Annotated in this window: 218 protein-coding genes and 16 pseudogenes (2 of these 234 cut by a window edge); 88 read left to right on the top strand and 146 right to left on the bottom strand. The window is 44.9% G+C overall.

Annotation, left to right across the window (positions count from 1 at the left end; genetic code table 11):
* On the top strand, nt 1–176 hold the 3' end of the coding sequence (gene mobC / locus OIM59_RS06965) for a conjugal transfer protein MobC (protein ID WP_303895905.1). Its footprint begins 1,831 nt before the window's first position; 176 of the gene's 2,007 nt are visible here — the last part of the coding sequence; the start codon falls outside the window, past its left edge; its stop codon occupies nt 174–176.
* A 414-nt stretch (nt 177–590) separates the two neighbouring features.
* Here the strand turns inward: mobC and OIM59_RS06960 are convergent, their stop codons facing one another.
* From OIM59_RS06960 to OIM59_RS06895, 14 genes are all read right to left on the bottom strand, one after another.
* Nucleotides 591–1,481: a GTP pyrophosphokinase gene (locus OIM59_RS06960; protein ID WP_303895904.1), complete on the bottom strand. Its 891-nt coding sequence runs from the start codon at nt 1,479–1,481 to the stop codon at nt 591–593.
* Nucleotides 1,482–1,483: 2 nt separating this feature from the next.
* Nucleotides 1,484–3,619, bottom strand: coding sequence for an NACHT domain-containing protein (locus OIM59_RS06955; RefSeq protein WP_303895902.1), 2,136 nt, complete (start codon nt 3,617–3,619; stop codon nt 1,484–1,486).
* Nucleotides 3,620–3,745: 126 nt separating this feature from the next.
* The gene (locus OIM59_RS06950; protein WP_303895900.1) at nt 3,746–4,363 is read right to left on the bottom strand and encodes an RteC domain-containing protein; all 618 of its coding nucleotides are present in this window, start codon (nt 4,361–4,363) and stop codon (nt 3,746–3,748) included.
* A 219-nt stretch (nt 4,364–4,582) separates the two neighbouring features.
* Nucleotides 4,583–5,026, bottom strand: coding sequence for a dihydrofolate reductase family protein (locus OIM59_RS06945; RefSeq protein WP_303895899.1), 444 nt, complete (start codon nt 5,024–5,026; stop codon nt 4,583–4,585).
* 298 nt (nt 5,027–5,324) lie between these two features.
* Nucleotides 5,325–6,635 carry a sigma-54 dependent transcriptional regulator gene (locus OIM59_RS06940; protein WP_303895897.1) on the bottom strand — a complete coding sequence of 437 codons (1,311 nt, stop codon included), beginning with the start codon at nt 6,633–6,635 and terminating at the stop codon, nt 5,325–5,327.
* Nucleotides 6,623–9,016, bottom strand: coding sequence for a hybrid sensor histidine kinase/response regulator (locus OIM59_RS06935; protein ID WP_303895894.1), 2,394 nt, complete (start codon nt 9,014–9,016; stop codon nt 6,623–6,625). Before OIM59_RS06935 ends, OIM59_RS06940 begins: the two co-directional genes overlap by 13 nt.
* A 224-nt stretch (nt 9,017–9,240) precedes the next feature.
* A complete protein-coding gene (fabF, locus tag OIM59_RS06930) occupies nt 9,241–10,482 on the bottom strand; it encodes a beta-ketoacyl-ACP synthase II (protein WP_303895891.1) in 1,242 nt (413 codons plus the stop codon).
* 53 nt (nt 10,483–10,535) lie between these two features.
* Nucleotides 10,536–11,081, bottom strand: a complete 546-nt coding sequence (locus OIM59_RS06925) for a TetR/AcrR family transcriptional regulator (protein WP_303895889.1) — start codon at nt 11,079–11,081, stop codon at nt 10,536–10,538.
* Nucleotides 11,082–11,225: 144 nt separating this feature from the next.
* Nucleotides 11,226–17,111, bottom strand: a complete 5,886-nt coding sequence (locus OIM59_RS06920; protein WP_303895887.1) for an N-6 DNA methylase — start codon at nt 17,109–17,111, stop codon at nt 11,226–11,228.
* Nucleotides 17,101–17,547, bottom strand: coding sequence for a DUF1896 domain-containing protein (locus OIM59_RS06915; RefSeq protein WP_303895885.1), 447 nt, complete (start codon nt 17,545–17,547; stop codon nt 17,101–17,103). Before OIM59_RS06915 ends, OIM59_RS06920 begins: the two co-directional genes overlap by 11 nt.
* A gap of 226 nt (nt 17,548–17,773) precedes the next feature.
* Complete coding sequence (locus tag OIM59_RS06910) at nt 17,774–19,864, bottom strand: type IA DNA topoisomerase (RefSeq protein WP_303895883.1); 2,091 nt, start codon at nt 19,862–19,864, stop codon at nt 17,774–17,776.
* 54 nt (nt 19,865–19,918) lie between these two features.
* The gene (locus OIM59_RS06905; protein ID WP_303895882.1) at nt 19,919–21,472 is read right to left on the bottom strand and encodes a DUF3945 domain-containing protein; all 1,554 of its coding nucleotides are present in this window, start codon (nt 21,470–21,472) and stop codon (nt 19,919–19,921) included.
* A gap of 18 nt (nt 21,473–21,490) precedes the next feature.
* Entirely contained in the window at nt 21,491–21,841 is a 351-nt protein-coding gene (locus tag OIM59_RS06900; protein ID WP_217770530.1) for a helix-turn-helix domain-containing protein, read from the bottom strand.
* 2 nt (nt 21,842–21,843) lie between these two features.
* Entirely contained in the window at nt 21,844–22,206 is a 363-nt protein-coding gene (locus OIM59_RS06895; RefSeq protein ID WP_303895880.1) for a helix-turn-helix domain-containing protein, read from the bottom strand.
* A gap of 224 nt (nt 22,207–22,430) precedes the next feature.
* Between OIM59_RS06895 and OIM59_RS06890 the strand changes: the two genes are divergently transcribed.
* Complete coding sequence (locus OIM59_RS06890) at nt 22,431–22,733, top strand: helix-turn-helix domain-containing protein (protein ID WP_303895878.1); 303 nt, start codon at nt 22,431–22,433, stop codon at nt 22,731–22,733.
* Between the two features lie 39 nt (nt 22,734–22,772).
* A complete protein-coding gene (locus OIM59_RS06885) occupies nt 22,773–23,072 on the top strand; it encodes a helix-turn-helix domain-containing protein (RefSeq protein WP_272712165.1) in 300 nt (99 codons plus the stop codon).
* A gap of 69 nt (nt 23,073–23,141) precedes the next feature.
* On the opposite strand, the gene OIM59_RS06880 is transcribed toward OIM59_RS06885, so the two are convergent.
* From OIM59_RS06880 to OIM59_RS06870, 3 genes are read right to left on the bottom strand one after another with little or no spacing between them, the layout of a single operon-like run.
* On the bottom strand, nt 23,142–23,516 hold the full coding sequence (locus OIM59_RS06880) for a hypothetical protein (protein ID WP_303895876.1): 375 nt from the start codon (nt 23,514–23,516) through the stop codon (nt 23,142–23,144).
* 3 nt (nt 23,517–23,519) lie between these two features.
* Nucleotides 23,520–24,728, bottom strand: a complete 1,209-nt coding sequence (locus OIM59_RS06875) for a site-specific integrase (protein WP_303895874.1) — start codon at nt 24,726–24,728, stop codon at nt 23,520–23,522.
* 19 nt (nt 24,729–24,747) lie between these two features.
* The gene (locus OIM59_RS06870) at nt 24,748–25,977 is read right to left on the bottom strand and encodes a site-specific integrase (RefSeq protein ID WP_302023757.1); all 1,230 of its coding nucleotides are present in this window, start codon (nt 25,975–25,977) and stop codon (nt 24,748–24,750) included.
* 286 nt (nt 25,978–26,263) lie between these two features.
* Between OIM59_RS06870 and OIM59_RS06865 the strand changes: the two are divergent.
* From OIM59_RS06865 to OIM59_RS06830, 8 genes and pseudogenes are all read left to right on the top strand, one after another.
* Nucleotides 26,264–26,431: pseudogene (locus tag OIM59_RS06865) on the top strand (tyrosine-type recombinase/integrase); the annotation flags it as partial.
* A gap of 133 nt (nt 26,432–26,564) precedes the next feature.
* On the top strand, nt 26,565–26,864 hold the full coding sequence (locus OIM59_RS06860; RefSeq protein ID WP_117887529.1) for a glutaredoxin-related protein: 300 nt from the start codon (nt 26,565–26,567) through the stop codon (nt 26,862–26,864).
* A gap of 2 nt (nt 26,865–26,866) precedes the next feature.
* Nucleotides 26,867–27,457 (top strand): YqiA/YcfP family alpha/beta fold hydrolase, encoded by a 591-nt coding sequence (locus OIM59_RS06855; RefSeq protein WP_303895868.1) that lies wholly within the window; start codon nt 26,867–26,869, stop codon nt 27,455–27,457.
* Nucleotides 27,458–27,713: 256 nt separating this feature from the next.
* Complete coding sequence (locus tag OIM59_RS06850) at nt 27,714–28,397, top strand: hypothetical protein (protein WP_303895867.1); 684 nt, start codon at nt 27,714–27,716, stop codon at nt 28,395–28,397.
* A gap of 66 nt (nt 28,398–28,463) precedes the next feature.
* Nucleotides 28,464–28,832: a helix-turn-helix domain-containing protein gene (locus tag OIM59_RS06845; protein WP_303895866.1), complete on the top strand. Its 369-nt coding sequence runs from the start codon at nt 28,464–28,466 to the stop codon at nt 28,830–28,832.
* A gap of 151 nt (nt 28,833–28,983) precedes the next feature.
* Nucleotides 28,984–29,223 (top strand): helix-turn-helix transcriptional regulator, encoded by a 240-nt coding sequence (locus OIM59_RS06840; protein WP_303895864.1) that lies wholly within the window; start codon nt 28,984–28,986, stop codon nt 29,221–29,223.
* Nucleotides 29,201–30,346, top strand: coding sequence for a three-Cys-motif partner protein TcmP (tcmP, locus tag OIM59_RS06835; RefSeq protein WP_303895862.1), 1,146 nt, complete (start codon nt 29,201–29,203; stop codon nt 30,344–30,346). Before OIM59_RS06840 ends, tcmP begins: the two co-directional genes overlap by 23 nt.
* Nucleotides 30,346–31,086 carry a phage Gp37/Gp68 family protein gene (locus OIM59_RS06830; RefSeq protein ID WP_303895860.1) on the top strand — a complete coding sequence of 247 codons (741 nt, stop codon included), beginning with the start codon at nt 30,346–30,348 and terminating at the stop codon, nt 31,084–31,086. Before tcmP ends, OIM59_RS06830 begins: the two co-directional genes overlap by 1 nt.
* A 163-nt stretch (nt 31,087–31,249) precedes the next feature.
* On the opposite strand, the gene OIM59_RS06825 is transcribed toward OIM59_RS06830, so the two are convergent.
* Together OIM59_RS06825 and OIM59_RS06820 are read right to left on the bottom strand one after the other, a co-directional pair.
* Entirely contained in the window at nt 31,250–31,906 is a 657-nt protein-coding gene (locus OIM59_RS06825) for a hypothetical protein (protein WP_303895859.1), read from the bottom strand.
* The gene (locus OIM59_RS06820) at nt 31,906–33,900 is read right to left on the bottom strand and encodes a DEAD/DEAH box helicase (protein ID WP_303895857.1); all 1,995 of its coding nucleotides are present in this window, start codon (nt 33,898–33,900) and stop codon (nt 31,906–31,908) included. Before OIM59_RS06820 ends, OIM59_RS06825 begins: the two co-directional genes overlap by 1 nt.
* Before the next feature lie 462 nt (nt 33,901–34,362).
* Here OIM59_RS06820 and OIM59_RS06815 point away from each other — a divergent pair, with 462 nt between their 5' ends.
* The 16 genes and pseudogenes from OIM59_RS06815 to OIM59_RS06740 all read left to right on the top strand — a co-directional run.
* Complete coding sequence (locus OIM59_RS06815; RefSeq protein WP_303895855.1) at nt 34,363–35,532, top strand: hypothetical protein; 1,170 nt, start codon at nt 34,363–34,365, stop codon at nt 35,530–35,532.
* A 3-nt stretch (nt 35,533–35,535) separates the two neighbouring features.
* Nucleotides 35,536–36,414: a hypothetical protein gene (locus OIM59_RS06810; RefSeq protein ID WP_303895853.1), complete on the top strand. Its 879-nt coding sequence runs from the start codon at nt 35,536–35,538 to the stop codon at nt 36,412–36,414.
* Nucleotides 36,415–36,470: 56 nt separating this feature from the next.
* A complete protein-coding gene (locus tag OIM59_RS06805; RefSeq protein WP_303895851.1) occupies nt 36,471–37,088 on the top strand; it encodes a DUF4313 domain-containing protein in 618 nt (205 codons plus the stop codon).
* 15 nt (nt 37,089–37,103) lie between these two features.
* Nucleotides 37,104–37,259 carry a hypothetical protein gene (locus tag OIM59_RS06800; protein ID WP_004326287.1) on the top strand — a complete coding sequence of 52 codons (156 nt, stop codon included), beginning with the start codon at nt 37,104–37,106 and terminating at the stop codon, nt 37,257–37,259.
* A 15-nt stretch (nt 37,260–37,274) separates the two neighbouring features.
* The gene (locus OIM59_RS06795) at nt 37,275–37,619 is read left to right on the top strand and encodes a hypothetical protein (protein ID WP_303895849.1); all 345 of its coding nucleotides are present in this window, start codon (nt 37,275–37,277) and stop codon (nt 37,617–37,619) included.
* Between the two features lie 18 nt (nt 37,620–37,637).
* Nucleotides 37,638–38,615: a hypothetical protein gene (locus OIM59_RS06790; protein WP_303895847.1), complete on the top strand. Its 978-nt coding sequence runs from the start codon at nt 37,638–37,640 to the stop codon at nt 38,613–38,615.
* 34 nt (nt 38,616–38,649) lie between these two features.
* Nucleotides 38,650–38,943 carry a DUF4120 family protein gene (locus tag OIM59_RS06785; protein ID WP_117678447.1) on the top strand — a complete coding sequence of 98 codons (294 nt, stop codon included), beginning with the start codon at nt 38,650–38,652 and terminating at the stop codon, nt 38,941–38,943.
* 298 nt (nt 38,944–39,241) lie between these two features.
* Nucleotides 39,242–40,180 (top strand): hypothetical protein, encoded by a 939-nt coding sequence (locus OIM59_RS06780; RefSeq protein WP_303895845.1) that lies wholly within the window; start codon nt 39,242–39,244, stop codon nt 40,178–40,180.
* Nucleotides 40,177–40,446, top strand: a complete 270-nt coding sequence (locus OIM59_RS06775; RefSeq protein WP_303895843.1) for a hypothetical protein — start codon at nt 40,177–40,179, stop codon at nt 40,444–40,446. Before OIM59_RS06780 ends, OIM59_RS06775 begins: the two co-directional genes overlap by 4 nt.
* A complete protein-coding gene (locus OIM59_RS06770; protein WP_303895841.1) occupies nt 40,443–41,255 on the top strand; it encodes a DUF4121 family protein in 813 nt (270 codons plus the stop codon). Before OIM59_RS06775 ends, OIM59_RS06770 begins: the two co-directional genes overlap by 4 nt.
* A gap of 21 nt (nt 41,256–41,276) precedes the next feature.
* Nucleotides 41,277–41,996 carry an N-6 DNA methylase gene (locus OIM59_RS06765; RefSeq protein WP_303895839.1) on the top strand — a complete coding sequence of 240 codons (720 nt, stop codon included), beginning with the start codon at nt 41,277–41,279 and terminating at the stop codon, nt 41,994–41,996.
* Nucleotides 41,997–42,022: 26 nt separating this feature from the next.
* Nucleotides 42,023–42,814 (top strand): annotated as a pseudogene (locus OIM59_RS06760) (DUF932 domain-containing protein); the annotation flags it as partial.
* A gap of 182 nt (nt 42,815–42,996) precedes the next feature.
* Entirely contained in the window at nt 42,997–44,238 is a 1,242-nt protein-coding gene (locus tag OIM59_RS06755; RefSeq protein WP_303894935.1) for a site-specific integrase, read from the top strand.
* Nucleotides 44,219–45,226, top strand: a complete 1,008-nt coding sequence (locus OIM59_RS06750) for a tyrosine-type recombinase/integrase (RefSeq protein ID WP_303894938.1) — start codon at nt 44,219–44,221, stop codon at nt 45,224–45,226. The genes OIM59_RS06755 and OIM59_RS06750 overlap by 20 nt, the downstream gene beginning before the upstream one ends.
* 8 nt (nt 45,227–45,234) lie before the next feature.
* A complete protein-coding gene (locus OIM59_RS06745) occupies nt 45,235–46,248 on the top strand; it encodes a site-specific integrase (RefSeq protein ID WP_087397479.1) in 1,014 nt (337 codons plus the stop codon).
* Nucleotides 46,249–46,352: 104 nt separating this feature from the next.
* Nucleotides 46,353–46,460, top strand: a pseudogene (locus OIM59_RS06740) (DUF932 domain-containing protein); the annotation flags it as partial.
* A gap of 154 nt (nt 46,461–46,614) precedes the next feature.
* Here the strand turns inward: OIM59_RS06740 and OIM59_RS06735 are convergent.
* The 3 genes from OIM59_RS06735 to OIM59_RS06725 all read right to left on the bottom strand — a co-directional run bounded on the left by OIM59_RS06735 (nt 46,615) and on the right by OIM59_RS06725 (nt 48,129).
* The gene (locus OIM59_RS06735) at nt 46,615–46,668 is read right to left on the bottom strand and encodes a hypothetical protein (RefSeq protein WP_303898187.1); all 54 of its coding nucleotides are present in this window, start codon (nt 46,666–46,668) and stop codon (nt 46,615–46,617) included.
* A 253-nt stretch (nt 46,669–46,921) separates the two neighbouring features.
* Entirely contained in the window at nt 46,922–47,794 is an 873-nt protein-coding gene (locus tag OIM59_RS06730; RefSeq protein WP_195289115.1) for an ImmA/IrrE family metallo-endopeptidase, read from the bottom strand.
* Nucleotides 47,794–48,129 (bottom strand): helix-turn-helix domain-containing protein, encoded by a 336-nt coding sequence (locus OIM59_RS06725; protein ID WP_229079793.1) that lies wholly within the window; start codon nt 48,127–48,129, stop codon nt 47,794–47,796. Before OIM59_RS06725 ends, OIM59_RS06730 begins: the two co-directional genes overlap by 1 nt.
* Before the next feature lie 209 nt (nt 48,130–48,338).
* Here OIM59_RS06725 and OIM59_RS06720 point away from each other — a divergent pair, with 209 nt between their 5' ends.
* From OIM59_RS06720 to OIM59_RS06710, 3 genes are read left to right on the top strand one after another with little or no spacing between them, the layout of a single operon-like run.
* The gene (locus OIM59_RS06720; protein ID WP_195289114.1) at nt 48,339–49,034 is read left to right on the top strand and encodes a multiubiquitin domain-containing protein; all 696 of its coding nucleotides are present in this window, start codon (nt 48,339–48,341) and stop codon (nt 49,032–49,034) included.
* The gene (locus OIM59_RS06715; protein WP_303895834.1) at nt 49,009–50,193 is read left to right on the top strand and encodes a ThiF family adenylyltransferase; all 1,185 of its coding nucleotides are present in this window, start codon (nt 49,009–49,011) and stop codon (nt 50,191–50,193) included. The genes OIM59_RS06720 and OIM59_RS06715 overlap by 26 nt, the downstream gene beginning before the upstream one ends.
* Nucleotides 50,174–50,512, top strand: a complete 339-nt coding sequence (locus tag OIM59_RS06710; protein ID WP_303895832.1) for a DUF6527 family protein — start codon at nt 50,174–50,176, stop codon at nt 50,510–50,512. The genes OIM59_RS06715 and OIM59_RS06710 overlap by 20 nt, the downstream gene beginning before the upstream one ends.
* A gap of 401 nt (nt 50,513–50,913) precedes the next feature.
* Here the strand turns inward: OIM59_RS06710 and OIM59_RS06705 are convergent, their stop codons facing one another.
* The 18 genes from OIM59_RS06705 to OIM59_RS06620 all read right to left on the bottom strand — a co-directional run bounded on the left by OIM59_RS06705 (nt 50,914) and on the right by OIM59_RS06620 (nt 64,721).
* Nucleotides 50,914–51,369 carry a glycoside hydrolase gene (locus OIM59_RS06705; RefSeq protein ID WP_303895830.1) on the bottom strand — a complete coding sequence of 152 codons (456 nt, stop codon included), beginning with the start codon at nt 51,367–51,369 and terminating at the stop codon, nt 50,914–50,916.
* A 47-nt stretch (nt 51,370–51,416) separates the two neighbouring features.
* Nucleotides 51,417–51,920 carry a DUF3872 domain-containing protein gene (locus tag OIM59_RS06700; RefSeq protein ID WP_303895828.1) on the bottom strand — a complete coding sequence of 168 codons (504 nt, stop codon included), beginning with the start codon at nt 51,918–51,920 and terminating at the stop codon, nt 51,417–51,419.
* Nucleotides 51,917–52,777, bottom strand: a complete 861-nt coding sequence (locus tag OIM59_RS06695) for a toprim domain-containing protein (protein WP_303895826.1) — start codon at nt 52,775–52,777, stop codon at nt 51,917–51,919. The genes OIM59_RS06700 and OIM59_RS06695 overlap by 4 nt, the downstream gene beginning before the upstream one ends.
* Nucleotides 52,778–52,783: 6 nt before the next feature.
* Entirely contained in the window at nt 52,784–53,341 is a 558-nt protein-coding gene (locus tag OIM59_RS06690; protein WP_117866308.1) for a conjugal transfer protein TraO, read from the bottom strand.
* The gene (traN, locus tag OIM59_RS06685) at nt 53,338–54,252 is read right to left on the bottom strand and encodes a conjugative transposon protein TraN (RefSeq protein WP_303898185.1); all 915 of its coding nucleotides are present in this window, start codon (nt 54,250–54,252) and stop codon (nt 53,338–53,340) included. Before traN ends, OIM59_RS06690 begins: the two co-directional genes overlap by 4 nt.
* 46 nt (nt 54,253–54,298) lie before the next feature.
* Nucleotides 54,299–55,603: a conjugative transposon protein TraM gene (gene traM, locus OIM59_RS06680; protein ID WP_303898183.1), complete on the bottom strand. Its 1,305-nt coding sequence runs from the start codon at nt 55,601–55,603 to the stop codon at nt 54,299–54,301.
* A gap of 252 nt (nt 55,604–55,855) precedes the next feature.
* Entirely contained in the window at nt 55,856–56,479 is a 624-nt protein-coding gene (gene traK, locus OIM59_RS06675) for a conjugative transposon protein TraK (protein ID WP_004326315.1), read from the bottom strand.
* Nucleotides 56,480–56,511: 32 nt separating this feature from the next.
* Nucleotides 56,512–57,525, bottom strand: a complete 1,014-nt coding sequence (traJ, locus tag OIM59_RS06670) for a conjugative transposon protein TraJ (RefSeq protein WP_004294973.1) — start codon at nt 57,523–57,525, stop codon at nt 56,512–56,514.
* Between the two features lie 3 nt (nt 57,526–57,528).
* Entirely contained in the window at nt 57,529–58,158 is a 630-nt protein-coding gene (locus OIM59_RS06665) for a DUF4141 domain-containing protein (protein ID WP_009121388.1), read from the bottom strand.
* Nucleotides 58,155–58,514, bottom strand: a complete 360-nt coding sequence (locus tag OIM59_RS06660) for a DUF3876 domain-containing protein (RefSeq protein ID WP_004294975.1) — start codon at nt 58,512–58,514, stop codon at nt 58,155–58,157. The genes OIM59_RS06665 and OIM59_RS06660 overlap by 4 nt, the downstream gene beginning before the upstream one ends.
* A gap of 43 nt (nt 58,515–58,557) precedes the next feature.
* The gene (locus OIM59_RS06655) at nt 58,558–59,172 is read right to left on the bottom strand and encodes a hypothetical protein (RefSeq protein WP_303895821.1); all 615 of its coding nucleotides are present in this window, start codon (nt 59,170–59,172) and stop codon (nt 58,558–58,560) included.
* A 5-nt stretch (nt 59,173–59,177) separates the two neighbouring features.
* A complete protein-coding gene (locus tag OIM59_RS06650) occupies nt 59,178–61,697 on the bottom strand; it encodes a TraG family conjugative transposon ATPase (RefSeq protein ID WP_118929313.1) in 2,520 nt (839 codons plus the stop codon).
* A complete protein-coding gene (locus tag OIM59_RS06645; protein ID WP_303895818.1) occupies nt 61,694–62,017 on the bottom strand; it encodes a DUF4133 domain-containing protein in 324 nt (107 codons plus the stop codon). Before OIM59_RS06645 ends, OIM59_RS06650 begins: the two co-directional genes overlap by 4 nt.
* A 3-nt stretch (nt 62,018–62,020) precedes the next feature.
* A complete protein-coding gene (locus OIM59_RS06640) occupies nt 62,021–62,413 on the bottom strand; it encodes a DUF4134 domain-containing protein (protein WP_004294113.1) in 393 nt (130 codons plus the stop codon).
* A gap of 88 nt (nt 62,414–62,501) precedes the next feature.
* Nucleotides 62,502–63,161: a DUF4122 family protein gene (locus tag OIM59_RS06635; protein ID WP_303895816.1), complete on the bottom strand. Its 660-nt coding sequence runs from the start codon at nt 63,159–63,161 to the stop codon at nt 62,502–62,504.
* Nucleotides 63,149–63,415 carry a DUF3408 domain-containing protein gene (locus tag OIM59_RS06630; RefSeq protein ID WP_303895814.1) on the bottom strand — a complete coding sequence of 89 codons (267 nt, stop codon included), beginning with the start codon at nt 63,413–63,415 and terminating at the stop codon, nt 63,149–63,151. The genes OIM59_RS06635 and OIM59_RS06630 overlap by 13 nt, the downstream gene beginning before the upstream one ends.
* A gap of 110 nt (nt 63,416–63,525) precedes the next feature.
* Nucleotides 63,526–63,963, bottom strand: coding sequence for a DUF3408 domain-containing protein (locus OIM59_RS06625; protein WP_005776852.1), 438 nt, complete (start codon nt 63,961–63,963; stop codon nt 63,526–63,528).
* A gap of 5 nt (nt 63,964–63,968) precedes the next feature.
* The gene (locus tag OIM59_RS06620; protein ID WP_005776850.1) at nt 63,969–64,721 is read right to left on the bottom strand and encodes a ParA family protein; all 753 of its coding nucleotides are present in this window, start codon (nt 64,719–64,721) and stop codon (nt 63,969–63,971) included.
* Between the two features lie 748 nt (nt 64,722–65,469).
* On the opposite strand from OIM59_RS06620, the gene mobA reads away from it, so the two are divergent.
* The 6 genes and pseudogenes from mobA to OIM59_RS06590 all read left to right on the top strand — a co-directional run bounded on the left by mobA (nt 65,470) and on the right by OIM59_RS06590 (nt 72,405).
* Entirely contained in the window at nt 65,470–65,892 is a 423-nt protein-coding gene (mobA, locus tag OIM59_RS06615; protein ID WP_303895810.1) for a conjugal transfer protein MobA, read from the top strand.
* Nucleotides 65,877–67,139 carry a conjugal transfer protein MobB gene (gene mobB, locus OIM59_RS06610; RefSeq protein WP_303895808.1) on the top strand — a complete coding sequence of 421 codons (1,263 nt, stop codon included), beginning with the start codon at nt 65,877–65,879 and terminating at the stop codon, nt 67,137–67,139. The genes mobA and mobB overlap by 16 nt, the downstream gene beginning before the upstream one ends.
* 62 nt (nt 67,140–67,201) lie before the next feature.
* A pseudogene (locus OIM59_RS06605) lies at nt 67,202–68,353 on the top strand (YWFCY domain-containing protein); the annotation flags it as partial.
* 537 nt (nt 68,354–68,890) lie between these two features.
* The gene (locus tag OIM59_RS06600) at nt 68,891–70,708 is read left to right on the top strand and encodes a reverse transcriptase domain-containing protein (RefSeq protein WP_303894874.1); all 1,818 of its coding nucleotides are present in this window, start codon (nt 68,891–68,893) and stop codon (nt 70,706–70,708) included.
* A gap of 110 nt (nt 70,709–70,818) precedes the next feature.
* Nucleotides 70,819–71,703: pseudogene (locus tag OIM59_RS06595) on the top strand (TraM recognition domain-containing protein); the annotation flags it as partial.
* Between the two features lie 288 nt (nt 71,704–71,991).
* On the top strand, nt 71,992–72,405 hold the full coding sequence (locus OIM59_RS06590) for a hypothetical protein (protein WP_303895804.1): 414 nt from the start codon (nt 71,992–71,994) through the stop codon (nt 72,403–72,405).
* Between the two features lie 3 nt (nt 72,406–72,408).
* Here the strand turns inward: OIM59_RS06590 and OIM59_RS06585 are convergent, their stop codons facing one another.
* The 7 genes from OIM59_RS06585 to OIM59_RS18705 all read right to left on the bottom strand — a co-directional run bounded on the left by OIM59_RS06585 (nt 72,409) and on the right by OIM59_RS18705 (nt 82,292).
* On the bottom strand, nt 72,409–73,692 hold the full coding sequence (locus OIM59_RS06585; RefSeq protein WP_303895802.1) for a sigma-54 dependent transcriptional regulator: 1,284 nt from the start codon (nt 73,690–73,692) through the stop codon (nt 72,409–72,411).
* A complete protein-coding gene (locus OIM59_RS06580; protein ID WP_303895800.1) occupies nt 73,673–75,991 on the bottom strand; it encodes a hybrid sensor histidine kinase/response regulator in 2,319 nt (772 codons plus the stop codon). Before OIM59_RS06580 ends, OIM59_RS06585 begins: the two co-directional genes overlap by 20 nt.
* Nucleotides 75,992–76,089: 98 nt before the next feature.
* Nucleotides 76,090–77,253, bottom strand: a complete 1,164-nt coding sequence (locus tag OIM59_RS06575; protein ID WP_303895795.1) for an IS4 family transposase — start codon at nt 77,251–77,253, stop codon at nt 76,090–76,092.
* Nucleotides 77,254–77,649: 396 nt separating this feature from the next.
* Nucleotides 77,650–78,315 (bottom strand): ABC transporter ATP-binding protein, encoded by a 666-nt coding sequence (locus tag OIM59_RS06570; RefSeq protein ID WP_117887469.1) that lies wholly within the window; start codon nt 78,313–78,315, stop codon nt 77,650–77,652.
* Nucleotides 78,316–78,331: 16 nt separating this feature from the next.
* Nucleotides 78,332–80,737 carry an ABC transporter permease gene (locus OIM59_RS06565; protein ID WP_303895797.1) on the bottom strand — a complete coding sequence of 802 codons (2,406 nt, stop codon included), beginning with the start codon at nt 80,735–80,737 and terminating at the stop codon, nt 78,332–78,334.
* On the bottom strand, nt 80,737–81,984 hold the full coding sequence (locus OIM59_RS06560; RefSeq protein ID WP_259004004.1) for an efflux RND transporter periplasmic adaptor subunit: 1,248 nt from the start codon (nt 81,982–81,984) through the stop codon (nt 80,737–80,739). The genes OIM59_RS06565 and OIM59_RS06560 overlap by 1 nt, the downstream gene beginning before the upstream one ends.
* Nucleotides 81,985–82,031: 47 nt before the next feature.
* Nucleotides 82,032–82,292 carry a TolC family protein gene (locus tag OIM59_RS18705; protein WP_369695918.1) on the bottom strand — a complete coding sequence of 87 codons (261 nt, stop codon included), beginning with the start codon at nt 82,290–82,292 and terminating at the stop codon, nt 82,032–82,034.
* Between the two features lie 115 nt (nt 82,293–82,407).
* Between OIM59_RS18705 and OIM59_RS06555 the strand changes: the two genes are divergently transcribed.
* Nucleotides 82,408–83,571: an IS4 family transposase gene (locus tag OIM59_RS06555; protein WP_303895795.1), complete on the top strand. Its 1,164-nt coding sequence runs from the start codon at nt 82,408–82,410 to the stop codon at nt 83,569–83,571.
* On the opposite strand, the gene OIM59_RS06550 is transcribed toward OIM59_RS06555, so the two are convergent.
* A complete protein-coding gene (locus OIM59_RS06550; RefSeq protein WP_303895794.1) occupies nt 83,561–84,703 on the bottom strand; it encodes a TolC family protein in 1,143 nt (380 codons plus the stop codon). The genes OIM59_RS06555 and OIM59_RS06550 overlap by 11 nt on opposite strands.
* A gap of 459 nt (nt 84,704–85,162) precedes the next feature.
* Here OIM59_RS06550 and OIM59_RS06545 point away from each other — a divergent pair, with 459 nt between their 5' ends.
* From OIM59_RS06545 to OIM59_RS06490, 12 genes are all read left to right on the top strand, one after another.
* Nucleotides 85,163–86,497 carry a sigma-54 dependent transcriptional regulator gene (locus tag OIM59_RS06545; protein WP_303895793.1) on the top strand — a complete coding sequence of 445 codons (1,335 nt, stop codon included), beginning with the start codon at nt 85,163–85,165 and terminating at the stop codon, nt 86,495–86,497.
* A gap of 4 nt (nt 86,498–86,501) precedes the next feature.
* A complete protein-coding gene (locus OIM59_RS06540) occupies nt 86,502–87,569 on the top strand; it encodes a PAS domain-containing sensor histidine kinase (protein ID WP_303895791.1) in 1,068 nt (355 codons plus the stop codon).
* 653 nt (nt 87,570–88,222) lie between these two features.
* Complete coding sequence (locus OIM59_RS06535) at nt 88,223–90,040, top strand: DUF3945 domain-containing protein (protein ID WP_303895790.1); 1,818 nt, start codon at nt 88,223–88,225, stop codon at nt 90,038–90,040.
* A 54-nt stretch (nt 90,041–90,094) separates the two neighbouring features.
* The gene (locus OIM59_RS06530; RefSeq protein ID WP_303895788.1) at nt 90,095–90,355 is read left to right on the top strand and encodes a DUF4099 domain-containing protein; all 261 of its coding nucleotides are present in this window, start codon (nt 90,095–90,097) and stop codon (nt 90,353–90,355) included.
* A gap of 75 nt (nt 90,356–90,430) precedes the next feature.
* A complete protein-coding gene (locus OIM59_RS06525; protein ID WP_303895786.1) occupies nt 90,431–92,200 on the top strand; it encodes a DNA topoisomerase in 1,770 nt (589 codons plus the stop codon).
* Between the two features lie 292 nt (nt 92,201–92,492).
* The gene (locus OIM59_RS06520; protein ID WP_204482272.1) at nt 92,493–92,708 is read left to right on the top strand and encodes a hypothetical protein; all 216 of its coding nucleotides are present in this window, start codon (nt 92,493–92,495) and stop codon (nt 92,706–92,708) included.
* Between the two features lie 22 nt (nt 92,709–92,730).
* The gene (locus tag OIM59_RS06515) at nt 92,731–92,940 is read left to right on the top strand and encodes a hypothetical protein (protein WP_235303709.1); all 210 of its coding nucleotides are present in this window, start codon (nt 92,731–92,733) and stop codon (nt 92,938–92,940) included.
* Between the two features lie 18 nt (nt 92,941–92,958).
* A complete protein-coding gene (locus OIM59_RS06510; RefSeq protein WP_303895782.1) occupies nt 92,959–93,981 on the top strand; it encodes a PRTRC system protein E in 1,023 nt (340 codons plus the stop codon).
* A 45-nt stretch (nt 93,982–94,026) separates the two neighbouring features.
* Nucleotides 94,027–94,248 carry a PRTRC system protein C gene (locus OIM59_RS06505; RefSeq protein ID WP_120381628.1) on the top strand — a complete coding sequence of 74 codons (222 nt, stop codon included), beginning with the start codon at nt 94,027–94,029 and terminating at the stop codon, nt 94,246–94,248.
* Nucleotides 94,249–94,284: 36 nt separating this feature from the next.
* Nucleotides 94,285–95,394: a peptidase gene (locus tag OIM59_RS06500; protein WP_303895780.1), complete on the top strand. Its 1,110-nt coding sequence runs from the start codon at nt 94,285–94,287 to the stop codon at nt 95,392–95,394.
* 5 nt (nt 95,395–95,399) lie between these two features.
* Nucleotides 95,400–96,101 carry a PRTRC system protein B gene (locus tag OIM59_RS06495; RefSeq protein ID WP_303895778.1) on the top strand — a complete coding sequence of 234 codons (702 nt, stop codon included), beginning with the start codon at nt 95,400–95,402 and terminating at the stop codon, nt 96,099–96,101.
* On the top strand, nt 96,098–96,880 hold the full coding sequence (locus OIM59_RS06490) for a PRTRC system ThiF family protein (protein WP_303895776.1): 783 nt from the start codon (nt 96,098–96,100) through the stop codon (nt 96,878–96,880). The genes OIM59_RS06495 and OIM59_RS06490 overlap by 4 nt, the downstream gene beginning before the upstream one ends.
* Nucleotides 96,881–96,935: 55 nt before the next feature.
* Here the strand turns inward: OIM59_RS06490 and OIM59_RS06485 are convergent, their stop codons facing one another.
* The 3 genes from OIM59_RS06485 to OIM59_RS06475 all read right to left on the bottom strand — a co-directional run bounded on the left by OIM59_RS06485 (nt 96,936) and on the right by OIM59_RS06475 (nt 99,010).
* Nucleotides 96,936–97,241: a helix-turn-helix domain-containing protein gene (locus tag OIM59_RS06485; RefSeq protein ID WP_004326370.1), complete on the bottom strand. Its 306-nt coding sequence runs from the start codon at nt 97,239–97,241 to the stop codon at nt 96,936–96,938.
* Nucleotides 97,242–97,650: 409 nt separating this feature from the next.
* The gene (locus tag OIM59_RS06480; RefSeq protein WP_303895774.1) at nt 97,651–98,421 is read right to left on the bottom strand and encodes a metallophosphoesterase; all 771 of its coding nucleotides are present in this window, start codon (nt 98,419–98,421) and stop codon (nt 97,651–97,653) included.
* Nucleotide 98,422: 1 nt separating this feature from the next.
* Complete coding sequence (locus tag OIM59_RS06475; RefSeq protein WP_204482260.1) at nt 98,423–99,010, bottom strand: metallophosphoesterase; 588 nt, start codon at nt 99,008–99,010, stop codon at nt 98,423–98,425.
* Nucleotides 99,011–99,921: 911 nt separating this feature from the next.
* On the opposite strand from OIM59_RS06475, the gene OIM59_RS06470 reads away from it, so the two are divergent.
* Together OIM59_RS06470 and OIM59_RS06465 are read left to right on the top strand one after the other, a co-directional pair.
* Entirely contained in the window at nt 99,922–102,525 is a 2,604-nt protein-coding gene (locus OIM59_RS06470; RefSeq protein ID WP_303895773.1) for a hypothetical protein, read from the top strand.
* Between the two features lies 1 nt (nt 102,526).
* On the top strand, nt 102,527–104,800 hold the full coding sequence (locus OIM59_RS06465) for a hypothetical protein (RefSeq protein ID WP_303895772.1): 2,274 nt from the start codon (nt 102,527–102,529) through the stop codon (nt 104,798–104,800).
* 292 nt (nt 104,801–105,092) lie between these two features.
* On the opposite strand, the gene OIM59_RS06460 is transcribed toward OIM59_RS06465, so the two are convergent.
* From OIM59_RS06460 to OIM59_RS06380, 17 genes and pseudogenes are all read right to left on the bottom strand, one after another.
* Complete coding sequence (locus tag OIM59_RS06460; protein ID WP_303895771.1) at nt 105,093–106,364, bottom strand: AbiH family protein; 1,272 nt, start codon at nt 106,362–106,364, stop codon at nt 105,093–105,095.
* Between the two features lie 63 nt (nt 106,365–106,427).
* Entirely contained in the window at nt 106,428–107,291 is an 864-nt protein-coding gene (locus tag OIM59_RS06455) for a hypothetical protein (protein WP_303895770.1), read from the bottom strand.
* A 13-nt stretch (nt 107,292–107,304) separates the two neighbouring features.
* A complete protein-coding gene (locus OIM59_RS06450; RefSeq protein WP_117678346.1) occupies nt 107,305–107,883 on the bottom strand; it encodes an RloB family protein in 579 nt (192 codons plus the stop codon).
* Between the two features lie 12 nt (nt 107,884–107,895).
* Complete coding sequence (locus OIM59_RS06445) at nt 107,896–109,104, bottom strand: ATP/GTP-binding protein (protein WP_303895769.1); 1,209 nt, start codon at nt 109,102–109,104, stop codon at nt 107,896–107,898.
* 868 nt (nt 109,105–109,972) lie between these two features.
* Complete coding sequence (locus tag OIM59_RS06440; protein WP_303895768.1) at nt 109,973–110,620, bottom strand: agmatine deiminase family protein; 648 nt, start codon at nt 110,618–110,620, stop codon at nt 109,973–109,975.
* 333 nt (nt 110,621–110,953) lie between these two features.
* Nucleotides 110,954–111,196: pseudogene (locus tag OIM59_RS06435) on the bottom strand (response regulator); the annotation flags it as partial.
* Between the two features lie 329 nt (nt 111,197–111,525).
* Nucleotides 111,526–113,088 carry a HAMP domain-containing sensor histidine kinase gene (locus OIM59_RS06430; protein WP_303895767.1) on the bottom strand — a complete coding sequence of 521 codons (1,563 nt, stop codon included), beginning with the start codon at nt 113,086–113,088 and terminating at the stop codon, nt 111,526–111,528.
* Between the two features lie 493 nt (nt 113,089–113,581).
* On the bottom strand, nt 113,582–114,937 hold the full coding sequence (locus tag OIM59_RS06425; RefSeq protein ID WP_303895766.1) for a TolC family protein: 1,356 nt from the start codon (nt 114,935–114,937) through the stop codon (nt 113,582–113,584).
* Nucleotides 114,934–118,134: an efflux RND transporter permease subunit gene (locus tag OIM59_RS06420; RefSeq protein WP_303895765.1), complete on the bottom strand. Its 3,201-nt coding sequence runs from the start codon at nt 118,132–118,134 to the stop codon at nt 114,934–114,936. The genes OIM59_RS06425 and OIM59_RS06420 overlap by 4 nt, the downstream gene beginning before the upstream one ends.
* Nucleotides 118,135–118,136: 2 nt before the next feature.
* Nucleotides 118,137–119,144: pseudogene (locus OIM59_RS06415) on the bottom strand (efflux RND transporter periplasmic adaptor subunit).
* Between the two features lie 110 nt (nt 119,145–119,254).
* Nucleotides 119,255–119,926, bottom strand: coding sequence for a flavodoxin family protein (locus OIM59_RS06410; RefSeq protein ID WP_303895764.1), 672 nt, complete (start codon nt 119,924–119,926; stop codon nt 119,255–119,257).
* Between the two features lie 179 nt (nt 119,927–120,105).
* Complete coding sequence (locus OIM59_RS06405; protein ID WP_303895763.1) at nt 120,106–120,933, bottom strand: helix-turn-helix domain-containing protein; 828 nt, start codon at nt 120,931–120,933, stop codon at nt 120,106–120,108.
* Nucleotides 120,934–120,953: 20 nt separating this feature from the next.
* Nucleotides 120,954–121,766, bottom strand: a complete 813-nt coding sequence (locus tag OIM59_RS06400) for an aldo/keto reductase (protein WP_303895762.1) — start codon at nt 121,764–121,766, stop codon at nt 120,954–120,956.
* A 64-nt stretch (nt 121,767–121,830) separates the two neighbouring features.
* Nucleotides 121,831–122,754, bottom strand: coding sequence for a DMT family transporter (locus OIM59_RS06395; protein WP_303895761.1), 924 nt, complete (start codon nt 122,752–122,754; stop codon nt 121,831–121,833).
* 12 nt (nt 122,755–122,766) lie between these two features.
* Entirely contained in the window at nt 122,767–123,789 is a 1,023-nt protein-coding gene (locus tag OIM59_RS06390; RefSeq protein WP_235303702.1) for an aldo/keto reductase, read from the bottom strand.
* A 14-nt stretch (nt 123,790–123,803) separates the two neighbouring features.
* The gene (locus OIM59_RS06385) at nt 123,804–124,466 is read right to left on the bottom strand and encodes an SDR family oxidoreductase (protein ID WP_303895760.1); all 663 of its coding nucleotides are present in this window, start codon (nt 124,464–124,466) and stop codon (nt 123,804–123,806) included.
* 21 nt (nt 124,467–124,487) lie between these two features.
* Complete coding sequence (locus OIM59_RS06380) at nt 124,488–124,940, bottom strand: flavodoxin family protein (protein ID WP_303895759.1); 453 nt, start codon at nt 124,938–124,940, stop codon at nt 124,488–124,490.
* A gap of 919 nt (nt 124,941–125,859) precedes the next feature.
* Here OIM59_RS06380 and OIM59_RS06375 point away from each other — a divergent pair.
* The 3 genes from OIM59_RS06375 to OIM59_RS06365 all read left to right on the top strand — a co-directional run bounded on the left by OIM59_RS06375 (nt 125,860) and on the right by OIM59_RS06365 (nt 126,613).
* Entirely contained in the window at nt 125,860–126,066 is a 207-nt protein-coding gene (locus OIM59_RS06375; RefSeq protein ID WP_303895758.1) for a hypothetical protein, read from the top strand.
* Nucleotides 126,032–126,292, top strand: coding sequence for a DUF4099 domain-containing protein (locus OIM59_RS06370; RefSeq protein ID WP_303895757.1), 261 nt, complete (start codon nt 126,032–126,034; stop codon nt 126,290–126,292). Before OIM59_RS06375 ends, OIM59_RS06370 begins: the two co-directional genes overlap by 35 nt.
* A gap of 75 nt (nt 126,293–126,367) precedes the next feature.
* The gene (locus OIM59_RS06365) at nt 126,368–126,613 is read left to right on the top strand and encodes a hypothetical protein (protein ID WP_299168616.1); all 246 of its coding nucleotides are present in this window, start codon (nt 126,368–126,370) and stop codon (nt 126,611–126,613) included.
* A 527-nt stretch (nt 126,614–127,140) separates the two neighbouring features.
* On the opposite strand, the gene tatC is transcribed toward OIM59_RS06365, so the two are convergent.
* The 31 genes and pseudogenes from tatC to OIM59_RS06210 form a co-directional block, all read right to left on the bottom strand.
* Nucleotides 127,141–127,941, bottom strand: a complete 801-nt coding sequence (gene tatC, locus OIM59_RS06360; protein ID WP_303895754.1) for a twin-arginine translocase subunit TatC — start codon at nt 127,939–127,941, stop codon at nt 127,141–127,143.
* Between the two features lie 15 nt (nt 127,942–127,956).
* The gene (locus tag OIM59_RS06355; RefSeq protein ID WP_025892877.1) at nt 127,957–128,145 is read right to left on the bottom strand and encodes a twin-arginine translocase TatA/TatE family subunit; all 189 of its coding nucleotides are present in this window, start codon (nt 128,143–128,145) and stop codon (nt 127,957–127,959) included.
* A gap of 2 nt (nt 128,146–128,147) precedes the next feature.
* Entirely contained in the window at nt 128,148–128,657 is a 510-nt protein-coding gene (locus tag OIM59_RS06350; protein WP_303895753.1) for an ECF transporter S component, read from the bottom strand.
* Between the two features lie 11 nt (nt 128,658–128,668).
* The gene (locus tag OIM59_RS06345; RefSeq protein WP_289582282.1) at nt 128,669–129,649 is read right to left on the bottom strand and encodes a DUF362 domain-containing protein; all 981 of its coding nucleotides are present in this window, start codon (nt 129,647–129,649) and stop codon (nt 128,669–128,671) included.
* 21 nt (nt 129,650–129,670) lie between these two features.
* Nucleotides 129,671–131,524: a TonB-dependent receptor gene (locus OIM59_RS06340; RefSeq protein WP_303898177.1), complete on the bottom strand. Its 1,854-nt coding sequence runs from the start codon at nt 131,522–131,524 to the stop codon at nt 129,671–129,673.
* Between the two features lie 78 nt (nt 131,525–131,602).
* Entirely contained in the window at nt 131,603–132,013 is a 411-nt protein-coding gene (locus OIM59_RS06335) for a DUF1893 domain-containing protein (RefSeq protein WP_303895749.1), read from the bottom strand.
* A 93-nt stretch (nt 132,014–132,106) separates the two neighbouring features.
* Nucleotides 132,107–132,778, bottom strand: a complete 672-nt coding sequence (locus OIM59_RS06330; RefSeq protein WP_299168332.1) for a dihydrofolate reductase family protein — start codon at nt 132,776–132,778, stop codon at nt 132,107–132,109.
* Between the two features lie 11 nt (nt 132,779–132,789).
* A complete protein-coding gene (locus OIM59_RS06325; protein ID WP_299168335.1) occupies nt 132,790–133,470 on the bottom strand; it encodes a flavodoxin in 681 nt (226 codons plus the stop codon).
* A gap of 79 nt (nt 133,471–133,549) precedes the next feature.
* Nucleotides 133,550–134,554, bottom strand: a complete 1,005-nt coding sequence (locus OIM59_RS06320) for an aldo/keto reductase (protein ID WP_299168337.1) — start codon at nt 134,552–134,554, stop codon at nt 133,550–133,552.
* Between the two features lies 1 nt (nt 134,555).
* Nucleotides 134,556–135,707, bottom strand: coding sequence for a carboxymuconolactone decarboxylase family protein (locus OIM59_RS06315; RefSeq protein WP_299168339.1), 1,152 nt, complete (start codon nt 135,705–135,707; stop codon nt 134,556–134,558).
* A 17-nt stretch (nt 135,708–135,724) separates the two neighbouring features.
* A complete protein-coding gene (locus OIM59_RS06310) occupies nt 135,725–136,258 on the bottom strand; it encodes a flavodoxin family protein (protein WP_299168341.1) in 534 nt (177 codons plus the stop codon).
* Nucleotides 136,259–136,309: 51 nt separating this feature from the next.
* Nucleotides 136,310–136,363: pseudogene (locus tag OIM59_RS18700) on the bottom strand (twin-arginine translocation signal domain-containing protein); the annotation flags it as partial.
* 3 nt (nt 136,364–136,366) lie between these two features.
* Nucleotides 136,367–137,353, bottom strand: coding sequence for an amidohydrolase family protein (locus OIM59_RS06305; protein WP_299168343.1), 987 nt, complete (start codon nt 137,351–137,353; stop codon nt 136,367–136,369).
* A 35-nt stretch (nt 137,354–137,388) separates the two neighbouring features.
* Nucleotides 137,389–138,336 (bottom strand): aldo/keto reductase, encoded by a 948-nt coding sequence (locus OIM59_RS06300; protein WP_299168345.1) that lies wholly within the window; start codon nt 138,334–138,336, stop codon nt 137,389–137,391.
* A 19-nt stretch (nt 138,337–138,355) separates the two neighbouring features.
* Nucleotides 138,356–138,994 (bottom strand): flavodoxin family protein, encoded by a 639-nt coding sequence (locus OIM59_RS06295; RefSeq protein ID WP_299168347.1) that lies wholly within the window; start codon nt 138,992–138,994, stop codon nt 138,356–138,358.
* A 6-nt stretch (nt 138,995–139,000) separates the two neighbouring features.
* Nucleotides 139,001–139,189, bottom strand: a complete 189-nt coding sequence (dmpI, locus tag OIM59_RS06290; RefSeq protein ID WP_303895744.1) for a 4-oxalocrotonate tautomerase DmpI — start codon at nt 139,187–139,189, stop codon at nt 139,001–139,003.
* Nucleotides 139,190–139,239: 50 nt separating this feature from the next.
* Nucleotides 139,240–139,770: pseudogene (locus OIM59_RS06285) on the bottom strand (flavin reductase family protein); the annotation flags it as partial.
* Nucleotides 139,771–139,877: 107 nt separating this feature from the next.
* A complete protein-coding gene (locus tag OIM59_RS06280) occupies nt 139,878–141,101 on the bottom strand; it encodes a DUF418 domain-containing protein (RefSeq protein WP_299168354.1) in 1,224 nt (407 codons plus the stop codon).
* Nucleotide 141,102: 1 nt separating this feature from the next.
* Nucleotides 141,103–142,035: pseudogene (locus OIM59_RS06270) on the bottom strand (EamA family transporter).
* A gap of 1 nt (nt 142,036) precedes the next feature.
* Nucleotides 142,037–142,821 (bottom strand): annotated as a pseudogene (locus OIM59_RS06265) (MalY/PatB family protein).
* Between the two features lie 12 nt (nt 142,822–142,833).
* Complete coding sequence (locus OIM59_RS06260; RefSeq protein ID WP_018711861.1) at nt 142,834–143,700, bottom strand: DUF3737 family protein; 867 nt, start codon at nt 143,698–143,700, stop codon at nt 142,834–142,836.
* A 13-nt stretch (nt 143,701–143,713) separates the two neighbouring features.
* A complete protein-coding gene (locus tag OIM59_RS06255) occupies nt 143,714–144,805 on the bottom strand; it encodes an MBL fold metallo-hydrolase (protein WP_299168359.1) in 1,092 nt (363 codons plus the stop codon).
* Nucleotides 144,806–144,817: 12 nt separating this feature from the next.
* Entirely contained in the window at nt 144,818–145,723 is a 906-nt protein-coding gene (locus OIM59_RS06250; protein ID WP_081621849.1) for an AraC family transcriptional regulator, read from the bottom strand.
* Nucleotides 145,724–145,753: 30 nt separating this feature from the next.
* A complete protein-coding gene (locus tag OIM59_RS06245; RefSeq protein ID WP_303895738.1) occupies nt 145,754–146,290 on the bottom strand; it encodes a flavodoxin in 537 nt (178 codons plus the stop codon).
* A 35-nt stretch (nt 146,291–146,325) separates the two neighbouring features.
* Nucleotides 146,326–147,210, bottom strand: coding sequence for a formylglycine-generating enzyme family protein (locus tag OIM59_RS06240; RefSeq protein ID WP_303895736.1), 885 nt, complete (start codon nt 147,208–147,210; stop codon nt 146,326–146,328).
* Nucleotides 147,211–147,222: 12 nt separating this feature from the next.
* Nucleotides 147,223–147,588 carry a cyclophilin-like fold protein gene (locus tag OIM59_RS06235; protein ID WP_303895735.1) on the bottom strand — a complete coding sequence of 122 codons (366 nt, stop codon included), beginning with the start codon at nt 147,586–147,588 and terminating at the stop codon, nt 147,223–147,225.
* Nucleotides 147,589–147,708: 120 nt separating this feature from the next.
* Nucleotides 147,709–148,551, bottom strand: a complete 843-nt coding sequence (locus tag OIM59_RS06230; protein ID WP_303895734.1) for an aldo/keto reductase — start codon at nt 148,549–148,551, stop codon at nt 147,709–147,711.
* A gap of 19 nt (nt 148,552–148,570) precedes the next feature.
* Complete coding sequence (locus OIM59_RS06225) at nt 148,571–149,632, bottom strand: cyclophilin-like fold protein (RefSeq protein ID WP_303895733.1); 1,062 nt, start codon at nt 149,630–149,632, stop codon at nt 148,571–148,573.
* Between the two features lie 192 nt (nt 149,633–149,824).
* Entirely contained in the window at nt 149,825–151,006 is a 1,182-nt protein-coding gene (locus tag OIM59_RS06220) for an iron-containing alcohol dehydrogenase (protein WP_303895732.1), read from the bottom strand.
* A gap of 22 nt (nt 151,007–151,028) precedes the next feature.
* Entirely contained in the window at nt 151,029–151,850 is an 822-nt protein-coding gene (locus tag OIM59_RS06215; protein WP_299168375.1) for a carboxymuconolactone decarboxylase family protein, read from the bottom strand.
* Between the two features lie 152 nt (nt 151,851–152,002).
* Complete coding sequence (locus tag OIM59_RS06210) at nt 152,003–153,265, bottom strand: MBL fold metallo-hydrolase (RefSeq protein WP_299168377.1); 1,263 nt, start codon at nt 153,263–153,265, stop codon at nt 152,003–152,005.
* Between the two features lie 233 nt (nt 153,266–153,498).
* Here OIM59_RS06210 and OIM59_RS06205 point away from each other — a divergent pair, with 233 nt between their 5' ends.
* The 3 genes from OIM59_RS06205 (at nt 153,499) to OIM59_RS06195 (ending at nt 156,069) form a co-directional block, all read left to right on the top strand.
* Complete coding sequence (locus OIM59_RS06205; RefSeq protein ID WP_303894447.1) at nt 153,499–154,074, top strand: hypothetical protein; 576 nt, start codon at nt 153,499–153,501, stop codon at nt 154,072–154,074.
* Nucleotides 154,061–154,417, top strand: a complete 357-nt coding sequence (gene tnpB / locus OIM59_RS06200) for an IS66 family insertion sequence element accessory protein TnpB (protein WP_177865198.1) — start codon at nt 154,061–154,063, stop codon at nt 154,415–154,417. Before OIM59_RS06205 ends, tnpB begins: the two co-directional genes overlap by 14 nt.
* A 77-nt stretch (nt 154,418–154,494) precedes the next feature.
* Nucleotides 154,495–156,069 carry an IS66 family transposase gene (locus OIM59_RS06195; RefSeq protein WP_299170862.1) on the top strand — a complete coding sequence of 525 codons (1,575 nt, stop codon included), beginning with the start codon at nt 154,495–154,497 and terminating at the stop codon, nt 156,067–156,069.
* Nucleotides 156,070–156,183: 114 nt separating this feature from the next.
* On the opposite strand, the gene OIM59_RS06190 is transcribed toward OIM59_RS06195, so the two are convergent.
* The 3 genes from OIM59_RS06190 to OIM59_RS06180 are packed head-to-tail and all read right to left on the bottom strand — an operon-like array spanning nt 156,184 to nt 159,331.
* On the bottom strand, nt 156,184–156,981 hold the full coding sequence (locus OIM59_RS06190) for a flavodoxin (protein ID WP_299168379.1): 798 nt from the start codon (nt 156,979–156,981) through the stop codon (nt 156,184–156,186).
* Nucleotides 156,982–157,015: 34 nt separating this feature from the next.
* Nucleotides 157,016–158,308 carry an aldo/keto reductase gene (locus OIM59_RS06185; RefSeq protein ID WP_303895730.1) on the bottom strand — a complete coding sequence of 431 codons (1,293 nt, stop codon included), beginning with the start codon at nt 158,306–158,308 and terminating at the stop codon, nt 157,016–157,018.
* Between the two features lie 12 nt (nt 158,309–158,320).
* A complete protein-coding gene (locus OIM59_RS06180; RefSeq protein WP_299168385.1) occupies nt 158,321–159,331 on the bottom strand; it encodes a DUF6282 family protein in 1,011 nt (336 codons plus the stop codon).
* A 161-nt stretch (nt 159,332–159,492) separates the two neighbouring features.
* Here OIM59_RS06180 and OIM59_RS06175 point away from each other — a divergent pair, with 161 nt between their 5' ends.
* Complete coding sequence (locus tag OIM59_RS06175; protein ID WP_299168386.1) at nt 159,493–160,392, top strand: AraC family transcriptional regulator; 900 nt, start codon at nt 159,493–159,495, stop codon at nt 160,390–160,392.
* Between the two features lie 9 nt (nt 160,393–160,401).
* On the opposite strand, the pseudogene OIM59_RS06170 reads toward OIM59_RS06175, so the two are convergent.
* The 6 genes and pseudogenes from OIM59_RS06170 to OIM59_RS06145 form a co-directional block, all read right to left on the bottom strand.
* A pseudogene (locus OIM59_RS06170) lies at nt 160,402–160,851 on the bottom strand (hypothetical protein); the annotation flags it as partial.
* A 2-nt stretch (nt 160,852–160,853) separates the two neighbouring features.
* Entirely contained in the window at nt 160,854–161,129 is a 276-nt protein-coding gene (locus tag OIM59_RS06165; RefSeq protein ID WP_303895729.1) for a hypothetical protein, read from the bottom strand.
* Nucleotides 161,126–161,476, bottom strand: a complete 351-nt coding sequence (locus tag OIM59_RS06160) for a hypothetical protein (RefSeq protein WP_303895728.1) — start codon at nt 161,474–161,476, stop codon at nt 161,126–161,128. Before OIM59_RS06160 ends, OIM59_RS06165 begins: the two co-directional genes overlap by 4 nt.
* Nucleotides 161,477–161,622: 146 nt before the next feature.
* Nucleotides 161,623–162,033, bottom strand: a complete 411-nt coding sequence (locus tag OIM59_RS06155; protein WP_299168393.1) for a pyridoxamine 5'-phosphate oxidase family protein — start codon at nt 162,031–162,033, stop codon at nt 161,623–161,625.
* Between the two features lie 93 nt (nt 162,034–162,126).
* Nucleotides 162,127–162,912 (bottom strand): hypothetical protein, encoded by a 786-nt coding sequence (locus tag OIM59_RS06150; RefSeq protein WP_367278132.1) that lies wholly within the window; start codon nt 162,910–162,912, stop codon nt 162,127–162,129.
* 85 nt (nt 162,913–162,997) lie between these two features.
* The gene (locus tag OIM59_RS06145; RefSeq protein ID WP_299168396.1) at nt 162,998–163,648 is read right to left on the bottom strand and encodes an NAD(P)-dependent oxidoreductase; all 651 of its coding nucleotides are present in this window, start codon (nt 163,646–163,648) and stop codon (nt 162,998–163,000) included.
* Between the two features lie 238 nt (nt 163,649–163,886).
* Here OIM59_RS06145 and OIM59_RS06140 point away from each other — a divergent pair, with 238 nt between their 5' ends.
* Together OIM59_RS06140 and OIM59_RS06135 are read left to right on the top strand one after the other, a co-directional pair.
* Entirely contained in the window at nt 163,887–164,261 is a 375-nt protein-coding gene (locus tag OIM59_RS06140) for a helix-turn-helix domain-containing protein (protein ID WP_299168398.1), read from the top strand.
* A gap of 16 nt (nt 164,262–164,277) precedes the next feature.
* A pseudogene (locus OIM59_RS06135) lies at nt 164,278–164,549 on the top strand (helix-turn-helix domain-containing protein); the annotation flags it as partial.
* Nucleotides 164,550–164,826: 277 nt separating this feature from the next.
* Here the strand turns inward: OIM59_RS06135 and OIM59_RS06130 are convergent.
* Nucleotides 164,827–165,330 carry a transposase gene (locus tag OIM59_RS06130; RefSeq protein WP_299168400.1) on the bottom strand — a complete coding sequence of 168 codons (504 nt, stop codon included), beginning with the start codon at nt 165,328–165,330 and terminating at the stop codon, nt 164,827–164,829.
* Nucleotides 165,331–165,915: 585 nt separating this feature from the next.
* Between OIM59_RS06130 and OIM59_RS06125 the strand changes: the two genes are divergently transcribed.
* Genes OIM59_RS06125 through OIM59_RS06110 form a run of 4 tightly spaced genes read left to right on the top strand, consistent with a single transcriptional unit; the run spans nt 165,916 to nt 170,131 of the window.
* Nucleotides 165,916–167,412, top strand: a complete 1,497-nt coding sequence (locus tag OIM59_RS06125; protein WP_303895727.1) for an amino acid adenylation domain-containing protein — start codon at nt 165,916–165,918, stop codon at nt 167,410–167,412.
* Between the two features lie 19 nt (nt 167,413–167,431).
* On the top strand, nt 167,432–167,674 hold the full coding sequence (locus tag OIM59_RS06120) for an acyl carrier protein (protein WP_299168404.1): 243 nt from the start codon (nt 167,432–167,434) through the stop codon (nt 167,672–167,674).
* A 13-nt stretch (nt 167,675–167,687) separates the two neighbouring features.
* The gene (locus OIM59_RS06115; RefSeq protein ID WP_303895726.1) at nt 167,688–169,082 is read left to right on the top strand and encodes an MBOAT family protein; all 1,395 of its coding nucleotides are present in this window, start codon (nt 167,688–167,690) and stop codon (nt 169,080–169,082) included.
* Entirely contained in the window at nt 169,082–170,131 is a 1,050-nt protein-coding gene (locus tag OIM59_RS06110) for a histidine kinase (RefSeq protein ID WP_303895725.1), read from the top strand. The genes OIM59_RS06115 and OIM59_RS06110 overlap by 1 nt, the downstream gene beginning before the upstream one ends.
* A 6-nt stretch (nt 170,132–170,137) precedes the next feature.
* Here OIM59_RS06110 and OIM59_RS06105 read toward each other — a convergent pair whose 3' ends face one another.
* The 7 genes and pseudogenes from OIM59_RS06105 to OIM59_RS06075 all read right to left on the bottom strand — a co-directional run bounded on the left by OIM59_RS06105 (nt 170,138) and on the right by OIM59_RS06075 (nt 176,286).
* A complete protein-coding gene (locus tag OIM59_RS06105) occupies nt 170,138–171,082 on the bottom strand; it encodes a retropepsin-like aspartic protease (RefSeq protein WP_303895724.1) in 945 nt (314 codons plus the stop codon).
* A gap of 388 nt (nt 171,083–171,470) precedes the next feature.
* A pseudogene (locus OIM59_RS06100) lies at nt 171,471–171,602 on the bottom strand (SDR family oxidoreductase); the annotation flags it as partial.
* A gap of 130 nt (nt 171,603–171,732) precedes the next feature.
* Entirely contained in the window at nt 171,733–172,359 is a 627-nt protein-coding gene (locus OIM59_RS06095; RefSeq protein ID WP_299168413.1) for an aldo/keto reductase, read from the bottom strand.
* Nucleotides 172,360–172,453: 94 nt separating this feature from the next.
* Complete coding sequence (locus OIM59_RS06090) at nt 172,454–173,890, bottom strand: MATE family efflux transporter (RefSeq protein ID WP_299168415.1); 1,437 nt, start codon at nt 173,888–173,890, stop codon at nt 172,454–172,456.
* Nucleotides 173,891–173,960: 70 nt separating this feature from the next.
* Nucleotides 173,961–175,139 (bottom strand): MalY/PatB family protein, encoded by a 1,179-nt coding sequence (locus OIM59_RS06085; RefSeq protein WP_303895723.1) that lies wholly within the window; start codon nt 175,137–175,139, stop codon nt 173,961–173,963.
* A 12-nt stretch (nt 175,140–175,151) separates the two neighbouring features.
* Nucleotides 175,152–176,018 carry a DUF3737 family protein gene (locus OIM59_RS06080; RefSeq protein WP_299168419.1) on the bottom strand — a complete coding sequence of 289 codons (867 nt, stop codon included), beginning with the start codon at nt 176,016–176,018 and terminating at the stop codon, nt 175,152–175,154.
* A 13-nt stretch (nt 176,019–176,031) separates the two neighbouring features.
* Nucleotides 176,032–176,286 carry an AraC family transcriptional regulator gene (locus OIM59_RS06075; RefSeq protein WP_299168421.1) on the bottom strand — a complete coding sequence of 85 codons (255 nt, stop codon included), beginning with the start codon at nt 176,284–176,286 and terminating at the stop codon, nt 176,032–176,034.
* A 172-nt stretch (nt 176,287–176,458) separates the two neighbouring features.
* On the opposite strand from OIM59_RS06075, the gene OIM59_RS06070 reads away from it, so the two are divergent.
* Nucleotides 176,459–177,358, top strand: coding sequence for an AraC family transcriptional regulator (locus OIM59_RS06070; RefSeq protein WP_299168422.1), 900 nt, complete (start codon nt 176,459–176,461; stop codon nt 177,356–177,358).
* A 148-nt stretch (nt 177,359–177,506) separates the two neighbouring features.
* On the opposite strand, the gene OIM59_RS06065 is transcribed toward OIM59_RS06070, so the two are convergent.
* A complete protein-coding gene (locus tag OIM59_RS06065) occupies nt 177,507–178,487 on the bottom strand; it encodes a DUF3089 domain-containing protein (protein WP_303895721.1) in 981 nt (326 codons plus the stop codon).
* A gap of 100 nt (nt 178,488–178,587) precedes the next feature.
* A complete protein-coding gene (locus OIM59_RS06060) occupies nt 178,588–179,202 on the bottom strand; it encodes a flavodoxin family protein (RefSeq protein WP_303895719.1) in 615 nt (204 codons plus the stop codon).
* Nucleotides 179,203–179,238: 36 nt separating this feature from the next.
* Between OIM59_RS06060 and OIM59_RS06055 the strand changes: the two genes are divergently transcribed.
* The 6 genes from OIM59_RS06055 (at nt 179,239) to OIM59_RS06030 (ending at nt 184,407) form a co-directional block, all read left to right on the top strand.
* Nucleotides 179,239–180,732, top strand: coding sequence for a PD-(D/E)XK nuclease family protein (locus tag OIM59_RS06055; protein ID WP_303895717.1), 1,494 nt, complete (start codon nt 179,239–179,241; stop codon nt 180,730–180,732).
* Nucleotides 180,722–181,678, top strand: coding sequence for a bile acid:sodium symporter family protein (locus OIM59_RS06050; protein WP_303895716.1), 957 nt, complete (start codon nt 180,722–180,724; stop codon nt 181,676–181,678). The genes OIM59_RS06055 and OIM59_RS06050 overlap by 11 nt, the downstream gene beginning before the upstream one ends.
* A gap of 115 nt (nt 181,679–181,793) precedes the next feature.
* Nucleotides 181,794–182,330: a flavodoxin family protein gene (locus OIM59_RS06045; protein ID WP_299168431.1), complete on the top strand. Its 537-nt coding sequence runs from the start codon at nt 181,794–181,796 to the stop codon at nt 182,328–182,330.
* Nucleotides 182,331–182,358: 28 nt separating this feature from the next.
* A complete protein-coding gene (gene trxA, locus OIM59_RS06040; protein ID WP_303895713.1) occupies nt 182,359–182,658 on the top strand; it encodes a thioredoxin in 300 nt (99 codons plus the stop codon).
* Between the two features lie 12 nt (nt 182,659–182,670).
* The gene (locus OIM59_RS06035; protein WP_303895711.1) at nt 182,671–183,417 is read left to right on the top strand and encodes a YitT family protein; all 747 of its coding nucleotides are present in this window, start codon (nt 182,671–182,673) and stop codon (nt 183,415–183,417) included.
* 99 nt (nt 183,418–183,516) lie between these two features.
* On the top strand, nt 183,517–184,407 hold the full coding sequence (locus OIM59_RS06030) for a DMT family transporter (RefSeq protein ID WP_072542501.1): 891 nt from the start codon (nt 183,517–183,519) through the stop codon (nt 184,405–184,407).
* 15 nt (nt 184,408–184,422) lie between these two features.
* Here OIM59_RS06030 and OIM59_RS06025 read toward each other — a convergent pair whose 3' ends face one another.
* A complete protein-coding gene (locus tag OIM59_RS06025; protein ID WP_303895710.1) occupies nt 184,423–184,629 on the bottom strand; it encodes a hypothetical protein in 207 nt (68 codons plus the stop codon).
* Nucleotides 184,630–185,005: 376 nt separating this feature from the next.
* On the opposite strand from OIM59_RS06025, the gene OIM59_RS06020 reads away from it, so the two are divergent.
* A complete protein-coding gene (locus OIM59_RS06020) occupies nt 185,006–185,674 on the top strand; it encodes a hypothetical protein (protein ID WP_303895708.1) in 669 nt (222 codons plus the stop codon).
* A 2-nt stretch (nt 185,675–185,676) separates the two neighbouring features.
* On the opposite strand, the gene OIM59_RS06015 is transcribed toward OIM59_RS06020, so the two are convergent.
* A complete protein-coding gene (locus OIM59_RS06015) occupies nt 185,677–186,585 on the bottom strand; it encodes an AEC family transporter (protein WP_303895706.1) in 909 nt (302 codons plus the stop codon).
* A gap of 147 nt (nt 186,586–186,732) precedes the next feature.
* Between OIM59_RS06015 and OIM59_RS06010 the strand changes: the two genes are divergently transcribed.
* Complete coding sequence (locus OIM59_RS06010; RefSeq protein WP_303895704.1) at nt 186,733–187,032, top strand: glutaredoxin-related protein; 300 nt, start codon at nt 186,733–186,735, stop codon at nt 187,030–187,032.
* A 106-nt stretch (nt 187,033–187,138) separates the two neighbouring features.
* Here OIM59_RS06010 and OIM59_RS06005 read toward each other — a convergent pair whose 3' ends face one another.
* On the bottom strand, nt 187,139–187,756 hold the full coding sequence (locus OIM59_RS06005) for a hypothetical protein (protein ID WP_299168466.1): 618 nt from the start codon (nt 187,754–187,756) through the stop codon (nt 187,139–187,141).
* 222 nt (nt 187,757–187,978) lie between these two features.
* On the opposite strand from OIM59_RS06005, the gene OIM59_RS06000 reads away from it, so the two are divergent.
* Both OIM59_RS06000 and OIM59_RS05995 read left to right on the top strand, forming a co-directional pair.
* Nucleotides 187,979–188,824, top strand: a complete 846-nt coding sequence (locus OIM59_RS06000) for a hypothetical protein (RefSeq protein ID WP_299168468.1) — start codon at nt 187,979–187,981, stop codon at nt 188,822–188,824.
* Nucleotides 188,825–188,876: 52 nt separating this feature from the next.
* Nucleotides 188,877–189,950: a glycerate kinase gene (locus tag OIM59_RS05995; protein WP_303895702.1), complete on the top strand. Its 1,074-nt coding sequence runs from the start codon at nt 188,877–188,879 to the stop codon at nt 189,948–189,950.
* Nucleotide 189,951: 1 nt separating this feature from the next.
* Here the strand turns inward: OIM59_RS05995 and mcrC are convergent, their stop codons facing one another.
* From mcrC to OIM59_RS05970, 5 genes and pseudogenes are all read right to left on the bottom strand, one after another.
* Nucleotides 189,952–190,992, bottom strand: coding sequence for a 5-methylcytosine-specific restriction endonuclease system specificity protein McrC (gene mcrC, locus OIM59_RS05990; RefSeq protein WP_303895701.1), 1,041 nt, complete (start codon nt 190,990–190,992; stop codon nt 189,952–189,954).
* The gene (locus OIM59_RS05985; RefSeq protein ID WP_299168475.1) at nt 190,985–192,244 is read right to left on the bottom strand and encodes an AAA family ATPase; all 1,260 of its coding nucleotides are present in this window, start codon (nt 192,242–192,244) and stop codon (nt 190,985–190,987) included. The genes mcrC and OIM59_RS05985 overlap by 8 nt, the downstream gene beginning before the upstream one ends.
* Complete coding sequence (locus OIM59_RS05980) at nt 192,133–193,248, bottom strand: hypothetical protein (RefSeq protein WP_299168478.1); 1,116 nt, start codon at nt 193,246–193,248, stop codon at nt 192,133–192,135. The genes OIM59_RS05985 and OIM59_RS05980 overlap by 112 nt, the downstream gene beginning before the upstream one ends.
* 230 nt (nt 193,249–193,478) lie before the next feature.
* Nucleotides 193,479–194,078: a Fic family protein gene (locus tag OIM59_RS05975; RefSeq protein WP_303895700.1), complete on the bottom strand. Its 600-nt coding sequence runs from the start codon at nt 194,076–194,078 to the stop codon at nt 193,479–193,481.
* Between the two features lie 67 nt (nt 194,079–194,145).
* A pseudogene (locus OIM59_RS05970) lies at nt 194,146–194,796 on the bottom strand (DUF3427 domain-containing protein); the annotation flags it as partial.
* A 216-nt stretch (nt 194,797–195,012) separates the two neighbouring features.
* Between OIM59_RS05970 and OIM59_RS05965 the strand changes: the two are divergent.
* The 4 genes from OIM59_RS05965 to OIM59_RS05950 are packed head-to-tail and all read left to right on the top strand — an operon-like array spanning nt 195,013 to nt 196,262.
* The gene (locus OIM59_RS05965) at nt 195,013–195,231 is read left to right on the top strand and encodes a DUF3791 domain-containing protein (RefSeq protein WP_177866114.1); all 219 of its coding nucleotides are present in this window, start codon (nt 195,013–195,015) and stop codon (nt 195,229–195,231) included.
* Entirely contained in the window at nt 195,228–195,698 is a 471-nt protein-coding gene (locus OIM59_RS05960) for a DUF3990 domain-containing protein (protein WP_303895697.1), read from the top strand. Before OIM59_RS05965 ends, OIM59_RS05960 begins: the two co-directional genes overlap by 4 nt.
* Nucleotides 195,695–195,919 (top strand): DUF3791 domain-containing protein, encoded by a 225-nt coding sequence (locus OIM59_RS05955; protein ID WP_177866110.1) that lies wholly within the window; start codon nt 195,695–195,697, stop codon nt 195,917–195,919. Before OIM59_RS05960 ends, OIM59_RS05955 begins: the two co-directional genes overlap by 4 nt.
* Nucleotides 195,920–195,953: 34 nt before the next feature.
* Nucleotides 195,954–196,262 carry a DUF3784 domain-containing protein gene (locus tag OIM59_RS05950; protein ID WP_177866108.1) on the top strand — a complete coding sequence of 103 codons (309 nt, stop codon included), beginning with the start codon at nt 195,954–195,956 and terminating at the stop codon, nt 196,260–196,262.
* Here the strand turns inward: OIM59_RS05950 and OIM59_RS05945 are convergent.
* From OIM59_RS05945 to OIM59_RS05935, 3 genes and pseudogenes are all read right to left on the bottom strand, one after another.
* Nucleotides 196,259–196,633: a (deoxy)nucleoside triphosphate pyrophosphohydrolase gene (locus OIM59_RS05945; RefSeq protein WP_303898176.1), complete on the bottom strand. Its 375-nt coding sequence runs from the start codon at nt 196,631–196,633 to the stop codon at nt 196,259–196,261. The two genes, OIM59_RS05950 and OIM59_RS05945, sit on opposite strands and share 4 nt — an antisense overlap.
* Before the next feature lie 27 nt (nt 196,634–196,660).
* Nucleotides 196,661–197,401, bottom strand: a pseudogene (locus tag OIM59_RS05940) (MBL fold metallo-hydrolase); the annotation flags it as partial.
* A gap of 65 nt (nt 197,402–197,466) precedes the next feature.
* Nucleotides 197,467–200,919 carry an AAA domain-containing protein gene (locus OIM59_RS05935; protein WP_303895695.1) on the bottom strand — a complete coding sequence of 1,151 codons (3,453 nt, stop codon included), beginning with the start codon at nt 200,917–200,919 and terminating at the stop codon, nt 197,467–197,469.
* A 142-nt stretch (nt 200,920–201,061) separates the two neighbouring features.
* On the opposite strand from OIM59_RS05935, the gene OIM59_RS05930 reads away from it, so the two are divergent.
* From OIM59_RS05930 to OIM59_RS05920, 3 genes are all read left to right on the top strand, one after another.
* Nucleotides 201,062–201,553 carry a DUF4112 domain-containing protein gene (locus tag OIM59_RS05930; RefSeq protein WP_303895694.1) on the top strand — a complete coding sequence of 164 codons (492 nt, stop codon included), beginning with the start codon at nt 201,062–201,064 and terminating at the stop codon, nt 201,551–201,553.
* A gap of 44 nt (nt 201,554–201,597) precedes the next feature.
* On the top strand, nt 201,598–201,996 hold the full coding sequence (locus tag OIM59_RS05925; RefSeq protein ID WP_072542485.1) for an FKBP-type peptidyl-prolyl cis-trans isomerase: 399 nt from the start codon (nt 201,598–201,600) through the stop codon (nt 201,994–201,996).
* 78 nt (nt 201,997–202,074) lie between these two features.
* The gene (locus OIM59_RS05920; protein WP_299168499.1) at nt 202,075–202,977 is read left to right on the top strand and encodes an AraC family transcriptional regulator; all 903 of its coding nucleotides are present in this window, start codon (nt 202,075–202,077) and stop codon (nt 202,975–202,977) included.
* 33 nt (nt 202,978–203,010) lie between these two features.
* On the opposite strand, the gene OIM59_RS05915 is transcribed toward OIM59_RS05920, so the two are convergent.
* On the bottom strand, nt 203,011–207,159 hold the full coding sequence (locus tag OIM59_RS05915) for an ATP-binding protein (protein ID WP_303895691.1): 4,149 nt from the start codon (nt 207,157–207,159) through the stop codon (nt 203,011–203,013).
* A gap of 240 nt (nt 207,160–207,399) precedes the next feature.
* On the opposite strand from OIM59_RS05915, the gene OIM59_RS05910 reads away from it, so the two are divergent.
* The 6 genes from OIM59_RS05910 to OIM59_RS05885 all read left to right on the top strand — a co-directional run bounded on the left by OIM59_RS05910 (nt 207,400) and on the right by OIM59_RS05885 (nt 217,865).
* Nucleotides 207,400–210,615, top strand: coding sequence for a TonB-dependent receptor (locus tag OIM59_RS05910; RefSeq protein ID WP_303895690.1), 3,216 nt, complete (start codon nt 207,400–207,402; stop codon nt 210,613–210,615).
* Between the two features lie 23 nt (nt 210,616–210,638).
* Entirely contained in the window at nt 210,639–212,585 is a 1,947-nt protein-coding gene (locus tag OIM59_RS05905; RefSeq protein WP_299168505.1) for a RagB/SusD family nutrient uptake outer membrane protein, read from the top strand.
* 128 nt (nt 212,586–212,713) lie between these two features.
* Nucleotides 212,714–214,171 carry a sulfatase gene (locus tag OIM59_RS05900; RefSeq protein ID WP_303895687.1) on the top strand — a complete coding sequence of 486 codons (1,458 nt, stop codon included), beginning with the start codon at nt 212,714–212,716 and terminating at the stop codon, nt 214,169–214,171.
* 2 nt (nt 214,172–214,173) lie between these two features.
* Nucleotides 214,174–215,577 carry an alpha-L-fucosidase gene (locus OIM59_RS05895; protein ID WP_303895686.1) on the top strand — a complete coding sequence of 468 codons (1,404 nt, stop codon included), beginning with the start codon at nt 214,174–214,176 and terminating at the stop codon, nt 215,575–215,577.
* Nucleotides 215,578–215,593: 16 nt separating this feature from the next.
* A complete protein-coding gene (locus tag OIM59_RS05890; protein ID WP_303895684.1) occupies nt 215,594–217,135 on the top strand; it encodes a sulfatase in 1,542 nt (513 codons plus the stop codon).
* A gap of 304 nt (nt 217,136–217,439) precedes the next feature.
* The gene (locus OIM59_RS05885; RefSeq protein ID WP_303895682.1) at nt 217,440–217,865 is read left to right on the top strand and encodes a hypothetical protein; all 426 of its coding nucleotides are present in this window, start codon (nt 217,440–217,442) and stop codon (nt 217,863–217,865) included.
* A 199-nt stretch (nt 217,866–218,064) separates the two neighbouring features.
* Here the strand turns inward: OIM59_RS05885 and OIM59_RS05880 are convergent, their stop codons facing one another.
* The 16 genes from OIM59_RS05880 to OIM59_RS05805 form a co-directional block, all read right to left on the bottom strand.
* Complete coding sequence (locus OIM59_RS05880) at nt 218,065–218,952, bottom strand: F0F1 ATP synthase subunit gamma (protein WP_299168517.1); 888 nt, start codon at nt 218,950–218,952, stop codon at nt 218,065–218,067.
* Nucleotides 218,953–218,957: 5 nt separating this feature from the next.
* A complete protein-coding gene (atpA, locus tag OIM59_RS05875; RefSeq protein ID WP_072542421.1) occupies nt 218,958–220,547 on the bottom strand; it encodes a F0F1 ATP synthase subunit alpha in 1,590 nt (529 codons plus the stop codon).
* A 95-nt stretch (nt 220,548–220,642) separates the two neighbouring features.
* Complete coding sequence (locus tag OIM59_RS05870) at nt 220,643–221,197, bottom strand: F0F1 ATP synthase subunit delta (RefSeq protein ID WP_299168523.1); 555 nt, start codon at nt 221,195–221,197, stop codon at nt 220,643–220,645.
* A gap of 7 nt (nt 221,198–221,204) precedes the next feature.
* Nucleotides 221,205–221,708, bottom strand: a complete 504-nt coding sequence (atpF, locus tag OIM59_RS05865; protein WP_072542419.1) for a F0F1 ATP synthase subunit B — start codon at nt 221,706–221,708, stop codon at nt 221,205–221,207.
* A gap of 18 nt (nt 221,709–221,726) precedes the next feature.
* Nucleotides 221,727–221,981 (bottom strand): ATP synthase F0 subunit C, encoded by a 255-nt coding sequence (atpE, locus tag OIM59_RS05860; protein ID WP_072542418.1) that lies wholly within the window; start codon nt 221,979–221,981, stop codon nt 221,727–221,729.
* Nucleotides 221,982–222,027: 46 nt separating this feature from the next.
* Nucleotides 222,028–223,086, bottom strand: a complete 1,059-nt coding sequence (gene atpB, locus OIM59_RS05855; RefSeq protein ID WP_299168613.1) for a F0F1 ATP synthase subunit A — start codon at nt 223,084–223,086, stop codon at nt 222,028–222,030.
* The gene (locus OIM59_RS05850) at nt 223,004–223,465 is read right to left on the bottom strand and encodes a hypothetical protein (protein WP_303895676.1); all 462 of its coding nucleotides are present in this window, start codon (nt 223,463–223,465) and stop codon (nt 223,004–223,006) included. Before OIM59_RS05850 ends, atpB begins: the two co-directional genes overlap by 83 nt.
* A 99-nt stretch (nt 223,466–223,564) precedes the next feature.
* Nucleotides 223,565–223,810 (bottom strand): F0F1 ATP synthase subunit epsilon, encoded by a 246-nt coding sequence (locus OIM59_RS05845; RefSeq protein WP_299168532.1) that lies wholly within the window; start codon nt 223,808–223,810, stop codon nt 223,565–223,567.
* 68 nt (nt 223,811–223,878) lie between these two features.
* The gene (gene atpD, locus OIM59_RS05840) at nt 223,879–225,408 is read right to left on the bottom strand and encodes a F0F1 ATP synthase subunit beta (RefSeq protein WP_072542414.1); all 1,530 of its coding nucleotides are present in this window, start codon (nt 225,406–225,408) and stop codon (nt 223,879–223,881) included.
* A 334-nt stretch (nt 225,409–225,742) separates the two neighbouring features.
* Nucleotides 225,743–226,183 (bottom strand): hypothetical protein, encoded by a 441-nt coding sequence (locus OIM59_RS05835; RefSeq protein ID WP_299168535.1) that lies wholly within the window; start codon nt 226,181–226,183, stop codon nt 225,743–225,745.
* A gap of 18 nt (nt 226,184–226,201) precedes the next feature.
* On the bottom strand, nt 226,202–227,083 hold the full coding sequence (locus OIM59_RS05830; RefSeq protein WP_299168537.1) for a hypothetical protein: 882 nt from the start codon (nt 227,081–227,083) through the stop codon (nt 226,202–226,204).
* Nucleotides 227,080–228,201, bottom strand: coding sequence for a DUF3696 domain-containing protein (locus OIM59_RS05825; protein WP_299168539.1), 1,122 nt, complete (start codon nt 228,199–228,201; stop codon nt 227,080–227,082). The genes OIM59_RS05830 and OIM59_RS05825 overlap by 4 nt, the downstream gene beginning before the upstream one ends.
* An 8-nt stretch (nt 228,202–228,209) precedes the next feature.
* Nucleotides 228,210–228,476: a hypothetical protein gene (locus OIM59_RS05820; protein ID WP_299168540.1), complete on the bottom strand. Its 267-nt coding sequence runs from the start codon at nt 228,474–228,476 to the stop codon at nt 228,210–228,212.
* A gap of 88 nt (nt 228,477–228,564) precedes the next feature.
* The gene (locus tag OIM59_RS05815; RefSeq protein ID WP_299168542.1) at nt 228,565–229,752 is read right to left on the bottom strand and encodes an ABC transporter permease; all 1,188 of its coding nucleotides are present in this window, start codon (nt 229,750–229,752) and stop codon (nt 228,565–228,567) included.
* A 21-nt stretch (nt 229,753–229,773) separates the two neighbouring features.
* Nucleotides 229,774–230,418: an ATP-binding cassette domain-containing protein gene (locus OIM59_RS05810; protein WP_072542410.1), complete on the bottom strand. Its 645-nt coding sequence runs from the start codon at nt 230,416–230,418 to the stop codon at nt 229,774–229,776.
* 129 nt (nt 230,419–230,547) lie between these two features.
* Nucleotides 230,548–230,686 carry the 3' portion of a PD-(D/E)XK nuclease family transposase gene (locus tag OIM59_RS05805; protein ID WP_299168548.1) on the bottom strand. It continues 983 nt past the right edge of the window, so only the last 139 of its 1,122 coding nucleotides appear in the window; the start codon falls outside the window, past its right edge; its stop codon occupies nt 230,548–230,550.

Raw genomic sequence — 230,686 nt, 5'->3', positions numbered from 1 at the left:
CTTACAGGCCTATTCCCATCATTACGGATTTTACCGACGAGAACGGCAATGACTGTATGCAGGAAAAGGTGCAAGAAAACTATAACCGCATCAAGGAAGAGGTGAAAATGATTGTTAACGATGAGCTGGAACGTATCGCAAATGATGTAAATTTAAAATATCTATTGCAGAAGTGACATTAATACTCCTACACACAATCCTGTAAAAATATAAAATCAATTACAGGATGGCACTATGCAAATGAGGCCGACCCAAAAGTCAAAATTCATAAAGGAGAACTTACAAACAGTAACTTAATAGTCCTAATTTTATTATTAAGAGCCTTATCATACCACCCAAAAAGATGTTTGATAAGGCTCTTTTATACATAGGACTTACAATTTGTAGTTTTCAGAAAATGTAATTTACTTTTGGGTCACTCTCATTTCTTAAAAAAATTGTTAGTATCCGATAAATATATTCAATAGTCTGATTATCAGTATTGTTATCATAGACAAGCCTCTATGTTAAAGTTGCTGCTCAATTCAATATATATATATCAATAAGTTATTGACAGTTTGAAAAGTTTTATAGGACATCTATATAAAAAATTACAATTTTCCAAATAACAAATCCATATCTTGTTTCAAAATTTTATCTTCATATTCTGCTAATTTTTTATCTTTAACCTTAATATGATTAATAAGATGAAGAACCGTATCGTAAGTAAGTGGATATGAAAATCCTTTTTCCATAACAGATTTCAATATAACTGATCTATTTACTCTAAATAGTAATTTTGCTGTTTCACTATGATCTGATAAATACGTACATAACTCTTCAGACAATCCCTTATCTGCAAAACGAACTCTCATTTTATTACGAAGCATGCTATTCCATGCTTTATTTTTATACTGCGAATAAGATAACCTGTCAAATAAAGTAAGCATTGCCCATTCGCTATTCTCAAGAGTCGCATAAATACCATTTAAAAGTCTAGATTCCTCTTTAAAATCATCCCATTCATCTTTACATTTATAACGTAAATCATGCTCTACTTCATGCCATCCTTCTGATAAAATCGTTCTAATCTGAATTTCATATGTATCATCAATTAGATCTTCATAATCAGTTTCTTGTCGTGCAGCTTTCATATCCTGTAAATGCTTTTCTTGTACACGCATTACTAAATTTAACCTTTTGGGACAAAACTTATCAACTTCAGATTCATCAACAGACTCACTATCAAAATTTGGCTGGTTTTTAAGATAATTGTGAATAATCTCAACATCATCAGTAAAATATAAAGTGATACGAAGAGCCAATAAATCTTGCATTTTTTTGCCTTTTTCCCTGTATTCTGCACTTTTCTTCTTCAACTTACTATCAATAGACATTTCCGATTTTGTGCGATAAAATACATGGTACATAATTCCACATTTATTTAATACAGATTCTAAATCTGCTACAATCTCTTTTAAAACTTTATTGCCTGCACTCATACTTATATGTTATTCTTATGATAGTAACTAATACCTAATTTTGATATATAAGAATTATTCCCATTAACTAAAATCATTTCTTCTTTTCTTAATACATCAAAAACAGCAAAAACTAAATCCAAATCTTGATTCTCGAAATCTTTTCTTATCGAAGAAATATACTTCATCTTTGGAGTCTTTCCATCAACTTTAAAATATTTTCCTAAAATCTGAATTCTTAAATCAGTATTTATTTGTTCTGACAAAATAGGAGGAGTTAATGAGTTTTCCAAAGAAGAAATAAATCCTTTATTAAAATCTTCACATCCATAACAATGAATATTTTGATATTGTAGTGAATTTTCTTTTTTTACTTTACAATCTATAAATTTACATCCAATAAATGCAACATTTTGCAATGCATTTACATCAAACGTACAACTATCAAATGTAGAATCCACCAATGAAGTATCAATAAATTTACAATTCTCACTAAGGAAACTTATATTTTTAAATTCAAAAGAATTAAACCCCTCACATTTATAAGTACCAACTATCTTTTTTAATAGAAAACAATCAGTAGTAATTTTTAAATATGAAGACATTCTGTTCTTAACCTTGTCAAGTTTCATCCAAAGTTTTAATCTATTATCTCCAGAAGAATATTGATAAGATCTAACAGCTAAATCAACTAGGGATTCTGGAAACGGTATAAGCTTATCTAAAAAATCATTTTGTTCTTTTTGTATAGAATTTCCAAGTAAATATCCAAAAATAAATTCATTAATAAAGGTAATAAAATCTTTATTGCCAATACGATCTAAAAGTGCATGATTTGTAAGCGTATCTGCAAGTTCTTCCAAAGTTTGTTTTGCAGGCATCAACTCTCTATAGTATAAAAGACTTTGTTTATTATATTCAATAATCAATTCTTTAACAAAACTTCTGCTTTCACCAGTAATATCAAATTCCGCAAAAGATTTTGCAAGATTCTCAAAAATTTGCATTTGATCATCTTTTCGGATAATTATATTTTGTCTCTCTCGTTCCCTATTTAAAAGAAATTCAAAATATTTTTCTGTAATCGTTTCTGGATAAATTAATAATTCACTAAATCCTTCATTATCAATATTACGTAGATACGTTAATAGAACTGGATTAGAAATATTTTCTAAAGGTACATTCTTTCTTATTATCTCATCATAACGCTCATCTGAAAGCCATTGTTTAATGTTAGGTTTTTCCAATTGGAATCTTACTACATCAAAATTACCATTATATGAATCAACCCAATCTATAAATTCTGTTCCTGCAAAAATGGCTGTTTTTCTTGATGTCAAGATAATCTTAGCCTCATCTGTTAATAAATCACCAATAGTAGAAAGCATTGTCTCTACTTGTTCAAATTCATTTAATTGTCCAGCTTTTCCGTAGTCTATATCTTTTGATAATAATTCATCAAATCCATCAATTATAAGGGGAATTCTTCCTTTTTTTATATTATAAACAACAAGTTCTTGTTTAGCAGTTGTATCTTTTTCTTTATCTATTTCAGACCAAAGAATATATTTAAATTGCTTTGCATCTCTATTTCTTGATAATTCCGTAAATATAGGTTTTTGTTTTTCGCAACAATCTTGGAAAGATTTATAAATTTCGTATGCCGTACATGTTTTACCAAATCCGGCAGCCGCTTCAATAACAACAAGGTGTGCCCCTTTCTTATTAATTATATCTTTAACCGCAGAAATAATATCAATTGATTCTTTTTTGAAATCTTCTGCGTTTTCACTATAAACAGAATAAGGCATACTAATATATTGATAATTAATCTTATTATCGTGATAGTGCTTTACTTGATTGTAAGTAAATTCACCATACCTTTTTATAATATCATTAGCCGTAGTTTGAGTATTAAAAAAACCTTTAAATAAATATTCTTCGGCTTGTTCAATGGTTTTAAAGTTCTGCCTTTTTGCATGGTATCCTAACTTTGAATAACGAGTAAGTACTGGTTCTATATCAACATCATTCATTATTTGGATTTCTGCACCATGGTACATTCCTTGATTCAAAAGATATACTCTATATGATGTATTGGTTTCTTTAACATCATAACCATATTCTTGAAATAGTCTATCTAACTTTTCTACATCCATATATCAATGTTAATTAAATATAGCACAAATGATTACCAATCATATTCTGAAAGTTTAAAGGTACACAATTTTATTATATTACATATGATTTTCTAAAAAAATTATATTCAAAAATATTGGTATAAGTTATCTCCTTTTCAGGTCCGCTTCCTCATCCCGCCTTATCCTTTCATTGAGGCGTTCCTGCATCTGCTCCAGAAAATGCGTGTGGCTGATGGTCTTTCTCCGTTTGATGTCGGTATAGAATCTGTAGCAGTCCTTCGTTTCAACTCCGAAGAAAGAATAGAGTATGGGAGCAAGTTGTTTCAGCGGGATTTCCCCATTGTTGATGCATCCCATTTCATGGATGCCGTATATGATTTCAACAAGGTCTATGGCATTGCCTGTCCATTGTAGGGGCTGGCTGTTCTTTTTCTCTTTTCTGTGTTCCGCCTGTGGCGTATGCACCTGTCCGCTGCGGATCTGACCGATATATTCCAGCATCTTGCGTACAAAGGATAATGCCTTGCGTACATAGATGCTCCTGTTGTTCCCAGTATTTTCAGTCTGCAGCGTATCATGGAACTGAAGTTCTGTTTCTGCAAAGCTCAGGGCAAAGAATGTGTTTTCCGGGTTCGACATGTTACTGCAGAGTGATACCACTTCCGATATGAATCCGTTGTAGGACTCCTGTATTTCATCATTGCAGGCACTGCCGCCTATCAGTCTGAAAAAACTTGTTTCTGTCAATATGAGGTGTTCCATTTTCTTTCAGTTTTATGTTATTACACTTGGTTTGAAGTGTGCGCACATAAAACTATGGGACAAATAGCGGTCCTGCGGGAGTGTTTTTCTTTTCGCATGAATATATCGCACTGATATTCAGCGAAATATTTGCTGAAAATATTTTTTGGAGCTTTCCCCGACGCCTCACTTTTTGTTCAGAATCTGAACGTACGTTCACTTTTTGAACGTCCCGGGCGTTCATTTTCCGAACGTCACCACCCGTTGGCGGGGTGTTTTCCGTCCGTAGACTATCCTTACCATACCATCCTTCCATTGTCTGCTTCCCGTGCATGTCCATTCGCTTTCGGGCAGCGACGACTGGAACAGCCTGCTGCCGTTTCCCGCAATGACGGGAACCATGTAGAGGATAATTTCATCCACAAGCCGCATCCGTATCATGCCGTTGATGATACCTGCCGTCTTTTCGGTTGCTTCTATCAGATAGTTCAGGGAATCGCCGGTGTTTTCCATCCGGCTGGAGAGGAGTGTAAGCGACGTATCTTCTGTCAGGACGCAGGTAGCAGCCTCTTTCAGCGTACCTATCCCGTACTGGTCGGAACCAAGCCATCGCCCGGACAGACCGGTTGTTTCTGCCGGACAGCCGTCCATTGTTAAGACGGCGAGTAATCGGACTTTTGCCATAGCGGTCATTCTGTTGCGACCGGAAACCGTATATAAAAAAAGTAGCGTGCAAATCACACTACCTTCAAGCGACGGCTCTGGAATGCCTCTACGGAACGTATGCGAATGCACGCTATGCCAAGGCATAGCATAAGCATCACACAATCGCTTCCGTAGTTTCAAATTTTCCAGATTTTCGCTCGAAACGCCTTGCGGTCTTATTCTATACTATATCTTAGTCGGTACGGGAAACCATGTTTCTCCGTATCGTTTTTCTCCTATGTTTATGCAAATATAGGATTTTTCATTGAGATAATTCTCATTTTTCACTCTTTTTCTGCATGATACCGTATTCTTTCATCTTGTTGTACAGGGTCGTGCGGCTGATACCCAGCAGTCCGGCAGTCACTTCACGGTTCCCGTCCGCCTGTGCCAGTGCCCGCACGATGCGTTCCCTTTCCTCATTCCCGTCTTTCAGCAGCAGGGAGCTGCCTGCCTGTGCCGAACTTTCCGCTTCCAGCCTGTCGGCTCCTATCAGCCTTCCTTCCGTCAGCAGGACGGCGGAACGCACCGTCTGTTTCAGTTCCCTCACATTTCCTGCCCACATCCGCCTCATGAGTTCCTTTTCCGCCTCCTTGTCGAATCCTTCCGTATGCCGTCCCAGTTCCTCGTTGGCAAGCTCCCGGAAAAACTCCGCAAGGGGCAGTATGTCCTCCCGGCATTCCCGCAACGGCGGTATCTTGATGACAAACTCCTTCAGGCGGTGATACAGGTCCCGCCGGAAACGTCCTTCTTCCACTGCCTTCTCCAGATTCTCGTTGGTCGCCGCCACGATGCGCACATCCGCTTTCCGCTCGCGGGTGCAGCCCGTCGGACGGTAGCATTTGGTCTGCAGCGCACGCAGCAGTTTCTGCTGTACCTCAGCGGGCAGGTTGCCCACCTCGTCCAGAAACAGCGTGCCGCCGTCAGCTTCCGCCATGCAGCCCTTCTTTCCGGTTATGGCTCCTGTAAATGCGCCTTTCTCGTATCCGAACAGCTCGGATGCCGCCAGCTCCCGTGTCAGCATACCGCAGTCTATCGCGACAAACGGACCTTTCTGCCGGGTACTCTGCGCATGTATCTTTTCTGCTACGTGTTCCTTGCCCGTACCGTTCTCTCCAAGTATCAGCACCCCTATGTCCGTCGGGGCTACCAGTGAGATACGCCGGTCGATGGTCCGGAATGCGGCACTTCTGCGCTCCAGTATGGGCATGGTATGCCTTCTTTCCGATTTGCGTACCAGCTCACTTATCCTTGGAAGCAGCTTTTCCTGCAGCAGGGTCTTGGGGATATAGTCCTCGGCTCCCAGCCTCATGGAGCTGACAGCCGATGCGACCTGCGCATAGTCGGTCATGATGACAAACGGGGTTCTGATACCCGCTTCCCGCATCCGCTCCAGCACTTCCGTACATTCCCCGTCGGGCAGACGCAGGTCCGACACGATGATGTCCCCATCGTCCAGTTCCTCCAGCAGCCTTCGTGCCCCGGCACAGTCGTATGCCGTGCGGGTCTTGTAGCCTGCCTTCTCCAGCATTCCGCAGACATGGTCGCGGAATACCGGGTTGTCTTCTATCACTATTATTCTTCCCATACCGTTCTCTCCATTTCCTTTCGGGCGAGCCGGATAATCGTTTCGCCCTGACCGGTTACCTTTCCGGCATACTCCCTGATTTCTTCTGCCGTCCCGTTTCCGTGGAGCACGTCATACAGCTCCTGCAGCGGCCCTTCGGCATGTATCAGCATCCACGAGCTGCGGATATGGTGTATCCAGTAGTCCAGCCTGTCCCTGTCACACCTTTCCGCTTCCTCCCGTATGGCGGCCATTTCCTTCTCCGTCTCCCTGACCAGACATTCCAGCCTCTGCCGCTTGTCGCCGTATGCGAACAGCGGGCCGAGGTCTATGCGTGGGGTGCTGTCCTCACCGATGCATTCTTCCGCAGCTGCCAGCAGTTCGTCGATGGAGAACGGCTTGTACAGCACCGAGCTGAAGCCCGCACCTGCCAGCTCCTCTTTCGTGATGCTTTTCGAGCCGGTCACCACCATCACGGGGATGGTGCGTGAGTTGCCTATGTCCGACGTGCGGAGCAGTTCCAGCACCTCGTAGCCGCTTGCGTCCTGCATTTTCAGGTCCGTGGTCAGCAGGTCATAGTGTCCCTCGCGCAGCTTCTCCGCCATTTCCCCCGTGCTCGTGCAGGTGTCGCAGTGCACCCCGTTCTGCACGAATATGTCGTGTATCATCCCCAGTATGATACTATCGTTGTCCAGCGACAATACCGAACATCCGCCCAGTCTTGTCCGCCTCGCTGCTGCCTTGCGGACTGTTTCTCCGGCTTTCTCCGCTTGTGGCAGTGGCAGCACCACGCTGAAGCGGCTGCCCGTGTTCCGTATGTTCTCCACCGATATGCTGCCCTCCATCAGTTCCGCAAGGCTTTTCACTATCGACAGTCCCAGCCCGAATCCGTCCTGCGTGGCGGCATTGCTCAGCCGCTCGAACGGCTTGAATATCTGTTCCCGTTTGTCCTTGTCTATTCCTCCTCCGGTATCTTCCACCGCAAGCGTGAATTTCCCTCCGGCATACAGGGCGGTCAGTGTCACGCCCCCGCGTTCCGTAAACTTCAGTGCATTCGACAGCAGGTTGCTGCCGATACGCAGTATCAGGTTTCTGTCGCCCATGACCACCTCGTCAGCGGCGTTGTTCACTTTGAACTCCAGCCGTTTCTCTTCCATCCGTGCGGCAAACTCTGTTTCCAGCGTTTCCGCCACTCCCGCCAGTCTGAACGGCTTCACCCTGACGGTCTCCTTTCCGTTGTCTATGCGGTAGTAGTCCAGCAGGTTCTCCATCAGTGACCCCATACGCTCTGCCGACTGCCGTATATGCTCCGCGTGCAGTGCCGTTGTCTCCCGGTTCCCGTCCTTCAGTATCAGTTCTGCATTGCCGCGTATGGCGGTCAGCGGTGAGCGCAGGTCGTGCGTCACCGTCTGCATGATGTTCTGTCTGCTTTTTATCAGCTCTTCATTCTCCCGGACCGACCGGCGCAGGGTCTCTATCAGTTCCTCGCGCTGTTTCCTGTCTCTGGTTCGGCGGCGGATGTCCCTCCGGACTACTGCATACAGCAGCACCGCACACAGGATACCTGCCGCCGATATGCCGCATATCAGTACGAATGCCGTTTCTCTCAGTTCCGCCACCCGCATGTGCCTTTCTTCCATGCGTTCCGTCTCGTCCTGTCCGATTTCCCATATCAGCCTCGAAAGGTTCCGGTTCAGTATGCTGTTGCGTATTTTCAGTGAGTCCGACAGATGGGAGAATGCCTGTTCCTGTTCTGCCAATGCCGTACGCATCTCTTCCTCAAACCGCCGCATCTCCGCAATGTGCCGGGTGTTGGGTGTCGTGCTCACCCGTGTGGTCGTGCGTGCCGGTTCTTCTTTCTTTTTCTTGCGGAACAGGCCGAACAGCCCGCCCCGTTTCTTTTCCTCTTCCGGTTCGGTGCGTTCCGTCACTGTCGTTGTCCGTACCGATGCCGTCTGCTCCAGTCCGGGCAGGTGGCGTTCCAGCAGGCTGTCCATGCGGTACGCCGTGGTCGGCATATCCACCATCCGCTCGATCAGCCTGCGTTTCTCGTGCAGCAGCCTTACTACCGTGTCTATCCTTGCCGTCTGTGCCGGCTCTCCGTAGTAGCCTTTCAGCCGGTCTATCACCCTCATTGTGTGCGATTCCCGCCGGTCGTATGTATCCATGTCCGAGTCGTCCCACAGCATTGCGCGGTCATTGTCCAGAAACAGTGTAATCAGTCCCCGGTATGCTTCGCTGGCGGTGGTACGCTGCATGAGCAGGCTGCGTTCCTCAGCCTCCGCCTGCTCAAATACCTGCTTTTCATACCATACGGCCGTGATGATGCCCAGTACGAGCAGTCCCAGGATGAGATAGCCCGACAGAATTTTCAGGGATAGAGAATCTCTCCATTTACACATATTTTTAACGAATCAAACCAATATATCAAGAATGAAATAATGTCTCGAAGTAAATAGTACATTAAATGAATATAGAACCATAAATATTTATACTAATGTATCTATAATTAAAATATCAACTTTAAGTTTACAAAAAAACCTAATCTGTTATCATAATAAAATTCTAAATTTAAGTATAATAACAAATTAGGGGAATAAGTATAATCTATACAAATATTAAACAGCTACATCTTTTTTAGAATAATAGTTGCATTGTGTCCGCCAAACCCAAAACTATTGCTAAGTACTGCGCCAACTTTATGTTGAATACTTTTGCCTAGTACTAAACGAGTATCAATTGGAATATTTGGATCTACCGTTTCTGTATTGATTGTTGCAGGTATAATAGAATCTTTTATAGACATAACACAAGCAATTGCTTCAACAGCACTAGTTGCACCTAACAAATGCCCAGTCATTGATTTTGTAGAACTTATGAATATATTTGAATAATATTTTCCAAAAACATTCTTGATAGCTTCCAACTCTGGTATATCTCCTGCAGGAGTAGATGTTCCATGCGTATTTATATAATCTATTTCTGAAGGTGAGATATTTCCGTCCTCTAAAGCATTTTGCATTGCCTGAAATGCACCTTTTCCATTTGGGTCTGGAGCTGTAATATGATATGCATCAGATGACATACCCCCACCTATTAATTCCGCATAAATATGTGCCCCTCTTTTTATTGCATGTTCATACTCTTCTAATATTAAAGTACCAGCACCCTCACCAATAACAAATCCATCTCTATTGACATCATATGGTCTTGATGCTATGTTTGGATTATTATTGCAAGTTGATAATGCCTTCATTGCATTAAAACCAGCAACAGCACTAGCTGTTATTGAAGCTTCCGTACCACCGGCTATTATTAAATCTGCTTGTCCTGTTCTAATGAAATTTAAAGCGCATATTAAAGCATGATTTGATGATGCACATGCAGATACTGGAGTAAAACTAAGTCCTTGAAGACCATATTTAATTGTTATCATTCCAGCTGGCATATTTGAAATCATACGTGTTATATAAAATGGACTGAATTTGGTAGGATCATTCTTTGAATAATATTCTTCTAATTGATTCTCTAAGCTATTAAGTCCACCTATTCCTGAAGCATAAATGACTCCACATCTTTGTTTATTGATATTTGAAAAATCAATTTTTGCATCACATATAGCTTCCTCAGTAGCAGCTAATGCATATATAGAACACAAGTCTATCTTTTTGGATGACTTTTTATCTATATAATTCTCAATATTAAAGTTCTTAACTTCACATGCTATTTGCGTCTTATGCTTAGAAGCATCGAATTTCGTTATTTTACCAGCCCCCGAAACACCTAATTTCACATTGTTCCAAAAACTAGTAACATCATTTCCTATAGGTGTGATGCAACCTAATCCTGTTATAACTACTCTTTTCATATTTGATTAATTTATATCTATCTACTAATAGGTAGATAAAAGGTGTAAAAAAATTAAATTCCTAAAATATGAGATTTCATTTCTTCATATATATCTTTTGCTACAACTTTATCCAAAAGGAGAGAAGCCAATAATAATGATTGTATTATATGAGCTTTCAATTGAGGAGGTTCATTAAAATGAAATACACCTGCCTCTTTTCCATTAGATAAAACTTCTTCAAGCCAATTAAAAATATCATTGACTAATATTTGTAATTGTACTTGCATTTTAGTAGGTAAAGTATCAAATACAGGAGATAATGCACCTGTTATACATACCCAATTTTTTTTTCGGCTATCAGCATACAATAAAATCCAATGTTTTAGTTGTATTTCATAAGGATACTGTTTCCAATTGTTTACTGCATTATGAAAGTTTTGAATTGTATTTTTTATTATTTCAGTTCCTAAGTCCGCTTTTGTTGGGAAATAATAATGAATTGTCGCTTTTCTAATTTTAATAACTTCTGCAATATCAGCATAGCTAAAGGCATTATATCCTTTAGTTCTGATAAATTCTTCACCTAAACGTAATATTTCACTTCGCGTATCATTCATATTTGCAAATATATATATTTTATCTACCAATAGGTAGATTTGCGTAAAAAATTCACATAATTTAATAATTAAGAAAAGACAGATGAGCATTTATGTTCTCACTAAAAATTGTCATCTGTCTTTCTTGCTAAATAATTATATCAATCACATTTTCATGCCCTTCGGTTCCGTCAGCCCCGGTCTTCCGATAACCAGATGGCTGCGCACGAAGTCCGCGTGCGGGCTTTCCGGCTGCTGTTCCGTCTGTTTCTTCTCGCTGCCTTGCCGGTTCTCTTCCGTACTTTCCGGCGTCGGCGGAGTCAGCTCCAGCTGTATCTTGCGGTCTAGTGCGGCGAGTTCTGATTTAAGCTGTTTCAGCTCGTCCTCCTTCTTCCATGTCTTTCCGGCTATCTCCTGCAACTGCGGGATTTCACGCTCCAGCGTGGCGATCTTTTCCTTGTACTGGTCGATGATACCCGGTATCCTTTCCAATGCGTTCAGGAAGTTCGTAGCGGCGGCATGTGTGTCAGCCATTGCCAGATGTCCGTTGTTGTAGGTGTACTTGTAATTGCCTTCTATGACAAAGCGGTTGTCGATAAACTCCAGACCTTCTTTGAGCGTCCTTTCGCTGATCACCTTGATGGGGAAGCCGTACAGTTCGCCTACACGCTTGTACTGTCCGCCGGTCGTGGCGTTCTTCGCTATCTCCTGCAGGCGTTTGCCGATGGATTTTTCATCCGTCTGTTCCAGTCCGTCCACCCGTATCGGATTCAGGCGGTTGCCGTCCTTGTCGGTCTGTACAGCTGCCGTAAACTTTTCCCAGTCTTCCGTCATACCCCTGGTTTTCTCTATCGAGTCGGATAATGTGGCGGTTTTGGATTCAAGTTTCCGTTCGGTTTCGCGTCTGCCCTTGTTGAACGATTTGCGTTCACCCTCCAGCGAGGCTATCTTCTTCTCCAGCTTCGCCTTGTCCAGCAGGTCGGTGTTTCCCGACAGTATCGCCATGTATTCCGAAAAATTCATGCCGGATTTCTCGTCCATCGCTCCCTCGTCTATGGTTCTCGCGCCCATTGCGCCGCTCTTCAGCTGACTGATGAACGTCTGCTTGCAGTGCAGCAGGTTGAACTTGTACGAGTCCAGCGACTTTTCCACCGCATAGATGATGACATCCACATTGTTGCCGGCAAAATACTTGGCGATCTCGTTTCCCGCACGCACGCCACGCCCGTCACGCTGTGCAAGGTCGGACGGGCGCCACGGTGTGTCAAGATGATGGATGGCCACACATCGTTTCTGTGCGTTCACACCCGTACCCAGCATACTCGTCGAGCCGAACAGTACACGCACCGAACCTTCATTCATGGCGGCAATCACCGCCTTGCGTGCCTTTTCCGTCTTGCACTCCTGTATGAACCGGATTTCCTGTGCCGGTATGCCGTGGTCCTCCACTAATTTGCGCTTGATTTCGCTGTACACGTTCCAGCCTTCTCCCGTCTGGTATGTTCCCAGATCCGAAAACACGAACTGCGTTCCTTTCTGTGCTTCATACCTGTGGTAGTATTCCGCTATCATCCTTGCGCAGTGGCTCGCCTTGTTGTCCGGGTGGTCTTCATATTCCGGGTCTATCATGCGCATGTCCAGTGCCATCTTCCTTGCGTAGTCCGTGGCGATGAGCATCTTCGCCTTTTCCTCCGTTTCCGACAGTTTTCCGCGTCCCAGCAGTGTGGCATCGCCCGTCTTGGCAAATTCCATCAGCTGTTTGATGAAATATTCCTGGTCGGGCGTGGGAGGTATGTTGTGCAGTATCTCGTTCTTGTGCGGACGGTCCACACCCACATCCTCCGCCGTGCGGTAGTCCGTTATCTCGTTGTAGAACGCCGCCAGTTCCGGCACCTTGATGAAGTAGCGGAAGCGTTCCTTCTGCACGATGTTGTTCGTCACATTGAACTCGAAATCCGTCGTCTTCTTGGCGAAGATTGCCGCCCATGCGTCAAAGCATCGTATGTCCTGTCTTTCCAGCTCCTTCGGACGCAGGTATTTGAACAGCAGGTACAGCTCCGTCAGCGAGTTGCTGATGGTCGTGCCCGACAGGAACGTCGCTCCCAGATCCTTTCCCGTCCGCTCCTGGATGGTGCGGATGGCAAACAGCAGGTTCAGTGCCTTCTGGCTGCCTTCCGAGTTTCCCAGACCCGCCACACGGTCATGCCTTGTGTTGAACGTCAGGTTCTTGAACTGGTGCGACTCGTCTATGAAAATATGGTCGATGCCCATCTGCCTGAAGTCCACCACATCGTCCGTCCTCGACTTTATCGCGTGTTCTACCTTGTCCAGCTTGGCTTGCAGATTGAACTTGCGTTTCTCCAGTCCTCTCAGCATCGCACGCGACACGTCCTTGCCCTGCGAGCGCAGCACTTCCAGATTTTCCTCCACCGTATCCAGCTCTTCCTGCAGGATGCGTTGTTGCAGTTCCGGCGACTGCGGGATTTTTCCGAACTGGTCGTGCGACATGATGATGCAGTCATAGTCATTGTTCTTGATGTTGTTGAAGAACCGAACGCGGTTGGCAGCTGAAAAGTCCTTTTCCGAGGCATACAGGATACGTGCGTTCGGATAGGCCGTCTGATAGGTCGCCGCAATTTCGGAGACATTCGCCTTCAGCCCGATAATCATCGGTTTGTGGGCAAGCCGGAGACGTTTCATTTCATGTGCTGCGATGCACATTATCAGCGTCTTGCCGGTTCCAACCTCATGGTCGCAGATCCCGCCTCCGTTCTGTTTCAGCATCCAGACACAATCCTTCTGCGATGGGTAGATGCTTTTCACGCCCCGGCTTTCCAGCCCCTTCATGTTCAGGTCGGGAAATGTCTGGTGCGAGCCGTCATATTTCGGTCGAACGAAGCAGTTGAACTTCCGGTTATACATGGTCGTCAGACGCTCCTTGAACTGTGGCGACTGTTCCTCCAGCCACTCAGTAAAGCCGTTACGGATTTCGTCAATCTTCGCGTTGGCGAGCTGGATGCCCTCGCTGTCGCGTGCCTTGATGTCGTTTCCGTTCTCGTCCTCGCCGACCTTCTTCATCATGTCGGGGCAGGTGTTGTGCAGGGCGTGTTTCAGCAGACTCATGCCGTCATAGTTCCGGTAATAGCCCTTTACACAGAACTCCTCCCATATTTTCATGTTCTTGTAGGCACATGCCACCGAAAACTCGTCAAGGCTCGGCGAATAGGAGATTTTCACTTCCGTGTCAAACAGATGGCTCATGTAGGCGGCATAGATGCCTGTCGGAATCCATCGCTCGCCGAAATTGAAGTCCAGTTCCTCAAAACCGATACGCTGCGGCGTGGCGGCTTTCAGGGCTTCAAGAGACTGCTCCGCATCCGCAAGCCGCTCATGTCCGGGATGGTCGTTTATCCATTCTTCCACACGCTCCGCCTTCTCTATCACGTTTCCGGCAATGAAACGGTCCTTTATCTCATAGCCCGAAACAAGCGGGTTGTAATAGATACGTCCCTGCAGGGCTCCGAGCAGTTCCTCTTCCGTACTGTCGGTAATGGCACGCATGAAGTCGAGGTCTATGCCGCCATATCTGTTGAGCGAGGCGGACAGGGCTTCTTCGGGCGACCCGGCATTGACGTATGTTTCCACCGAAAAGGAAACGGGACGCTCGAAAATGTCCGCCTTCACGAATTTCCCCTCTTCGGCACGTTCCAGTGCAAGGACGTCACGCCCGGAGGCATCCATCATCAGAAGTTTTGCATTCTGTCTGGCGTTCAGGTTGCCGTAACGCATCACGAACTCGTCATAGGACACGTTCAGGTATTCACGCTGACGGCTGTCCTCCGTCCGGTTTTCCGCCTCATTCCGGTACAGGCGTTCATAGGCGTCACGGATGGATATATACAGCAGGGCCTTTTCCTTCTGGTAGCCTTTCAGGTCAAGCGGGTGGAAGGTGGCTCCATAGGGGGTGATGCCCCTCAGATACCCGACGGCGGTCCCTTCCGCCACCATTGAGCCGTCACGGTGATGGGCTTCCACCGTCCCGCTGTACGGGTGCGGTGTCAGGTCGGCAGCTTCCTCCTTGGCAGGTTTCGTATCATATTCCGGGAACAGCGAAGCGGAAGTTGTTCCCGTCTGTCCGGACGGATTCTCAGCCGTAGCGGTCATGCCTTCCGGCAATGGGCTTTCATCTTCCGGCGCCTGTTTTGACCCGGGTGTCATGTCAGCCTGCTGCACCGGTCGGGAATCCGACGATGGCACAACCGCCGGGTCGAGGGTGTCTTTCATGCCGGACTTTGCGAGCAGTTCCTGTCTGTGTTTCTCCGCCTCATGCCTGAGCTGGATACGCACTTCGGGGGTAAGGTGCATCATGGTTTCGTAAAAACCGTTGATGGGCGGGTTCTCCTCCCAGTCTATATCCGCATATATGTCGTCCGGATGGGCTTGGGCTGCCGTTTCTTTGGCTTCCGCATCTTCCGTTTTTACATCTTCCGTCTTTTCGCCTTCAGTCTCCTTTTGCGGGGAAACGTCAGGTGCAGCCGCCGGTTCATCCGTAACCTTCGGCGTAACCTGTGCCTGTTTCTTGCCGTTCTTGTCCTTTGACTTGGCTGCGGACTTTTTCTTTTTGCCCGAAAGGGCCTGATTGCGTTCCTCTTCCGTATATTCCCACAGGTCAAAGAGTGTCAGCTGCACGGTTGGAGCCTGTTCCGGCTCATGCGTCCCGGTCTCCTGTCTTTCCGCAACCGGTTGTGCCTTTTCTTCTGTCGCTGCATCCCTGTTCTCCGGTTGCTGCCGGACGGGTTCAGGTTCGGGAACTGACCTTTCCGCCTTCACTGTTTCAGTTTCCGGTATGGAGATGCTCATGGCGGATTGTACGGTCTGTTCCGCCGCTGTCCTGCGTCCCTGATAAAGTTCCATGTCTAGACGTTTGCGCAAGTCCTCCGCAAGCATCCTGCCCAGATCTGTCGCGATACCTTCCACACCTCCGCTGTGCGTATATATCATGGCGGGTTTTCCGTACGGGTCGGTACCCCTCTTTGCATCGGTATGTACGATACGTTCCGTGTGGTAGGCGAAATAGGCGTTCTCCGTCAGTCCGCCGTTATGTTCCGTCTGTATGATGGTCAGTACCCTCTCTTCCTGTGTCAGTTCCTTCTTTTGCAGGTCTTTTTGCAGGATGATCAGGTCGCTGCCGGCTTCCGTACCCGCATTGTTGGTAAACAGGTTGTTGGGCAGGCGGATTGCCGATACCAGATTCGCCTTGCTGAACATCTCGTTCCTGACGGATACCTTCGAGCTGTTCAATACCCCCTGCGAGGTGATGAACGCCACGATGCCGCCGTCACGCACCGCATCCAGACCTTTCAGGAAGAAATAGTCATGGATGGCTTTCTGTGCCGAACGTCTGCCAAAGGATGCGCTGTGGCTGAACTCCGCATCGAACACTCCGAAATCCCCGAAAGGGATATTGGAGATGGCAAGGTCAAAATGGTTCAGAAACGGCTTTTCGATTTTCTCGAAACCCATCGTGCGGATTTTCTGTTCCGGGTAAAGACAGCCCAGCAGCTTGCCCGTCAGCAGGTCCTTCTCGAAAGCCATCACATCCGCCTGCGGCTGGTATTGCAGCACCGCATCCACAAAAGCACCCGTCCCGGCGGACGGTTCCAGTACGCGGTCGGGACGCACCTTGCGGTCATACAGGGCTTCCGTTATTGCACCCGTAATTTCCGCCGGCGTGTAGAATGCCGTCAGTACCGATGATTTCAGCGAGTCCACATAACTTTTGTATTCCCTTTCATCCCGGCTGTTCTCACGGATCAGCCGGTGCAGTTCGATGGTCGGGGCAAACAGGTCGAGGTCAGATTTCGCCCAATGGACGGCATCCGTCAGTTCCCTGGCGGGATTCAGTATGCACTTCAGTCCTCCGAAGCCGCAATACCTTTCCAGCAGCACACGTTCACGCGCGGTGGGCGTGCGCTGTTCCTTCTCCAGTGTGAATGCTGTCCGTATCGCCTCGATGTTGTCGCGTAGTTTCTGCTTGCGGTTAAATGCCATACTCCCTCAGGTAAAGGACGACGGCTCCCGTCAGCTCCGTATAGAGCAGGTCATAGTCGGACGACAGGGCGAACTGGTCGTCTGACAGGTCGTAAATGGAGAATACGTTGCCCACAAGCGGCAGCAGTTTCTCTACAAAGCCCTCACGCGCGTCTTCCGGAATCTCTTCATGAAACTCGCTTTCCACGACTTCACTCAGGATGGCGTATCGGGAATAATGCAGGCCGTGGACGAGTGCAGACATGGCAATCTCCTGCGCACCGTCGGGAGTGTACCCCTCAAGCCTTGCACGCTCATAGGCTTCTGCGGCTTCATCGGCACGCGCCTTCACGAAGGCGGCATCGGAAGCCTGTTCAAACTTGTTTTCCTTGAGATAGTTCAGCAGATACAGACCGTAATAGGAAAGTTCGGTCTGTTCAAGATTCTTCTTGTTCATTTTTACAATGGATTTAGTGATTTGACAAATGTCCGGATATACGGAGAAGGGGAAGAAAAGGCACCCGGTATCCCTCCGAGTGCCACCACTAAATCCAAAGTCTTGATCAGTATGATGATTTATGAACCTTGAATCAGTGGCAAAGGTAGTCCAATCCGGATGAAATACGAAATAAATTCCGCTGATAATTCATCCGAAAGGCGGATTATCCCTTACTTCCCATTCCTCACTTTCTCTTTTTTGCGGATGCCGCACCGTCCTTTCTTTCCGGAAAGACAAAACCGGTGTTGAAGTCGGCATCAAAGACCAGGGCGGCATCGAAACGCTTGCCCTGCTTGTTCTTGAATCCCTTCAGAACACCCGTCTTTCCCTTTGTCAGCAGTTCCCTGATTTCATCATCGGTAAGCATCCTGTTGGCTTTCAGCCTGAATATGGGTAGGCCGCATTCCGTGTTGTCGCATCGTACCACCTTGCCGAAGAACTGCATCCTGCCCGTTCCGCACTTGGGACACGTGCAGCCTGAATCCTTTTTCCCGAACAGCTTTTCGCACGACAGCAGTTCGGAGGTGATGGACGTCGCATATTCCTCAATCTCCTTGCGGAACTTTCCGGCAGGTACCTCTCCGCGTTCGATGCACGCTAGCTCCTTTTCCCATTCGCCGGTCATGGCTACGTCGGCAATGCGCATGGTCTTGACAATGGAATAGAGGGCAAGCCCTTTTTCTGTGGGCACAAGGCATTTCTTCTGCCTTATCACATATTCGCGGGCAAAGAGCGTTTCAATGACGGAGGCACGGGTGGCGGGGGTTCCGATACCGCAGTCCTTCAGTGCCTGACGCAGTTCCTCGTCCTCGATTTCCCTGCCGGCCGTTTCCATCGCCGAGAGCAGGGTGGCTTCCGTATGGAGAGGCTTGGGCTTGGTCTTTCCTTCGGTCATGGAACAGCCGCTGAGGTGCAGCAGTTCCCCTTCTTTCCAGTCCGGAAGTATCGTCTCTTCCTGTTCTTCCTTGCAGACGGCACGCCATCCGGCCTGTTTCACTACATGACCTTTGGCTGAGAACACCACACCGGAACATTCCACCGTGACGGCTGTCACGTCCTTCACGCATTTTTCCGAAAAGGCTTCTATCATGCGTCCCGCTATCAGATGGTACACCTTACTTTCATCTTCGGAGAGGAACAGGGGCTTTTCTCCAGTAACCAGCAGTGCGTGATGGTCTGTCACCTTGCTGTCATCAACGCTTCTTCGGGTAGGCTCCGGCTTTTGCGGGATTTTGTCGCTCCATTGTGAGAGTCTGCCGATGAAAGCCAGCAGTTTCGGTATTTCCGCAAAGACATCTTCCGGGATGTATCGGCTGCCGGTTCGGGGATAGGTGACGAGTTTCTTCTCATAAAGTTTCTGCGTGATGTCGAGTGTCTGCTCTGCCGTGAACCCGTACTTCGTGTTCGCATCCTTCTGGAGTGTGGTCAGGTCATACAGAAGCGGTGTTTCTTCGATTTTCTCCTTTCGTTCGACTTTCACGACAGTAGCCGTGTTGCTCTCCTTTACATTATTATATAGGGCTGTTGCGGTTGCCTTGTCCTTCCATTTCTCCACCGACGGCATTTTCACGACTCCGTCACTGTCCTGTACTTTTGCCGAGATATGCAACTGCCAGAAGGCTTCGGGGGTGAAACGGCGGTTTTCCCAATAACGTTCACAGATCATCGCCAGTGTCGGCGTCTGGACACGTCCCACCGAGTAGGTTCCGCGTCCGGCTGCGATGGACAGTGCCTGCGTTCCGTTTATCCCCACCAGCCAGTCGGCTTCAGTTCGGGCTTTGGCGGCATGGTAAAGGTTGTCATACTTGCTTCCGTCTTCAAGGTGTTTCAGTCCCTCACGGATAGCCTTGTCCGTCAGGCTGCTTATCCACAGACGCACGAACGGGACCGTACAGCCGATATAATGATAGAGGTATCGGAATATCAGCTCACCTTCGCGGCCGGCATCGGTCGCCACAATAATCTGCTCGCTGTCCTTAAACAGTCTGGTAATGATTTTTATCTGGGCGACCACGCTGCTGTCCGCCTTGTATCCTTTTTCCGTCCTTACCTGTCGGGGAACAAGCGTGAAGGTTTCGGGAATGATGGGCAGGTTGCTGCGTACAAAGCCGTGCAGGTTGTATTCTTCCGGCATGGCGGGCTGGACAAGATGTCCGAATGCCCATGTCACATTATAACCGTTTCCGGTCAGATAACCTTCCTCTCGCTTGCCGGCACCCACGATGCGGGCGATTTCACGTGCCACACTGGGCTTTTCTGCTATGATTGTTTTCATACTGATTTGTTTTGATTCTGTTTTTTATGTTTTTGGATTTAGTGGTGTGCGGGACTATACTTTCATGCCTTTGTTTTTCTTGGGCTTTTCCTGCTGCTGCTTCTGTGCGTCATCCTTCGGGGCTGACTGTCCCTGCTGCAGCGGCTCTTTGATGTTCTTGGTCGCTTCGTTCGTCTTGCCCTCGCTGTTTACGGCTACCTGTGTCCGGCTTTCGTTCGACGGGGCGACTTTCTGGGCATTGTCCGGATTTTCATCGTAGCGGTACGGGCGTCCCTTTTCCGGATTAAACTTGACATACATGATGGCGTGCTGCCCCTGCTTGTCCGTCACGTTCTCCAGTCTGATGGTCTTGCCTGCCTTGTAGTCCGCCTGCTGCTGTTCCGTCAGGGGCTTGCCGCACCATTTGGTGATGCCGCGGATACTGCCGTCCTCGTTCGTCCATGTGTTCCTTTTCTGCTGCTTCGCATCCTGCTTTTCAGCGTCGTTCATGTCCGGTTCCAGTTCCGGCAGTTCCGTGTTGTCCTGTTTCTGTACGGTACGCGGGGACTTTCCGGTGCCCGGCACGAACTCGACTCCGCGCTGTTCCACATTCACCTGCAGGGTCGTTACGAACTTCCTTCCGTCATTGCGTTCCACCAGCTTGTCTTTTACCGGCAGCCCCGCACGGAGCATTTCCTGCTCCTGTTTGGTGATTTCCGTCTTTCCGATTCTTTCCGGTATGCGTACCTTGCTGGCAGGGACATCGGTGATTTCGTTCGTCTTGCGGTCAATGCTGATGTACGAGGGAATAATCTCTCCGGTTTCCTTGTCCACAAGGTCAATCACACGTCCCATGTTGCCGGTAGCCTTCAGATTCCTTTTGTCGTCTTCCGAGAACTTGTGTTCTTTGTATTCGTCAAGTTTCTGCTCCTTGCGGATGAAATGCGGTACAAGACCGATGCTGCCGTCCTCGTTTTTCCTGAACGACAGGCGGGCATCCAGTTCAAAGGTTTCCTCCCCGAACTTTGGGGTCACTTTCACCAGATCCGACTTGCCGTAGTTGAGCATCTTCTGCAGGTCACCGGACTTTTCAAGCTCCTCACGGTCGATGCCCCATTTCTCTTTCAGTTCCTGCCAGTTGATTGAACTCTCGTCAATGGGCTGGTAGCCTTGTCGGACCTGAGGCTTTTCCTGCGTTTTTTCCTGTTTCTGTTCCATGTTTTCCTGTTTTTGGGTTTCACCCTGTTCCTCTTTCTTCTCTTTTTTCTCTTCTTCCGCCTGCATCTGATAGGGGAATGTGTCCACCTTGTGCGGGGCAAGGATGTCCTTGTTCTGATAAGGATTCTGCAGCAGGTCCTTCATCACTCCCAGAAGTGAATCCACCTGATCCGCCGCTATGCGGTAGAAACCGAAGCGGCTGGGTTCCTTGCATTGCCGGAAGAAGTTTTTGAAAAAGTTGTCGAGCATGTCGCCATGCTTGTCGAACAGTAGAAAATCCTTTGCGTTGTCCAGCCTTGCCGGAGTCCGCTTGGGCGAGCCGTCCGCATTAAGGCCGGCTACCACGCTGATTTCGCCCGTCTTTTCGTCACGGACTATCAGCACGTCCTTTTCGTCGCTTTTCTTTGCCATTTGAATAATTTTTAATTGTTATTTATTAAAGAAATTATGGATACGAGCCTTGTAGAACTCGACATCGTCCTTCTGGAAGTCCTTTACGTGTTCCGACAGGAATTTCAGCACGTCATCTTCGCTGTAATAGGTCTTCTTGCCCAGTATCTTGTAGGGCAAGGCTCCCGTGCTGCGGTAACGTTGCAGTGACCGTTTGCTTATCTGGAGCAGCAGGCACAGGTCCTGGTTGTCAAAGAGCCGTATCCTGTCCGGCGTGTGTTCCCGTTTTTCCGGTGCTTTCAGGGCAAGCAGCATCTCGTCCTGACGTTCAAGCCTTTCAAGGATGGTTTCCATCCACTGCTCAAACAGTTTCTTTGTCAGCAGTTCCATGTTCATGTCCTCCTTCCTTTCGGCTGCCTGCCGTTTCCGGTGGGCAGTCTGCTGTTATGGTGCAGTTCATCGAGTGTTCTGTCGTCCTCCCGGATGGTATGGGAGTCAAGAATCCTCCGGATTTCCGAGAGCCTGTACTGGCATTTGCGCCGCAGGACCACGTATCTGATACGGTGATCATCCCTCATGCGCTGCAAGGTCCGCTTGCTTACGCCCAGTTCTCTGGCGGCTTCATTCGTGTCGAGAAGCCTGTCCGTATTTTCACGTTTCATCGCCTCCCTGATTTCACGGACATAGCCGGCTACTTCTGCAATCTGTTCCATCATTGCCTTGTATGCGGAACTTTCCATCGTTATCACTTTCATGTTCTGTCTTTTTTCTTGTTCCTGCGGCAAAGTTCAGCAATAAACAAAAGGGGCTTTAACAACTCACTACGTGGCTCACGTGAGATTTTTCCGAGAAATGGCTCCGTTACCCGGACAAACGGCGCAACAAGTTGCCAGTTTTCATAAATCCATTGCTTTACGCATGTTATGTCTTTTATTTGCAGCAAAACAATTTTCAAACGATAACTAAAAAAGGAGGCAAAATGGAATTTGTAGGAATTGAAAAACAAATGTTTGAGGAAATGGTACGAAAGTTCGAACAGTTCGAGCAAAAGGTTATGGAAATTTGTAACCAAAGGAATGACAAGAAATTAAACAAATGGATGGACAACCAGGAAGTATGTAATTTTCTGAATATATCTCCGCGTACTTTACAGACTTTACGCGATAACGGAACATTATCTTTCTCACAGATAAAACACAAAATGTTCTATAAGCCCGAAGATGTACAGAATATTGCAATAAGAATAAAAAACAATCCTCATACCACTAAAAAGAGAGTCTAAATCTTATAAGATTACACAACCACTAAATCCAAATAAAAGATGAATGATTTTAATACTGACAGTAATGCATGGATTCAACACATTATGGAAAGTTTTGAACGCATGCGAAACAGAATTGAGAATATGGCTCTAGCAAACCGTCCATTATTGGATGGAGAACGTTATCTGACAGATAAGGAAGTGTCAATTCTACTAAGACTCAGCAGAAGGACACTTCAAGATTATCGTAATGAAGGAATAATATCATACTATCAATTAGGTGGTAAAATCCTATACAGAGAAAGCGACATTGAAAAAATGCTTCAGGAAAATTATAAACAAGCTTATAAAACAAGATAATTCTAATTGAAACGGCAAGAGCCGATAGCTGAAGGTACCGTCCTACTCCGCTATCGGCTCTCATTACAATTAACATTTTACATTAACCCATTTTTGATTAATAAAGCAAAAGAAATTTTTTGCTGATGTATTCATAGCTCTATATATCAAAAAATTCCGTAATTGACTGGCTACATAAGTATCCAATTGGAAAGCCAATGCAAAAATCATTTCCACACTATAAAGATTTTCATAGAACCCATCTTTTCGTTTAACACGTTTTTCGACTTCTCCTGATTTCAATATACCCTTTTTATAGATGGCTCGGACTGCAGCTCTGAAAGTAGGTGCTATAATGTTAAAGAAATCCACTAACTCCGGCTCATTCATCCAAATATCAGAAGTACATTTTGTTTGAATTTTTATATTTCCATACCCGTCAATGGCTATTTTTCCTCTTTCCATACGTTAAATATTATCGGGGTTGATTATATGTTTTCTTTTCTCCATTAGTTTATCCATATCTTCTGAAATCTTGTCATCTGTAACTTTTGCGTATCCTTGTGTCGTTCTGATATTTGTATGTCCCATCATTTTGGATATGCTTTCCATAGGAACCCCTGTAGAGACCATCAGGGTACCAAAAGTGTGACGACTTTGATGATATGACAGGTTATGTTTGAACTGATGGGAAAATCCCAACTCATGTATTTCAAACCAAATCATATCACGTATTGGTAACGGGAAAATGGGTTTACTGTCATCTGTTGTATTATACAAGGATATTATCTGCTCTGCTATCGGATGCAACGGAATAAACGACTCAACGCTTGTTTTCTTACGATAAGTTCTGATATATTTCCGCCCTTCTGCAGTTGTACCAATATGATGCGGATAAAGATTGCGTACATCAACATAAGCCAAACCGCAAAAACATGAAAATATAAAGGTCCTTCTTGCCAGTTCTTGTAATGGATCTGGTTTAGGACTGCTCATTATCTCCTGAAGTTGTTTCTTGCTTATATACATGAGCTTTGCGGGTAGCCTCTTTTCATATTTTATATCATCCAAAGGATTATATCTCAAAATTCCGTTGTCCACAGCAAGATAGACCAGGCGTTTCAGCCAACAAAGACAATGGTTCCGGTATGACGACTTATGAGGGTAATTTGTTTTCAGATACAAAACGTAATTAATACCGAATTCTTCGGTAATATCTGTAAAAAGCATGTCCTCCTTACCCAGAGAACGGATATACTCACCCAAGTAGTAATGATACATTTTTGATTGCCGGTAACTGGAAGTTGAATCTATTTGAATGGAACGGATTTTTAGATTTTCCCGTTCCACCTCTCCTGCCTGTAATATATACTTCGGGATACCGACAGCTCCAGTCATGGCTGTTTTCAGCAATTCAGCACTAATGACACCGTTTACTTTCAACAGTTCAGCATAAGTTTCATCTACGCGTTTTTTATATTCACCAAGCATTCCATTCAGCCTGTTGTTTTTGACTTCTCCTTTCTTACTGTTCCACTCTTCCGGCTGACAATACAACCCAGTCGATAATACAACAGCCTTTCCGTCTATTGTAATACGGCACATAATTGATGTGGTCCCGTCAGATTTGACTTTACTGCGGTTTATATAATACAGTTGCTTATATGTACTTCTCATGATTCTTTCTTTTTTAATTTTATAATACCAGTTTCATATCACTTGTAGCTTCGATAAATTTGTCCATATCCTCGAAAAGTTTTTTAGGAGTTACCCTTGCATAAAGCTGGGTAGTTGTCAGATTGGTATGGCCCAGCATTTTGCTGATTGTTTCGATGGGGACACCAGCTTCAAGGGTTATCAGACTTCCGAAGGTATGTCTTCCCATATGATAGACCAAATCACAGCTTATACCTGCCAGATCCCGCAAACCTTTCATATGTCGTCTCATATTGGGATGGTATATCATTGGGAAAAGCTCTTTCCTGTCTTCAGAACGATATTTTTCTATAAGAGCAATAGCTTCAGGAAGCAGTTTGACACGGGCTTGATATTCATTCTTTTTTCTCAGGTATTTTAACCATAAATCGCCTTTATCGTCCTTGTATATATTTTCTCGAGTGATTGAAACTGCATCCGCATACGGAACTCCTGTGTAACAAGCAAAGAGGAACAAATCCCTGGCTATATTATGAGTGATTCTTTCCGGTGGTATTACAACATCACGGATCTTCTCAAAATCCTCACGACTCAAAGCCCGTGGTGGTTTCCGATTCTCTTGTGGTAGTTTGAAATTCTCAAAATAACGCTTCTCAGCATATCCTTCCTTGAATGCCATCCGACAGATTTTCTTCAGGATTGCCAGATAATGTCTTGCCGTATCCACCGCAAGACCTTTATCTTTTAAAATATAATCCTGAAACTCCCAAGGTATATGTTCATTCAACTGCCCAAAAGCGACATCACTTGTCTTAAATCGTTTTTGAATATATTCGCCAAGATATCTGCGTGTGTAAACATATGTTGACATAGAAGTTTTTGCCACATCAATACCGATTCTTGAACGCATGTCCTCGATATGCATATCAAGCCGTTTCAACAAAGTCATCTGGGTTTCCACACTTCCCTGCAAAAGCTCTTTTACAGCTACCGCATCAAAATCAATCTTACGTTCAACAAGTGAATCAAATGCAGAATTGACCGAAAGCAAGAGCCGGTCAATTTTCGCATTAATATCAACGGCCTCTTTACTCTTTCCATTCAGTCGGCTTTCTCTTGGATTCCATAACTCCGGAGTACATGACAGCTTGCAGCTGAATTGCGCCATCGTGTTGTTTACCGTTATTCGCCCCATTATCGGAGCCTTTCCGAATTTATCAAGACCGCTCTTTTTCAGGTAGAGCAACACCTTGAATTTTTCTACTTTCATACGCTTATTTTTTTAATGGCAAAATTACCTCACACATAAGCGTTCTTTGATATGCAAAACATTGAGAATCAATGAAAAATTATCGCAGTTTCAGATTCTTTAATCTTCATTCTGTTACCTCTTCGCCTTAGGTAACTGGACAGCTAACACTCTGGTAACTGAACTACTGCAATACTTTATCCATTTTTGCTTTTTCTCATTTTAGCAAATAACAGAATATCTGCTCATATTCAACTCGTTACGTTTGTCTTTCTCATTTCTTCCTCTGCTTACTTCATGTATCCTGTTCCACTGTTTCCGTCATTCGTACGCCGTCATACAAATCTCTTTAGGCACAGATATTTATACAGTATCGAAAATGCTTACTCACAAAAATGTTTCGACCACACAGATTTATGCTGATTTGGTCAATTCGAAAAAACGAGAGACAGCGAATAAGATTTCGTTGAAATAATATAACTCTTATCTTATCTATAACAGGTTATATCTGATAAATCTATCGGATATGACCTGTTTTTATGTTTGCTTTATCTGACAGAATCGCTATCTTTGAAGAAAATTGAGTCTTTAAATGAATAACTACAGCTATGATAAAAATATATGGAATGGAAACTTGTCCGGATTGTACGTATGTAGAAGAACAAGTAAAAGGTAATAACCAATATGAGGTCATCGATATTGGTCAACACGTAAGAGATTTGAAAGCATTCTTGAGATTACGGGATCATCATCCAGCCTTTAATGAAGCCAAAAGTGTTGGAGCCGTTGGAATTCCTTGCTTTGTATTGGAAGACGGTACAGTTACTTTGAATCCAGAAGATGCCGGATTACGTTCACGTCCTATTAATGAAGGAGCAACATGTAATATTGACGGAAGCGGTTGTTGATTATGGCACAGAAAATTCTTTTCCTTCATGGTTTCTTTGCATCAGGTACATGTATCCCAGCTCTTGCCTTGAAAGAATATTTCAGCGGTAAGGCAACAGTCTTGAGTCCAGACTTACCCCTGCATCCACAGGAAGCTATCGACTTTATCCAAAGATTGTGCAACCAAGAACAACCTGATATATTGGTAGGAAACAGTAATGGCTCGTTTTTGGCACAGATAGTAGCATCTAAAAACAATATCCCTGCTTTACTCGGAAATCCTCATTTCGAAATGACACGCTTCTTGATAGTACGTATTGGTTCGCATGAATACAAATCACCACGAGCTAACGGAAATCAGCAGCTTGTCATTAACCAAACATTGATTGATGAATTCGCAGAACTTCAACAGCATCAATGGGACAATTGTCAGGTAGCTAACCAAGAAAATATATGGGGAATATTTGGTGAGAATGACCATCTGGCACACTTTGAGCCTTTATTTTTAATGCATTATAAATATTCATACCACTTTCCTGGCGGTCATACTCCAACAGCTGAAGAAGTACAAAAATATTATGCGCCATTAGCGGAACGATTATTGGAATTATAGCATAACTTATCATATAATATAGAAAGAATACCACTTTTGTTTATTATATGATAAGTTATAAATCCATGTCTTATATTCAATCCCATAAATTAATCCGCCCCTATTCCATCTGAACACTTCATACTTTCCAATAATAATCAAGCTATTTATGACAATTAGTGACGTTTGATGAAGTCTGATGTCACTCTTGTCATTTTCTGATAATACATAATCAGTAAACATTACCTTTGCTTACGAACAGTTAAACATATGGCTTATGTATTTGAAGAAATTTGAATATTATATTTTAGATTCTAGTGTAGCTGGAACATTACTTCTTATAGCACTTGCTATACGCATTGAAGCAGTCAATGCAGGCTTTGATCAATTCAGCTCAAATATTATCTTTATATCGGTCTTTATAATATCTACAGGATTATATATATCAATGCAAATTGCATTATACGAGATAATTATATATTTATGTCATCATAGCAAATCTTTATCTATCCATGAACATCTTAATGATTCTGTGATTGCACCAGAACAAGCATTTATGGAATATGAAAAACTCCGATCGAATACTATTATAGAACAGAAACGTACGAACGATAAAAAGCTAGAGTTAGTACATATATACATCCATCAAACGATGGCTGCTTATACAAGCCAAGAAAATCTGCAGCGCCTCTGTGCTTATATTTCAGATTTCTTTCAGGATAAAACTGCTATCGATATTATTCCTATAAAAGTAGATTCAAAATTGAAAGCTATAGATGTTATGCATTTGGGTTGGAACATAGGTAAAGCATTAGGTAAACGACGTTCTTATACAGCAGAATTCATTAAAAAAGTATTTGCTGATACCATGAAAGAAAATGAAATCAACACGATAATCAAAAAGATGTCTCACTCAGAAACAGAATGCCTGATTAAATTAAATCCACATATAATTCAATAAATCAGACTTTATATTCATAAATACTGCATCAACAAGTATTAATCCTCAAAAGCAAAAACAGATAGTATGACAAAAGAACCTATCACATTCGACAAGCTTCCGCAGGCTGTAAGCTATTTAACAGAACAAGTAGAGAAAATTTACCAATTAGTTGAAACCCTACGACCACAGAAACTTGATCATCAGCATCAACTAATTGACATAGATAAGGCTAGCATACTTATCCAAAAATCAAAACCGACAATCTATAGACTTGCTCGTACAGGTCTCATCCCAAGCTATAAACGTGGTAAAAAATTATATTTCTATGAGGACGAACTCCTTAAATGGATAGAGGCTGGCAAAAAACAAAGCCAACCTCTATCCTATCAGGAACAATCCGCACAAATACTTAGTGGGATGAAACGTAAACCTCGAAATGGGGTTAATATATGACAAATGAAATACACAAAACAAATGAATATTTTAACAATATAGTTGTTTTATAATTATAAAAATATATCATTATATTTTTCATAATTATCGTTTATCCGTATATTTGCAAATAAAGTCAATTTATTGTAGTATTTTGTAATAAATACTCAACATGAAAACAGAAAAAATTAATAGAATAAAAGTTGTATTAGCAGAACAAGAAAAAACAGGAAAATGGTTGGCTGAGCAATTAGGAAAAAATGAATCTACAGTTTCACGCTGGTGTTCTAACACAAGCCAACCATCATTAGAAATGTTGATAAAAATAGCTAATAAATTACAAATAGATGTAAGACAATTGATAAATAATAGCAATAGAGAGTTTGGACATGAAAGAAAATCATTTTTTTGAGCAGCAAACAATGTCTTCGAGAATTAAGGCAAGCATTATTTCAGAATATTTTCCCAAATATTGTAATATCATAATAAATAAGCATAAACCTAAAGAGTTAAGATATATAGATTTATTTGCCGGCCCTGGCAAATATGAAGATGGAAATGTTTCAACCCCGCTATTGGTTGCTAGAAATTGTATAAAAAATAATTTTTTGCAGCAACATGTACGATTTATTTTTAATGATAATACTTATAAAGAACAATTAGAGAAAAACTTCTTTGAAGAATTTCCTAAAGGGTCTTTTGTTATAAATCCCTTTTTTGGAGATCGTACAGTAGGAGAATGGGGAAAAATTACACAATATTTAATAAGAAATACACATGTAGGAAACTATAATGAATCTCCCGCATTACTTTTTATTGATCCATTTGGGTATAAGGGTATTGAGACAAACGTTCTTGCACAATTTTTACAAAATTGGGGCAATGAGATATTTATATTTATTAATACTAAAAGAATACATCCAGCCTTAGAAAATGAGAAATTTGAGTCTTTAATGCGAGATTTATTTCCAACTACATATGAAATAATCAAATCTAATAGGAAATATAAACAATCAGTAGGTGAAAGATTGCAATTAATCATTGACTATTTAGGCTTAGAATACCAAAAGATTTTAAATAGTAAAGTTTATTATACAGCATTCAGATTTCAAGAAGAGGATATTGATACAACAAGTCATTATATTTTACATTTAACGAAAGGGAAAAGAGGATTTGACTTAATAAAAACGATATATAATGACTTTGCTAATGTAGGTACTATTTTTGATGGAATAAACACCTACACTTTTGATGTAAAAAAAATAAATAACCCTATTGCAGAATTATTTGATGTTAGTAAACAAAATATTGAAATTTTAAAGGAAAATATCTATTCTTCATATAAAGGAAAAACAATCACGGCTTTTGAGTTATTTGAAGAACATCAAATTACAGGTAACTATTGCCGATCTCATTATGCAAAAGCATTAAGAGAATTAGTTGAAGAAAATCGCATAAAATCAAAATTTACAGACGGAAAAAATCATATAGTTTCCGTTTTAATATCAAAAAATTGCATCATAGAATTTAAATAATGGCTACAACATCTATTGAATGGACAGATAAGACCTGGAATCCTGTAACAGGATGTACTAAAATATCCGCAGGATGTCAACATTGTTATGCATATGTTATGACTAACAGATTACGAGGTATGAGAAATCCCAAATACAGTCATGGCTTTAATGTCACACTGCATCCTGAAGATTTATATGAACCAATAACGTGGAAACAAAAATCTATGATTTTTGTTTGTTCCATGAGTGATCTCTTTCATAATAATGTCCCATTTGAATTTATTGATAAAGTATTTGATACAATAAGTAAAACTCCACAACACACTTATCAGATTTTGACTAAGAGAGCTGAACGAATGGGTGAATATTTTAAAGAAAGGACCATCCCCTTAAATACTTGGCTTGGTGTTACTGTTGAGAATAAACAATCAAAATATCGTATGGATTATATTCGAAATTTACCCGCCAAAGTAAAATTCATTTCTTGTGAACCTTTACTTGAAGATTTGGGAGAGTTAGATTTAACGGGTATTGATTGGATAATTGTTGGCGGCGAAAGTGGTGTTCAAGCACGCTTAATGGAAAAAGACTGGATAATAAATATAAAAAAACAAGCAGACTTTAACCATATACCTTTTTTCTTTAAACAGTGGGGCACATGGGGAGCAGATAGAATAAAAAGAAACAAGAAAGCTAATGGTAATTTATTAGATGGTTTCGTTATTCAAAATATGCCTAACCATAATATAATAAAATAATAATAGTCAACAATGGCGAGAAGAGAAATTTGCTCAGGAGCTACCAAATGTTGAGCAAATTTCTCCTATTTTATTAGTAGTAATAATATTTATATTAAACAATTTCTTATAAAGAAAGGCTATTAGTCCTCTTACTTTTTTATTGATATAATTTTAATTTACATCATCTTTCATCTTTTAAAAACCAACGTTTTTTCTTATTATCAACAATATCAATAAATTCTTGCTGACTAATTTTTTTTATTAATCCACTCTTAAAAGTTGAAGAGTTGGAAAAATTTATATCAAGATGATGCTTAGGATGAATATGAGGTATACCTCGTTTTTGAGCATCTAAAAACCCTTTTTCATCATAATCAAATCTCAAATATCCTAAATCACAACTCAGTAAGTAGCTAAATATTTTCCAAAAATTTACATTTTTGGTTTCTAATTCATAAATTGGCGTCATAAAATCCCAACAAGATTGTGAATTATATAAATCCGAGTTTAATATGCTAATAAAATTTGACACTAACTCCGCATCGATATTTATTCCACAATAATAAAATGTCACAACATCATTATCTATTTTCATAGTAAAAGGTAACATTATAGAATAATATTTATTTTCGGAGAAAAAGAATAATCGCTGCATATCATCTATATACAAAACTAACCTATCCGTAGCTTTATCTTTCTCTTTTATTTTATCTGCAATAAATATATATCTTATCGCTTCTAAAAGAATTATTAGCAATTCCCTCCTTTCATCAATTCTATGTTTCGGAAAAGCCTTTATTAGTAAATCACCTTCCAATTTATAATCAAGCCTCTTCATTAATAAAACTTCTTATTAATATCTATAAACTGAACGGTTTGTTCTTTATCAAATCTGTCAAATGTTGTTTTAGATAAAGCCGTTAATAGAGCCTCTTTTACTTTTTCATCAACAATACCCTGCTCAATAAATATAGCTTCAATAAAATCTTTATAAGACAAACTACTTTCCTCTTCTTGATATTTGAGTAATGTTTGTTTCATTTTATCTTTTTGTTCTTCTGTAGGAATAGAAGTTTCAATATATAAATCTGAATTAATTATATTCAAACCTCTTGAAAAAACATCTAGTTTATCATTTTGAGTAACCAATAAAAAAGACTGTAGAAATGAACGAGTCAACATTGTATATAGAGTATTACGATATCTATATGAATCCATAATTCTATGCGTTATACATATTACATAAGGGAATTCCAATCCTTTCACATTATTGGGATTCGTTATATATAAATGATTAGCTACGGTTTCTTTACTCTCATATCCTCTAGAAACAGACCAACCAAAAACTTTATTTATAGCTAAACATAACTTGTCTATGTATGTGTAAATTTCTTTATTATCATCAATAAGAATTATAGCAATATCATCTGGTTGAATGTCAGGATTTTCTTTTTGTAGATTTTCGATAATATTACATACATTACTTATCATTGTATTATTAACGATAATAACACTACTATCAATTTCAAGATCATCAAATCGTTTTATAGGATAACGTGACAATCTTAGAGTTTTTGCATTTTTATTTTCCTGAACCTTATACCCTAAGCGTTCCCAACCTTCATTTTCGAACCAATTCAATTTGTTTTTCTCAAAAAGTCCTAAACCAATACTATGGGCAAACATAAGAGTGCGCGGATCAGTTCTATAACATCTATTTAGAATTATATCAACACCTCTAGGCTTACTTTGAATTGTACCAAAAATATCTTGAAAGACATCTCCAGCTGCATACACTTTATGTTTTACAATTTTTTTACATAAATCAAAAAAAACATCAGGAAAGTCTTGACTTTCATCAACAAGGATATAATCAAAACAAGGTTTAAACTCTTTTGGAGGTATTTCGTTTATTTTCTCTAAAGCTTTAGAAAAAATAAATTCATAATTAATAATATTACTGTATTTATAAAAGGTTATTCCATAAAAGTTACAAATATAGGCATACAACCCAGAGTTTTCATTACTATGGGATCCCCAAGCGTGTGTAACCCATAATCTTTCATTCCATTTTATTTGCCTGTCAACTTTCATAAAATCAAAAAATGGAGGGATACGCTGGCGTATTTTTTTAGCTAAAGCAATATTATGGCACGTAAAAAATATCTTAGTATCCTCGTCTTTTGTATACAAGTCTTTTAGTTTATGCAATAACAATTCAGTTTTTCCTGTTCCAGATAGTCCTTGTACTGAGATTATTTTCTTTATAGCATATTCGCGATAAATAAATCTTGTTTGTTCTGCATCAAACAAGATTATTTTATTTTTGACCTTTTCTAATAATGTAGATGGTTGTTCTACTCCAATTTTTTCAATATCATTAATACAACCCGTAAGTAATGATATAATAAGCTCTCCTTTACGTTTTAAATCCTTAGAAATCTTATTCTCAGCAAATAACCTTTCTATATTGATAGAACCATCCTTGATTTGACATTTTTGTAGTAATTCTTCTTTCCATAAACGTGGTCTTCCAATATAGCTTTGATACTTATATTTATTTGATAAAGCACCTAAATCAGATATAAAATCATCAAAATATTCATCAAACTCAGCTCTGCAAGCTAAATCTAAAAATATAATTTTGTGTCCTGGAGATAACACAACAATGACATTTTCTTCATACTCATAGTTAATTTTTTCTCCCAAAGGAGCTGTTATGAGATAAATAACAATGTCATCATGTTTCTTTGAATAATCTTCAAAAGACTTTAATATTTTTTTATTTAATTCGTTTGGAGTAATATGATTAAAAAAAATTGCACTATTCATTTTCCTTCTTATTTATGTTCCAAAGATAACTATAAATAATTTAAAAAAAGACTGACTTACAAAAATTCTTGCTATCCCAATATGATTAAAAATTCTATCATAGTCATATCAATTCACACATAACTCATTCCTATTATTAAAAATTGAATTTCACTATTTTAGATTCAACAAAAAAATCTAATCTATAGTTTAAATCGTGATTATCAATAGTTATATTATTAGATATACAAAAAACAAATCAATTCCATTATTTCATTTCTTACAGCAAAGATCGCCCTTTGCCACTGACTGTGCAAGGCGTCCCTATCGGGCTGGTTGGCTGGAAAAAAATCATCCTCGCTTCGCTCCGGTATTTTTTTCCGCCAAGCCTTGCACCGGTCATTGGCAAAGAACAGCCGGGCCAGTAAGAAATTGAAATACTGGCTCCACGGAGCCGGTCATGTCTAATTTAAATAAAAGAATATGACTGAAGAAGTTGGAAAGAAGGTATGTGAAGGTACAGTAGCAGACCTCATGAAGGACAAGATCGAAAAACAGACGGTTATCACGTTGACAAGAAAGAATGCTTACCGAGTGAAGAAAATCAGAGAACAAGGGACGGATGAAGAAGCCGTCCTTTTTCATTTCCGTAAACGCTGTACGGGAATGGGCTCCTATGTACACACCATCGAAACGGCAGACGGGGAAACAGAACTTCATCCAAATGAATTTGAAAAATGGGAAGCTGTGGAATTCCTGTATCCCGGCTATCTGGAGGACCTGCTTGATGCTGCATACAACGCATACAGATGGAGTTCCTTCGAACCTGAAGCAAGGGCGGAAACAGACATCATGCAATATGAAAAACAACTTGTAGAGGATCTGAAACAAATTCCGGAAGAAAAGCATTACGAGTATGTCAGTGCATACCATAGCAAGTTCTCTGCCTTGCTGGGCAGTCTCTCACGATGTGCCAGTCCGATGGTGACAGGGCCTGCCAAATTCAACTGCCAGCGCAACAACAAGGCCTTGGATGCATACCAGAACAGATTTGATGAATTTCATGACTGGCGTAACCGCTTCAAGGCAGCCATGGAAAGGATGAAAGAGGCTGCCAAACCGGAAGAACAGAAGCAGGAAGAGGCATGGAACCGCCTGAAGCGTGACATTGCAAGCAGCGCACAGACCATTCATGATATTGATACCGGTAAAGCAAGAGGATACAGCCGTGCCTTGTTTGTCAGCAGTATCCTTAATAAGGTAAGCACCTATGCAGGAAAAGGAGAAGTGGAAATCGTACAGAAAGCGGTGGACTTCATTACAGATTTCAATGCGCAATGCAAGAAACCGGTTATCACTCCGCGGAACCGTTTCTTCCAACTGCCGGAAATGGCACGCCAGGCCAGACTGAAACTTCAGGAAATCAGAGAACGGGAAAACCGTGAACTGAAATTTGAAGGCGGAACGCTGATATGGAACTATGAGGCAGACCGCCTGCAAATCCTGTTTGACAGTATTCCGGATGACCAGAGGCGCAAGGAACTGAAATCATACGGTTTCAAATGGTCGCCGAGATACCAGGCATGGCAACGGCAACTTACACAGAATGCCGTATATGCAGTCAAAAGAGTGTTGAACCTTCAAAACCTATAAGACATGAAAGACCGATTGAAATATGTAATCGATTCCCGCTACTTCGACGGAACATGCCTGACAAGTATGAGTGACGGATTCCACAATGACTATGGTGGGGAAACAATAGAAGAACTGCGCATACGGGAAAACAATCCCTATCTGAAAGCCGTAACCCCTTCTGATATAGACAAGAAGCTGCGGCTATACAATCAGTCCCTGTCCGAGCCGTTCAAGGAAATCACCGAAGAAGATTACTATGACCTGCTGGATGTACTGCCCCCCTTGCGCATGAGACAAAACTCGTTTTTTGTGGGAGAAGCGTATTACGGAAATATGTACTCTTTCTGCTTCACGCGTCAAGGAAGATATTTCAAGGGCCTGCGCTCCGTACTTACTCCGCAATCCGAACTGGACAGTCAGATAGACTGTCACATGGAAATCATCAACCGGAAAGCCGTGATCTCAAAAGAAGAAACAAGCAAAACAATCAGCGGGACCAGACTCATTCCCTATTATTTTTCACTGGACGGAAAACAGTCCGTATTCATCTGCAACCTTGTCATCCAATCAGATTCCAGACAAGCAAGGACGGACATGGCGAATACCCTGAAAAGTCTTCGCCGGAACCATTATCAGTTCTATAAAGGGAAAGGACATTACGCAACTCCGGACGAACTGATAGACCATGTATCAGGAAAGATGCTCACCCTTGTTTCCGACGGACATTTCTTTCAATATCCTCCCGGCAGGGAATCCGCAACTTTCATCGGACACATCAAGGAGACATCAGAGGAATTTCTTTTCCGGATCTATGACCGTGAATATTTCCTGTATCTCCTAAAAAGATTGAGAACCGTGAAAAAGGAGTCCGCACAGGATATAACAAATATCAAATCATAACATTCGGGGAATGCGGTAGAATAACTGCCGCATTCCCTCATAAAAACAATACAAGTATGAACAAATCGAACACTCTATACTGGAAAACAGCCACAGAACCGGCTGAACGCATTGAGGTCAGACTCGTCCTGAACAGTTATATCGACAATGACAATCTGTATGTAGGACTTGAATCCCGGTCTAAAGATAATCTGGAATGCTGGGAATCCTACACGGACATCACCGTCAACCTCAATTCCCTTCCCCCGTTCCATGCCTATGTGGACAACCGGGACTGCAACAGACATGTGCATGATTTCCTGACCAGTAACAGAATAGCGGAGCCTGCCGGATTTGAATATCAGGGATTCAGAATGTTCCGCTTCAACCCTGACAGGTTGAAGGAACTCGCACCCGAACAGTTCAAGACAATCAGCGCCAAACTGCCACCACAGGATGACATGATAAAGGACATCATCTATCAGGAAAGACATTTCCCTTTGAGAACTGTTCAAGACATTCACGGAATATATCTTGTTTCAAGCAAGGAACTGGAAGAATCTCTGATCGAAGGAGTACGGAACCTGGATGCTTCGGCAAATGAACTGTTGGATGGAATCTGCCTGTTCTGCTCCACACAGGAACTGCGCTATCTTACGGATGCAGAACTGATAGAAACAATCTACGCACAATAAAAAGGAGGAACAAATATGAAAACCGGAGACATTGTATTTCTGAGACGTCCCTATAAGGGATACCGTGCCGTCGAACTGATGGAAAGACTGGAATGCCGCTGGCTGGTCAGGATTGTCGAGAGCGGTCTTGAACTGGAGGTATATGAAGATGAACTTATATCAGAATTTTAATACGGACAAAGTGTTATGGAAAAATATCAGTTTGCATTCCATTCGGAAATAATCGGCTATACCTCTCCTCATATCGGCGAGGTCAGAAAAGCCATACACAGAAAAGTGGAAAAGGAAAAGTCTGCCGCCATAAAGAATGATATTGAGCTGCACATGTACAAGGTGCATGACGGCATACCGGTTCTCCTTAACACCTGCTACCTGTATGATGAAAAAGGATGTATGGTACACGGAAGTATCAAAGGAACCAAGGATTATCTGCTTGAGACATGGAGATACCATATAAACAGACATTCCAAAGGTTTCAGTTCCACAAGAATCAAGCCCTGTACGACAAGCAGGGCTTTTTCGTTTGTATAACTCTTAAAATCAGGAATCATGAACCAGACATTACAACTTACAAACTATATTCCACAGTATGTAAGCCTCTACTACGTGGACTACCGGGATGACCTTGATGAGCATGAAGACATCCAGGAGGAATGCATCCGTTCCAACAATATGGAAAAACTCTATGAAAAGGCATACGAATGGTATGAGGAACAGGAAAGTTCAAACATGCACGACTATCTAGAGGAGACAAGAAAGAATATGGAAACGGACAATTTAGCCGGAGAGTTTGAAGAGCATGAAGATGAAATCAGGGAACTTATCTACGACCGGAACGATTCCGACCCGGTAAAGGATCTGATACGCAACTCGTCCGTCACTAATTTCTTCTATTCGCTCGGAGTGGAAATCAGCGGATATCTGACCGGTTGTTCACTGCGGGGAGAATCAGTCGCCATAGCCTGCCATAAGGTACGTCGCGCACTGCATCTGAAAAAGGGGCAGTTTGACGAGAAGATTGAAGAACTGGTAGAGAATGCCACATACGGCGGAGAACTGCGCATCTACTTCAACGCCATGTTTGACAGGCTCATTAGCAAAGACCCTGAGAACGATTTCAAAAGCATCCGTTTCCACGGGAATGTAGTGGTGGCCATTGCCGACAGCCGGAACGGTTCCGGACATCATGTACGGATTCCGCTGGATATCACTTTTCCTTTCCGAAGGGAGAACCTGTTTGTCGATTCACAAGCACACTATTCCTATGCCAATGAAGTCTGCGGCATGACCAATGACTGGTGTGATTCCACAAAATGGGAAACGGGCATGATACCTTTTACCGGATCTGTCCGAAAAAGCCGGATGGCTGAATACAAGAAACAGGAAGCCGCTTACGAGCAGACATTCCGAAGCGGGAAATGCACCTTCGGTGACATGAACTACAAACGCCACCGTGACGTGCGGTATTCGAATGAGTATCCTGCCGGATGCAAATGCCCTCATTGCGGTACTTTCTGGATTGACTGAAAAAAACATTTACCAACCAATAAATTCAAACGATATGAAAATCTGCTGTTCACAAGAGCATTACGACAAGGTCGTACAGTATGCAAAATCCATCAATGACAAGACACTGGAAAACTGTCTTGAACGTCTCAAGCAATGGGAGAAGAACGAGAACCGTCCATGCGAAATCGAACTCTATTACGACCATGCGCCGTATTCGTTCGGATTCTGCGAACGTTATCCGGACGGGAATACAGGCATTGTCGGAGGACTGCTGTATCATGGAAATCCGGACGAGTCCTTTGCCGTCATCATGGAACGTTTCCACGGATGGAGCATACATACCTGACATATATGCGACAGTCTGTATTGGGGAGCCTCATGCAATGTGGGGTTCCCTTTTTTTATGCCGGAGACATGATGACAGCATCCTCATTTCTTGCTGCAAAAATAGCTGTTTGCCGCGCAACTCCCGCAAGGCGGCCCTGCCGGGCTGGTTGGCGGGAAAAAATCATCCTCGCTTCGCTCCGGTATTTTTTTCCGCCAAGCCTTGCAGGGATGCGGGCAAACAGACAACAGGGACAACAAGAAATAAGAATGCCTGTACCTTACAGGCAGACAATGTATAACAATAAATATCAGAAGTCATGATTACAGACCAGAAGACACAGAACAGGCTTCACGCGGATACCGGAACAGAACTGTTCTCCATCAGACAAAGGAAGGAAGCCGTCACAAGGATGCTGGACATTCTGAAAGAAACTCCGGAATACCTGCAGGTTATGAACCATATACCGGCTTATGCCATGGATGACGATACGTCAGAATGGTGGAATTCGGAAGAATCGGAAAATTTCATGAACTCACTCCTGGAAGTGATGGAAAGCTATACTCCGGACGGATACAGGTTCGGACCGAAATCTGGCACGACTGACCTTTACGGCTACTGGGAAAGCAAGACCGGACGGACAACCCTCTTCCATCTGCTTTTCAGTCTGGAAAGCAGATATGAATGGGGAAAAGGTCTTTCCCATGAGAAAACGGACGCATTCTACAAGGAAATAAAAGAGAAATTTCATGGAGAGGGATTCGACACGGACATAACCGGCTGTACATCACAGGCCATGTATCTTGTAAAAGGAAAGACACGCCTGTACGTGCATCCGATGGAAATAAGCGGCTACTGTGAAACACTGCATATTCCACAGATTACAGCCATACTGAAAAAAGGAGGCCGTACATTCCGTCTTGTAAAGGATACGATAGCGGAAGAGGTGTATTCCTTCACCGATGAAGAAGAAATGGAATATTACCGTGCCAGATACGGAATGTGCATCCACAGGAATATACTGGATGCCTTCAGCAACCGCCGGGCAGGGAAAGAGGACATACTTTCCATGATGGCATCACGGATAAATGTGGCGACGACATCACATCTGCACGGTATCGGATATGATTCACCTGCATACAGGTTTGTGCATGAGGCATACGACAGACTGGTAAACAACGGAAAGCTGAAGGAGAATGTCCGGGAAATCGGTTACTGCAACATCATAATGGCCATTTCAAATACCAACGCAATATGAGACTGAATTACAATGACATGCTGCTTCTGGCAATATGGGAATACAACAGGAGACAGGACGAGGATCTGACCCTGGAACTGTTTCAGGAAACATTCGGACAGGTTCCCGGCGCACATTTCCATGACAAATGGGTGCATTATTACAACAAGAACCTGCTGATGATGGCCGCCTATTTCAGGGGTGAGGAAGAAAACGGCCAGAAATTCTGTGATATGATCACCCGACAGGTTGAACGCTATACACAAAACAGGAGGAGAACAGTATGAATACAAAGATACGATATGACCTTGACAGTCTTGAACTGGAAAACGGTGACTTCGGGTATCCCATTACAGAAAAGGAAGTACGGAAAGTGAACCGTATGCTGGAACTGATGGAGAATGTCCGAAGCAGACAGATGTGCCCGACAGAAGGAGACTGCGTGGAATTTGTCTCACGTTCTGGTGATTATTTCGGAAAAGCTCATATAGAACGGATAACAGGAAAATATGCGGATATATGCCTGATACCGGAAACGGTATTCTGTTTCGATGACATGGGAAAAGCCACCTATGATACCACCGGAAGTCCCTGGACGCAGGTCAATATCCGGAACATGAAACCCGCAGGTACTGAAATCCGCATATTCAGGACATGGGGATTCGGGAAACGCAGCAATACGGGCAGTCTAAGGTTCGATGCTCCGGTCAGGAAATGGGAATACAGAGAACCGAATCCGTTGTATGACGGTTACACCACCCGTAACTGGTACCGCTATCATATCATGAAACACCGGGACAGGGAAAGGACAGGCGAATACACCTTCCGCAGCGATTCATTCACGCTGTACAGCCGGAGCGAGATGGACGAGCTGGCCGCAATCCTGAAAGGCAGACTCTACAAGGGAATCCTGCCTGACTCTCTTGTACTTTGGGGATACCGCATGGACATTAAGGAAATATCACGTGAGCAGTGGAACGGTATGGGACAGCACGGACAAATCCGCATGAAATTCATGGGATACGGTCCGGTCAGAATCCACACGGACAATGAAAACCATACTGTAACAGTATACAGAATCAACGACAGTCTATAACCAATTATAAAATAAAGGAATATGGCACGATATGAAATCTCCAACGAAGTCAGACCGCTCGACAGGCTCATCACAGGCTTTGCCTCCTCATGCGGCTATGAAATACAGACCGTATTCAACGACCTGCTGCGTTTCATCATCCACGGCTTCTCTCCGGGAGCACCGCCAATAAGCAACTGGAAATACAAGCGTCAGCAAAACGCCTCGTTCATGGAAATGACAGCCGAATGGACACGTATCATGCAGAAACAAATCGGCAGGTCGGGCTGGTTCGACGCTTTCGGTGAACTCCACATGGCCTACTGCTCAAAATCGGGACAGCAGGCAAACGGACAGTTCTTTACACCGTCACATATCTGTGAACTCATGGTCATGTGCGCGGCAGGTAAAAAAGAGACCGGACAGAGAATGGGAGACCCTACATGCGGCAGCGGAAGGCTCCTGCTGGCATACCATGCGCACAATCCGGGAAACTATCTGGTCGGAGAAGACATCAGCCGGACCTGCTGCATGATGACCGTATGCAACATGCTCGTCCACGGATGTGTCGGGGAAGTGATCTGTCATGACAGTCTCCAGCCGAAGGCATTCACCGACGGATGGAAAGTCAACCAGGCCCTGCCCTTGACGGGAATACCTTCTATAAGACGCATGAAGGAAGAGGAATACAGGAATCCTCTTCCGGAAAATATCGGACGCTTCAAAGAGGCAGTCCGTATCATCAACCTATTGGACAAATAATTACCAACCATTTAAAAAATATAATTATGGAAGCTTTAGCAACATTGAACAATCAGAGACAGTTTGATTTCCAGAACAACGGAATCGAAGTAATGGACCTTGAAACACTCCAGCGTACCTACAAGGAGAACGACATCTACGGCAATCCGGTCAGGGGTATCTACCACTACCAGGTCATCCAGCGCATGACGGACATCTGCCGCCGTCACAACCTGAACTATGAGGTGGAGGAAATCTTCGCCGCCCAGAACAAGAACCGGACACAGCCCGGAGTGGTCATTCTGCCGCAGGTGGAACAGACCTATGGAGAGAAGGCGGTAGAGGCACATGTACTGCGCAGAATCTTCACCACCATCCGTATTCTGAACGGGGATACCGATGAACTGACAACCACACTCGTAGTAGCCTACCATCAGGACGGTATCCAGGCGGCAATAGGTCCCTGTGTACGTATCTGCCACAACCAGTGTATCCTTTCACCCGAACGAAGCGTTGCCAACTACGGCAAGGACAAGGTGACTACCGAGGAACTGTTTGGGAAGGTGGATGACTGGATGCGGAATTTTGAGCGTGACATGGATGCGGACAGAAGCCGAATCCAAAGGCTCAAGGAAAGGGTGTTGACATCCGGTGAATTATACATGATCATCGGTATGCTGACGGCTCTGCGTGTATCCCATGACAGTGCAGACAAAAGACTGGCATCACAGGTGGACACCTATCCGCTCAACCAGGGACAGATTTCCGTGTTTACGGAAGAACTGCTCAAACTCTCACTTGAACAGCCACGCATTACAGCGTGGGATGTCTACAATGTATTATGTACAGCTGTACATAATACATTATATGAGTAGTAAATCATTATGTGAAGTACCATCTTTGAAATTATTATAACACAATGATAATCAGATAATAAAAAAGGCATGTAGAAAAATTACTGTACATAACTATTTTGTATTTTAGCTCTATATTGGGATAACATCCCCCAATAAGAGCAGATATGAATAAAAATATTAAAATTCAAGGATGGAAGATTACTGAACAACTCTCCAGCTATCTGGAGAAACGAGGTTCCACATCCAAAACACTAAAATCGCATAATAAGAACTGGCAACGCCTATATGATTATGCGCAGAAAGAAGGTTTGAGCGTTGATTTTCAATCCATAAATTCTGTTAGAAAATTGATAAGTCAATACCTCCTATCTGTAACTCTATCAGCGACTGATCTACGGTCGGCTTTGAATTCGTTCAAAATATTGAAGGAATTCGTTCTTAATGGTAAACTTAAAGAACGATGTCAAACATTCGATTTCTCAGGACCGATTGGTGCAAAAATGCTGGATCTTATTTCTGAGAAAGAAACTCAACATGTAAGTCAAACTACGATTAGAATCTACAAAACCAATCTTTCAAGATTTTTAGATTATCTAAATTCTCAAAATGTCAGACATGTGTATGAACTTAAAAAAGAACATGTAATACAATATATAAATCAGTTAGACAGTGAATATAAAAGCATGCTCTATCAAAGTGTCTATTATACAACAGTTTTTCTAAAATGGTTGTTCCGTAATAAATTAATGGAAACAGATATTACGATAAACATACCTTCACCCAAGTTTGTCCAACAGCCCAAACTACCTTCTGTATACTCAACAGAAGAAATAACAAAAGTTCTAAATACAATAGACAGAGGCAATCCAGTCGGCAAAAGGAATTATTTATGTTTACTGTTGGCTGCAAGATTGGCATTAAGAAGTTCCGATATACGTAATCTTAAATTTTCCAATATCTTTTGGGAAGAGAATATTATAAGACTTATACAAGTCAAAACAGGACATCCAGTTGAACTACCCTTGCTTCCGGAGATTGGAAATGCCATAATTGACTATTTAAAATATGGTCGTCCCGAGTCCGATTCTCCATTCATAATTCTAACTAGCATACCTCCTTATGAGCCTCTTAAGCCACTCAGAGTGTATCGGATAACAATGAAGGCTTTCAAACGAGCTGGAATTAGCATTCTAGACAGGAAACATGGGCCACATGCCTTGCGTCATTCGTTATCATCCAGAATGTTGGAAAGTTTAACTACAATGCCTGTAATCTCAGAGGTATTGGGACATACTAATAGCGGATCAACAATGTTCTATTTACGTATTGATACAAAATCTTTAAAACTTTGCGCATTGGATGCTCCAGAATTAAGAAATTCATTTTATGAACAGTTTAAATGGTAACATCATGAGGAAAATAATATTTAATGGGGTCTATAAGGACCTACTGGAAGAGTTTGTACAGTTCAAACGCCAATGTGGGTTCAAGTATGTAACAGCCGAGAAAATGCTTGTACTATTTGACAAACTGACAATTGAACGTGGTGAAACGGAAACTTCACTCGGGATTGAGTTAGCTCGGGCATGGGCGGTAAAGAGACCTAATGAAACCGAAAGCTACCGCTATAAAAGAAGTGTTGTATTCAATCAGTTTGCTTTGTACTTAAGACAACAAGATAGACCTTGTTCAATATGTCATGTTCCTCCTTATAAAACATACTTTATCCCACATATTTACAGCTCGAAAGAACTAGAACAGATTTTCTCTGTATGTGATAATCAAGTATGTATGCCCATAAGAAGAGATTCTGTTATGTTTGTAATGCCTGCCTTGTTACGCTTTTTATTATGTACAGGACTGAGAATAGGAGAAGCCCTTGAACTTTTGGATACGGAGGTCAATTTGCAAAATAAAATGCTTATAATTAGAGACTCAAAGAATGGGAAAGAGCGTCTCGTTCCGTTTTCGGATTCTTTAGCAACTATTCTAACCCAATATCGTATACACCGGGTAAGGCTAAACCCCAGTCCCTCAACATCTCACTTCTTCCTTTCTGCACGGGGTCGAAGTCTTGAACCAGGCGATATATATGTCTGTTTTAAAAGGATATTACACAAAGCGGGAATACCATTCAAAGGGAATCATTATGGACCAAGAGTACATGATTTTAGGCATACATTTGCTGTCAGATCTTTAGTTCATATGCTGGAAAACGGAATGGATATTTACTGTTCATTACCGATTCTTTCAACTTATCTGGGACATCAATCCTTAGAAGCCACGAATAAATATGTCCGTCTTACCAAAGAAATGTATCCAGATCTTGTATATACTATTGATACAATATATACAGATGTTTTTCCTTCCATTGATGACAATAAAACAGAATAATAAATAGTATGAAAACAACAAATTTTGCAAAATATTTATCCGAATTTCTGACAGTATACATGGTTAATGAACGTGGATTCAGTCATAATACAATAAAATCCTATCGTGATACTTTTGTTCAATTCATCTCGTACATATCAGAACATAAGAATATAAAAATTGACAGATTTGATTTTCCCATGATCACTCAAAATATGGTGATTGAATTTCTTGACTGGTTAGAAAAAGAAAGAAAATGCAGCATTCAGACAAGGAACAACAGGCTCGCTGCAATACATTCTTTCATAAAGTACGTACAATACCAGTACCCTGATAACCTATATGAATTTCAACGTATTCTGAGTATAAGAAATAAAAAGCATACAAAAGGAAAAATCAATTATTTGACTATTGAAGGAATATCGCTCCTTCTCTCCATGCCCAATAAACACAGTATAAATGGCCGACGAGACTTGGCTTTACTATCTTTAATGTATGATATTGGAGCCCGAGTGCAAGAGATGGCTGATCTGAAGGTAGAAGATGTTCATTTGGATAAACCGTTTTATATCAATGTATGTGGAAAAGGAAATAAAATTAGAACAGTTCCAATGACTGAGAGCCAGTTGAACGTTTTATCTGTATACATGAAAGAAAATCGGCTGACGGAGAAAACCTGGAGACCTTATCCCTTATTTATGAATAATCGAAAGGAGAAACTAACCAGAGGAGGAATTACATACATTCTTAAAAAATACGTAACAATGGCCAGAAAAGTTAATCCTGATATAATACCTGAAATTGTCAGTTGTCATTCTTTGCGACACTCTAAAGCTATGCATCTCTTACAAGCGGGTGTAAATCTTGTTTATATACGTGATATATTGGGACATGTTTCGATTCAAACGACGGAGGTCTATGCTCGTGCGGACTCCAAGCAAAAACGTGAAGCAATACAAAAAGCTTATAAAAATGTAGCTCCTGATGTTGAACCCTTATGGGAAAAAGATAAGGATCTTTTGCAGTGGCTAAAATCATTCTAAATATTATGTATAGTAATCTGTTTGTCTTAAAGAGTCAAGAAGTTAGTTATCAGCATATTTAATAAATGTACAAATAAATACTTCACATAATGATTTACTACTCATATAATGTAGCGACAGAAATCTACAAGCCTGGAAAGACTGATTTTCCTGCCATGATTCCACAGAACGGAGCAATGGCCGATTTCCTGCTTTCATATAACCAGAATTAAAACCTAAAACCGAATACAACAGGCCTGATTCCGTCACCTGCGGAATCGGGCTTTGTCATTTATCAACCCGAATAATCAGATAAGATATAACACTAAAAATTTAATCCTATGAACTCAAAAGCAACGATCAAGTCTCATAGGTTCTTACGATTATTCAGTCACCCAAACACATTGCGAGCATCTGACTCCAACAAGTGAAATGCTTCACATTGCAGTTAATATCATACTTGAGAACATAGTTATTGAACTAAATTCTGTTCAAAAAAACGGTTAGTTGATAAAATACGTATTCATCATGAAACATAGTAGCTATTTGCATCCTACTACAAAAAACATCCTATTTCAAAAACGCATAATTAACTATATTTCAGTCATTCCAAAGAAAACCCATACACTTCCACGAGACAGTAGTGTGGAAATACCTTAGTATATATATCATTGGTAAAAGAGATAGTAATCCTTTAGTTTAGGAAATAACTACTTTTTACAATATTCCTTTCCCCATCAGGAAAAATGAGAACAAAAGCATTGTAACTATTGTTAAAAAAATGATATGTAAATTGAGTTAAGCCATTAGAGGTAAAAAACGAAAATGTTCCATCTTTAATATGGTTTTGTTTTCGAATATAATCTTGCACAAAAGGCCAAGCAAAATAATCTAATACATTAGGAATATTCATCTCTCCAAAAGTACTAGTAAAGCTAGGAGATTGGAATTGATTTCTAAGTAACGCCCCACACTTTGATGGTTTTTCTAAAACTAATAGCGCACACCTATTGTTAGAGTATTCAACATATCTTCTTAAAGTAGCATGAATGGATGCACCAAAAAAAGTAGATAACTGAATTGGAGTGTCAATATCTAAAGGATATTTACTAATTGCAGATGTAAATCTATCATGCTGAAACAAGGTAACTGAAGCGAAAAAATTAGCTTCTGCCTCAAATTCTTCACGAGTATCTAACTTTAAACTTTCATCATCATCATCTAAGACATCAAAGCACCTTTGCTGCCATGGCAACACATCATGTCCAACTTCATGTAACTTAACAAAATTCTTACGGCTATCTAATTGAGTTAAATCAAGATATACTTTTTTCTCTTTTCGATCTAACAAACCACGCACCTTACTCAATGCTCTAAGTAAAGCATCTGGGTATTTGGATTTATATCCTTCATGAATTTGCGAGATGTCAATATTAGACGAAACTTTTAAATCAACATATGAAACTATCCTGTCAATAGGAGTTGGGAAAACATCCAAACTCTTACTATCCTTCAATATTTCTAATGAAATTTTCTCTATGTCTTTTATTGATTGAATCGCACACATTATTTTTGCTTTTGACGAATAAATCGAAGGTAATCTAATAATGCTTCTTCTTCTTCCTTGGTTAATGGAGAGTCTGAAGAAAGAGCAACTGAATTTAATAATTTATTTGAAGAAGATTTTTTTTCTATTATTCCCGCAGCTGCAAGCAAAGTATCTAGTTCTACATTATATATATTAGACAACTTATACAATACATTAGCTGATGGCTTGGCTATTTTATCATTTTCTAGTTGACTAAGATAAGCATTGGATATACCAGTCGCTTCTTCCACTTGCCTAAGCGTAAATCGATGTATTTCCCTTAACTCCTTTAATTTATTACCTAATGACTTCATAAACATCATATTTTTAAATTTCTGCTGCAAAGATAAGAAAAACATTTGAAATAATAAGCATTGCTATATTCTTGATAATTATTTTTAGATTTGCTTGGTAGATTTAGATTTTTAGTTTATATTTGCAACGATTTCAAGAAGTATTAGAGAGGTTTCGTACTTTTAAAGGAATCAGGATAATAACAAAAGAAACCTCATTATATTTTTTTATGGATAAAAACTACAAACAGATGCCCGAAGCATCCAATGAAAGAATCCCTTTGAAATTCGTAGTTGAGGGTAAAGAGTATCAAACTTGTAACCAGTATATTACTGGTGCTGAATTGAAACAAATTGCAGGTATTCCTTCGGATACAGAATTGTTTCTATCTATTAGTAAACCTTATGAAGATGAGTTAATCGAAAACGAGAAAACCGTTAATTTGGCGAGACCAGAAACGGAATACTTCTTTGTTAAAAAGAAACTACATTTTACTATTAATGATACTCCTTATACATGGTATAAACAATATATTAGAGGGATTCAAATTCGACAATTAGGTAATATACCTGCAGAAGATGAAATTTATCTTGACCTACCTGAAGGTTGGAAAGATGATTTTATTACGGATGATGAAATCGTTGACTTGGCCCGTCCTGGAGTTGAAAAGTTTATCTCCAAGCCTCGTCCACTTCGCTTTATCATATATGTAAACAGTAGAGAAAAAAACTGGCAGAAACGTAAAATCACCTATGAAGAGGTTGTAAAACTTGCTTTTCCTAATCCAAATTTTGAATCTATTGCCTATACTGTAACCTATTCCGGTGGACCAAAACAAAATCCGAACGGTTCAATGACCAAAGGAGATAGTGTATTTGTAACCAATAAAATGAACTTCAATGTCACAGAGACTAATCGATCATAATCAAGACCTAAAACGGTTAATAGATGAAGGGTATGAAATAGAGGTAAAAGGTGGGTATCTAATAACCCACCACATACCCTATGTAAATAAGAGTAGAGAAATCAAATATGGAAAATTGATTGTCGCTCTAAATATTAATAATGATACTGTCACTTACCAAAAACATCGCAGTAAACATGTTATTAATTTTATGGGAGAATACCCTTGTTATCAAGACGGTTCTGAGATATCTGCAATTAGGCATTCATCTCCTAATAGACCATTATTTGATAATATAATAATGAATTTTTCTTTTTCTAATAAGCCCAAAGATGATTATAATAACTATTATGAGCAAATAGTCAGATATATTGAAATTATATCCTCTCCCGCTATATCGTTAGATAAAAATGTTACGGCCAAAACATTTAAAGTCATTAATAATGAAGAAAATTCTGTTTTCCAATACATAGATTCTAATGCTACAAGAGCAAACATCTGTAATATCAACAATAAATTAGCTAATCAGAAGATAGCAATTATTGGCTTAGGAGGTACAGGTTCTTATATATTGGATTTAATTGCAAAAACTCCTGTGTCTGAAATAAATTTATATGATGACGATAATTTCTGTCAACATAATGCTTTTCGAGCACCGGGAGCACCAAATAAAGCAATTTTTGATGACGCACCCAAAAAAGTGCATTATTTTTCATCAATATACTCTAATATGCACAAAGGAATAAAACCGCATGCGGAAAAAATAACGAAAGACAATGTTTATCAACTGCTTAATATGTCATTTGTTTTTTTGTGTATAGACAATGATGCGGCTAGAGCTATGATAGTAAAGGAATTACAGCAGAATGATATTCCTCTTATTGATGTTGGAATAGGAGTTCAAACCGTTGATGATTTTCTGATAGGATCACTAAGAGTTACTTTAGTTACTCCTGAAAAGAAGGATCACGTTACCAGGCGAATTCCAATGGGTAATAATGAAGATAATGAGTATGCCACGAATATTCAGATTGCAGATTTGAATGCTCTCAATGCAAATTTAGCAGTGATAGAATGGAAAAAATATAGCGGTTTTTATCATGCTATTAAGCAATTCCATAATTTTACTTATAGTACAAATGACTCTAATTTTGTAGCAGATGAAATATTTGAAACATAAATTTATCGAACATATCCCTGAAAATTTAGAAGAAGGAATATTATATATTTCTATAGAGCATTGTGTTGCAATACATAAATGCGCTTGCGGATGTGGAAAAGAAGTTGTTACACCAATTTCTCCAAATGGCTGGAAACTTATTTTTGACGGAGAAACTATTTCTTTGAATCCTTCTATTGGCAATTGGAATCTGGAATGTAAGTCTCACTATTTTATTCGGAATAATTGTGTTATCACAGTTACTGACAATGAGATGAGAAATCGTCCAAAGAGAAAGAAGAAAAGGAAAAATATCATTCAGCGCTGGTTTAATTGGTGACTTAAATTTATTTTGCTTACTGCATGAAAATCTTACATTAAATAAAGAGTGTGATTGTCCTATAAATCATACTCTTTTATTTAATTACTTATTTTATTTTTTATATGACTTCCTCTAAAACTTCATATCTAGATTGGAATATAAATCTTTAATATAAAAAGAATGTTAGCATAGTAGAGATAAAGAGATTAGTGTTCTTTTAAACAAAAACACATAGATCAATTATGAAGAATAATTTCTTAAAATATCCAATTTTTACAGAATATCTGTCGGATAACGTGGAGAGAATTATTATATCATAAGAAATAATTATATAATAAACCAAAGTCTTGGTTTAAAGGTTTGGTCAAGGCCTAAAACTATAGTGCCTATAGAAAGCATTCATTGCAAACAGTATTCCATTAACGTATATAAAGCAGGTTGTATTCTTCTTTTCTTCTCCTTTCAATTGACGGAATTTTCTTTCCCTTATAGTGACAATATTGTATGAAGTCCACATAAATGTCCCGGTTACCGGCTTCCAGTTTCCTTATCAACGTGCTTTTGGACATCCTGCCATAACCGAGCAACTTATATGGTCCCACCTGGTATGCCAGACATGCAACCAAAAGCGAATCCTTTCCCAGATGACGGAACAATGCACACATTTCTTTCAGATCCTTTCTCAGAATACTGTCTCCCTCACTTTCTGTCAGTCTGGCGGGAAACTTTTCCCCTTTTCTGATACGGTGACCGTATGCAACATACGGATGATGTTCCGGACCATGCCATCCTTCATATTTCTTGATACACCTGACAGCCGTTTCCCAACGTGAGTCTTCCACATTCTCCTGTGCACGCAAAGAAGTTACCGTCATGGCCAGTACCACCAATGGCAGTACTGACCTTAGAAGTCTAACGGTTATTATAGGGCACCTCCTTCCTGAACTGACAATGAATCTTCCACAGTACCTGTTTCTTCATCACCTGCATCGTTGAAGTCAAATTCCATTTCTGTCATGTTTCCCCAATTGTCTTCGACAACAACAATGAAGTTCTGCGCCTCGTCACATAGTGAAGTATAATACAGCCTGAACTTCCGGTTCTCCAGCAGATAACGGTCATTCGGCTTGAATTCAAGACCGTTGTCCAGTTTCAGGGAACCTTCCCCGTCATACTGGAAATAACGGATCGTATAGACCGTTCCGTCAAAATCGCCGTCACTTTTGAGTTCACATCGTATTTCCGCCGTCTCATTCTTGTTCAGTTCCTTGGGAACTGGCATTGTTTCCACGGTAAACGGATAACTCTGCTGGATTTCCAGCTCGGATTCACACGAGGTCAGTACAAGACTGACCAGACATATGCAGAACATGGCTATCTTGCCTGTCAGCCCAAATCCTTTTCTTATATTCTTTTCTGTCTTCATTTGTTTTCCTTTGTTTTTGTCAGATATTCATTCAAGTCCTTAAATCCATCATACAGACCGGAACAGTCCATAACCTTATTCCCGAAATGTATGTTCAAAGTCTCCAGTGAGGTAATCCCGGCCCGGTCACGGTCAAGAAAGCACCGGATTTTGCCGTAACCCTCCAGAACGGCATACGACCGTTCCAGATTGGATACAGAGTTCAGCACCAGGCAGTCCTCGTCCGTCACAGTCCGCAATACCAATGCCGAAAGGAAATCCACAAACCCTTCAAACACACAGCACGTATCCTGTTTCTTTCCGGACAGGGACACACAGGAAATGTCCTTGGGAGAGATGCATCCCTTGAACATCGGGTTACGGAGTTCATAACCGCCGCTCCGGTTCATGAAGCCTATGGCAAAATACCGTTTGCCCCGTATTCCGTATGCCACTTCCTTGCAGAATCTCCCGGCTATGGCCGGATCAATTCCTCTCTCTTTCAGATAAGCTTTCAAAGCCTCATGACTCAGTTCCGTCACTTTCACGTCCTCGAATCTGGAAACGCGGGGTATCTTCTTACGTTCCTGTAAAGGCCGGAGGGGAAGGATGCCGGATTTCCCTGAAAGGAACTCCAGCTGTTCCATGAAACCGGTACTTCCGGTCAGTTCTCCGGCAAGATGGAAGATGTCACCTCCCTTTCCGAGGCCAAAATCAAACCAGACATTCCGCTGCGTATCCACCTTGAAGGATGCGGTTCTCTCATTTCTGAAAGGGGATCTGAACCAGACATCATTTCCTTTACGGGATACCGGTACATGCCCCATACCTTCAAGAAAACCTACAAGGGAAATCTGTCTAATCTGTTCCAGTTCCATAACCCACTAATTTATCATAAAACGAATGCCGATTCCATACTGGGTATGGCAATGTCCGAGACTTCCGCCCCACAGGAAACGCTCACGCAAGGAAGCCGTCAATGCCACACGGTCGGCAAGGTACAGTTCCATCTCCAGCGTCAGGGCACAGCCGTACACAAAGGCATCGCCGTTTTTCAGGGTGGCCCCGTCATAGAGCTTTTTATCGGACCAGTTTACCGTCTCATATCCGGCCAGTGCCGATCCTCCCAGATTGAGGAAGAACACTTTTCCCGCATCGGAAAGGAAATTCAGGTAATATCCGCCTTCTGCCGTAAATTGCGCAGAAGGGATGGTCACATGACGGTAACCGTGCTTCATGTGCAGGTATTCCGCTCCATATACCCATTTATTCCCGCCTTTGGCATAGCTTGAAAGTGTCATTCCCATATAGTATCCGTTATCGGAAGCCATACCTCCACGCATTTCCACACCCTGCATCCTTGGCAGAATCCGCTGGGCATCTGCCTGTCCTACGGAAAGGACAAGCAGCAATGCCAGCATATACAATACTTTCGTTCTCATCGTACCTTCAGCTCATTTATGGTTTCCGCACGCACCAGGTCTTCGTTGACCACCTCAAAACTCTGGTAACGGCCGCCCTGTTTCTCATACATCTCCACAACCAGTTTCTTGTCGTCCGGTATCGTAAACTTGGGAAGGGCAAATACCGTACATTCCGAATCCCTGCCGTTTACACGTGTCACATAATTATAGGCACGCAGCGGATAAATCACCTGCTCCTGCATGGCCGTACGCTTCATCACCTTTTTGTCCACCACCTTGAACGTAATGAAATCCACGTCAAAGGGCACATTCGAGGAGTTCTTTACCTGGGTATGGAAATAAAGCAGGTCATTATGAGTGTACAGCCCTTTGAGCAGATACTGGATACCGAAACGCTTGCAGCCGATATGACGGATACGGCGTTTGTCATTCTCATACACGGATTTCATGATAAGACGTACCAGACGGGGGGATTCGTTATCCAGCTCGGTCAGATAGATTTCCATGACATTGTTGGGACGGTTCATCGATTCTCCGTCATGGATGAAATCACACATCTCCACATTCAGCAGCAGCGGCTCATCGGCATACTTCACGTTGAATGTATAGAAGTTCCCGTCTTCGGTTATTACAGACATATTGGTCTCCTCCCTGAAATTGCGTGTCGTGGCCTTTACTCGGATTACATTCTCGGCACCGTCGGCCTTGCCGGCTATCAGGTTTGTAGAACCAAGATCCACATACTTGACCGGAGCAGGGAAAATGACATGGACAGTCTTGTCATACGTTATTTCCAGTCCGTGCGGCGGAATCATCTGGCTGAAACCGATCTTGCGGGTCAGCCCCTCATAATAATCACCGCTACTCTGCTGCGCCCAGGCAGCCGATACGCCCAGTAAAAGGGCAAACATCATCAGAATCTTCTTCATGTGCTTTTGTTTAATGGTTGTCTTTTCTTTCATAGTTTCCTGTATTTCATCTCTCCGGTGAATGGAGCAGTACCCGGTGTCCGGCCTTCAAAGTAATCTTTACCGTACGCATCCGTTTGGATATGTACTGGGAAACGCCCTGTATCACACCTTTTCCCAGATCTGAGGCAATCTGCGCCCCGGCATCGGTGGAAATGTTGATGCTGCTGTTCATCGAGGTTCCCATGTTGGCGGCAATCTCCCTGGCAGCGTCATATTCCAGTGAACCCGGCACCAGGATTCCCTGCTGTCCGTCCAGATCATAGACTTCCAGTTCCACCGGCAGGATAGTTCCCTTGTATTCCACGGCATTGACCATAATTTCCAGCCGTTCACCCTGTATGCGTGTGCCACCTACCAGTACAGTCCCTTTCGGTACGAAACGTCCGGCAACGGACATGGGCTCGGTAAGCCGCAGGCGCAAAGCCTGTCCGTCGGATACGGTCTGTGTTCCGTGTACACAGGCAGCAATGGTATTGCCTTCGGTTACTGTCTTCCGGCCGACAGCCGTATTGAAACCGGCATTGCGTTCTCCCGAAAAGGCGGATATGAACTCTTCGTCGCTCATGGGTCTGGAAAGCGAGGATACCACCTCATTGTGGACCTGTTTCACCGGCATGGCTTTTTTGTCTTCCGCTTTTCTGACAGGAGAAGGAGTCTCCACAGCCTGACGGTTATTGTATTTGGCGGCCAGTTCGTAGGATTTTTCCATCAGGGCCATCTTTTCCTCCATGCCTGACAGTGGCTCCTGCTTCTGCTGCTGTTGCTGCATACGCTCCAGTTCCTCAATCCTTTCCAGAAGCCTTTCCTTTTCCGGATCGGCCCGCGGTTCATAAATGCTTCCCAGCGTACGGTTCATCTCACGGTAGGCTCCGGCCGAGGAACTGATCGGTCCGGCACTACCTCCTTCTATTTCAGTTTCCATGTTTGTTTGTCTCTCCGGTGGAATGTTATCGGGAAGGTGGATACTGTCTTTCCGTTCCTCTTTGGCAAACATGGACTCCGCAGCTTCAAAGAATGTCTTCCTTTTCCTGCTTTCCTGTTCCATCAGAGCCTTCTCATAGGCATCTTTCTTGTTTCCTTCCAGGCGGCTGTCCTCGGGAGAAGGGATTTCCGTATTGAATCCCTGTCCTTTATCCTGCCGCTCCCGTTCCTGCCCGGAAGATGAGAATATCAGATAGAAACTTCCCAGACACAGCAGGAACATCAGAGGATACACAACAAATCTGGCGCGTTTGCGTTTCTGTTCTTCACTCAGCGGCTTCCTGTCCTTTGAGAACCGGAGCCTGAACGGTTTCATCAGCCGTTCCATTACTTTCTTGACTTTTTCTTTCTCCATTTCTTACAATAGATTGAATGAACTCCATACGGAGTGAATCCTTTTCCATAAATTCCATTCCGGATTCCCTGTTCTTACTGCCTATAAACGGTCTGCATGCCGTATAGACACATGCGGCGGCAAACGGGACAAACAGTATCCAAAGAACGGCCTTGCGCTGTTTAACGGTAAGTCTGTGGCAGAACCTCCTGAGTTGAAGGTCCGCCTGTCTCGTCAGGTTCCTTTTCATCGCTCTACGCTCCTTATGTCCTTGTTTTCCAGTATGGTCAGATGTTCGATGATAAAGCCGTTGGGATTGTCATCGGAACGGGAGGTATTCTGAAGCTGGCAGTCAGTCACCAGCGAACGTTCCGTCACGTTGCTCTCACGGATAATCATCTGGCGGGCATACGTTCTGGCCCTGTAAGGGTAACCGGAAAAGTCGCAGACCACGCTGTCTACCCGTACCACCTGGTTGATATTGCCGGAAATGAGACGGTTGTAATATCCTTTCTCGGCAAAATCCACATAGTAATGATAGGCGCTTTTGTCCGCCAGCTGCAAGGCACGGTTGATATTGTGCTCAATGGCATCCTTCTGTGGCGACAGCCCGAAAAAGAGCTCATGGAACCTTCTTACATGCTCCCTGGCTTCAGCCGGACGGTTCTGTGAAAGATCCTGCGAAAGGGCAAGCATCAGTGACTTGCCACCATCGAGTACATAAATTTTCTCACGCTGTTTCTCCGCAAAGCGGTATGAGTTCCACAGGGCAAAGACGGTCACAAGCGTGCAGCATCCGACAAAGACCGCAAGCATCAGGCGTATCCGTCTGAAACTGCTTTCAATATTGGTCAGTGATTTGAATTCCATCTGTTTTCATGATTTTTATGTTCCTGTTCTGTTTATTTTCCACGCAGACGCCCTCCGATATTTCCCAGTCCGGAACCTGCGGCACCGGCTGCAAATCCTCCGGCCTTGGTCGCGGTACGGTTGATGTTGCGGTTGTAGTTTCCGGCACCGCCTGCCTGCACAATCCATCCGGCCACGGTCGGCACGGTAAAATATCCGATGATACCTATCAGCATGAAGATCACATATACCGAATTGGAGTTGTCCAGCGAATAGTTCGGATTGTTCTGGAGCTCCAGGATGTCGTTCTGCAGCATAAGTACCTGAATCTTGGCCAGCATACAGCTGAAAAGGTCACTCACGGGAAGCCACAGATAGACGGAAATGTAACGTGTGAACCACTGGCTGAGCGTGGACTGGAAACCGTCCCACACACTGAAGGCAAAGGCAATGGGACCAAGGATGGACAATACAACCAGAAAAAAGGTCCTTACCGTATCTATAAGCAGGGATGCCGCGGCAAAAAGCAGTTCCAGCAGACTGCGGAAGGCGTCCCGGATATTCTTTTCCAGATTGTACATGCCCACTTCCATATACATGCCCATGCGGGTTGCCATGGCATCAGGCGACCATCCGAGCTCGTCCAGCTGACGGTCAAACTCCTCATCGCTGACCAGATAGGCCGTTTCCGGATTGCGGAGCATGGCTTCACGTTCCAGCCTGTCCTTCTGCTCACGGTACTGCTGCATGTCCATCGTCTGCCCCTCAAGCATCTTGTGGGTTCCCTGCACAATCGGGCTCAGCACCGTATTCATCGTTCCGAGTACCAGGGTCGGGAAAAGCATGATGCAGATGCCTATCGCAAACGGGCGCAGAAGCGGATACACATCTATCGGTTCGGCACGGGCAAGCGACTGCCAGACACGGACGGCCACATAGAACAGGGCACCGAGTCCAGCAAGTCCCTTGGCCACGTCCAGCATATCCTCACAAAGGGGCATCATTTCATTGTAAAGGCTCTCCAGAATGGTATGGAGATTCGAGAAATCCACGGATAACAATACCATAGGCTACCAATATTTGGAGGTGTCATTGCCATAGAGCTTCAGGACACGGTCAAGGTCATTCTTCTTGCGGGCACGCAGAAAACTCACGGCTATATTCCTGTTCGTATAGTAATTCACGAGATTGCGGTAACGGCGCATACTGGCATAACAGTCATCCACCACATCCATACGGTCCTTGTCGGTCATGGAAAGGGTGCTGACGTTGATTACCTGCTTGAGGTCCTGCAACACCCCGTTGCTCTCTTCCAGAAGTTTGGTATAACCGAAAGCGATGGCATCCAGCTCTTCGGGAGAAAAGTTCTCGTCACCCAGCATCTTCTGGAAATTGGTCACGTAGATTTCCGACACGTCACCGACCATCAGGATAATCTCACTGACCTTACGGGCATCTTTCACCAGATTGTTGACGGACTTCAGGGCATCATAGTATTTCTTGTACTGCTGGTATATCTTCACCGTCTCCGCAAAATTCTGGGCGGTACTTGTCGCAGTTGAAGAGGTATGCACGATATTGTCCGACATGTTGATGATACTCTGGGCAAGGTTTCCCGGATCGGTCACCACCCACTGTGCCCGTATCTGTCCGGCAAGAAAAAAGGTTCCTGCACAAAGCAGCAGCAGTCTTTTTCTCATGGACGTACCTCCTTCCTTACATAATCACCGTTCGGAGAAAAGGTCAATACGTCAGCCGCCTCATTGTAGGCGATGTCTATGCGGTAGCCGGTATTAATGAACAGGTTACCGTTTTCTTCCACCAGCAGATAGGTTTCCGGCTTCAGCTTCCGTGTCTTTCCGCTACGGGCGAAGACCGTCACCTTGTAGGCGTCCCCTTCCTTATATATAAGAACATCGGGCTTGCCTTCCACACTGCTCCATGAACCGCACAGGCGGTCACAGTCCTTGAACCTGCTCTCACTGCAGCTCTGCAGCAGCAGTGATGCCGCCCCGATCAGGCAGGCGGCCAGTCTGTACAACTGTCTGTTTTTCATGTCTTGTTTTTTTAATGATGTTGTTCTTGTTTTACTGAAACTTTCAAAGTCCCATCTTGCGTCTCTTTGGCTTCGGACTGACCGGGATGCTGACTCTTCCGACCAGCCTGTCTTTGCAGACTGGCTTCCGGCATTCCTTGCGGATAGCATTGTCGTCCTTTTTGTTTGGGGACTTCAGGTCAACCATGGTTTCAAACCTGGCATAAAGTTCCTTATAGGCCTTTTCTGCCTGTTGCCGTCTGATTTCATCCGGGGAATTCCGGTCAATGCCGTATTTCATGAGAAAACCGGAATTGATGAAAGGGCTGTCAATATTCTTCGGGTTGGCTATGAAACCTCCCAGCTTTTCCAGTTCCCCATACAGCTTGTCGAGATATTGCACGGGAGGAGGGGAACAAAGCCGCTCGAAGACCTTCTCCACGGCATGTGTCAGTCTTACATCGACCTCTATGGCATCGGGTATCTCGCCTCTGAGCCTTCTTTCCCTGTAATCTTCCGGTTCCATACTTTCAAGCCGGTGGTACAGCTCATAGTCCTCTGAAAATCCGTAATGTTCACGGATATCCTTCGGTATGTCCCATCCGTTCATCAGGGACCAGTAGAGACATTCGATTGTCTCCTTACGCTTTCTTTCATCCGATTCAAAACTGTCATTCATAACCGTCATGCTTTACCGTTTGACCTTTTCCTTTCCCTTCTCATTTCCGCAATGCGTTTCACGGCCAGTTCCAGATTTCCGCCCAGTTCCTTGGCCAGCTTCTGCAATTCCAGCTTTTCCGACTCTTCCGTGGTATATACGGCATATTCCTCATCGCTGACTTCCGTGGCATACACGGCCGAATGGGTACCGCCAAGACCGATCCAGACCTCACGGTAGAAACGTCCGGGATGGTTGGCCTGGTTAATGGACAGGATCTGTCCGCGTTCCTTGTCGGTCAGTCCGAGAAGCCGCTGGATATGGTCGAACTTGTTCATGTATTTCCGCTGGTCAAGAAGAATCTTGCAGTCACTGTTGTTGATGATAGCTTCCTTCACGACAGGGGAACTGATGATGTCATCCACTTCCTGGGTGACCACAACAGCCTCCCCGAAATATTTTCTGACGGTCTTAAATAAATACTTTATGTACTCACTCATATTGGCGGACATCAGGGCTTTCCAGCATTCCTCAATGAGTATCATCTTGCGGATACCTTTCAAACGGCGCATCTTGGCGATGAAGGTTTCCATGATTATCAGCGTGACCACGGGCAGAAGCACCTTGTTTCCGCTGATATTGTCCAGTTCAAATACGATAAAGCGCTTGTTGGTAAGATCCAGTTCCTTGTCCGAATTAAGCAGGAAATCATAATCACCGCCACGGTAGAACGGTTCCAGCACGTTCAGGAAACCGTCGATGTCAAAATCCTTCTCACGGACTTTCTTCTCCTCAATCATCCGGCGGTAGTCATCACGCACAAACTCGTAGAATCCGTTGAAATCGGGTCTGACATCCCTGTTTTCCGTTATCCTGCGGATGTATGCGTTCACCGCTCCCGAAAGGGCCACTTCTTCCGAACGCCTTGGGGCTTCATCCTCACGTTTCCAGAGTGTGAGTATCAGTGTCTTGATGCTTTCACGCTTTTCCACGTCAAATTCCCCGGAATCCGTATAGAACGGATTGAAGGCGATGGGATTGTCCTCCTCATAGGTGATATAGATACCGTCCTCGCCATGTGTCCGGTCATGAATCAGGCTGCAAAGTCCCTGATAGCTGTTTCCGGTATCCACCAACAGGATATGGGTACCCTGTTCATAATACTGGCGGACAAGGTGGTTCGTAAAGAAGGATTTACCGCTGCCGGAGGGACCGAGTATGAACTTGTTGCGGTTGGTGATGATTCCCTTGCGCATGGGCAGGTCACTGATGTCCAGATGAAGCGGTACGCCGCTCTGCCTGTCCGTCATACGGATACCGAACGGGCTGGGCGAACTGCGGTAATTCGTTTCCGAAGCAAACAGGCAGACAGCCTGTTCCAGAAAGGTATAGAAACTTTCCTCAGCCGGAAAATCGCCCGCATTGCCGGGAATACCAGACCAGTACAGCACTGGGGTATCTATCGTGTTGTAATGGGGTACGCATCCCATCAGGGCAAGCTGGCTGCCGGTATCGTTCTTGATACGCCTTAACTCTTCCTCGTCTTCCGCCCAGGCCAGCACGTTACAGTGGCACCGTACCGGAACAAGCCCTTTCGTATGCGCCTCGTCAAGATACATTTCTGCCCATTCATAGTTCACGGCATTGCTGCGGCTGTATTTCGACAGGGACAGCATGTTGCGTGAAGTCTTTTCCATGCGTTGCAGGATTTCCTGCGCGTCATCGATAAACACGTACTGCGAATAGACATGGTTGCATGAAAGCAGAAGTCCTACCGGAGCCGCAAACGAAAGACGGCAGTCGCTACGGTCCGTGGACAAGCGCTCATAGCGCATGTCCGTGCCCACGCTGCCGGGAAGGTCTTCCGTATCGGAAAGCACATGCAGGCAAAGACGTTTGTCACCGATGCGCATGCGTTCCGGATCAAGGCAGATGTCCTGTAATACGGGGTGCGTGTCTTCCATTCCGAGAGTCAGGTATCTTTCAATCAGACCGGGACATTCTTCCGTTCCGACAACCTCTTCCGTCCTGAGACGCTTCATCCTGACATGCCCCGAATCGTTCATGATACGCTCGAACTGCTCCACCGCCTCCAGGAATTTCACGACCGAGTCCCAGTCCGTGATTTCCTTGGGAAGGATATAGCCGCGGCACAGGGTACTGAAATCACTGCGGCGGCGGGCACGTTCGCGTGTGGTCTTTGTCAGGTACAGGAAGCAGCGGTGCCTGAGATACGGGCGTTCGTTGAAATGACGCTCATAGCTGCGGGACAGGAAACTTTCCGTCCCGTCTCCTTCGCTCCGGTAGTTTTCCTTGACGAACCAGTCCTGCTTGTACACGACCGAATAATTGGGAAGCACCTTCATGGCCTTTACCCAGGTACCGTGAATGGCTTCGTATTCCGCAGCCGTTACCGTGTACAGTTCAGGCAGCTCGACCTCGAAGGCTACCGTAATGTCCGCATCCTTGCTTACGATGCAGTTGTTTTCCACGGCCAGAATCGGAAATCTGTCTTCCAGATCACAGGCCTTCAATACACTTCTCATTTCTTTCTCTTCTTTTTGGTTAATGCTCTGAATATTCTGAGACGGGCTGACAGATAGCGCGGATGGCGTTTTTCGGCCAGCATCTTCATCAGCCCGTGCTCACCGTAGCGGGCATTCATGCGGAAGGTCAGCCATACGGCCAGAGAACCGGATACTGCTCCGAAAGACAGGCATAGCAGCTGGCTGACACCGGCCATATACAGGACAACCACCGCAAGAAAGACCGATACAAGACCTCCGGCAAAAAAGAACAGGTACTGTGATTTCAAGCCCTTGAACTCAATCGGACGGCCTGCTCCTTTGTTGATACGGTAATCCATGGCTTACAGGAAGAAGGAACGGAGAATGGTGGCGGCCACAATCAGGAAGATGCAGGCGAAGAACCAGCTTGCCGCAGTCTTGGACGTATCCGGATCACCGCTGCTGAACTTTCCATACGTCTTGATACCGCCGACCAGACCGAGTACCGCTCCGATGGCATAACACAATTTGGTGGCCGGATCAAAATACGAAGTCATAAGGCTGGTAGCCTCATTGATACCGGCAAGACCCTGTCCCTGTGCGAAGGCACCTGCCGCTGCCAGCACACACAATACTGAAAATAGGATTCTTCTCTTCATTGTCGAATCATTTTGGGGTTTGACATAAATTTTGAATTCGACTGCAAATATATAAGGCTTAAACCGCTGTGATACAACACCGTCATCAGGTGTCACCAGATGTCATCAGATGTCATTCAGGAAGCCTTACAGACATAAAAAAAGCATCCCGAAAAGATTTCCGGGATGCCTGAATATATCGGTGTCAGATATATTTCCGCCACTTGTCAGACGGTTCATTCCCATCCTTTACTTTAAGCGGTTTGGGATTGCCGTCCTCGTCAAGATACCTGTCTATCAGTTCCTCTACAATCGCGGAATTCTCCATATTGGAAAGGAACACGTCAATCAGGTTGGTCTGCCTGATGGAGAACAGGACACGAGCTGCCTGCATGGCCTTCTCATGGTCGGCTTCATCCTGATGTGTCAGATATTCGCCGAGTACTTCCATGTCCCTGCTGGACAGAACAGGTGATACGGATTCCACTTCGGGAGACTCCGCATCAAGGTCTTCCTGGACTTCCTGCAGGAGTTTCATCTTATCCAGCTGAAGGTTGCATTCCACATCTTCTTGCTGCACATCTTCCTCCTCACCGATAAAATTCCTTTCAAGTGGCTGGCTCATGAAGGGAGCGGCAGTCTTTCCGGCATTCTCGTCCAGATAGACATAACGGGTACTTCCCATCACTTCTGTATCTGAAACCGCAGATTCCGTTACGACAGTTTCTTTCTTTTCCTTCTTCACGCAAGGTTTCCCATAAAGCAGGGTACAAACAGTTTCGATACGCCTTCTCCAGCCATACACGCTGTACAGCAAATAGCCTATACAGACAATCCGTACACAGAAGTATATCAGCTCTTCCATAAAGAATCCTTATAGAGAAAACATTCAAGTTCATTCTTCAGCAATTCTCCGTGGCGTTTCAAGTGTTCCTCCACGATATTGCTCACATAGACTGAAACACTCATGCCGGGAGCCATAAACGGAATAAGGCGGCTTGCCTTGTTGTACAAACCGCAACGAATACGAATCTGACGTCCTTTCCCGACTGGAGCATCGTTCAGATAGACACGGCTATATTCGGGAAAGCAGTTCGCTATTCCTATTTTCTCATTCAAATCTCTGACCTGTCTTTTCAGTGAACAAATCTTATTGGACAGTACATAAACGCAACATAACAGCAGACCGCAAACCAATACGGCAACAGTCAATACAATTCACATCATTTTCAGAATGTTTTTGGGGTTTTTCGGCGAAACAGCTCGCCAAGCTCTTCACTGTAAGTCTCAAGATGGTGTGCCAGCACATTATCCAAAAAAGCGGGCACACTCATGTCATCACTCAGAAGGGGAAGGATACGGGCCAGCCTGCAATACATGTCATAGCTGATATAGGTCTGCTTTCTGTGTACGGACTTCTTTCTGTCCAGAAACAGTTCCTTGTACATTTCCACCTTCTCTTCCAGTCCGGGATCGGCGCGTATCGTTTTGCGGGACTTTTCCTGTCCCTGTGTCTTTACTTCCGGCACATTTTTTTCCTTTTCTGTGACAGGAAGAACATTCTCACCGACATCAGTTCCAGATTTACCGCAGGAAATGGATTCACTGGCCATCATGTCCTTCAAGGCATCCTCATCCACCTTGAATATCTCTCTTTTCTTTGCCATAGTTCTTATCCCGGAAATATGATACGTTCCATCTCCTGGGCAAACGCCTCAAGACGGCTGTCTTTCAGTAGTGATTCGGAAGGAGGGAGAAGGGTGCAGCGGAAATGCTGTCTGGAAGAGGGTGTCATTTCCTTGTTGAAGCGTTCAAGATCCGGAAGTACGGTTTCAAAGACCTTCAACCCCATACGGAGCACTATTGCATTATACATTACATACAGTTCCTTGGAAGTACGGCTGTCCATACGGTTCCAGAATAAACGTATGTCCTTCAGGGGAGCTTCCGGATGCTGTCCGATAAAATCCTGAACGGTCGATACAAAGGAAAGGCTGCTCTGCATGACCATACGGTCCTTTACAATGGGAGTAAAGATAAAATCCATGTTCATGACGGACTCGAATACACCACGGGAGTTCACCGTTCCGGGAAGATCGAAGAATATCAGGTCATAGTCGCCTTCCAGTTTGCCGGGAATCTCTGCGGCTGCCTCCGGCGTGGAAGTGACGATCGGATAGGCCTTACGGGAACCGTCTTCAAACTGACGGCAGAAAAGTCGCTGGTGATACTCGCTTTTCTCAAGGTTCTTCAAATCCCTTCCCCTTAGTTTTTCCAGACTGAACTGTGGATAGTCACAGTCAACGACAGCAACTTTCAGACCTTTTACATAATTAAAATAACTGGCAAGAACCGCTGTTACCGTGGACTTGCCCACACCGCCTTTCTGATTGCTGAAGGCGACAAGAATCGGACGTTTGTTCATACCTTTTGTTTTTGGGGTTAATATTCACTTTTTCTTTCACTAATCTTATAATGGCATTACGCTATTGTGATACTATATTGCCATGTTATTATGTCCTTATATTATTACAATATTATGTTGCCGTGTTATTATGTCCTTATGTTATTGCAATATTATGTTGCCATGTTATTATGTCATTATGTTATTGCAATACTATGTTGTTACGTTATTATATCCTTATGTTATTGCAATGCTATATTGCCATGTTATTATGTCCTTATGTTATTGTAATACTATGTTGCCATGTTATTATGTTATTATGTCCTTATATTATTGCAATACCATGTTGTTATGTTATTATGTCATTATGTTATTGCAATATTGCACGCTTAAATCGCGTCAAAAATAAGGTCTTTCAAGCATACAGGTAATATGTAACCAATACCATGACATCAGATGTCATCAGGCGTCATTATATGTCATACAATCCGCTATTTCACAACTGTTTACACGGTCATAATTTTGCAAAGTCAGAACCGATGAACGGCTTGGAACATCTTCCGACGGACAGCAGCACGCCGCTCACGTCGCGCAGCAATCCGCCGGAGGTGGATTCTCTGTTCAAACGAACAGAGCAAGTTGTGTCTTTGTCCGACAGAAAGTATTCTGTCCGACAAAGACCAACTTGCCCTCCCTCACGGTCGGGGGATTTTCCTTCAAAGTCGGAAAATCTGACGGAGAAAGCAATATAACCCAAAAACAGAAAAGCATGGAGAAAAAACAGGCAAGAAGGACAGGCAAAAGAACGAAGACTGATCCGGCGGACTACAAGTACAGTTTCCGCTTGAACGCACAGGAGAAAGGGAAATTCGAGAAACTGTTTCTGGAATCCGGAGCAAGGGACAGGACAATCTTTATCAAGAAATCAATCTTTTCAGAACAACTGAAGGTAATCAAGGTGGACAAGGTTTCCATGGACTATTACATCCGGCTCGGGGAATTTTACAGACAATTCCAGGCAATAGGCAACAATTACAATCAGGTCGTAAGGGCCGTACAGAAAAACTTCGGGGACAAAAGGGCGATGTCCCTGCTTTACAAACTTGAAAAGGCTACCCTGGAACTGATACTGCTCAACAAGCAGATTATGGCATTAACCAAAGAATATGAACAGAAATGGTTGCAAAGATAAGTCACGGGGCAAGCCTTTACGGAGCACTGTCCTATAACCATGAAAAGGTATTTCAAGGGACGGCGGAAATCCTGTCCGGACACCGGATGATTTCCGACCGCCCGGGATTGCCGAGCGAGGACATGCGTTTGGCTCTCCTTTCATTTGAGAACCATATGACGGCAAATAGGAGGACGGACAAGCCGGTCCTGCATATCGCCCTCAGTCCGGCACCGGAAGACAGGCTGGACAATGACAGGCTGGCGGAACTGGCAGAGAAATACATGCAGAAAATGGGATATGGTGACCAGCCGTTCATCGTGTACAGACATGGCGATACCTGCAACACGCACGTACATATCGTAAGTGTATGCATTGACGATGAAGGAAGGAAAATCAATGACTCCTATGAACACCGCCGTTCCATGATAGCCTGCCGGGAACTGGAACAGGAATTCGGACTGCGTAACAGTGCGGATACGGAAAGACGGAATCCGAAAGCGGAACTGAAAAAGGTGGATGCCTCACAGGGGGATATACGCCACCAGATAGGAAACACACTGAAGGCCGTACTGGAGAGCTACCGTTTCCAGAATTTCGGAGAGTATTCCGCACTGCTTTCCACACTGAACATTGAAGCCCGACAGGTTCGGGGCGATTACATGGGAACACCCTATACGGGTATCATCTATTCGGCTACAGATGATAGTGGGAAAGTGGTCAGCCCTCCAATAAAAAGTGTAAGGTTCGGCAAGCGTTTCGGAAATACGGGACTGTCCGAATGTATGTTACGGCATACACAGGACTTCAAGGAAGGCAGATGGTCGCCGGTCATATCCGGCAAGGTAGTATGGGCCATACGTAACGCAAAATCGGAACAGGAATTCAGGGAACTGCTGAAACAGGAGCACATTGATGTGGTATTCCGAAGGAACGATACCGGACGTATCTATGGCGTCACATTCATAGACCATGAACGGCGTGAGGCGTTCAACGGTTCACGTATGGGAAAGGAGTTTTCCGCCAACGTATTCAACGGCCTTGTCAACTGGTGGGAAGGAATACCCTGGCAGGACAGACAACAGTCCGGTCCGGAGGAACTTTGGAAACAGTACGGTCACCGTATGGAAGAAAACAGTGCGCTTGAACAGGCGGCAGGCATCTTCTCCTTTGAGGCAAATCCGGCAGTCGATTACGAGGAAGAAGCGTTCCGTCGCCGCATGAAACGGAAAAAGAAACCGCAGAAGCGCAAATCACGCGGTATCTGATCAATCAAAATGAGTCAATAACAGGGGGAACAACGGATTCCCCCACAATCATCTACATCATTATGCAACAGGAAGACGATTTGAGAGCCCTTGCCAAGATTATGGAATTCGGCAGGGCTGTCAGTATTTTTATTCTGGTAGTCCACGTTTATGTGTACTGCTATCCCAGTATGAGTGCCTGGCATCTGAATCTGGATGTCATAGACCGGATACTGATGAACTTTGACAGGACAACCGGTATATTCGGCTGTATCCTTTGGACAAAACTGATGGCAGTTCTTCTGCTGGCCATATCCTGTATGGGTACTATCGGAGTCAAGGGTGAGAAAATAACCTGGCAGCGTATATGGGCGGTACTTACTGCCGGGGCGGTTCTATTTTTCATGAACTGGTGGCTGCTTGACCTGCCTTTTCCGCACGAAGCGATTACTGCTCTATATGTGGTGACACTCGCTGCCGGTTATCTATGCCTGCTCATGGCGGGACTGTGGATCAGCAGGCTTTACAGGCATAACCTGATGGAGGATGTGTTCAATATGGAAAATGAATCCTTCATGCAGGAGACAAGGCTGATGGAGAATGAATATTCTGTCAATCTGCCAACCAGATTCCAGTATGGCGGCAAACTCAACGACGGATGGATCAACGTGGTCAATCCTTTCCGTGCGACCATCGTATTGGGAACACCGGGTTCCGGTAAATCATACGCAGTGGTGAACAACTACATCAAACAGATGATTTCCAAAGGTTTTAGTACCTATATATATGATTATAAATTCGATGATCTTTCTACCATTGCCTACAATACCTTATTGCACAATATGGACAAATACAAGGTAAAGCCGCATTTTTACGTCATCAATTTTGATGATCCACACCGCTCACACCGCTGCAATCCCATCAATCCGGAGTTCATGACAGACATATCTGATGCATACGAAGCAAGCTATACCATCATGTTAAATTTGAATAAGACCTGGATCGAAAAACAAGGGGACTTCTTTGTAGAGTCTCCGATTATCCTGTTGGCAGCTATAATCTGGTATTTGAAAATATACAAAAATGGTATCTATTGCAGCTTCCCTCATGCCGTGGAACTGTTGAACAAACCTTACTCTGATTTGTTTACCATATTGACTTCCTATCCGGAACTGGAGAACTACCTTTCACCTTTCATGGATGCCTGGAAAGGTGGGGCACAGGATCAGCTCCAGGTGCGCCCATAAGGGCATATAATAAATATAGCTTTGGCAAGCTATTAGGTTCGTGTTCTTTGAAATAATAACCTATCACCAGCCGACTTATCCATTCAACGAAAGACGATGGGGAGTGTAGCATGTCGGTAAAGCCACAAGTAGACTAACTGTCAAGTCTTGACCGAGTGGCGAGGTGAAATGATAGATATGAGGATAAAGCCTATACTGGTTGAACGATAGTCCGAGCGGCTCGATGGTTAAGCCTTAACGGAAGACAGTTACAGACGTTATGCTGTGATACCCAACTTCTCCCTGTAGGTCGATTGGGCAAAAGAACTTGTCACAGAGCAACTACATAAATAGTAAAGGACGAAAATCGTATCCGACAATCTATCAAGCCAAATAGTTATTATATGTCTAAATGGGGATTGCCTAAGTGGGGCAACCCATATGGCAACAGAGCTTCCGTAGTAGTCCGAACAAGGGAAAGCCTTGTACATGGCGAAGGGAAGCAGCCATTATCGTTTAATGTTAATTTTGGAAAGTGTGAGAGACATGAAAAGAAATCCAGAAAAGATATTAAACAGTCTAACACAGCATAGTTCCGACTTGGAATACAAGTTCGAACGTTTGTATCGGATACTGTTTAATGAAGAGATGTACTACATAGCCTATCAACGAATATATGCCAAACAAGGCAATATGACTAAAGGAGTTGACGGAAAAACCGTCGACGGCTTCAGTATGTCCCATATTGAGCAGTTGATTGATACGCTCAGAAATGAGACGTATCAGCCTAAACCCTCACAGCGAGTTTACATTCCAAAGAAAAACGGAAAAATGAGACCGCTGGGTATACCGTCATTTATGGATAAACTTCTTCAAGATGTTATCAGAATGATTTTGGAAGCCATCTATGAGGGCAGTTTTGAAAATACCTCACATGGTTTCAGACCACAACGAAGTCCTCAAACTGCCCTCTCAAGCATTCAAAAGTCATTCAATGGCACAAAGTGGTTTATCGAGGGAGACATTAAAGGCTTCTTCGATAACATAGACCACGAAGTATTGATAGCCATTCTTTCAGAAAGGATTTCTGATAACAGGTTTATCCGACTTATCAGAAAATTCCTGAATGCGGGATATGTTGAAGATTGGATATTCCACAAATCATACAGTGGAACTCCGCAAGGGGGTATTATAAGTCCTATATTGGCGAATATCTACCTTGACAAATTTGACAAGTACATCAAGGAGTACATCACAAAATTCAACAAAGGGAAAAGACGCAAGGAAAATCCGATTGCAAAACAACTCGGACATCGTAAAGCCAAGTTAGTTACAAAACTACGAAACACTGTTGATGAAACGAAACGTAAACAATTGTCTGCGGAAATTAGAGAAACTGTCAAAGAACGACTGAAATATCCTGCCGGTGATGAAATGGATGACAGTATCAAACGACTGAAATACATAAGATATGCAGATGATTTTCTAATTGGAGTAATCGGTAGCAAGCAAGATTGTATCCAAATCAAAGAGGACATAAAGCAATTTATGGCTGATAAATTGAAGTTGGAACTATCTGACGAAAAAACTCTGATTACCAATGCAAGAAAACACGCTAAATTTCTTGGTTATGATGTCTTTGTGCGAAAATCCAATGATACATGCAGAGATAAGAACGGTCATTTGACAAGGTCGTTAGACCACAAGATAGTATTATATGTGACTACCGAAACAATGCGAAAGAAACTTCTTGAATATGATGCTGTTAAAATTACCAAGCAGAACGGGAAAGAAGTTTGGAAGCCAAAAGGTCGTCCATATATGAGATGTCTTGATGATTTGGAGATTATAAGTCAATATAACTCTGAAATCATGGGGTTCTACAACTACTACTCGATAGCAAACAACAGCCCCGTTATTGACTCTTTCTACAACATTATGGAGTATAGTATGTACAAGACATACGCCGCAAAATACACTACTTCCCAAAAAAAGATTATTGCGAAGTACAAGAAAAACGGTGTATTCTCCATACCATACACAAACAAGAAAGGGTACGAGGTTAGACGTGAGTTTTATGACAAAGGTTTCAAACGCAAGGAACTACCGAACCGTAATTTAGATGACAGATTACCTAACACAGTCGCTATAACGGGTGGCAGAAATGGATTGATTACAAGACTAAATGCACGTGTATGTGAAAACTGCGGTGCAACCGACAATCTTGAAATGCATCATGTTCGCAAACTCAAAGACTTGAAAGGTAAAAGTGATTGGGAAATAAAAATGATTTCCCGTAACCGTAAAACATTAGCAGTATGTTCAGTATGTCATCACAAAATACATTCGGGAAAGTTAGACTGAATGATAAGGTGGAGAGCCGTGTACGGGGAGACCTGTATGCACGGTTCGGAGGCGAGTGCTTGGAAACCTACCATTGTAACAAATGGAAAGGCGCCGGGTGCTTAGCCTATGGCCAGATAGCTTCCGCGAAAATTCCGCTTACCAGAATGATTTCTCCACAGCTGTACTGGGTCATGACAGGCAATGATTTTTCTCTGGACATCAATAATCCGAAGGAGCCTAAAATCCTTTGTGTGGGCAATAATCCGGACCGACAGAACATCTATTCCGCTGCGCTCGGACTGTATAATTCCAGAATCGTCAAACTGATAAACAAGAAAGGGCAGCTTAAAAGCACGGTCATTATAGATGAGCTTCCTACCATCTATTTCCGAGGGCTGGACAACCTGATTGCGACGGCACGTTCCAACAAGGTGGCGGTCTGTCTGGGATTTCAGGACTTCAGCCAGCTTAACCGCGACTACGGTGAAAAGGAAAGCAAGGTAATTCAAAATACAGTCGGCAACATATTCAGCGGTCAGGTGGTCGGTGAAACAGCCAAGACACTTTCTGAACGCTTTGGAAAGATTTTACAAAAACGGCAGTCCATATCCATCAACCGTCAGGATGTCTCCACATCGATCAACACCCAGCTGGATTCCCTGATTCCTGCATCCAAGATTTCCAATCTTTCACAGGGTACGTTTGTCGGTTCCGTGTCGGACAATTTCGGGGAGAAAATAGACCAGAAGATTTTCCATGCTGAAATTATCGTGGACCATGCCAAAGTAAGTGCGGAAGAAAAGGCTTATAAAAAAATCCCGGTTATCAACACGTTTAAGGACAGTGAAGGGAATGACATCATGCTCCAGCAGATACAGCGTAATTATGACCAGATAAAGGCGGATGCCCAGGCTATCATCAACGATGAAATGGAACGTATAAAGAACGACCCGGAACTATGTGAACGGCTGGGAATAGAAAGTGCAGAAGAGGAGAAAAGAAAAGCTGAATAGATACAGAATGACAAATAAATCCTGAATCAATTTGATTTTCAGGGAACATTCCTTATCTTTGAACTTGAAATAGAACATAACGGCGGATTACGGGATGTTTTCCGCTGATTATATACATAAGTCGCAAGAAGTCTCAGGTAGGAATCTGGTAAATTTCAAAAAACGATGACTATTGCGTGAGGCTTATGCTATACCCTATAGCGTGAGCCCATGCAAGTTATCGTTTGGGCTTTACCAGAGCCTCTACCTGAAACTACATGGGTTTCATGCTTTTTTACAGATAGAGGTATGGCAAAAGTACAGATTATTATGCCCGTCACATTGGACGGTTTCCTGCCGGACAAAAATGAGGAACTGATGGAATGGCTCAGGACAGACCGGAACGGCTTCCCTTATTGGGAAGAACGGGCTACATTCAACATGTATCCGCATTACGGTATGCTTGATTTGATGGATGCAAAAGAGAGACGAGACAATAACTGTACCTTCTTTATGAAAGTACAGGACGAAAAAAGTGCCGAATATGCTGGTGGAGTATTTTTCTTCCGACTCGCAGATGAGCTGGTCATTTACTTGCTTCCAATATCATACAAAAGTGGGAAAAACATAACTGGAAAGATTCAATTCGGACAATGGACTTTACGTGAGTCCAAAACATTCCGAAACAATGTATGCAGACTGGTATACAGCCTTAAAGAATAAAGATTACTTCAGACCAAGTTTCTTCATTTTCTTGTACAGGGCCGTACGACTGCAACCGAGTTCCGCTGCTGTCTTACTGACATTACCATGATTTTTATCAAGCAGATTTCGTATCCTTTCCTTTTCCTGAATGATACGAATATCCGGATTGTCACTACAATCTACATTGTCCAGTCCCAAGTCACAGACATCCAATAATGCATTATCCGCAACAATTACCGCACGTTTGATCTTTGCGTTCAATTCCCGCACATTACCCGGCCAGTCATATCCCAACATACATGCTCTCGCTTCTTCGGTAAATCCCTCATTCTTGACACGGATTCTACCGGAATGTTCTTTTCTGAAGAATTCGGCAAGCGGAAGAATATCGTCTTTGCAATCTTTTAATGGCGGTTGAACAATTTCGAGTTCTGCAAGGCGATAATACAAATCCTCACGAAAGCGACCTTCCTTCACCGCTTTTTTCATATCCTCATTGGTAGCAGAAATAATACGTACATCCGTATGTTTCACTTTATCACTCCCTACCGGATTAAACTCCTTTTCCTGAAGGACACGCAGAAGAAGAATCTGCATGGAATACGGCATATTACCGACTTCATCCAGGAATAAGGTTCCTCCATTAGCGGTTTCAAAATGCCCTTTTCTGTCTGAAACAGCTCCTGTAAAAGCTCCTTTGACTGCACCGAAAAATTCAGAAGCCTGCAAATCGTCAGGTATGCTTCCACAATTGACAGCAACAAAAGGCTTCTCACGTCTGTCACTATAACGATGTATCATCTGGGCTATCACTTCCTTACCGCTTCCGCTCGGACCGAGTATCAGGACTGAAAGTTCCGAAGGTGCCACACGACGAGCCAGTGAAGCGGCTTTCCTTGCGCCTTCGCTGGTACGTTCTACAAAAGAACGCTCCTTACGCACTACAACCGGACTTTTCATCATACTGTGCATTAATTCAAGCAGTTGTTCCTGGTGGACAGGCTTTTCCAGATAATCCTTTGCTCCGAGCTTGATGGCACGGACAGCATCCGAAATACAGGCATAATCCGTCATGACAATAAAAGGAATTTCCATACTGGAACGTATCATCCATTCCAGAAGGCTGATACCGTCACCTTCCGGCAGGCGCACGTCTCCCAATACCAGACTGATTTCGTTTTTCTTCAGGATACTACGTGCACCGGGTTCATCTATAGCTGTCAAAACTTCGTAACCGGCTTTATGCAGCCATTTTTCAATCATGCCGCTAAGTATCATATTGTCCTCAACAATCAGTATTCTCATATTTCCTTAATTCTTTTTCTGTTTCTTCTATCAATTTCTTTACCCACTCTATAATCAGAATTGCATGTTCACAAATAAAATCATCACTACTGTCCATATCATGTAACCGTTCTTGAAAATCACGCAACAAGTATTCCTTTCCTAGCATTTCCCATACAGGTATCATTCGATGTATTGTTTTTCTCATAACTTCACGGTCATCATCTTTCAAGGCTGATTCCAGGTCCTCAAGTTCCTTTCTGGATTCATCGACAACCAAAGATAACATATGCATATTATCATCCGTACCTTCCAATAAACGGGAAAAATCAAATTCACCGGCATCTGATACTTTTGCTTGAGACATAACGGATGATAAAAAAGTCAGCAATGCATATATATTGAACGGCTTATGAATACAACCTACGAACCCTTCTTTTTCATAAATATCAGTATTGCTGTCACCACGGGCTGTCATGACTGCTATCGGAATCGTTTTTGAATTGCCAATATCTGAATTTCGGAGCAACCTTAACAGAGCGAACCCGTCGGTGTCCGGCATTTGTACATCTGTCAGCACCATATCATAATCCGATTGCCCAAGAGCAGCCACGACTTCCTGGAAATTCATACAGCTTGTGCAGGAAACTCCCTTACGCCCAAGCATGTCTTCCGCTATTTTCAACAATATAGGATCATCATCCACAACAAGCACATTCTTCGGTAGAATGGTTATCGAATCATTATCAGGCTTGTCCGCTTCCACAAGTTCATCCGTTACGGGTAAAGGGAATTCAAGCTTGAAAATGCTCCCCTTTCCCAGTGCGCTTTCCACAGCTATAATACCATTCAGGACTTTGACCAGTCCTTTGGTCAGAAAAAGCCCTAAACCGAAGCCCTCGGAATTGACATTCTGTGCGGCACGCTCAAAGGGGGCAAATATTCTTTTCAGCGTTTCCTCATCCATACCGATACCGGTATCCCTGATTTCAATGTGCAGTTTCCCTTCCAAATATTTTGAATAAAAGCTTATGGTTCCTGATGGGGTAAACTTGATGGCATTGGTCAGTAAATTGGCCAATACCTGCTCCAGCTTATCTGCATCGCCCTTTACAACAAAAGATGAATTTTGATGTTCAGATTGAAGATATAAGGCCTTTGCAACAGCCTTGCGGGAAAACTCGTCTGAGATGCGTTGCAGGAAACGGTCAAGATAAAATGGCGTGTCGTTACGCAAATCACCGGCTTCATTGATCCGATAGGCATCCATCAGGTCATTAACCAGGTGCAGAATATGATGACAGGAATGGCGTATATCCTCCAAATATGGTTCGCGTTTCTTTTTTTCCCGTGTTTGGGAAGCCAAGTCTGCACAGTTATGAATATTACCGAGCGGGCCACGGATATCATGAGAAACGGTCAGAATTATTCTTTTTCGCATTTCAAGCAAATCCTCGTTTTCCAGAACGGTTTGTTGTAGTTTGACTTTTATCTTTTCTTCCTTACGTATATCGGATAGAATAATGAAAAAAGAAATAATAAACAGAACGATAACAATACTTATCACTATAGCAAACAGTCGGAAGGATTTCCATCTTGTCTCCGTTATTTCCAGATACTGTTCTGTAAATGACTGCTGTATTTGGTTATCAAGAGAAGAAACAAAATCATATAACTTGTGATTTAACAGCCTATTCTGTAAACGCAGACTGTCTGCATACGCTTCCATCTGATTATTCCGCCAATCTCTGGCAGAAGTCAATCTTTCATTGAAGTCCTGTATTTCATTTGTGATGTATGGAACTTGTACCGTCTCTTTCTTTCCAAATAATCCGGCAATCCCTTTCTTTTTCTTCGTTATTGTCTTCATCCGAACAGACTGTGTGGCTATTACAGGTAATTCATTCGTAAGAATACTGTCAGACTCCTTCCAGGATTGGACAGCTTTCATTATCCTGAACAGATGTATCTCTTTCGCCTCAAGCAGTACCCGTAAAGAGTCTATCTGAACAGGACGTAAGAAATTTCCACATCCGGATTTTATTTCAAGCAGAATACTGTCTGTTTTAAGACGCTGATAATGGTATCTGTTATAATCTGATTCATCCCATGCAATAACTGATTCGCCTAAAGTTGCCAATCTGGTAATATACAAATGAGCCTTATGGATATTTTCACGGGCATGATTGGTTTTATTTATAACATCCTCAAATCTTCGAAAGCGGAAACGCTCATTGACCATAACAACAGTCAAAAATAAAACTATAGCTGTTATAATGATATAGCCTAGAAATATTTTTTTACGTAATACTATGCTCATTTAAGCATTTTGATTATTAACAACATGAATACTTATTTTTCAAAATAACCCTTATATTAATAACATCAATCACTACTGTCCACTAAAAATGGACAAGGTTAAAAATTAAATAAATTCGGTTCACTTGAATCATATCGGTCTTTGACATTTTTGAAATTCGATTTGTCGAACAAGTCACTGAGATGTGTTTTGTCGGTCAGAGAGATTCCGAGAATTTGGAGAACTTCATAGACGCTGCGTTCTAATTTCATATCGTGTTGGACTATTGCTACCAAACAGTAAGTAATTATCGCACAATAGATTTGTATGCGTACTGCGTTTTCCGATGTTCCCCAAAACTTCTTAATCCTGAGGTGTTGTTTTATCCATTTGAAGAACAGCTCAACACTCCATCTGTTTCGATAAAGCGATGATATTAACTCCGCAGATGCGTCAAGATTGTTCGTCAGGAAGATGTATCGTGTACCGTCTTCAGGATTCTCAACGATGAGTTTTCTAAGTTCCTCGGGGTAATCCTTAGAACTTTTATAAACCGTAAAGCATCCGATTACATCCGAAACTACACCTTCCGGCAATCTTCGTTTCCAGGTTTTAGGCTTGATCCGTACGTTTGTTTTGGCTCGTACAACGAAGAAAGCACCTATACGATTTATCGTATTAAGATTGCTGAAATCGTTATATCCGCGGTCGAATATGTAGTGCGCTCCAGATTCGTATGGTATCTCAGACATAACCTTTGAATCGTGAATGTTGGCAGGTGTAATATGCACAAATGCAGGTACTTCCGCTTCAACATCATAGAGCGTATGCAACTTTATTCCACCTTTATGTTTGCGAAATTTAGCCCATTCAAACACCGACAGGCACAAATCAACCGTTGTAGAGTCAAATGCGTAAACATGACCGTCAAGTTCGAATATTTTATTGATTCTACGCTTGCGGGCCTCGGCAATCATGAATGTTGCATACTCCTCGAAAATACGGTAATCACGTTGCTCATTAGCCTTACTGAGATTGCTTCGTGTTACAGATTTCCCGATTCCGAGATGGTAGAGTTTCCCAGCGTGTGCTTCCATAGCCACAACCAGATCTCGGAGGCTCTCTCGATTGGATAGCTGACCGAACATCATCGTAAGCAACTGATTCCAACAGGTATAGCTTTTGATATACTTGTTGCCATTGTATTTCTTCACAATGTATTTGAATTTCTCGTAATCAAGAAATTTAACTAATTGAGAGAAAACGTACTCGTCTTTAAACATAACGGTCTGATTTTGACCACAAAGTTAAATTCAAGTCTCGGGAATCTAAAATTGCCTATAACAAATTGAATTTCAATAATTTCAAAGAACTTCTATGTTTTTTTAGTGGACACTAATGAACATCAATCTTTTCTTTTATTCAACTAAAATAGCTCAATAGTATGCGTCCTTGCTTTTTTACAAAAGTCATTGCCCTCCAATTAATCTTATTACTTGTATTCATCTATTGATATGTAAAATTTTATGTATCAAAATGTACATCGAACAGTTTGCGAACTCTACAAAAGTTGTATTTCAAAGAATATGGTATCATAAAATTACAATTATTATATTGGCCCGTTGGCGAATTACTTTTCTAGCACATTTATAATATTTTGATTCGCCAACGGGTAAAATTTATCTATTTACTATTTTGCCATCTAACAAATAAATCACTCGATTGGCATAACCAGCATCTCTTTCTGAATGTGTAACCATTATAATTGTTGTTCCTTGTTTATTAAGTTGTTGTAGTAGCGTCATGACTTCAATACCATTTGTTGAATCCAAATTACCAGTTGGCTCATCTGCTAATATCAAAGGACAATCTGTGACTATTGCACGAGCAATGGCCACTCGTTGTTGTTGTCCTCCTGATAATTGCTGTGGAAAGTGTTTGGCACGATGGGCTATATTCATTTGTTCTAATACATTCATTACTTTTGATATTCGTTCTTTCTTTGGAATGCCCAAATAAACTAATGGTAACTCAACATTTTCAAATACCGTTAATTCATCTATCAGATTAAAACTTTGGAAAACAAAGCCAATATTTTTCTTACGAAAAGAACTCAACTGATTTTCATTCATTTTGGTCATTTCTTTCTCGTTAATAAAATATTTTCCAGACGTAGGTATGTCTAGCGTTCCTAAAATATTTAGCAACGTTGATTTTCCACATCCTGATGGTCCCATGATGGCAACAAATTCCCCTTGTTTAATTTCCAAATTTACATTGCTTAATGCTCTAGTCTGTACATCCTCTGTCGTAAAGACCATGGAAAGATTTTCTGTTCTAATCATATTTTAAAAATTTAAATTACTCATTTCTCAAAATACGCATTGGTTTTAAACGAATTACACGCCAAACTTGATGAACTACTGTCAATAAAGCGACAAATATCATTAACACAAATGCTATTACATATCCCCACCAAGGCAAAATAATATGAAAGGCATAAGTTCTAAGCCATTCATCCATCAAAATAATAGAAAGAGGAGTTCCCAATACTGTAGCCAATATCGTAAGTAATACCAACTCTCGTGTTAAAACCCAAAAAAGACTTTTCTTATCAGCTCCTAACACCTTTCTTATTCCAATTTCTTTTACACGAGCCATTGTAGAAAAGAGAGTCATAATCCATAACCCCAAACAAGCTACAAATATTGCAAGCAATGATGCACATGTAAAAATCCAACTAAAATTACGATCTGATTTATACAAATCATCATTGTAATCACTCAACCTAAAATATGAAAATACAGCTGAAGGAAAATATGTTTTATATATCTGCTCTATCTTTGCAACTTGTTTTGCATTAATTTCTGTATTTAATTGAATAGAAATATACGGTGTCGCAATAAAAGGAACACGTTCTTTTATAAAAAACATTATTGGCTTATATGGTTCAGCAAGTGATTGTTGGTGATAATTTTTCACAACACCAATAATCTCAAGGGGCTCTTCCAAGACTTCCATGGCCAATTGTTTGCCTAATGCATCTTCAGGAGAAGAGTATCCAAGTAATCTGGCAGCCTCCTCATTCAAGACGACCTTGTTTAGTTCATTTCCATAATTCTCAGAAAAAATACGGCCACAAATGATTTTAGGAGAATACAGTGTCAAATAATCATAATCTACAGCAAACATTTGTATCAGTTTTATTTCTGATATGTCGCTTCCATAAGGACGATTAGTAAAATAATTTGCTACTTCCACACCTGGAACTGCACCGGAAACAGCCACATGACTTATAAAGGACTCCTGTTCCAGTCTTTTTTTAAAGTTCATCATTTGTACAGACATGTTTTCTGTTAAAGCAGGATATTTCAAAACCAAAACTCGATCAAACATAGAAGAAGAAGTTTCTTGTTGCATAAAATGTATTTGTCTAATTACTACAATTGTTCCTGAAACTAAAATAAAGGAAGCTACAAATTGAATGACAATTAATATTTTCCTAATTTTATTTCCCTTTCGACTATGTAAAAATTTACCTCGCATGATGTCTGATGGCTTAATATGAGTAAGTAGAAATGACGGATATAAACCAATAAAAAAGGTTCCACAGACAAATATTATTAATACCATACTCCAACATTCTAATGAGTTAAAAACGTCAAATGCAAAATTTTGTCCAACCCAACGGGAAACAATAGGCAACAATACTTCTATCCATCCCAAAGCTAAGACCAATGCCAATAAGTTGAATAGCCCTGATTCAAGTAATCCTTGTATTACAATTTGTCGACGAGAAGCTCCGAATACTTTTCTAAGCCCAAATTCCTTTCCTCTTTCTAAATAACGCGCAATAGTTAAGTTCAAAGCATTTACCCATCCGATTAACAATAAAGCTACAGCCATAATAAAAAGAATTTGGACAGCTGTTTTGCTACCTTTTTCTTCTTTTTCATATGATTTACGAGGAGTCAAATGTATATCTTTTAAAGGAATAAGTTCAACTCTCCAATCTTTATACTTTAATGCAGATGTCTTATATTTTTTTGATATAGAATGAAAATTTTCTTCTATATCGCTTGGACTTTTACCGGGTTTAAGACGTATGTAAGTATACACACCATGAATATACCAAATGTCACGTCTTGCTTCTGGAATAGAAGAATACGACAATAAAAAATCGTAACGTAAATGAGAGTTATATGGCATATCTGCAATTATTCCTGTAACCTCAAAATGTTGTTCGGATGAAGGCGTCTTAAAGGTCAAGATTTTACCAATAGGATCACTATCTGCAAAATAGCGATGTGCAGTACTTTCCGTAATTACAACTGTATTTGGACGAACTAATTGTCCTTCCTTCTCCCCTTTAATTATGGGGAAATTAAATAAATCAAAAAAGGCAGGTTCCGTATAACAATATTTTTCCTCTATAAACTGACGATCCTTGTATGTAACTTCTTGTTCACGGTCTTGTGCAGTCACCCTTACATATTGTTCGATGCCAGGAATCTCACGAAACATGACAGGAGCGTGGCCAAATGTCGTTGTAGCCCAATTGTCCGTCAAAACGTTCCCTTCATAAAGACGACTTTCTACACGATAAATTCGATCGCCATCATGAAATGTGTCAAAACTTAATTCAAACCGTACATAAAAAAGAATCAACAGAGCCGAACCTATACACACAGAAAGGCCAAATAAATTAAGGGCTGTAAGAGACTTCTTTGCCCTCTGACTTTTAATAATCTGAGAAAAATATTCCATTATCGTAATTTTAAGTGTTCATTTTTACCAAATAAATCATATCCGGAAATAATAACTTTCTCTCCAGGATTCAAACCATCTAAAACTTCATAATACAAAGGATTCTGTCGTCCTAATCGAACTTGGCGCAGATGAGCCACTTTTTCTTTCTCATCTACTACATATACATATTCCCCTCCACTTGACTGATAAAAACTTCCACGTGGAATAAGAACTGCTTCTATAGGATCACCCAGTTGTAAATCTAAGTGATATGTTTGTCCAGAACGGATATTCACAGGTCTATCAGAAATAAAATGCAAATCAGTGCGAAATTGTCCATTTTGTACTTCCGGATATACTTTTGTTATTTTTAAACTATACTTTTTCCCTTCACGCTCAAAATTAGCCAAAAGACCAGGATGAATACGTTCCACATAATGCTCATCAATCTTTGCTTCTATCTTCAACTCTGGGGTAATAATTTGTCCTATACGTTCACCTTGAGATATAGATTGTCCTATTTGAGCTTCTATATTTCCTAATTGTCCATCAACAGGCGCTTTTATCTTTAAATTTTCTAAACGTTCACGTACAAGTAAAAGACTTTTTTTAATGTTTCGTATATTTTCATTTAGACTTTGTAATTGATTATCACGTAACTGTACATCTTGTTTGATCCTTTCATCTAAAACTTTGACTTGTTCTGAAATTGAATTATAATCTTCCTGTGACTGTAAATAATCTTCCCTAGATATTAAATTCTTTTGAAACAGATGTGAGTATTGTTGAAAACGACGTTGCTTCTGTATTAATTCTTTATTCAGTGTAATACGTTCTTGCTTCAAACTAAGATGCTCTTGTTCCATATTCAAGCGAGTATTACGAAGTTCATTTTCCTGATAAGCCAAGTTTGCCTCACTTTGTAAAATACCAATATTTAACAGCGGATTACTAAGACGAAGAATTATATCTCCTGCTTTTACTTGCGTTCCTTCTTCTATCAAACGTTCCTCTACTCGTCCTCCTTCAATAGCATCCAAATATATGATATGATCCGGAATAACCTGTCCAACTACTCTTATGTAATCATTAAATTCTCCCTTTTGTACAGTAGAAATTGTTATACCATCTTTGTTTACATTCATAGAGGATGAATTGACACGAAATGTTATCCATAATACCCCCGAAAGAATAGTAATTGAACCAATTATAATACAAATCATTTTCTTTGAAAATTTGGATTTTTTCTCAATTTTTGTATCCATGCCGTTATAATCAATCTGCTTCATTTTTATTTTATAATTAATTTTTATTACAAAAATGTTCCTTCCTGATAGAATCGTATCACTCTTTTTTGAAGACTATATTGCAGTTTGGTACGTATTATCTCTGCTTTACTCCGCATGTATTGATTGCGTTTTTCCAACAATTCGAACATAGATATCATACCCTCCCTCCATTTTTCTTCACTTTCTTTCCATGTAATAGAATCTGCACGAAGTTGTTCTTTAGCTAATTGACATTCCTTAAGTGCAGATTGAAAAGAAAGATATGTATTATGTATTTGTTTCATTAGTGTCCACTAAAAAAACATAGAAGTTCTTTGAAATTATTGAAATTCAATTTGTTATAGGCAATTTTAGATTCCCGAGACTTGAATTTAACTTTGTGGTCAAAATCAGACCGTTATGTTTAAAGACGAGTACGTTTTCTCTCAATTAGTTAAATTTCTTGATTACGAGAAATTCAAATACATTGTGAAGAAATACAATGGCAACAAGTATATCAAAAGCTATACCTGTTGGAATCAGTTGCTTACGATGATGTTCGGTCAGCTATCCAATCGAGAGAGCCTCCGAGATCTGGTTGTGGCTATGGAAGCACACGCTGGGAAACTCTACCATCTCGGAATCGGGAAATCTGTAACACGAAGCAATCTCAGTAAGGCTAATGAGCAACGTGATTACCGTATTTTCGAGGAGTATGCAACATTCATGATTGCCGAGGCCCGCAAGCGTAGAATCAATAAAATATTCGAACTTGACGGTCATGTTTACGCATTTGACTCTACAACGGTTGATTTGTGCCTGTCGGTGTTTGAATGGGCTAAATTTCGCAAACATAAAGGTGGAATAAAGTTGCATACGCTCTATGATGTTGAAGCGGAAGTACCTGCATTTGTGCATATTACACCTGCCAACATTCACGATTCAAAGGTTATGTCTGAGATACCATACGAATCTGGAGCGCACTACATATTCGACCGCGGATATAACGATTTCAGCAATCTTAATACGATAAATCGTATAGGTGCTTTCTTCGTTGTACGAGCCAAAACAAACGTACGGATCAAGCCTAAAACCTGGAAACGAAGATTGCCGGAAGGTGTAGTTTCGGATGTAATCGGATGCTTTACGGTTTATAAAAGTTCTAAGGATTACCCCGAGGAACTTAGAAAACTCATCGTTGAGAATCCTGAAGACGGTACACGATACATCTTCCTGACGAACAATCTTGACGCATCTGCGGAGTTAATATCATCGCTTTATCGAAACAGATGGAGTGTTGAGCTGTTCTTCAAATGGATAAAACAACACCTCAGGATTAAGAAGTTTTGGGGAACATCGGAAAACGCAGTACGCATACAAATCTATTGTGCGATAATTACTTACTGTTTGGTAGCAATAGTCCAACACGATATGAAATTAGAACGCAGCGTCTATGAAGTTCTCCAAATTCTCGGAATCTCTCTGACCGACAAAACACATCTCAGTGACTTGTTCGACAAATCGAATTTCAAAAATGTCAAAGACCGATATGATTCAAGTGAACCGAATTTATTTAATTTTTAACCTTGTCCATTTTTAGTGGACAGTAGTGTATTTGTTTATATAATGATAAACGTTGTTGTTCATTTTCATTCTGTACTTGCTGAAAACGAAGTTTTTCTTTTCTTATATTCTCTAAACGAGATAACCCATTGAATATCGGTAAAGATACGCATATTCCAATATACCTATTCATATTATTATTTAATTGTTCTCGATAGGGGATAATATCACCAGATTTATTTTTTGCCGTATTATAATATCCAGTATTTAAATTAAATTCCAGACGAATTGAAGGGTAAAAAACTCTTTTTGCCATAGACCATAGTTTACGAGAAGCTTTTTCTTTCATATTCATAATATGATATTCTGGAAGAGTTAATTCGGAAATGGAATATAGTTCATTTAAGTTTAAAAGACTGTCAGTTATATCCATCCTACTCTCTGTGATGACAATAGACAATGTATCAGTTTCTTTAATGTTCATAAGTTCTTTCAGAGTTAATAGAGAAAGATTGCAATTATTAGATTTCACCGTTTCTTGATAAACATCGGATTGTAAGCGCGCTTTTACTTCTTGTAAGTCGGAAAGGGAACGTATTCCTAAATCAACATATTCTATCATCTGCCTGCAATAATATTCACTTAGTTTCCGTTGTTCAACTGCAAGTTTGTGCATTTCTTTATCGAAAGAATAACGATAAAATGCTTCTAAAACTTCAAAAGCCAAATTATTTTCTTCCACTTTACTTGACAACACATTAATTTTTTTGTTCATTTTATAAAACAACAATTTATCAATACGCGAAAAGCCTTCAAATACTGGAAGAGAAATATTTAGCCCGATTGTATTTTCTAAAAAAGACTCAGAAGTATATTGGTTGGTTAATGGATCTATGGAATGTCCAAATTGCTTTCCCAATACACTGACAGTACTAATTGAAGGTAAAAAATTACCATAAGCAGCTATAATATCTGTATTGGCAATTTTAGTATCCAATTTCTTATTTTGTATCCGTAAATTATGCTCAATTGCATATCGTATACATTCAGATTCGGTCCATTCGGATTGCGCATTACTAATTTCAGGCAAAGCGAAATAACAAATTGATAAAAAAATCAATAAACATTGCCTAATAGATGTTTCAAAACTCATATCGGTTACTTTGTATTATTCTATTTGCATTATATAATACAAATTGCGTGCCATTAATTTAACACATTGATAATTAAGTATTTATAAAATAAAAACAAAACTAAACGTCCAATTTGTTGACGTATAAACGTCTATCTTTTTGACACTAAAATGATGTATGTACATATCGCTCTTATCTTAAACTCCACAAATCCCAGAAAACTTACATTTTGATTGAATTTCAGTTAAAAACTTATATTTATTATAGGATTTTTGATTTGGTCTTTTCTCAAGAAACAATTCTTGTACACAAAGAATAATTCCACTTGTGTTATTTTAGTTATCCTTCCACCAAAACATCATTATAATTATAAAAATTAAGAAAGGGGCATAAATAAAATTTCTGAAGTGTCAAATATTTAGGCGTTTTTTTGTTCGACATCTGTAAAACAGGTATTTTTACCTTTAAAAAAAGAACATATGCAAACTGGTACTATTCTAATTGTCGATGACAACAAAAGCGTATTAACTTCTCTAGAGCTTCTCTTGGAAAGAGAATTTGAGAAAATAGAGACTGTATCTGATCCCAATAAGATATTTTCTATTTTAGATGAATTCATAATTGATTTAGTCATTTTAGATATGAATTTTTCTGTTGGTTTTAATACAGGTAATGAAGGCTTGTTTTGGCTCCAGCGCATACATGAAATTAGACCTGAATTACCAGTTATTATGCTAACGGCTTATGGAGATATTGATCTTGCTGTAAAATCATTAAAAAGTGGAGCAGCAGATTTTGTATTAAAACCTTGGAATAATGACAACTTGATAAAAAAAATAAGAACTACATTACAAGAAGCAAAACATAAATTACCTGCTAATTCTATTAAAGGAGCTAGTGAACCAGGAATGATTATTGGCCATTCTCCAGCGATGATGAAAATAATAAGACTTGTAACTAAAGTAGCCAAAACAGATGCAAACATCTTAATTTTTGGTGAAAATGGTACAGGCAAAGAAGTATTAGCTCGAGAGATTCATCGTTTGTCTCTTCGCAGTCAGTATGAAATGTTTAATATTGATATGGGATCTATCAGTGAAACATTATTTGAAAGTGAATTGTTTGGACATGAAAAAGGTGCTTTTACAGATGCACACGAAAGTAGAATTGGTAAATTTGAAGCGGCAAATGGAAGTACACTTTTTCTTGATGAAATTGGGAACTTATCTTTAGGATTGCAAGCAAAGTTATTAGTTGCTTTACAGAATAGGGAAATAACCCGACTTGGCAGTAATAAAAAGATTCCAATTGATATACGATTAATTGCCGCCACTAATCGAAATTTACTTGAAATGGTAAAGCAAGCTCATTTTCGTGAGGATTTATTTTACCGTATAAACACTATACAAATAGAAATTCCTCCTTTACGACACCGTAAAGAAGACATAGCGACATTTGCAGAATATTTCTTAAAAAAATACGCTAATTTGTATAAACGGACAGGACTATCCTTACATCCAAAAACTATACAAAAGCTGGAAAGTCATAATTGGCCCGGAAATATTAGAGAATTACAATATACCATTGAAAAAGCTGTGATCTTAGCAGAAAAAGAGATAATAAAACCATCCGATATATCTATACATTTAGATAATACATTTTCTTTTGATAGAGTTCCTAATTTAAAAGAAGTAGAAAGAAAAGCTATTTTAGCAGCTATATCTCAAAATTCAGGAAATTTAACAGCAACTGCAGAACAATTAGGTATCAGTAGACAAACATTATATAACAAATTAACACGTTTCAATTTTTAATTAAATGTTTAGCACTCGTTTATACATACACATCCTTTTATTTGTATTACTCATAGTCTTTACACTTGGACTTGGACTTGTAGGTATTATTTCAAGAAAAGCTATAATACTAGGAACAATTACGATTCTAATAGCTTTTGGCCTTATTGGAAGACTTGTTTATTACCTGAATTCTTATAATCGGAAAATGAAATTTTTTTTTGATTCTATAGAAGATAATGAATCCATGCTTTACTTTCCAGAAAATATTGGATCCAAAGAACAACGATATTTATATGCATCTTTTAATAGAGTATATACTTTAATGTCAGAACATAAAAAGATCGAGTTCGAGCGTAAATTACATCAAAAAGAATATGAATCTTGGGAAAAACTTATGCGAGTATTAACCCATGAAATAATGAATTCTATCACTCCAATTGTCTCACTCTCAGAAACCCTTCTTTCTTATTTTCAGATTAAACACGTTTCAAAAAGTACAAAAGATATTACAGAACTTACTATTGAAAAAACAATACGTGGATTAGAGACCATTAAAAGCCAAGGACAAAATTTGATTTATTTTACAGAATCATATAGACAATATTCAGGATTAAAGCAACCTGAATTTAAATATTTCTCCTTAACAGATTTGATAGAAAACATTCAGATATTATATCAAGAAATTTTACAGCAACAACAGATAAGGTTTTCTACAGACTTTTTTCAACCGCAAATACAAATTTATGCAGATGAAAATATGTTATCGCAAGTTTTAATAAATCTATTAAAAAACTCCATACAAGCGCTAACAGAGCAATCTGAAAGAGAAATACACATTAAAGTATATATTCAAGAAATGATTCTATTTATAAAAATAACAGACAATGGTTCTGGTATCCCATCTAATTTGCTTGAAGATATTTTTATTCCTTTTTTTACAACAAAAAAGGATGGAACGGGTATAGGGCTAAGTCTTTCCAGACAAATTATACGTATGCATGGTGGGGAGTTATCTGTAAAATCTCAACCTTTTCATGAAACCTCATTTACAATCTCTTTACCATTAAACTATAACCCAAAGTATATTTAACATGTAAAATAAATTAACAATTATAAGAATACAAATATTAAAAAGGCTCAGTGCCAAATATATTTTTTGTGAAAAACTATATTGCACAATAGTACTAATATCTCAGTTATCCCTTCATCAAAGATAAATCCCAATCCTAATTTGCCAGCCGCATTTATTCCTTTTTTCAGGAGAATTTTCCTTATGGCTTACGCCATGAAAATTCACCTGAAAAAGAATGCGGCGGCAAACGGATTAGAATTAAAGGAAAGATTACAGGGATTAACTGCGACCGACGTGACGCATAGCCGTAAATCAAAGGCGGCTATCCTTATATTCCATATATGACCTCACAAATACTGAGAAAATCCACCTTCCTCAATAATAAAACATTGCCTGCTTATCAAATTCCGAAATAAGACAGGGATTTCAGCTCCCTCCGATCTGCATAGTCAGGTTGCTTCGCTATGTTTTTACTCCTACATCAAATCCTTTTTCTTTTCTTTCTTTTCTTTCTTTTTCCTCTGTTCCCGTTCTTTTCTATCCTTCGTATGACATTTGATGATACCTGATGACATCTAATGTCATCTATTTGTAAATCAATTGTTTACTCAATTTATCATCTTACATTTGGACTGTGAAACAAATCAAGTAGTCACTCAAAACAAAAGATTATGGCACAAGAAAACAGTCCAGACAAGGGAAAAAGGCAAGGCCGGACAAAGAAACCGGAAAAGCCTTATGTGGAACAAATTGACGAGCTTCTGCTGGTACATAACAAGAACGACCCCAAGGAGGGTTTGGGAGTGGTCATCAAGGCAGACGAGAAAGGCAATTATCAGACGGTTACACCGGAAGAGAAGAATGAAAACTCATTCCTGAAATTCGATAAGAATTCAAGTATCCTCGAAAACTTCATCAAGAATTTCTGGAGCCAGCTGAAAGAGCCTACGCATTTCAGGCTTATCCGCATGACCTTCAACGATTACAAGCAGAACAAACAGGCTCTCAAGGACCTGGCCGAAGGCAAGAAAACAGACACGGTAAAGGAGTTTCTAAAACGCTATGAAATCGTACCGAAAGTAAACAATCAAAAAAACAGTCAAACAAAAGAGGAGGAAACAACAATGGCAAAGAAGCAGGAACAGACAACTCAGGCTCAGCCTGAACAGGTATCACAGGTGGAAGCTGCCGCACGGGGGCGCGAACAGCAGGAACCGCAACGCCAGCAGACACCCACGTACCGCTACAACGAGAATATGATTAACTGGGAGGAACTGGGTAAGTTCGGCATATCCAAGGAAATGCTGGAGCAGTCCGGACAGCTTGACAGCATGCTGAAAGGATACAAGACCAACAGAACCATGCCACTGACACTCAACATTCCTGGAGTACTGACCGCCAAGCTGGATGCACGCCTTTCGTTCATATCCAACGGCGGGCAGGTCATGCTGGGCATCCACGGTATCAGAAAGGAACCGGAACTGGACCGTCCTTATTTCGGACATATCTTCACGGAAGAGGACAAGAAGAACCTGCGTGAAAGTGGAAACATGGGACGCGTGGCTGACCTTAACCTGCGTGGCAACACGACAGAGCCGTGTCTGATTTCCATCGACAAGAATACCAACGAACTGGTAGCCGTCCGACAGGAGCATGTCTATATTCCGAATGAAATCAAAGGGGTAACCCTGACTCCGGACGAAATTCAGAAACTGAAAAACGGTGAACAGATATTCGTGGAGGGAATGAAGTCAAATCAGGGTAAAGAGTTTAATGCCAATCTGCAATACAGTGCGGAAAGAAGAGGCATCGAATTTATCTTCCCGAAAGACCAGGCCTTCAATCAGCAGACGCTTGGCGGTGTACCGCTTTCCCCCATGCAACTCAAAGCGTTGAACGAAGGCCACACCATCCTTGTAGAGGATATGAAACGAAAGAACGGCGAACTGTTTTCCTCCTTCGTCACCATGGATAAGGTAACAGGCGGTCTCCAATATACACGCCACAATCCGGAAACGGGAGAAATCTACATACCAAAGGAAATCTGTTCGGTACAACTGACACCGGAAGACAAGGAAGCTTTACGCAAAGGGCAGCCTATCTATCTGGAGAACATGATCAACCGTAAAGGTGAGGAATTCTCGTCATTCGTCAAGCTGGACCTGGCAAGCGGAAGACCACAGTATTCCAGAACTCCGGACGGTTTCAACGAACGACAGGCACCGGCCATCCCGGCTGAGGTTTACGGACACCTGCTTTCGGCACAGGAAAGAGCAAATCTTCAGGACGGAAAGGCCATCCTTGTAACGGGTATGAAAGGTCCCAACGGCAAACCGTTCGATTCCTATCTGAAAGTAAACGCAAACACCGGACAGCTGCAATATTTCCAGGAAAATCCGGATGTGCGCCGTAATACCTCACAGCGTGCTTCACAGACTGACAATACCCAGCAGCAGGAACAGAAAAAAGGTGCCAAACAGGCTGTCTGACCTGAACGGGATTCAAATCATTCAAATCATCAACTACTAAAAAAAGGAAAGAACATGAACAAGACCAATCATCATATCTACAAGGCTGAACAAGTCGACTGGGAAAAACTGGAATCGGTAGGTATCAGCAGATCGCAAATTGAAAAGGACGGAAACATGGACCTGCTCCTTCAGGGAGAGGAAACCAATGTCATGTCCATTAAAATCAAGACTCCTGTATTTTCACTTACAATGGATGCCACACTCAGTCTGATTGAAGACGAGAATGGAAATCCGGTCATCAGCATAAACGGTATCAACCCTTCAGGTGAATAAATAAGAAACCATAATGTATCATCTCTCTTTCCATACGGTAAGTCCGTATGGAAAGATATAAAAACAGAATTTATCATGATTGCCATATTAACAGACAAACCAAGTGTAGGAAAAGAAATTGGAAGAATCATCGGTGCAACCAAAGTAAGAAACGGATATGTGGAAGGAAACGGCTACATGGTTACGTGGACTTTCGGGAACATGCTGTCACTGGCCATGCCGAAGGACTACGGAACCCAGAAGCTGGAACGAAACGATTTTCCTTTCATCCCGTCCGAATTTGAGCTGATGGTACGTCATACACGCACCGAGAACGGATGGATACCAGAGATTGATGCCGTGCTCCAGCTTAAAGTAATCGAGAGAGTGTTTCAGGCATGCGATACCATCATTGCGGCTACCGATGCCAGCCGTGACGGGGAAATGACTTTCCGCTATGTCTATCAATACCTAAACTGTACACAGCCTTGCTTCCGTCTGTGGATTTCTTCTCTTACCGACAAGTCTGTGCGTAAAGGCATGGAAAACCTGAAGCCGGACAGTTGCTACGACAGCCTGTTCCTTGCTGCCGACAGCCGCAACAAGGCGGACTGGATTCTCGGAATCAACGCCAGTTATGCCATGTGCAAGGCGACGGGCCTCGGCAACAATTCCCTCGGACGGGTACAGACACCGATACTGGCAGCCATCAGCAGACGCTACCGTGAAAGGGAGAACCATATTTCATCGGACAGCTGGCCCATCTACATCAGCCTGCAAAAGGACGGCATCCTCTTCAAGATGCGCCGCACACAGGATCTTCCCGACAAAGAATCCGCAACAATGTTTTTTCAGGACTGCAAGCTGGCACATCAGGCACAGATTACAGGTATCAGTCACAGCGTTAAGGAAATACTTCCACCGGACCTGCTTGACCTGACACAACTTCAAAAGGAAGCGAACATCCGCTATGGTTTTACCGCATCAGAGGTGTACGACATCGCCCAGTCCCTTTATGAAAAGAAACTGATTTCCTATCCGCGGACTTCCAGCCGTTATCTGACGGAGGATGTGTTTGACTCGTTTCCACCAATCATGGCGCGTCTGCTATCATGGGAGCTGTTCCCTGCAGCTAAAGGAACTGGAGGTATTGATATATCCAATTTGTCCCGCCACGTAATAAACGCAGAAAAAAACAATGTACATCATGCCATCATCATTACAGGTGTCCGTCCCGGAAATATGTCCGAAAAGGAAATGCAGGTTTACAGACTTGTAGCCGGAAGGATGCTTGAAGCATTCATGGCTCCATGCCGCATAGAAACGACAAATGTTGAAGCGGTTTGTGCGGCACAACATTTCAAGGCCGAACAAACAAGAATCATTGAAGCCGGCTGGCATGACGTTTTCATGCATTCCGACATGGTCCCAAAATCGGGATATTCCGTAAATGAACTCCCCAAAGTGGAGAAAGGTGATACCCTGAATGTATGCGGATGTAACCTGATACACAAGAAACAGCTACCGGTAAATCCGTTCACGGATGCAGAACTGGTGGAATACATGGAACAGAAAGGATTGGGTACGGTATCCTCACGTACCAATATCATCCGCACACTGGTTAACCGTAAGTATATCCGTTATTCAGGGAGATATATCATTCCGACTCCGAAAGGCATGTTCACCTACGAAACCATCCGTGGAAAGAAAATTGCGGATACTTCACTCACCGCAGACTGGGAAAAACAGCTGACCAGACTTGAAAGTGGAATGATAACCAGACAGGACTTCCTGAACAGGATCAGGACTCTCGCCAAGGAAATGACTGATGACATTTTCAACACCTATTCCACAAAAGAAGAATAACATCCATATCAATATAACTATAAGAATGCAGGCCGAAAGGTCTGCATTTTTTTGTATCCGTACAGAAAAGAATCTGTTTTTCCGCTTTTAAGCGGCAAAGGTCTTGGATTGCCTGCCTTTTGCCGCAAGGCTGCCCTGAAGGGCTTGGCTGGTCAGGAAAAAATCATCCTCGCTACGCTCCGGTATTTTTTCCTGCCAGGCCTTGCGCAAAAAGGCAATCCAAGAGGCCGGAGGCCTATAAAATCGGGAAAACACATCCCGATGGGATTATTCATTCATAAAATTAAGGATTATGAAACTACAGATTATCAGAAAGATCGGCAGACATGCAACAGCGATATTCCTGATTACCGGAATATGTCTGCTGACAAGCAAAGGGATTGTCCCCACTGGGATGATTACGCTGCTGTTGCTTGCAGGAGGGTTCATCGGTTTCCTGTTCAGGATACTGGTCATGATTTTCAAGATTCTTATTCTTCTGTTCATTGTAGGATTATTTGTCGCATAACCCCCAATATAAATATACATATATGGAAACAGTTGCTATAACTTCACAAGCTCCTGTCATGCCGGCTGTATGGCCACAGAGCGAACATATCAAACCGGTCAAAAGACGTCTGCCCAATACAGTTGATGAGCCTAAAAACATCGGCTACTATCTGGAATCTCTGCGTGATATTTCCAGCAATCCTGACAGAGAGAATGTCCTGAAAGAATTCTTCAAGGAAACTTATGTATAACCATAAAATTTTTTAATTATGTTTTTTCAATCAATTTATCAGATGATTACAGCAGGTACGGATCTGAATATCAATATCCGTAAAGTGGATAACAGCCTGAGTGTGGCAGTCATGCCAAGGCGGAACAGCCTGAAAGAGGATACGCGGCAAAACATGGTGCCACTGGTCGTAAACGGAACACCAGCAGAACTGGATATGGGCTTCCTGCAGACGATACTACAACCGATACAGAAGGTACAGGGACTGCTTGTCAATGCGGAAAATTTCGAGAAACAGGCAGAAAAGGCTACATCACAGGCCAAATCATCCAAAACTCCAACAGTATCGGCTGAATCAAAGGAAGCCAGGGAAAAACGTGAAAAGATGGAAAAGCTCCTCAAGAAGGCTGATGATGCAACTACCGCAAAAAGGTTCTCCGAAGCAATGACATGGCTGAAACAGGCACGGGTGCTGGCTTCTTCAGAAAAACAGAAGGAGATTGACGAAAAGATGCAGGAAGTACAGAAACAGGCCAGCGAAGGAAGTCTGTTCGGTATGACAGAGGAACCGGCGCCGGTAATTCCCCAACCACAAGGCAGCATGAACGGTCAGCCACAGCCCGGTATGCAAACAAGCATATTCCCGGAGCAACAAACCCATACTATAAATCCTAAACCTGTCATGCAGCCTGCTCCACAACAGATTCCACAGGAAATGCCTCAACCGGTATATGGAACGAACGGAGCATTTATCCAACCTACTCCAAACCGCCCCGTGATGCAAGGAACAGGTATGCCACAAGGAGCTACAATGCAGCCCTATCCGCAGCAGCAGGTACGGCAACCGACAAACGGACATATACCGAACGGAACGGTACAAGTACAGAACGGAAACGGACGGGAATACCAGACTGCACCGGCAGCCCATGATACATTCTGCTTCGATCCGGAAGACGAAAATGACAGGGAGCTTCTAAGAGAGGACCCGTATGCGGAATATCTGGATTTTCCGGCCGAGTACCGAATGAAGGACGAGGCACAGGTAGAAATGATATACTGCTGATATATAAAAATAAATGATTTGTAAAACCAATAAACTATAAACAATATGGCACTGGAAATTAAAGGAATGAAAAGACTCTTCAAAATGAAGAAGAACAGTCAGGAAATCGTATTGGACGATCCGAACGTAAACATGTCTCCGGCTGAAGTGATGGACTTCTATTCCATGAACTATCCGGAACTGACCACCGCGACCGTACACGGACCCGAAATCGAGGACGACCGGGCGGTATATGAATTCAAGACAACCATCGGAGTGAAAGGGTAAGGACATGAAAAAAGGACAACGTAAAGACAAGAAACCATGTACACAACTTACGGAACGGGCTTTGGAAAATTTAGCCAGACTCATCATATCGGAACTCGAAAATACGGACATAAGCCGGGGCATCAGGAACAGAAAGAAAAGAAGACTCCCTCCCGCAGAAAGCCTCATGGTTTTCTGAACACGAGAATACCTTCCATCGCTCCCGACCTGTATATGGAGAATGACAGGGATGTAACGGTAAATGTCACCACCAAAGAGAATCTTGATTTCCTGTACCGTTCAGCCATGAAGTATGCGCAGCTCCTGGATGTGGAGCTGCCATACCATCCTACAGGCAGGACTTCCATAAGAGAAAAAATATGCCTGCTATATAATGCGCTGGATTCCATAGTATCTCATCATGTAAATCTGGAACTTGTCGGTGAAAGGCTCCAGTTCTGTATCTATCATTTCCATGAATGGCCTGATTACACCCTGTTCCTGATACCGATAGATTTTACGGAAAGACTGAAAGGTGAAATTAAAAAGATTACATTGGAGTTCATCAGACGGTTCATCAAGTATCACAGGATGTTGGATATAACCAGTACCCCATATTACGATATGTCTGAAGTTTGTATTGAGTGTGTGGACTTTGAACAGCTTGATGAGGAAGAGAAAAAGGACCTTTACAGAAAGGACAAGCTCTTCAAGTCATACGGAAAAGGGAGAATCCATAGAAAACTGTGCCGGATGTACTCCAAGGCTTTTTGCCGGAATCTGGAAGAACATATCCGAAACTGTAATCCTTCCAGCAATAAGGAAAAAAGACTTTTGGAACTGATTACTGAAGGGATGTCCCTGATTGCAAAGGATAGTCCTCATATCTTGAATTATGACTATGATTATGCAAGTGAAAAGGAAAGGGATTTTGAACCGCCACCGCTCGAATATCAGATTCTGCTTACCTATTCCATTACGGATACGGTTACCAAAGACATGGAAAGCTGTTTCAGTACTGACTGTCAGGAAACATATAACCAGACTCCCGTATCATTTACCTTCATCACACCGGAAACTGAAAAACTGTTCAGACCAGAGAATTATCCGGAACGGTTCTCAAAATGGTTTGAGAAATTTGTAGAACATGTTACCTATAATTTATAAACATCATGAATGAACTGACCCAAAACATACAGAAAATGATGGTGCCGAAAGCTGCTATCATAGCCTACAAATATGAAGACAGAAGAAATTCTGACACCAGGTACTTCATAGAATTGCGTCCCATCGGGAAAAGCGGACAGATGGGGGCAGGTATCCCCGTCACATACGAATTCATGAATACCCTGCTGGAATCCTATACGGAGGAAATGAGCGGGATACCGGCAGGCAGAGTCCCCGAAAACATGCTGGCCTGCAATCCAAGAAAAGGACAGGAAGAATATATATGGTACAATCCGCCCGGAAAGAGACAGATGTTCTTTCACAAGGATCTCAATATACAGGACGGCACATTCAATCTACCGGGAATTGTCTACCATGTAAAAAACGGAAGCATGGACGTATTCGCCTTCAAGGGAAAACGTCCGGTGGAGACGACTCCGCTGTTCCGTGCCCCGTTCTTCAACGTGACCGGATCAAGTGTATGCCTTGGCAGCAGTTCTTTGGAAAAGCCACAGAACCCGACTTTCCTTTCCCTGCTGGAATACTGGGAAAAACGGTTCTGGCTGACTGAATTCTCCCATCTGGGAGGAAATGTGAATCCTACCGTTTCAAATCTTGTCATCGTTACCGAGAACATAAGAAACAATCCGTTCGACATGAACGAACTCAAGCCCATGAATAAAAAACTTAAAGACATACTTCCATGAAAAAGATACATTTTACCGACCGCTACCTGCTCAATCCGCGTCATCCGGTAACGGTATTCGTCATCGGAGCAGGAGGTACCGGCTCACAAGTGATAACCAATCTTGCACGCATGAGCATGGCACTTCAGGCATTAGGCCATCCCGGACTGCATGTCACCGTATTCGATCCCGACACAGTAAGCCAGGCCAATATAGGACGTCAGCTTTTCAGTGAGACGGAACTGGGACTGAACAAGGCCGTATCACTTGTCACACGCATCAACCGTTTCTTCGGATACGCATGGACTGCCGAACCGCAATGCTTCCCCACCAGGAACTTTTCTGACAATAGTACAGCCAATATCATCATAACCTGTACGGACAATATACGCTCACGTCTTACGCTTTGGAAGTTCCTGAAGAAAGTCCGCAAAGAAAACTTCAGTGACCATTCGGCTCCCATATACTGGATGGATTTCGGGAACAGCCAAACAAAAGGACAGGTCATCATCGGGACGGTACGTGAGAAAGTTCTCCAACCTTCTTCACAGGAATACATTCCCATGCCTAAAATGAATGTCATCACCGAGGAAGTGGACTATGCAAAAATCAAGAAAAATGAATCGGGGCCGAGCTGTTCACTGGCGGAAGCCCTGGAAAAACAGGATTTGTTCATTAACTCCACACTGGCACATATCGGATGTGATCTGCTCTGGAAAATGTTCAAGGAAGGAAAGACACTGTATCGCGGTGTCTATGTCAATCTGGATACACTGAAAATGACCGCAATTCCGGTATAATGACGGAAGTGACCGTATCATCTTTCCATCAGAATACGGTCACTTATTCTATTTGCTACTTATTATTTACTACGTTCTTACCACGTTGGAGCAGGAAACTCTGTATCTCTGAGGCGAGATAGAATGATTTCCCGTTCTTTTCCACCGAGTAATATTTAATCTTGCCCTCTTGCCTATAACGTGCCAAAGTTCTTTGTGACACACCAAGGAGTTCTGCCAGATCCACATTATCAAGCAGTTTATCCCCATTCATACATTCTTTCAGACGGTTCATTTGGTCCAATTTCTTTTCAATGCGGGCAAATCCCTCTACCATGGTTCCTATAAGTCTTTCGAGTATCTCATTATCTATGTATGACATAATTCCAATGTTATTAAGTGAATAAATCGATACTCCCGTTGTGCGCACTCAAGAGTATATACTCATAATAGTGAGAATAACATGCCAAACAGATAAAGAAGATCAAACCATTTTGTATACAGCTGTCAATCAGGTATATAATTAACATCCCGATTTTTTGTTGTAAACCGAAAGTGTAAACTATTTAAAACATGGCTATTATCAAGTTTACATTTCTATAATGACTACTTATTATACTTTAAAACTAATCTTTTAGGAGAGATTTACTAATAGCTTTATATACCCCTCCTACTCATTCAGCTTTAATATACTTTACAAAATAGGCTTTATATTTCATGTATCAAAGTATGAAATATAAAGCCTAACTTTTTACTGAAAACAGTTTAAGAATGGATTAGTAGTTAAATTTTCATCCTATTTCAATATATTTACCAGAATCAAATCCATTCTCTAAATGCTCGTTTTGGAAAATATATCCCATCTGATTGGACAGTAATTTAGTACCACCAATCTCTGAGTCAATATTTGTATGTGAATGTCCATATATCCATGCATCAATCCGGTTATCACAGATCAAGTTTCCATATTCACTTGCAAAGGCACTATTCAGTAAAGAACCTTTATGATAAGGTGCTACAACCTGAAAGGTAGGCAAATGATGTGTTACAACAATAATATGCCTTGCCTTACTTTCCATGATACTTTTCCGGATAAAACTGATACAAACTTCGTGCATCTCATTATACTCTTCTGTCTGGAGCAATTTCCCATTATATTTTATCTGTCGGAAATCGTTCATGCCTTTCCACACGAAATACTCATCGCTCGGATTGATTCGCGACCATAGCGTACTTAAAACAAAATCGGTATCGTCTATACTTACGACCTGATTTTGATAATATCCCACGTTTTTACGTAACATCCATTTCCATTGTAAGCCACGCTCCATTACATCCGAATAATTGTAATACTCATGGTTACCGGGAACAATCAAGACTTGCCTATAGTTCTCAGATGCCCATTTCCAAAACTTTGCCCGTGGGGCAATCTTATCCTTCAGATAGAATATATCACCGGCTAATACCAGAATCTCACCAGTTACTGGTATCTCATTCTGTTTCAGAAACATGCTATTCTCCGGAAATTCTAGGTGCAGATCACTCATGTATTGTATTCTCATCTTATTGTTCTCCTTTCCTTGATTGTTCAATCTGTTTCCCGATGATTGCCTTCACCTGCGCAAATGAGACCGGAGTGAAATCGTTGTTGTCCACTCCGACATCATATTGTGTAGGAAGAAGCATACTCAGCCGAGGTGCATCCTTTCCGGTATTGTTCCTACTGGTATGCACGTGTCCGAAAAGCTGCCAGGTGCCATTGTATGAGCCGCCATAGCAAAGGAACGGACAATGATTCAGATAAATCTTCTGTTTATCGACCTCGATATACATCTGCATTGCTATATGCTCGAAGTATCTCGTGTAATTCTGCCTCAGGTTCTTGATGTCGTGGTTGCCGGAAATAAGGTATATTTTCCCGTTTAGCCTGTTCAGTACATTTATCCATTCGGCAGAACCTCCCAGACAGAAATCGCCCAAGTGAAACACGATATCCTCCGGGCCGACCACGCGGTTCCAGTTGGAAATCATCGTTTCATTCATGTGCGATACATCCTTGAAAGGCCTATTGCAGAACCTGATGATATTGGTGTGGTTGAAGTGAGTGTCGGATGTAAAGAACACCCTGTTTCCGTCAAATTTATAATTCATAATCTTTTTATTCATGCGCATCACTGCGCGGTTAATAATACGTTATAATTCTGCCTGTGGACGGAATTGACGAGAAGAGCGCATCGTGCGAACGTCACCAGCAGGCACATAATAAAAACCGTCGAAAAGTTTGGTAAGGACTTTCCGACGGTTTTCATTTATCATTTCAACGGGATACCAGCCTCATCGTATCCCCAATCGTTTATCAAACGTTAGTCGGAAAATGTCTCCAAAAGTATAGAATGCTCCAATGCCCAAAGTATGGACATGCACCATTCTCTCAAAGCATTTTATGCCTCGATCTGATACGGTGTTCCAATTGTTCATTCTTCTTTGCAGCATTGTAAACTTTATATTTTTATTCAATTGACGGCGCAAAATTACGTATTTTCTTGAGAAACAGCAATTTTTTTAGAGAAAAGCCTATATGAAGCAAATAACAGGGTCCACAATGCATACACATATACCTTTTGTACGCTTAGCCGTGTACTGTGAGAACTTATAGCATCTCCACTTAGTACTAATTTCAGGATACAATGCAACCTTGATAATTAAGGTTGTCTTTTCACACGGTAATATCTGGTCAAAGTAACTTTATTTTACCTACATATTAACATACATTAAATAAAGTAAGACTAAATAAAATAAAGGGGAAAATTGATTTTATCTTCCTCCTTGTTCAGTAAAACGATATATATGGATTTTATAACATTATATGTGGCAATATTTTGTAAAATTATAATGTATTATTCGTATATTTGTTATTAATTGGAGTTGCTTGCATAGCTTTAATTAGCTTAAAACAAGTATATTTCATGATATATTATGCAAATATTGAATAAACTGTTATCATTCAATTGTTTGTCCTAATAAAGAAAATATAAGTCTACTGATTAATAATATATAATGATATGGCCGATAAAAGAAAAATCGTTATAGATTTAAATAATAGTCTATATGCTCATGGTTTCGAAAGTGAACAACAGATACACAAAGAGGATTTGGATAAGACAATAAGCATTATCCGTAATCAACTGCAACAGACTGATATGCAAGAAGATCAGAATGTTTTCTTGACCCATCTATATCGTACAATCGGAATTTTTGGTGACAGAGGCTCGGGTAAGACGTCTTTTATGATAAGTCTTCTAAACCAATGTAAGAATGAACTTAAAGATGATGTGGAAGTGTTGAGGATGATTGATCCTACGTTAGTGGAACATAAGAAGCCTATTATTCTTTGTGTCATTTCTATGATACAGCAGAAAGTGGAAGCAGTCCTACGTTTAAAAGAATGTTCAACCACAGATACATACGAACTAAAAAGAGCATGGGACAAGGTTATGACCCAGATCTCAAGGGGAATATTCGCTATTGACAATGTTGGTAATGACTATAATAATTCATTATGGCAGGATGAAGCATACGTAATGCATACGGGATTGACTAAAGTAAACGATGCGAATGAGTTTGAGGCTAATTTGAGAAAAATGACAAGAATGGCATTGAATATTCTTGACAAGAAAGCATTCATTTTGGCATTTGATGATATTGATGTAGATGTAGAACAGGGATGGAATGTGCTTGAAGCATTGAGGAGATATCTATCAGACACTCGGATTATCTCTATTGTTAGCGGCAACATCAAGCTTTATGGTTCATTGGTACGGTATGAATTATGCAAGAATTTGAAAATGCCTGATGGTACTCACCGTGAACTAATGGCCAATGAATTGGAAAGTCAATATATGCTAAAACTACTAAATCCCTCCAACAGAATAAATCTGCTTTCTTTGGGTCAACTTCTACAAAATTCCGAAATCACTGTAAACGTAAAGACGGAAAAGGTTGTTACTGAACTGAGTCAGCAATACCTGAATATTCTGAATGATTTAGGAATTATTGACATGCCTTCTAAAAATACATTCAAAGATTTTCTGTTATCTATGTCCTTGCGTTCGCAGATTCATTTTCTAAAAGATGCTTGTATGGAAAAGAAAAAAAATCCACCATTAGATGTATTCAGATCCAGACTCTATGCTCATGGCATTGATATCGAAGCATTGAATACGAACATACAAATGGTGAATATCGCACTATTAGAGTATTTGAATGAAAATGCAAATCTACCGGATTGTTATTTGTTGCTGCCTACATTACCGGATAAAGATATTAATAGTAATTTCACGGCTATAACCTTGCTAGAGTGTTGGTATTTGAGAAAAAATCCATTCCTTATATTTGACTATATGTTGCGAATTGGATACATCAGAAATGTCGTTTTACCTTTTGAAAGTAACGACTTAGCGATAAAAATTTGCAAATATTCAGGTTGGAATCAGTTGATGTCATTGAAAAACAACATAGGCTTGACTATGGCATACGTGGCAGGTAATGGATTGGGAAGCATGAAAGAACATATATCCTTGTTTGCTATGGGAGAAAAAGCAAAAAAAGCAAAAGAAACGCAGATGAATGCTTTAGATAATGTGCTAAAGAAAGAAGAACGCCCTCTTGTCAGATTGATGGCCATGTTTCCCTTCATACGTATCACGCAAAGCAAAAACAATGAGAGCAAAAGCTATTATTCATTAGCGGCTCTGCTGGCTGTGGTTGGTGATATACTAAGATGCATAGATAAAGATGAAATGATAGGATGTATCAATGATCTAAAACTATTCCGTAGTTATCAAATGCCACAAGATGAGATTTACTACGGACTAGATGAAATAATAGATGGTAATAATTTCGGTGTAGAAACCAATCAAGACGGGATTTTTCAGTTAGCAGAATTGATGTATAAATGGAAAGAAGCCTATCATGATTACATGCTTCCTCCATACGCATTAGGTAGAATCATTACACGTCTATACACCTCTTTATCAAATGTTATAATCAGCTCAGTCGGTCAGATGATGAATATCATGGTGGCAAACTTTTTTAATGCTTGTTTGATTGAGGAATCAAGAGTAAAGAACTCCGCTCAAGAACAAGGTGAAATTAATAATAGCAATTTGAGAACAGACACAAGATATTTTAAGGACAATTTAGGGAAGACAGATATTATGAACAAATTAACCTTTACTAAATGGATGATATCTTGTCCTATGATGAATTGTTTCCTTGATAAAGAGACTTATGACAAATTACAAGAATTTATAATTGATGAACTCAAAACAACTGCCAGAGAGTCATATTCTGTTTATGAATTATTATGCTGCATAAATACTAAAGACGATATTGACGAAAAACCGTCATTTTCAGGTGAAAAGAAGGAAGGATGGATAAAAACAGTAAAGATTCTGTTGGATAATGAAATAAATGACAATATTATACAGGAAAAGATTATTAATGAAGGGGATATTAACAAAGCCATCGATTTTATTAATTCTACAGATCTTTTCAGCAACGTATATAAAAGTTCCGTAGAGTCGTTCAAAGAAAACTATCAACGCAAAATAGAAGCAACAGAAGCTATGGCTCCAGGTATTGAAAATGAGCAGAATAACGTATGATATGAAAAGTAATTCTTATCTCCGGTATCTGTTGTCAGACAACAGTTCACTGAAAAAATACTATAAAAAACAGACTACAGTTAGTCTGAAGGATGTAAAACGTTCTATACTGTTGAAGGTACGAGAACGTGGATATTCTGTTCCAGATCACTACTATCGTTTGGGAACAGAATTTTCGTTTTTGGATATTGATGAATTGAGCGAACTATTCACGATAGGGCTTCCTAAACTAGCTGACGAGTATCTTGAGATAAGAGAAAGACAGATATTTGTTAAAGGAGAACAAATGAACGAATGGCAGTTACTTTTACCACAAATTCCTCCATTGTTATTAGTAACGATGAAAATTTGGAAAGAATCAGAACCCATTGATGATGATGCTATAAACTTTGCGTATCGCTATTTATTACCCTCTGTTAAGAATACGGCAATACCTTCTGCATATCTTCCAGAAATGGAAACGTTGAGAAAAGAAAATCACGGTTTTGATGATTTGCATATCCATCTGAATGGTGCTGTAGAAACAGATTTGGCATGGCATGACTTTTTACGCTATCCTGAAGTAGTATATCAAGATATAAATAAGGCTTATCGCAATGACAAGGTGAAAGAACAAATTGAACAATTGACAGATATATCCACCCCGATTGAATTCTATCATCTTTTTAATATAGCAGGTAGGATTAGAGAATGGCTATTCCAAAAGGTAACAAATGGAAAGGATATTTTTAATTCTGAATCTTTTGACAATCTTCTATCTAAACTTGTTGGAATGAGAGATACCTATAAAGAACATCCCATAAAATCAATTTTAGGGAATAATGCTTCTCCATTGATACTAGAAGGACTACTCTATATAAAGATCTTAGATTACCTAGCCATGCACTCACACGATAAGGCTGTTGCCGGATTGTTTCATTACTATTTACTCATATTAGGTGTTTGTAACAAGTTATTGGTACAGCAAACTGATGCGTTTGGTTTTGAGCAATTCCAAAAATACACCTCTAACAATTTCAGAGAATTCAGTGAACAGACTTATCCTCAACGCTTTCTGCAACTAGCAGGAAATGATTTGCAAAACGTCCGTCATATTGAAGGCCGATTCTCTCCTAAGACTACTATAAATGATAATATCGCTATTATTAATAAAATAGTAGAAGGTCATAATCGTTTAAGGCAAAGTCAAAATACTGTTGGAATCTCCCATACTACTTCATTATCGTTAATTGCACATTTTATAAAAAAAAGTGAACAATCTAAAGGTAATATTAGATTTTCAGAATTACGCAAAGATCTTGACAAGCGAACTGAAGCACTAATCGCTCTGATGAATACAAATAGTTCTTACACGAAATTTGTAACAGGTGCTGATGCAGCTGCCAGTGAGTTTGATACTCCTCCAGAAGTATTTGCGCCATCATTCCGCAGGCTAAGAAAAAATGGTATACGACATTTTACTTATCATGCAGGAGAAGATTTCTTTCACATATTGAGTGGACTAAGGGCTATATACGAGGCCATAGAATTTCTAGGGTTACAGGCTGGGGACAGAATAGGTCATGCGACAGCAGCCGGAGTAGATGTGAGAGTCTGGAAACAAAATATAGGCGACCGTATATGGATGCATATTGAAGATTATTTGGATGATCTTGTTTTTGCTTATCATCTGATTGCTGTAATGAAAGAAAATGACTTACTACCTTTACTTCCCAAGATAGCCCTACGAATTGAAGAATTGTCGTCTAAGATTTATCCAAGCAAATACAGTGTAAGTGAATTAATAGCAGCTTGGAGTTTAAGAAAGGAAAACCCAATATTATTAAACTGTGAGAATCCAAGTTCTTCCGAACAAATTTGTCTCTATTATCATTCAGAAGAAGGACGAAAAAAGGGAAAAGAAATATGTATTGTTGATGCTTACGAGATTTTTGGAGAAAAAGAACTAGACTGTTTGCAAAAAATCATATTAAAAATGATGCATCAAAAACAAATTGTCATTGAGACATTGCCGACAAGCAATGTCATCATAGGTCATCATCATGATTTCTCCACTTATCATCTTTATAATTGGTATAAGTGGAGCAAAGAAGGAATAATGATACCATCAATAGTTGTAGGTACTGATGATGCTGGTATCTTTGCTACTAATATCTATAATGAATATTGCCACATTTACTGTATGCTTGTTTTTAATAAGGGGTTAAGCCCATATGAGGCAATGGAATATATTGAGCGTTTAGTTCATAATGCGAAAGTCTATGTATTTAGATGAGAACACAAGACACTGTCCAAAAGACACTGTCCAAAATTTTGTACAAATGGAAATAGAATTCAGTTATAAGTTCTTCTCTTACATCTGGATTCTATTTTCAACTTAATTTAAACCATCAGTTCTGAAAAAGCATATCATTTTTCATCTTTCATAAGTAATAAAAAATAGTATTCACAAATCTGATTTTTCTTCTACATGTTAATTTGTGGCATTTAACACAAAATATTTTAACATCCATTTAGAACACATTAATTGCGATATAATTCAATTGACATTTTATTTATTGTTATTTTTAATTTTGCGGAAGCGGTTCACAAGATGTTTTATTAACGACACGATCCCTCATAAGTTTCATATCAGTAAAACTTCTTGACACGTTTTGAATAATGTCCAAATAATTATCGGAACCATCTTCTTTTTGGTAATAATAAGGTTTTATTGATACACAATTTTTATGTTCAAACAAAGTGTTAAGTAAAGTCCGATCTGAGTTTCCACAAGAATGTCCCATAACTAATATTTGAAATGGGGAAGATTCTATAAATGATAACATTTTACGATATTTATTAGATTCCAAGTACTTTATAGATTTAATATTTTGTAAACACTTATTATCATTCAATTTTACAATTTCATTATAATAATCTTCCAATTCATCACCATAACCAAATATGACACTTTCAGTGCTATCAAGAGCACCATGAATCTGATTGTGAAAGAAACCCATATTAGAAGTTAAATAAAATTTAGATGTTGGAGTATAATTAAAGTCCAACAACATTATATTGTCTGGTAATAATATTTCTTTAGGGTATTGACCTCTTAAAATAAATTCCAGGATTTCCCCATTAAAAGAATCTTCAGAGAACTTATTGCAAAATTCAATATTATCCTTGATTAATAAATCATTTTTCAGGAGATTGTATTGTGAAAAACGATATCCCCACTCCTTCTCTCCCTTATTAATCCACGATTTAAAATGATCAACAAGATGTATCATTCCTTTTATAGAAATATCATCAGGATTAAAAGGTGCATATATTATTTCTTTTATTTTATAATTGATTATTGCCTCATCTATGTTTAAACTACTAAGATATTCTATAAGTTTTATTTTTAAGAAATTCATCTGTCTATTCAACTCAGAACAAGTACATTCATTGTTTTCTGGATATAAAGCACATGATTTTAATATCTCATAATATTCAACTTCAATATCTACCCATCCCTTAGACTCAATAGATTTACATATACGCTGAAAAAGAATACTATGACAATGAAACTCACAAACCTGTTCATCATTACAAACCAAATCTACGATATCTCGCAGAGAGAGAGATTTCGTAATAATTTGATAATGCCATGCCCAAACTAAATACCAACCAGCAAGTCCTACTTCATCCTTAAGTCTAAAAGAACAAAGGCCATCCTCTTCTTCTTTTTTCGAACTGCTAAGTAAACGAAGTCCCCATTGCTCCCAATACCAATTTATAAAATCCTCGTATTTGGTAGAAAGCCCATGGGCTAAATCAAAACCATTTCCTATAAGTATAATCCTATTCATTATATTCCTTGTAATAGCTTTTATAAGACATCCAAAAACATGGGCAAAATATATACCACCCTATTATTTTTCTAATTTAAATTGGGCCTCTTTCTCTTTAATAAGCAATAAAGATATATCAAACAAGACCTTTATAGTATTATTCAATTCAAGAGAAAAATCTTTAATCGAAGTGGTCATCTTATCAACATCATCATAGTATGAAATAATTTTTCTATCTAATCGTTCCAGTTCAATGTTTACTTCCTGAATCTCTTGCTGAAGTGACTTTCTTTTTTCTACGTCTGGCGTTTGTTTACTTAAATCCAATAAGATATTTTTTCGATGCATATTATTCTCTTTTATTTGAATATCATATCTATTTTGATTAATACGTTCTATAAAAGAGAGTTTTTGATCTAATAAATCAGATAGTCCCATACGTGCTTTAATCCAGCATTCTTCATAAGTCTTTTCTAAATTTGTTTTCTGGCGTTGTACATCTACTTCAAATACATATCTATACTGTAAATCTGTTGTATAAATTCGACCTTTCATTTGACATATAGCCGATTTGGATAATGATAAATTCTGATGATCAATACCAACAGTAATTCCCATAACATCTACTATATTAAGTAAAGCCAAATTATTTTTAAGACAGTTATTATACTCATCCAACTTTTTAATATTTTGTTGACGAATTAACAGCTTTTCCTGTTGCAGAATAGCTTTCTCATTATTTCTATTACTATAAATAATAGCAAGATAACCTACTACAACAGCAAAAATTCCACTACTATAACTTCCCCAAAAATTTAACCACGAGTCATTTGAAAGATTTGTTTTGATAATATTACCATATGTCAACAACATATTAATAATAAATGCAATAGTAATTCCACTAACTATGATTCCCCAAACAGCATATAAATCTTTTTTTTTCATCAATCCATATTTATTACAACGATTCACTAACTTTTTTAATCGCCTTATAAATCTCACTATAAGAATCTCTACCTTTATATTTTTCGGCTAGTTCACATGCCCTATCCATTTTTGAATCAGCAAGCATTTCTTTAACCCATTTATCCTTCTCAAGGTATTTTCGAGTTTTATCGTATGTTGGCAAATATTGCTTTAATGCTCTTTCTGTAGCTGCTGAATCTTGAAAATGTCGACACGTATCTTCAAAATGTAGTAAAAACCAATATTCTATTGACTGTAAGCTATCACAGAGAATCACATTGGGATTATTTTCATATTTCTTTTTGAGCGACACCATTTTTTTATTTTCCGCATCAGAACGCCTGCTAACATCTGCATCAAAAACACATATTACAAAGACATCTTCATCTAGAAGTTCCTTTATCTTCTTATCTATTTTCTCAATACTATTGTTTTCAAATAAACGAGGAGAAATAGAATATCTATAACCAAGTATTTTTTTCAAATGACTGAAATAGAATAATTCAGTCAAACCCTCACCAACGATATGAATAACCTGTCTGGTCGCTGTATTTTTTCTTGCTTTTCTCATAAAAGTACATGATTATAGATTAGGAACTGCACCGAATTTACCAAATTTATATGCCTTTTGGAGAGAACTAATCCTATTCAATCCTTTGAAATCTGTTAGAGGATACAGCACACTTGATCCGTCCGGATTCTTTTCAGTAAACCAGACATTATCTTTCCTAAGCAAATCTTCTTCTCCTAATAGTCCATCATAATGTGTAGTGAGCAACAACTGGGCTTGCTCTGATTCTTTTAGAAAACGTTCAATGATGTATTCTATCAATTTCGGATGAAGAGAGGATTCAATCTCGTCAACTGCAAGAAAAGCATCTCTTTCAAGAATCTTTTGCACTTGAGCGGCCAAGCCAAACGTACGGATAGTACCGTCCGATTCAAACAGTTCCGGGAACTCATAATAATCATTGTTACCATCATTAGATGAAACTTTATGCTGATACATAGTATAATTAATCGAACCCTTATGTGTTTCCTGTTCTTTGGAAGTAATATTTGAAATATTGAAATCAGCTTCCTGTAGATATCTCAAAATATAATCTTTTGCAGACTCATTCTTGATTGATTCTTCGGCATAACGACTTAAAGATGATGCAGGCACAATTGCCGGCATAACCTGATTGGTTAGATACTGAAGAACTGCCTCTAATTCTACAATATGTGTATTTACCTGCATATAAGCAGCAAAAACCGACATATTATGTAAACACTTCAATGTTATTTCCTCTTTGACAGATTGCGACATTTTGATCTTCTGTCCAAATTTAATAACTGATACGTTATTCTCTGTATTTCTTTCAAATATAGTAGCAGGCTGTTGACTTGGATAATAGATCAGACTTTCCTTTGCTACGTGCCACCTGTCTAAAGCTACAGAATAGACATAACGAACTGCTTTTTCCTCATTCTTCAAGTAGAACGAAATCGAATATTCAGATAACTGCCTCGAACTTGTTTTATTCAGGAGAAACGGGACTATTTGAATTTGTTCTGCCTTATTAAGTGGGGTATAAGTAATGAATGACTTGATAAAATCACAAACTTTAATAATATTACTCTTACCCGAAGCATTTGCTCCATAAATGACAGCCACTTTCAATAGTCTCACATCACCCCCCAATTCGACAACATGATATGACTCCATATCCTTACTTCTATCAGCTTCAAAACTTAATATAGCCTCGTCTCTGAATGAGAACATATTCTTAAATCTAATTTCTGCTATCATATAATCTGTTTTTCCACAAATATATAACTAAATATCTATATTTGCAAATTAGATTTCAATATTTACATCATTCATGCAAAAATCAAAAACTGATACTCTTATATCAATTTATTGCACCCGTAGTCAATATAATCATTAAATCAAAACATCAGCCCATCCATTAATATAAAAAATCGATACAAATCAACATCAGTCTTCATATTATCTTACTTCACAAAGATTTAAATACAACCCCAAAATACTTATTCTATTTGCATGATATTGCACGCCATTGATAAAAATGGCATATCACTAAAAAAAGGATAAAAAACACCTCGTTCTTGTAACTTATTTGCTGGAAAACTTTGAAATTCAACAAAATACAATTATCTTTGTCTTACAAAAAGAATGTGACAATATATAACTCATTGATAATCAATGTGTTACAATGACTAAAAATGACAAAAAATTAGACTTCTGTACCTTTTAGAGCTCCAAATATTTGATAATCAGAAACTTGCAATTACTGCATCGGAAAATAAGAATCTGTTTCACCTTTATTACGATATAAAAGCTACTGGTTTTCAGTAGCTTTTTTGTTTCTAGCAATTCTTTTCAAATTCCTTCTTTCCCTCTTTTATGTAGACTTAAAAACATCTAAGCATAAATGAGTATGTATGCTTAAGCTTTCAATGTTTCCCATACGGAAAACGTATGTTTCCGCCTTGAGAAACGTATGTTTTCCGCTCGTGAAACATACGGCTCTCGTATGAAAGACATAAAAAACATTTCATCATGTGATAAACAACTCTATTTAGTATCAAATAACAACGAATCAGCATAAATAGGTTAAAAATTTGAGTATCAGGAAAAACCCAATTTATCTCCTTCAAATATTCCAGCTGATACAATGTAAGGCACCACCTTCCTCTGCTACTCCTGCCATCTCTATTTGATAAATCTCGCAATCAGGGAATGCTTTATGTATATATTGCCAAGCAATAACATCCTCTTTAATATTGAATATTGGCATGATAATCTTGTTTCCGACTTGCAGGAAATTGATGTAAGCCCAATTTAAATCAGTCCGTGGCGAACCCACCTTGTCCGCAAATCGCATCTCTGTGACTTCAAAGCCATATTCTTCAAGAATGTGCCGGATGGCAGCAGCTTCTTCCGGGTACTGATCTACATGATTGCCCATCAGGATACGGTTGCCACCACACCATTTGATAAAACCATCAGAATGACCGTATTTATCTGTATCACGAACATTAAAGTCATCGTGCATTTCCCAAGGAATAATGATTACAGGATGCCCAAGTTCAGACTCTAATTCCGCTTTGAACACTGCATCCTCTTTTTCTTTGCCATTCTTGGTGAATACCTTATCCGTCATCACAATATAAGGACCACATGGAACCATATTGCCACCATCGATTATCAGATTTGTTGAACGACAGCTTATCCCCATACCATGCAATACGTTAGTACATTCGGTTCTTGTTTCAGCATCCTCTGGATTATTGCTCTTCATCAGATAATCAGGATAATATTGATACTTCAAGAATTCGTTCTCATTCAACTGAATAGGCATAAGTCACGTGCCCAATAATCTTTGGTGCATTTCAACTCTATGGGCTCTATGCCACATCCCTTTAGAAGATTAGTCAGACGCTGATAAAATTCTGGATGTCCTTCCTTCTTATCCTTCAGCCAAGGTGACAAATAGACTTCATTTGTTTCACTATCATGTAGTAACTGGCCACACCGCAAATATCTGTATCGCTTATCCTTAAAGGTGGAAAACTCCTTGTATAAATCCTCCCGGTCTGGATGCGATAGATATTCTCCAAGTTATAATCCACTCATAATCTGTCATGACAATAAATGGAACTTCCATCTTAGAACGCATCATCCATTCCAAAAGGCTGATACCGTCACCTTCCAGCAGGCGTACGTCTCCCAATACAAGATTGATTTCGTTTTTCTTCAGAATACTACCTGCACCGAGTTCATCTATAGCTGTCAATACTTCGTAACCGGCCTTCTGCAGCCATTTTTCAATCATTCCGCAAAGTATCATATTGTCTTCAACTATCAGAATTTTCATATTTTTTCAGTTCATTTTCTGTTTCATTAATTAATTTTTCAATCCACTCTATAATCTGGATAGCATTTTCACAAATAACATCATCATAATATCCATATCGTGTAACTTTTCTTGAAAATCACGCAACAACTGTTCCTTTTCAAGCATTTCCTATACAGGCATCATTCGATGTATTGTTTTCCTAATACTTTCTCGATTGATTGTCTTTATGGCTGTTGTAAGTTCTTCAATTTCTTTTCTTGATTCCATGAGAACAAGAGACAGCATATGTCCATAATCCATCATCCACAACAAGCACATTCTTCGGTAGAATGGTTATCGAAGCATTATCAGGCTACAAGTTCATCCGTTTCAGGTAAAGGAATCTCAAGCCTGAAAATACTTCCCTTTCCCGGTGCGCTTTCCACAGTTATAATACCACTCAGGACTTTGACCAGTCCCTTTGTCAGGAAAAGACCTAAACCAAAGCCCTCAGAATTGAGATTCTGTGCGGCACGCTCAAAGGGGGCAAATATTCTTTTCTGCGTTTCCTCATCCATTCCGATACCGGTATCCCTGATTTCAATGTGCAGTTTTCCTTCCAAATATTTTGAATAAAAACTTATGGTTCCTGATGGAGTAAACTTGATGGCATTGGTCAGTAAATTGGCCAGTACTTGCTCCAGTTTATCTGCATCGCCCTTTACAACAAAAGATGAGTTTTGATGTTCATATTGAAGAAATAAGGCCTTTGCAACAGCCTTGCGGGAAAACTCTTCTGAGATGCGTTGCAGGAAACGGTCAAGATAAAATGGTGTGTCGTTACGCAAATCACCGGCTTCATTGATCCGATAGGCATCCATCAGATCATTAACCAAATGCAGGATATGATGGCAGGAATGGCGTATATCATCCAAATATGGTTCGCGTTTCTTTTTCTCCCGTGTTTGGGAAGCCAAATCAGCACAGTTATGAATATTACCGAGCGGGCCACGTATATCATGAGAAACGGTCAGAATTATTCTTTTGCGCATTTCAAGCAAATCCTCGTTTTCCAGAACGGTTTGCTGTAGTTTGAGTTTTATCTTTTCTTCCTTACGTAAATCGGATAGAATAATGAAAAAAGAAATAATAAACAGAACGACAACAATACTTATCACCATAGCAAACAGTCGGAAAGATTTCCATCTTGTCTCCGTTATTTCCAGATACTGTTCTGTAAATGACTGCTGTATTTGGTTATCAAGAGAAGAAACAAAATCATATAACTTGTGATTTAACAGCCTGTTCTGTAAACGCAGACTGTCTGCATACGCTCCCATCTGATTGTTCCGCCAATCTCTGGCAGAAGTCAATCTTTCATTGAAATCCTGTATTTCATTTGTGATGTATGGAACTTGTACCGTCTCTTTCTTTCCAAATAACCCGGCAATTCCCTTCTTTTTCTGCGTTATTGTCTTCATCCGAACCGACTGTGTGGCTATTACAGGTAGTTCATTAGCAAGAATACTATCAGATTCCTCCCAGGATTGGACTGCTTTCATTATCCTGAACAGGTGTGTCTCTTTCGTCTCAAGCAGCACCCGTAAAGAGTCTATCTGAACAGGACGTAAGAAATTTCCACACCCGGATTTTATTTCAAGCAGAATACTGTCTGTTTTAAGACGCTGATAATGGTATCTGTTATAATCTGATTCATCCCATGCAATAACTGATTCGCCTAAAGTTGCCAACCTGGTAATATACAAATGAGCCTTATGGATATTTTCACGGACATAATTCGTTTCATTTATAACGCCCTCAAACCTTCGAAAGCGGAAACGCTCGTTGACCATAACAACAGTCAGAAATAGAACTATAGCTGTTATGATAATATATCCTAAAAATATCTTCTTATGTAATAATTTACTCATGTGAACGACCTAAATACGAATATATTCGACATGAAAATAAACAATTAAAACAAAAAAAAAATATTTATATATTAAAACGATAAACTAGAATTAAATTATACAATCCTAGAAAGAACATCCTTTTGATAGAACATTGCTTTTATCAAATAATCTTATTATAAAACTAAGTAAATTTCAATAACTCAACTTTCGCAAGTGGTAGTTGACAAGTAACAAGTTAACGAGTTAACCAAACATTTGTAGCAAGCCGTTTCAAACAGTGCTTTATCAAGTAGGACATTCCGACCTGACTGAAGCCTTATCAATTAGCAAGTTGAACATTTGCAAAACTTTACAACAGTATTTAAACCGTTAACAGACCTTGATAAATCATTGTTTTAGAAATAATTATTTATTAATATATTATTCCAAACTTAACAAAAGAGTAAGTTACATTCCATATCACAAAGCTCTATCTCTCATTAGTTAATTGTTCTTCTCTTTAAGTAGTTTATTAACTTCCACCTCCCAATGCCAAATAAAGTTCAATCACACTCCGTATGCTGTCAAAACGGTTGCCGATGTCCGCCAATTGTGCGGCAAGCAAATCCTGTTGAGCCGTCAGCACCAGCAAGTAATTGGCAGAAGTGTTGAGCATCAGCAGCTGAGTACTCTTCACAGCCCGCTTCAAGGCCGCAATACGGGAACCATAAAGTTCTGTTTTCGCATGGCTGCTTTGTATATCGGCAAGAGCCGTATTGACTTCCGCTCCCGCATCAAGCAAAGTTTGTTGGAAAGCGAGTTTAGCTTCTTCCTGCCGCGTCTTCGAAATGGCCAGCTGTGCCCGTAGCCGTCCATTCTGGAAGACAGGCTGTGTCAGTGAGGCCAATGCCTGCCAGATCCAGTTACCGGGATTGACCAACCCGTCGTGGTTACTCCAGCCCAACAAACCAGAGAGGGTAAGAGTGGGATAAAATGCCGCCCGGGCCTCTCCTGTGGCATAGAACGCCGCTGCAAGCGCTTGTTCCGCCTGCCGGACATCAGGACGCCGGGACAAAAGTTGTACTGGGACACCCACAGAAAGAGAATCAGGGAATTGCCAATCGGCAAGTGTACCCCGCCGAATACTGTCAGGAGTTCTGCCAAGTAAAGAGGAAAAACCATTCTCTACCTCACGGATTTGCCGCTTTATTTCCACTATCTGCGTGCAGACATCGTAGTAATTGGCCTCTGACTGCGATACGGCCGCATCCGTTTCTTCACCTACCTCCATCAAGGCTTTGGTCATTTCCACCCCCTGTTTCCAACTTTCGGCCGTTTCTTCACTCACCTTCAGCTGGGCATCAAGCATAGCGAGTGTGTAGTAGTAATTGGCTATGCTCGATATAAGGTGCGCTTGTACGGCTTGCCGGTAAGCACGACTTTGTTCCAACTGCATCTGTGTCCGTTTCTTCGCATTACGCAGGCTTCCAAACACATCCACCTGCCACGTGGCCATAGCCGGAAGCGTATAAGTACGGGGCGTACCGTTCCATGCGAATCCTCCCAATCCACCTTGTGGAGAAAGACTCAAATTGGGCAGAAAAGCAAGGCGGGCTGCCTTCAATGCAGCTTCTGCTTCGGTGATTTGAAGTTCGGCCATACGCAAGTCGGTATTATTTGCCAGCCCTTCTTCAATCAACACTTGCAGCGCTGGATCGGTAAATAGGTCTCGCCACGATAAACTCCCCAGCGAAGCGCTGTCCGTCATTTCCCCGCCATATAAGCCGTCGGTTCTAATGTCGACAGGACGCTCATAGTTTCGATAGGTGCTACAGCCGTTCAAAAACAAGCCCAGCAGCATGAAAGTGATTATCTGTCTGTATTTCATTTTTCCATTTGGTTATTCGGGTTAAACATACTGTTCTCGGCAAGATAACGCCCGTGTTCTTTCACTGTCTGGACATCCATATCTTCCTTCAAGGCCGGGCGCAGTTTCTCCTGCAAATATTCAAACACGATGAACATCGTAGGAACGATAAACAGCAAAGCCAGTGTACCTACCAACATTCCTCCTACCACGCCTGTCCCCAGGGTGTTATTTCCATTCGCACCAGCTCCCGAAGCGAACATCAGGGGGAGCATACCGAATATCATTGCCAGCACGGTCATCATAATGGGACGGAAGCGGGCGACGGCTGCCGAATAAGCGGCTTCCACGATGCCCATCCCTTTGCGACGACGCTCCGTGGCATATTCTGTAATCAATATGGCTGTTTTTGCCAATAGTCCGATGAGCATAATGACACCGGTCTGCAAGTAGATATTGTTCTCCAGTCCGAACAGCCGGGCAAACAGGAAGCTGCCCATCAACCCGCAAGGCACCGACAAGATAACCGCAAAAGGCACAAGAAAGCTCTCGTACAGGCATACCAATATCAAATATATAAACACCACGCAGAACAGGTAGATAAGGAATGTGTGATTGGTACTTCCTGCCTCTTCACGTGCCATGCCGCCGTATTCATACCCGTAACCGGACGGCAGGGTCTGGGCTGCCACTTCCGCGATGGCTTGCTGCACCTGTCCCGATGAATATCCGTCGGCCACGTTTACGCTGGCAAGGATGCTGCTGAACAGGTTGAAGCGGTTGATGATTTCCGCCCCCTGCATCCGTTCCAACGAAACGAACTGGCTGAGTGGAGCCATTTCTCCATTGACACGGACGAACATGTTGTCCAACGCATGCGCATCAAGTCTATACTCCGGAGCAGCCTGAACCATTACACGGTACATCTTGGAGAACTGGTTGAAGTTGGACGCATACACCCCACCACAATAACTGCCCAGCGTACTCAATACCTCTGCAGGTGATATGCCAGCCCGTTTGCATTTGGCCGCATCCACATCCACCCGATACTGTGGAAAATTCATATTGAACGCTGTATAAGCCATTGCCACCTCCGGCCGTTTGTTCAGTTCGGCCAGGAACGTGTTGGTCACATCAAACAAATCCTTCAGTTCTCCACCAGCCAAATCCTGAATGTTCAGTTCGATGGAATTTCCCGTACCATATCCGGGTATCATTGCCTGCTGGAAGCAGAATACCTGCGCGTCCCTGATTTCGCCGAACGCCTTGTTCAAGCGGGTAACGACTGCTGCTGCGGAATGTTCCTTGCCTTTCCGCTTGTCCCAGTGATACAGCCGGACAAACGCGGAACCATATGAAACTCCTTGTCCTGCCAGAATACCATTTCCGATGACGCGTCCGAAGTATTCCACCTCCGGCGTGGAGGCAAGAATGGAATCCACCTGCTGTGCAGCCTTGCGGGTCTGTGTCAATGTATTGCCGGGCGAAGCGGTGATGTTCAAATAAAGCATTCCCATGTCTTCCTGCGGCACAAATCCCGTTTTGGTGGTACGTGCAAGGAAGGCAAACGCGATGACACCCAACCCCAAAGCCGACCATGACAACCAACGGCGGCGGAAGAAAAACAGGATACCCCGTTTGTACTTGCCCAGCATGGCATTGAACGACACATCGTATGCCATGCGCACACGGGCATTCAGGCTCCTGGCGTTCCGTTCTCCCTTTGCCGGGCGAAGCCATAAGGCGCACAGAGCCGGACAGAGAGTCAGCGAGTTCAAGCACGACAGACCCACCGCAGCCGCCATCGTCACCCCGAACTGGGTATAGAACGTGCCCGAGGTTCCTCCCATGAAAGTAACCGGTACAAATACCGCCATGAACACCAGCGAACAGGTGATGATGGCTATCGTGACATCGCTCATCGCATCCCGCGTAGCCAGATAGGGCGAACGATAGCCGACATCAAACTTGGCGTGCACTGCTTCCACCACGACAATGGCATCATCGACCACGGTACCGATGGCAAGCACCAGCGCGAACAGGGTCAGCAGGTTCACGCTGAATCCGGCAATGGCCAGAAAAGCAAACGTACCTATCAGCGAAACAAGGATGGAAAGTGAAGGGATCAGCGTACTCTTGAAATCGTGCAAGAAGAAATAGACCACCAGCACCACCAGTACAATGGCTATGACCAACGTCAGCACGACTTCATGGATGGATGCAAAAAGGAACTCGTTCGAGTTAAGGATAGTAGCTATCTCCATCCCTTCAGGTAAATTCTTGCTTATTTCATCCAAGGTGGCAGAAATCTCATTGTTTACTTCCGTTGCATTGGCTCCTGCCACCTGAAACAGGCGGATAGGGCACGAGGGCAACCCGTTCATCACACTTTCGTAAGTATAGGCCTGCCATCCCAGTTCCACCACTGCCACATCCCCCACGCGAAGCACATTCCCGTCCGGGAACGAACGGATCACCATATTCTCAAACTCGCTGACATCGCTCAGGCGGCCTTTGTAACTCATGGTATATTGGAAGGTGTTGCCCGAGTTTTCCCCGAAAGCTCCGGTAGGCGATTCAATATTCTGTTCGTCCAAGACCTCCGTTATGTCTGAAGGCACCAGTCCGTATTGTGCCATCACGTCTGGCTTCAACCAGATACGCAGACTATACACATTACCAAAAAACAACACATCGGCCACTCCATTGATACGTTTCAATCGTGGAATAATGTTTATGTCCATATAGTTGTCGAGGAACTGCTTGTCGTAACGTCCGTCAGGGCTGTACAAGATAGGGATATAAAGCAGACTGTTCTGTTGCTTTTGCGTGGTGACACCGACGCGGGTCACTTCGGCAGGCAGCAGACCTTGTGCCTTTGACACCCTGTTCTGCACGTTCACCGCGGCCATGTCGGGATTCGTCCCTTGCTTGAAATAGACCGTGATGGTGGCCTGCCCCTGATTGCTGGCGGTGGAAGTCATATAAAGCATATTCTCTACTCCGTTAATACTTTCCTCCAACGGAATGACCACACTTTTCTGTACCGCATCCGCACTGGCTCCCGTATAAGTGGCAGACACCTGTACGGTAGGCGGAGCTATATCAGGATATTGTTCTACAGGAAGACTGACAAGCGACACGACGCCCACAATCAACAGCATCACACTGATGGAAATTGCCATTGCCGGACGTTTGATAAAAATATTTTCTTTCATAATTATGCCTCCGGTTGATTTACTTTTACAATGGTTCCTTCACGCAACAAACCGACTCCACCCGACACGATTTCCGTACCTTCTTCCAGTCCGTCTGTGACTATATATTCACGCCCGTTATCCAAGGGAGATACTTGGATGACGGTGCTTACAGCCTTTCCATCCACTACCTTATAGACCAGTACCTTCTCCTGTATGCGGAAAGTCACTTCCTGCGGGATGACGATGCAGCCTTCGTATACCGTAGGCAAGGCCACGTTGCCCGATGCCCCGCTATGCAGCAGCCCGTTGGGATTGGAAAATACTGCCCGCAAGCTCACCGACCCAGTCGAACGGTCGATTACGCCACTGATACTTTCTATTCTTCCTTTTTCTTGGTACAATGTCCCGTTGCTTCAATAAAGGCTGATGGCAGGAAGTTCCTTGATAGCTTCCTCCGACGAACCATACCGCTGCAACAGGTCGAGCAGACGGCTTTCATTCATTGAAAAATAGACGTACATACTTGAATTGTCGGACACCACCGTGAGCGGTTGTTCCATATTACTACTCACCAATGCGCCTTGCCGATAAGGCAGCGTGCCTACCACCCCGTCTGCCGGACTGCGGACAACCGTATACGACAGGTCATTCCGTGCATTCACCAACCGGGCTTCCGCTTGTTCCACCATCGCTTTGGCACTTTCCAGTTCGTTCGTAGCTTTCTGCATATCGAAATCCGAAATGATCTGCTGTTCCAGCAACCGCCGCCTGCCCTCATACGTGATACGGGCTGTGGCAAGCGTCGATTTGGCCGTCTTCACATCGGCTTCTGCGGTGTTCAGGGCGGCTTTATAGGGTACCTGGTCAATGATGAACAACACCTGCCCTTTAGCGACCCGCTCTCCTTCGGTGACGAACAGTTGTTGCAGCGTACCACTCACTTGCGGATAAATCTCAATGTCCTGCCGTCCGCGAATGGCAGCCGAATAGCGCGAGTCGAGGCTGCGTGTTTCCTTCTTGACTATCATCGTCGGATAAGAAGACGATGCCTGTTTCTGTTCTTCCCGACAAGAGGTGAAGGCAACAAGAGCCGACAGGAAGAACGTGAATACCATGTTCTTTCTCATACAATTACAAATCAAATAATACCGTTAATTTTTTTACCTAATTTTTCTGCTTCAGAAAGCGTGCTTGCCATACCCTTATAATGCAAGCCGAACAAACGACAGAATGTTTGCATCGTATAATCCCCAGCTTTCAACATATCAGCAGAAGGTGCTGCTCCTTGAAAAATAAAATACAAATCTTTACCAGCCAATATTTTTTTAGAAGGCGACATGTAAATTCTATCAAGCAAAGTTCTGAATTGCCCCGTCATAGAATGCCAATAAACAGGAGACCCCATTACAAGTATCTCCGGTTCTGACATCAAATTGATTACTTCATCAAACTGGTCATCATTAAATGATTGCCCTAACGGATAGATTTTGTAGTCTATCAAATTTAATGTAGTATAATTTCTTCCAGACAACATCCTATGCGCCATTGCCGCAGTATTCCCTTTCTTATTAGGACTAGCATTAATGAACAATATCTGTTTCATGTCTTTTTGCCGATGTTGCACGATAGTTTCTTCAAATGGTAACATGATGCCTGCAAGAGATACCTGCTTTGGAATATCATTTTGTAAATTAATATTTTCTACTATTCCTGGAATGTGTATCAACTCTGTTTGTTTTTGTCCTTTCTTACAAGCCGTAAATGAAATAATGACCATAAGAAATAGTGTGATAATGATGTTATTTCTCATACGTTATCTATATTTTAATTGACTATTCATTTACTACAACAAAGGTAGGATGTATGAGAATATCAGAAGTTTTTGTAGAGCTCAAATTTGTGTTGTTCTGAAGGTCAAATGAAGTGACAGGAATATATAAAAAGCACTGCCCAACATTGGACAGTGCTTTACTTGATTTTTCGTTTTTCTCATATATGAATAGCTACTCCACCCGGAGATACTCCAAACTGCCGCTTGAATGCGCTGAAGAAATGCGAACGGTTCTTGAAGCCAACCTCCATATACACCTCAGAAGGCTTGAGCTGGCCGGTAGCCAACAATTCGTATGCCTTGTCTAGACGTTTCCGTATGAGCCATTTCTCCGGCGAAACATCGCTCACCTTGGCAAAGTCGCGCTTGAAGGTGGCAAGGCTGCGACCGGTATAGGTGGCAAACTCGTCGAGCGTCATGTCCTGGGTATAGTTCGCCTCCATGAAAGGCAACAGGTCAATCTTCCACGATTCACTGAAATCGAACAACGTGGGATAAAAACGGACATCCGTGTCGAGCAGGCAGTAGAGTGCTTCCTGCATCTTCAAGCGAATAATTTCATCTTTCGGTTTGACATTGGCATCGGTATAAGGAAAGAGCGAGAGGAACAGACTCTGCAAGGCTGGTGTCTGAGGCAGCAACAGAGCAGATTCACGGATACGTTTCACCTCCTTGGGCAGCGTGTCCTTGTTCAACGTACTGAAAAACTCCCGTAGGAAATTGCGCTCGAAACGGATACTGATGGCTCTGTAAGGAGCATCTTCCACGGTATGCTTCAGCAGTTTCACCTGATGGTCACGCTTGATGAAGATATAATTCCCCTCACCGACTTTCAGCGTACGCCCATTGTAGTACACCAGCATCTCACCCGAATAGACGTAGATAAGGACGTGGACGGGCATCCGGTATTCCGACAGCATCTCGTGCGGCACGAAGCAACTATACACGATGTTCCAATAGTTGTATACTTGTGATTCTTTTAGCATAACGAGACAAAATTAAAGGTTTACCACCAGTTAAACAAACTTTTTCCCCTGTCCAGCAACATGATACGTTTCATTTCCTCATCCGTAAGCATGAAATCCTCTATTTTCTTGTTTTCACGCATTCGCTCTATGTGAGTGGATTTAGGAATGACAATGATATTTTGCTGATAAAGAAAGCGTAATCCGACTTGTGCCACACTCTTTCCATGTGCACGAGCTATTTCCTCCAAAACTGGCTGGGTAAAGAATCCGTCACGTCCGGCGGCAAGAGGCGACCATGCTTCTGCCTGTGTACCATAAAGCTTCATCAGTTCACGCAGGGATGCCTGTTGGCGGAACACATGGGTTTCCACCTGATTGATGGCAGGCATAATCTCAGCATATTCCACCAAGTTCAAGTAAGCATCATCGAGGAAATTTGCCACTCCGATGGCACGCAGTTTTCCGACACGATAGGCGTCTTCCATCGCCTTATAAATTTCCGGAATATCACCAGTCGGTTCATGAATGAGAAGCAAATCAATGTAATCCAAATCCAAACGACGTAAGGAAGAGTCAATGGAAGATAGCGTGTCACGATAGTTGGAACATCCCCACAATTTAGTGGTAATAAACACCTCATTGCGGGATAATCCAGATTTACGGACAGCAACACCCACTTCTCGTTCGTTGCCATAACACTGCGCCGTATCAATTGAACGATAGCCCAAGCGCAAGGCTTCACGGACACACCGTTCCGTCATGCCGGATGGAATCAGATAAACCCCATAACCGATGCGCGGCATTTTCACACCGTTGTTCAGTGTGACAGATTTCGTCAATTCAGTCTCCATAGCCTCCATCTACGCAATAAAATGAAATCAAAAAACTAAAACTATCGTTATAAAGTTATTGTCATTATATTTTTAGCACAACCACTCCCACCATCATTAAGACCACGCCGACAATCTGGACGTATGAAATCCGTTTCTGTACAGCACCCATCCAACCGTATTTTTCCATCAGAAGGCTAAGCAACATCTGCCCGAGCAGCAAAGCCATAAAAAATGCGCCTGCCCCAATCTGCGGTATCAGCCATGAATTGCCAAACACGGCGATGGCTCCACATATGCCACCCAGCCACATCCACCACGGATTTCCTTTTCTGATAGACATACGCATACGCCCAACCTTGCGGTTTACGATACATATGGCCGCAATTACAATGGTTGCGATGAAGAATGACATGGTAGATGCTTGTACCACCGATCCGAGGCAAAGACCTAATCTGCCGTATATAGCACCAATGGATGCCATGAGACAGCCCGCTATAATGGCAGAAAGTTGCCAAAGTAGTATGTGCCGGCTTATGGTCTGTGAAGTTTTTCTCTTCCTCAAATTTGGGATGACTACAACCAACAATACCCCAGCAATCAGTAGGAGCATTGCCAACATACGCATGGCTGAAAACGGAATACGTACTGAACCGAAAAGTCCGAAATGATCTATAACAAGACTAAACAGAAGTTGCCCCAACAGTGGAAGAATGGTGGTTTGTAATTGTCCGAGTGCACGGAACAGACAGATGGTAATAGTAATGGTACACAAAGCAATGATGCCTCCCGTCCAGCCCCACCAAGGTGTAACGGCGATCTGTGCTGCTGATGGCAGTAACGGCATTCTCATCATGGCCGAAATTACCGCCAGCAGCACCGAAGACACCATAAATGAAATGAGTGTCACCACCAAAACCGGGCCTACGCTTATCCGCATCCGTGCGTTTGCTGCGGTTTGAACGGGGACGAGCATACCTATCAATAAAGCTATAGTTAAAATACCCATATCGAAAAATTACTATTGCTTGTGTACTCCCGAACTACCGTAAAGTTTGGTACGCAATTCTCCTAATTCAGCAATCTGTTCATCGGTGCGGTTACCATACACTTTTAACTTGTTGAGTGCAATGGTGAGTGTGTTATATTCCTCATCAGTAAGTAGGATATCCGCTGCCCCCAGATTTTCCTTGATACGGGCATCACTTCGCATGCCAGGAATGGGCACGATGTGTTCCTGTTTCATCACCCAGGCTAGTGCGATCTGTGCAGGCGTACAACCTTTTGTCCGTGCATACTCTTTCACCAGGTCGATGACAGGCTGGTTGGCAGCGACATTTTCCGGCTTGTAACGCGAAATGACCCGGCGGATGTCATCGCCTTCGTAATGTTGCTGCGCCGTATATTGACCGCTGAGCAATCCACCAGCCATTGGAGAGTAAGCCACAAAGCCTATTCCCAACTCACGACAAAGTGGAATCACGTTGTTTTCCCATTGGCGTGCCATCATTGAGTATTCACTTTGTACGGCCGTAAGCGGTGTTACGGAATTGGCTTTCCGTATCTGCTCGACTGTAGCCTCCGATACGCCCCAAGCCAGGATTTTACCTTCACGGATAAGTTCTCCGAACCACTCTGCCATCTCTTCTACATTTACTTCCTCGGGCACTCGGTGTGCATAGTACAGTTCCACATGGTCTGTCTGCAATCGTCTCAAACTATTCTCAATGGCAAAACGTACTCCGTTCCGGCTGAGTTTTCCTCCCCCTATGTGTTCCTGCCCCATAAGAGTAGCCGGCGAATATTTCGTGCTCAGTATGATTTCGTTGCGGATAGGTTTCAGAGCCTTCCCCACCAGTTCTTCGTTACGATAAGTGGCATATATTTCAGCCGTGTCGTAAAAATTACACCCCCTGTCGTGTGCTTCCCGCATCAGACGGATTGACTCTTTTTCGTCGGGAATTTTGCCGTAGGCCGTACTGAATCCCATGCAGCCCATACCGATGGCTGACACTTCCAGGTTTCTTAATCGTCTTGTTTTCATTGCAGTCTTCTTTCTTATATATTTGTTTCAGTGTAGACTATCTCACATGTGCCACGTTCGTTGTACATCTTCCAATAACTCTCGGCAATGCGGGAAGGCGCAAAGAAACCGTCTCCTCCGATGGCTCCACACACGGTCACGGTACCCACAAAGATGTTCCGTGGTTTTAACGCTTCGTGCAGGGCATATACCATCGCTCGGAGTGCAGCCTTATCGAGCGACAAAGGCAAGTAAGCCACACTCGGATAAAGGGCAAGTCCGCCACCGGTCACGAGGATAGTACCTTTCTTTTGTCCAAACTCTTCATCCACTACCTGACTAATGCAGTGGTAAGCACTTGCCACATCCACCTGATAACGACGCATCAGTTCTTCGCAATCTATCTTTCCCAGCTCATCGGGCGTAGTAATTCCTACATTATAAACCAGTACCTCCGGCGTACCAAATGTACTTTTTACCCAATGAAGAGCTTCCGTAAGGGTTTCTGGACTAGCCGCATCCACAGCATGTGTATAGACCTCAATCCCTTCGGCAACAAACTTCTGCTCATAACCTTTTAATGCTTGTTCGTTTCGTGCCATCAGTATCACACGAAAACCTTCTTTCCCGAATCGCTTTGCCACATGGTTGCCCAGACCCTGTCCGGCTCCTACCACTACGATGGTTTTATTATCCATAATCATCATAATTTTAATGGTTTATAAATTAGTTCCCAACTTTTCAGCCTCTCTTACACTGGTAGCCATACCCCGATATTGCAATCCGAATAGACGACAGAAAATACCCATGGTATAATTGCCCGCTTCGAGCATGGCAGATGAGGGACCCGCTCCTTGAAAAAGGAAATACAATTCTTTCCCTCTTAACCGGTGTTTCAACGAAGACTCATAAATACGATCAAGTAAAGTGCGGAATTGTCCGGTCATGGAGTGCCAATAGACCGGACTACCCATCACAAGCACATCTGCTTCCAGCATTTTCTGGATAACGGCTTCAAACTGATCGTCCTCGAAGGACTGTCCCAAAGGATAAATCTTGTAATCTATAAGATCAAGCGTTTCGTACTCCTTACCTGCAATCAGTCTCTTCGCCATGGCTGCCGTATGTCCATTGTGGTTAGGACTTCCGTTTACAAATAATATCCGTTTCATATCAAACTACATTTAATTCTGTTTTTACGGTGGCAAAGATAGTATGTATAGGTATCCGCTGAGTTGTTGTCAGGCTCAAAGAAGAGTTGCTGTGTAGCTCAATGATGTATAAGAAGGAAAAATATAAACTTTTCATATACTCTTCAGTACCTCTTTTTATTGAACTCCTAATGATGGAATCGTATAGTTATATCATAATATTTTGGAAAATCCATTATAAGTGTTTATCTATGGTTCTTCATAATTCCATTCTAAACCATCTACTTTAACTGAGTTTTAGTTATTCCCAAACTTATAACTTGTTTAAGCAACAGTAAATATTTTCTATCTATATCATTTATACTAATAATTAAAGATAATCTATTATATATCAACACCAGTTATCCCCTCCATCAAAGATAAATCCCAATCCTGATTTGCCAGCCGCATTTATTCCTTTTTTCAGGAGAATTTTCTTTATGGCTTACGCCATGAAAATTCACCTGAAAAAGAATGCGGCGGCAAACGGATTAGAATTTAAAGATAGATTACAGGGATTAACTGCGACCAACGTGACGCATAGCCGTAAATCAAAGGCGGCTATCCTTATATTCTATATATGGCCTCACAAATACTGTGAAAATCCACCTTCCTCAATAACAAAACATAGAGTGCTTGTCAAATCCCGAGATAAGACAGGGATTTCAGTTCCCTCCGATCTGCATAGTCCGGTGGCTTCGCTATGCTTTTACCCCTACTCTTCCTACCACTTTTCATCCTTTTTCCTGCTGTTTCTACATTCTTTCCTATCTCCGCTATGACATTTGATGACGTCTAATGACATATAATGTCATCTGTTTATAAATCAGATGCTTAATCAATTTATCATCTTACATTTGGACTGTGAAACAAATCAAGTAGTCACTCAAGACAAAAGATTATGGCACAAGAAAACAGTCCTGACAAGGGAAAAAGGCAAGGCCGGACAAAGAAACCGGAAAAGCCTTATGTGGAACAAATTGACGAACTTTTGTTGGTACATAACAAGAATGACCCAAAGGAAGGTTTAGGAGTGGTCAGCAGGGCAGACGAGAAAGGCAATTATCAGACGCATGAACAAGAGCAATCATCATATCTACAGGGCTGAACAAATCGACTGGGAGAAACTGGAATCGGTAGGTATCAGCAGATTGCAAATTGAAAAGGACGGAAACATGGACCTACTCCTTCAGGGAGAGGAGACCAATGTCATGTCCATTAAAATCAAGACTCCTGTATTTTCACTGACCATGGACGCCACACTCAGTCTGATTGAAGACGAGAATGGGAACCCGGTCATCAGTATAAACGGTATCAACCCTTCAGGTGAATAAATAAGAAACCATAATGTATCATCTCTCTTTCCATGCGGACTTACCGTATGGAAAGATATAAAAACAGAATTTATCATGATTGCCATATTAACAGACAAACCAAGTGTAGGAAAAGAAATCGGAAGAATCATCGGTGCAACCAAAGTAAGAAATGGATATGTGGGAGGAAATGGCTACATGGTTACGTGGACTTTCGGGAACATGCTGTCACTGGCCATGCCGAAAAGACTACGGAACCCAAAAGCTGTAAACACAGACTGGCTGCATACGCTTTCATCTGATTGTTCCGCCAATCTCTGGCAGAAGTCAATCTTTCATTGAAGTCCTGTATTTCATTTGTGATGTATGGAACTTGTACCGTCTCTTTCTTTCCAAATAACCCGGCAATTCCTTTCTTTTTCTGCGTTATTGTCTTCATCCGAACCGACTGTGTGGCTATTACAGGTAGTTCATTAGCAAGAATACTGTCGGACTCCACCCAGGATTGGACTGCTTTCATTATCCTGAACAAGTGTGTCTCTTTCGTCTCAAGCAGCACCCGTAAAGAGTCTATCTGAACAGGACGTAAGAAATTTCCACACCCGGATTTTATTTCAAGCAGAATACTGTCTGTTTTAAGACGCTGATAATGGTATCTGTTATAATCTGATTCATCCCATGCAATAACTGATTCGCCTAAAGTTGCCAACCTGGTAATATACAAATGAGCCTTATGGATATTTTCACGGGCATAATTCGTTTCATTTATAACGCCCTCAAACCTTCGAAAGCGGAAACGCTCGTTGACCATAACAACAGTCAGAAATAGAACTATAGCTGTTATGATAATATAACCCAGAAATATTTTTTTACGTAACAAACTGCTCATTCGAGTGATATGATTTATCCTTTACAACATAAATACTTATTTCATACAACAACCAAATTGGCAATGCAACCAGCATAAGTGTGAATATATCTGATGTGGGTGTTATAATGGCAGCAATAATAAGAATAGCCACTATTGCATGTTTGCGGAAACGGCGCATAATAGTAGAATCCAACAAGCCCAAACGACCCAAAAGCCAACATAGTACCGGTAGTTCAAACACTATTCCCATCAATAAATTCATCATCATAAAAGTACCAATATAAGACTGTATAGAAATCATGTTTTCTACTTCACTACTGACCTGATAAGTTCCCAAAAAGCGCAAGGTCAATGGAAATATGAGAAAATAACCGAGCAGGACACCTATGATAAACATAATATATCCGCTGGTTATGATTCCCAATGAATATTTCCGTTCCCGGTCATACAATGCTGGAGAAATGAACCGGAAAAGTTGATAGACGACGTAAGGAGAGGCCAAAAGGAAACCTGCACAGACTGAGGTTTTCATATGAATTATAAACTGCTCCGCAAGACCGATATTTATCAGCTTTATAGAAAACTGATCCATAGTCTGAAGATGCATTAATCTGCATATTTCATTGAACCAACGATAGGTAACAAAAGTTGTGTCCTTGGCAGCAAAAATGACATCAAACATCGTATCCTTGAAAAAGAAAGCAACTAAACCACAAATAACAACAGCCAATGCTATCTTAATCAAAGAATTTCTTAATACATCCAGATGCTCCCAAAATGTCATGTCGGTTTTCTGCATGGTCTCCCCTCATTTTCATTCATTTTTTGTGGAAGAATTGTTTTCTTTCACATCCAATTCTTTTTCAATCCCATTCATACCTTCCTTAAAACTGCGGACACCTTTACCTATGCCTTTCATCAGTTCCGGAATCTTCTTCCCTCCAAAGAATAGAAGAACAATCAGTATGATAAAAATAATTTCTTGTGTACCAATTCCAAACATCATTATTTATGTATTAAGTATTTAACAAACAAATATCCACCGAAAATCTGTATGAGCATTCCCGGAATGCCGATACGGAAATCTTGGGATGCCAGATAAAAATCTCCCTTCAACAGCCATTCTCCCAATGTTCCTAATATCTGATAACCCAATACCACCACGAGCATCAGAAAGACAGATATCTTTTGAAATCTATGTGCCGTATAACCTGCTATTCCTGCAAGCAAGACAGATTTAAGCAGAATAGCCGGCAATGAAGACAATACAGGCATTCCGAAAAGTACGGAATTAAGCAATGGCGAGGCTATTGCCGTCAACAGGCCAACACGCCAGCCATATTTATAGGCACCTATCAATGTGAAAAGATAGATAGGCAGCCAGGTCGGACCTCCCATATGAACCGTATGGCAAAGTTGGGGGACAATCATATTCCCCAAGGTGAAAAGCGCAGCCGCCAAGTATGTTTTCGCTTGTTTATACCCTAATGAATAGAGTTTAATTGCTGCTTCCATAAAATAATAATTTAATCAAGTTCAACCAATTCATATTTCTGACTTCCCATTCCGAGTGATTCGGCATGATCCAGCGTATGCATGCCGTGGCGTGAATCAATACGCTCAATCAGATGAATTTTCCCGTGATCCTCTGATGAACGTACCAAATCGGTACAGGCCCTGTCAAGCGCAACCGGGTCGAGAGAAGCAAGAATACCGATATCGCCCATCTCGGGATCTGCCGGTGAAGAGTCACAATCACAATCTACCGAGAGGTTGTTAGCTACGCTGATATACAAAATATTCCCTCCGCAATGGTCTGCAACCGCTTTGGCGGCTTCTGCCATTGACTCCAGAAAATCATCCTGAGCTGGACTTCCCCAACTTGTAGTACTGGTTCCTGCGGAATGGATCAGACGTTTGCCATTGGACGAAGCAATGCCGATGGACATGTTCTTTATAGCTCCGCCGAATCCACCCATCGCATGGCCCTTGAAGTGGGATAGGATAATCGTGAAATCGTAGTTGAGATAATTCTTGCCCACAATATCACGGGTAAGGTGTTTGCCCCCGGTTACCGGAAGCTCCGTCTCGCCTTCCGCATCCATAATGTCAACCGTAGCGATGGCCGTAAACCCATGGTCAGCAGCTGCCTTGAGGTGGCTTTCCGTATTGGCACGACCTCCGCCGTAAGCGGTGTTACACTCTACGATGGTACCGTTTACTTTTTGCACCAGATCCTTGATCAAAGCCGGTTGCAGGAAATTGTGGCCCCCCGGTTCACCCGTCGAGAGTTTTACGGCTACCCGGCCTTTGGCTTCACGTCCGAGAGCTTCATAGATTTTCACCAGATTCTCCGAGGAAATCTCTTTGTAGAAATATACCTTCGGAAGGTTCTCCTCTGTCGCAGGTGTTTCCGGCCGGGCTGGTTCCTGCTCATTTTGTGCCTGGGCACAACCTGATGTGGCAAACAAGATTGCAAACATCATGGTTAAGAAACTACTTTTCATATTGGTAACGTATTAAATGTTTCAAAAGCTTAAATTAAATCCGGCCATAACCGTTGCTCTCGGCATGGGATAGCCGTCATTGATTTCATATTCCTGAGCCAGCAGGTTCTCACCACGCGCCCAAATATCCAACCATTTACATGCGCGGAAAGAGGCACGGAGATTCCAAAGTACGAAATTCTCTTTACTCTCATTCTCGCCAACCGAAGTATAAAGTCCTTCGACGTATTGTATTCCGGTAGACACATTCCATCGCCCATGTGAGAAATTAGCTCCGGCGTACAGTTTATGTTCAGGAGCGGCAATAACTGGATTTTCCATGTGCAGGAAGCTGTAGTTCCCGTCCACCGACCATTGACGGTTGATGCGGTAAGCCGTCTGTATCTCCACACCGGTATTTTCGATTTCTCCTGAATTCTGGTTCAACATACCGCTGCCATTAGGATTCGGAAGGGTTTGAATAAGATTCTTCCCGTCTATGTAGAAGAGGTTCACGCCGTAGGTCAGCCGCCCCTCCATCAGACGCTGCGAAAAGGCCAGCTCGTAGTTCCACATCGACTCCGGCAGCAAATCGGGGTTCTGCGGCGGGAACATGTACATCTCGCGCAAAATCGGATAACGGAACCCTTTCGAGGCGGAGGCCTTCAGCTCGATGGCGTGCGGGAGATGGAAGGCCAGTCCGGCCTGCGGCACCCACTCCAATCCGATGCGGGAGTGATGGTCTGCACGAAGCCCGACGTTGAAGGTCAGCCAGGAACCGATGTCTTGGCGGAAGTCAATATATCCGGCCAGCTCGTCTTCGTGCTTGTCCACCAGATCGGAAGTCGTACCGGCCTGCTCCCCGCTCACATATTCGTTCCATGCACGGCCTCCATAACGGAACCAGTCGAAGCCCACGGTGATGCGGTTGCCCTTGAAAAACCGCGCACTCTGGTAGAGCGACACGCCCATCATGTCGTCATGCGACAGGAAGCGGTCATCCTGCGGTGTTTCACCCTCGGAGGGGGTATATCCGTCGTTGATCCAGTGGTCGCCCCAGTTGTAGAAGATGCTGACGGCTCCCGAGGTCTTTTCATACCGGTTCTCCACGGCAAACGAGGTCATGCCTCGTATGATGCGCTGGTCGCCGTCGAGCAGCGGTGCATCAACCGGGCCGGGATAGGAGGCGTTGAAATGGGTCACATTCACATCGCCCCGCAGATTCCAGTTATCCGTCACTTCATAGCCCAGTTTTGCATAGCCGCCGTACTGCTCGAAGCCCATGTCGGCACGGTGGCCGTCCGTGCGGTTATATGAACCGGAAACGACGCTGGAAAAACGCCCTTTCCGGATGCGGTTGGTCAGCTCCGTTTCGAGTGTATTCCAGGAACCGTACCCGGCGCGAAGGTTCGTCTTTACGCCGTCCTCCTGCATCTTACGCGTTACGATGTTGATGACGCCGCCCATGGCGTTCGAGCCGTAGAGGACCGAAGCCGGCCCCCGCAGAACTTCCACCCGCTCGGCAAGGAATGACTGATAGGCATCGGCTATCGGATGGCCGAAAATGCCGGCATATTGGGGATGGCCGTCAATCATTACCATCAACCGGGCTGTTCCGCCACTCAATCCACGGAGTGAAATACTTCCTGCCGCGCCACCCGACACACCGTAGCCCATCACTCCGCGTGAGGTTACGAACAGGCCGGGAATCTGTTCTGTCAGCACCGGCAGTAGCGAGGGTTGCAAGGCCTGGTCTATTTTGCTGCGGTTCACTACAGACACGGTTTGGGACAGATGTCGGACATCCGTTTCATTACGGGTGCCGGTAACCACAACTTCTCCGATTTCATATACCTTCCCTGTATCAAGGGAGTCCCGTTTTTGTTCCTGAGCCATTCCCGTCTGGACGGCAAGGGCCATCAAAGCAATTGACAAATAAGACTTTCTTATCTTCATTTATAATGTATCTGTTTGTTAATCATTTATTTGTTTATAGAATGCCTCTATCTGGTGAAAACACTCCTCAGGCGTAGCACAATCAAAGCAGCGGGTTTCCAACGGACACCATCCGGTAGCAGTCCGATTGATAATATGCGGGGCTACAACTCCATAACTTATCTTTATATCGGTTTTTGAAAGCAAGTCAAGGGCAGGCCGACTGATGACATCCGCATACACCTCTTTGACCTTTGCCAAAGCCATCAGTGCCGCAGCAGCCTTACCCACAACTTTATCCGCGATGGATGCTTCATACAAGAAGCCCGGATCATCTTGCAACAAATGATACAGATCGATGACTCCACGACCATTAAATGTGCAAACCTCGCCGTTTGCAACAACCAGGGAATGCTTCCCTTCATGCAGTAATTGTATTAAATCATCCATACGATCTGCTTTTATCTTTTTTTCTCAAAAGTAGTAAATTCGAAAAGGTGACAAGCTACCCTAAATACCGATTAAATTCCCCGTATCATGGGATTATAGCCTGTAGCGCAGCCAGATTACATCATTCTCCAATCTTTCCACACTGGTCAGGTGAAGATGCACCGGCAGGCGGTCATCTCCTCCTATTCCATCAAAGACGGCGGTTCCGTTTTTTCGGCCATCTATTCCGGGTGCTACCAGCAGACTGACCTCATCGATCAGTCCGGCCTGCAAGAATCCTCCGTTGATATGACCTCCTCCCAATAGAGCTAAACGCTTGACATGAAATTGTTCATACAGTATATTCATGGCCGTATCCAAATCAATATTTTCATTTCCTACGGCAATCCATGATATTCCCTGTTTACGTAACATCTCCAGATATTCCTTAGAAACTCTTTCGCTGACAATACAAACCAACGGTACATCATCAATACTGTTTGAATTCCATCGTAAATGTCCTAACGTATCAACAGATACCATATAGGCATCCGATTCTTCTGCAATATATACGGAGGGTTGACCAACTGGTTCATACTCTGTCGGGACGAACGGTTCTTTGGCGGCGTTATAATGTTCCATGGTTACCCGTCCTTCTAACAAAGACGGGCAATCCAGTTGTTCCAATGCGGTATAATATTCTTCTCCGCTGATTTTGTCTACCATCGAACAGTCAATCCTGCCGTCAATGGAAGCCACCATGTGGCAAATAACATAGGGTCTCACGATAAATTCTTTTATTCAATCAAACCTGTATTTTTCAGCCATTCAGCGGTCATCGCATGACAATTGGACGTCTGGGAAGAACGGATCCAAAGGCTCGGGGTCAGGAAATTGCCCTCCGGGATAAGACGTTTGGCATCCGCTTCGACACCACTGATGCCGCTGCTGGCACTGGACACAATCAGCCCGATATTCTTTCCTGCCATCTCGCTTCCGTGGTTGAACAGGAAGGTCTGCAACGGAGCCGCCATATTGCTCCACCAGAGGGGTGCCGCTACAATCACCGTAGCGTAGTTCTCAAGTTCAACGTCCACTGGATCGATAGCCGGATAGGAAGAGGCGTCATTCGGATTTTCACGGATGGCGGCAATCAGGGCACTGCCTATGGCATAATTGTTCGCAGCGTAATCCAATCCTTTCTCTGCCGGTTCCACGCGGACAACATCTGCATCTATTTGTGTCAGCAGATCCGTCACAATCGTGTGCGTGTTGTTCGTGAAGCTGTAATAAACGACAAGGATGTCTCCCTCTACAGGATTGGGATTCTCGGGATCATTATTCCCGTTTTCATCATCTTCTCCTCCATTTTCAGGGGTTTCAGTCTGAGGCTGGTCGGTTACAGGCTTATCATCTTCACAAGATGTAAACCCGAAAAATAGCCCTGCTGCCAGCAGAATATAAAATAACTTCTTCATGTGTATTTCTTATTTGAATTGATTTATAAGTTTATTTGTAAAACCTGTCAAAAGCCAAACTTTGCTTCTGTATTCAAGTTTATAATCCCGTCAATTTTTCCTGATCCTCCGAATAACGTCCACCAATGATATGGATAGAATCCAAATGAGAACGAATCTCTGTCAATTCTTCTTCCGAGAATGAGACTTCAACAGCGCCGGCATTTTCCACAATCCGTTCAATCCGTTTTGATCCTGGAATCGGGACAATCCACGGCTTTTGAGCCAAAAGCCAGGCAAGAGCGACCCGAGCCGGTGTAGTTTGTTTCATTTTGGCCAACTGCTCTACATACTCAGCCAGCGCTACGTTCTGTTGCAGGTTCTCGGGACTAAAACGCGGGATGGTACTCCGGTAGTCGGACTTGTCGAAGGTCGTCTGACGATTGAACCGTCCTGTCAGCATGGCCTTGCCCAGCGGGCTGAAAGGTACGAAACCGATACCTAATTCCTCCAAGGTCGGCAATAACTCCGCTTCAGGTTTTCTGTACCACATCGAATATTCGCTCTGTACTGCTGTAAGCGGACATACAGCATGTGCCCGACGGACTGTGGCAGCTGAAGCTTCGGACAATCCCCAATGGAGAACCTTACCCTCTTTGATCAAAGACGAAAGTGTATCGGCAACTTCTTCAATGGGTGTATGCGGATCCACACGGTGTTGATAATACAAATCGATATGGTCTCTTCGCAAACGTCGCAACGAGCCTTCGACAGCACGGCGGATGACTTCCGGTTTGCTCGACAATTCAACGGGACGTGCCGACCCTTCAAAATGGACATTGGCCATATCATATCCGAATTTGGTGGCGATGACCACTTCATTACGGAAAGGCTCAAGAGCCTCGCCAACAAGTTCCTCATTTTTAAACATGCTATAAACCTCGGCCGTATCGAAAAAAGTGATACCGGCTTCAACGGCCTGGCGGATAGTCGCAATCGCCTCCTTTTTTTCCGGATAAGGCGGATAACTTTGCGTGAATCCCATACAACCCAATCCGATAGCGGACACTTCCAGTCCATTCTTTCCTAATATTCTCTTTTTCATGTCATTTAATTTTTAGTCCGGGAATCAGCGGTGTAGAGTCTACCAGTTCAAGCGACTTGACCATATCGAGCGTTCCCTGTTTGTATTTCTGAAAATGCGGAGTTTGGATATGTTTGCGATATGCCTCCTCATCAGCATAAATCTCCAAGATGGTGACCTTGTTCGGGTTCTCTTTCTCAGCTGTGGCATAAAGTGTCAACACACCAGGCTCAAGCCGCATGGAAGCCTCGATTTCCTCCTTCAGATAGGCATTATACTCTGACAGACGTGAAGAATCAACTTCTATTTTTGAAAGACGTACAAGCTGTTTGGTTGGATCCACCGTCTCTCGACCGGCATTCTTGATGGCATTCAACGCTTTCATGGCCGGTGGAAAACCAATATATGGTAAGCACTGAATAACAGCCGCCACAAGTGTTTCCTTACTTGTTCCTAACTTCATATTTCCCAATGTGTGGGATTGAAGTTGCGAATCGGCCTCCAGCGTTGTCAGAATGCAGTAGATGAGTAATTCCCTGGTTTGGACATCCAAACCGTTGCGGGTATAAATATCACCGAAGCAATATTCGGTCAGGAAACGGGCCACATCAGCCCCCATACCGCCCGGGACATCCGCCATCCGTTCAGCAATCTCGTTTCCGTAAAGGGGATTCTGGATAGCAAATCCTTTTTCATATCGATTCTCCTCTGTGGTAGTACCCTGGGCATCCAGTGGCAAAGGAATGCCTTTTTCACGGAAAACCTCGTTAATAATGCCGATGGCATTCAGTGTCCGCGGAAAGCCGATGAACGGAGCGCACTGATAGACAGCTTCCCGTAGTTCAACAGGCGTCACACCTACATTCAAGGCTGCCGCAGCATGGGATTTCAGTTGCGGAAGGGTCTGCATCGTGGTAAGGACCGTACAGGTAATCAGCTCGCGGGTTTTATGGTCAAGTTCACCTACGGCAAACACTTCTCCGAAGATAAACTTTTGGAGAATAGACATAAACTCAGGATCTGTTCCTTTTCCGGTTAAGGCTTCACCGCTGAAAAGAGCCGTGTAGTTCTCTTTACAGAGAGCGGTTCTATCTGTCCGGGTATCATTCTGAGCCTGCATCATGGAAGGAATCATCAGGCAACCCAATACAAGAGCCATTATAAGTTGTTTCATACTGATTGTTTTAATGGTTATAAACTTTTGCCAAGTTGATAAGCTTCTTCTCCGTATGTTGTGTTTCTTATGGAACCGGCAGTCCATACACCCGGAGCTATGACCGACCCCATATCTCTCCAGCCAAGATAATTTGCCAAAGTAGCGTAATGTACTCGCATGGCTTCAGCATCCTTATACGCACTATTGGCATACGCCATCAGGAAGGCCGTCTTTTTGGGAGCCCCTTTTATTCTCCCGTTGATGGAGTAGAACCTGTCTATGACACTCTTGATCTGCGCAGAGAATCCGAAATAATACATCGGGGTTACAAATACTACCATATCTGCCTCCAGCAAATGAGGACGTACAATACTGAAATCATCTTTCAGCACACAATCACCGTCCATACCACAACGGTTGCAAGCCATACAGCCATTGACCTTATGGGCGGCACAATCGAAACGGAACACCTCATGTCCCTTTTCCTGAGCTCCTGCAATGAAACGGTCAGCCAGGTAATTCGTGTTGCCGTTCCGTCTGGGGCTTCCTGTCAATACTACAATTTTCATTTTATCTTCATTTTTAGTAAACAATTCGTCGGCGACTGCTACTGAGGATAGTAACACTGTTGCAGCAGCTGAAGCCGAGCACTTCAAAAAATCTCGTCTGTCCATATTTTACCAAGGTTTATCAAATAGAGCTACTGCATTCCCATATAAGATTCCAGACAGTAGAGATGCGAGAGACGGATCTTCTGACATCCATGCACGCATCCGTTCCAATCCGGCCTTCAATACCTGATCAGGCTGATACGGATAATCTGACCCGTAAAGCAGATGGTCGGGGGTTGTTATGGTCAGCAACGTGTGCACCACCTCAGGAGTCGCAGCACCTGCCAGGTCGTAATAAAGATTCCGGAGGTTGGCTTCCCAGTCGATTTCCTGCATGAATCCTTTTGATACCATCGCCGGATGGACAGCTTTCATACGCGGGATGGCTAGTGGCAGAAAAGAGCCACAGTGGGGAACTACAAACTTCACGTCCGGATAACGGGCCGGGACATTTCTTGAAATCATGTTGATGACTGCTCGTGTCGTCTCGGCCGGATATTCATAAACAGCCAGCGGTGTAGTGGCAATAATATCCTCATGCACCGGTGATGGTTTGTGAGGGTGCAGGATAACTACGGCCTTCCGTTCATTCAGAATCTGCATGAGTGTATCGAGCTCGGCATCCCCGACATATTGCCCGCGACTGTTCGTCGCCAACTTGATACCGTCCGCACCAAGCGTATCCAGTGCATAGACGGCTTCCCGGAGAGCCGCATCCACATCCGGCAAGGGAAGTGAGGCGCAAAAAAGGAATCTGTCAGGATATTTAGCTTTCAACCGGGCACAAGACTCGTTATAGCTTCTTATTGCTCGACGGCACTCCTCCGCATCGCCAAACCAAGGCTGCGGGGCAGGCATGGAAAGTACGGATTGACTAATACCGGCCTCATCCATGAACTTCAAATGGGCATCCTCACTCCACTCCGGCAACGGGAAAGTTTCTTCCAAGGCAGCATTATGCTGTTCAAGCAGGGCTCGAAATTCAGGCAATACATTGTGGCAATGTATATCTATGACACTTTGGGCATGTAATATTCCATGAAATATCATCATGCAGAGAAACAGGAAACAGTATCGCATAGCCATTATCAAACCATTGGCATTTCCCACGAGCCTCGTGTATCAACACCCGTGTTTTCTGCCGTATACTCAATCATTCTTATATCCTCCTGTGAAAGAGTTACTTGAAGGGCACGGACTATATCCCGGATCTGTCCTACTTTAGTCACCCCTATAATTGGAGTCGTACCTTTGGCTATTGCCCAGGCTATAGCGACCAAAGCCGGAGACACACCCAGTTTGGAACCGACTGAGCGCATCACATTGACCAAATCTTCTATCTGAGGCAACATCGGATTATAGGTTTCGCCACGTTGGCTTCCCAGGGGCAAAGGGTGAGCCGTATCATACTTCCCGCTTAAAGCTCCCTGTTCCAACACCATGTAGGCCCAAAAGTCAATGTCATGCTCACGGCAGTAATCCAGGATGCCAGCCTTTTCAGACGAGCGGTAAAGCAGACTGTAATGGTTCTGCACGGCAGATACATGTACGCCTTCCGCGGAAAGGATTTCTTCCGCACGCTTGATCTGTGACAGATTATGATTGGAAACGCCCACGCGGCGGATTTTCCCGTTTTTCACCAGCGGCGCCAGATAAGGAGTCCAGCGCTCTACGTCAGCCGGATTGTGAATCCAGTAGATATCGATATAATCAGTACCAAAACGGCTCAGGCTTCCTTCCAGCATCTCTTCCACGGGATTTTCAGCCTTCTCATTAGCAATCTGGGGCGTAAACTTGGTGGAAACGAGCACCTCATTACGCGGATACTCACGGGTGAAGGTGGAAAGCAAGGTTTCCGACGCTCCCATGCCATAGACTACAGCCGAATCCCACAGATTCAGGCCATTCTTCATTGCTTCCTCAAAGACCGGTCGCAATTCCTTTTCTCCAAGATGATTTCCAAAGACCTGGTCGCCACCGGCTACGCCTGTGCCCCACGACCAGGTACCCAATACTATTGACGATTTATTTGTCATAATTCATCCATTCTTAAGTTTAACGTATAAAATTGGTCATGGTGTGCGGCCCATGTTCCGGGAAAGTTATTCCGGCTTTCCGTCCGACTTGGATACATTTCAGCAGCCATACCATATTTCTTGCCAAAACACGCATTGCCTGCAAGCCTTCCTCATCATTCCGAATTTCTTCAGGGGTGTTCCCATGAATAATATTCCAATACTGAGAAGGGACAATCGGCATGTTACAATCGGTCATATATTTGTTCAACTGGTCAAGAGTTGCCGTACCGCCGCTGCGTCGGCAGGTTGCAATGGCTGCCGCAGGCTTGCCGGCAAGATGTTCTCCATTGAATTCATCAATAAAAAATACACGGTCCATAAAGGATGTCATGAAGCCACTAGCCCCGGCATAATGAACCGGTGTCCCGAAGACAAACCCATCATATCGGTCGATCAATTCCGTAAAATCATTGACGGTATCTTTTCGGAAACAGGTCCTTTTACCTATGCATGACCCGCAACCGATACATCCTGCCATCGGTTGATTTCCTACCCAGAAGATTTCGGACTGTATGCCTTCTTCCTTCAGCGTCCCTGCTATTTCAGACAACACGGTATAAACACAACCTTCTTTATGCGGACTACCATTAACCAGCAATACTTTAAGCGACTCCATTTTCAGTTACTTTTTCATATCTGGTAATAAAACGCCTCCTACACCTACATTTTCCGGTTCATTTTCTTTTATAAAGACAAAAATGGCCTGAGGTGCAATACCTGTGGCACGTGCGGTTGCTTCAGTAACTTCTTTTACGAGCTGAGCCTTTTTCTCTTTGCTCATTTTTACTAATTCCATGGTTATAGATGGCATAATTATTCCTCCTTATTTTTATTGTTTTCTATTTTCAATGATTTTCCCAAAGACATGCATTTGCCGATTACTTCACCCGTACGCAGATAAGAATAAGTAGGCATTTCAAACAGAACCGGTTTCAATTTACGGTAGTCAATTTTACCGTTTTCATCAATCACGGACTCTTCGGCGTATGTAGCAGAAATGCGACAAATAAAATTGTCGAATGTGTCGGTCTCGTAATTATCCAACACCTCGCAGTCCATTACCAACGGGGAGTTTTCAATAATCGGAGCGCCAGTTTCGCTCAGATGATAGGCAAAGACTCCAGATTTGTCTGTCTTTGCACCGCTGACGCAACCCACATAATCAGCAGCCGGAAGGAACGATTCATCCACGATATTTACAGACAGGCGTCCTGTGGCCTTTATCCCCTGATTGGTGAAATGCGGTTTGGCCAGTGAAACCAGAATACGGTTATGACCGATGATTCCCACATGGGCTACCAACACCCAGTTGACCTTCTCTTGTACAAATGTACCGACAACCACGGCCGGAGTCGGATACAAGGCAAGCACACTACCTAAATTCTTTTTCATATCAATTTCTTTTTGCTTTTAACTTATTGATTCTATTGCAAAAATACCCTGAAAAAGAATGGAAGGTAGTAGATAATTTACCGATGTTTATACCCCTACACTCGATTTTACTTTCTGCATCCTATCCAATGTCCGTAAGTCAACATTCTCCATATCCATTCCAATGGGCCAAAACGGAAAAGAACGAACCATAAACTGCTGAATGACTGCAGCGCAATATATATCATTACTACTATCAATTCAGTAATAAAAAGGCTAATTTCTGAACCCAAGCCAAGACCGATTCCATAAAAAACAAACATTCCGACTATAGACTGACCTACATAATTGGTAAGTGCCATTCTTCCGGGAGCGGCAAACCACCGGAATACGGGTGAATCGGAATGCCGGAGAAATAGCAAACAGATACCCGACACATAGGCAAAAGCCAGCGGATACACGCCCATCAAATAGAATATGCTGTGAACTGTCATTCCCCACGGATGATCGTTCATGGCACTATATGCGTACAATACCGAAACAGGCAATCCTACGGATAAACCACTTCTGAATACTTTTTTCAGCCAAGACCTTTTTCCCTCCAGACGGGCGTAAAGATGTTGCCTGCCGATATAGAATCCAAGAAGGAACAGGCCTAACACTTTGAAATACCGGTTTCCGTCAATAAATTCCTGCATACGAACCCATGCTCCTTGAATCAGGAACTGGAAGACTTCCCCATAACTTCGGGCATCATGCAGCCAATAAGCAAAGTTCTCGTCCGTAATGCCAAATTTTGTACAATACACCTGCTGCATACGGACAGCCGGTTCGGAAAGATGGGCTTGTGTAATTTCGCACAAAAAATCCACGACCACCGGGATAAACAACAAGACAAAGGCTCCTGCAAGCAGGCTGCGGTCAGAAAGTTTCCGAAGCGGCGGAAGCAGCATCCCCAACAAGGCATATAGCAACAATATATCACCACTCCAGATGAACATCAGGTGCATGACTCCTATGAATGCCAGCACAATCATCCTCCGGTAAAATACGGAAAGGGCATTTCCTCCTTTTCGTGCGACATTTTCAAAAATGATGGAGAATCCGATTCCAAACAAAAGGGAAAAGATGGTATAGAACTTTCCATCCACAAAGAAATAAAGTAAATAACGCACCCATCGGTCAACCCCCGAAAGCGGCAGTGTAGCAGTGTCTTCTGCCGACATGAATGTGTAAAGCGAGAACTCGGGGAAATTGGCCATGGCGATTCCAAAAAGTGCAAAACCGCGCAGGGAATCCAGTATTACGAAGCGTTCGGATGATTTTATAGGGGATAGTTTATCTGTTCTCATTTTAAGTACTTTTAGGTTTGACGGGCCATTCTACCAATAGAAGGCTGATTAAAATAATAATTAGTCCGGCCAATTGCAGTGTTGTTACATGCTCATGTCCCCAACAAGTTCCGATGAGAACGGCTACCACCGGATTGACGTAGGCATGTGTCGCTACTTCGGAAGCCGGCCGAACTTTCAGCAGCCATACGTATGCTGTATAAGCAAGTAATGATCCGAAAACGATCAGATAAACCAGTGAGAGCCAAGTAGATGACTAAACAGAAACGATATTCAACCGTATGTAATCTCCCGAAACAAGTGAACAGATCCAGAACATTATGCTGGCGAAAATCATCTGCCATGCCGCTCCTGCAAAAGCATAAGTCTCTTCTGCCTCAGAAGAGCGATATTTAGTATACAGTGTTCCGAGTGCCCAGGAAATACATCCGCCAATCAGAATCATTATGCCATATTCGCTATGCGTAAACACAGCTGTATCAGAAAACAGTTGCTCAATATATAGCATCCCCACACCGGAGAATCCGATGATCATACCAGCCACCATCCGAAGATTTTTGAAGTTTTTTTCCCACATAGTGACATCCAACAGCATAATCCATAGAGCCGTAGATGAAGCAACAATAGCCACCAGACTGCTGCTTACATAGCGTTGGGCCAACATGATGACGGCCATATCCACAAACAGCAGGACAATACCGCTCACTGCTGAACGCCGGATAAGCTGCGGATGCAACACTTTTTCCCCACGACACGCACATATTGCCAGTAAAAGGATTCCCGCAACGGAAAAACGCAGGGCTCCCAGTAAAAGAGTCGGAATGTCACGCAGAGCTACCCCGATGAAGTAATAGGTTGACCCCCATACAAAGTAAATAAGAAAATAGGCGAGGACAACCGACAGTTTCCGTTTGGTAAGAGAAATACGCCCCATGTCAAGTTCCTCCCGCAATCAGACATTGGATGAAATTCTGGAAACGGGCCAATGCCTCTTCCAATACCGCACGCGGGCAGGCAATATTCCAGCGCAGGAATCCTTCGCCTTCCGGTCCGTACATCGTTCCACTGTTAAGCCACAGTCCGGTCTCTTCAAGCAACCGTGTCTGCAACACTTCGGACGACAGCCCCAGAGCGCGGCAGTCTGTCCATACCAGATAGGTGCCTTCGAGCCTCGTAACGGGTGTTTGCGGCAAGTGGGTGTGGAAAAATCCGCACAGGTAATCATAGTTCGCTTTCAGATAGTCCAGCAACTGTAGGTCTTTCGCTCCAAATCTTCAAAATCAATATAATAGGTGTTGCCAACGTATCTCAAGGGATTGGCAACAATGCGGCAACCGTTGTTGCGTATGGATGAAAAGAAACAGTTATACACGGGAGTCTGCACGACCACGCCATCCCCCGGTTCTGTCAAAGCCTTGATGACAGCAGAAATGGCAGGGACAACGCCGGATGTATAAATCATCCATTCTTTCCGGATGGACCAGTTATGACGCCGTTCAAACCATCGGATAACCGCAGTATAGTATTCATCGGGAACATGGACATATCCGAATATGCCGTGTGCCACCCGTTTGGCCAATGCATCGGTGATGGCTGGTGCCGTACGGAAATCCATGTCCGCTACCCAAAGGGGAAGCACGTCTTTACCAACAGGAAAAGAGTCCCATTTATAGGAATTCGTTCCCCGTCGGGGGATAATCTTATCGAAGTCATATTTCATAGTCTGTCTGTATTAGTCGGTGAAACAGGTGCGCTCATCCCTAAGCCGAATCTCACAGTCGGCAGGAGCCTTGATATTCTCATCTATTGTTATCGAACCGTACTCATCTGCCACGATACGTCCCGACATGGGGTTCTTGATATTCGTGATGGCTCCACGAATATCGGCATTCAATGTGCTGTACTCAAAGGCCCGGTCACAGTCCGGTCCGAATGTACAGTTTTCCAACACCAGGTCATGAGCATAACAGAGCGGCTGTTCGCCTGTGATGTGACAGTTAACCAGACGAAGGTTTTTCGAATGCCAGCCAAGGTATTCGCCGTCAAGCTCTGAATCATAGATGGTCACATTCTCTACCTCCCAGAAGGCATCCTTGGTGGTAATTTTGGCATTGTGAATTTCCACATTCTTCACATATTGGAAAACATACTTGCTGTCACTCTCCAATCCATCCACATAAATGTTATTGCTGAACATGAAGGGATAGGTTCCTCCATGCAATTTAAGGTTCTTGATACGAATACCGTTACAACGCCAGAACACTTCATCAGCATCATTCATTGCAACATTTTCGATATCAATCTCACTCATCTCACGGAACATTTTTGGGGCATCAATCACAGTATCTTTCATCCGCAGATGATCAGAATACCATAATGCCGAACGTCCTCCTACATCAAAATAGCAACGCTCGATTTTGAAACCATGAACGTGCCAGAATGGATAGTTACCTTCAAACCTACATTCAAAAGCTTCAATATTGCTACACTCCTTGATGGCCGATTCTCCGGCGCGGATAATTACATTCTCCAAACGCAAATCATGCGACTCAAACAAAGGGCGTTCGCCCCCAAATTCAGTATCTCTAATAATATTCATATGATTACATATTTTATGGTTGGTTGATATCAAGTGATAATATTTCTCCGATAACCGGCATGCAAACACATGCCTCTACTTCTTCCTTGAGCCGTCGGGCCGTTTTCAGGGGGGCATCCCACAAATGCCGCGAAAGCGCATACTTGGAGTGATGCACCGTAACTACATGGCGGGCATTCAGGTCCGATACCACTTGTCCAAGTTGTTCCGGCATGGTGTGGATAAACCTCCAGTCCTCGTTGTACTGGCCGTTTTCAAGAATCGCCCAGTCAATCTTCGGGAATCGACGTCCGATTCGCTTGAAATGGGGTCCGTACCCGCCATCACCGCCCAAATACAGTGTCAGCGAAGGTGATTCAATCAGAAAAGAGCCCCACAAGGTCTTGTTTGACGTAAGTCCGCGACCCGAGAAATGACGGGCCGGGAGACAGTGGATAATCAAACTGTCGTAAGGGATCTGCTCTTCCCAATCCAACTCTACCAACTGCTCCGTACGGTAACCCCAATACTCAAAATGTGCTCCGACACCGAGCGGACAAACGACCCTACCAACCTTTTCACGTAATTCTGTAACAGTCTGGTAGTCGAGATGGTCCCAATGGTCGTGCGTGATAAGCAGCAGGTCTATGTCCGGCATATCCTCCGTATGGAAAATGTCCGTCCCGGCAAACGGGCGGTTGACAAACGAGACAGGAGCTGCGGCATGAAATACGGGATCGACCAGAATCCGTTTCCCGTCCACCTGTAGCAGATACGACGAGTGACCAAACCAGACCATCAGATTCCCCGTATCGGGTAATTGGCGGCAATCAGTCTGTACAACGGGAAGGGCTGTTTCAGGACGGAGACCTTTTCGGTCAGCAAAAACAAACTCCCACAATGCCTGCCAGCGGCTCTTCTTGTTGGTCATCACTGGAGTGGACATCTGGTTGCGGAACATCCCGTCCCGATAGTTCGGAGACCTGCGAATTCGTTCCAGCCGATCTCCTGAAGGGTTCCGACCAAATGACGGCTGCGCAAGGAAACAACAGACGCCCAAACAGCACAGCAGAAGGAGTGACAAAATAATCACAAAAGCCATTCTTCTCTTTCTTCTTTTATCCATGTCTCATGTCAATTAATTCAGGTGTTTGATGCCAGCCCCGGAAATGAAATCTGAGGGAGTTTTTCCCTTCAGTCTCTTGAACAGGGTACAGAACTCCCGGTCAGTGGGGAATCCGAGCCGGGCTGCCACCTCCTCGACGCTTTCCGTTCCCCTTTTCAGCAGATACTCGGCACAGGCAATCTGTTTGAATTTCACATAATCTTCCGTATCTTTCCCAGTCTCATGCTTCAGCATGTCGTTGAAATAATCCGGCGAACAACCGAACAATCTGGCGAAATCTTCCGATGACGGGAATCGTTCGTACTGTGCCTTTCCGGTCTGGAAAAAAATCTCCAATTCGCGGTCTGTCCGTTCCAGCATTTCCTGATTCTCATTATGTCGGAGAATAAATTGGCGCCGGTAGAAACGCGACGCATAGTCCAGCAACAGCCGGATTCTCCCGGCAAGAATCGTATAGCAGTATTCATCTACACCCCAATGCAGCTCTTCACCTATCTCATCCATCTCCCTCTCCAGCACGGCCATCTCACGTTGTGACAGATGAAGGCTTTCCCGTGTAGCATATCTGAAAAAAGAATATTCCCGGGAAGATTTTCCTGTTTTCAGCGGGTTATACACCGAGTCATGAAAGCAGAGCAGCCATCCTTCGGATTGTCCGGTCTCAGGCTTCCATATCTCCGGTGTAGCGGTTCTTCCCGGTTGCAGGAAGGTCAGTGTTCCGTCGCTGAAGTCGCATTTCTTGTGTCCGAAAAGAGGCTGACATGGAGTATTCCACGCTCTCAGCCATACGGTAAAGAACCCGAACTGGAGAACCTGCGAAATTTCGGTCGTATCGGACAGGCGAATCATGCTCACCAGTGGATTGGGAGTTTTTGCCGAAAAAAGTCGGTTACACCCTGTAATAGTCTTGACTGTCATGCTTTTTATTTATAATAACTCCAATTCGTTTTATTCAACAAGTCCATGCCTGGCAAGCCATGTGTGTATTTCCTCAGAAAGGGAAGGTCCACCGCTATAGGTCACAGACAGAGCTTCGCGAACATCTGCATACGGACATGTCTTGCAGATATTTGAAATGGTTTCTCCCATCATCCCGTTTCCGTGGCTGCAAAACGGGATGATCCGCTTGCCATCGAAATCGTATGATTCGAGAAACGTATAAACAGGCATCGGCAGGATAGCATACCAGTTCGGATAACCAAGCAGTATCGTGTCATACGCCTCCATGTTCTCAATACGTGTGCGTAAAGCCGGACGAGCGTTGGCCAAAAGATCCTGTTCTGCCTGCTCCAGCAAAACACTATAACTGTCGGAATAGGGTTCTTCCATCTCAATCTCCACCAAGTCTGCTCCGATCTGGGACTGGATTTCTTCCGCTATGCCGCGTGTATTTCCGCCTTCGGAGAAATAGACTATCAATGTCCTACCGCCAGTCTGTGCGTATATGTTCTCCGATTGGAATGCCCACCCAAGCAAAACGGACATAATCAATATAAACTGTTTCATTTTCGTATGATTTATTATTCGACATTTCGGGCAAGACGGAAGCCGCGCTTGTAGTCCGTATAATCAGCCGGCACAGCCGAACGGTAGGCACTGCGGACATGTTTGGCATAATCATACCAGCCACCGCCACGCGCTACTCTGTTACGGCCGGTTTCAGGACCTGAAGGATTGGGATCAGCAGCATTGGTATAAGCACCGTAATAATCCCAGCACCATTCGCTGACATTGCCGTGCATGTTATACAAGCCCCATGGATTCGGCTCAAACTCATCAACATCCACTGTCTGTCTTCGGTAAGTACCTCCGCCTTCACCCTCAATATATGGGTAACTGCTATACCAGTTGGACTGCTCTACGGTAATGTTGCGTCCCGTGCTGAATGGGGAATCAGTCCCGGCCCGGCAGGCATATTCCCATTCAGCTTCCGTAGGCAGGCGATACCCATTGGCCTCACGGTTCCATGTTACCTCTGTCCCGTCAATGGAATACGCCGGTTCAAGCCCTTCGGACTGGCTCAACTCATTGCAAAAGCGTACGGCGTCGTACCATGAAACCATTTCTACCGGACGATTGTCTCCTTGAAAGTAACTGGGATTTACTCCGGTGACAGAACGATATTCAGTCTGCGACACCTCATATTTGGATATCAGATATGGTCCAACTGTAATCTGGTGTTGCACTTCATCATTTTCCCGCCACCGCTCATCTTCAGGACTCCCCATTGTAAAGGAACCTCCGTTGATTTGTACGAAATCGCCTCGCTCTAACGGCGGGTCAGTCGGTATTACAGGCGGCTGTCCCGGTCCATTTTCTGTATGTGCCTCACTGCATGCTGCAAACATCAGCATACAGACGGCCAATATGCAATCCATTGTCCTCACCATAATTCCATTATTCATATTTGATAATTACTATAATGACAGTATTACAGATTTTTCTCCTTCTCCTCCTAAAAGTTCGAGCATTTCATTCCGACTGGAAACGCCGTCTACCTTTCCAAGACGGGTAAAGTTCCATGAATTGTTGTCATAGTAAATCACAAGATAATTACCCTGATAGAGAATGATATCTCCGGGACCTGTATCATTCTGTCTGTCATTACGTGGAAGAGAAAATCCTAACGGACCGACCTTTTCCATATCATTGTAATCATCCATGCGGACATGTAGATTGCCTTGCTTCAAACGCTTAACAAGTGCTTCACATGATGAGTTCCCATTCAAAGTGACGGTAAACATTCTGTTTCCGACAGTCATTTTGATTTTATTGTTTTCCATATTATTATCTGTTTTTGTATTATTATGTCGGGCTGATTGTCCCAGTACCGGCAGTGTTGCCAGTAACAACATTACCCATAAGACTAAAAAATTCTTCTTCATATCAATTATAAGACTTGTTTATGATATGCCATACAACCGTTCAACTTCCTTAGGGTCATGCAGGTCAAGAATTGTACTGGCTCCGGTATCCATTCGGGCTATCAGTTCCATATCCTCCTGCGACAACGAGAAATCAAAGACTGCAAAGTTCTCGATTATACGTTCTTTCCTGACGGATTTGGGTATCGATACTACTCCTCGCTGAAAATGCCAACGAAGGACTACCTGTGCGGCTGTTTTTCCATATTTCTGCCCGATCCCAACCAGTCTCTTATCCGTGAACAAGCCGTTTTTCCCTTCTGCAAACGGAGCCCATGCCTCAGGCTGTATATGCAGGGATGACATGATTTTCATCGCTTCTGTTTGTTGGGTAAACGGATGCATTTCTATCTGATTGACAGCCGGTACTATCCGTACATTATGGCACAGGTCCAACAAGCGGTCGGGTTCAAAATTACAGACCCCAATGGCACGTACACGACCGGAATTGTAAAGATCTTCCATGGCTCTCCATGCCCCGTAACAGTCTCCGAACGGCATGTGAATGAGATACAGATCAATATAGTCCAATCCCAAACGGACAAGAGACCGCTCGAAAGCCGACAAAGTCTGCTCGTACCCCATTTCGGATATCCATGCCTTGGTCGTAACGAACACTTCTTCGCGTGGCAATCCGCTTCGAACTATTACCTTGCCAACTGCCTCTTCGTTGCCATACACGGACGCCGTATCAATCATACGGTATCCGGCCTGCAATGCTTCAAAAACAGCCTGTTCACATTCTTCCGCATCCGGAATCTGAAATACACCAAATCCGAGAAGAGGCATCCGTACTCCGTTATTCAATATTTTACATTCCATATTCAAGTATTATATGTTATCATTCCGTTCTTTCAAACCTGACTGGTACGTCCCCAGGCACGCTCAATACCTCAATGCCGTCACCGTCAATATGTCCCATTTTTATCAGGTCATTACTGTGTGACCAGCTCTTGCAGAAGATGGCGACATTTCCCCACGGTGCATAAATAGTAATATCTCCGGGCACCGGCGCACAACCTCTTGTTACACCGTCCAGTTCCAACTCCGGATTAGGATAAAAAATCTTTTCCGTAGTGTTGTTGTAGTCATTCAATGTAACCTCCATAGGCAGACGGGACAGCAAGTCGCGTGCAGCAGCATTGTCCTCCATGGTAGCACTAATTGTCTGGCTTCCTACGACAATATTCATTTTTAATGATGTAACATCAGAATTTTCTGGTTCTTCCAGTCCGACACCTATACCTTCAAGCCATTCAGCAACACGTATCTCCATCTGGGACAATGAAGAGGAGGTCAGCAGAAGGGCTTGGTCGAGAATTTCCGAATCGGGACACAGTGTTTCCGCTTCCCTTAGGGAAGAAGATATTCCGCTGCCTCCACTTGTCGCAAAGAGAGCTATGCGTTTTCCTTCCAATTTCGATGCATGGCCGTGCAAAAAGGATTGCATGGTCGTCGCCATGGAACCATACCAGATGGGATAACCGACAAATACAAGGTCGTAACTCTCGAAATCCTCCATGGAAGTCTTAACGGCTGGATAATTCCCTTGCTTAATAGCATCCAGTTCCTCCCTGGCACGTTCGAGCATGGCATTGTAATCCTCTTCAAATGCGGTCTGAGGTTCCACTTCGAGAATATCGCAATCCAGTTGGCCGCGAATTTCATTAGCCATACGTTCGGTATTCCCGCTGCGTGAAGTGAACAATACAAGGTATCGCCCGTTACCTCCGGATGTCGGATCTGTTGGTTCTTCTGAATTGTTGTCATCGGAATCCCCATTCCCGGGATTCTCGGGCTGCTCCGGTATCTCTGGAATAATCGAATCGTCATCAGCAGGACTACACGCCGTCAAGGACAAGAATGTCAAAAACATCAGCGGAATCAGGAATATATTTTTCATTATGTTTCCCTTTCTAATCATGTTTTTTTATTAATTGCTTGATTCAAAGATAAAGAAGGGCCGTATACAGGATGGTATACAAATCCTCGGACAATATACCCCTGTTACGGATTCAATCATAACCGAAATAAATCAGCCCCCATGTAATAGTGGGGGCCGATAACAATTTCTATTTATCAGAATTGATGTCTTCTATCGCCAAGACTCTTCATAGATGCTGACGATATCGGCATCGGTCATCTGTATGCGGTCGCTGGTAAACATCACTCCCATGACTTCACGTGCATTGCGCATGAACTTTTCAGCCTCATTAAAGTATATACCATAATCGGACATCTTCAGGTCGGCCACACCGCACGCCTCTTGTAAGCGGGTAAGTGCAGTAATGAAATCTTCCGGTTTGTCGGCGTCAGGCATACCCATAGCCCGAGCCATACGGATAAAACGCTCGTCACAGGCATGGTTGCGAACAAAATAGGAGAAGTAGGCGCGACTGATCATTATCAGACCGGCACCATGCGGGAGGTTGGGATGGTAGGCCGAGAGGGCATGTTCCATTCCATGCTCGCTGGTAATCAGCGTAAGGCACATGACTACTCCTGACAGTGTATTGCCGAAAGCCACATGGGTGCGGGCTTCCAGGTCGTTACCATCCTGTACGGCTCGTGGCAGGTATTTCGCCAAATTTTCTATGGCAGTCAAAGCATACATATCACTCATCAGGTTGGCTCCGTTGGCGATGTAACCTTCAATGCTGTGGAATAATGCGTCGAAACCCTGAAAAGCAGTGAAACCGGCCGGGACGCTCAGCATCAGTTCCGGATCGACAACTGCTAGACAAGGATAAAGGCTGGGAGCACCAATGAAGGCTTTTTCGTAAGTATCTTCTTTAGTGATAACTCCGGCACTGTCGGTTTCTGAACCCGTACCGGCCGTTGTCGTAATGGCGACAATAGGCAGTGGCGTATTCGGAATAGGTAGTCCCTTGCCGGAACCAACAGCCACATAGTCCCACAAAACGCCATCGTTTGTTGCCATGACAGCGATGGCCTTGGCGCAATCCATAACGCTGCCGCCACCCAATGCCACCAGAAAATCACAGCCAGCAGCACGCGCTGATTCAGCTCCCGCCTCTACATTGGCTACGGTAGGATTGGGGGATACGCCATCAAAGAGAACGGATTCAATACCGGCCAACCGTAACTGCTGTTCGGTACGTTCAAGGTATCCGTTAGCGCGGGTCGATTTGCCATTAGAAATGATAATGAGTGCCTTTTTACCCGGCATAGGCTGTTCTCCCAGTTTATTCAGCATACCTGCGCCAAACAAGACACGGGTGGGAACATACATGTCATAATTCAGATTCGTTTCCATGATTAGTCTTTTTCAGATATTATTATTTCAGTTTATTGTATTCTTCGTCTGTAACAGGCTCCAGCCATTCGTTCGAGGCCTCATCACCTGGAACCTCGAAGGCCAGATGAGCAAACCAGCCGTCAGCCGCCGCACCGTGCCAGTGCTTTACGTTTGCTGGAATATGAATGACTGTTCCCGGAAGAATCTCAACGGCAGGTTTCCCCTCTTCCTGATACCAACCGTGGCCAGCTACCCCGATAAGCATCTGACCACCGCCACTCTTAGCCCGATGTATATGCCAGTTGTTGCGGCATCCGGGTTCAAAAGTCACATTGGATATGTTTACCTGCTCACGCGAAATGGGGGCCAGATAGCTGTTGCCGATAAAATACTGGGCGTAGGCCGTATTTGGTTCGCCAATGGGGAAAATCATCTCGCGTTGGAAAGCGGACTTGGCATCTGCCGCAGCCGCATCATCCGCCCACACATCCTTGGCCAGACGGAAAGCCGCCCATGCCTTGGGCCATCCTGCATAAAAGCCAATGTGAGTAAGAATCTCGGCAATTTCAATGCGTGTGATTCCATTGTTTTTTGCTGACTGGAGATGATAGGTCAGCGATGAATCGGTGATTCCCTGACTGATGAGCGAAGTGATGGTCACCAGACTACGGTCGCGCAGTCCAAGCTTGTCCGTACGGTTCCACACTTCTCCGAAAAGTACATCGTCGTTCAGTTCCGCAAATTTCGGGGCAAACTCCCCAAGCTGGTCGCGGCCAGCCGTCTGCTTGATTTTTTCCTGTGCCATAATTGTTGTTCCATTAATTGCCAGCGCAACAAGCGCTATGATTATCTTTACTTTCATCTGAATTATAATTCATTGTTTTTAGTTCTTTTTCTACTGCAAAATTATCTGAATATAGGACTGTAGCCGGTATATAATTTACCGATATTTCTACCCGAACATTGGATAAAATGGAGATTATACCTTATATACCTGGTATCATGCAATCACTTTTATTTTATCCACTCAATATGCCCCTTATTCGTCCTTTCCGTTATTGATAAATGGACTAGCCTGCTTTCTGAAGTTGATCCGTGCCAATGTTTTACGTTAGCCGGAGTTCTTATAACATCTCCCTTCTTTATCCGAATAACTTCCTGTCCTTCTTCCTGATAGTAACCTTCACCGTCCAATATCAACAATACTTGTTCAGCATCCGGATGTATATGCCATGTATTCCTACTATTGGGGGCGAAAACCAGATGGTTTATATCAAACTTTGTCTGATGGGCTACATCTGAAATATAGACTTTTCCGGTATAATATTCTGACATAACTTGCTCTCCACATTTAAAGACCATATTACCCGTATCCTTTTCTGTATAAGACTCTTTATAACCCTTTTTCAGGATAAATGGTTCCCCGGGATTTAGAATATGAATACGTTCAGGATTGATAATTCTACCTTCAAGACTACGTGGATCAGCATTAAATGGTTTCATATCAGGCGAATCTACAGTTCCCCAATGGGAAAGAATCAAATTCGCATCAGGATAAGTATTAGCAATCTTTATGGCTCCTTCCAATCCTATATGCCAGGAATCATCAGAAAAATCAAAGAAAATGACGTCAGGAGACGGCAACTCAAGGAACTCTGGTAAAAACCGGGAATCACCCGGAGCCCATATTAACCCATCGGGGGTATTGATAAGGAAACCACAATAATCTTCCATCTTATATTCCCTTAACCTTCGAAATTCTTCCATCTCATTTTGCCATAGATGGTAAGCCGGAGTCAGCTTTACACTTACAGGACCTATACGGAATTCATCACCGATACCATGTCCAAAAGATGGCAAACCTTGTTGTCGCATCAAAGTATCTACATAATGTGTACTATGATATTGAAAACAAGCACTTGATAGTCCTGTACATGAAGGTACGCTGTAATGGTCGTTATCACAATGAGTAATGAGTACCGCATCCAGATGTGGAACTTGCTCCGGAGTAATTGGTGCTTGAAATAAAACAGGCATATCAAACCCTTTCAACATGGGATCAATCATAATACAAGTTCCGCGACTATTAATAAAAAATCCCGCATTACCCAACCAGCGGATGACTGTTTCATTTTGAACATTGAATGCTTCTTCCCCAAATGATTGTACAGTAGAGGGAGTAGCCTGACCTTTATTATCATAACGAATTCTCGCCTGTGCCCAGGCTATCTGAATCTGAATGCATAAAATAATAGCTAAAACAAGTTTACTCTTCATATACATATCGCGTCTTATAAATATTCATTGGAATTTTTTTTAACTGCAACAAAGTTAAATGTATGAGAAAAATTGAATGGTAGACAATTCTTTGACATATATACCTGAATTACAGATAACGGGCAATTCATAAAATAAAACGAAGACCCTCATCAATATGATAGTACAACCGTCCGCGATAGCGTCTTGTAGTCTGCCTGTAGTAATTCTAACTTTGCCATAAAATTTTAGATATGGTAAAAATAGAATACTACAGGCAGATTTTTTCTGCTTTTAAAGAATTATGTTCATCTGGCAAACAATCATGCTCCTTTCGTGAATATTGCCGCGGGCATGGTGTCAATTATTACAGGATGTATCTGATATTGAAGGAAGAATACACAAGCTTGAATGATGTTCCCGGATATACAAGAGGAAGTTGTCTGAAGTTTCGTTGTTCTCAGGCTTACGAAGAATTTAAGTCCCTCTGTGCCGATGGCAGACAACCGGGACGCTTTATTGATTATTATAAAGGTTTTGGAATAACAAGGAAACAGATGAAGGACTTTCTGTGGCGCAACAGACTCCGTGTTTCGGATTTGCCCGGATATACAAGTCCCCATACATGTCGAAGTTCCCGGTATAAGGAAATACCTTTTGAGGATGTGATATTTGAGGAAGCCGGTTTTCTTCCTGCAGAAAGCTGCAATGTGATTACTGTCAGGGTAGATGGCAATGTGGAAGTAAGCTTTCCGGAAGATACGGACTTGTCTGTTATTGCGAAGTTTATCCGTAAAATGGGAAAGGAGGTCACTCATGTGGAGCCTTGATTCATGTCTGCATCTGTGGGTCTGTCAGCATCCTGTATCCATGCGTTATGGCATCCGTGGTCTGACACAAATGATATGGTCGTGGAAAGGACATTCTCCGGCTTCGGGGGATGTATATGTGTTTTTCTCACAGGACCGTAAGACCATGAAGGCATTAAAATGGGACGGCGACGGTTTTTTGATGTACACTAAAAGACTGTCCCAAGGGCGTTTCCGTGAGGTGCTGAAAAACGGTGATGGCAGCGTCCGCAGGTTTCAATGGGATGACTTCTACATGCTGATGAGGGGGCTCACACCTGTAAAAGTAACTGTCGAAGAACGCTTTAGAATGGCTGCAAGGTAGTATATATAATATTGATAATCAAATAATTAAATCTATAAGAAGTTGCATAAATCCGCCTTTTTTCGTAACTTTAAAGCATGAAAAAGGATGAACTGATAGAACTTTTGCAACGCCAGAACGGCTTCCTTCAGGGCAAACTGGAGGAAGCCTTATCATCTGTCCGTTCACTGACTTCAGCCAACGAGAGACTGACTGCCACGGTTGAAGAACTGAGAAAGCAGATAACCTCTCTGGAGGAAACTCTCAAAGGAAAGGACATTGAACTCAGCAAGGAAAAAACTGTCCGTCAGGCAATGCGCCGTCTGCAGGAATCTCCCTCGGAAAGACAGACCGGACAGATGCTCCCCAAATCTGATGTTCCTGAACAGAAGATACAAAAGAGACATACAAACAACGGTGCGAAGAAAAAGACACATCCGGAATGTGAGATTGAAACCTTTGATGTAGAACCTGACGACCCGGGGTTTGATCCGGAACTGGCCAGATATATGTGTACATGCGATGTCGTGCGTTATTCAATGGTTCCCATGCGCTTTATCAAGACAATCTATAAGGTCAAGAAGTATGTTCAGAACGGTACAATCTTCAAAGGTTCTGTTCCGGCAACTCCGCTGCTGAACTCCCAATACACTTCCTCTTTTATCGCAGGTCTGGCGGAGTTGCGCTATCTGCACGGAATGCCGCTTGAAAATGCGGTAGAATACTTCCGCTCACACGGCTTCGATCTTGATAAGGGTACCGCCCGGAAGCTTGTCAGCAAAACCAAGGTTCAGCTTGAGAACCTTTATAAGGCTCTTGCAAAGGCAATCCTTGAGGACAACTATATCTGTGGTGATGAGACTTATCAGAAAGTACGTCTGCAGACAGTCACTGATTCAGGGAAGAAAATAAAGAAAGGATATATCTGGGTGTTTGTCGGTATGACCACAGGTCTGGTGTATTTCTTTTATGATGACGGATCACGTTCGGCTGAAGTCTTTGAAAATGAAATAAAAGGATTTAACGGAGCCTTCCAGTGTGACTTTTACTCCGGATACCGTCATATCGGAATCGGCAATCTGAAAGGAATAAAAAGACTTCCATGCCTGCAGCATATAAAACGGAAGTTTCTGGATATAAAGGATAGTACTATTGCCCAGCAAATGGCCAAGCGCTTCGGCCTATTGTATCACTTCGAGCATAAACACAAAACAGGAAAGGACGGATGGACTGACGAGGACCACCTTCAGTGGAGGCAACGCTACTCAAAAGTGATGATTGAAAAAATCTACAGAGGATTGATTGAGATTAAAGACCGTCCGGGGATACCTCCTGATGATTCTCTTAATGCCGCCGCCGATTATGCGCTGAAACAGTGGCATGAAATACCGGCAATCTTCTCTTCTCCTAAATACAGGCTTGACAACAATGAAGTTGAACGAATAAACAGGTATATATCACTGACACGAAGACGTCTGACAATAGGCTCTCATACAGGAGCCGAAGTGGCGGTGTTATACCACTCATTAGCCATAACATGCCATAGATGTGGAATAAACATCTTTGAATACTTCTGCGACATTATAGACCGTTGTGCCGCATGGCCTCCTAATACTCCTATAGATAAATATCGTGATTTGCTTCCGGATAGATGGAAGAAGATGAAAAGATAGCCGCCCAAAAATCTGGAAGGCTATCTTTTTATGTGGTGAACGCTATCGCGGACGGTTGTACATATGATAAAGAGTCTTCGTTTCAATATCAATAAATAACCATGTGAATTATCATCAGTCAGCAGCACGGAACTTGTATGTTTTAGAAGCATTGTTTGTAACCAACTGCACAATGTAAATTCCAGCAGGAATGTTATTAATAACTTTTTCGTCGGTTTGCATTACTTTACTACCATTTACGTTGAATATAGAAACATAATCTATGTTCCCTGAAACAAAGAGTTGACCGGAACGATATTGCAAGTTGGGACTATTGCCCATATTCATATTGATAATTCCAGTTGAGGTATTTTCATAATTAATTTCCTTAAGCCATTCTGAAAGCATAGAATGACAATTTTCAGTTTGTGAAGAACGTATCCACAGGCTTGGACTCATGAAATTCCCGTCAGGAATAAGGCGTTTTGCATCAGCTTCTACACCGCTGATGCCGCTACTGGCGCTGGAGACAATAAGACCTATACGTTTGCCTGCCATCTGAGAACCGTAAGTAAACAGAAATGTCTGCAAAGGTGCAGCCATATTACTCCACCATAAAGGAGCACCTATAATAATGGTATCATATTCATCAAGATTGTTGATTGAGGTCTTAATTGCCGGATATGAATCCGGATTGGCAGAATCATTTCTAATGGCAGCAATCAACGCACTGCCAAGAGCATAATTGTTTGCTGCATAATCCAGCCCTTCTTCTGCTGGTTCTATGCGCAAAACGTCAGCCTCAATTTGTGTCTGCAAGTCACTGACAATTCGGTGAACATTGTTTGTATAACTGTAATAAACGATCAGTGTTTTTGCCTGTAAAGTACAAACACAGCACATGATAACTAAAAATAATATTAGCTTTTTCATATTGAAATGTAGTTTTAATGCGAATTATTTGTGATTATTTACCCATGGTCTCTTTTACACGAGCCAGCAGGTTGGGAATATCCAACCCTTGCGGACATTTCTCCAGACAAGCCCCACAATTAACACAGGCCGAAGCCGGTGCTCCTCTTTGAATGGGAGACATGGCAATCGTATAGTCCGACATAGCTCGTTTCATATCCTTATGTACCAGATAATTATTGTACACATACGCGAAAATGTATCCGATGGCTACATTATGTGGACAAGGAATACACTGATAACATCCTGTACAGTCAATATGACCCGGAGTCTCTCGAAATGCACGAATGGCAGCGCCTAATGCTTCCCGATCGTCAGGTGCCAACATATTGGGACGGGCTTTGGAAGCATATTTCAAGTTGGCCTCCACATCGGCCATGGAATTCATCCCGCTGACCGCTACACTCACTTCTGGAATATCCCACAGGTAGTCGAGAGCCCATTCCACATCCGGCTTTTCTACTCCGGTAGAACGAAGTGCATCACGCATTGACTGGGGAAGATTGGCCAAAAATCCGGTACGTACAGGCTTCATTACGGCAACACCCATACCGTTCGCTGCCGCGTACTTCGGACCTAATACGCCAGCTTCGTATTCATAATCGAGATAGTTATGTTGAATCAGGCAGAAATCCCAAGCTGATGATGCCTCGACCACCTTTTTAAAAAGCTGGAGGCGGTCATGGAACGAGAATCCCATGAAACGGATTTTTCCGTCGGCCTTTAGTTTCTCCATTTTCTCAATCAGTTTATAAGGAACCACCTTCTCGTTCCAGCCTCGATGCATGATCATGTGGATGTGGTAGAAGTCAATGACATCCGTTCCGATGGCACGGCGCGACTCATCAAAGAACTTCTCAAAATCCTCCGGCCGTTCCATGGCCCACCACGGAGATTTGGAGGTGACATAGACACGGTCACGCCATCCTCCCGCGAGTGCCTTTCCGACAGCCTGTTCACTCTGTCCGTTCAGGTAGACACGCCCAGTATCAATATAGTTTACACCACCTTCAATTGCCCGACGTACCATGGCCACACTTTGGTCAAAATCCACACTTCCGTTTGCTTGCATCGGCAATCGGAGCATACCAAACCCCAATGCGGAAACATCAACTCCGGTACGTCCCATTGGACGATACTGCATCCTTGGATTATAATTCAAAATTTTGCCTGACAATTCTTCTTGGACAACCCTCTTTTCTGCCTCATCAGCCAATACTCTTGGCCCTAACAGAGCACCGGCCGCTAATGTCAGACCTGTCCGCTTGAAAAAATCTCTTCTATCCATAATATATTCATTTTAATCATTCAAACCGATTAACATAGCGGGATTATCCCGTACCAACCTATTGATTTCCGTTGTTGTAAAACCGGCTTTATCCAAATCTTTAATACATTGTTTCATTCCTGCTATTGGGTGAGGCATAACTGACTGGCCTAAATCTGTAGAAATAAAACCTCTATCAGAAGATACACGAACAAGATCTGCGAATGTCCCGGTAGACTGACGTTCATATTGAGGCATTCCGCTATTTTCTCCCCATAGGCATGGCAGATAGCAATATTCGATGTATGCTCCCAAATCAACACACTGACGTATCTGATCGGAAGTCATCATCCAGAAATGGGAATTGGCATGTGTTACTACGAATCGTTTCACACCAATCTCTGACGCTTTTCGTGCCAGAATGATACTTTCCTGCGGCGAACAGTGACCGGTGGCAAAAATAATATCTGCCTCGGCACATATTTCCATGACCCGTATAACTTCAGGTAGGACTTGTCCTGAACGGTCCAGAACAGGAATGCCTTTTTCTTTTCTTCCTTCACATCGATAATGATACTCCGCATCCAGTGTTGGCATCCAAATGCAACGACACAGGCCCCCAGAAGTAGCAACAGCTTTTTCGGCAGCATACGCATTTACACGATCGCCGTGAACACGGTTCATGCATAAACTTCCAAACACTTCAATGTCCGAAATTCCCTGACGTATCAGATAAGCTCGGTCATGGCAACTGAAATCGTTGGATTTATACATAATTGCCCGGTATCCGGCTTTTTGGGCTTCTTGGGCGAAATGCCATTCGTCAACCGACCGCATTCGACTGTCCGGAGCAGCATGAATATGAATATCACATATTCCTTTCAGTATACTGTCGGATTCATTTAGTTCGTAATCCGTCTTGCGTTCCTGCATTATATAATTACCGGCCTTTAAGGGGAGAATTCCAGATAACATTAATGACCCTCCAGCCAGTATCGAATCCTTCAAAAAGGCCCTACGAGACATATCCTTTTCTGTATCCATAAAACTGCATTTTAATGACTTATGCAAAATTAGCCTGATTCACATAGGAGGGTTGTATACAATTTCTCGATATTTATACCCTAATCATGGATACTGTAATAGAGAAAGTATATATTCAAAATAGAAACATTATATTTGCAACAACGATAATACCTTGCGATATGGAAGAATTAATTAAACTGGATAGCGTCGATAAGTATAACAAGTTGTTCGGGTTGGAAACATTGCATCCTATGGTTGCAGTCGTCGATTTGTCAAAAGCAACCGTATGGCCGGAACATTTTAAAATCAATTATGGAGTATATGCCCTGTTCCTGAAAGATACAAAATGCGGAGATATTACCTATGGCCGTCAGCCTTACGATTACAAAGAAGGAACCATTGTCTGTTTTGCTCCAGGACAGGTTGCTGCTATAGAAATGTTGAAAGATACCAGACCAACGGCGCACGGCGTATTGTTCCATCCTGATTTTATTCGTGGAACAATGTTGGGACAAGAAATCAAGAAGTATTCTTTCTTCTCATACGAGACACGTGAAGCCCTCCATTTGTCTGAAACAGAACGCGAGACCATCATGGATTGTTTTCGTAAGATTGAGACCGAACTGGAACATAATATTGACAAACACAGCCGAAGGTTGATAACTGCCAATATCGGATTATTACTCGATTATTGTATGCGCTTCTATGAACGCCAGTTTACTACTCGTGAGGTATCCAATAAGGATGTGGTTGTCCGTTTTGAACGTCTGCTTGATGAATACTTTGACAGCAAAGCTCCACAAGAGAACGGTCTGCCAAGCGTGAAATACTTTGCAGACAAGGTTTTTCTTTCACCCAATTATTTCGGAGACATGATCAGCAAACAGACAGGAAAGACTGTCACGGAATATATTCAGGACAAGCTGATAGGCCGTGCAAAGGAGTTACTGCTCTCTACTTCTAAACCTATGAGTGAGATAGCATATAGTCTCGGATTCCAATATCCGCAACACATGAGCCGTATGTTCAAACGGATAGTTGGAATTACTCCAAATGAATTCAGAATACAGGGTGCTTAAATATTAGTATCATAGAACAATAGGATTCACTTTCATTGTGGAGAGGTTCAGGTACAGTCCCTGATGCTCGATCATGCCGTTGCGGAACATTTTCCACAGGATGTTGCAGCCGAGCTGTGCCAGTGTGGAGTTGATGAACAGCTCCTGCTTTTCCAGAGCCTCTGCCAGTGAGCAGCTCGGTCCCGAGTCCTTCTCCTTTACTTTCGCGTATTTCACGTAGCGGGTAATCATTTTCAGTGACTCCACCGTTTCGTACAGCTTAGATGCCGGTTGTTTGATTTTCTTCGATACGGTTCCGAGGACGACTTGTCCCGTATCCTGCGTATTCCCGAAGTCCATCCAGTACAGGGGTGTCTCGTAGCTTCTGTATTCCGAAACCGGCACGGCTTTCAGTATGTTCCACAGGTCGAGACAGGATTTGATGTTGTCCAAATTGTCCCGCCGGATATCTTTCAGGAGAATCAACATAGATGTGTGGTACCTCTGTCCAGTCGGCATTTGTGACAGTACTGATAGTCTGCTTTGTCCAAACTCGCCACACACTCACCCAATGTAGCGAACCCTGTCATACAGCAGGCAGTATTGATACCGCGACGTACCAGGTTTATGTTTGTTGTTTCTGCCTTGATTTCGCGTATCCGCTTACGTTCATGTACCAAAACGGCGACCATACAGCCAATGACCGCCAAAAGGATGACATAACCTAATAGAAATTTAGACTGTAGTAACAGCTTCATTTTCTTAAATTATAATGTTCATTGTGGTCATAATACTTTTTACAAATAAGATTCTGTCCTGCCAAGATTGCATTAACATTCTCTACAAATGGGATATAATTAGCAATTTTATAATGTGAATCAGGGTAATCCTTATTGATGCGTACCAATGTGACGTTTCTCTTTTGGACCGCCAGTTTCTCAAACGGAAAACGGACGATGGTCGGAGTATTGAAACCTACGCCGAGTTCCAGCAGAAGCGTATTGCCATCGCAAGCCTTTTCCATATAGTCCTGATAGCGTTCATAGCTTGCGTACCATTGGTTATCCTGCACAAAATAACGGTCTTTCCGTACATGCACATCCATTTTCCCACCGCATACCGGACAACGGGGAACAAGCCCAGAAGGAAGCCCGCATCATGGACTGTTGCTTTTCCAGTGTATCGGGTATCTGCCATCCGACATATTCTTTCCGCTCGGCGAGTAACGTGCGAAGTATGAACCGCAGATTATCAATCCTGGCTTTCGTATTCATAATGCTCAAAAGTGGGAGGTGTTGGGGTCAAATCATAATAGTCCAATCTGGTGACAGGCAAACGAAAATAAACTAAATCCGTATATCGCTTGTACAGACGGGGTAAAACTGGATTGTCCGCATAAATTTCACGGGCCAATCCATCAGGAACATCAAACATGGCACGCCCGGTCACCCGTACAGATATGTTCCCATCCATGGCAAGCAACTCTATATTGGGGTTTTCTTGCAGTTGCCGATACACTTCTTTGTGCGGAGAAGTAGCAAAATACAGGGTATGCCCTTCCTGCTTCATGATTTGGAATACCCGGATTTTGGGTTTGTTCTGTTCTACGGTAGCAAATGCCACATCTTTATGCTTGCTTAAAAAATCAAATACTTTTTCCATAATTGAATCTCGTTTATTCCTTGCTTGAAAAAGGCTTCGGATGGTACCTGAATGTCATACCATCCGAAGCATCATGCACAATATGTCTTATTCTTATTTGTAGAGGGCTTTGCCCAAATCTTCCAGTCCGGCTTCTCCTGGCAGACCGGGATAAGCTTTTTTCATTGCATCCACAAAATCCTGAGAAGATTTGTTTGCTGTCAATATTTCTTTCATTTTCTTCAGATATGCGATTTTGAACTCAACTGCATCGCGTTTTGCTGCACCTCCGTGTCCACCGATGAACAGTTCAGCACCCGAAGCAAGAGACTTTTCAGCTTCAGCAATTTCGGCATCGATAGCTGCCGGAGAAGAAATCTGTAAATGGCTGACATGCGCCTTTACCGGAGTCCAGTGCGTATAATAGGCCTTGCCTCCAATCAGGAGGCTGGCAGCGGGAAAGTCGCTGGATGCTCCATGGCGAAACTCGAACGTAACTCCTGCCCATGTCTGTGTTGTGCCGAACGGTACTTCAGTTACATCTCCCGTAGGCAACTCGGTCATCGTGTCACCCCACATTTGCTCAAAGCCTTTCATCATACCGCCATAAATAGGGCCTTTGGAGAACTCTTCCATTCCTTCTGCCATGATTTGGGCGTAGTTGCCACTTCCTCCAAGATGGTAATCGGAAATGATTTTCTCGATAGGCTTGCCTAATTTCTCGATGTAAATGTTGAATTCTGCCACATTGTCCTTGAAAAGCGGATGTTCCATGGTAACAAGCGAATCCTTGCCTTCAATGATGTAACTTGCATCTGCCATTACATCATTGGTGTGATACACATGCAACTTGAAATTACCGAGGTCATGCACCTCGAAGCGTCCCTTAGTCTGTGCCATAACTGTAATCGTTAAGAGATTGAACAAAATAAATAATACCTTTTTCATTGTTTATGCCTTTAATTTGAGTTATACAATAGTTTGCTTAATATCCGATGGTGAAACGCTCATAATGGTGTTTCGGGTTTTCCAGTTCATCAACCATCGCAACAGCGTAATCCTCCACGGAAATATGGCTGTTCCCGTTCTCGTCTACGATAAGATCATCTTTGCCCAGACGGAATTTTCCGGTACGCTTGCCGGGCTCCAGTGTTCCGGCGGGTGAGAAGAAAATCCAATCAATGTCCTTTTCATTCATCAATGTGTTCAAATAGAATTCGCCGAGAGACTTGACACCGCCCATGATGGCATCCGGAATAGCACCGGAATCTACCACACGAAGTCCCGGGGCACAGAATAAAGTGCCTGCTCCACCTACACACAACAGCCTTTTCGCACCCGACCGTTTGGCTGCTTCCAATATCAACGGATAATTACGCAAAGTTTCCTCGTAGATATCAGGATTTGCCCAGCCCGGATTGTATGCGCTGATAATCGCATCCTTGTCTTTGCAGGCTTCAGTCATTGCATCCGTATCAGATACGTCTGCCTTTACAATTCTCAAATTGGAATTTGATACGTTAATCTTCTCGGGATTACGTACGACGGCTGTTACTTTGTGACCTCTTGACAGCAATTCGTTCAGGATGGCGGTTCCAACAAATCCGCTCGCTCCAATCAATGTTACATTTTTCATGACCTGATGTATTAAAAAGTTTATTACTCACTAAAAGTGTCTTTGTTTCTTTTACACTGCAAAAGTAGAAAGAGTTTTTCATCCACACAAGTAGACACTTGAACATCAGATACTTACTTAGAGGTAACCATTGCTTGTTATCAGGTATTTACAAGCAGAAATATTTTTGAAAAAAAGTTTTTTGCAGTTTAAAAGGAATTTGCTTACCTTTGTAGAGTGAATTGAAATATATTATTTTATGGATAGAACAACAATAGAAGATGCGGTATTTCCGGATTGTCCGATACGGAATATCCTGGCAAAACTTTGCGACAAATGGTCACTTCTGGTCATATATACACTGAATAAGGCTGGTATGGAAACGGTTCGGTTCAAAGAGTTGCAGCGTGAGATTCCAGACATATCTCAAAAAATGTTGACAGTAACTTTGAGAACATTGGAAGATGACGGGTATGTTACCCGCACAGTATATCCCGAAGTCCCTCCCAGGGTTGAATATGCATTGACCGAAAGGACACGTTCTTTACTTCCACATATTAATGCTCTGATTGGATGGGCATTGGAAAATAAGGATGCGATTATAAAAGACAGAAGAAGAGCCAATAAAAAATAATGAATATAGTTTATTTGGCCTACTAAGCGTGAAATACTTTGCAGACAAGGTTTTTCTTTCACCCAATTATTTCGGTGACATGATCAGCAAGCAGACCGGAAAAACTGTCACGGAATATATTCAGGACAAGCTGATAGGCCATGCTAAAGAGTCACTGCTCTCTACATCCAAACGCCTATGAGCGAGATAGCTTACAGTCTCGGATTCCAATATCCACAACACATGAGCCGCATGTTCAAACGTATAGTGGGAATCACCCCGAATGAATTCAGAGCTCAAGGAGCATGATTTTTATCCATATGTTATGGAAATATTTGTAATATTTTAGATTCCAATTATACTCCAAATTCAAATAATAAGCTATCCCTTACATCAAAGATAAATCCCAATCCTGATTTGCCAGCCGCATTTATTCCTTTTTTCAGGAGAATTTTCTTTATGGCTTACGCCATGAAAATTCACCTGAAAAAGAATGCGGCGGCAAACGGATTAGAATTAAAGGAAAGATTACAGGGATTAACTGCGACCGACGTAACGCATAGCCGTGAATCAAAGGCGGCTATCCTTATATTCCATATATGACCTCACAAATACTGTGAAAACCCACCTTCCCAAATAACAAAACATAGCTCCCAAAATAAGACAGGGATTTCAGCTCCCTCCGATCTGCATAGTCCGGTGGCTTAGCTATGCTTTTACTTATACTCTTCCTACTTCCTTTTAAAGACTTTGCCAATTTTTCCGAATCTATGGCATCCATCTTCATTACATGGTCATATTGAGATGTAGGAACATCCGCAGCATGGATGATCATGCACTCTATTCCGTATTCTTTCAAGGCATAATAGGTAGAGTATCCACTGAAGCCACTTTCATATACAGCCTGATATTTCCCATCAGGATAATGTTTCTTCAAATGTTCAAAGAGCTCTTTTGCCGAAGGTTTCTGAGAATGTGTCCTCTTATAACCCGATTCAGTCATTATAGTCACACTCCAGCTCTTCAGATGCACGTCAATACCTATGTAGATATTTTGACCATTGAAATTTATTTTCTTACTTTGTGCCATAGGTGTAATATTTAGGATTACTAATTCATTGATAAACTCTCATTTACAAAGTTAGTAATTCAATTATTACGCCTATTCTTCTTTCCTAAATCATCGGTCGGGGAGCGCCCAGCGGCAAGGGGCGGGACCACCCGTCCCGACGAGCGACTTTAATCAGACTTTACAAACATAGTATCTTTTATGTAGACTTAAAAACGCCTAAGCATAAATACCCATTTGGGCTTAGGATTCCTATGTTTCCCCCACGGAAAACGTATGTTTCCGCCTTGCGAAACGTACGTTTCACGGATGGAAAACATACGGTTCTCGAATGGAAAACATAAAAAACATTTCCTCATGATGCACAATTCAATGAAGCATTTTCCGGAAACACTGTAGAGCAGTCATTCTTCTCGCAATAAATCACGTATATTTTTCCCTCTCAGAAAGCTGTCCGCATAAAAATCAGTGGGACTGTGTTATCATACACTTACATTTAACTAATATTCACATTCCTGAAATAGGGGGATTTATGTCAATCTCCGTTATACCAATAAACAAATAAAGGAAAGCAGAGATAATAGACTAGACTATAATTAACGTTATATGGAAAAGAAAAACGACGCAGATATGCTGGCAGCCATGGTACAGGCTGCGAACCGTTATGCCATGCGTCCGGCACTGGTCCTTGACGACCGGACCTATACCTATCAGGAATTGTTCGGACTGGCAGGAAGTATTTGTGAAACGCTGAGAAATCTCCACGGAGACACGGTGGGCATCGCGGCTGAAAACCGTATGGAAACCTACGCATCCATTTTGGGGGTACTACTTTCCGGGAAAACCTACGTCATGTTACATCCCGATTATCCGGCAGAGCGCAATGCTCGGATAGCCCGGCAATCCGGCATCGGCCTGTGGCTCTACAGTGGGGAAAATGGCCGCATGCTTCCCGCTGACATCAGAGCCATACGGGTGTCTCTCCCCTCCTATCGGCTTGCTTTGCCATCCGGCATCGAGGAGGTGGATTCCGATGTGCCTGCCTACATCATCTTCACGTCCGGAAGTACGGGTGAACCCAAGGGTGTCCCCATCTCCCGGAAGAACCTGAATGCGTTCTACCAGGCTTATCGGGCTTTAGGATGGCAACTGGATGAAAACGACCGTATGCTTCAGATGTTCGAACTGACGTTTGACGTCTCTGTCGTGTCGTTTCTTTATCCCCTCACTCTCGGTGCGTGTGTCTATCCCGTTCCGCAGCAGGGAATGAAATACCTGAACGTACTGGATATCATGGAGCGTCATCGGCTTACGTTTGCGGCTGTAGCCCCTTCCGTGCTTCGGTTGTCACGTCCTTATTTCGGGGAAATCTGTTTCCCAGACTTGCGCTATCTCGTCGTCACCGCGGAGGCCACCGACGTGAATCTGCTCCACGAATTTCGTCCTTGCATACCCAACGCCACGGTCGTCAACCTGTACGGACCGACCGAAGCGACCATCTACTGCACTTCGTATGTCATCCCGGCAGAAGGGGGCAAACACCATAACGGCATGGCGGCAATCGGGAAACCTTTTCAGGGGATGGACTATCTGATTGCATCTCCTTCGGGCAAACCCCTTCCGGCCGGAGAGACGGGTGAACTGTGGATTGCCGGACCTCAACTCATGAGCGGGTATTGGGGTGCTCCCGAAAAGACGGCGGAATGTTTTGTGACGGATTCCTCCGGAAAGCTTTATTACCGCACCGGCGATCTCTGTCTGGCAGATGCGGACGGAGACATCGTTTATTGCGGCCGCAAAGACACACAGGTAAAGATACAAGGCTTCAGAATAGAATTGGGCGAGATTGAATACCACGTCAAGGCGTTCTACAAGCATGGCTGTAACGCGGTAGTGCTGCCGGTTTATACCTCTGACGGAAGTTGTGAACTGCATCTGGCCGTAGAGCGGGAGACGGAAGATACGGAACGCCTGGAACAGTACCTGCAAAGTCATCTGCCGTCTTATATGTGCCCCCGGCACATTCATTTCATGCCTTGTTTTCCACAAAACAACAGCAACAAAACTGACCGGAACCAACTGCTAAAATATATCACGCAATAACTCAAAAACAATCAAGTATATGGAAACGAAAGAATTATTGGAAACCCTGAACGGAATATTCAGAAAAGTATTGAAGAGAGACAACATCACCTTGACCGAAAGCACCACGGCCCACGACGTGGAGGGATGGGATTCGCTGACCAACATGGTACTGCTCACCGAGATTGAGAAAAAGTTCGGCGTGCGTTTCACGTTTCGTGAGATAGTGAAACTGAAAAACGTGGGCGATCTGTGCCATACTATCCTGAATAAGGCCAAATAAGGAGGGAGAAGCGATGTCATTCATTTCCCTTGAATTTGTCCTGCTGCTCCTGCTCTGTTTCACCTTATACCATTTGGTCCGTGAGAAAGGGCGGAAGCGGATTCTGCTTGCGGCCAGTGGGGTTTTCATCGGCTACTTCAATCTCGTATTTCTTGTCACGGCACTGGTCGTAAGTCTTTTCACCTACGGTGCGGCGATACGGATTGAGCGGGCCTGTGAAAAAGGAAGGGGCTCCCGCTTGATTTACTGGAGCAGTATCTCCTTTCTCGTCCTCTGCTGGATTGGGTTCCGCTATGCCCACCAGTTGACCGGAAACTCCGGCATTGTTTTCCCGTTGGGCATGTCGTTCTACACCTTTCAGGCCATCGGCTACTTGACGGAAGTCTATTGGGAGGAAGAAAAGGCGGAGCGGAATCTGATGGATTTCCTGCTTTATATGCTCCTGTTCATGAAGTTCCTGTCGGGCCCGATTGAACGGTCGGCCGATTTGCTCCCGCAAGTCCGAAGACTCTCCCCTGCCTCCTATTCCATGATGACCTACGGCCTGAAGCTGATTGTGGTAGGACTGGTGAAGAAGCTGGTGCTTGCCGACCATATAGCGCCCTACATTGACGGTGTGTTCGATTCGATGCATACCGCCTCAGGTGTACAACTGCTTATGGCTTGCTTGCTCTATCCCATCGAACTGTATGCCGACTTCTCCGGCTACACGGACATGGCGATTGGAACAGGCATGTTGTTTGGGTTGAAACTGTCACCCAACTTCGCGCATCCCTTTGCCGCCCAGACCACGGCTGAGTTCTGGCGCCGCTGGCATATCTCTCTTTCCTCCTGGGTGCGGGATTACCTTTTTCTTCCTTTGTCATCGTTTACCCGCCGTTGGGGACAAGGAGGTGTGGCGGCAAGCCTCATGGTGACCTTCATCGCGTTGGGTATATGGCACGGCGCGGGATGGACATTTGCCGTCTATGGATTCATTCAGGGGCTTGTGATTGTGTGGGAACTGAGGACGGAGAAAATACGGAACAAGGTAAGGAAACACGTCGGGGAACGGCTGTTCGCCACGCTTTCGATTGTCCGCACCTACCTCATTTTTGCCGTATCGCTGGTGTTCTTCAAGGCACAGTCTGTTTCAGACGCGTTCTATTTCCTGCGGAACATCTCTTTTCAGACTCATGCGAGCTGGAAAGAAATCAATATCGGCATGTCCGACCACATCTGCATCGTAGCTGGCAGTGCCTGGTTGCTGATACTGCTTTATGACTATTTTATGTCCAAAGGCGACTTGCACCTGCGTTTAGAGAACCAGCCTGCCTTCGTCCGTTGGACCGTGTATTATTTAATTGTGTTTGCCGTGTTTGCTTATGGCAAGTTCGGCACGGAAAACTTCATATATCTGCAATTCTGATGGAAAAAATACCGGAAACTATTACGGACGCACCCATCCGTAAACGCGCTGCTTTCCTGCGTCTCGTCCGAAAGTCGCTGTGGTTTGCCCTCCCATTCTGGGCTTTGATGGCCCTTTACGTGTATGATGATCCTTTCATGGTCCTCCGCAAATACGACCTGTATGATTCGGATGTCATGCTGAACGAACATCATGTGGGTTGGCAAATATACCGGAACCATAAGGACAGCGTGCATTTCAATTCTTTTATTTTGGGTAATTCATCTACCATGGCTTTCCGTTGTGCGGAGTGGGAAAAATATCTTGCTCCCGGCGACCGTGCCATCCGTCTTTTCGGGAATGGAGAGAGTTTGAAGGCGATAAGTCTCAAGCTTCATGCCCTCGAGAAAGAAGGGGCAGAAATAAAGAATGTGCTGCTGGTTCTTAACCGTACCTCGCTTTCACGTATTAGCCCTTTGAGCGGTTACAGCAACGCACTTCCGGCTGCTGTATCGGGAGATAGTCCGTTTGTCGTGCAGATGGAATTCATGCAGGCATTCGCGATGCCGGACTTTTTGTTCCCTTATCTGAAATATAGAATCACAGGACGTGTGGACCCAGACATGAAGCAGATGAATCCTTATGGAAGGATACGTGATTCGCGGAACAATGATTCGTTCAATCCACGTGAGAAGATGATTGAGCAGGAAGGTGAGGCATACTGGAGAAACCGTAAACAGGAGTTTCCTGAACGGAAGGGTATTGCTGTGGTAGAAGAGCCTGTCCTGTTTCAGCGGCAACGTGTGCTGTTGGAGGAAATCAGGAAAGTCCTGCGCCGTCACGACACCTCGGTACGTGTCATCATCAGTCCGGATTATAACCAGAAAGAACTGCATCCGGACGACAGAGCATTCTTGCAAAGCATTTTCGGGAAAGAAAATGTGTATGATTTCAGTGGCATAAACGAATTTACAGAAGATTACCACCACTATTATGAATCAGGGCACTATCGTCCCTTGTTGGGCAACAAGCTGCTGGAAAGGGTTTATAATACGCATCATTCGGGTTGAGACTGTTCAACGAACCAAAAAGTCATAGAAAGGAGTATAAAGCCGGTCGTTCACCTCCAAATAAAGGAAGTTGTTCTTGAAGTCATAAAGCTGGTTGAAGCGTTGCAGGAAATTGTTGCCTAACACGCCGTCCATCGCCTCACTGGCCTGCACCCCTGCCATCACTGTAGAAAAAGCACCGGGTATGCGGGGCAAAGTCAGTGCATCTCCCAGTGTCACCCAATCGAAGTACACGTTCTGAAGTTCACCGCCCTCCTTCACCGTACCGGCTATGCGCGAGATGGCAAATGGTTTCTGCGTGCCCAGCAGGCTGTTGCGACGGACGAAAGGTGTATTGAGGTCGAACACACGGTCGGAACCCGTGTCTACCTCTACCGATACCTGATAATCCACTCCGCCGACACGCACGCCGACCGGAACGACCGGCACTCCAAGACGATAGTCCATCTTCAGCCTGACAGCCTTGTCCGATGCCGCCTTCTGCCCGTCGCCCAATTCATACAGGAAGATGGATTTCCGCCGATAATCGATACGGACATCAAAGTTCCTCAGATAAGACAGTCCCAGCACACCGTCCCAGGCATCGGGTGGATAAGGAATATCTATCAGTTCCAAGCCGGAAATGGCCCGGCTGCCCATCCTCACCACCTGAGAGGGGGCTGTGGAAGGAATGGTCTCCACCGAATTGGCACCCTCGTTCTCCACACTTTCCGTAAAGGCAGCCAGCCCTTCGGTGCGCGGCGAATTGGAATTGAGCACCACGTCCGTTGCTCCCGTATCCAGCAGGAAGCGCAGGGGACGGTCGTCCTGCCCGTTGATATAGACTGTCACATACAAGCGGTTGTCGGCACCCAGTTCGAAAGGTATCGTGTCGACCGGAGTTACTTCTGCCCAAGCCGACAGGCTCAGCAAACAGAGAAGGCATACACTCAGCAAAGACATTTTTTTCATATTCTCATTCTTTTTCTTTCAAAAGTACGGTCTGCCAAAAATACTATTTTTATTTTCAAATAACGACAGAAAAGGAAAAACCATTCAGCTTCTACCATCTGGTTGACATATATCAAGTATTAAGGCCTTTCATAAAGAATTATATGTTATACAACATGTCATATAACAAACAATGCGTACCTTTGTGTTGTAAAACATAAAAACAACCATAAAATGAAACTTCTTATTAAATGCTTTATTAAAGGCCTGAGAATGATGGGCGACAACCAACTACAGATGCTGAACAAATAACAGTTCACATTTGCCCATTTTGAACAAGAACAATAAGCACTAAAAAAGGCAAAAAATGAAACCGACCACCGGATACGCTTTACCCTATTCCGATGATCGGTGTTACACCCGGACATACAGCATTGATACGGATGCCTTTCGCTGCATAATCAATGGCAGCAGTACGGATTAATCCGATTACGGCATGTCTGCAAGCTATGTATGCTGCCTGGCCCGGAAAACCTGTAATGTCATATAGCCGGTTTGGCAAATGCTTCAGCGCAAGCAAGCCCTGTATCCCATTCTGCACCTGTTACTAATGCAACCCTTTTATCTTTCATTGTTTCAAATGCTATATCAGATAATATGGTTTTTAATGGTTACAAACTTTTACCGAGCTGATAGGCTTCATCTCCGTATGTTGTGTTTCTTATGGAACCGGCAGTCCATACACCTGGTGCTATGACCGACCCCATATCTCTCCAGCCAAGATAACCTGCCAAGGTAGCGTAATGAACTCGCATGGCTTCAGCATCTTTGTACGCGCTATTGGCATACGCCATCAGGAAGGCCGTCTTTTTGGGAGCCCCTTTTATTCGCCCATTAATGGCGTAGAATCTGTCTATGACACTCTTGATTTGTGCAGAGAATCCGAAATAATACATCGGAATATCCTCTGCCACGGGATTTTCAGCCTTCTCATTCGCAATCTGGAGCGTAAACTTGGTGGAGACAAGCACCTCATTACGCGGATACTCACGGGTAAAGATGGAAAGCATGGTTTCTGATGCTCCCATGCCATAGACTACAGCCGAATCCCACAGATTCAGCCCGTTCTTCATCGCTTCCTCAAAGACCAGACGCAGTTCTTTCTCTCCGAGATGATTCCCAAAGATCTGGTCACCACCGGCTACCCCTGTGCCCCACGACCAGGTTCCCAGTACAATTGACGGTTTATTCTTCTTAATATATTCATTATTAAGTTTAACGTACAAGTTCCTTTTCATATCAATTTTTTTTGCTTTTCACTTATTGATTCTATTGCAAAAATACTCTGAAAAGGGATGGGGACCGGTATATAATTTACTGATGTTTATACCTCTATCCCCGATTTTGTATCTTATGGAATTTCAGCCATTTCCCACGTTTCAAACGTACAAGGAAGATGCATCCACGAAAACACAACTCTACACACATGGCAATCCATACGCCTTGCAGACCTAAGGTTGGAGCGAGCCAGGCAGCTAAGGTCAGACGTACGGCCCAAATGCTGAAGAAATTCATCAGACATGGTACAAGTGTGTCGGCAGCTCCGACAAAGACCCCGTAAGCGACAATAGAGGCTGCAAACATGGGCTCGGCAAAGGCCTCGATGCGTAATGCCATCACCCCCAACATACGGATTTCCTCCACAGGGGTCATCATTCCGATAATCTGAGGGGCAAACAGATACATGAGGATACCCATTACGCCCATGATAGCCATCCCCATCAGTACGGTAATATGGGCAAAACTACGGGTCAGCTTCTTCCGGCCGGCTCCGATACTCTGGCCTACAAGCGTGGTGGCCGCATCGGCAATTCCGTAGCCGGGCATATAGCAGAGGCTCTCAGCCGTAATGGCAAAAGAATTGGCAGCAATGGCAAAAACGCCGAGCGGCGCAACGATGACCGTCGTCAGAATCTGGGCACCGCAAATGACCACATGTTCTATTCCCATCGGAAAACCGATACGGAATGCTTTCCTGAAGGTTTCGGCTTTCAGTCGGAACTTGTCTTCCCGGCTGTGGTATTTCAGTTTCTCTGAACGTGTCAGGAGATACCACAGCAACACACCGGCGGCAACCGTCTCTGCGGCAGCCGTACCCAGCGCAGCACCGCTCACGCCAAGTCCGGCTCCCGGCAGGATGAACTGCACGCCTGCCACACTGCATCCGCGTGTCGGGAAAATCAGAAAGAAGTTGAATACCACATCCAGTACGCACATGATGACACCCAGCAGGCTGGGGATGCGCATATTTCCACTACACCGCAGCATGCCGCCTGCCAGAAAAATCATTTGCAGGACAGGCAGGAAAATGGAAAATATGAAAAAATAAAGGGAAGCATCCCGACGGATGGAAACATCACCTCCCAGCCATGCCGGCAGCGCAGAACTGATACCCGCACCCAATACGGCCAGCAGCAGACTGAAGGCCAGTGTGCCGGCAAGTGACTGCAGCAGAATCATGCGTGCTCCCTTCAGGTCGCCTGCTCCGACTTTGTGGGCCACCTGTACGGAGAATCCGGTGGCGGCGGCCGTGCAGAGTCCCCAGAAAAGCCATGTGGTGGTCGATACCAGTCCGATGGAAGCGGATGCCTCTGCGCCGATACGCCCCACCATGGCCGCATCGATATACTGCATGATAATGGAAGACAACTGTGCAATAATGGCCGGAACGCTGAGTTCTACGGTCAGACGCAGCTGTTGCCGCAAGGTCATCGGACGGCCGTCGCGGATAAGGTCAAGCAATATGTCGGTTTTCGTTTCCTTTGCCATTTTTTCATTTCTGATTTCTGATAAGCCTGAATGTTTTACCACAAGTCAAGCTACATTCCATATTATCTTATTAACCTTCCGTTTTCAAGGCATCGACAAAGCTCTTGAAGCGCGACAGGGCATCCTGCAATACCGCACGCGGACAGGCGATGTTCCAGCGCAAGAATCCTTCTCCTTCGGTTCCGTACATGGTACCGCTGTTGAGCCAGAGTCCGGTTTCTTCCAACAGCCGGGTCTGCAATGTATCGGATGGCAGATTGAACATCCTGCAATCTGTCCATACCAGATAGGTTCCTTCCAGCCTCGTCACCGGTATCTCCGGCAGATACGTATGGAAGAAATCTCGTAGAAAGTCATAGTTGCCCTTCAGATAGTCCAACAGTTGCATAAGCCAGTCCTCTCCTTCATTATAAGCGGCGATGGTAGCCTCGACTCCGAAAGGATTGACATCGCACACCTCGTTGATGTTGATGGCGCGGTCTATCCGCTGACGGATGGCCTCATCGCGGGCGATGATACTGGCTATCTGCAATCCTGCAATATTGAAGGATTTGCTGGGCGACACGCAGGTGACCGAATTCCACAGATGCTCCTCGCCGAGAGATGCATACGGCGTATAGGTATATCCGGGAAAAACAAGCTCGCAATGTATCTCGTCCGATAGAACGGTCACATTATTCCGCAGGCAAACCTCTCCTATCCGGCGCAACTCCTCACGGGTCCATACACGTCCTGCCGGATTATGCGGGTTACACAAAAGCAACAGTTTCACGCCCGGATCTTTCACCTTGCGTTCCAGGTCATCAAAGTCGATATGATATGTACCGTCCTCGTATATCAAAGGATTGGCGACAATGCGGCACCCGTTGTTACGGATGGACGAGAAGAAACAGTTGTACACGGGAGTCTGCACAACCACCCCGTCACCCGGTTCTGTCAGAGCCTTGATGACAGCAGATACAGCCGGCACTACTCCAGAAGTGTATAGCATCCATTCTTTACGGAAGGTCCAGTGATGACGCCTTTCAAACCAGCAGATTACCGCCGTATAGTATTCATCGGGCACACGCACATACCCGAATATGCCGTGCGCTACACGTCTGGCCAGCGCTTCGGTAATTGCAGGGGCCGTACGGAAATCCATATCGGCTACCCAAAGAGGAAGTATATCCTTACTTGCCGGCAGACTGTCCCACTTATAAGAGTTGGTTCCCCGGCGAGGAATAATTTCATCAAAGTCGTATTTCATAGTCCTTACATTTTAGTCGGTAAAGCAAGTGCGTTCATCTCTCAGCCGGATTTCACAGTCGGCGGGAGCCTTGATATTCTCATCAATGGTTATCGAGCCGTACTCGTCGGCTACGATACGTCCCGATGTCGGGTTCTTGATGTTGGTTATGGCACCGCGGATATCGGCATTCAACGTGCTATACTCAAAAGCCCGGTCACAGTCCGGCCCAAACGTACAGTTTTCCAGTACAAGGTCGTGTGCATAGCAAAGCGGCTGTTCGCCTGTGATGTGACAGTTCACCAGACGGAGGTTTCTGGAGTGCCAGCCAAGGTATTCTCCGTGAAGCTCTGAATCGTAGATGGTCACATTCTCTACCTCCCAGAAGGCATCCTTGGTGGTAATTTTGGCATTGTGAATTTCCACATTCTTCACATACTGGAAAACATACTTGCTGTCGCTTTCCAGTCCGTCCACATAAATATCATTGCTGAACATGAAAGGATAGGTTCCTCCATGCAATTTAAGGTTCCTGACACGGATACCGTTGCAACGCCAGAACACCTCATCGGCATCGTTCATCGTGACGTTTTCAATGTCAATCTCACTCATCTCGCGGAACATTTTGGGGGCATCAATCACAGTATCCTTCATTTCCAGATGGTCGGAATACCATAACGCCGACCGTCCTCCCACATCGAAATAGCAACGCTCGATTTTGAAACCATGGACGTGCCAGAATGGATAGTTGCCTTCAAACCTACATTCAAAAGCTTCAATGTTACTGCACTCCTTGATGGCCGATTCCCCGGCGCGGATAATTACGTTTTCCAGACGAAGGTCATGTGATTCAAACAAAGGGCGTTCACCCCCGAACTCTGTATTTCTGATAATGTTCATATAACTATATATTTTAGGGTTGATTAATATCGAGCTGCGGTCTCTCGAAACTTTCAGGCATTTCGCCCCTGAGTTTCTTGAACAAGACAAGAAATGCCGCATCGGTAGAGAATCCCAACTCCGCAGCGACCTCCCCGACTCGCATGATTCCTTGCTTCAACAGGTTTTCAGCCCTGGCGATTCGCTTGAGATTGATATAGTCTTCCGCATTTTTCCCGGTTTCATGTTTCGGCAGGTCATTGAAATAATCTGGTGAACAACCGAACATTCCGGCGTCATAAAGCTGAATTCTAATGGTTTATGCAAAGTTAGCCTGATTCACCCGGGAGGATTGTATACAATTTCCCGATATTTATACCCTAATCATCGATACTGTAATGGAGAGAATACATATTAAAAACAGAAACATTATATTTGCAACAACGATAATACCTTGCGATATGGAAGAATTAATTAAACTGGATAGCGTCGACAAGTACAACAAGTTGTTCGGGCTGGAAACATTGCATCCTATGGTTGCAGTCATTGATTTGTCAAAAGCAACCGTATGGCCGGAACATTTCAAAATCAATTATGGAGTGTATGCCCTGTTTCTGAAAGATACAAAATGCGGAGATATTACCTATGGCCGTCAGCCCTACGATTACAAGGAAGGAACCATTGTCTGTTTCGCTCCGGGGCAGGTTGCTGAAACGGAAATGTTGAAAGGAACAAAACCAACGGCACACGGTGTATTGTTCCATCCTGATTTTATTCGTGGAACGACATTGGGACAAGAAATCAAGAAATATTCTTTCTTTTCATACGAGACCCGTGAGGCTCTCCATTTGTCTGAAAGCGAACGCGAGACCATCATGGATTGTTTCCGTAAGATTGAGGATGAACTGGAACATAATATTGACAAGCACAGCCGAAGGTTGATAACAGCCAACATCGGATTATTGCTTGATTATTGTATGCGTTTCTACGAACGTCAATTTACCACCCGTGAGGTCTCCAATAAGGATGTCGTTATCCGGTTTGAACGTCTGCTCGATGAATATTTCGACAGCAAAGCTCCACAAGTGAACGGCCTGCCAAGTGTGAAATACTTTGCAGAAAAGGTTTTTCTCTCACCCAACTATTTCGGTGACATGATCAGCAAACAGACCGGAAAGACTGTCACGGAATATATTCAGGACAAACTGATAGGCCATGCAAAGGAGTTATTGCTTTCTACCTCTAAACCGATGAGCGAGATAGCATATAGTCTCGGATTCCAATATCCGCAACACATGAGCCGCATGTTCAAACGTATAGTAGGAATCACTCCGAATGAATACAGGATGCAGGGAGTTTAAATATCAGTATCATAAGACAATCAGCACTCGCCACATCCACCTGATAACGGTGCACCAGTTCTTCGCAGTCTATTTTTCCCGGTTCATCGGGCGTGCTGACGCCTACATTATAAACCAGCACGTTCTCTGGCGCACCGTATCACCTGTCTCACAACCGTGTTTTCTTGAACACCTCGATGCGGTTCTTGATATTCTTCTCCAGACATTCCTTGTACAACCACGGCTCACAGCTATGGAAGTCGCCCACATTGAGGAAGCCCATGATGGGCGCATACTCACTGCCGCTGTAACCTTTCACCACGAGCACCTTTTCTTTTTGTGCCACGCTTACCGTAATCGTATCGTGCAAGACAGCCGGCACTTCATCCGTACGCCAGTTGACAGGATTGATGCAGAAGGCACACGGCGAAGCGATGACAGGCTGGATGTACTTCACATCGCTGACCGAGTTGTAACAGATGGTCACACCGATGTCGTCGGGACCTTGGGCAGCCTTGAGATGCGCAGAAGCCAGTGTGTCGGCAGGCGTCACTTTATATCCCAACACGTAGGCTGCCACCAGCCGGCGGTATGCTTCCTCGGGCATGATTTTCAGCAGCTCCACCACGGCCTTTCCGCCCTGACTGAATCCGGCCAGTACAAACGGGCGGTCTTTCGGACGGTTCTTCAGAAAGGTCTCAAAAGCGTTGCGCACATCCTCGAAGGCCACTTCAAAACGGCTGTTGATGATATGCTCATCGCGGGTGGCCCAACCTTCAATCGTGATATGACGGTAGAAAGGAGCGTAGAAATTGTTGTCCTTCCCCATATAAGCAGCCACTCCCGAAATCTCTTTCGTCATGTCGTCACGGTGTTGCTTGTTGTAGACGTCAGCATAGTGGACTGTCACCCCATCCTCTGTCTCCCAGTCCTTTTCCCAGGTCGATACGATATAGAACACGTCGGCATTCTGGCCGGTCTTGTCGTTCTCTTCAGTGTACCAGAAAGTCGGGTCGGAATAGTCGGGTGCCTGAGGAATATAGCCCTCCGCTTCGGCCTTGCTGCATCCCGAAAGCAGCACACACAGTGAGAGGGTCACCAGACACCATAAGCGGAAGTCTTTCCTTGTGTAGAAACTAATTTTTTTCATCAGATTCTTCTTGTTAAATGATTCATCAATATGCAGGTGTAGTCCTGCCTTTCTCGGAGTTCCCAAGAACCCCATCCGTCACATCCTTCGGTCGCGGTCTCTATCGGATGAAATGGGTCGGCGTCCACGGCTCACTGGGCGGGACAGGCTCCCCTCCCTGCTTCAGGTTCTTCAGCAACCACGCCATGTTGCGTCCCAGCGTGCGCATGGTCTGCAATCCCTCAATGTCCTGACTCGCTTCGCCGGGCAACCTGCCATGCACGCTGTTCCAGTATTGTGACGATACCACCGGCATGTTGTTGATGGTGAAATACTTGTTCAGACGGTCGAACGTCGCACTGGCTCCCCCGCGACGGCATACAGCCACCGATGCGGCAGGCTTGTAGGCCAGCAAATCGCCGGCAGAATAGAACAGACGGTCGAGCAAGGCACAGAGCGAGCCGTTGGGCCCTGCGTAATACACCGGCGACCCGACGACAATACCGTCCGCCGTCTCCAGTTTCTCCCGGATTTTCTGGTACAACTCATCCTTGAACACGCACCGTCCCAGTTCCCTACAGCGGCCACAGGCAATGCAACCCTGCACCGCTTTCGTTCCAATGGATACGATTTCTGCTTCTACACCATTCGCTTCCAACGCCTTTGCCACTTCCGACAAGGCGATAAATGTGTTCCCCTCTCTGTGGGGACTTCCGTTAATCAACAAAACTTTCATACCTCTCTATTTGTTTTTCTACAAAGATAAGCAGTTTTGAAGGATTTTGAAGCGTCTCAATTACGGATAATTTTACTTCGATTATTGAAGCCACTGTTTTTACTTGCGATTCGCTGGGGTTTTCGTACCTTTGTGCCGCATTATCACACAGCCATGAACGACAAACATATATTATCTCCTCAGAATATTGATGAACTTTTACAACTTTCAAATCGGTTGGAAAAAGAACACCTAAGGGAATATATGTCCCTGCTTTCAATTTCCGACGGACTCGCCTACATTCGGAACCACTCAGAGCACAAAGCCCCGTATGCAACGAATGTCTTTGAAAGATACAATTCAGATGAGCCAACCACCAGTTGGGCAATGGCAGAAATCCTAAAATTTAAAGATGCGGGAACATATCCACTACTCCATTCATTCATGGAGCATTTTCTTGTTCCTGTAGGATTCAATATCCAGTGGATAGACCATCCCATCATTACCGTTGAAAAAGACAGGATTGATGTTTGCGTGAAAGACAACAAATATGCCCTCATCTTTGAAAACAAGGTAAAAGGGGCAAACTATCAACCCAATCAAATAGCCCGGTATATTTATAAGCTTCATCATTTGATGAACAAATCTTATGGGAAAAACAATCTATTCATTGTATTGATGCCCACTTCCCATGAGGATGACTATATTCAAAACATCCCCCAATCCGTATGGCGACTTCCCAGTGATTATAAGAAGCCTAAAAGCGAACAGCGATGTGTGATTGCCCATGATTTATGTTGGTGTGACTATCGTTCTGACGAGTGGGAAAAACAATGGGATGCTGAATTTTGTAAGTCCTGTATCAAGACCTTTAAGAAAGACTATGAACCCCACACCCTTGTGTTGCAGCAGGAACTTTCAGAATGGTTGCTTAAAGACTGTCTAAAATTGGTGCCTCCTAAGGAAATTATACTCAAGTCATTTATTATTCAGTTTGCAGATTTTCTTCATCTACAATATGGCACAAGAGAAAATCAAAAATTAAAACGTGAAATGGAAAAATATTTAAGAGAAAAATTATTCGACACAGAAAAGTCCAATTTGGACAATTGGAATCTCATCAATGACAAACTAAATGAAATCAGGAAGTTAGAAGATGAAGTCGGACTACTTCTTGAATCTATCTCAGGCGATGTGATTGACGACTGGTATCACGAATTACTGCCTGAATGGAAGTGTTATGGATTAAAGCATGAAAAACAGGATAATTTCACTCTGAACGTACGAGGTGTTTTGATTGGGTGCTGGTCAGGCAAAGGAATGGAGGACTATCAACCCTATTGGGGCTTTTACTCAGAGAAAGGATTTACCGCAAAGCAATGCCACATGATAGAGGCAATTCTTGAAAAGACAAACACGAATAACTATATCAAAACGAAAAATGACCCTTGTTATTGGAACTCTACCTGCAATGGTGCCGAACGCTGCAACGATTTCTATAACGCAGCCATTGAATTAGGATATCTAGAAAAACAAAGCAATGAAAAATAACCTCATCCAACTCTCCGCCTGGATTGCGGCGCACATCACCCTCATCGTGGTATTAGTGACCGCCGTGGCACTCTTCCTCCCCGCCTCGTTCAACTGGATAAGCACTTCGGCCATCACGCCGATGCTGGGCGTGGTGATGTTCGGCATGGGACTGACTCTCCGCCCGTCCGACTTCAAGCCTGTGTTGCAACGCCCTAAAGATATTCTCGTGGGCGAACTGGCCCAGTTCCTTATCATGCCTTCCCTGGCGTGGCTGCTCTGCCGACTGCTGGCTTTGCCGGAAGAGCTGGCTCTGGGCGTGGTCCTCGTAGGATGCTGCCCGGGAGGTACGGCCAGCAACGTTATCTGCTACCTGGCCAAAGGCGACGTGGCCCTGAGTGTAGCCATGACCGGGGTCTCCACCCTGCTGGCCCCCCTGCTCACGCCGACCCTCGTGTGGCTGCTGGCCGGGGAATCGGTCAACGTAGACATCGCCGGCATGTTTTTGAGTATCGTGCAGGTGGTGATTCTTCCCATCGTACTGGGATTTGCCGCCAACCATTACTTTAACCGGACCACCCGGCGAATCGTTCCGTTACTGCCCATGATTTCCACGCTGGCCATCGCCTTCATCATCGGCATCATCGTGGCACACAACGCGGCCAGCATCCTCGCGTGCAGCCTGATTGTAGCCGTGGCGGTGATTCTGCACAACGTCCTCGGGTTGGCCTTGGGCTACGGACTGGCGGCACTCACCGGGAGCGAACCGTCCAAACGGTCGGCCATCGCCATCGAGGTAGGCATGCAGAACTCCGGACTGGCCACTTCGCTGGCTACGACTCATTTCGCCCTGTTCCCCCTTGCAGCCGTTCCCGGAGCCATGTTCTCGGTGTGGCACAACTTCTCGGGCAGCATCGCGGCACAGATTTTCCGGAAGCAAGCAGAACGGAAGCAGGAAAAAGGATGAATACTCATGCCCACACACTTCTGACGCATATTTTTTCAGCCCCTCCCTGCATAAAGCTGCGCAGAAAGCTATACCTTTGAACCCGATTTACAAAAACCGATAAAAACAAGACAAGATGAAGAGAGTGATTGTGATTTCCACCAGCCTGCGCACGGGTTCCAACAGCGACATGCTGGCCGACCGCTTTGTGGAGGGAGCCCTCCAGGCAGGTCATGAAGTGGAAAAGATTTCCCTGGCAGACAAGAATATACAGTTCTGCCGCGGCTGCCTGGCCTGTCAGAAGCTGGGCAAGTGTGTCATCAAGGACGATGCCGACGCCATCATGCAGAAAGTGCTGCACGCCGACGTCATCGTATGGGCTACCCCGATTTATTATTTCGAGATGAGCGGACAGATGAAGGTGCTTATCGACCGTATGAATGCGATGTACACCCTCGACTATCAGTTCCGCGAGGTCTATCTACTGACCACGGCTGCCGAAGAAGAGCCGGAAGTGCCCCGACGCGCAGAAGGAGGTCTCACGGGATGGATTGACTGTTTCCCGAAGAGCCGCCTGGCCGGGACGTTGTTCTGTGGCGGCGTGGCAGGCCCTCGCAGCATCAGCGGAAATCCGAAGCTGGAAGAAGCCTACGAAATGGGACTTCATTGCTGAAAAGATAAGACCGATAAAAACAAAACTTATGGAAACATTCTACGACGTAATCGCTGGCGACCAGCTCGTGCTGGTGGATTTCTTCGCCACCTGGTGCCAGCCCTGCAAGATGATGCACCCCGTCTTGCAACAAATGAAAGAGGTGCTGGGCGACCGTATCCGTATCATCAAAATCGACGTGGACACGCACGCCGCCCTGTCACAACAATACCAGATTCAGTCCGTCCCCACCCTCATGCTGTTCCGCAAGGGAGAAGTGCTCTGGCGGATGAGCGGGGCACTGCCGAAAGCCGAACTGCTGAGCCATCTCGACCCTTTCCTGCGATAACCTGTCCTGACGATGAACGGAAAAATGACGAGAAAAGAAAGACTCATCTCATTCGTCTGGCAACACGTACTGCTCTTCATGGCGCTGTGCATCATGACACTGGGCATCGCCCTCTGCGTGAAAAGCATGTTGGGAGCCAGCGTCATCAGCGTATTGCCCTATGTGTTTCACGATGCGGGAACGGAGGGACTCACCCCGCCGCTGACCATCGGACTGTACACCTTTCTCATGAATGCCCTGCTGGTGGTGGGTCAGGTGGGCGTACTTCGCCGGCAGTTCGACCCCGTACAGCTCTTCCAGCTGCTCGTGGGACTGGTATTCGGCATGCTGATTGACTTGAACCTCTACTTCCTCTCCTGGCTGCAACCCGTGGCGATGTGGGAGAAAGCCGTGTCGCAGCTGGCCGGATGCACCATCCTTGCGGCAGGTATCTCGCTGGAAGTGAGATGCGGAAGTGTGACCATGCCCGGAGAAGGTTTCCCCGTGGCCCTCAGCAAGGTGATGGGCATCGAATTCCCGAAAGTCAAGATTGCAGTCGACATCTCGCTCGTGTTGCTCGGCGTTGTGTTCAGCTACCTGTTCTTCGGGAAGTGGCAATGGCACATCATCGGAGTGGGCACGCTCTTTGCCATGTATTACGTGGGATGGGTGGTACGCATCGCCAGCCACCATCTGCACTGGTTCGACCGCCTGCTCAGGTACCGTCCGGGATTCCGGAGATACATCTACGGACTGGCACGCTACATTTACCGGAAATAAGCCCCTTCCCCGGCGCACGGAATTGTGCCCTCGGGGAAGCCCACGTTTCCATTTTATGACTAATTTTGCACCCCGACAAACATTTACTTCTGCAAACACATGAAAAAGCTTAGCAAGAACGCCCTCATCGGCTATCCGGCGGGAATCATCACCGGCATCACGTATGGACTGAACCCCTTGTTTGCGGTTCCCCTGATGAAGCACGGCGCCGCCACCGAATCCATCCTCTTCTTCCGCTATCTCTTTGCCGTACTGATTCTGGCCCTATTTCTGTTGGTCCGCCGGCAGAGTTTCCGGGTTTCCGGACAACAGGCGGGTATCCTGCTCATCCTCGGACTGCTCTACACTTCGAGCAGCCTCTTCCTGTTCGATGCCTACGAATACATCGCTTCCGGACTGGCCACGACGCTGGTGTTCCTCTACCCGGTGCTGGTGGCCATCATCATGGTGTTCCTGAAAGTGGTGCCTTCCTGGCCGGTGTGGCTGGCCATCGCGGCAACCTTCGGGGGCGTCCTCATCATGACGCAGGGCGACGGCACACAGGCGCTCAACCCCATCGGTGTACTCCTTTCCATCGGTTCGGCCCTGGTCTACGCCCTCTTTATCGTCATCATCAACCGGAGCAAGGCCATCGCCAGCATCTCCAATTCTCTGCTCACCTTCTATGCCCTCTCCGTGGGAGCCATTGTGTTTCTGGGAAAAATTCTGATTTCCGATACCGCCCTCACCGCAGGTCTCACCCACGCACACGACTGGCTCAACCTGGTAGGACTCGCCTTCCTGCCGACGGTGGTTTCCACAGCGACTCTGGCCATCGCCTCGCGTAACATCGGGGCCACCAAGGCTTCCGTCCTCGGGGTGTTCGAGCCCATCACCGCCATCGTGGTCGGCACGGTTGTGTTCGGCGAACCGCTCACCACGAACATTGTCGTGGGCATCACCATTGCCATCGTGGCCGTCACGTTCATGATTACTTTGACCAAGCGGTAAAGCATCCTCACGGGGTCAGTAACTCCGGTTCCGGATGTCGAGGGTCACCTCCATGTAACTACGCCGTCCCTCTATGTAATCGGCATAGAGGATTTCCACGTCCTGACCTTTCAATACGTGGCATTTTCCGCACAACTCGCAGTTATGCAAGCACTTCCAAGCGTCGAGCACGTATGCCCGGCGTTCGTCCTGAGTAGATTGTTCTATAAGAGGTGGAGTCATAAGAATTGTCTGTTTGATACATTGACAGACAAAGATACGGGTTCTGCTTCATTCAGACCGAAGATGCCTTCGTAAAAATCCTAAAACATCCCTGCATTGACCTCCCTTCGTCCTTGCATTTTCTACGTTTCCCTTGTGGAAAACGTAGGTTTCTGCCTCGGAGAACGTACGTTTCTCGCCCGGAAAACTTACGGTTCCGGTTCGGAAAACGTAGAAAACGAAGGAAGGTTTGCCTGTCAATCTGCTGAGACCTTCTGATATATCGGAAGGGTTTTCACCCTCCGAGAAAAGTCTCCACAAAAAATTACGCGCATCTCCTGAAAAGGAATCGGGAAAATGCGTATCTTTCCCTAAAAATAAACTACAGACTAAAGCCATGCCACAAGAACTCATACACTCTTGCCCCGAACTGATTGAGTACATCCGTCAGGTGGGGATGCTACCCCTGCTCTCCATGGGCATTGCCGGCTGGTCGGCCGAGGAAGTGACCGACGAAGACTGCCAGTACACCCGCCTGCCCGACGGCGGCTGGGAATGGCCGCTTTGGGAATGGAAAGGCGCCATCCTGCAAGAAAGCGGTTGCGCCTACGGCAAGTTTTTCAAGGGAAAAGCCGCGTTCATCAGCCGCGAATGGTGGCCCGATTTCTGCAACTACCGGCGGAGCCTCTTCCCCTATCCGGAAGAAGGGAGCATCGAAGAAACGATTCTCGACGTACTGAAAATTGAGGGACATCAGATTACCCGGAAACTGCGGACTTCCTGCGGTTTCACGGGACCGAAGATGCGGAGCCGTTTCGACGCCTATATCACGCGGCTGCAGATGGCCGGCTACATCGTGACGGAGGATTTCGTCTACCCCCGCGACTGCCACGGACGGGAATATGGCTGGGGATGGTCGCTGCTCACCACGCCCGAAGCCCTCTTCGGACGGGAAGCCTGTCACCCGGACCGCACCCCGCAGGAGTCGCGTGAAAGGTTGCTCAGACAACTGCGGAAAATCCTGCCCCACGAACCGGAAAAGACACTGGAAGCGCTGCTGAAATAAGGCTACAGGAACATCGTCAGCAGCGGGATACTCAGCACGGAGAGCAAGGTGGTGAGGAAGGTGCCCTCGGCCATGATGACCTCCCCTTTCTGGTACTGGATGCAGAACAGGGTGCCGTACGAAGCCACGGGCATGGCGGCCAGCACCACGTTGATATTGGCGATGGTCTCGTCCACCTGACAGAGACGGGAAAGGTAGAGAATCAGCAAGGGAACGAGCATCAGACGCAGGGCCGCCATCAGATAGATGGCTGTGTTGCCGAACATCCAGCGGATAGGCACCTGGGCGATGGACGAGCCGATGATGAGCAGGGCGGCAGGTACGGTGACATTACCCAACAGCACGAACGGGGTACTGATGACGCGCGGCGGAACCCATCCCGTCACCACAATCAGGATGGAGAGATACGAGGCAATCATCGCCGGACAATAGAGCGTGCGCCAGTCGAAGCGCATCTTGCCCTCGCCGCCCGAGATGAAGAGGGTGCCGAACACGAAAATCAGTAGTGTGCTGGGGAAGTTGAGGATGCTGGCGTAAAACACCGCACTGGCGCCGAAGATGGAGGCCACGATGGGATAGCCGATGAAGCCCACGTTGCCGAAAGCCAGCATGAAACTGTAGATGCCACGGTCGGCCACCTTGACGGGCAGGTAGCGCGGGAGCAGGAAGGCGGCTCCAATCAGTACCACATAGGTGGCGAACCCCACCACGAGCAGCGGCAGAATCAGTTCCTTGTCCGGGAGTGTGTCGCCCATCACCGACGAAAGTATCAGACTGGGGCATGTCACGTTGATGACCAGTCCCGAAAGTTTGCGGTCGAAATCCGCATCCATCATTTTCTTCTTGCTCAGATAATAACCGACGATTACCAGGATGAACAGGATAATCATCTGCGTCACGATTGCATCCATTGTCTTCTTCTTGCCTTAAAAAGTCGCGCAAAGATACGGATTATCCCCTTCGGGTATTCACTTGCACCGCAGTTTTTCATCGCCGGAACGGGGAAAATGCGTATCTTTACCCCACAAATTGAATCATCCTAAAAAAACGATACGACCATGATCAAGATTTATGGAATGGACACCTGTCCCGACTGCACCTACGTGGAAGCACAAGTGAAAGGCAACGACCGATACGAAATCATCGACATCGGGCAGCATGTGAAGAACCTCAAGGCTTTCCTCAAGCTCCGCGACCACTCGCCCGTGTTCGACGAAGCCAAGCGCACCGGTGCGGCGGGCATCCCCTGCTTCGTGCTGGAAGACGGCACCGTGACCCTCAGCCCGGAAGATGCGGGACTGCATTCACGCCCTGTGGAAGAAGGCGCCACTTGTAACCTGGACGGAAGCGGTTGTTGAGAGGGAAGCGCGGAATTAGGACATAAAAGCCGGAAAGAGTTCATGCATCACTGATATTCTGCCCCACTCCTTCCGGCCTCTTTTCAAAAAGACATTACCATGTCTGTCACATTTCTACAGCTTCTTCAGCTGCCTCCTTTCCTGCCAGGTTGCGATAGATGACGGAATTGCAACCCAGTCGGGCTACCATCAGCACGATTATCAGAATGAAAACCAACAGAACGCCGATATGCGGAATCTGGAGCAGAATCAATGCCAGAATAACAAACAAGACATTCAATACGAATCCTACTCCGAAGATAGTCCACTTGTAACCGTAAGTAGCTTTGTTGCTGCGAATCATGGCCTCCCCTGGCGCCACTCCTCTATCCAACAGAATGAACAAGGCCAGAGACCATCCCAATGAAATAATCATACCCGGCACTATGACAAAAAGCGAAGCCGGGAAAATGGCCATCCACATCATTCCTTTCAAAGTGAAATATTCTCCCATGTACTTCCTGTACTTCGCGTCGAAGATAAACAACGGAGAAATGACTTTTCCCTTGCTCAGTTCGATGGGAATGGTGCTCATGGCGATGGTCGTCCCCACGTTCAAGTAGGGAATCCAAATGGTGACAAGCCACAAAAGACTGGCCACTATCAACGAAGCAAGATTTTTGATTCCGATGGCAATACCCTCGGACAACACTCCGGAGAGTGTGATTTTAGGTTGGGCGTCCATAGTAAATAGATTTTAAAATTAGACATATTTTACAAATACAAATATATTCATTAAAAGATAAGAAACAACTACTGTCTTCACTTTCTCTCTCTATTTTCACATATATTATCATTCGGCTGTCATTTATTTTATACTTCTCCCGTCCTGAAAATCCATGACAGGAAAAACAAATCTATTTTCTTTCTTTGTAGTACAGAAATTTCATCTTAAATCCGTACTATTATGAAAAAATGTATTTTTCTTGTCCTTCTGCTATGGACAAGCTTCCAAATGGCCCAGGCTGAAAGCGAATATTACACCATATTCAAAGCCGGAGGCAACCTTTGTACACCCATCACCTTGAAAACACCTTACGGCACCTTCCAGCTGGTCACAGAGCTCACTATTCCTCATTCCTTGAGCTGGTTTGAGGCATACGACTGTGAAGGAAATCAGATTCAAAATCCCACAGGAAGCGTATCGATGGGAACCGGCAAACCGACCATACGCACTTATGTCTTTACGACACTCTTCCCTCACGTTGACAGCAACAGCCAGTCGCAGACAAATGAAAGTGAGTACCAAACGCCCACCTTTTCTTCTTCCGACAGTGAATGGGCCGCAAACGCCGGACGGGCACTGGCTGATCTTACCTATGCCAAGGGCTGGGACAACGAAAATCATCTCATCAACCTGGAAGCAGGCTACGGCTTTACTTATGGCAATGCAGGGATTCGTCTGCGTTATACTTCTCCTGTGGTATTCGGTCTGTCGGTAGCGTTTGGCTACAACACAAAATTCAAGTCCGAGAGAGCAGACGACAAACGCTACCTATGGAACGTAGGCGTGCAGATGCACCTTTCCAAATTTCTGGCAATGAGCCTTTATGCCGGTCCACAGTATTTCAGCAAGCACCAGAAAACGGAAATCGGGTTCGGGGGATTTCTGGAATACACCCACCAGATTTACAAGCGTCTGGGAGCAAGTGGAGGAATCGGCTTCGTTATGGCGGCTGAAGAGCCGGCGAACAAGGCCCAAGGTATGTTCGCCTTCCATATAGGTTTAAGTTACAATTTATTTTGCCGATAAGCAGAAGAAACGTAATTTTGTAGTCAGTATCGCTACACTGAACTACAAACCTATGCGAATCTTACTTGCCCTCGATTCTTTCAAAGGCTGCCTCTCCTCGGAAGAGGTGGAAGCCGCTTTTTCGCAGGCCCTGACCGCCCGCGGCGTGGAAGTACATGCCCTCCCGATGTCCGACGGAGGTGAAGGCATGCTGCAAGCCTTTATCGCCGCCCTGCATGGAGAAATGCAGGAAGTGGAAGTGCACGACCCGCTGATGCGCCCCGTCACCGCCCGCTACGGTCTCGCACCCGACGGAACCGCCGTCATCGAAACCGCACAAGCCTGCGGACTGACCCGGATGACCGCCGAAGAGCGCAACCCGCTGGTGGCTACTACCTACGGAGTGGGTGAGCTCGTGGCCCATGCTGCACGCCACGGATGCCGCCGCTTTATCATCGGACTGGGCGGAAGCGGCACGAGCGATGCCGGAAAAGGGATGCTTCAGGGTCTGACCGACTGTCTGGCGCTGGACGGAAGGATAGAAGAGGTGCTGCACGGGGCACTCTCCGGATGCCGCTTCATCCTGGCCAGCGACGTGCGCAACCCGCTCTACGGACCGGAAGGAGCGGCTCACGTGTTTGCCCCGCAGAAGGGAGCCACACCGGAGATGGTGGAGAAACTGGACCGCCGTGCCCGTCAGTTTGCCGAGGAGTCGGCCCGCCGCATGGGCAGAGATGCTTCCTCCCAGCCGGGTGCCGGAGCTGCCGGGGGACTGGGATACGCTTTTCTGCAATACCTTCAGGCCACTACGCAATCGGGTGCCGACCTCCTGCTCGACCTCTGCGGTTTCGATACCCTCCTGACCCACACCGACCTGGTCCTCACCGGTGAAGGCCGTGCTGACCGTCAGACCCTCATGGGCAAGTTGCCGGAACGGGTGATGCGCCGCGCACAAGCTCACCACGTCCCCACCTGGCTAGTGGCCGGACAAGCCCTCGACGCCGAGCCGCTGCTCCAGGCCGGATTCAGTCGCGTGGACAGTCTCACGCCCGAAGGCATGCCTCTTGAAGAAGCCATCCGTCCGGAAGTTGCCCGGGAGAATATTGGAAGGTGGGTGGAAAGTGTGTGTAAAGAGAATATGATATAATTTACCATTCAAGCAAATCCTCCAATTGTCTAGCTATACTAGAGAATTTCTGGTTCAAATCAAGTGTCTTTACCCGCATGCGATTCTTACCGAATAAGGCTGTAAGATCGGGAGTGATATCTTCGTCTGTTTTGGCATACAAAAGCAAACCACTCACTTTCCCCGTATTTTCTACGTCCAGATTCTTCACATAGGTAAACAGCTGATACAGATTTGCAGAATGAATTGTCGGCTTGTCAAAACGGCGTTGCATGGCATGACTATAATATTTTGTATCAATGACCAAGGTTCGGTCTCCCCGATGCAGCACGATATCACTCCGCATCGCAGGCAAAAAATCAATCATGGTGGTCTCTTCCGTGCAAATGTTCCATGCAATTCTGTCTGGATTAGGGGCTAATTCACGGTGATGCACCCGGTAATATTCCAACACAAACCGTTCAAACAAACGACACATGTGTTCGTCCGAAAAGGTCGCCATACGATATTTTCCAGCCTCTGTTGTCATAAGCATGCCGTCAATAATGAAATAGCATACATTCATCAGCATTCGATATGTCTGATTGTTTCGCTGATACACAAAACCGTTCCACCGGATATTCCGGAGGTCAATCCCGTCTATCTCCGAAAAGAAAGACATCAACTGTTTCAATTTTGCTTTTCGTACAGGCAACACACTCCGTTCGTGGCATAAAAGCGACAAAGTTGTCTTCAGTACCTGATTGAACAGATTATTTTCCGACAAATCATCGTATTCACAACGCAGCACATTCCGACATCTCATCCGGTTATTGATGGTTCCTTTTATATCCAAACGTCCCTTTAACATCGATAAATCTTCTGTCTTGCTCACATATTCCCGGTGTAATCCACGTTTCAATTGGGCCGATACTCCCTTGTAAAGAATTTCAGCAAACAAGTCTTGGATCCGTTCGAACTCTTCACGAGCAATGTACTCATAATTATTCTTCTTCAGTTCCTCAAAAGCATACGACAACATATAATACACGTTGCGAATCCAGATAGTCCCGTTCTTAGTCATTGAAAATACCGTTTAACTTGTTCGACCATCTATCCACTTCCGACTTGTTATCAAACCAATACTCCCGCAGCATCGGAAGGATGTCATAATTCACCACCTCCTTCAACCATTCATCCGTCACAGCCTCCCTTGTACACAGGTAACTATGCCCTATCTCAAATCCCTTTCCCAATGAATCATCTGCTGCAATCTGACGGTTCAGTTCTTTCACCTGTTCCACCAACTCATTCAGCCTTACATTGTCTTTTTCCTTCAGATAAACCTTGAAAACCTCCGAGTCAAAGCCAGGTTTCATTTCAAAGAAACTGAACCGGCGACGCAACGCATAATCAATCAATGCCAGACTGCGGTCGGCCGTATTCATCATACCGATAAGATACAGATTACTCGGTACAAAAAACTTCTCATCCTTATAAGCCAACGTCAACTTTTCTCCCCGGTAATCCTTCTCAATCAGCATCAACAGTTCCCCGAATATCTTCGACAGGTTTCCGCGGTTAATCTCATCAATAATAAAGAAATATTCTTTTTCGGGATGATTGGCCGCAAGCATACAGAACTTATAGAATATACCCTTCTGCAACTCAAAGGTCGCTCCTGCCGGCTTGTAGCCCATCACAAAGTCCTCGTAAGAATAATTCTGGTGGAACTGAATCAGCGCAATACGGCTCTCATCCCTTTCGCCCATCATGGCCTGTGCCAAACGGCGGGCACAGAAAGTCTTTCCCACCCCCGGAGCTCCTTGGAGAATCACATTCTTCTTGTTCCGAATCAGGTGCTGTAAAGTATCAAAGTCCTGTTCACTCATGAACACCTCTTTCAGAAAATCCTCTTTCGTATATTTCTCAATGGATCTTTCCGGCTGAATACTGTCATTCTCCTCCCGAATAAGATTCAGCAAAGTCGTATATTCCTTTTCTGTCAAATGGAAGAAACTACCGTTCGGATTTACCAGAAATTCCATATTTGCCAGTTCAGGTACTGCTTTTACTTCCGACAACTCTACAGGCGAAGCCAGCGTCTCTACTTTCCGGAAACAGATCCTTTCGCCATCGCTTTCCTTCGAGATTACGGCCAGTCCAGTAATCTGTTTAGTGGGATTTGCCTCGTAACAGACCACCTTATCTCCTACTCGGGCATCTAAGAAATGTTGGAAGACACGCCGTTTATTTCCAGTTGTGTTATAGAGTGTGTAGTCCTGTTCTTCTCCGACCATCCATCCGTCATACTCCAGATTTTCGGGTTTGCACACAGCCACCAGTAATTGCCAGCAGCTTTCGGCTCCATATCACTTTCCACCAGTTCATTCAATTTCCTCACGTAATCCGTATAAGCTGTCAGGTTAGTCAGCGTTTTCATTGCAAGAGGTTCCTGTAAAGTCCATTCCCCCACTTTATTCCATTTTATACTTCTAACATGTCTGTATTCCGCCCGGTTCTTATCATATTCATAATCGCCAGTGACTATTCCCCGTCCGATAATACACCCCCGACCTTTCTTGGCAAACACCACATCGCCTATATTCATTTCATTGGTAAACTCCCAAGTAGCTAGACTGTCATTCCTGTAATCCTTTTCCTCGCCGTACAATTCCTTCATCCGAAGCCTCATGTCTTCACGGGTTTCATACGGATCAAAATCTCCCATATCATCCCAACCCAGATACATCTTGTCATTAGCTACACATTCATCCCATTTACGGGCCCCTTCTCCAGGAGAGTAAATCCAGGTTTGCACCTTCGTCCCTGGTTCTGGCAACAAGACTGATTCCGGGTGATAAAACCGGCCGACAAAATACGCCAAATCTATTACAGCTATTTTCAATTCCTTATCGGGATAGCAATCCTCCGTCAACACCCCATCCAGCATTTTCCTGATATCAGCATCCTTCTGTAACACTTCAGCTACCTTGTCATACAGCTTAAAAACCTCACCTACTTCTTCTGCCCCACTTCCTTTTTTAAGTACCATGGAAGGCATCAGTTCCCTTACCATTTTCCGGGCACAAGAATACTTATAAATATAATACTTATCCGGATACCGAAGCCAGAGGTAGGTGGTAATTGCATTAAGCGTCTGATAATGCTGCTTCCCCTTTCCCCATAGTTTCAACAGTTCATCTGCATTCCTTCGAAACTGATTGATTCGGAAAACTACATTCTGATTCTCATCAAATAGTTCCCGAAACATTTCGCGCACCTTTGTTTCATCTACTTCACAGAACTCTTCCAACATCTTCCTCGGATAATTATTCATTGAAGTCAGCAAATTTTCTGTTTTACTTAATGCTTGTATCAGCATATCCTTGAAATTAAGGGCTTCAATATCCCAGTAAGCCAGAAAACATCGCACGGCTCTCCATTTATATATCTCAACGGGAAAATGCTCTTTAAAGTAAGCTTTGTATGCCTCAATAACCTTTGTAAGATTATCTGAATTTATGTTTGTCATATATAGGTATAAGAAAAAATTTACACAGAATAAAATTACAACTCCGAAAGCAAAGCCAGTCCCTTTACCGTCAAAAGATACTTCTGACGGGGATGACGTGGCTTGTCGGGATACAGTAAAGTGACAAAACCCTCTTCCAAAGCTGGGAAAAGGTACAGACGGAGAAAATTATCTCTCCCCTTTAACTGCAATTTCTCCATCATCATCTTTACGGACATCTGGTCTTTCCCAATCACCGCTACCAGACGCTCTATATCCGGATTATCCGTATGCACCTTGTCCTGAACTTGTCCTGAACTTGTCCTGAACTTGTCCTGAGCTTGTCCTGTCTTCCTAGTTTCTGCCAGATTAGGCTGGTTCTTCCATTCGCTGGAAGGGGTAATGTGAAGATAACGATTGCGCAAGTCCCATTGGTCTCCCAACAGCAGATTCCGGAAGAAGCGTTCCAAATATACAGGTGTGTAATCAATCCCTTTCTGCGCATTCTTATAATTCGCTCTCACCAACGCATTACGGAAATACCACGAATGATCGGCAAACAGATTATTGCTCACCTCAAAACCAATAGAACGTAAATATAAAATAGTGAAAACAGCCGTTGTACGTGTGTTCCCTTCTCCAAACGTGATGTGCATAGTCGTCTTCAAATTAATGTCCAGCGCACATTTGTCCGTTTTTTACCACAAACTCATCCCCTCTTTTTCACACCACTTTCAGGTATTGCGGCATCACCGGTTGCTCCAGTCGCCAGGTGATGTTCATGGGGAAATCACCGTGCGATGAAACATAGTCCACGGGGCCGAAACAATGGAAAGGACAGGTGTTTCCAAAACCATCTTTCTTTTCCTCACGCACAAAGAGCACAATCTTGTTGTGCCGCTGAGGTTGCTCGGTGTAAATCCGTCCCCCACGGTTATGATGGGCGTCGGTATTCTTGGACTGCCAATGGAAATAGTCTTTGTTGATGACATAATCGTCGTATTGCGTGGAAGGAGAAAAATCCTTGTCCGATTTGTTCAGCGTGACGAAAAGCAGGGTGGCATCGTACTCCGGCAAATTGAACACACCGGATACCGAACCAGACATTCTTTTCTCCAAAGTCTGCCGCCCGACTAGGGTAAATATTTCCTCACGCGTATAGCATCCGTAAAGCTCGATACAGGGCAATACTTCATCGCCGAGCGGAATGGTGGTAATCTCCAAATGGGCCAGCAGATAAGACACGATTTCGGAGACTTCCTGCTTGAAATAGCGGTAACGGTCGTCGTGCAGCAACGCCAGAGCCCCGTACATACCTATCTCTTTGAATTCCGTTTTGTCGATTCTTTCCTGAAAGAGGTCGTAATACAGCATGTCGGCCAGCCGGTCAATCACGTAGCGCTGTCCGTTCCAAAGGGAATCATCGGTCAGGTCGGTATCATCGGTCACACAGAGGTATTCTTTCTTTAACATCGCTCACTGGTTTCTGAATTTCAAGCTGAAAGTACAAAATAAAATGAAACGGACTGACATATTTTGAGAAAGAATCCCGAAAAACTTTATCTTTGTGAATATAAATCATTGGAGTGTATGGATAAGAATATTCTTGAATTTGTCACCTACTGTATTGGAAGTCTTTCACGGATTCTTCATTTGCCACAACGTGAAGTGTATAACAGGCTGAAACAGTCGGGCATACTGTATGGATACATCGTTCCTTCATACGATGTGCTTCACACATTTGGCTCCCGCTACCTGATGGAAGATTTGATTGATTTCATGAAGGAGAAAGGAGTGCTTGAAAAATGAGACTATACCATGCCTCTACTGTAATTGTGGAACATCCCGACACGACTCATTCCAGAGATTATTTAGATTTTGTACGTGGATTCTATCTAACCTCCTTACATGAGCAAGCCATAAAATATGCCGAACGTTTTCTACGCCGTCAAAAAGATGCCTGGTTAAATGTCTATGAATTAAAAGACGATTTAAAAGAATGGAATATTCTTCGTTTTAATCAATACGATAAATCATGGCTTGATTTTGTGGCAGCATGTCGATCTGGAGAACCTACAAAGGAATATGATATGATTGTAGGTGGAATTGCTAATGATAGGGTCATTCTCACACTTGATTTATACTTTGCCGGAGAAATTAATCAAGAAGAGGCTTTGAAAAGATTAATTTTTGAAAAGCCTAATATACAATATTGTATTCGATCGGATAAAATGTTACAACAATGCTTGACTTATATAGATAGTAAAAAGTTATGACAGAAGAAGAAAAAAAACAAATCATTATGGATGCAAAATATGCACGCATTATCAATGATATGAGCGAAATGTATCATATTCCCATTGATAAAGCGGTGGACGTATTTTATAATTCTGAAACGGCTAGTCTTATTGATGAAGGCATTGCAGATCTACATTGCCGGAGCGACAAATACCTGGCGACTGAAATTTGGAATGAATATTTAGAGAATCAAAATTGATACTTATCACCCCCTCAGAAAAACCTACCCATATATGAACCCTTTTATCCCCATCTTTTCAGCCTTCTTCATCCTGCTCGGCCTCCTCGTCTGGAGATTTCCCAAACTCATGGCTGGATACAACACCATGACGCCCGAGCAACAGAAAAAAGTCGACGTGAAAGGGCTCAAAGCCTTTATGTGCCGTGTGTTCTGTGCAATCGGCTTACTAGTTTTTGTGGGCTACCTGCTTCTAAGGCTTTTCATGGACGAAGCATCAGCTATCAACGTCTGTTCCATAGTAATGCCCATTGCAGGAGTCATTTATCTGCTGATAGGTGCTCAACGGTACGACCACAATTAACAGGGGGCTTGGGCAATAATCTCCTCCACCACCTTCACATCCGCCGGAAGCCATGCCACGCTCTCCAGTTCCTCCCGCTTCAGCCAGGCGGCGTTCTCGTGCTCCTTCAGCACCAGGCTGCCGGAAACCACCGAGCAAAGATAGCAGTGCATGGTGAGGTGGAACGACGGATACTCGCAGTCCACCGTGGTGAGGAAGGCCTCCACCCGGATGTCCGTGTCCAGCTCCTCGCGGATTTCCCGCACCAGAGCCTCTTCCCTGCTCTCGCCCGGCTCCATCTTCCCGCCGGGAAACTCCCAGTAATCCTTAAACTCGCCGTAGCCGCGCTGGGTGGCGAAGTACTTCCCGTCGCGGACGATGACCGCTGCCACCACTTCGATGCGCTTGCCCACCACGTACGTTTCTCCTTCCTGCCGGATGCTCCAGAACGGGACGGACTGGGCGTCGGTGAATTCTTTCATCCGCCAGGCCGATTCGAAGCCGCTGGCCACGAAATGCATGGGCACGAACAGGCCGACGCGGAACACATCGAGAAACTGACGGGCCCCACGGGTGTAGCCGTTGCCGATGCGCCCGTCTACGGGGAACATCACCACATCGAAACGGTCGGTGAGCTTGCGGATGTCTTTCAGCTCGCCCAGGTAACATTTCTCTTCCTTCAGAGGGTCGATGTCCATGCCGAATTCGGGACTGTAGACCGTACCTCCGTGGTAGTCGTCGGTCAGGAAGCGGGCGTACCAGTTGTTCAGGTCGCCGGCATGGAAGATACGCTTGCCGCCGGTCTCAATCACCCACGACACGCCGCTGTCGGTGCTTCCGGTGGCGGCCACATGCACCAGCTCGTCTTCCCACGTGGCCCCCTTGCCCAGCCAGGCGTCGGCTTCGTCCTTCTGCGCACGGCGGTGCTTCAGGATGTCTTTCGAAAGGATGTAGCGGAGGTTCGTCTTCGCGGTCCGCCAGGAGAAGATGTCGCGGTTGAAATGGTCTTCGTGGAAATGGCTGGAGAAGACGTACATCGGCTTGGGCGACCGCAGCAGACGGGGCATCACGCCGGCAGGGTCCATCCAGTAATCGAACACGAGGATGCAGCGGTCGGTCTCAAGGGCAAAGCCGCTGTGGAAGATATAGGTGAGTTGCATAGGTTTCTTGAATAGTTTATGCAAAGATAGCGTTTTTGCCGGAAAGGAGCAGAAGGCCCCGGGAATTAAGAGGCCGTGCCTTCCACTTTATACCGGATGGAGCGCTCGCTGCGTTGCAGGCAGTCGGTGAACACACTCAGAACGTTGGTGTAGTTCATCAGTTCCCACACGAGCTGCATTTCTTCGTCGGTCCAGAATGCTCCGTGACGCGGAGCCTTTTCCCGGAGTTGCCGCACACTTTCCTGCGAGGATACCGCGGGAACACCCAGCCGGCCGACCTGTTCACGGACATGTGCCAGAAGACTCTGCGGACAAGTATTGTGAAAGGGTGGACGGAAGAAGTCCGGACTGAAGCCCTCGCCTCCCCGCGGACGGTAGAAGACGGTTTCCGTTTCAATCTGTGACAGTTCTTGTTCCAGCCGCTCAATGTAGGTGGCAGCTGCCGGGAACTGTACCCGGATGGAACATTCGTGACGGGCTTTCTCCTCGTCACGATTGGCCGAAAGCCAGTTGAACGAGCCTTCCACCAGCAGACAGTCGTCCACTGCCAACGACTTGTTGTGGATGCCTTTCAGAATCCGCAGACTGACGTGGTTCTCTACCAGTGCGCGGCGGGCTTTCAGGGTATCTTCGCGCCACAGACCGTGCTCCTTGCCCAAATAATGGTCGGTATAGACCACCACTTCTACTCCGCGTTCCACGGCTTCCTGAATAAGGGGAATCAGGTTGTCACTCTTCAGGGCAGTCAGAAAGAGGAAGGGCGACACAATTACCACGCGACGACGGGCCGTCTGAATCGCCCTACGCAGAATCTCCCGATGGGCTTCGAGGGTGGACAGGCGGTCGACTTCGGTATAACGGCACAAGGGACGCTCGGCCTGATAGACAAAACCGCCTGACATTTCGTCCTGCAGACCGTCGAACAGCCATTTGGCCAGGTTACCCGACGGCGTGTCCCGGTCGGGATGGAAGATGTTCATGTTGCCGAACACCAGGAAATGATACTGCGCCCGCGATACGGCTACATTGAGCATGTTGTATTTTCCGCCCGCTTCCATAAAGAAGGAAGGGTCTTCCGGCGAATTGACAGGCGAGAAAAGCACCAGCGGATACTGGGCTCCCTGCAGCGAATGGACGGTGCCGATGGTCATTGGTGCAAACAGCTCAGCCTCCTGGGAGGACAAGCTGGACAACAGGTTGCGCAACAGACGTTCCTGTGCCTTGAACGGGGTGACGATGGCGGCCACCTGATGGATGGGTTTCCCATAAGCTTTTTCCAGCCCTTCTTTTTCACGGACCAGCCAGGCTACGATGGCAGTGGCTTCGGCTTCGTTGAAGCGGCTTCCGGTCTTTCCTCTCCGGCTGAATCCGTTCACATGCACATAGCCTTTGGCGGGAATAGCCGTATACTTCGGACGGTCACCTTTCAGAGGAACCAACCGCCCATGATACACGTAATCGTTGCAATAGGCGATGATGGCATCCAGGCAGCGGCGGTGTTCGCGCAGGAAGGCGCCCCGTTCGCCGTCCACCTGGAAACTGCAACTTTTCCGGGCCATCTTCATGAGGCTTCCGGAAGAGGACAGGAAACCGTGTTCGGACAGGAAACCGTAGAGCGGGTCTTCTTCCGAAGCCACCACCCCGAAGCGCTTGAGATTGAGAAAGGAATATTCGGCAGACACGGGCCAGATGGGCTCTATCTGTTCCACATCGCCCACGAGAATGGCTTGCCGCGCCAGGCTGAACGAAGGTACGGCCAGTTCGGGCGACACCTGCCCCGACTCGTCGACAATGAGCAGGTCGATGGTATTGTAAAGGGGAACGAACTTTTCATCTCCGCAGGTGCAAGTCATATAGCGGGGAAGAGAATGGAACGTAGAGATGAATACCGGCAACACGCAGGCCAGACGCCTCAACCGGGCGAGATACACCCCGCGGTCTTCACTGTTGAGGTTTCCGGTACAACAACTCAGGCGACGGATGAACTCGGCCTCCCGATGGTGGATGGCATACCAGAACATCTGATAACGGTAACTGATGTCCAGTCGCACGGCCATGTCGTCCATGCAGGGCAAGTCCTTATATTCCTCTTCCCTGGTCAGTCGGGTATAGCATTTCTTGAAATCATCATTTTCCTCCCACTGGGCCACAAATTCTTCATAGGCAGTAGAGGACTTGCAGAAGCGATGTATCATCCGGGCCCAAAAGCTTCCGTCTCCGCTTCCGGCACCACATTCTTTCTGTACGGCAGCTTCCAGACCTGTATGAATCCGCATCTTCAAAAGCATCATCCGACCGCGCAGGTAGTCCTGACACTCCGTCTCGTCCTGACAGGAAGCATGGAAATGACGGTTGAAGCGCTCCAGGTAATACGTACGGTACTCGTCCACCCGCTCCGGCTGGTCGTAGGTTTTCGGGAAACCCGTTCCTTTAGTGTTCAGCATCATGGCATAACGGTCGGCCTCGCCTTCCTTTCCGGACAGATACAAGCCCAGTGTATCCAGTTCCGGCAGCCAGCGCTCGGCCAGACGTACCTCGGAATCATCCGAATCCGCAGCTTCTATCTTGAAATCCTTGAGAATGTTCGTAATGGCCTGGTTGTTGACAGAACTGGCCACAATGAGCTCGGGCTCTCCTCCCGACAGTACGGAATTCACCAGTCGGTTGGCGATGACCGTCTGCAGGAAGGTGGTCTTTCCCGTTCCCGGAGGGCCGTTGACGGCAAAAATCCGACTGCAACGGGGGTGGGTGTACATGGCCAAGGTTTCGCGTTGGGAGACGGACAAGGGAAAATCACCGCTCATCTGCGCCAGATGTTTCCGGTTGGCATATACTTCTTTCCGGTCGGGCAACGGAAGCAGCGGCTCACATTCACAACGCGTCAGACATTCCAGCAGGGGAAAGTCGTCACGGCTGTCCAGCAACTTGTCGTAAAGTCGCAGAATATTCTGTGCCATTCCCGTGGCCGGTGCCTTTGTAACCGCAATCTCCGGACACTCCGAATAGTTCATTTCAGAGAAAGCCATTCCGGTAGCCTTACGGAACAATCCCTCACATGCCCGCCAATAAGCCTTCTCATCGGCCAGCTCCAACGGGAATTCCTTCAGCAGACAGTCCACCTCCGCAAGGGAAGCAATCGTACGGTCGTCCTTGGCATTGGGAGAAAGAAACCTACGGACAAACACCGGCACCCGCTCCAGCGGGTTTTCCGGCATGCCCAACCGACCGTCGGGCCACAAGGTATAAGTGATGAAAAAAGGATATTCAGGGAATGGCCTGCCGAGGAGCTTGCCATTTTCATATTCGGGAAGCAGCACACAGGGAGCAATACGTACACTGTGCTTCTTTGGAGGGTCTGTCTCGTCCGGGAAAAGCAGCTCCCGGTCTTTTTTAAGGAGATATTCCGGCATCCGGCGACCAATTCTCAACGTAACACGCGGTTCCTGATTGGAGGGGTTGTTGCTCCATTCGGCATCCAGCAGACAGGTTTTCCAGTATTTAAGCAGTTTTTTGTCCATAGGTTCACAAATAATGTGACAAAAATAGGCGCATTCCGCCACACTCAAAACAATACGGCTGTAATAAAGCGTAATTTTACCTAAAAACAATTGAAAGGACACATCCAAAATATTCGTATCTTTGTACCCAACAAGTGACTAAATGGAGCATACGAAACGACATATAAAGCGCATGCAGTGGGAAACCGACCCGCTCTACCGACTGATCAGGACTATCAAGAACGTGATGGACCGGTATTTTCTGGACCCTCTCATCGGCCTGCTTTTCCCGACGGCAGGCGACATCTTCTCGTCTGTCATGATGCTGCCTTTTCTCGCCGTGTCCCTGTTCAGAATCAAGTCCATCCCCCTCACCCTGGCCATCGTCTACAACATGCTGACGGACATGCTGCTGGGCATCATTCCGCTCTGGATTGGCGACTTGCTGGACATTTTCAGCCGCTCGTACACCAAGAACTTCCGGCTGATTGTGGGCTTCGTGGAGGGCGACCAGGAAATCATCCGGGAGGTGAACCGCAAGGCTGTACTCACCGCCGTGGGCATCCTGCTGCTGTGCGTGCTCATCTATTGGCTTGCCAAGGCGGTGGTCTATCTCAGTATGGAGCTGTGGGGATGGATACAGGGACTGTTTTAACTTTTCGGGGAAAATCCGTATCTTTACACCAAAATCATTTGCAAATGGGAAAGAAAGAATACATGCAGGCCAACAAAGACTGGCTGGCCGAAAAAGCGAAGGAAGAGGGAGTACAGGCACTCCCCAAGGGAATCTACTACAAGGTACTGGCTTCGGGTGCGAACGACGGCAAGCATCCCACGCCGCGGAGCATCGTCACCGCACACTACACGGGATGGACCATCAACGGGAAGAAGTTTGACAGCAGCCGCGGAGGGGCTCCTGCCGCTTTCCGCCTGAGCGACCTCATTGAGGGATGGATCATCGCGATGCAGCAGATGTGCGTGGGCGACAAATGGGAGATTTACCTCCCGGCAGAGATGGGCTACGGCAAGTTCTCACAGCCCGGCATTCCCGGAGGCTCCACCCTGATTTTTGAGATTGAATTGTTGGGGATAGCGTAAGGAAAGAGCCTCCCAAGGGATGTTGCGATTCCCAAGAATAAATCGTAAATTTGCCAGAGAATAAACGGAGGAAAGACGATGAAAGAAGAAGTGATTGAACTGGATTCAGTGGAAAAATACAACCGGCTCTTCGGACTGGAGACCCTGCACCCGATGGTCAGCGTGGTCGACTTGTCGAAGGCTACGCGGTGGCCGCAGGAGTTTAAAGTCAACTATGGGGTGTATGCCCTGTTCCTGAAAGAAATCTGTTGCGGAGACATCACCTACGGACGCCAGCCCTACGACTACCAGGAGGGGACGATTGTCTGTTTCGCCCCGGGTCAGGTGGCCTCTTTCCGTATGAAGGAAGGCACGCTGCCCCAATGCCACGGACTGCTGTTTCATCCGGATTTTATCCGGGGCACGCAGCTGGGAAGGGACATCAAGCATTACTCCTTTTTCTCCTATGAAACCCGCGAGGCACTGCACGTGTCGGAGGACGAACGGCGCACGGTGATGGACTGCCTGAAAAAGATTGACACGGAACTGCGACGCCCCGCCGACAAGCACAGCCGCCGCCTGATTACGGCCAACATCGGACTGCTGCTGGACTACTGCATGCGCTTCTACGAACGGCAGTTCACCACGCGCGAGGCTTCCAACAAGGACATCATCGTACGCTTTGAACAGCTGCTCGACGAGTATTTCGACAGTCCGGCACCGCAGGAAGAGGGACTGCCTACCGTGAAATACTTTGCGGAGAAGGTCTTCCTCTCGCCCAACTATTTCGGCGACATGATCAGCCGGCAGACGGGACGGACAGCCTCGGAATACATTCAGGGAAAGGTGATTGAAAAGGCTAAAGACCTGTTGCTCTCCACCACCAAGCCCATGAGCGAGATTGCCTACAGCCTGGGCTTCCAGTACCCGCAACACATGAGCCGGATGTTCAAGCGGCTGGTGGGACACACCCCGAACGAATACCGGAGCCAGTGCGGATAAACTCATCCGCACGATATTCCTCTGATTGATTTATCACACCCCGGTCCCGGCCTCTGGCTGGGACTTGTTGTTTCTGCCCTGCCCGCTCTCGGCATATTTGGAAGGAGAAACGCCGAACATGTCTGTGAAATGCTTACGGAAGGTGGGCAGGTCGTTGAAGCCTACGCGCTCGGCCACTTCCGTCACCGAGAGACTGGTCTCCATCAGCAGCAAGGCGGCCTTGGTCATGCGGATGTGGCGAATCAGTTCCACGGCCGAAAGGTCGGTATGCTGCTTCAGCTTGCGGTAGAGAGTAGCCAGGCTGAGATGGAGTTCGCTCGCCAGCACCTTGACATTGAAATCGGGATTGCTGACATTCGCCTCGATGCAGGCCCACACCTTCTGCATAAATTCGTTTTCCGTACTTTCCGGTTTTTCCGTCGAAGCTGACGAGGCAGACGACGCATGCAGCAGCGTACGGGTGTAAATCTGTTTCAGGCGGCGGCGCATGTCGAGCAGACAGGCTATCTTGGCCAGCAGCACTTCCGGATTGAACGGCTTGCGCAGGTAGTCGTCGGCTCCCCGCCGGGAGGCTTCCACGCTGTCCCTGTCTTCGGCCTTGGCGGTGAGCATCAAGACGGGGATGTGGGCCGTTTCCTTCCGCTTGCGCAATTCGGCACAGCAGGTGAATCCGTCCATCACGGGCATCATCACATCCGACAGCACCAGGTCGGGCACCTGCTCCACGGCTGTCTTCAAACCTTCTTCTCCGTTTTCAGCTTCCAGCACCCGATACTGCTTCCGCATCAGGTCGCACAAGTAGCGGCGCATGTCCGGGTTGTCTTCTATTACAAGCACCGTCTGGCGGGCAGCGGCCTGTTTCTCCTCCTCTCCATCAGCCTTTTCCAGATTTACGGGGAGAATCAGTTCCGGCGAAGCGGGAGCCGTTTCCTGCGGCACGGCAGAAACGGACGCTTCTTCCCATGTACAGTCGTCTTCACTGAAATGCGATTTTCCTTCGGGCAGGTACACGCGGAACAGGCTACCCTTGCCCGGCTCACTATCCACAGTGACCCTTCCATGGTGCATCTCCACGATGTGTTTTACGATTTTCAGCCCCACTCCCATACGGGTGGATACGGAAGGCGCCTCTTTGCCCGTCACGAAAGGGTCGAAGATATGCTGCAACAAATCGGCATCGATGCCTTTGCCGGTGTCGCTCACTGACAGACAGCAGAAATGCTTCCCGTCTATTTCTTTCCGCTCTACCTTCAGACGGATTTTCCCTCCTTCCGGCGTGTATTTGAATGCATTCGATATCAGGTTCTGCATCACCGACGAAAGTTTCTCCCGGTCGGCCCATACCGGCACACAGTCCGGCGCAAGTTCCCAGGCATAGTCCATCTTCCGTTCGGCAGCCAGCGACTGGAATCCCTGTGCCACATCCACCAGCAGGGCTTCCACATCCACCTGCGACAGACGGAGCTTCACCATCCCGGCTTCTGCCTTCTGGATGTAAAGCAGACGGTCGGTCAGGGTATGCAGTCCTTCGGCATACTTGAACATCATGGACAACTTGGCATAGAAAGGATGCGAGGCCGGTGTCTTGTGCAGGAGTTCCCGCAAAGGAGCCAGTATCAGGGTGAGCGGGGTGCGCAGCTCATGAGCCGCCATCGTAAAGAAGTCTTCCCGTTCCTTACGGAGCTCGATTTCCTTGTTGCGCTCCATGTTCACCGTAAACAGCTCATGCTCCAACCGCAGTTCATACTGTACGCGCTTCTCTTTCAGCCGCACACGATGGATATAGACCAGTACCATGCTTATCAGTCCCACAGCCACCAGCAGACGGAACCACCACGTCTCGCTCCAGTGCGGGTCGACTACGATGGCCAGACTGCTCACCTCGCCCTCACTCTGGTCCTGAAAGACCGTCTTCACCTGAAACGTATATTCTCCCGCGGGCAGTCGGTCGTAGGAGATTTTGTCTCCCTCGTCGGCCATAATCCATTCCTCCTGATACGGGTACAGACGGTACAGGTATTTCTGCAGCTTGTGCAGGTAAAGCAGGTTGGAGAACGAAAGCGAAAAGTTCCGGTTGGCATGGTTCAGATGCAGACTCGTGGTATAGAGCAAGGAGCGGGGCAAAACCACCTGCCCGTTCACGTGCTCGCCAATCTGCACCGATGCATGGTTCACCTCCAGGTCGGTGAACACCACCCTTCCCCTTTCGATGGGATAATGAAAGCGGAGCCGAGAGGGACGGAAATAAGTCAGTGTGCTGTGATTTCCCCAGAACAGGAAATCCTTTCCGAAGAAAACAGAACGGTTGCTGCCTGAGATATAGAAATTGTAGAACGACTGCAAATGACGGCTCAGGCGGGAGATACCGGAATTGGAACCCACCCACAAGGAATGGTCACCGTCTTCGGCCAAAGCCGTCACAAAATTGCTGCACAAGCCCTCTTCCGTGGTATACCGGAACAAAATCCGGTTGTCGCCAGGCGAACAGACTCCCAGTCCATTGCCGGCATACCCCACCCACAAGACTTGGTCGGTTCCCCATAGAAGAGCCCGTACTCCCACATCCTCGGCCGAGAGTCCTGCCGCCCTCTCATAACCGGCATAGGAGCGTACCACCCGGTTGCCTTCCATCGTGAGGCGCAACAGTCCACGGGTCGTACCGAGCCACAATGTGCGGGCATCACTAAGAGCCAGTGCACGCACCTGAATGTAGTCGGGAATCTGCGTATTGTTCCATTCCACCTTCACCGAAGTCCCCTTGCGGAGATTCACCCGGTAAAGTCCGTTACTCGTACCGACCCAAGCCTCATTTCCCGACAAAGGCAGAAGACTCCATACCTCAGGCGATGTCTCCTTCCCCAAGACAAGCGCCTGCCAGCTGCCGTCTTCCCCATACCGGAGCACACTCCCGTTCCGGGAACCAAACCAAAGTCCGCCATGCGCATCCGCCGCACTGCAAAGCACGGTGTGTACGGCTGCCACACCGGGAGTTACCGGCTGAAAGTCCAAGGGAAGAGCCGAATCAAAAGGCTGCGTGCTGCGCATCAGTCCCTTGTGAAAGGTGGCCAGCCAGAGATATCCCTTCTTGTCCAACTGAATGCCGCATATCTCATTGGAATGTACCTGCGAATATTGCAAATAGAAAAGCTGGCGCAAGTCGGAATACAGCACACCGCCACCTTCCGTTCCAATCCACAGCAAACCTTCCGGGTCGTAATAACCGGTCACCATGCGCGTCTCGATATACTGGTTGCCGCTGTTTCCGAAAGAGTGAAAAGCCTGCATCTTCAGTTCCCGCTCCGGTGTCAGCGTAAGCAGCGTATAGCCGTTCCATGTCAAGGCCATGTAGCGGGAATCTCCCAGCGGCAAAAGCTGGAACACATCGTTGTGCGAGAGCTGTTCGTTGCGGTTGGCTGGATTGTAGTTCCAATGACGCACCGCACGGGTCGTCAGGTCGTAAGCATACAATCCGTCGCCGAGAGTCGTTATCCACAGGAAATTATCCCCTTGCAATGCCGAAGTAACCAGCACATCCCGCTGCATGGGCCGGACGCAAAGCGTTTCCATCCGCTTCTGTCTCCGGTCGTAACGGTATGCCGTACCTTTCCGGCCTATACCATAAAGACTCTTCCCGTCTTCTCCCAGACAGAGCATCATAAGTTCCTGCTCCGATTCCACCTTGACCGTAGATTGCAGACGGACAAAAGCCGTATCTGCGCGAAAGGAGGCCGTAGACAAATCCATTTCCGAAAGCGTGTTTCCGGCCACTCCCCAGCAATGCCCGTCGCCGGTCGCCACGAAACGGCTAAAGTCCACAATCCGGTTCCGTTCCGCATCCCACAGGGAGAGAAACTTTTCCCGCTGCTTGTCGAACAGAAACAGCGTCCGCTCCGAACGGACCAGCAAATAATCTTTATTCAGTGAGACCACTTTCCCTACCGTGCGATGAGGAGCTCCCGTGATGCGAAAAGTCTTGAATGCCTGCCCGTCGTAGCGGCTCAACCCGCTGCTGGTACCGAACCAGATAAAACCTTCGGTATCTTTTTCAATGGAATGGATGTCATTGTCGGCAATTCCGTCGTTCATGTTCAGCACCTGGAAATCTTTTTCCAGCAACCGTTGTGCCTTTGACGGGAACGCCAACCCCAAAAGAAAGAGAAGTATGAGCGTGTAATTTTTCATTCTTTAGATTTAGTCTAGTAAACAAATGCAAAGAAAACAAAAATCCTCCACAAAACGCCTTCTGGAGGTGAAAAAAACAAATTTCACCCCTAAAAAAGCGGTGATAAGAAGAATACCCCCCATTAATGCGACGTTTACCCACCTTGACCGAATCCATAAATTCATAGCTTTGCAAAAGATGAAAATCATCCAACTTGTTTAACCATCTAATTAATAACTTAATCTTAAAAAAGGAACCTTATGAAGACACAATTCATCACTCTGCTCATCGCAGTGCTGGCAGGTCTGCTACCGCTACACGCGCAACAGATGAGCATCTCCGGAATTGTTACAGACAAGAAGCTGAATGATCCCATCATCGGGGCGTCAGTAGTAATTAAAGGTACGAGCAACGGCTGTATCACCGACCTGGACGGAAACTTCCAGCTCAGCAACGTGGCTGCCGGAAGTACGCTGGTCGTATCGTACATCGGTTATCAGACATTGGAAATTCCGGTACAGAAAGGCAAGACCTCTTATCAGGTAGCTCTGTCGGAAGACACCCAGACACTCGACGAAGTGGTAGTGGTAGGTTTCGGTACACAGAAAAAAGTGAACCTGACCGGTGCCGTAGCTTCAGTAGACAACAAGAAACTGGAATCCCGCCCGGTAACCTCCGTAGGCCAGGCCCTGCAAGGTGTAGTTCCGGGCTTGAACGTCAGCATCCCGGATGCCGGCGGTAAGCTGGATGCCAATCCTTCTTTCAACATCCGTGGTACAGGTAACCTGGGTACCGGTTCCAGCGCTTCTCCCCTCGTGCTGATTGACGGCGTGGCAGGCGACCTGAACCAGTTGAACCCGCAGGATATCGACAACATCTCGGTCCTGATGGATGCGGCTTCCGCTGCCATCTACGGTTCGCGTGCTCCGTTCGGTGTCATCCTGGTTACTACCAAGAAAGGAAAACAGGGCAAGACCAGCATTTCGTACTCCAACAACCTGCGCTGGTCTCGTCCGACCAACATCCCCGATATGCTGGATGCCTATACTTTTGCACAGTACTTCAACCGTGCCATCGACAACACGGGTTCCGGTGAAGCACACTTCTTCTCGGACATCACCATGGAACGTATCCAGCAGTACATGCGCGGTGAAATCACCACCACTGCCGACCCGTCTCTTTCACAGAACGGCAACTGCTTTGCGTTCAACCAGAACTCCAACGACAACCAGAACTGGCCTCGCAACTTCATCGACAAGACCGCTTTCGGACAAGAGCACAACGTAAGCCTGTCGGGAGGTAATGAAAGAATCCAGTATTACGTGTCAGGTGCCTTCCTGAGCCAGGACGGACAGATGAACTATGCCAACGACAACAAGAAGCGTTACAATGCCAGTGCCCGCATCAGTGCGGAAATCACCAAATGGATGCGCCTGGAATTCAACAGCCGTTTCATCCGCGAAGACATCGGCATGCCGACCTTCCTGAAACTGTATGGCGACCGTTTCTTCTCCGAGACTACCAAGCTGCACCCCAACATGCCGCTTTACGACAACAATGGTCATTACACCCGTAACCCGAAACTGATGCAGCTGACCTCGGGCGGACGCTCCAACACACAGGACGACACTTACTTCACACAAGGTAGCCTGATTCTGACTCCGATGAAGGGACTGACCATTCACGGTGACCTGGCTCTGCGCACAGGCAGCTACGAACACCTTTACAATGTGGCCAGAGTGTATCTCTATGATAAAGATAACAATCCGATTCCCGAACAATGGCTGGGTGGTGACGCCGACCTGGCAGCCGGCAAGACTTGGGCTTACAGCGAACAGCAGCGTGAAACCATGATTACCACTTCACTCTATGCCGACTACAGCCTCAATTTCCTGGAAAAACATAACCTGAAAGTGATGCTCGGTATGAACAGCGAAAGCTACCGCTACAACAATGTATGGGCCAAACGTTCCGATGTGATGAACGACAACAATCCGGATGTCAACACTTCTACCGGTACACAGAGCAACGGCGCATACCGCGGTGAATGGTCATCATTAGGTTATTTCGGCCGTTTGAACTACGATTTCGACGGACGTTACCTGTTTGAATTCAACATCCGCCGCGACGGTTCTTCCCGTTTCCGCGCAGACAGCCGCTGGGCTACCTTCCCTTCTGTTTCCGTAGGTTGGAACATTGCCCGCGAATCCTTCTGGGAACCGCTGAGCAAATGGTTCAACACCTTGAAACCCCGCTTCTCTTACGGTAGCCTTGGTAACCAGAACACCAACTCCTACTATCCTACTTATGCCATTCAGGCAGTCACAGTGGGCAGCCCGGATGCAGGTGGACGCTGGTTGCTGGATGCAGCCAACAAGTCGAACATTGCAAGCGCTCCGGGACTGGTAAGCTCCCTGCTGACTTGGGAACGGGTGTACAGCTACAACTACGGTGTGGACTTCGGCGCTTTCAACAACCGTTTGAGCGGTTACTTCAACTACTTTATCCGTGATACCAAAGACATGGTAGGACCGGCACAGGAAATCTCTCCTATCGTGGGTGCTTCGGCTCCGCAACGCAACAACACTTCTTTGCGTACCAAAGGTTGGGAACTCCAGCTGAACTGGCAGGACCGCATCGGTGAATTCAACTACAATGTTGCCTTCAACCTTTCTGACTCACGTACCAAGATTACGGAATACCCCAACGCCAGCAAGTCACTCTCCACTTATTACACCGGACAGTATCTGGGCGAAATCTGGGGATATGAATCAGTAGGCATGGCCAAGACAGACGAAGAAATGGCCGCACACTTGGAAAAGGTAGACCAGAACACCATTCCGGGTGTCAGCCTGGCTGCTTCAGGATGGAAAGCCGGTGACATGATGTATGCCGACCTGGACGGTGACGGAAAAATCACCAACGGCGAGAATACAGTAGACAACCCGGGCGACCGTAAGATTATCGGTAACTCGACTCCGCGTTTCCGCTTCGGTTTGAACATCGGCGCTGAATGGAAAGGAATCGACCTGAGCATCTTCTTCCAGGGCGTGGCCAAACGTGACTACCTGTTGAGTGGTATGATTTTCTGGGGTGTAGACGGCAACGCATGGTCTTCTACCGGTTACAAGGAACACTGGGACTTCTTCCGTCCGGAAGGCGACCCGTTGGGAGCAAACACCAACGCTTACTATCCGCGTCCTCTCTGGAACTCCAACCAGAACCGCCAGAGCCAGTCGCAGTTCGTACAGAACGCTTCTTACATCCGTCTGAAGAACCTGCAAATCGGTTATACCCTGCCGAAAGCATGGGTTCACAAAATCGGACTGGAACGCGTCAGAGTATTCTTCTCAGGCGACAACTTGTGGACAGGTACTTCCATCAACAAGAACTTCGATCCGGAAGCATTGTATCAGAACGGTATGACTTATCCGTTGAGCCGTACCCTCTCTTGTGGCGTAAACGTAACTTTGTAAACTAACAAAAACAATCGATAATTATGAAACTGAAATATATATTCTTATTTTCAGCTACCTTGCTGATGGGAACCTCTTGCGCCGACTTTCTGGACAAAGAGCCTATCTCCGACAACGTAGACGGCAACTTCTTCACTGCCGAAAACCAGCTGGAACCTTATTGCAACAACATGTACGGTCTGCTGCCCGACCACGGAACGGGTACAGGAACCTTTGGATACTTCACCACGGACAACAACAGCGACAACATGACGACAATCGACCAGGTGGACAACTTCCTTCCTCAGCGTGTCCAGGTGCCGGCAACCGGCAGCTACGGCAGCTTCAGCACCATCCGTAACTGCAACCTCTTTCTGGCACGTACGGAAGAAAACCTGAAAAACGGTACGCTGAGCCCCGGCGCCAACGTGAACCATTACATCGGCGAAATGTACTTCTTCCGGGCTTACACCTACTTCAGCCTCCTGAAAGCATACGGAGACTTCCCTATCCTGACCGAAGTGCTGACCGACGGTGACTATGCAGCCAATGTGGAAGCCAACAAACGCAAGCCGCGCAACGAAGTAGCCCGCTTTATTCTGAGCGACCTGGATCAGGCCATCAAACTGATGTATCCCAAGTCAAACAGCTTCACCACTCACCGTCTGAACCGCGAATGTGCCTTGCTGTTCAAGTCACGCGTGGCTTTGTACGAAGCTACCTGGGAAAAATACCATGCAGGTACGGCACGCGTTCCGGGCGGACCGGGATGGCCGGGTGATGCCGCTTCTTTCCATACCGATTTGAACAAGGAAATTGAATTCTTCCTGGACGAAGCCATCAAGTCGGCTAAGGAAGTAGGCGACGGTTCCTCATTGACAGCCAACTATGCCAGCCTGTACAACCAGACCGACCTGTCCGGACAGCGTGGCGAAGTGTTGTTGTGGCGTATGTACAGCGAAGATGCCAAGGTGCAGAACCAGGTGATGGGAGCTACCCACGGCTATGGTGCCATCGAAGTGGGCGACAAGACTTATATTTTCTCACACGGCGACAACACCGGTTTCACCCGCTCACTGGTGGACAGCTATCTGATGACCAACGGCCTGCCAATTTATGCTAGCCAAAGCACGTATCAGGGCGACAAGAGCCTGGAAAGCACAATGAAAGACCGCGACTTGCGTCTGGTGACTTCCGTGGCAAAACCCGGCGACAAAATCATGACCCTCAATGGAAAAGACATCATGTACCAGTATCCCGGACTGATTGCAGCCAGTGGTATCCGCGTGACCAGCACCGGCTACATTCCTCGCAAAGGATGGGCCGACAACGAAGTGACTTACAACAGTGCCTATCCGCTGGCATTGCCTATCTTCCGTGCGGCAGAAGCTTACCTGAACTACATCGAGGCTTACTACCTGCGCTACAACACACTGGAAGATGCTACCCTCAAAAAATACTGGACGGAACTGCGTAACCGCGCTGGGGTAGATGCCGATTTCAAGAAGACCATCGAGGCTACCGACTTGAGCAAGGAAATCGACCTGGCACGCTATTCCGGAAAAGAACTGGTGGACAAGACCCTCTACAACATCCGCCGCGAACGCCGCAGCGAGTTCATTGCGGAAGGTATGCGTAAGGACGACCTGTACCGCTGGCGTTCACTCGACATGATGCAGAACTACTGGATAGAAGGCATGAACTACTGGGATGAATTCCACACCAGCTTCGAAGCCGCCTGCACCGCCTGCAAACTGAACTATACGGCTCCCAACACCGCTTCTGTCAGCAAATACCTGCGCCCGCAAGCGATGAACGAATTGGTCAAGAAGTACAACGGCTACTGCTTTGAAGAAGCCAACTACCTCTCTCCGCTGTCATACGACGTATTCCGTATGTCTACTCCAGAAGAAGGTGGCGACGTTTCTACTTCCGTAGTTTACCAGAATCCGGGATGGCCTGTAAAAGCAGGTAGCTATGCCAACCAGTAATGATAGAATTCTTTTAAATCTATTATAGAAATTGGTGTGCCAAGGATGAGGTGTTTTTCCTATCTTTGGCACACCTTTTCATTTGAACGACATTCATTTGCCACCCTCCGGGGACATTCTTACCGATTATGAAACTGACACACCTACTCTACACTTCCACCGCACTGGCCGCACTTCCGCTGGCTGCGTTCGCGCAGGGAAACCCCTCGCGGCCCAATCTGGTCTTCATCATGGCCGACCAGTTCCGGGGTGATGCGCTGGGCTGCCTGCAACAGGAGCCGGTGCAGACCCCTCATCTGGACCAGCTGGCGAGCGAAGGCATCCTCTTCACGGAGGCCGTGAGCAGCTATCCGGTATCCTCGCCCGCCCGGGCCATGCTCATGACGGGCATGTATCCCATGGCCAACGGGGTGACGGGCAACTGCAACTCGCTGAACACGCCCTACGGGGTGGAACTTTCCACCGAAGCGGTCTGCTGGAGCGACGTGCTGAAGCAGGCGGGATATGCCACGGCCTACATCGGCAAATGGCACCTCGACGCGCCGCATCCTCCTTACGTGGATACCTATAACAACCGGGGGGCAGTGGCCTGGAACGAATGGTGCCCGCCCGAACGCCGCCACGGTTTCGACCGGTGGATGGCCTACGGCACCTACGACAACCACCTGCATCCGATGTACTGGGATACCTTGGCGGGAAGAGACGAGTTCCACTACGTGAACCAGTGGGGACCGGCCTACGAAGCCGACCGCGCCATCGAGTTCATCCGCACGGAAAGCGTGCAGTCCGACCGCCCCTTTGCCCTGGTGGTTTCCATGAATCCCCCGCACACGGGATACGAGCTGGTGCCCGACGCCTACAAACGGCTGTACGACTCGCTCGACGTGGAAGCACTGGCCCGGCAGAAACCGTTTATTCCAGAGAAAGGGACTCCCGAAGGCGATTATTTCCGGGCGAATATCCGCAACTACTACGCCTGCATCACCGGAGTGGACGAACAGGTGGGACGCATCGTACAGGCCCTGAAAGACTGCGGACTGTTTGAGAATACCCTCCTCGTCTTCACGTCCGACCACGGCGTCTGCATGGGCGGACACGGAGTGGAAGGCAAGAACGTGTTCTACGAGGAAGCCATGCGCATCCCGATGATATGCTGCTGGAAAGGCAGACTCCATCCGCAACGGAGCGACCTGCCCGTGGCCTTTGCCGACTTGTATCCTACCCTGCTCTCGCTGATGGGAAGGCAGGCGGAGATTCCGTCCACCGTGCAGACGCACGACTGGAGCCGGTATTTCCTGCAGGAACAGATTCAGACACCCGAAGACGCTTTCCAGCCTTATTACTACTGCGAACCTTCCGACCCCACGTCCGGACGACGCGGCATCCGTACCGCCCGCTACACCTATGTGGTGGATGTGCAGAAAGGGAAAGTGACACAGACCTGGCTGTACGACCGGACCACCGACCCCGGCCAGCTGCACAACGTGGCGGAAAGCCAGCCGGCCTGCTGCGATGCGTTGCACCAGACCCTCATCCAATGGCTCGGAAAGACCCATGACCCGTTTGTAAAATACTTGACACATTGAATATGAAAAAAACACTCTTTACCCTACTGATGCTGCTCGCTACCTGCGGTGCAGCCGTTCACGCCCGGACCACCGAACCCGAAGGACCGAAACCGGCTCCCCGCCAGATGAAATGGCACGAGGCCGAACTGGGCGTGGTATTCCACTACGACCTGCACGTGTTCGACGGACAGGTGTACGGACAAGGCAACAACCGTATCAACCCGATTGAAGACTACAACATCTTCCATCCCGACCACCTCGACACCGACCAGTGGATTCTGTCGGCCAAGGCGGCCGGCGCCAAGTTTGCCATCCTGACCGCCACCCACGAGACGGGTTTCGGACTGTGGCAGAGCGATGTGAACCCCTACTGCCTGAAGGCCGTGAAATGGCGCGACGGAAAAGGCGACATCGTGCGCGACTTCGTGAACTCCTGCCGCAAGTACGGCCTGCAGCCGGGCATCTACATCGGCATCCGCTGGAACTCCCTGCTGGGCATCCACAACTTCAAGGCGGAGGGCGAAGGCGAATTTGCCCGCAACCGCCAGGCATGGTACAAGCGACTGTGCGAAAAGATGGTGAAGGAACTCTGCACCCGCTACGGCGACCTCTTCATGATTTGGTTCGACGGGGGTGCCGACGACCCGAAAGGCTTGGGTCCCGACGTGGAACCCATCGTGAACGAATACCAGCCCGACTGCCTGTTCTATCATAACGTGAACCGGGCCGACCTGCGCTGGGGAGGTTCGGAAAGCGGTACCGTAGGCTATCCCTGCTGGTCGAGCTTCCCCTACCCGTACAGCCACAGCAACGCCACCGACGGCGTGACCGACCACAACAAGCTGCTGGCCCACGGCGACCCCGACGGCAAGTACTGGGTGCCTGCCATGGCCGACACACCGCTGCGCGGCTACAACGGGCGCCACGAATGGTTCTGGGAACCGGGCGATGACGACAAGGCAGTCTATCCGCTGGAAAACCTGATGGAGATGTACGAGAAATCGGTGGGCCGCAACGCCACGCTGATGGTGGGACTCACTCCCAACCCCGACGGTCTGATTCCGGAGGGCGACGTACGCCGTCTGAAAGAATGGGGCGCGGAAATCAACCGACGCTTCGGCCAGCCGCTGGCAGCGACTTCGGCCACCGGAAAGAAGCGGTTGTCGCTCTCGCTCGACAAGGCTCAGCCCGTGAACTACTACCTGATTCAGGAAGACCTGAACGGCGGCGAACGCATCCGGGCCTACCGGGTGGAAGCGAAGGTGAACGGCAAGTGGACCACCGTGGCCAAAGGCTCTTCCGTGGGACACAAGCGCATCGAATCCTTCCCTGCCGTCGAAGCCCAGTCCTTCCGGCTGGTAGTAGAAGAATGTACCGCGGAACCTCTCATCCGTAATTTTAGTGTGTATCACGTAACTGACTAATCTAAAAGCCTATATCATGAACAGAAATCTACTCGCACTCCTGGGACTGGCTCCCATTCTCTCCCCGCTGAATGGCGTCGCCAACGACCGTCCCGACCCGCGCCCGAATATCATCTTCTTCCTGGTGGACGACATGGGATGGCAGGACACTTCCCTGCCTTTCTGGACACAGAAGACCATGTACAACGAGCGTTACGAAACTCCCAACATGGAACGTCTGGCCCGCCAGGGAATGATGTTCACCCAGGCCTACGCCTCCAGCATCAGCTCGCCCACACGCTGCAGCCTGATGACCGGAGCCAACGCCGCCCGTCACCGGGTGACCAACTGGACCTTGCAGAAGGACAAGACCACTGACGCCAAGAGCGACGTGCTGCAACTGCCCGACTGGAACTACAACGGCATCGCACAGGTGGAGGGCACGAACCACACCTTCGTGGCCAAGTCGTTCGTGCAGTTCCTCAAAGACAGCGGCTACCACACCATCCACTGCGGAAAGGCACACTGGGGGGCCATCGACACCCCGGGAGAGAATCCCTGCCACTTCGGCTTCGAGACGAACATCGCCGGACATGCGGCGGGGGGACTGGCCACGTACCTGAGCGAACTGAGCTACGGACACGACGACAAGGGAAACCCCACCTCGCTCATGTCGGTACCGGGACTGGAGCACTACTGGAAGACGGGCACGTTCATTACCGAGGCCCTGACGCAGGAAGCCCTGAAGGCCCTCGACAAGGCCAAGGCCTACAACCAGCCGTTCTACCTCTACATGTCGCACTATGCCATCCACATCCCGATTGACAAGGACGTGCGCTTCTTCGACAAGTACAAGAAGAAAGGCATGTCGGACAAGGAAGCGGCTTATGCGTCCCTCATCGAAGGCATGGACAAGAGCCTGGGCGACATCATGGACTGGCTGGAAAAGAACGGCGAGGCGGACAACACCATCATCCTGTTCTGCGGCGACAACGGCGGATATGCCACCGGCAAGGAATGGAGAGACGAACCGCTCTACACGCAGAATGCACCCCTCACCTGCGGAAAAGGCTCGGCCTACGAGGGCGGTATCCGCGAACCGATGATTGTGAGCTGGCCGGGCGTGACGAAACCCGATACCCGCTGCGACAAATACGTCATCATCGAGGACTACTATCCCACCATCCTCGAGATGGCCGGCATCACCGACTGGAAAGTGCCGCAGACCGTGGACGGCGTGAGCTTCGTGCCCCTGCTCAAGCAGACCGGCGACCCCTCGGAAGGCAGAAGCCTCTACTGGAACTGTCCGAACCTGTGGGGTGAACAAGGCCCGGGCATCGGCGCCACCTGCACCGTGCGTCAGGGAAAATGGAAACTGATTTACTTCTACGAAACGGGAAAGAAGGAACTCTATGACATCCCGGCTGACATCAGCGAACAGCACAACCTGGCCCAGCAGTATCCGGAGGTAGTGAAAGCCCTCTCGGCCAACCTCGGGGAGTTCCTCCGCAGCTCGGGTGCCCAGCGTCCGTCATTCAAGAAGACGGGCAAGCCCTGTCCTTGGCCGGACGAAATCTGACCTTGAAAAGATTCCTCTTGAAACAGCCTCTCTGGAAGTTGAAGAAATCCGATGAAAATCCATTGAGGCGTAATGAAATACCATAAACAGCAAACTCTTCCTGTCAACCTTATACTGTTGATAAGAAGAGTTTGCTGTTTTATAAAATCTATACTTTACCGGATGCTTACCCAAAGGCCGCTTTTTGCGCCAATCCCTACCTGCCATAGGGAAATTCCCCTCCACGAATAGGAAAAATCATTCGTTTGTATGCTTTTTTTCGGATACCTTTGTCACATAAGGAAAACCAAAAACACCAAGAGTTATGAAAACAAAGGCACGAAAATTCATGTATATAGCGATGCTGCTCACGCTGACACTCGCCTTCCCGTCTTGCGACGTGGAACTGGAGCTGGGAAACCACTCTCTTGAATACCGCGAACGCACGGCCTACCTCTGCAGCTCCGACTGGCAGGACGACTGGTACGACGACTACGGATACCACCGCTTCCAAGTGCTGCGCTTCTATCCCGACGGCACGGGCGAAGACTACCTCCGCATACAGGATGCCTACGGACGGTGGGACGAATACCGCTACACCTTCGTGTGGGACTGGTACGACGCGTTCTACACCAGCATCCGGCTCAACTACGGCGGGGGCGATTTCTCCTATATGGATAACATCCGCCTCGGCGACGGACGCCTGGAATGTCAGCTCGACGGCAGCTGGGTGAGCTTCTATAATTATTAAAAAGAGATGAAAAGAAAAAAAACACGACAAGAGATGAACAAAGTGACAACCAGATTGTTATATAAATAAATCACCAAGCGATTTCATGTTTTCTTTTTAAGATAATTAATTTTTTAGTTTATTCGTTCAAAAAAAAACGTATCCTGCCGAAAGGCAGCGATACGTTTTTTTATGCAGTGCAAGAGCGCCGCACCGGGGGTCAGGCCATTGTCCCGCCCACGATATCCAGCAGTTCATTCGTGATGGCCTGCTGGCGGCTCTTGTTGTAAATCAAGGTCAGTTCCTGTATCAAGTCATTTGCATTATCCGTGGCAATCTGCATGGCCATCGTACGGGCAGCATGTTCCGAAGCCGTAGAGTCGAGCAGCACGGTGTAAATCTTCAGGCGGAGCACCTTCGGCAGGAGTTCCTGCATCACCTGTTCCGGCGAGGGTTCGATGATGTAGTCGGCCTGCATTTCGTCGGCAGCCTCTTCCGCGTCGTCCGTCTTCGCCGCATTCAGTTCCAGCGGGAGATACGTCTCGCGGGTCAGTACCTGCGAAGAGGTCGACTTGAAGTGGTTGTACAGCAGCTCCACCTGCTGGATTTCACCGGCGGCAAACCGCTGCATCAGGTCGGCGGCCAGGTCGGCAGCCTCCTTGTAGTTCGGTTTCCCGCTCATGTGCTGGTAATCCCCGGCCGATACCACGCCATCCATCTTCTTCACCGCGTCGGCCACCTTGCGGCCCACCGGGTAAATCACGATGTTCTCGCGGCCCACCTTCCGGGCATATTCCTCCACCACCTCGTGCAGGTGACGGATTACGTTCACGTTGAATCCGCCGCACAAGCTGCTGTTGGATGCAAATACGACAACGGCCACTTTCTTCACTTCACGCTTCACTGCAAAAGGCGACTCCACGGTCAGCCCCGCACTCAGGAAATGTTCGAGCATGCGGTGCAGCCGGCGCTCGTAAGGAAGCATGTTTTCAATGGCCTCCTGCGCCTTGTGCAGTTTCGACGAGGCCACCATCTTCATCGCCGAAGTAATCTTCAGCGTGCCGTTGATTGAGTTGATTCTTCCTTTAACTTCTTTCAGTGATGCCATGAGGATTATGCTTTAAATTGTCTGGCAGTTTCTGCCGCTACTTTTTCGATAATGGCTGTGACGTCGTCGTTAATCTTTCCGGCTGCCAGCACGTCGAGCACGTCGGCCTGGTGGTTCGCACGCAGGGTGGTGAGGAAGGCATCCTGGAACGCACGTACCTTGGCGATAGGGATGTCGCGCATCAGGCTGTGCGTACCACAGTACAGGATAGCCACCTGTTCGCCCACCGGCATCGGTGAGTACTGCGGCTGAATCAGCAGCTGGTTGTTCTTACGTCCGCGGTCGATGGCCATGGCCGTTACAGGGTCCATGTCGCTGCTGAACTTGGAGAAGGCTTCCAGTTCACGATACTGAGCCTGGTCGATTTTCAGCGTACCGGCCACTTTCTTCATACTCTTGATTTGTGCGCTACCACCCACACGCGAAACGGAGATACCCACGTTGATGGCCGGACGGAAACCCTGGTTGAACAGGTCGGTTTCCAGGAAGATCTGACCGTCGGTAATGGAAATCACGTTGGTCGGGATGTAGGCAGACACGTCGCCGGCCTGCGTCTCGATAATCGGGAGGGCAGTCAGTGAACCGCCGGCCTTCACCTTGCCTTTCAGGCTGGCAGGCAGGTCGTTCATCTGCTCGGCCACTTCCTGCTGGCTGATAATCTTGGCCGCACGTTCCAACAGACGAGAGTGCAGATAGAAGATATCACCCGGATAAGCCTCACGTCCGGACGGACGACGCAGAATCAAAGACACCTCACGGTAAGCCACGGCCTGTTTCGACAGGTCATCGTAGACCACGAGGGCATGACGGCCGGTATCACGGAAGTACTCACCGATGGCGGCACCCGCAAACGGAGCGAAATACTGCATGGCAGCCGGGTCGGAAGCCGTGGCAGCCACCACGATGGTATAGTCCATGGCGCCCTTTTCACGCAGGGCGTTCACGATGCTGGCCACGGTAGAACCTTTCTGACCGATGGCCACATAGATACAGTACACCGGATTTCCGGCTTCAAAGTTCGCACGTTGGTTGATGATGGTATCGATGGCGATGGCGGTCTTACCCGTCTGACGGTCGCCGATAATCAGCTCACGCTGTCCGCGGCCGATAGGAATCATCGCGTCGATGGCCTTCAGACCCGTCTGCAACGGTTCGGTTACCGGCTGACGGAAGATAACACCCGGCGCCTTGCGCTCCAGCGGCATTTCGCAGAGCTCGCCGCCAATCTCACCGCGTCCGTCCAAAGGCACGCCCAGAGGGTCGATGACACGTCCCAGCATGGATTCGCCCACGTTGATGGAAGCGATATGCTTGGTACGCTTTACAATCATCCCCTCCTTGATCTGGTCGGTCGGACCCAGGAGCACGGCTCCCACGTTGTCCTCCTCCAGATTCATCACCGTTCCCATGATACCGTTTTCAAACTGCAGCAACTCGTTGGCTTCCGCATTACGCAGACCGTAAATACGTGCCACACCATCGCTCACCTGAAGTACGGTACCTACTTCGTCGAATTTCAGCGAGTTGTCAATCCCCTTCAACTGTTGGAGCAACACCTCTGAAACTTCGCTGGGTTTTATTGTATTTTCTGGCATAGTTCTTTTTAATTAATAATTAATAATGAACAATTAAAAATGAATAGCGAACAATTGAAACCGTTTTTCATTATTCATTTTTCATTATTCATTGTTTACACTATTCTTCTGTTCTTCGCGATAAACTGCTGTTTCACGCGCTTCAGCTGGTTGGCCACACTGGCATCCAGCCGATAGCCCGCCAGTTCGATGACATACCCTCCAATCAGGTTCTTGTCCACCTTTTCTTCGAGAATCACCTTTCCGTGCGTACGTTCCGCAGCCAGTTTCTGCAAGTGTTCCACCAGTTTAGGCGAGCTTGCAGCGGTCGTCAGCTTACCGATGAGAATGTTTTTGTCCTCCTGATAAAGGTCGATGTACGACCACGTCATGAACTGCAAGAACTTTTCCCGTCTCTCCTCCAGCACCAGATTGAAAAAGCGAGCCAGCACCTTGCTCACCGTCTTTCCACCCGACGCCTCGCAGAGCAGCTCCACTTTCTTGCTTTTCTCCAGCACAGGATTCTCAATGGCGTGGCGCAGGCCGGGCACCTCCACAAAGTGTGCGGCCAGTGTTCTCACCTCCTCATACACCTTGTCTTCCTGTCCCTCTTCCTTCGCATACGCCAGCAGCGCCTTCGCGAAACGCCTCGAAACGACTCCTGTATTCATAACTCATTTATTTTTTAGAAGATTCAATCATTTCATCCAGCAGACGGTCAATCAGCGCGGCCTGTTCCTTCTCGTCGGCCAGTTTGCTGCGCATGATTTTTTCCGCAATGCCCACCGACAGCACAGCTACCTGGCGGCGGATGTCACGGATGGCACTTTCCTTTTCCGTTTCAATCTGCTTCTTCATCTCCTCCATCAGGCGGTTGCCTTCGGCGAAGGCCTTGTCCTGAGCGTCCTTGATGATACGGTCGCGTGTAGCCGCTGCCTCACTCAATATGCGGCTCTGCTCCTCGTGAGCCTGTGTCAGGATTTTCTCTCCTTCCACCTTCACGTTCGCCAGCTGTTCGTTGGCTTCGCGAGCTGCCTTGAGCGAGTTGTCAATGTATGCTTTCCGGTCCTCCACCGTCTTGATGATTACCGGAAAGCCGTATTTCGCCAAAATGAAGAACACGACTCCGAAGGTGATAATCATCCAGAACAGCAGCCCCGGGTCCGGAGTTAATAATCCCATAATTTACTGTTTTATTTATTACAAGAACAATGTCAACAAACAAACCACGATAGCGATCAGGGCCACACCTTCTACCAGGGCGGCAGCGATGATCATGTTCATACGCAAGTCGCCTGAAGCTTCCGGCTGACGGGCCATTGCCTCCATTGCCGAGCCACCAATCTTACCGATACCGATACCGGCACCCAAAACTGCAATACCTGCACCGATAGCGGCGCCCAATTTACTAATACCTACACCTGCAGCTGCCTGCAATAAAACTGACAATAACATAATTTTCTTGTTTTAAAAGGTTATACTTTAATTTTCTTTGAATCGATTATTTCTTGGCATGCTCTTTCACCTGCGACAAGCCGATAAACACAGCCGACAGCATTGTGAACACGTATGCCTGGATGAATGCCACCAGAAGTTCCAGCGCATCCATGAAGATGCCGAATGCCACAGCCACCACCGTCATCGAACCGTTGATTACCGGTCCCGATTTCACCGTGATGAAGATAATGGCAATCAGACTCAGCACTGCCGCATGTCCCGCCATGATGTTGGCAAACAAACGGATCATCAGTGCGAACGGCTTGGTAAAGATACCGAAGAATTCAATCAACGGCATCATAGGTACCGGCGCCTTCAGCCACGTGGGCACATCGGGCCAGAAGATTTCCTTCCAGTAAGCCTTCGTACCGTACACGTTGGTCAGCACGAACGTACACAAGGCCAGCACCATCGTAATGGCGATGTTACCCGTCACGTTGGCTCCACCGGGGAAAATCGGAATCAGCCCCATCAGGTTGTTGGCCAGCACGAAGAAGAAAGCGGTGAGCAGATAAGGTGCGTAGCGGCGGTAGTTCTCGCCCACACAGCCCTTTATCACGTCGTTGTAAATCGACATCACCGTGGCTTCAATCATGCCGACACCCCCTTTGGGCGCCCCGTCTTCCAGCGGATGTTTCTTGTACCAGCGCACGCAGCTCAGCATAATCACCAGCAGCACCGCACTGTTGATAAACAAGCCCAGCACATTTTTCGTAATGGAGATGTCCAGCGGGCGCACCTCCTCGCCGGCCGCGTTCCGTTCCACGATTTTGCCGTCGTAGCTGCCGCCCTTGGCCACGTAGAGCCCCTCGTAAGGGCCTTCCTCCAGCCGGGCAGACGAGAACACGTGCCAGCCTGTACTGCTTTTCACGATGACGGGCAGCGGGATGCGCACCTCCGTATCGCCGAAGGTCGCGATGTGCCACTCGTAGGCATCGCCGATGTGTCCGAACACCAGTTCATTCACGTCCACGTCGCCCTCAGCGGCCTGCGCCTTCACCGTAGCGGCCGGAACCACCATCAGCAGTAACAGCGTAATCACTATGTACCGTATTTTTTTCATCATTTGTTTTTTGTCTTAATTTCAGTTTCGCTTCAAAAAGAAGGAAAAAACGGGTTTCGAATATCAGAAACGCAAAGTAAAAGAAGATGAAGGTCACCATGAAGGCCACCACTTCATGTTCAATCACAAATCCGTAGAATATCAGCACCAGTGCGCTCAGGATGAATTTCAGCGCCTTGCACACCAGGTAAGTCATTGCAATCTTCTGCATGCCCTGGCGGTAATTGAACGCGAACATTTCTATGTAAAACAGACCGAAAAGATAAAAGAACACCGGAATGGCAGGAAACCACAGGAAATACCTGTCGGGAATGAACAAATGGTACACCGCAGCGACAAGCACTGTCAGTATGATTCCTATCACGGTCAGTTCTTTCACAAATTTTCTCTTTACGGTCAACAAAAACATAGTATCGTGCGGTTTTTCATTCGGAAAGCCGCCAAAAACATATTCGGTTCAACGCCCGCCCCACTCTTCTCAGAGTTCGGCACAGACTGAAATCTGATTGTTTTTGACTTCCACGAACCCGCCTTTGATTTGCAGCGAGTGCGTTTCCTTTCCGGCCACGTATTTCACTTCCCCTGCCGCGAGCGTGGAAATCAGCGGGGCATGGTCGGCCATGACCTGAAACTTTCCACCGCCTCCCGGAAAGGTCACCAGGCTTACTTTTCCTTCGTAAACCAGGCGTTCGGGTGAAACGATAACCAGATGAAGTTCTTTCATAATTCTACTATTCGTTATCAGCCGCCGGCCTTTTCGGCCTTTAGCCTTTAACTTTTAACTTTTAATTATTAACTCTTTGCAGCTTCCAGCAACTTCTTACCCTTCTCGATGGCATCCTCAATGGTACCCACGTTCAGGAAGGCCTGTTCCGGCAGATAGTCCACCTCGCCGTCCAGAATCATCTTGAAGCCCTTGATGGTGTCTTCGATGGAAACCATCACGCCCGGCACACCGGTAAACTGTTCAGCCACGGCAAACGGCTGCGACAGGAATCGCTGTACACGGCGGGCACGGTTCACTGTCAGGCGGTCTTCGTCCGAAAGTTCATCCATACCCAGGATGGAGATGATATCCTGAAGTTCCTTGTTACGCTGCAGAATCTGTTTCACGCGCTGAGCGGTCTCGTAGTGTTCCTTGCCCACAATCAGCGGGTCGAGGATACGCGACGTAGAGTCCAGCGGGTCCACAGCCGGATAGATACCCAGCTCGGTAATCTTACGGCTCAACACCGTAGTGGCGTCAAGGTGCGTAAAGGTTGTGGCCGGAGCAGGGTCGGTCAAGTCATCGGCAGGCACATACACCGCCTGAACGGAAGTGATAGACCCGTTCTTCGTAGAAGTGATTCGTTCCTGCATCTGACCCATTTCCGTAGCCAGTGTCGGCTGGTAACCTACTGCAGACGGCATACGTCCCAGCAAGGCGGAAACCTCGGAACCGGCCTGCGTGAAACGGAAGATGTTGTCGATAAAGAACAGGATATCGCGCGGACCGTTTTCGCCTGTCTGACGGTCACGGAAAGACTCTGCCAGCGTCAGACCGGAAAGTGCCACTGACTGACGGGCACCGGGAGGTTCGTTCATCTGACCGAACACCATGGCCACCTGCGATTTTTCCACTTCGTTGTAATCCACCTTCGAAAGGTCCCAGTTGCCTTCTTCCATACTCTTAAGGAAGTCGTCACCGTAGCGGATTACGCCAGATTCAATCATTTCTCTCAGCAGGTCGTTACCTTCACGGGTACGCTCACCCACCCCTGCAAACACGGAGAAACCATTGTGTTTCTTGGCAATGTTGTTGATTAACTCTTTGATGAGCACGGTTTTTCCGACGCCCGCCCCACCAAACAGACCGATTTTACCACCTTTCAGATAAGGTTCCAGCAAATCAATCACCTTGATACCGGTAAACAATACTTCCTGGGTGGTAGCCAGGTCTTCGAATTTCGGAGGTTCACGGTGAATGGGGAATCCGTCTTTCTTGTCCAGACTCTTCATTCCGTCAATGGTGTCACCCACCACGTTCATCACACGGCCCTTGATCTGGTTACCGATAGGCATCGTGATCGGATGACCCGTAGGAACGACTTCCATTCCGCGCTTCAATCCGTCCGTGCTGTCCATGGCCACGCAACGTACCGTGTCTTCACCGATGTGCTGCTGTACTTCAATCACCAGCGTACGACCGTCGCTACGGGCGATCGTCATGGCATCGTGGATTTTCGGCAAGGCGTGTTCCACGTCTTGTCCTTCTTCGAACTTGAAGTACACATCGACCACCGGACCGATTACCTGCGAAATGTGTCCAACGATTTTTGACATAAGCTATTATTTTAATTAAAAATGAATCTTCTTGGTCTCTCTTCTTCCAAACGTCCCGGGTGTTTGTCAAAAGTTTGACCATTTATGTAACGCAAATTTACAGAATAAACTCACATAGGTGTAACTCCATGTAACATATTTTATACTGATTCCCCCAATAATAGACATAAATCAAGGGATATCGGACAGAGCGTTTTACACTCGTTCACACAGATACTGTACATTAAACACTTATTCACATGGAATCTGCGTGTGTGCGGTCACATGGAGCGGGGTTTGGACAGAAGAACAAAAGGACAGGAAGAATTCCCCGCTCTTCCCCCAAAAATATTTTCTATTCCTCGCTAGAGCTTATTCGTCCGGCTTCTACCCGTTGGAAAGTAAAACTACCGTCCTCCTCCACGTCTTCCTTTTGGAAGGAAAACAGATAAGAGACCTTTATCTCATCGCCCGTGTACGAAAGAATAACAACTCGGATACTTCTACCCCGAACGTCTGACAGATTGATGCTTCCCTGAGTAAGTGTCCAAGTGAATGACTCATTCAAGAAGGTAGCTGTACCATCTGCTTTCAACAAAAGTACCTGACGGAGATAGTCATTCCGTCCCGAGTCGCCAGTAGAGTCCTTCCAGTCATTCGCCGTCACCTTCCATGTGCCGATGATATCCTCACGCGATACCTCCACACCCGTAGGGTCTTCGGTGCTACAACTTGCCATTCCGGCCACAAACAACAAAAAGCTTAGATAAAGCCATACATTCTTTAGTTTTTTCATGTGTCAGTTATACTTAATTTATAAATGCCTACATATGAATCCTACATACAATACTTTGTCATCCTTCTGAGGGGCATTAAAATAAATGCGACCTTGCTGATTTGCATTTCCAAAATTATCAGTATACATTTTAAGATGGGGCTCACAATACATTTCTATGTGCCCATTATTTTTATCTTTAAAAATACACTTGAATTTTTTTTCTTTTTTGCCCTCAAAAGAAGCACCATCAATCTTATATTTTTTTGAGAACACAGGAAGATACTGAATTAAATCACCTTTAAATTCCTTATAGTCAGAAATAAAAAAATCATTTAATACACTTAAATAGGCCACAATACGCTGACTATGTGTTGATAAGATTTCTTTTAAATATTTATCTTTATTATGCTCATGAATACGCAGTTCTGTAAAATATTTTTGAGCTTCTTCTAAAAAATATGCTGTATCTCCCGGATATTTACCCAGATAATATCGACGGAATAGGAGCCATCCCCCTACCGTAGAAATAACTTGGTGACTTTTAGGCAAATCATCTTGTTCATTTAAAACCAATATCCCATTACATTGGGTCTCATCCTCTAATTCAAGATATTCTACTAATTCATTTTTAGACAAAGTACATTTTTTACATATTTTAAAAAGGGACAAAAACAAATTCATACTATCCCTCCCTAATCGCCTTTCTTCAGTATTTAATACATCAGCAATCGTTACCTTGTTCGAAAGTATAACAGTGTTTGTAAATTGATTATTGTTAAAATAAAACTCATTGTCTCTATACAATTTAGCTCTATTCACCATCAGCTTAAATTCTAACAATTTTCGTTCTACTTCACAATCAGAATCTTGACCGTTATACACAAACGACTGATCGCATATATAAAGATGAGCAATCATTTGAATAAACCCAGTTTTAGAATATTACTTAAATCAATTTCCTGTTGATCAAAAAAGCCACTTGGCCACTCAGAGATTTGACCTTGTTCATCCATCACTAACGGAAATACAGTATAATCTTTATCAAAAAAATAAAGACTCACATCTTTATGAGTTATAGGAGAATCTTTCTTTAAAGAACACAATCGTACACTATTTATAATATGTTCACTATGTGTTTCAATAAAGATTTGTACATGTTTATTTCTTGTTATTTGACAAATTAATTCCATTAAACGCGACTGTGCCCTAGGGTGTAAATGAGCCTCAGGATTCTCGATAAACAGACAACCCCGGTCAATAGTCAATGCCATAATTACAATAGGCAAAATATAACTGTATCCAAAGCCGCAATTTATTGATTTAAGGCCTTTATCTTTTCCAATCTGAAATAACAAATTCAATACAGCACTTTGCTTATTTTCTCCTCCTGTTATTTCTAAGGTTCCTCCATCCATTATATAACTAACCCATCGGCTCACCTCATCCAGCAAATTACTTTTTTTAATCAGCATATTCAGCCGATGTTCACCATTACATCCAACTGGGTTAGAAGCATTTATTTCTTCTTTTTCTTCATAACGAGTCGGGCCCAATCGATCGGCAGAAATATAATTGTAATCCATAAATAGACTTTGGAAATCTTTTGGATAAATATATAAATGATTTTCCTGTTTTACATTCGTATTATCTGAAAGGGATGTGGCTTGTTGAAAATAATTCTGACCGTTTATTTTTAGTTCTACAATCTTACCAACTCGATCTGACATCTCTTTGTATCCTAATTCTACTAAAGAGTATTCGGCTTCTGTTGTCTTTAATTTAAAATAAATATTATCACCTAAACGGTTCCTATTTACCAAATCTTCAAACAAATCAAGTCGTACAAAATCACCATTAACTTCCAGTTTTTCTATATTTCCATTCTTTTGAAGACTTTGTGACAACAATAAAAGCACCTGAAAAACAGAAGATTTTCCTCTTCCATTATACCCAGTAAATAGATTCAAAGCACTTAAATCGAAATCTGTAGAAGAAGAAAAACATTTGAAATTGTCAATTGTTAACGAAGAAATCATAATCAATCTTATTTAGGATGTGATTTTAACCACTCAACAGAAGTGTTAGGAAGCCATCCTGCCATATGAGAAAGACGAGTTCTAGAAATAAATAATAAATCAGGCGCATCTAGTTTCGCCTTCAACAATTCATATATTTCATCTTTGTCCTTATCACAATAAAGGAACCAACAATTCGAAATAAACTGGTTCGTTTCTCCTAGTTCTTTCAACTGTTTCAATAAGGCTTCCTCTTTAGCAAGTTCCTTTATATCATATGTAATACAATACAGCATAAACTAATTTTGGGTACAAATATACTTATTCTTTTTAAAGTTTGAAAATTCTATTAAGCATTCTTCAGCACTCAAACCAGTAATATCATCACTTCTTCACCCGGATGGAATCCACCTTCCGCCGCACGGCCAGCACGTTCAGCACCGACACCACCAGGAAAAGCACGCCCGCCGTCAGCAAGGCCGGCCACAGACTGCCCTCTTCCAGGTCGGGCACCATCCGGCCCAGCATGTCCAGATACCCGCCGCGGGCCACACATACTATCAGCACACCGATTACCGCCACTGCCGCGTTCAGTGCCACCGTGAGCACCTGATACGGACGCGCCACTGCCGCCGGACTGAACCCGATGAGCAGCAGGTTCTCCAGTTTCTTCGTGTTCTTCTGCAACAACAGATAGATGCTCAGCATCAGCAGGTAGAACGACAGCACACTGATAATCAGGCCCACCGTCAGTACGATGCCCGTCACCATCTTCAGGAACCACGTGGTCTTGCCCGCATCCAGCTTGTCGCCTTCCGTGTCATACCCCTTGTCCTTGAAATACTTCGCGATGCGGTCGTCTGCCGGGTTGTCCACCTCCACAATCAGACGTGAAGGCGCGTTGTCCCTCCCGTCGCCGAAGGCCGTGTTGGCCCAGTCCATGAACGCCTGCGGCACCAGAATCGTGTTCAGCCGGTTCGAGAAGCCCACGATGCGCCCCTTCATGCGTTCCGTACGTCCCTGCCCGCTCAGGCGGATGTCGAGCGTCATCATGCCCATCACCCCCTCCGACAGCTGCGGCAGGTTGCGGCTCTGCGCGAAACCGAAGTTGTACAGGTTCAGGTAGTTGCGCGGGATGATAATCGGAATCTCGTCCTGCCCCACGCGATACGTCCACCTCTCCAGCCGCACGTCCACGAACTCATCGGGCACCGACTCGAAAAACATGGCCGTGGAGAGCTGCATGCCCGCCATGCCCATGCCCGCCGACACCTTAAACTGCGCCGGTGTAAAGGCTCCCGTACGCTTGGCAAACGGCTGTGCCTCCATGTCGGCGATGTCCCCTTTCGAGAACGTGCCGCCCTTGCTCACCAGGCTGCCCAGCGTGCTCACCTTCTTGCTCACAATCACGTAGTCCTTCTTCATGAAACTGTCGCCCTGTGTGAACACCGGCAACACGTCCTTGTAAAACTGTATGCTCAGCAGCACGATGACCATGCCACACAGGTTGGCCAGGAAGAACCCCGCCAGCTGCGCCACGCTGATGTGCTGTCTCAATAATTTCCAGATCATCTCTTTATGCGTTTAAAAACCTTACAAACTCAGCACCCTGTCATACTCCAGCGGCAGGTGCTTGCCGATGGATGTCACAATCACGCCGGCCCCCTGGCGCGCCGCCTCTTCCTTCAGTATACGGGCCATGATTTGCCCGTTGCCGTCGTCCAGGTGACTCACCGGCTCGTCGAGGAAGAAGAAATCGGCCGGCTGGCACAGACCCCTCACGAAGGCCACACGCTGCTGCTGTCCGTACGACATCTTGCCCACCTTCACATCCCATTTGTCGGCGATGCCCAGCTGTTCGAACCAGTCCTTCACCTGCTGTTTGCGGCAGAAGCCCGTCAGCCCGTTCTTGAGCTGCACATTCTCCCACGCCGTCAGCTCCCCGAACAGCCGCAGCTCCTGAAACAACATGCTCAGCGAGCGCCTGCGGATATCGGTCCACTGCTTCACCGTGAGCTTCCGCACGTTCACCCCATCAAAAGTGATAATCCCCTGATAGTCCGTGCGATACCCATAAATAAAACTGCAAAGCGACGACTTACCTGTGCCCGACGCCGCTTCAATCAAGTACATCTTTCCCTTTTGGAAAACCACCTGCCGGTGCCACACGTCCGACACGATTCCGTCGCGTCCGGCAAATACCTCCGGCAGGGTTTGCTGTAATTCTATAGTGTCCATTTCCTTACAATGAATAATGAATAATTAATAATTAATAATGAACAATGAAAAACGGAGTCAATGAATAATGAAAAAACGGAATAATCCACATTTCCTATTAATCACCCGCTATCCGCTATTCATTATTAATTATTCATTATTAATTATCAACGCTTCCACCGCCTCTTCCGTCAGCCCGGTAGCCTGCGCAATCTGGACAGTACTCAACCCCAGTGACTTCAAGTTGCGTGCAATAGCAGTCTTTTCCTTGAGTTGTCCTTCCGCTATT

This window comes from Bacteroides mediterraneensis, from assembly GCF_025993685.1.
GTDB classification, from domain to species: Bacteria; Bacteroidota; Bacteroidia; order Bacteroidales; family Bacteroidaceae; genus Phocaeicola; species Phocaeicola mediterraneensis_A.
This window is presented reverse-complemented; position numbering and strand designations above follow the sequence as displayed.

Coding starts and splice junctions, on each gene's coding strand:
- OIM59_RS06960 (WP_303895904.1), bottom strand. CDS start 1,481: ATGAGTGCAGGCAATAAAGTTTTAAAAGAGATTGTAGCAGATTTAGAA.
- OIM59_RS06955 (WP_303895902.1), bottom strand. CDS start 3,619: ATGGATGTAGAAAAGTTAGATAGACTATTTCAAGAATATGGTTATGAT.
- OIM59_RS06950 (WP_303895900.1), bottom strand. CDS start 4,363: ATGGAACACCTCATATTGACAGAAACAAGTTTTTTCAGACTGATAGGC.
- OIM59_RS06945 (WP_303895899.1), bottom strand. CDS start 5,026: ATGGCAAAAGTCCGATTACTCGCCGTCTTAACAATGGACGGCTGTCCG.
- OIM59_RS06940 (WP_303895897.1), bottom strand. CDS start 6,635: ATGGGAAGAATAATAGTGATAGAAGACAACCCGGTATTCCGCGACCAT.
- OIM59_RS06935 (WP_303895894.1), bottom strand. CDS start 9,016: ATGTGTAAATGGAGAGATTCTCTATCCCTGAAAATTCTGTCGGGCTAT.
- fabF (WP_303895891.1), bottom strand. CDS start 10,482: ATGAAAAGAGTAGTTATAACAGGATTAGGTTGCATCACACCTATAGGA.
- OIM59_RS06925 (WP_303895889.1), bottom strand. CDS start 11,081: ATGAATGATACGCGAAGTGAAATATTACGTTTAGGTGAAGAATTTATC.
- OIM59_RS06920 (WP_303895887.1), bottom strand. CDS start 17,111: ATGGCATTTAACCGCAAGCAGAAACTACGCGACAACATCGAGGCGATA.
- OIM59_RS06915 (WP_303895885.1), bottom strand. CDS start 17,547: ATGAACAAGAAGAATCTTGAACAGACCGAACTTTCCTATTACGGTCTG.
- OIM59_RS06910 (WP_303895883.1), bottom strand. CDS start 19,864: ATGAAAACAATCATAGCAGAAAAGCCCAGTGTGGCACGTGAAATCGCC.
- OIM59_RS06905 (WP_303895882.1), bottom strand. CDS start 21,472: ATGGCAAAGAAAAGCGACGAAAAGGACGTGCTGATAGTCCGTGACGAA.
- OIM59_RS06900 (WP_217770530.1), bottom strand. CDS start 21,841: ATGGAACTGCTGACAAAGAAACTGTTTGAGCAGTGGATGGAAACCATC.
- OIM59_RS06895 (WP_303895880.1), bottom strand. CDS start 22,206: ATGAAAGTGATAACGATGGAAAGTTCCGCATACAAGGCAATGATGGAA.
- OIM59_RS06890 (WP_303895878.1), top strand. CDS start 22,431: ATGGAATTTGTAGGAATTGAAAAACAAATGTTTGAGGAAATGGTACGA.
- OIM59_RS06885 (WP_272712165.1), top strand. CDS start 22,773: ATGAATGATTTTAATACTGACAGTAATGCATGGATTCAACACATTATG.
- OIM59_RS06880 (WP_303895876.1), bottom strand. CDS start 23,516: ATGGAAAGAGGAAAAATAGCCATTGACGGGTATGGAAATATAAAAATT.
- OIM59_RS06875 (WP_303895874.1), bottom strand. CDS start 24,728: ATGAGAAGTACATATAAGCAACTGTATTATATAAACCGCAGTAAAGTC.
- OIM59_RS06870 (WP_302023757.1), bottom strand. CDS start 25,977: ATGAAAGTAGAAAAATTCAAGGTGTTGCTCTACCTGAAAAAGAGCGGT.
- OIM59_RS06860 (WP_117887529.1), top strand. CDS start 26,565: ATGATAAAAATATATGGAATGGAAACTTGTCCGGATTGTACGTATGTA.
- OIM59_RS06855 (WP_303895868.1), top strand. CDS start 26,867: ATGGCACAGAAAATTCTTTTCCTTCATGGTTTCTTTGCATCAGGTACA.
- OIM59_RS06850 (WP_303895867.1), top strand. CDS start 27,714: ATGTATTTGAAGAAATTTGAATATTATATTTTAGATTCTAGTGTAGCT.
- OIM59_RS06845 (WP_303895866.1), top strand. CDS start 28,464: ATGACAAAAGAACCTATCACATTCGACAAGCTTCCGCAGGCTGTAAGC.
- OIM59_RS06840 (WP_303895864.1), top strand. CDS start 28,984: ATGAAAACAGAAAAAATTAATAGAATAAAAGTTGTATTAGCAGAACAA.
- tcmP (WP_303895862.1), top strand. CDS start 29,201: ATGAAAGAAAATCATTTTTTTGAGCAGCAAACAATGTCTTCGAGAATT.
- OIM59_RS06830 (WP_303895860.1), top strand. CDS start 30,346: ATGGCTACAACATCTATTGAATGGACAGATAAGACCTGGAATCCTGTA.
- OIM59_RS06825 (WP_303895859.1), bottom strand. CDS start 31,906: ATGAAGAGGCTTGATTATAAATTGGAAGGTGATTTACTAATAAAGGCT.
- OIM59_RS06820 (WP_303895857.1), bottom strand. CDS start 33,900: ATGAATAGTGCAATTTTTTTTAATCATATTACTCCAAACGAATTAAAT.
- OIM59_RS06815 (WP_303895855.1), top strand. CDS start 34,363: ATGACTGAAGAAGTTGGAAAGAAGGTATGTGAAGGTACAGTAGCAGAC.
- OIM59_RS06810 (WP_303895853.1), top strand. CDS start 35,536: ATGAAAGACCGATTGAAATATGTAATCGATTCCCGCTACTTCGACGGA.
- OIM59_RS06805 (WP_303895851.1), top strand. CDS start 36,471: ATGAACAAATCGAACACTCTATACTGGAAAACAGCCACAGAACCGGCT.
- OIM59_RS06800 (WP_004326287.1), top strand. CDS start 37,104: ATGAAAACCGGAGACATTGTATTTCTGAGACGTCCCTATAAGGGATAC.
- OIM59_RS06795 (WP_303895849.1), top strand. CDS start 37,275: ATGGAAAAATATCAGTTTGCATTCCATTCGGAAATAATCGGCTATACC.
- OIM59_RS06790 (WP_303895847.1), top strand. CDS start 37,638: ATGAACCAGACATTACAACTTACAAACTATATTCCACAGTATGTAAGC.
- OIM59_RS06785 (WP_117678447.1), top strand. CDS start 38,650: ATGAAAATCTGCTGTTCACAAGAGCATTACGACAAGGTCGTACAGTAT.
- OIM59_RS06780 (WP_303895845.1), top strand. CDS start 39,242: ATGATTACAGACCAGAAGACACAGAACAGGCTTCACGCGGATACCGGA.
- OIM59_RS06775 (WP_303895843.1), top strand. CDS start 40,177: ATGAGACTGAATTACAATGACATGCTGCTTCTGGCAATATGGGAATAC.
- OIM59_RS06770 (WP_303895841.1), top strand. CDS start 40,443: ATGAATACAAAGATACGATATGACCTTGACAGTCTTGAACTGGAAAAC.
- OIM59_RS06765 (WP_303895839.1), top strand. CDS start 41,277: ATGGCACGATATGAAATCTCCAACGAAGTCAGACCGCTCGACAGGCTC.
- OIM59_RS06755 (WP_303894935.1), top strand. CDS start 42,997: ATGAATAAAAATATTAAAATTCAAGGATGGAAGATTACTGAACAACTC.
- OIM59_RS06750 (WP_303894938.1), top strand. CDS start 44,219: ATGAACAGTTTAAATGGTAACATCATGAGGAAAATAATATTTAATGGG.
- OIM59_RS06745 (WP_087397479.1), top strand. CDS start 45,235: ATGAAAACAACAAATTTTGCAAAATATTTATCCGAATTTCTGACAGTA.
- OIM59_RS06730 (WP_195289115.1), bottom strand. CDS start 47,794: ATGTGTGCGATTCAATCAATAAAAGACATAGAGAAAATTTCATTAGAA.
- OIM59_RS06725 (WP_229079793.1), bottom strand. CDS start 48,129: ATGAAGTCATTAGGTAATAAATTAAAGGAGTTAAGGGAAATACATCGA.
- OIM59_RS06720 (WP_195289114.1), top strand. CDS start 48,339: ATGGATAAAAACTACAAACAGATGCCCGAAGCATCCAATGAAAGAATC.
- OIM59_RS06715 (WP_303895834.1), top strand. CDS start 49,009: ATGTCACAGAGACTAATCGATCATAATCAAGACCTAAAACGGTTAATA.
- OIM59_RS06710 (WP_303895832.1), top strand. CDS start 50,174: ATGAAATATTTGAAACATAAATTTATCGAACATATCCCTGAAAATTTA.
- OIM59_RS06705 (WP_303895830.1), bottom strand. CDS start 51,369: ATGACGGTAACTTCTTTGCGTGCACAGGAGAATGTGGAAGACTCACGT.
- OIM59_RS06700 (WP_303895828.1), bottom strand. CDS start 51,920: ATGAAGACAGAAAAGAATATAAGAAAAGGATTTGGGCTGACAGGCAAG.
- OIM59_RS06695 (WP_303895826.1), bottom strand. CDS start 52,777: ATGGAACTGGAACAGATTAGACAGATTTCCCTTGTAGGTTTTCTTGAA.
- OIM59_RS06690 (WP_117866308.1), bottom strand. CDS start 53,341: ATGAGAACGAAAGTATTGTATATGCTGGCATTGCTGCTTGTCCTTTCC.
- traN (WP_303898185.1), bottom strand. CDS start 54,252: ATGAAGAAGATTCTGATGATGTTTGCCCTTTTACTGGGCGTATCGGCT.
- traM (WP_303898183.1), bottom strand. CDS start 55,603: ATGGAACGGCTGATGAAACCGTTCAGGCTCCGGTTCTCAAAGGACAGG.
- traK (WP_004326315.1), bottom strand. CDS start 56,479: ATGGAATTCAAATCACTGACCAATATTGAAAGCAGTTTCAGACGGATA.
- traJ (WP_004294973.1), bottom strand. CDS start 57,525: ATGGTATTGTTATCCGTGGATTTCTCGAATCTCCATACCATTCTGGAG.
- OIM59_RS06665 (WP_009121388.1), bottom strand. CDS start 58,158: ATGAGAAAAAGACTGCTGCTGCTTTGTGCAGGAACCTTTTTTCTTGCC.
- OIM59_RS06660 (WP_004294975.1), bottom strand. CDS start 58,514: ATGAAAAACAGACAGTTGTACAGACTGGCCGCCTGCCTGATCGGGGCG.
- OIM59_RS06655 (WP_303895821.1), bottom strand. CDS start 59,172: ATGAATGACAGTTTTGAATCGGATGAAAGAAAGCGTAAGGAGACAATC.
- OIM59_RS06650 (WP_118929313.1), bottom strand. CDS start 61,697: ATGAGAAGTGTATTGAAGGCCTGTGATCTGGAAGACAGATTTCCGATT.
- OIM59_RS06645 (WP_303895818.1), bottom strand. CDS start 62,017: ATGGATTACCGTATCAACAAAGGAGCAGGCCGTCCGATTGAGTTCAAG.
- OIM59_RS06635 (WP_303895816.1), bottom strand. CDS start 63,161: ATGGAAGAGCTGATATACTTCTGTGTACGGATTGTCTGTATAGGCTAT.
- OIM59_RS06625 (WP_005776852.1), bottom strand. CDS start 63,963: ATGGCAAAGAAAAGAGAGATATTCAAGGTGGATGAGGATGCCTTGAAG.
- OIM59_RS06620 (WP_005776850.1), bottom strand. CDS start 64,721: ATGAACAAACGTCCGATTCTTGTCGCCTTCAGCAATCAGAAAGGCGGT.
- mobA (WP_303895810.1), top strand. CDS start 65,470: ATGGAGAAAAAACAGGCAAGAAGGACAGGCAAAAGAACGAAGACTGAT.
- mobB (WP_303895808.1), top strand. CDS start 65,877: ATGGTTGCAAAGATAAGTCACGGGGCAAGCCTTTACGGAGCACTGTCC.
- OIM59_RS06600 (WP_303894874.1), top strand. CDS start 68,891: ATGAAAAGAAATCCAGAAAAGATATTAAACAGTCTAACACAGCATAGT.
- OIM59_RS06590 (WP_303895804.1), top strand. CDS start 71,992: ATGGCAAAAGTACAGATTATTATGCCCGTCACATTGGACGGTTTCCTG.
- OIM59_RS06585 (WP_303895802.1), bottom strand. CDS start 73,692: ATGAGAATACTGATTGTTGAGGACAATATGATACTTAGCGGCATGATT.
- OIM59_RS06580 (WP_303895800.1), bottom strand. CDS start 75,991: ATGAGCATAGTATTACGTAAAAAAATATTTCTAGGCTATATCATTATA.
- OIM59_RS06575 (WP_303895795.1), bottom strand. CDS start 77,253: ATGTTTAAAGACGAGTACGTTTTCTCTCAATTAGTTAAATTTCTTGAT.
- OIM59_RS06570 (WP_117887469.1), bottom strand. CDS start 78,315: ATGATTAGAACAGAAAATCTTTCCATGGTCTTTACGACAGAGGATGTA.
- OIM59_RS06565 (WP_303895797.1), bottom strand. CDS start 80,737: ATGGAATATTTTTCTCAGATTATTAAAAGTCAGAGGGCAAAGAAGTCT.
- OIM59_RS06560 (WP_259004004.1), bottom strand. CDS start 81,984: ATGGATACAAAAATTGAGAAAAAATCCAAATTTTCAAAGAAAATGATT.
- OIM59_RS18705 (WP_369695918.1), bottom strand. CDS start 82,292: ATGAAACAAATACATAATACATATCTTTCTTTTCAATCTGCACTTAAG.
- OIM59_RS06555 (WP_303895795.1), top strand. CDS start 82,408: ATGTTTAAAGACGAGTACGTTTTCTCTCAATTAGTTAAATTTCTTGAT.
- OIM59_RS06550 (WP_303895794.1), bottom strand. CDS start 84,703: ATGAGTTTTGAAACATCTATTAGGCAATGTTTATTGATTTTTTTATCA.
- OIM59_RS06545 (WP_303895793.1), top strand. CDS start 85,163: ATGCAAACTGGTACTATTCTAATTGTCGATGACAACAAAAGCGTATTA.
- OIM59_RS06540 (WP_303895791.1), top strand. CDS start 86,502: ATGTTTAGCACTCGTTTATACATACACATCCTTTTATTTGTATTACTC.
- OIM59_RS06535 (WP_303895790.1), top strand. CDS start 88,223: ATGGCACAAGAAAACAGTCCAGACAAGGGAAAAAGGCAAGGCCGGACA.
- OIM59_RS06530 (WP_303895788.1), top strand. CDS start 90,095: ATGAACAAGACCAATCATCATATCTACAAGGCTGAACAAGTCGACTGG.
- OIM59_RS06525 (WP_303895786.1), top strand. CDS start 90,431: ATGATTGCCATATTAACAGACAAACCAAGTGTAGGAAAAGAAATTGGA.
- OIM59_RS06520 (WP_204482272.1), top strand. CDS start 92,493: ATGAAACTACAGATTATCAGAAAGATCGGCAGACATGCAACAGCGATA.
- OIM59_RS06515 (WP_235303709.1), top strand. CDS start 92,731: ATGGAAACAGTTGCTATAACTTCACAAGCTCCTGTCATGCCGGCTGTA.
- OIM59_RS06510 (WP_303895782.1), top strand. CDS start 92,959: ATGTTTTTTCAATCAATTTATCAGATGATTACAGCAGGTACGGATCTG.
- OIM59_RS06505 (WP_120381628.1), top strand. CDS start 94,027: ATGGCACTGGAAATTAAAGGAATGAAAAGACTCTTCAAAATGAAGAAG.
- OIM59_RS06500 (WP_303895780.1), top strand. CDS start 94,285: ATGTACACAACTTACGGAACGGGCTTTGGAAAATTTAGCCAGACTCAT.
- OIM59_RS06495 (WP_303895778.1), top strand. CDS start 95,400: ATGAATGAACTGACCCAAAACATACAGAAAATGATGGTGCCGAAAGCT.
- OIM59_RS06490 (WP_303895776.1), top strand. CDS start 96,098: ATGAAAAAGATACATTTTACCGACCGCTACCTGCTCAATCCGCGTCAT.
- OIM59_RS06485 (WP_004326370.1), bottom strand. CDS start 97,241: ATGTCATACATAGATAATGAGATACTCGAAAGACTTATAGGAACCATG.
- OIM59_RS06480 (WP_303895774.1), bottom strand. CDS start 98,421: ATGAGAATACAATACATGAGTGATCTGCACCTAGAATTTCCGGAGAAT.
- OIM59_RS06475 (WP_204482260.1), bottom strand. CDS start 99,010: ATGAATTATAAATTTGACGGAAACAGGGTGTTCTTTACATCCGACACT.
- OIM59_RS06470 (WP_303895773.1), top strand. CDS start 99,922: ATGGCCGATAAAAGAAAAATCGTTATAGATTTAAATAATAGTCTATAT.
- OIM59_RS06465 (WP_303895772.1), top strand. CDS start 102,527: ATGAAAAGTAATTCTTATCTCCGGTATCTGTTGTCAGACAACAGTTCA.
- OIM59_RS06460 (WP_303895771.1), bottom strand. CDS start 106,364: ATGAATAGGATTATACTTATAGGAAATGGTTTTGATTTAGCCCATGGG.
- OIM59_RS06455 (WP_303895770.1), bottom strand. CDS start 107,291: ATGAAAAAAAAAGATTTATATGCTGTTTGGGGAATCATAGTTAGTGGA.
- OIM59_RS06450 (WP_117678346.1), bottom strand. CDS start 107,883: ATGAGAAAAGCAAGAAAAAATACAGCGACCAGACAGGTTATTCATATC.
- OIM59_RS06445 (WP_303895769.1), bottom strand. CDS start 109,104: ATGATAGCAGAAATTAGATTTAAGAATATGTTCTCATTCAGAGACGAG.
- OIM59_RS06440 (WP_303895768.1), bottom strand. CDS start 110,620: ATGAAGAGCAATAATCCAGAGGATGCTGAAACAAGAACCGAATGTACT.
- OIM59_RS06430 (WP_303895767.1), bottom strand. CDS start 113,088: ATGAGTAAATTATTACATAAGAAGATATTTTTAGGATATATTATCATA.
- OIM59_RS06425 (WP_303895766.1), bottom strand. CDS start 114,937: ATGAAATACAGACAGATAATCACTTTCATGCTGCTGGGCTTGTTTTTG.
- OIM59_RS06420 (WP_303895765.1), bottom strand. CDS start 118,134: ATGAAAGAAAATATTTTTATCAAACGTCCGGCAATGGCAATTTCCATC.
- OIM59_RS06410 (WP_303895764.1), bottom strand. CDS start 119,926: ATGAGAAATAACATCATTATCACACTATTTCTTATGGTCATTATTTCA.
- OIM59_RS06405 (WP_303895763.1), bottom strand. CDS start 120,933: ATGCTAAAAGAATCACAAGTATACAACTATTGGAACATCGTGTATAGT.
- OIM59_RS06400 (WP_303895762.1), bottom strand. CDS start 121,766: ATGGAGACTGAATTGACGAAATCTGTCACACTGAACAACGGTGTGAAA.
- OIM59_RS06395 (WP_303895761.1), bottom strand. CDS start 122,754: ATGGGTATTTTAACTATAGCTTTATTGATAGGTATGCTCGTCCCCGTT.
- OIM59_RS06390 (WP_235303702.1), bottom strand. CDS start 123,789: ATGAAAACAAGACGATTAAGAAACCTGGAAGTGTCAGCCATCGGTATG.
- OIM59_RS06385 (WP_303895760.1), bottom strand. CDS start 124,466: ATGGATAATAAAACCATCGTAGTGGTAGGAGCCGGACAGGGTCTGGGC.
- OIM59_RS06380 (WP_303895759.1), bottom strand. CDS start 124,940: ATGAAACGGATATTATTTGTAAACGGAAGTCCTAACCACAATGGACAT.
- OIM59_RS06375 (WP_303895758.1), top strand. CDS start 125,860: ATGGCACAAGAAAACAGTCCTGACAAGGGAAAAAGGCAAGGCCGGACA.
- OIM59_RS06370 (WP_303895757.1), top strand. CDS start 126,032: ATGAACAAGAGCAATCATCATATCTACAGGGCTGAACAAATCGACTGG.
- OIM59_RS06365 (WP_299168616.1), top strand. CDS start 126,368: ATGATTGCCATATTAACAGACAAACCAAGTGTAGGAAAAGAAATCGGA.
- tatC (WP_303895754.1), bottom strand. CDS start 127,941: ATGCAGAAAACCGACATGACATTTTGGGAGCATCTGGATGTATTAAGA.
- OIM59_RS06355 (WP_025892877.1), bottom strand. CDS start 128,145: ATGTTTGGAATTGGTACACAAGAAATTATTTTTATCATACTGATTGTT.
- OIM59_RS06350 (WP_303895753.1), bottom strand. CDS start 128,657: ATGGAAGCAGCAATTAAACTCTATTCATTAGGGTATAAACAAGCGAAA.
- OIM59_RS06345 (WP_289582282.1), bottom strand. CDS start 129,649: ATGAAAAGTAGTTTCTTAACCATGATGTTTGCAATCTTGTTTGCCACA.
- OIM59_RS06340 (WP_303898177.1), bottom strand. CDS start 131,524: ATGGCTCAGGAACAAAAACGGGACTCCCTTGATACAGGGAAGGTATAT.
- OIM59_RS06335 (WP_303895749.1), bottom strand. CDS start 132,013: ATGGATGATTTAATACAATTACTGCATGAAGGGAAGCATTCCCTGGTT.
- OIM59_RS06325 (WP_299168335.1), bottom strand. CDS start 133,470: ATGAAGAAGTTATTTTATATTCTGCTGGCAGCAGGGCTATTTTTCGGG.
- OIM59_RS06320 (WP_299168337.1), bottom strand. CDS start 134,554: ATGAAAAAGAGAATATTAGGAAAGAATGGACTGGAAGTGTCCGCTATC.
- OIM59_RS06315 (WP_299168339.1), bottom strand. CDS start 135,707: ATGAAACAACTTATAATGGCTCTTGTATTGGGTTGCCTGATGATTCCT.
- OIM59_RS06310 (WP_299168341.1), bottom strand. CDS start 136,258: ATGAAAATTGTAGTATTGACAGGAAGCCCCAGACGGAACGGCAACACG.
- OIM59_RS06305 (WP_299168343.1), bottom strand. CDS start 137,353: ATGATGATATTTCATGGAATATTACATGCCCAAAGTGTCATAGATATA.
- OIM59_RS06300 (WP_299168345.1), bottom strand. CDS start 138,336: ATGACAAATAAATCGTCAATAGTATTGGGTACCTGGTCGTGGGGCACA.
- OIM59_RS06295 (WP_299168347.1), bottom strand. CDS start 138,994: ATGGAGTCGCTTAAAGTATTGCTGGTTAATGGTAGTCCGCATAAAGAA.
- dmpI (WP_303895744.1), bottom strand. CDS start 139,189: ATGCCATCTATAACCATGGAATTAGTAAAAATGAGCAAAGAGAAAAAG.
- OIM59_RS06280 (WP_299168354.1), bottom strand. CDS start 141,101: ATGAGAACAGATAAACTATCCCCTATAAAATCATCCGAACGCTTCGTA.
- OIM59_RS06260 (WP_018711861.1), bottom strand. CDS start 143,700: ATGAATATTATTAGAGATACTGAATTTGGGGGCGAACGCCCTTTGTTT.
- OIM59_RS06255 (WP_299168359.1), bottom strand. CDS start 144,805: ATGGATAAAAGAAGAAAGAGAAGAATGGCTTTTGTGATTATTTTGTCA.
- OIM59_RS06250 (WP_081621849.1), bottom strand. CDS start 145,723: ATGACAGTCAAGACTATTACAGGGTGTAACCGACTTTTTTCGGCAAAA.
- OIM59_RS06245 (WP_303895738.1), bottom strand. CDS start 146,290: ATGTCCGTTTTGCTTGGGTGGGCATTCCAATCGGAGAACATATACGCA.
- OIM59_RS06240 (WP_303895736.1), bottom strand. CDS start 147,210: ATGAATAATGGAATTATGGTGAGGACAATGGATTGCATATTGGCCGTC.
- OIM59_RS06235 (WP_303895735.1), bottom strand. CDS start 147,588: ATGGAAAACAATAAAATCAAAATGACTGTCGGAAACAGAATGTTTACC.
- OIM59_RS06230 (WP_303895734.1), bottom strand. CDS start 148,551: ATGGAATGTAAAATATTGAATAACGGAGTACGGATGCCTCTTCTCGGA.
- OIM59_RS06225 (WP_303895733.1), bottom strand. CDS start 149,632: ATGAAAAATATATTCCTGATTCCGCTGATGTTTTTGACATTCTTGTCC.
- OIM59_RS06220 (WP_303895732.1), bottom strand. CDS start 151,006: ATGGAAACGAATCTGAATTATGACATGTATGTTCCCACCCGTGTCTTG.
- OIM59_RS06215 (WP_299168375.1), bottom strand. CDS start 151,850: ATGAAAGTAAAGATAATCATAGCGCTTGTTGCGCTGGCAATTAATGGA.
- OIM59_RS06210 (WP_299168377.1), bottom strand. CDS start 153,265: ATGAAGAGTAAACTTGTTTTAGCTATTATTTTATGCATTCAGATTCAG.
- OIM59_RS06205 (WP_303894447.1), top strand. CDS start 153,499: ATGGTAAAAATAGAATACTACAGGCAGATTTTTTCTGCTTTTAAAGAA.
- tnpB (WP_177865198.1), top strand. CDS start 154,061: ATGTGGAGCCTTGATTCATGTCTGCATCTGTGGGTCTGTCAGCATCCT.
- OIM59_RS06195 (WP_299170862.1), top strand. CDS start 154,495: ATGAAAAAGGATGAACTGATAGAACTTTTGCAACGCCAGAACGGCTTC.
- OIM59_RS06190 (WP_299168379.1), bottom strand. CDS start 156,981: ATGAAAAAGCTAATATTATTTTTAGTTATCATGTGCTGTGTTTGTACT.
- OIM59_RS06185 (WP_303895730.1), bottom strand. CDS start 158,308: ATGGATAGAAGAGATTTTTTCAAGCGGACAGGTCTGACATTAGCGGCC.
- OIM59_RS06180 (WP_299168385.1), bottom strand. CDS start 159,331: ATGGATACAGAAAAGGATATGTCTCGTAGGGCCTTTTTGAAGGATTCG.
- OIM59_RS06175 (WP_299168386.1), top strand. CDS start 159,493: ATGGAAGAATTAATTAAACTGGATAGCGTCGATAAGTATAACAAGTTG.
- OIM59_RS06165 (WP_303895729.1), bottom strand. CDS start 161,129: ATGAAGCTGTTACTACAGTCTAAATTTCTATTAGGTTATGTCATCCTT.
- OIM59_RS06160 (WP_303895728.1), bottom strand. CDS start 161,476: ATGGATGTGCATGTACGGAAAGACCGTTATTTTGTGCAGGATAACCAA.
- OIM59_RS06155 (WP_299168393.1), bottom strand. CDS start 162,033: ATGGAAAAAGTATTTGATTTTTTAAGCAAGCATAAAGATGTGGCATTT.
- OIM59_RS06150 (WP_367278132.1), bottom strand. CDS start 162,912: ATGGCACAGACTAAGGGACGCTTCGAGGTGCATGACCTCGGTAATTTC.
- OIM59_RS06145 (WP_299168396.1), bottom strand. CDS start 163,648: ATGAAAAATGTAACATTGATTGGAGCGAGCGGATTTGTTGGAACCGCC.
- OIM59_RS06140 (WP_299168398.1), top strand. CDS start 163,887: ATGGATAGAACAACAATAGAAGATGCGGTATTTCCGGATTGTCCGATA.
- OIM59_RS06130 (WP_299168400.1), bottom strand. CDS start 165,330: ATGGCACAAAGTAAGAAAATAAATTTCAATGGTCAAAATATCTACATA.
- OIM59_RS06125 (WP_303895727.1), top strand. CDS start 165,916: ATGGAAAAGAAAAACGACGCAGATATGCTGGCAGCCATGGTACAGGCT.
- OIM59_RS06120 (WP_299168404.1), top strand. CDS start 167,432: ATGGAAACGAAAGAATTATTGGAAACCCTGAACGGAATATTCAGAAAA.
- OIM59_RS06115 (WP_303895726.1), top strand. CDS start 167,688: ATGTCATTCATTTCCCTTGAATTTGTCCTGCTGCTCCTGCTCTGTTTC.
- OIM59_RS06110 (WP_303895725.1), top strand. CDS start 169,082: ATGGAAAAAATACCGGAAACTATTACGGACGCACCCATCCGTAAACGC.
- OIM59_RS06105 (WP_303895724.1), bottom strand. CDS start 171,082: ATGAAAAAAATGTCTTTGCTGAGTGTATGCCTTCTCTGTTTGCTGAGC.
- OIM59_RS06095 (WP_299168413.1), bottom strand. CDS start 172,359: ATGAAAAGGAACTTGTACGTTAAACTTAATAATGAATATATTAAGAAG.
- OIM59_RS06090 (WP_299168415.1), bottom strand. CDS start 173,890: ATGGCAAAGGAAACGAAAACCGACATATTGCTTGACCTTATCCGCGAC.
- OIM59_RS06085 (WP_303895723.1), bottom strand. CDS start 175,139: ATGAAATACGACTTTGATGAAATTATTCCTCGCCGGGGAACCAACTCT.
- OIM59_RS06080 (WP_299168419.1), bottom strand. CDS start 176,018: ATGAACATTATCAGAAATACAGAGTTCGGGGGTGAACGCCCTTTGTTT.
- OIM59_RS06075 (WP_299168421.1), bottom strand. CDS start 176,286: ATGTTCGGTTGTTCACCAGATTATTTCAATGACCTGCCGAAACATGAA.
- OIM59_RS06070 (WP_299168422.1), top strand. CDS start 176,459: ATGGAAGAATTAATTAAACTGGATAGCGTCGACAAGTACAACAAGTTG.
- OIM59_RS06065 (WP_303895721.1), bottom strand. CDS start 178,487: ATGAAAAAAATTAGTTTCTACACAAGGAAAGACTTCCGCTTATGGTGT.
- OIM59_RS06060 (WP_303895719.1), bottom strand. CDS start 179,202: ATGAAAGTTTTGTTGATTAACGGAAGTCCCCACAGAGAGGGGAACACA.
- OIM59_RS06050 (WP_303895716.1), top strand. CDS start 180,722: ATGAAAAATAACCTCATCCAACTCTCCGCCTGGATTGCGGCGCACATC.
- OIM59_RS06045 (WP_299168431.1), top strand. CDS start 181,794: ATGAAGAGAGTGATTGTGATTTCCACCAGCCTGCGCACGGGTTCCAAC.
- trxA (WP_303895713.1), top strand. CDS start 182,359: ATGGAAACATTCTACGACGTAATCGCTGGCGACCAGCTCGTGCTGGTG.
- OIM59_RS06035 (WP_303895711.1), top strand. CDS start 182,671: ATGAACGGAAAAATGACGAGAAAAGAAAGACTCATCTCATTCGTCTGG.
- OIM59_RS06030 (WP_072542501.1), top strand. CDS start 183,517: ATGAAAAAGCTTAGCAAGAACGCCCTCATCGGCTATCCGGCGGGAATC.
- OIM59_RS06025 (WP_303895710.1), bottom strand. CDS start 184,629: ATGACTCCACCTCTTATAGAACAATCTACTCAGGACGAACGCCGGGCA.
- OIM59_RS06020 (WP_303895708.1), top strand. CDS start 185,006: ATGCCACAAGAACTCATACACTCTTGCCCCGAACTGATTGAGTACATC.
- OIM59_RS06015 (WP_303895706.1), bottom strand. CDS start 186,585: ATGGATGCAATCGTGACGCAGATGATTATCCTGTTCATCCTGGTAATC.
- OIM59_RS06010 (WP_303895704.1), top strand. CDS start 186,733: ATGATCAAGATTTATGGAATGGACACCTGTCCCGACTGCACCTACGTG.
- OIM59_RS06005 (WP_299168466.1), bottom strand. CDS start 187,756: ATGGACGCCCAACCTAAAATCACACTCTCCGGAGTGTTGTCCGAGGGT.
- OIM59_RS06000 (WP_299168468.1), top strand. CDS start 187,979: ATGAAAAAATGTATTTTTCTTGTCCTTCTGCTATGGACAAGCTTCCAA.
- OIM59_RS05995 (WP_303895702.1), top strand. CDS start 188,877: ATGCGAATCTTACTTGCCCTCGATTCTTTCAAAGGCTGCCTCTCCTCG.
- mcrC (WP_303895701.1), bottom strand. CDS start 190,992: ATGACTAAGAACGGGACTATCTGGATTCGCAACGTGTATTATATGTTG.
- OIM59_RS05980 (WP_299168478.1), bottom strand. CDS start 193,248: ATGAATAATTATCCGAGGAAGATGTTGGAAGAGTTCTGTGAAGTAGAT.
- OIM59_RS05975 (WP_303895700.1), bottom strand. CDS start 194,078: ATGCACATCACGTTTGGAGAAGGGAACACACGTACAACGGCTGTTTTC.
- OIM59_RS05965 (WP_177866114.1), top strand. CDS start 195,013: ATGGATAAGAATATTCTTGAATTTGTCACCTACTGTATTGGAAGTCTT.
- OIM59_RS05960 (WP_303895697.1), top strand. CDS start 195,228: ATGAGACTATACCATGCCTCTACTGTAATTGTGGAACATCCCGACACG.
- OIM59_RS05955 (WP_177866110.1), top strand. CDS start 195,695: ATGACAGAAGAAGAAAAAAAACAAATCATTATGGATGCAAAATATGCA.
- OIM59_RS05950 (WP_177866108.1), top strand. CDS start 195,954: ATGAACCCTTTTATCCCCATCTTTTCAGCCTTCTTCATCCTGCTCGGC.
- OIM59_RS05935 (WP_303895695.1), bottom strand. CDS start 200,919: ATGGACAAAAAACTGCTTAAATACTGGAAAACCTGTCTGCTGGATGCC.
- OIM59_RS05930 (WP_303895694.1), top strand. CDS start 201,062: ATGGAGCATACGAAACGACATATAAAGCGCATGCAGTGGGAAACCGAC.
- OIM59_RS05925 (WP_072542485.1), top strand. CDS start 201,598: ATGGGAAAGAAAGAATACATGCAGGCCAACAAAGACTGGCTGGCCGAA.
- OIM59_RS05920 (WP_299168499.1), top strand. CDS start 202,075: ATGAAAGAAGAAGTGATTGAACTGGATTCAGTGGAAAAATACAACCGG.
- OIM59_RS05915 (WP_303895691.1), bottom strand. CDS start 207,159: ATGAAAAATTACACGCTCATACTTCTCTTTCTTTTGGGGTTGGCGTTC.
- OIM59_RS05910 (WP_303895690.1), top strand. CDS start 207,400: ATGAAGACACAATTCATCACTCTGCTCATCGCAGTGCTGGCAGGTCTG.
- OIM59_RS05905 (WP_299168505.1), top strand. CDS start 210,639: ATGAAACTGAAATATATATTCTTATTTTCAGCTACCTTGCTGATGGGA.
- OIM59_RS05900 (WP_303895687.1), top strand. CDS start 212,714: ATGAAACTGACACACCTACTCTACACTTCCACCGCACTGGCCGCACTT.
- OIM59_RS05895 (WP_303895686.1), top strand. CDS start 214,174: ATGAAAAAAACACTCTTTACCCTACTGATGCTGCTCGCTACCTGCGGT.
- OIM59_RS05890 (WP_303895684.1), top strand. CDS start 215,594: ATGAACAGAAATCTACTCGCACTCCTGGGACTGGCTCCCATTCTCTCC.
- OIM59_RS05885 (WP_303895682.1), top strand. CDS start 217,440: ATGAAAACAAAGGCACGAAAATTCATGTATATAGCGATGCTGCTCACG.
- OIM59_RS05880 (WP_299168517.1), bottom strand. CDS start 218,952: ATGGCATCACTGAAAGAAGTTAAAGGAAGAATCAACTCAATCAACGGC.
- atpA (WP_072542421.1), bottom strand. CDS start 220,547: ATGCCAGAAAATACAATAAAACCCAGCGAAGTTTCAGAGGTGTTGCTC.
- OIM59_RS05870 (WP_299168523.1), bottom strand. CDS start 221,197: ATGAATACAGGAGTCGTTTCGAGGCGTTTCGCGAAGGCGCTGCTGGCG.
- atpF (WP_072542419.1), bottom strand. CDS start 221,708: ATGGGATTATTAACTCCGGACCCGGGGCTGCTGTTCTGGATGATTATC.
- atpE (WP_072542418.1), bottom strand. CDS start 221,981: ATGTTATTGTCAGTTTTATTGCAGGCAGCTGCAGGTGTAGGTATTAGT.
- atpB (WP_299168613.1), bottom strand. CDS start 223,086: ATGAAAAAAATACGGTACATAGTGATTACGCTGTTACTGCTGATGGTG.
- OIM59_RS05845 (WP_299168532.1), bottom strand. CDS start 223,810: ATGAAAGAACTTCATCTGGTTATCGTTTCACCCGAACGCCTGGTTTAC.
- atpD (WP_072542414.1), bottom strand. CDS start 225,408: ATGTCAAAAATCGTTGGACACATTTCGCAGGTAATCGGTCCGGTGGTC.
- OIM59_RS05835 (WP_299168535.1), bottom strand. CDS start 226,183: ATGAAAAAACTAAAGAATGTATGGCTTTATCTAAGCTTTTTGTTGTTT.
- OIM59_RS05830 (WP_299168537.1), bottom strand. CDS start 227,083: ATGATTGCTCATCTTTATATATGCGATCAGTCGTTTGTGTATAACGGT.
- OIM59_RS05825 (WP_299168539.1), bottom strand. CDS start 228,201: ATGATTTCTTCGTTAACAATTGACAATTTCAAATGTTTTTCTTCTTCT.
- OIM59_RS05820 (WP_299168540.1), bottom strand. CDS start 228,476: ATGCTGTATTGTATTACATATGATATAAAGGAACTTGCTAAAGAGGAA.
- OIM59_RS05815 (WP_299168542.1), bottom strand. CDS start 229,752: ATGATCTGGAAATTATTGAGACAGCACATCAGCGTGGCGCAGCTGGCG.
- OIM59_RS05810 (WP_072542410.1), bottom strand. CDS start 230,418: ATGGACACTATAGAATTACAGCAAACCCTGCCGGAGGTATTTGCCGGA.